Annotated in this window: 215 protein-coding genes, 4 tRNA genes, 1 other RNA gene and 6 pseudogenes (1 of these 226 cut by a window edge); 111 read left to right on the plus strand and 115 right to left on the minus strand. The window is 65.1% G+C overall.

Annotated elements, in window-relative coordinates; genetic code table 11:
* On the minus strand, positions 1-481 hold the 5' portion of the coding sequence (locus AC5RVN_RS11290; protein WP_494137987.1) for an acyl-CoA dehydrogenase family protein. 743 nt of this gene lie to the left of the window's left edge; only the first 481 of its 1,224 coding nucleotides appear in the window; the start codon lies at positions 479-481; the stop codon falls past the left edge of the window.
* Positions 478-1,281, minus strand: coding sequence for an SDR family NAD(P)-dependent oxidoreductase (locus AC5RVN_RS11295; RefSeq protein ID WP_494137988.1), 804 nt, complete (start codon positions 1,279-1,281; stop codon positions 478-480). The genes AC5RVN_RS11290 and AC5RVN_RS11295 overlap by 4 nt, the downstream gene beginning before the upstream one ends.
* 137 nt (positions 1,282-1,418) lie before the next feature.
* Here AC5RVN_RS11295 and AC5RVN_RS11300 point away from each other — a divergent pair, with 137 nt between their 5' ends.
* Complete coding sequence (locus AC5RVN_RS11300) at positions 1,419-2,624, plus strand: glycoside hydrolase family 76 protein (protein ID WP_494137989.1); 1,206 nt, start codon at positions 1,419-1,421, stop codon at positions 2,622-2,624.
* Between the two features lie 6 nt (positions 2,625-2,630).
* On the opposite strand, the gene AC5RVN_RS11305 is transcribed toward AC5RVN_RS11300, so the two are convergent.
* The gene (locus AC5RVN_RS11305) at positions 2,631-3,233 is read right to left on the minus strand and encodes a YdeI/OmpD-associated family protein (protein ID WP_494137990.1); all 603 of its coding nucleotides are present in this window, start codon (positions 3,231-3,233) and stop codon (positions 2,631-2,633) included.
* Between the two features lie 104 nt (positions 3,234-3,337).
* Here AC5RVN_RS11305 and AC5RVN_RS11310 point away from each other — a divergent pair, with 104 nt between their 5' ends.
* The 6 genes from AC5RVN_RS11310 to AC5RVN_RS11335 all read left to right on the plus strand — a co-directional run bounded on the left by AC5RVN_RS11310 (position 3,338) and on the right by AC5RVN_RS11335 (position 9,006).
* Positions 3,338-4,072, plus strand: a complete 735-nt coding sequence (locus tag AC5RVN_RS11310) for a VOC family protein (protein ID WP_494137991.1) — start codon at positions 3,338-3,340, stop codon at positions 4,070-4,072.
* A gap of 9 nt (positions 4,073-4,081) precedes the next feature.
* On the plus strand, positions 4,082-4,621 hold the full coding sequence (locus AC5RVN_RS11315; RefSeq protein WP_494040682.1) for an NUDIX hydrolase family protein: 540 nt from the start codon (positions 4,082-4,084) through the stop codon (positions 4,619-4,621).
* Positions 4,622-4,708: 87 nt separating this feature from the next.
* Complete coding sequence (locus AC5RVN_RS11320) at positions 4,709-5,713, plus strand: DUF6707 family protein (RefSeq protein WP_494137992.1); 1,005 nt, start codon at positions 4,709-4,711, stop codon at positions 5,711-5,713.
* A gap of 48 nt (positions 5,714-5,761) precedes the next feature.
* The gene (locus tag AC5RVN_RS11325) at positions 5,762-6,487 is read left to right on the plus strand and encodes an SRPBCC family protein (protein WP_494137993.1); all 726 of its coding nucleotides are present in this window, start codon (positions 5,762-5,764) and stop codon (positions 6,485-6,487) included.
* Between the two features lie 32 nt (positions 6,488-6,519).
* A complete protein-coding gene (tgt, locus tag AC5RVN_RS11330) occupies positions 6,520-7,875 on the plus strand; it encodes a tRNA guanosine(34) transglycosylase Tgt (RefSeq protein ID WP_494137994.1) in 1,356 nt (451 codons plus the stop codon).
* A gap of 195 nt (positions 7,876-8,070) precedes the next feature.
* On the plus strand, positions 8,071-9,006 hold the full coding sequence (locus AC5RVN_RS11335; RefSeq protein WP_494137995.1) for a type IV toxin-antitoxin system AbiEi family antitoxin domain-containing protein: 936 nt from the start codon (positions 8,071-8,073) through the stop codon (positions 9,004-9,006).
* 115 nt (positions 9,007-9,121) lie between these two features.
* Here AC5RVN_RS11335 and AC5RVN_RS11340 read toward each other — a convergent pair whose 3' ends face one another.
* Positions 9,122-9,856, minus strand: coding sequence for a queuosine precursor transporter (locus AC5RVN_RS11340; protein ID WP_494137996.1), 735 nt, complete (start codon positions 9,854-9,856; stop codon positions 9,122-9,124).
* A 160-nt stretch (positions 9,857-10,016) separates the two neighbouring features.
* Between AC5RVN_RS11340 and AC5RVN_RS11345 the strand changes: the two genes are divergently transcribed.
* The gene (locus AC5RVN_RS11345) at positions 10,017-10,874 is read left to right on the plus strand and encodes a hydroxymethylpyrimidine/phosphomethylpyrimidine kinase (RefSeq protein ID WP_494137997.1); all 858 of its coding nucleotides are present in this window, start codon (positions 10,017-10,019) and stop codon (positions 10,872-10,874) included.
* 229 nt (positions 10,875-11,103) lie between these two features.
* Here AC5RVN_RS11345 and AC5RVN_RS11350 read toward each other — a convergent pair whose 3' ends face one another.
* Positions 11,104-12,498: an MFS transporter gene (locus tag AC5RVN_RS11350; protein ID WP_494040675.1), complete on the minus strand. Its 1,395-nt coding sequence runs from the start codon at positions 12,496-12,498 to the stop codon at positions 11,104-11,106.
* 313 nt (positions 12,499-12,811) lie between these two features.
* Between AC5RVN_RS11350 and AC5RVN_RS11355 the strand changes: the two genes are divergently transcribed.
* The 3 genes from AC5RVN_RS11355 to AC5RVN_RS11365 are packed head-to-tail and all read left to right on the plus strand — an operon-like array spanning position 12,812 to position 15,934.
* The gene (locus AC5RVN_RS11355; protein ID WP_494040674.1) at positions 12,812-13,480 is read left to right on the plus strand and encodes a response regulator transcription factor; all 669 of its coding nucleotides are present in this window, start codon (positions 12,812-12,814) and stop codon (positions 13,478-13,480) included.
* On the plus strand, positions 13,477-14,925 hold the full coding sequence (locus AC5RVN_RS11360; protein WP_494137998.1) for a HAMP domain-containing sensor histidine kinase: 1,449 nt from the start codon (positions 13,477-13,479) through the stop codon (positions 14,923-14,925). Before AC5RVN_RS11355 ends, AC5RVN_RS11360 begins: the two co-directional genes overlap by 4 nt.
* Entirely contained in the window at positions 14,918-15,934 is a 1,017-nt protein-coding gene (locus tag AC5RVN_RS11365; RefSeq protein ID WP_494137999.1) for a TAXI family TRAP transporter solute-binding subunit, read from the plus strand. Before AC5RVN_RS11360 ends, AC5RVN_RS11365 begins: the two co-directional genes overlap by 8 nt.
* 108 nt (positions 15,935-16,042) lie before the next feature.
* Here the strand turns inward: AC5RVN_RS11365 and AC5RVN_RS11370 are convergent, their stop codons facing one another.
* Positions 16,043-17,551: a helix-turn-helix domain-containing protein gene (locus tag AC5RVN_RS11370; protein WP_494138000.1), complete on the minus strand. Its 1,509-nt coding sequence runs from the start codon at positions 17,549-17,551 to the stop codon at positions 16,043-16,045.
* Positions 17,552-17,698: 147 nt separating this feature from the next.
* Between AC5RVN_RS11370 and aceA the strand changes: the two genes are divergently transcribed.
* Both aceA and aceB read left to right on the plus strand, forming a co-directional pair.
* The gene (gene aceA / locus AC5RVN_RS11375; protein WP_494138001.1) at positions 17,699-19,015 is read left to right on the plus strand and encodes an isocitrate lyase; all 1,317 of its coding nucleotides are present in this window, start codon (positions 17,699-17,701) and stop codon (positions 19,013-19,015) included.
* Positions 19,016-19,240: 225 nt separating this feature from the next.
* Positions 19,241-20,893: a malate synthase A gene (gene aceB, locus AC5RVN_RS11380; RefSeq protein ID WP_494138002.1), complete on the plus strand. Its 1,653-nt coding sequence runs from the start codon at positions 19,241-19,243 to the stop codon at positions 20,891-20,893.
* Positions 20,894-21,197: 304 nt separating this feature from the next.
* Here the strand turns inward: aceB and AC5RVN_RS11385 are convergent, their stop codons facing one another.
* Positions 21,198-22,394 (minus strand): MFS transporter, encoded by a 1,197-nt coding sequence (locus AC5RVN_RS11385; RefSeq protein ID WP_494040669.1) that lies wholly within the window; start codon positions 22,392-22,394, stop codon positions 21,198-21,200.
* A 136-nt stretch (positions 22,395-22,530) separates the two neighbouring features.
* Here AC5RVN_RS11385 and AC5RVN_RS11390 point away from each other — a divergent pair, with 136 nt between their 5' ends.
* The gene (locus AC5RVN_RS11390) at positions 22,531-23,490 is read left to right on the plus strand and encodes a D-2-hydroxyacid dehydrogenase family protein (protein ID WP_494138003.1); all 960 of its coding nucleotides are present in this window, start codon (positions 22,531-22,533) and stop codon (positions 23,488-23,490) included.
* Positions 23,491-23,529: 39 nt separating this feature from the next.
* Here AC5RVN_RS11390 and AC5RVN_RS11395 read toward each other — a convergent pair whose 3' ends face one another.
* Positions 23,530-24,741, minus strand: a complete 1,212-nt coding sequence (locus tag AC5RVN_RS11395; RefSeq protein ID WP_494138004.1) for an ROK family transcriptional regulator — start codon at positions 24,739-24,741, stop codon at positions 23,530-23,532.
* 155 nt (positions 24,742-24,896) lie between these two features.
* Between AC5RVN_RS11395 and AC5RVN_RS11400 the strand changes: the two genes are divergently transcribed.
* From AC5RVN_RS11400 to AC5RVN_RS11420, 5 genes are read left to right on the plus strand one after another with little or no spacing between them, the layout of a single operon-like run.
* Entirely contained in the window at positions 24,897-25,643 is a 747-nt protein-coding gene (locus AC5RVN_RS11400; RefSeq protein WP_494138005.1) for a sugar phosphate isomerase/epimerase family protein, read from the plus strand.
* A gap of 5 nt (positions 25,644-25,648) precedes the next feature.
* Positions 25,649-26,782, plus strand: a complete 1,134-nt coding sequence (locus AC5RVN_RS11405; RefSeq protein WP_494138116.1) for a Gfo/Idh/MocA family protein — start codon at positions 25,649-25,651, stop codon at positions 26,780-26,782.
* Positions 26,783-26,820: 38 nt separating this feature from the next.
* Positions 26,821-27,963, plus strand: coding sequence for a Gfo/Idh/MocA family protein (locus tag AC5RVN_RS11410; protein ID WP_494138117.1), 1,143 nt, complete (start codon positions 26,821-26,823; stop codon positions 27,961-27,963).
* A gap of 1 nt (position 27,964) precedes the next feature.
* Complete coding sequence (locus tag AC5RVN_RS11415) at positions 27,965-28,960, plus strand: sugar phosphate isomerase/epimerase family protein (protein ID WP_494105959.1); 996 nt, start codon at positions 27,965-27,967, stop codon at positions 28,958-28,960.
* Positions 28,961-28,977: 17 nt separating this feature from the next.
* Positions 28,978-29,511, plus strand: coding sequence for a GNAT family N-acetyltransferase (locus AC5RVN_RS11420; protein WP_494040663.1), 534 nt, complete (start codon positions 28,978-28,980; stop codon positions 29,509-29,511).
* 7 nt (positions 29,512-29,518) lie between these two features.
* Here AC5RVN_RS11420 and AC5RVN_RS11425 read toward each other — a convergent pair whose 3' ends face one another.
* Positions 29,519-31,678, minus strand: a complete 2,160-nt coding sequence (locus tag AC5RVN_RS11425; RefSeq protein WP_494138006.1) for an amylo-alpha-1,6-glucosidase — start codon at positions 31,676-31,678, stop codon at positions 29,519-29,521.
* A 58-nt stretch (positions 31,679-31,736) separates the two neighbouring features.
* The gene (locus AC5RVN_RS11430) at positions 31,737-32,798 is read right to left on the minus strand and encodes a glycosyltransferase family 4 protein (protein WP_494138007.1); all 1,062 of its coding nucleotides are present in this window, start codon (positions 32,796-32,798) and stop codon (positions 31,737-31,739) included.
* A gap of 219 nt (positions 32,799-33,017) precedes the next feature.
* On the opposite strand from AC5RVN_RS11430, the gene AC5RVN_RS11435 reads away from it, so the two are divergent.
* Both AC5RVN_RS11435 and AC5RVN_RS11440 read left to right on the plus strand, forming a co-directional pair.
* Entirely contained in the window at positions 33,018-33,716 is a 699-nt protein-coding gene (locus tag AC5RVN_RS11435; RefSeq protein ID WP_494138008.1) for a DsbA family oxidoreductase, read from the plus strand.
* Between the two features lie 50 nt (positions 33,717-33,766).
* Positions 33,767-34,417, plus strand: a complete 651-nt coding sequence (locus tag AC5RVN_RS11440; RefSeq protein WP_494040659.1) for a TetR/AcrR family transcriptional regulator — start codon at positions 33,767-33,769, stop codon at positions 34,415-34,417.
* A 69-nt stretch (positions 34,418-34,486) separates the two neighbouring features.
* Here the strand turns inward: AC5RVN_RS11440 and AC5RVN_RS11445 are convergent, their stop codons facing one another.
* Together AC5RVN_RS11445 and AC5RVN_RS11450 are read right to left on the minus strand one after the other, a co-directional pair.
* Positions 34,487-35,155, minus strand: a complete 669-nt coding sequence (locus AC5RVN_RS11445; protein ID WP_494138009.1) for a LytR C-terminal domain-containing protein — start codon at positions 35,153-35,155, stop codon at positions 34,487-34,489.
* Entirely contained in the window at positions 35,148-35,447 is a 300-nt protein-coding gene (locus AC5RVN_RS11450) for a type II toxin-antitoxin system VapB family antitoxin (protein WP_170850843.1), read from the minus strand. Before AC5RVN_RS11450 ends, AC5RVN_RS11445 begins: the two co-directional genes overlap by 8 nt.
* 146 nt (positions 35,448-35,593) lie before the next feature.
* On the opposite strand from AC5RVN_RS11450, the gene AC5RVN_RS11455 reads away from it, so the two are divergent.
* Both AC5RVN_RS11455 and AC5RVN_RS11460 read left to right on the plus strand, forming a co-directional pair.
* Positions 35,594-36,523 (plus strand): hypothetical protein, encoded by a 930-nt coding sequence (locus AC5RVN_RS11455; protein ID WP_494138010.1) that lies wholly within the window; start codon positions 35,594-35,596, stop codon positions 36,521-36,523.
* Positions 36,524-36,583: 60 nt separating this feature from the next.
* Positions 36,584-38,221 carry a stealth family protein gene (locus tag AC5RVN_RS11460; protein ID WP_494138011.1) on the plus strand — a complete coding sequence of 546 codons (1,638 nt, stop codon included), beginning with the start codon at positions 36,584-36,586 and terminating at the stop codon, positions 38,219-38,221.
* A 10-nt stretch (positions 38,222-38,231) separates the two neighbouring features.
* Here AC5RVN_RS11460 and AC5RVN_RS11465 read toward each other — a convergent pair whose 3' ends face one another.
* Positions 38,232-39,161: a phosphodiesterase gene (locus AC5RVN_RS11465; protein WP_494138012.1), complete on the minus strand. Its 930-nt coding sequence runs from the start codon at positions 39,159-39,161 to the stop codon at positions 38,232-38,234.
* Between the two features lie 252 nt (positions 39,162-39,413).
* Between AC5RVN_RS11465 and AC5RVN_RS11470 the strand changes: the two genes are divergently transcribed.
* Positions 39,414-40,022: a hypothetical protein gene (locus AC5RVN_RS11470; RefSeq protein ID WP_494138124.1), complete on the plus strand. Its 609-nt coding sequence runs from the start codon at positions 39,414-39,416 to the stop codon at positions 40,020-40,022.
* Between the two features lie 365 nt (positions 40,023-40,387).
* On the opposite strand, the pseudogene AC5RVN_RS11475 reads toward AC5RVN_RS11470, so the two are convergent.
* A pseudogene (locus tag AC5RVN_RS11475) lies at positions 40,388-41,155 on the minus strand (M23 family metallopeptidase); the annotation flags it as partial.
* 86 nt (positions 41,156-41,241) lie between these two features.
* On the opposite strand from AC5RVN_RS11475, the gene AC5RVN_RS11480 reads away from it, so the two are divergent.
* The gene (locus AC5RVN_RS11480; RefSeq protein ID WP_494138013.1) at positions 41,242-42,183 is read left to right on the plus strand and encodes an oxygenase MpaB family protein; all 942 of its coding nucleotides are present in this window, start codon (positions 41,242-41,244) and stop codon (positions 42,181-42,183) included.
* Positions 42,184-42,231: 48 nt separating this feature from the next.
* On the opposite strand, the gene AC5RVN_RS11485 is transcribed toward AC5RVN_RS11480, so the two are convergent.
* Positions 42,232-42,316 (minus strand) — tRNA-Ser (locus AC5RVN_RS11485).
* 325 nt (positions 42,317-42,641) lie between these two features.
* On the opposite strand from AC5RVN_RS11485, the gene AC5RVN_RS11490 reads away from it, so the two are divergent.
* The 4 genes from AC5RVN_RS11490 to recR all read left to right on the plus strand — a co-directional run bounded on the left by AC5RVN_RS11490 (position 42,642) and on the right by recR (position 47,323).
* Complete coding sequence (locus AC5RVN_RS11490) at positions 42,642-42,992, plus strand: hypothetical protein (RefSeq protein WP_494138118.1); 351 nt, start codon at positions 42,642-42,644, stop codon at positions 42,990-42,992.
* A gap of 18 nt (positions 42,993-43,010) precedes the next feature.
* Positions 43,011-43,107: signal recognition particle sRNA small type (gene ffs / locus AC5RVN_RS11495), an RNA gene on the plus strand.
* A gap of 51 nt (positions 43,108-43,158) precedes the next feature.
* Entirely contained in the window at positions 43,159-46,686 is a 3,528-nt protein-coding gene (locus tag AC5RVN_RS11500; RefSeq protein WP_494138014.1) for a DNA polymerase III subunit gamma and tau, read from the plus strand.
* A gap of 37 nt (positions 46,687-46,723) precedes the next feature.
* Positions 46,724-47,323, plus strand: coding sequence for a recombination mediator RecR (gene recR / locus AC5RVN_RS11505; RefSeq protein WP_256249526.1), 600 nt, complete (start codon positions 46,724-46,726; stop codon positions 47,321-47,323).
* 96 nt (positions 47,324-47,419) lie between these two features.
* On the opposite strand, the gene AC5RVN_RS11510 is transcribed toward recR, so the two are convergent.
* Both AC5RVN_RS11510 and AC5RVN_RS11515 read right to left on the minus strand, forming a co-directional pair.
* The gene (locus AC5RVN_RS11510) at positions 47,420-48,553 is read right to left on the minus strand and encodes an ABC transporter permease (RefSeq protein ID WP_494138015.1); all 1,134 of its coding nucleotides are present in this window, start codon (positions 48,551-48,553) and stop codon (positions 47,420-47,422) included.
* Complete coding sequence (locus AC5RVN_RS11515) at positions 48,550-49,512, minus strand: ABC transporter ATP-binding protein (protein ID WP_494138016.1); 963 nt, start codon at positions 49,510-49,512, stop codon at positions 48,550-48,552. Before AC5RVN_RS11515 ends, AC5RVN_RS11510 begins: the two co-directional genes overlap by 4 nt.
* Before the next feature lie 241 nt (positions 49,513-49,753).
* Here AC5RVN_RS11515 and AC5RVN_RS11520 point away from each other — a divergent pair, with 241 nt between their 5' ends.
* Complete coding sequence (locus AC5RVN_RS11520) at positions 49,754-51,112, plus strand: aspartate kinase (protein WP_494138017.1); 1,359 nt, start codon at positions 49,754-49,756, stop codon at positions 51,110-51,112.
* 98 nt (positions 51,113-51,210) lie between these two features.
* On the opposite strand, the gene AC5RVN_RS11525 is transcribed toward AC5RVN_RS11520, so the two are convergent.
* Positions 51,211-51,426, minus strand: coding sequence for a hypothetical protein (locus AC5RVN_RS11525; RefSeq protein WP_494040648.1), 216 nt, complete (start codon positions 51,424-51,426; stop codon positions 51,211-51,213).
* A gap of 122 nt (positions 51,427-51,548) precedes the next feature.
* The gene (locus tag AC5RVN_RS11530) at positions 51,549-51,791 is read right to left on the minus strand and encodes a hypothetical protein (protein ID WP_494040647.1); all 243 of its coding nucleotides are present in this window, start codon (positions 51,789-51,791) and stop codon (positions 51,549-51,551) included.
* Between the two features lie 79 nt (positions 51,792-51,870).
* On the opposite strand from AC5RVN_RS11530, the gene AC5RVN_RS11535 reads away from it, so the two are divergent.
* The 4 genes from AC5RVN_RS11535 (at position 51,871) to AC5RVN_RS11550 (ending at position 54,340) form a co-directional block, all read left to right on the plus strand.
* A complete protein-coding gene (locus tag AC5RVN_RS11535) occupies positions 51,871-52,374 on the plus strand; it encodes a MarR family winged helix-turn-helix transcriptional regulator (protein ID WP_494138018.1) in 504 nt (167 codons plus the stop codon).
* A 91-nt stretch (positions 52,375-52,465) separates the two neighbouring features.
* Positions 52,466-53,086 carry an SSI family serine proteinase inhibitor gene (locus tag AC5RVN_RS11540; protein ID WP_494138019.1) on the plus strand — a complete coding sequence of 207 codons (621 nt, stop codon included), beginning with the start codon at positions 52,466-52,468 and terminating at the stop codon, positions 53,084-53,086.
* Positions 53,055-53,996, plus strand: a complete 942-nt coding sequence (locus tag AC5RVN_RS11545) for a 3-methyladenine DNA glycosylase (RefSeq protein WP_494138020.1) — start codon at positions 53,055-53,057, stop codon at positions 53,994-53,996. Before AC5RVN_RS11540 ends, AC5RVN_RS11545 begins: the two co-directional genes overlap by 32 nt.
* Positions 53,993-54,340 (plus strand): serine protease inhibitor, encoded by a 348-nt coding sequence (locus AC5RVN_RS11550; RefSeq protein ID WP_494138021.1) that lies wholly within the window; start codon positions 53,993-53,995, stop codon positions 54,338-54,340. Before AC5RVN_RS11545 ends, AC5RVN_RS11550 begins: the two co-directional genes overlap by 4 nt.
* A gap of 89 nt (positions 54,341-54,429) precedes the next feature.
* Here the strand turns inward: AC5RVN_RS11550 and AC5RVN_RS11555 are convergent, their stop codons facing one another.
* The gene (locus AC5RVN_RS11555; RefSeq protein WP_494138119.1) at positions 54,430-57,534 is read right to left on the minus strand and encodes a S8 family serine peptidase; all 3,105 of its coding nucleotides are present in this window, start codon (positions 57,532-57,534) and stop codon (positions 54,430-54,432) included.
* 278 nt (positions 57,535-57,812) lie between these two features.
* Entirely contained in the window at positions 57,813-57,995 is a 183-nt protein-coding gene (locus AC5RVN_RS11560; protein ID WP_494040642.1) for a hypothetical protein, read from the minus strand.
* Positions 57,996-58,263: 268 nt separating this feature from the next.
* On the opposite strand from AC5RVN_RS11560, the gene purS reads away from it, so the two are divergent.
* The 4 genes from purS to AC5RVN_RS11580 all read left to right on the plus strand — a co-directional run bounded on the left by purS (position 58,264) and on the right by AC5RVN_RS11580 (position 62,530).
* Positions 58,264-58,515 carry a phosphoribosylformylglycinamidine synthase subunit PurS gene (purS, locus tag AC5RVN_RS11565; RefSeq protein ID WP_003798434.1) on the plus strand — a complete coding sequence of 84 codons (252 nt, stop codon included), beginning with the start codon at positions 58,264-58,266 and terminating at the stop codon, positions 58,513-58,515.
* 1 nt (position 58,516) lies between these two features.
* The gene (purQ, locus tag AC5RVN_RS11570; protein WP_494040641.1) at positions 58,517-59,296 is read left to right on the plus strand and encodes a phosphoribosylformylglycinamidine synthase subunit PurQ; all 780 of its coding nucleotides are present in this window, start codon (positions 58,517-58,519) and stop codon (positions 59,294-59,296) included.
* Complete coding sequence (gene purL / locus AC5RVN_RS11575; RefSeq protein ID WP_494138022.1) at positions 59,293-61,602, plus strand: phosphoribosylformylglycinamidine synthase subunit PurL; 2,310 nt, start codon at positions 59,293-59,295, stop codon at positions 61,600-61,602. The genes purQ and purL overlap by 4 nt, the downstream gene beginning before the upstream one ends.
* A 103-nt stretch (positions 61,603-61,705) precedes the next feature.
* Positions 61,706-62,530 (plus strand): SGNH/GDSL hydrolase family protein, encoded by an 825-nt coding sequence (locus tag AC5RVN_RS11580; RefSeq protein WP_494138023.1) that lies wholly within the window; start codon positions 61,706-61,708, stop codon positions 62,528-62,530.
* Here the strand turns inward: AC5RVN_RS11580 and AC5RVN_RS11585 are convergent, their stop codons facing one another.
* From AC5RVN_RS11585 to AC5RVN_RS11600, 4 genes are read right to left on the minus strand one after another with little or no spacing between them, the layout of a single operon-like run.
* Positions 62,531-62,824, minus strand: coding sequence for a DUF503 domain-containing protein (locus AC5RVN_RS11585; RefSeq protein ID WP_494040638.1), 294 nt, complete (start codon positions 62,822-62,824; stop codon positions 62,531-62,533).
* A 31-nt stretch (positions 62,825-62,855) separates the two neighbouring features.
* Positions 62,856-63,173 carry a putative quinol monooxygenase gene (locus tag AC5RVN_RS11590; RefSeq protein ID WP_494138024.1) on the minus strand — a complete coding sequence of 106 codons (318 nt, stop codon included), beginning with the start codon at positions 63,171-63,173 and terminating at the stop codon, positions 62,856-62,858.
* Positions 63,170-63,739: a DUF1990 domain-containing protein gene (locus tag AC5RVN_RS11595; protein WP_494138025.1), complete on the minus strand. Its 570-nt coding sequence runs from the start codon at positions 63,737-63,739 to the stop codon at positions 63,170-63,172. The genes AC5RVN_RS11590 and AC5RVN_RS11595 overlap by 4 nt, the downstream gene beginning before the upstream one ends.
* The gene (locus AC5RVN_RS11600) at positions 63,736-64,152 is read right to left on the minus strand and encodes an MmcQ/YjbR family DNA-binding protein (protein ID WP_494040635.1); all 417 of its coding nucleotides are present in this window, start codon (positions 64,150-64,152) and stop codon (positions 63,736-63,738) included. The genes AC5RVN_RS11595 and AC5RVN_RS11600 overlap by 4 nt, the downstream gene beginning before the upstream one ends.
* A gap of 45 nt (positions 64,153-64,197) precedes the next feature.
* Between AC5RVN_RS11600 and AC5RVN_RS11605 the strand changes: the two genes are divergently transcribed.
* Positions 64,198-65,226 (plus strand): isopenicillin N synthase family dioxygenase, encoded by a 1,029-nt coding sequence (locus AC5RVN_RS11605; RefSeq protein WP_494138026.1) that lies wholly within the window; start codon positions 64,198-64,200, stop codon positions 65,224-65,226.
* A gap of 12 nt (positions 65,227-65,238) precedes the next feature.
* Here AC5RVN_RS11605 and AC5RVN_RS11610 read toward each other — a convergent pair whose 3' ends face one another.
* The 4 genes from AC5RVN_RS11610 to AC5RVN_RS11625 form a co-directional block, all read right to left on the minus strand.
* Positions 65,239-65,664: a CoA-binding protein gene (locus AC5RVN_RS11610; protein ID WP_494040633.1), complete on the minus strand. Its 426-nt coding sequence runs from the start codon at positions 65,662-65,664 to the stop codon at positions 65,239-65,241.
* A gap of 143 nt (positions 65,665-65,807) precedes the next feature.
* On the minus strand, positions 65,808-66,188 hold the full coding sequence (locus tag AC5RVN_RS11615) for a YegP family protein (protein ID WP_494105983.1): 381 nt from the start codon (positions 66,186-66,188) through the stop codon (positions 65,808-65,810).
* A gap of 275 nt (positions 66,189-66,463) precedes the next feature.
* Positions 66,464-67,753, minus strand: coding sequence for an adenylosuccinate synthase (locus AC5RVN_RS11620; RefSeq protein WP_494138027.1), 1,290 nt, complete (start codon positions 67,751-67,753; stop codon positions 66,464-66,466).
* A gap of 258 nt (positions 67,754-68,011) precedes the next feature.
* Positions 68,012-69,073, minus strand: a complete 1,062-nt coding sequence (locus AC5RVN_RS11625) for a M14 family zinc carboxypeptidase (protein ID WP_494138028.1) — start codon at positions 69,071-69,073, stop codon at positions 68,012-68,014.
* Between the two features lie 336 nt (positions 69,074-69,409).
* Between AC5RVN_RS11625 and AC5RVN_RS11630 the strand changes: the two genes are divergently transcribed.
* Together AC5RVN_RS11630 and AC5RVN_RS11635 are read left to right on the plus strand one after the other, a co-directional pair.
* A complete protein-coding gene (locus tag AC5RVN_RS11630) occupies positions 69,410-70,615 on the plus strand; it encodes a cobalamin-independent methionine synthase II family protein (RefSeq protein ID WP_494138029.1) in 1,206 nt (401 codons plus the stop codon).
* A gap of 209 nt (positions 70,616-70,824) precedes the next feature.
* On the plus strand, positions 70,825-71,454 hold the full coding sequence (locus AC5RVN_RS11635; protein ID WP_494040629.1) for a uracil-DNA glycosylase family protein: 630 nt from the start codon (positions 70,825-70,827) through the stop codon (positions 71,452-71,454).
* Positions 71,455-71,526: 72 nt separating this feature from the next.
* Here AC5RVN_RS11635 and AC5RVN_RS11640 read toward each other — a convergent pair whose 3' ends face one another.
* From AC5RVN_RS11640 to AC5RVN_RS11650, 3 genes are all read right to left on the minus strand, one after another.
* Positions 71,527-71,949, minus strand: a complete 423-nt coding sequence (locus AC5RVN_RS11640) for a DUF3151 domain-containing protein (RefSeq protein WP_494138030.1) — start codon at positions 71,947-71,949, stop codon at positions 71,527-71,529.
* 2 nt (positions 71,950-71,951) lie between these two features.
* Positions 71,952-72,971 carry a class II fructose-bisphosphate aldolase gene (gene fbaA / locus AC5RVN_RS11645; RefSeq protein ID WP_494105990.1) on the minus strand — a complete coding sequence of 340 codons (1,020 nt, stop codon included), beginning with the start codon at positions 72,969-72,971 and terminating at the stop codon, positions 71,952-71,954.
* A 129-nt stretch (positions 72,972-73,100) separates the two neighbouring features.
* Positions 73,101-73,781 carry a TrmH family RNA methyltransferase gene (locus AC5RVN_RS11650; RefSeq protein ID WP_494138031.1) on the minus strand — a complete coding sequence of 227 codons (681 nt, stop codon included), beginning with the start codon at positions 73,779-73,781 and terminating at the stop codon, positions 73,101-73,103.
* Between the two features lie 71 nt (positions 73,782-73,852).
* On the opposite strand from AC5RVN_RS11650, the gene AC5RVN_RS11655 reads away from it, so the two are divergent.
* Positions 73,853-74,683 (plus strand): HAD-IIA family hydrolase, encoded by an 831-nt coding sequence (locus tag AC5RVN_RS11655; RefSeq protein WP_494040625.1) that lies wholly within the window; start codon positions 73,853-73,855, stop codon positions 74,681-74,683.
* 6 nt (positions 74,684-74,689) lie between these two features.
* On the opposite strand, the gene AC5RVN_RS11660 is transcribed toward AC5RVN_RS11655, so the two are convergent.
* From AC5RVN_RS11660 to pyrE, 4 genes are all read right to left on the minus strand, one after another.
* Positions 74,690-75,730 (minus strand): alpha/beta fold hydrolase, encoded by a 1,041-nt coding sequence (locus tag AC5RVN_RS11660; protein ID WP_494138032.1) that lies wholly within the window; start codon positions 75,728-75,730, stop codon positions 74,690-74,692.
* Positions 75,731-75,799: 69 nt separating this feature from the next.
* Entirely contained in the window at positions 75,800-76,441 is a 642-nt protein-coding gene (locus AC5RVN_RS11665; RefSeq protein ID WP_494040623.1) for a hypothetical protein, read from the minus strand.
* Positions 76,442-76,525: 84 nt separating this feature from the next.
* Positions 76,526-77,293 (minus strand): GAF and ANTAR domain-containing protein, encoded by a 768-nt coding sequence (locus AC5RVN_RS11670; protein ID WP_494040622.1) that lies wholly within the window; start codon positions 77,291-77,293, stop codon positions 76,526-76,528.
* A gap of 133 nt (positions 77,294-77,426) precedes the next feature.
* On the minus strand, positions 77,427-78,011 hold the full coding sequence (gene pyrE / locus AC5RVN_RS11675) for an orotate phosphoribosyltransferase (protein ID WP_494040621.1): 585 nt from the start codon (positions 78,009-78,011) through the stop codon (positions 77,427-77,429).
* Between the two features lie 74 nt (positions 78,012-78,085).
* Between pyrE and nadE the strand changes: the two genes are divergently transcribed.
* Positions 78,086-78,940, plus strand: coding sequence for an NAD(+) synthase (gene nadE, locus AC5RVN_RS11680; protein WP_494138033.1), 855 nt, complete (start codon positions 78,086-78,088; stop codon positions 78,938-78,940).
* Between the two features lie 114 nt (positions 78,941-79,054).
* Here nadE and AC5RVN_RS11685 read toward each other — a convergent pair whose 3' ends face one another.
* Positions 79,055-79,849: an IclR family transcriptional regulator gene (locus tag AC5RVN_RS11685; RefSeq protein WP_494138034.1), complete on the minus strand. Its 795-nt coding sequence runs from the start codon at positions 79,847-79,849 to the stop codon at positions 79,055-79,057.
* A 181-nt stretch (positions 79,850-80,030) separates the two neighbouring features.
* On the opposite strand from AC5RVN_RS11685, the gene AC5RVN_RS11690 reads away from it, so the two are divergent.
* Both AC5RVN_RS11690 and AC5RVN_RS11695 read left to right on the plus strand, forming a co-directional pair.
* Positions 80,031-80,759 (plus strand): CoA transferase subunit A, encoded by a 729-nt coding sequence (locus tag AC5RVN_RS11690; RefSeq protein WP_494138035.1) that lies wholly within the window; start codon positions 80,031-80,033, stop codon positions 80,757-80,759.
* Between the two features lie 25 nt (positions 80,760-80,784).
* Positions 80,785-81,489, plus strand: a complete 705-nt coding sequence (locus AC5RVN_RS11695; protein ID WP_494040617.1) for a 3-oxoacid CoA-transferase subunit B — start codon at positions 80,785-80,787, stop codon at positions 81,487-81,489.
* 105 nt (positions 81,490-81,594) lie between these two features.
* Here AC5RVN_RS11695 and AC5RVN_RS11700 read toward each other — a convergent pair whose 3' ends face one another.
* Both AC5RVN_RS11700 and AC5RVN_RS11705 read right to left on the minus strand, forming a co-directional pair.
* A complete protein-coding gene (locus AC5RVN_RS11700) occupies positions 81,595-82,311 on the minus strand; it encodes an ankyrin repeat domain-containing protein (protein WP_494040616.1) in 717 nt (238 codons plus the stop codon).
* Between the two features lie 9 nt (positions 82,312-82,320).
* Complete coding sequence (locus AC5RVN_RS11705; RefSeq protein ID WP_494040615.1) at positions 82,321-82,884, minus strand: GlcG/HbpS family heme-binding protein; 564 nt, start codon at positions 82,882-82,884, stop codon at positions 82,321-82,323.
* A gap of 205 nt (positions 82,885-83,089) precedes the next feature.
* Here AC5RVN_RS11705 and AC5RVN_RS11710 point away from each other — a divergent pair, with 205 nt between their 5' ends.
* The 5 genes from AC5RVN_RS11710 to AC5RVN_RS11730 all read left to right on the plus strand — a co-directional run bounded on the left by AC5RVN_RS11710 (position 83,090) and on the right by AC5RVN_RS11730 (position 86,711).
* Positions 83,090-84,391: a sensor histidine kinase gene (locus tag AC5RVN_RS11710; RefSeq protein ID WP_494040614.1), complete on the plus strand. Its 1,302-nt coding sequence runs from the start codon at positions 83,090-83,092 to the stop codon at positions 84,389-84,391.
* On the plus strand, positions 84,388-85,014 hold the full coding sequence (locus tag AC5RVN_RS11715) for a response regulator (RefSeq protein WP_494040613.1): 627 nt from the start codon (positions 84,388-84,390) through the stop codon (positions 85,012-85,014). The genes AC5RVN_RS11710 and AC5RVN_RS11715 overlap by 4 nt, the downstream gene beginning before the upstream one ends.
* 132 nt (positions 85,015-85,146) lie before the next feature.
* Positions 85,147-85,350: a cold-shock protein gene (locus tag AC5RVN_RS11720; RefSeq protein WP_013599688.1), complete on the plus strand. Its 204-nt coding sequence runs from the start codon at positions 85,147-85,149 to the stop codon at positions 85,348-85,350.
* Between the two features lie 170 nt (positions 85,351-85,520).
* The gene (locus AC5RVN_RS11725) at positions 85,521-85,904 is read left to right on the plus strand and encodes a hypothetical protein (RefSeq protein WP_494040612.1); all 384 of its coding nucleotides are present in this window, start codon (positions 85,521-85,523) and stop codon (positions 85,902-85,904) included.
* Positions 85,905-85,937: 33 nt separating this feature from the next.
* On the plus strand, positions 85,938-86,711 hold the full coding sequence (locus tag AC5RVN_RS11730) for a MerR family transcriptional regulator (protein ID WP_494138036.1): 774 nt from the start codon (positions 85,938-85,940) through the stop codon (positions 86,709-86,711).
* Positions 86,712-86,772: 61 nt separating this feature from the next.
* Here the strand turns inward: AC5RVN_RS11730 and AC5RVN_RS11735 are convergent, their stop codons facing one another.
* Entirely contained in the window at positions 86,773-87,750 is a 978-nt protein-coding gene (locus tag AC5RVN_RS11735; protein ID WP_494138037.1) for an SDR family oxidoreductase, read from the minus strand.
* A 125-nt stretch (positions 87,751-87,875) separates the two neighbouring features.
* The gene (locus AC5RVN_RS11740) at positions 87,876-89,063 is read right to left on the minus strand and encodes an acyl-CoA dehydrogenase family protein (protein WP_494138038.1); all 1,188 of its coding nucleotides are present in this window, start codon (positions 89,061-89,063) and stop codon (positions 87,876-87,878) included.
* Positions 89,064-89,172: 109 nt separating this feature from the next.
* Between AC5RVN_RS11740 and AC5RVN_RS11745 the strand changes: the two are divergent.
* Positions 89,173-89,683, plus strand: a pseudogene (locus tag AC5RVN_RS11745) (MarR family winged helix-turn-helix transcriptional regulator).
* 51 nt (positions 89,684-89,734) lie between these two features.
* Here AC5RVN_RS11745 and AC5RVN_RS11750 read toward each other — a convergent pair.
* The 5 genes and pseudogenes from AC5RVN_RS11750 to AC5RVN_RS11770 all read right to left on the minus strand — a co-directional run.
* Positions 89,735-90,388, minus strand: coding sequence for a DedA family protein (locus tag AC5RVN_RS11750; RefSeq protein ID WP_494138039.1), 654 nt, complete (start codon positions 90,386-90,388; stop codon positions 89,735-89,737).
* Positions 90,389-90,511: 123 nt separating this feature from the next.
* Positions 90,512-91,288: an enoyl-CoA hydratase gene (locus tag AC5RVN_RS11755; RefSeq protein WP_494138040.1), complete on the minus strand. Its 777-nt coding sequence runs from the start codon at positions 91,286-91,288 to the stop codon at positions 90,512-90,514.
* Positions 91,285-92,301, minus strand: a complete 1,017-nt coding sequence (mmsB, locus tag AC5RVN_RS11760; RefSeq protein WP_494138041.1) for a 3-hydroxyisobutyrate dehydrogenase — start codon at positions 92,299-92,301, stop codon at positions 91,285-91,287. The genes AC5RVN_RS11755 and mmsB overlap by 4 nt, the downstream gene beginning before the upstream one ends.
* On the minus strand, positions 92,294-93,367 hold the full coding sequence (locus tag AC5RVN_RS11765) for an enoyl-CoA hydratase/isomerase family protein (RefSeq protein WP_494138042.1): 1,074 nt from the start codon (positions 93,365-93,367) through the stop codon (positions 92,294-92,296). The genes mmsB and AC5RVN_RS11765 overlap by 8 nt, the downstream gene beginning before the upstream one ends.
* Positions 93,367-93,570, minus strand: a pseudogene (locus AC5RVN_RS11770) (aldehyde dehydrogenase family protein); the annotation flags it as partial. The gene AC5RVN_RS11765 and the pseudogene AC5RVN_RS11770, both read right to left, overlap by 1 nt.
* 129 nt (positions 93,571-93,699) lie before the next feature.
* Between AC5RVN_RS11770 and AC5RVN_RS11775 the strand changes: the two are divergent.
* Both AC5RVN_RS11775 and AC5RVN_RS11780 read left to right on the plus strand, forming a co-directional pair.
* The gene (locus AC5RVN_RS11775) at positions 93,700-94,506 is read left to right on the plus strand and encodes an exodeoxyribonuclease III (protein ID WP_494040604.1); all 807 of its coding nucleotides are present in this window, start codon (positions 93,700-93,702) and stop codon (positions 94,504-94,506) included.
* Positions 94,507-94,540: 34 nt separating this feature from the next.
* The gene (locus tag AC5RVN_RS11780) at positions 94,541-95,425 is read left to right on the plus strand and encodes a DUF8083 family protein (RefSeq protein ID WP_494138043.1); all 885 of its coding nucleotides are present in this window, start codon (positions 94,541-94,543) and stop codon (positions 95,423-95,425) included.
* Between the two features lie 49 nt (positions 95,426-95,474).
* Here the strand turns inward: AC5RVN_RS11780 and AC5RVN_RS11785 are convergent, their stop codons facing one another.
* The 5 genes from AC5RVN_RS11785 to AC5RVN_RS11805 all read right to left on the minus strand — a co-directional run bounded on the left by AC5RVN_RS11785 (position 95,475) and on the right by AC5RVN_RS11805 (position 100,162).
* Complete coding sequence (locus tag AC5RVN_RS11785) at positions 95,475-96,527, minus strand: LacI family DNA-binding transcriptional regulator (protein ID WP_494040602.1); 1,053 nt, start codon at positions 96,525-96,527, stop codon at positions 95,475-95,477.
* 154 nt (positions 96,528-96,681) lie between these two features.
* Positions 96,682-96,930 (minus strand): hypothetical protein, encoded by a 249-nt coding sequence (locus tag AC5RVN_RS11790; protein ID WP_494138044.1) that lies wholly within the window; start codon positions 96,928-96,930, stop codon positions 96,682-96,684.
* Entirely contained in the window at positions 96,927-97,823 is an 897-nt protein-coding gene (locus AC5RVN_RS11795; protein WP_494040600.1) for a carbohydrate ABC transporter permease, read from the minus strand. Before AC5RVN_RS11795 ends, AC5RVN_RS11790 begins: the two co-directional genes overlap by 4 nt.
* Positions 97,820-98,857 carry a carbohydrate ABC transporter permease gene (locus tag AC5RVN_RS11800; RefSeq protein ID WP_494040599.1) on the minus strand — a complete coding sequence of 346 codons (1,038 nt, stop codon included), beginning with the start codon at positions 98,855-98,857 and terminating at the stop codon, positions 97,820-97,822. The genes AC5RVN_RS11795 and AC5RVN_RS11800 overlap by 4 nt, the downstream gene beginning before the upstream one ends.
* A 6-nt stretch (positions 98,858-98,863) precedes the next feature.
* Entirely contained in the window at positions 98,864-100,162 is a 1,299-nt protein-coding gene (locus AC5RVN_RS11805; RefSeq protein WP_494040598.1) for an ABC transporter substrate-binding protein, read from the minus strand.
* 139 nt (positions 100,163-100,301) lie between these two features.
* On the opposite strand from AC5RVN_RS11805, the gene AC5RVN_RS11810 reads away from it, so the two are divergent.
* Positions 100,302-102,110, plus strand: a complete 1,809-nt coding sequence (locus AC5RVN_RS11810) for a glycoside hydrolase family 13 protein (protein ID WP_494138045.1) — start codon at positions 100,302-100,304, stop codon at positions 102,108-102,110.
* A 12-nt stretch (positions 102,111-102,122) separates the two neighbouring features.
* Here the strand turns inward: AC5RVN_RS11810 and AC5RVN_RS11815 are convergent, their stop codons facing one another.
* From AC5RVN_RS11815 to AC5RVN_RS11835, 5 genes are read right to left on the minus strand one after another with little or no spacing between them, the layout of a single operon-like run.
* Positions 102,123-102,734 carry a hypothetical protein gene (locus tag AC5RVN_RS11815; RefSeq protein WP_494040596.1) on the minus strand — a complete coding sequence of 204 codons (612 nt, stop codon included), beginning with the start codon at positions 102,732-102,734 and terminating at the stop codon, positions 102,123-102,125.
* Positions 102,731-103,336: a hypothetical protein gene (locus AC5RVN_RS11820; protein WP_494040595.1), complete on the minus strand. Its 606-nt coding sequence runs from the start codon at positions 103,334-103,336 to the stop codon at positions 102,731-102,733. Before AC5RVN_RS11820 ends, AC5RVN_RS11815 begins: the two co-directional genes overlap by 4 nt.
* Positions 103,333-103,713 (minus strand): hypothetical protein, encoded by a 381-nt coding sequence (locus tag AC5RVN_RS11825; protein WP_494040594.1) that lies wholly within the window; start codon positions 103,711-103,713, stop codon positions 103,333-103,335. The genes AC5RVN_RS11820 and AC5RVN_RS11825 overlap by 4 nt, the downstream gene beginning before the upstream one ends.
* Complete coding sequence (locus AC5RVN_RS11830; RefSeq protein ID WP_494040593.1) at positions 103,710-103,901, minus strand: hypothetical protein; 192 nt, start codon at positions 103,899-103,901, stop codon at positions 103,710-103,712. The genes AC5RVN_RS11825 and AC5RVN_RS11830 overlap by 4 nt, the downstream gene beginning before the upstream one ends.
* Positions 103,898-104,353, minus strand: coding sequence for an Asp23/Gls24 family envelope stress response protein (locus tag AC5RVN_RS11835; protein ID WP_494040592.1), 456 nt, complete (start codon positions 104,351-104,353; stop codon positions 103,898-103,900). Before AC5RVN_RS11835 ends, AC5RVN_RS11830 begins: the two co-directional genes overlap by 4 nt.
* Before the next feature lie 920 nt (positions 104,354-105,273).
* Here AC5RVN_RS11835 and AC5RVN_RS11840 point away from each other — a divergent pair.
* The 11 genes from AC5RVN_RS11840 to AC5RVN_RS11890 all read left to right on the plus strand — a co-directional run bounded on the left by AC5RVN_RS11840 (position 105,274) and on the right by AC5RVN_RS11890 (position 117,439).
* Positions 105,274-106,188: a glycosyltransferase family 2 protein gene (locus AC5RVN_RS11840; protein WP_494138046.1), complete on the plus strand. Its 915-nt coding sequence runs from the start codon at positions 105,274-105,276 to the stop codon at positions 106,186-106,188.
* Entirely contained in the window at positions 106,185-108,365 is a 2,181-nt protein-coding gene (locus AC5RVN_RS11845) for a glycosyltransferase family 2 protein (RefSeq protein WP_494138047.1), read from the plus strand. The genes AC5RVN_RS11840 and AC5RVN_RS11845 overlap by 4 nt, the downstream gene beginning before the upstream one ends.
* The gene (locus AC5RVN_RS11850) at positions 108,365-109,162 is read left to right on the plus strand and encodes a polysaccharide deacetylase family protein (protein WP_494138048.1); all 798 of its coding nucleotides are present in this window, start codon (positions 108,365-108,367) and stop codon (positions 109,160-109,162) included. The genes AC5RVN_RS11845 and AC5RVN_RS11850 overlap by 1 nt, the downstream gene beginning before the upstream one ends.
* Complete coding sequence (locus AC5RVN_RS11855) at positions 109,159-110,199, plus strand: GNAT family N-acetyltransferase (RefSeq protein WP_494138049.1); 1,041 nt, start codon at positions 109,159-109,161, stop codon at positions 110,197-110,199. Before AC5RVN_RS11850 ends, AC5RVN_RS11855 begins: the two co-directional genes overlap by 4 nt.
* Positions 110,192-111,064 carry a glycoside hydrolase family 16 protein gene (locus tag AC5RVN_RS11860; RefSeq protein WP_494138050.1) on the plus strand — a complete coding sequence of 291 codons (873 nt, stop codon included), beginning with the start codon at positions 110,192-110,194 and terminating at the stop codon, positions 111,062-111,064. Before AC5RVN_RS11855 ends, AC5RVN_RS11860 begins: the two co-directional genes overlap by 8 nt.
* Complete coding sequence (locus AC5RVN_RS11865) at positions 111,057-113,375, plus strand: phosphotransferase (protein ID WP_494138051.1); 2,319 nt, start codon at positions 111,057-111,059, stop codon at positions 113,373-113,375. The genes AC5RVN_RS11860 and AC5RVN_RS11865 overlap by 8 nt, the downstream gene beginning before the upstream one ends.
* The gene (locus AC5RVN_RS11870) at positions 113,372-115,171 is read left to right on the plus strand and encodes a hypothetical protein (RefSeq protein ID WP_494138052.1); all 1,800 of its coding nucleotides are present in this window, start codon (positions 113,372-113,374) and stop codon (positions 115,169-115,171) included. Before AC5RVN_RS11865 ends, AC5RVN_RS11870 begins: the two co-directional genes overlap by 4 nt.
* Positions 115,171-115,575, plus strand: a complete 405-nt coding sequence (locus AC5RVN_RS11875; RefSeq protein WP_494138053.1) for a hypothetical protein — start codon at positions 115,171-115,173, stop codon at positions 115,573-115,575. Before AC5RVN_RS11870 ends, AC5RVN_RS11875 begins: the two co-directional genes overlap by 1 nt.
* Positions 115,576-115,731: 156 nt before the next feature.
* Positions 115,732-116,589 carry a glycoside hydrolase family 16 protein gene (locus tag AC5RVN_RS11880; RefSeq protein WP_494138054.1) on the plus strand — a complete coding sequence of 286 codons (858 nt, stop codon included), beginning with the start codon at positions 115,732-115,734 and terminating at the stop codon, positions 116,587-116,589.
* Positions 116,590-116,862: 273 nt separating this feature from the next.
* Positions 116,863-117,120 carry a hypothetical protein gene (locus tag AC5RVN_RS11885; RefSeq protein WP_494138055.1) on the plus strand — a complete coding sequence of 86 codons (258 nt, stop codon included), beginning with the start codon at positions 116,863-116,865 and terminating at the stop codon, positions 117,118-117,120.
* Positions 117,113-117,439: a hypothetical protein gene (locus AC5RVN_RS11890; RefSeq protein WP_494138056.1), complete on the plus strand. Its 327-nt coding sequence runs from the start codon at positions 117,113-117,115 to the stop codon at positions 117,437-117,439. The genes AC5RVN_RS11885 and AC5RVN_RS11890 overlap by 8 nt, the downstream gene beginning before the upstream one ends.
* A gap of 86 nt (positions 117,440-117,525) precedes the next feature.
* On the opposite strand, the gene AC5RVN_RS11895 is transcribed toward AC5RVN_RS11890, so the two are convergent.
* Positions 117,526-117,957: a hypothetical protein gene (locus tag AC5RVN_RS11895; RefSeq protein ID WP_494138057.1), complete on the minus strand. Its 432-nt coding sequence runs from the start codon at positions 117,955-117,957 to the stop codon at positions 117,526-117,528.
* Between the two features lie 491 nt (positions 117,958-118,448).
* On the opposite strand from AC5RVN_RS11895, the gene AC5RVN_RS11900 reads away from it, so the two are divergent.
* On the plus strand, positions 118,449-119,582 hold the full coding sequence (locus AC5RVN_RS11900) for a tyrosine-type recombinase/integrase (protein ID WP_494138058.1): 1,134 nt from the start codon (positions 118,449-118,451) through the stop codon (positions 119,580-119,582).
* Between the two features lie 68 nt (positions 119,583-119,650).
* Here the strand turns inward: AC5RVN_RS11900 and AC5RVN_RS11905 are convergent.
* The 3 genes from AC5RVN_RS11905 to AC5RVN_RS11915 form a co-directional block, all read right to left on the minus strand.
* A tRNA-Phe gene (locus AC5RVN_RS11905) sits at positions 119,651-119,723 on the minus strand.
* A 48-nt stretch (positions 119,724-119,771) separates the two neighbouring features.
* Positions 119,772-119,845, minus strand: a tRNA-Asp gene (locus AC5RVN_RS11910).
* Between the two features lie 90 nt (positions 119,846-119,935).
* Positions 119,936-120,008 (minus strand) — tRNA-Glu (locus AC5RVN_RS11915).
* 165 nt (positions 120,009-120,173) lie between these two features.
* Between AC5RVN_RS11915 and AC5RVN_RS11920 the strand changes: the two genes are divergently transcribed.
* Complete coding sequence (locus AC5RVN_RS11920) at positions 120,174-121,223, plus strand: PHP domain-containing protein (RefSeq protein ID WP_494138059.1); 1,050 nt, start codon at positions 120,174-120,176, stop codon at positions 121,221-121,223.
* Here the strand turns inward: AC5RVN_RS11920 and AC5RVN_RS11925 are convergent.
* Positions 121,220-121,903, minus strand: coding sequence for a DsbA family protein (locus AC5RVN_RS11925; protein WP_494138060.1), 684 nt, complete (start codon positions 121,901-121,903; stop codon positions 121,220-121,222). The genes AC5RVN_RS11920 and AC5RVN_RS11925 overlap by 4 nt on opposite strands.
* Before the next feature lie 125 nt (positions 121,904-122,028).
* Here AC5RVN_RS11925 and AC5RVN_RS11930 point away from each other — a divergent pair, with 125 nt between their 5' ends.
* Genes AC5RVN_RS11930 through AC5RVN_RS11940 form a run of 3 tightly spaced genes read left to right on the plus strand, consistent with a single transcriptional unit; the run spans position 122,029 to position 124,393 of the window.
* Positions 122,029-123,006, plus strand: a complete 978-nt coding sequence (locus tag AC5RVN_RS11930; RefSeq protein ID WP_494138061.1) for a DMT family transporter — start codon at positions 122,029-122,031, stop codon at positions 123,004-123,006.
* A 9-nt stretch (positions 123,007-123,015) separates the two neighbouring features.
* Positions 123,016-123,462, plus strand: coding sequence for a metallopeptidase family protein (locus AC5RVN_RS11935; RefSeq protein ID WP_494040588.1), 447 nt, complete (start codon positions 123,016-123,018; stop codon positions 123,460-123,462).
* 10 nt (positions 123,463-123,472) lie between these two features.
* On the plus strand, positions 123,473-124,393 hold the full coding sequence (locus AC5RVN_RS11940; protein WP_494106012.1) for a cation diffusion facilitator family transporter: 921 nt from the start codon (positions 123,473-123,475) through the stop codon (positions 124,391-124,393).
* Between the two features lie 6 nt (positions 124,394-124,399).
* Here the strand turns inward: AC5RVN_RS11940 and AC5RVN_RS11945 are convergent, their stop codons facing one another.
* The 5 genes from AC5RVN_RS11945 to AC5RVN_RS11965 all read right to left on the minus strand — a co-directional run bounded on the left by AC5RVN_RS11945 (position 124,400) and on the right by AC5RVN_RS11965 (position 131,525).
* Complete coding sequence (locus tag AC5RVN_RS11945) at positions 124,400-125,284, minus strand: ABC transporter permease (protein ID WP_494138062.1); 885 nt, start codon at positions 125,282-125,284, stop codon at positions 124,400-124,402.
* Positions 125,271-126,347, minus strand: coding sequence for an ABC transporter ATP-binding protein (locus tag AC5RVN_RS11950; protein ID WP_494138063.1), 1,077 nt, complete (start codon positions 126,345-126,347; stop codon positions 125,271-125,273). Before AC5RVN_RS11950 ends, AC5RVN_RS11945 begins: the two co-directional genes overlap by 14 nt.
* Positions 126,344-127,627: a LolA family protein gene (locus tag AC5RVN_RS11955; protein WP_494138064.1), complete on the minus strand. Its 1,284-nt coding sequence runs from the start codon at positions 127,625-127,627 to the stop codon at positions 126,344-126,346. The genes AC5RVN_RS11950 and AC5RVN_RS11955 overlap by 4 nt, the downstream gene beginning before the upstream one ends.
* 58 nt (positions 127,628-127,685) lie before the next feature.
* A complete protein-coding gene (locus AC5RVN_RS11960) occupies positions 127,686-130,358 on the minus strand; it encodes a PEP/pyruvate-binding domain-containing protein (RefSeq protein ID WP_494138120.1) in 2,673 nt (890 codons plus the stop codon).
* Positions 130,359-130,487: 129 nt separating this feature from the next.
* Positions 130,488-131,525, minus strand: a complete 1,038-nt coding sequence (locus AC5RVN_RS11965) for a universal stress protein (RefSeq protein ID WP_494138065.1) — start codon at positions 131,523-131,525, stop codon at positions 130,488-130,490.
* Between the two features lie 422 nt (positions 131,526-131,947).
* Between AC5RVN_RS11965 and AC5RVN_RS11970 the strand changes: the two genes are divergently transcribed.
* Complete coding sequence (locus AC5RVN_RS11970; protein WP_494138121.1) at positions 131,948-132,574, plus strand: NAD(P)-binding protein; 627 nt, start codon at positions 131,948-131,950, stop codon at positions 132,572-132,574.
* Positions 132,575-132,580: 6 nt separating this feature from the next.
* On the opposite strand, the gene AC5RVN_RS11975 is transcribed toward AC5RVN_RS11970, so the two are convergent.
* Positions 132,581-133,186, minus strand: a complete 606-nt coding sequence (locus tag AC5RVN_RS11975) for a copper resistance CopC family protein (protein WP_494040582.1) — start codon at positions 133,184-133,186, stop codon at positions 132,581-132,583.
* A gap of 113 nt (positions 133,187-133,299) precedes the next feature.
* Here AC5RVN_RS11975 and AC5RVN_RS11980 point away from each other — a divergent pair, with 113 nt between their 5' ends.
* Positions 133,300-134,742 carry an NCS2 family permease gene (locus tag AC5RVN_RS11980; protein WP_494040581.1) on the plus strand — a complete coding sequence of 481 codons (1,443 nt, stop codon included), beginning with the start codon at positions 133,300-133,302 and terminating at the stop codon, positions 134,740-134,742.
* Between the two features lie 17 nt (positions 134,743-134,759).
* Here the strand turns inward: AC5RVN_RS11980 and AC5RVN_RS11985 are convergent, their stop codons facing one another.
* Complete coding sequence (locus tag AC5RVN_RS11985) at positions 134,760-136,064, minus strand: cation:proton antiporter (protein WP_494040580.1); 1,305 nt, start codon at positions 136,062-136,064, stop codon at positions 134,760-134,762.
* Positions 136,065-136,242: 178 nt separating this feature from the next.
* On the opposite strand from AC5RVN_RS11985, the gene hutG reads away from it, so the two are divergent.
* Complete coding sequence (gene hutG, locus AC5RVN_RS11990; RefSeq protein WP_494138066.1) at positions 136,243-137,193, plus strand: formimidoylglutamase; 951 nt, start codon at positions 136,243-136,245, stop codon at positions 137,191-137,193.
* 36 nt (positions 137,194-137,229) lie between these two features.
* Here hutG and AC5RVN_RS11995 read toward each other — a convergent pair whose 3' ends face one another.
* Entirely contained in the window at positions 137,230-137,898 is a 669-nt protein-coding gene (locus AC5RVN_RS11995; RefSeq protein WP_494138067.1) for a response regulator, read from the minus strand.
* The gene (locus AC5RVN_RS12000) at positions 137,895-139,490 is read right to left on the minus strand and encodes a sensor histidine kinase (protein WP_494138122.1); all 1,596 of its coding nucleotides are present in this window, start codon (positions 139,488-139,490) and stop codon (positions 137,895-137,897) included. The genes AC5RVN_RS11995 and AC5RVN_RS12000 overlap by 4 nt, the downstream gene beginning before the upstream one ends.
* 331 nt (positions 139,491-139,821) lie before the next feature.
* Between AC5RVN_RS12000 and AC5RVN_RS12005 the strand changes: the two genes are divergently transcribed.
* The 4 genes from AC5RVN_RS12005 to AC5RVN_RS12020 all read left to right on the plus strand — a co-directional run bounded on the left by AC5RVN_RS12005 (position 139,822) and on the right by AC5RVN_RS12020 (position 143,410).
* The gene (locus tag AC5RVN_RS12005) at positions 139,822-140,832 is read left to right on the plus strand and encodes a Bug family tripartite tricarboxylate transporter substrate binding protein (RefSeq protein WP_494138068.1); all 1,011 of its coding nucleotides are present in this window, start codon (positions 139,822-139,824) and stop codon (positions 140,830-140,832) included.
* Positions 140,829-141,332 carry a tripartite tricarboxylate transporter TctB family protein gene (locus AC5RVN_RS12010; protein ID WP_494138069.1) on the plus strand — a complete coding sequence of 168 codons (504 nt, stop codon included), beginning with the start codon at positions 140,829-140,831 and terminating at the stop codon, positions 141,330-141,332. The genes AC5RVN_RS12005 and AC5RVN_RS12010 overlap by 4 nt, the downstream gene beginning before the upstream one ends.
* Positions 141,332-142,951 (plus strand): tripartite tricarboxylate transporter permease, encoded by a 1,620-nt coding sequence (locus tag AC5RVN_RS12015; protein ID WP_494138070.1) that lies wholly within the window; start codon positions 141,332-141,334, stop codon positions 142,949-142,951. The genes AC5RVN_RS12010 and AC5RVN_RS12015 overlap by 1 nt, the downstream gene beginning before the upstream one ends.
* Before the next feature lie 66 nt (positions 142,952-143,017).
* Positions 143,018-143,410, plus strand: a complete 393-nt coding sequence (locus AC5RVN_RS12020) for a universal stress protein (protein WP_494040574.1) — start codon at positions 143,018-143,020, stop codon at positions 143,408-143,410.
* Positions 143,411-143,421: 11 nt separating this feature from the next.
* Here the strand turns inward: AC5RVN_RS12020 and AC5RVN_RS12025 are convergent, their stop codons facing one another.
* The 6 genes from AC5RVN_RS12025 to AC5RVN_RS12050 all read right to left on the minus strand — a co-directional run bounded on the left by AC5RVN_RS12025 (position 143,422) and on the right by AC5RVN_RS12050 (position 150,343).
* Positions 143,422-144,285: a fumarylacetoacetate hydrolase family protein gene (locus tag AC5RVN_RS12025; protein WP_494138071.1), complete on the minus strand. Its 864-nt coding sequence runs from the start codon at positions 144,283-144,285 to the stop codon at positions 143,422-143,424.
* Between the two features lie 302 nt (positions 144,286-144,587).
* The gene (locus tag AC5RVN_RS12030) at positions 144,588-144,824 is read right to left on the minus strand and encodes a hypothetical protein (RefSeq protein ID WP_494138072.1); all 237 of its coding nucleotides are present in this window, start codon (positions 144,822-144,824) and stop codon (positions 144,588-144,590) included.
* 160 nt (positions 144,825-144,984) lie between these two features.
* Positions 144,985-146,577 carry a histidine ammonia-lyase gene (gene hutH, locus AC5RVN_RS12035; protein ID WP_494138073.1) on the minus strand — a complete coding sequence of 531 codons (1,593 nt, stop codon included), beginning with the start codon at positions 146,575-146,577 and terminating at the stop codon, positions 144,985-144,987.
* Between the two features lie 3 nt (positions 146,578-146,580).
* The gene (gene hutU / locus AC5RVN_RS12040; RefSeq protein WP_494138074.1) at positions 146,581-148,278 is read right to left on the minus strand and encodes a urocanate hydratase; all 1,698 of its coding nucleotides are present in this window, start codon (positions 148,276-148,278) and stop codon (positions 146,581-146,583) included.
* Positions 148,279-148,469: 191 nt separating this feature from the next.
* Positions 148,470-149,303: an IclR family transcriptional regulator gene (locus AC5RVN_RS12045; protein ID WP_494138075.1), complete on the minus strand. Its 834-nt coding sequence runs from the start codon at positions 149,301-149,303 to the stop codon at positions 148,470-148,472.
* Between the two features lie 176 nt (positions 149,304-149,479).
* On the minus strand, positions 149,480-150,343 hold the full coding sequence (locus AC5RVN_RS12050; RefSeq protein ID WP_494138076.1) for an NAD(P)-dependent alcohol dehydrogenase: 864 nt from the start codon (positions 150,341-150,343) through the stop codon (positions 149,480-149,482).
* 353 nt (positions 150,344-150,696) lie between these two features.
* On the opposite strand from AC5RVN_RS12050, the pseudogene AC5RVN_RS12055 reads away from it, so the two are divergent.
* Positions 150,697-151,332, plus strand: a pseudogene (locus tag AC5RVN_RS12055) (LysE family translocator).
* A gap of 96 nt (positions 151,333-151,428) precedes the next feature.
* On the opposite strand, the gene AC5RVN_RS12060 reads toward AC5RVN_RS12055, so the two are convergent.
* Positions 151,429-152,292 (minus strand): SDR family oxidoreductase, encoded by an 864-nt coding sequence (locus AC5RVN_RS12060; protein WP_494106021.1) that lies wholly within the window; start codon positions 152,290-152,292, stop codon positions 151,429-151,431.
* A gap of 90 nt (positions 152,293-152,382) precedes the next feature.
* Between AC5RVN_RS12060 and AC5RVN_RS12065 the strand changes: the two are divergent.
* Together AC5RVN_RS12065 and AC5RVN_RS12070 are read left to right on the plus strand one after the other, a co-directional pair.
* A pseudogene (locus tag AC5RVN_RS12065) lies at positions 152,383-152,502 on the plus strand (winged helix-turn-helix transcriptional regulator); the annotation flags it as partial.
* A 239-nt stretch (positions 152,503-152,741) separates the two neighbouring features.
* Positions 152,742-153,005 carry a hypothetical protein gene (locus tag AC5RVN_RS12070; RefSeq protein ID WP_494040565.1) on the plus strand — a complete coding sequence of 88 codons (264 nt, stop codon included), beginning with the start codon at positions 152,742-152,744 and terminating at the stop codon, positions 153,003-153,005.
* 38 nt (positions 153,006-153,043) lie between these two features.
* On the opposite strand, the gene AC5RVN_RS12075 is transcribed toward AC5RVN_RS12070, so the two are convergent.
* Entirely contained in the window at positions 153,044-153,793 is a 750-nt protein-coding gene (locus AC5RVN_RS12075; protein ID WP_494138077.1) for a 3-hydroxybutyrate dehydrogenase, read from the minus strand.
* 153 nt (positions 153,794-153,946) lie between these two features.
* Here AC5RVN_RS12075 and AC5RVN_RS12080 point away from each other — a divergent pair, with 153 nt between their 5' ends.
* Positions 153,947-154,852, plus strand: a complete 906-nt coding sequence (locus tag AC5RVN_RS12080; protein WP_494040563.1) for a LysR family transcriptional regulator — start codon at positions 153,947-153,949, stop codon at positions 154,850-154,852.
* A gap of 1 nt (position 154,853) precedes the next feature.
* Here AC5RVN_RS12080 and AC5RVN_RS12085 read toward each other — a convergent pair whose 3' ends face one another.
* From AC5RVN_RS12085 to AC5RVN_RS12135, 11 genes are all read right to left on the minus strand, one after another.
* Positions 154,854-155,762 (minus strand): spermidine synthase, encoded by a 909-nt coding sequence (locus tag AC5RVN_RS12085; RefSeq protein WP_494138078.1) that lies wholly within the window; start codon positions 155,760-155,762, stop codon positions 154,854-154,856.
* Between the two features lie 65 nt (positions 155,763-155,827).
* Positions 155,828-157,423, minus strand: coding sequence for a D-glycero-beta-D-manno-heptose 1-phosphate adenylyltransferase (gene rfaE2 / locus AC5RVN_RS12090; RefSeq protein ID WP_494138079.1), 1,596 nt, complete (start codon positions 157,421-157,423; stop codon positions 155,828-155,830).
* The gene (locus AC5RVN_RS12095) at positions 157,420-158,892 is read right to left on the minus strand and encodes an aldehyde dehydrogenase family protein (protein ID WP_494138080.1); all 1,473 of its coding nucleotides are present in this window, start codon (positions 158,890-158,892) and stop codon (positions 157,420-157,422) included. Before AC5RVN_RS12095 ends, rfaE2 begins: the two co-directional genes overlap by 4 nt.
* Positions 158,893-158,932: 40 nt before the next feature.
* The gene (locus AC5RVN_RS12100) at positions 158,933-159,634 is read right to left on the minus strand and encodes an SDR family oxidoreductase (RefSeq protein ID WP_494040559.1); all 702 of its coding nucleotides are present in this window, start codon (positions 159,632-159,634) and stop codon (positions 158,933-158,935) included.
* A gap of 90 nt (positions 159,635-159,724) precedes the next feature.
* Positions 159,725-161,134, minus strand: a complete 1,410-nt coding sequence (locus AC5RVN_RS12105) for a PfkB family carbohydrate kinase (RefSeq protein ID WP_494138081.1) — start codon at positions 161,132-161,134, stop codon at positions 159,725-159,727.
* Positions 161,131-161,859: a D-sedoheptulose-7-phosphate isomerase gene (locus AC5RVN_RS12110; RefSeq protein ID WP_494106027.1), complete on the minus strand. Its 729-nt coding sequence runs from the start codon at positions 161,857-161,859 to the stop codon at positions 161,131-161,133. Before AC5RVN_RS12110 ends, AC5RVN_RS12105 begins: the two co-directional genes overlap by 4 nt.
* Entirely contained in the window at positions 161,856-163,109 is a 1,254-nt protein-coding gene (locus tag AC5RVN_RS12115; protein WP_494138082.1) for a glycosyltransferase, read from the minus strand. Before AC5RVN_RS12115 ends, AC5RVN_RS12110 begins: the two co-directional genes overlap by 4 nt.
* Positions 163,106-164,140, minus strand: a complete 1,035-nt coding sequence (locus AC5RVN_RS12120) for a glycosyltransferase (protein ID WP_494138083.1) — start codon at positions 164,138-164,140, stop codon at positions 163,106-163,108. The genes AC5RVN_RS12115 and AC5RVN_RS12120 overlap by 4 nt, the downstream gene beginning before the upstream one ends.
* Positions 164,137-165,225: a glycosyltransferase family 9 protein gene (locus AC5RVN_RS12125; RefSeq protein ID WP_494138084.1), complete on the minus strand. Its 1,089-nt coding sequence runs from the start codon at positions 165,223-165,225 to the stop codon at positions 164,137-164,139. The genes AC5RVN_RS12120 and AC5RVN_RS12125 overlap by 4 nt, the downstream gene beginning before the upstream one ends.
* Positions 165,225-165,761, minus strand: a complete 537-nt coding sequence (locus AC5RVN_RS12130; RefSeq protein ID WP_494138085.1) for a D-glycero-alpha-D-manno-heptose-1,7-bisphosphate 7-phosphatase — start codon at positions 165,759-165,761, stop codon at positions 165,225-165,227. Before AC5RVN_RS12130 ends, AC5RVN_RS12125 begins: the two co-directional genes overlap by 1 nt.
* Positions 165,762-165,926: 165 nt before the next feature.
* Entirely contained in the window at positions 165,927-166,853 is a 927-nt protein-coding gene (locus AC5RVN_RS12135) for a sigma-70 family RNA polymerase sigma factor (protein WP_494138086.1), read from the minus strand.
* Positions 166,854-166,999: 146 nt separating this feature from the next.
* Here AC5RVN_RS12135 and AC5RVN_RS12140 point away from each other — a divergent pair, with 146 nt between their 5' ends.
* Positions 167,000-168,058, plus strand: a complete 1,059-nt coding sequence (locus AC5RVN_RS12140) for an NAD-dependent epimerase/dehydratase family protein (protein WP_494138087.1) — start codon at positions 167,000-167,002, stop codon at positions 168,056-168,058.
* A gap of 37 nt (positions 168,059-168,095) precedes the next feature.
* Here AC5RVN_RS12140 and AC5RVN_RS12145 read toward each other — a convergent pair whose 3' ends face one another.
* On the minus strand, positions 168,096-168,575 hold the full coding sequence (locus AC5RVN_RS12145; protein WP_494138088.1) for a hypothetical protein: 480 nt from the start codon (positions 168,573-168,575) through the stop codon (positions 168,096-168,098).
* 214 nt (positions 168,576-168,789) lie between these two features.
* On the opposite strand from AC5RVN_RS12145, the gene AC5RVN_RS12150 reads away from it, so the two are divergent.
* The 6 genes from AC5RVN_RS12150 (at position 168,790) to AC5RVN_RS12175 (ending at position 173,037) form a co-directional block, all read left to right on the plus strand.
* Positions 168,790-169,758 carry a hypothetical protein gene (locus AC5RVN_RS12150; protein WP_494138089.1) on the plus strand — a complete coding sequence of 323 codons (969 nt, stop codon included), beginning with the start codon at positions 168,790-168,792 and terminating at the stop codon, positions 169,756-169,758.
* Positions 169,758-170,189, plus strand: coding sequence for a phage holin family protein (locus AC5RVN_RS12155; RefSeq protein WP_494041666.1), 432 nt, complete (start codon positions 169,758-169,760; stop codon positions 170,187-170,189). Before AC5RVN_RS12150 ends, AC5RVN_RS12155 begins: the two co-directional genes overlap by 1 nt.
* Positions 170,186-170,860: a DUF3618 domain-containing protein gene (locus AC5RVN_RS12160; RefSeq protein ID WP_494138090.1), complete on the plus strand. Its 675-nt coding sequence runs from the start codon at positions 170,186-170,188 to the stop codon at positions 170,858-170,860. The genes AC5RVN_RS12155 and AC5RVN_RS12160 overlap by 4 nt, the downstream gene beginning before the upstream one ends.
* Before the next feature lie 109 nt (positions 170,861-170,969).
* Complete coding sequence (locus AC5RVN_RS12165) at positions 170,970-172,154, plus strand: YihY/virulence factor BrkB family protein (protein WP_494106036.1); 1,185 nt, start codon at positions 170,970-170,972, stop codon at positions 172,152-172,154.
* 349 nt (positions 172,155-172,503) lie between these two features.
* Positions 172,504-172,761, plus strand: coding sequence for a hypothetical protein (locus AC5RVN_RS12170; RefSeq protein ID WP_494040545.1), 258 nt, complete (start codon positions 172,504-172,506; stop codon positions 172,759-172,761).
* Between the two features lie 99 nt (positions 172,762-172,860).
* Positions 172,861-173,037, plus strand: coding sequence for a CsbD family protein (locus AC5RVN_RS12175; RefSeq protein WP_494138091.1), 177 nt, complete (start codon positions 172,861-172,863; stop codon positions 173,035-173,037).
* Between the two features lie 99 nt (positions 173,038-173,136).
* On the opposite strand, the gene AC5RVN_RS12180 is transcribed toward AC5RVN_RS12175, so the two are convergent.
* From AC5RVN_RS12180 to AC5RVN_RS12190, 3 genes are all read right to left on the minus strand, one after another.
* Positions 173,137-173,610, minus strand: a complete 474-nt coding sequence (locus tag AC5RVN_RS12180; RefSeq protein WP_494040543.1) for a Dps family protein — start codon at positions 173,608-173,610, stop codon at positions 173,137-173,139.
* Positions 173,611-173,721: 111 nt separating this feature from the next.
* The gene (locus AC5RVN_RS12185; protein WP_494138092.1) at positions 173,722-174,399 is read right to left on the minus strand and encodes an O-methyltransferase; all 678 of its coding nucleotides are present in this window, start codon (positions 174,397-174,399) and stop codon (positions 173,722-173,724) included.
* A 73-nt stretch (positions 174,400-174,472) separates the two neighbouring features.
* Positions 174,473-174,796 (minus strand): thiamine-binding protein, encoded by a 324-nt coding sequence (locus tag AC5RVN_RS12190; RefSeq protein ID WP_494106040.1) that lies wholly within the window; start codon positions 174,794-174,796, stop codon positions 174,473-174,475.
* 121 nt (positions 174,797-174,917) lie between these two features.
* Here AC5RVN_RS12190 and AC5RVN_RS12195 point away from each other — a divergent pair, with 121 nt between their 5' ends.
* Together AC5RVN_RS12195 and AC5RVN_RS12200 are read left to right on the plus strand one after the other, a co-directional pair.
* A complete protein-coding gene (locus tag AC5RVN_RS12195) occupies positions 174,918-175,568 on the plus strand; it encodes a TetR/AcrR family transcriptional regulator (RefSeq protein ID WP_494040540.1) in 651 nt (216 codons plus the stop codon).
* A gap of 142 nt (positions 175,569-175,710) precedes the next feature.
* On the plus strand, positions 175,711-175,935 hold the full coding sequence (locus AC5RVN_RS12200; protein ID WP_494040539.1) for a hypothetical protein: 225 nt from the start codon (positions 175,711-175,713) through the stop codon (positions 175,933-175,935).
* Between the two features lie 480 nt (positions 175,936-176,415).
* Here the strand turns inward: AC5RVN_RS12200 and AC5RVN_RS12205 are convergent, their stop codons facing one another.
* The 4 genes from AC5RVN_RS12205 to AC5RVN_RS12220 all read right to left on the minus strand — a co-directional run bounded on the left by AC5RVN_RS12205 (position 176,416) and on the right by AC5RVN_RS12220 (position 179,048).
* Positions 176,416-176,727 (minus strand): AzlD domain-containing protein, encoded by a 312-nt coding sequence (locus AC5RVN_RS12205; protein WP_494106042.1) that lies wholly within the window; start codon positions 176,725-176,727, stop codon positions 176,416-176,418.
* Positions 176,724-177,551 (minus strand): AzlC family ABC transporter permease, encoded by an 828-nt coding sequence (locus AC5RVN_RS12210; RefSeq protein WP_494138123.1) that lies wholly within the window; start codon positions 177,549-177,551, stop codon positions 176,724-176,726. Before AC5RVN_RS12210 ends, AC5RVN_RS12205 begins: the two co-directional genes overlap by 4 nt.
* Positions 177,548-178,081, minus strand: a complete 534-nt coding sequence (locus AC5RVN_RS12215) for a DoxX family protein (protein WP_494106043.1) — start codon at positions 178,079-178,081, stop codon at positions 177,548-177,550. Before AC5RVN_RS12215 ends, AC5RVN_RS12210 begins: the two co-directional genes overlap by 4 nt.
* A gap of 67 nt (positions 178,082-178,148) precedes the next feature.
* Complete coding sequence (locus tag AC5RVN_RS12220) at positions 178,149-179,048, minus strand: glycerophosphodiester phosphodiesterase (RefSeq protein WP_494138093.1); 900 nt, start codon at positions 179,046-179,048, stop codon at positions 178,149-178,151.
* Between the two features lie 49 nt (positions 179,049-179,097).
* Between AC5RVN_RS12220 and AC5RVN_RS12225 the strand changes: the two genes are divergently transcribed.
* Positions 179,098-180,453 carry a DUF445 domain-containing protein gene (locus AC5RVN_RS12225; protein ID WP_494138094.1) on the plus strand — a complete coding sequence of 452 codons (1,356 nt, stop codon included), beginning with the start codon at positions 179,098-179,100 and terminating at the stop codon, positions 180,451-180,453.
* Between the two features lie 100 nt (positions 180,454-180,553).
* Here the strand turns inward: AC5RVN_RS12225 and AC5RVN_RS12230 are convergent, their stop codons facing one another.
* Positions 180,554-181,303, minus strand: a complete 750-nt coding sequence (locus AC5RVN_RS12230; protein WP_494040535.1) for a LamB/YcsF family protein — start codon at positions 181,301-181,303, stop codon at positions 180,554-180,556.
* Complete coding sequence (locus AC5RVN_RS12235) at positions 181,287-182,087, minus strand: hypothetical protein (RefSeq protein WP_494106046.1); 801 nt, start codon at positions 182,085-182,087, stop codon at positions 181,287-181,289. The genes AC5RVN_RS12230 and AC5RVN_RS12235 overlap by 17 nt, the downstream gene beginning before the upstream one ends.
* Before the next feature lie 152 nt (positions 182,088-182,239).
* Here AC5RVN_RS12235 and AC5RVN_RS12240 point away from each other — a divergent pair, with 152 nt between their 5' ends.
* Complete coding sequence (locus tag AC5RVN_RS12240; protein ID WP_494106047.1) at positions 182,240-183,556, plus strand: MFS transporter; 1,317 nt, start codon at positions 182,240-182,242, stop codon at positions 183,554-183,556.
* A gap of 36 nt (positions 183,557-183,592) precedes the next feature.
* Here the strand turns inward: AC5RVN_RS12240 and AC5RVN_RS12245 are convergent, their stop codons facing one another.
* The 4 genes from AC5RVN_RS12245 to AC5RVN_RS12260 all read right to left on the minus strand — a co-directional run bounded on the left by AC5RVN_RS12245 (position 183,593) and on the right by AC5RVN_RS12260 (position 188,985).
* Positions 183,593-185,935 carry a glycoside hydrolase family 65 protein gene (locus tag AC5RVN_RS12245; protein WP_494138095.1) on the minus strand — a complete coding sequence of 781 codons (2,343 nt, stop codon included), beginning with the start codon at positions 185,933-185,935 and terminating at the stop codon, positions 183,593-183,595.
* A gap of 143 nt (positions 185,936-186,078) precedes the next feature.
* A complete protein-coding gene (locus tag AC5RVN_RS12250; protein ID WP_494138096.1) occupies positions 186,079-186,828 on the minus strand; it encodes an HAD family hydrolase in 750 nt (249 codons plus the stop codon).
* 399 nt (positions 186,829-187,227) lie between these two features.
* Positions 187,228-187,866, minus strand: a complete 639-nt coding sequence (locus AC5RVN_RS12255) for an alpha/beta hydrolase (protein WP_494138097.1) — start codon at positions 187,864-187,866, stop codon at positions 187,228-187,230.
* Between the two features lie 78 nt (positions 187,867-187,944).
* Entirely contained in the window at positions 187,945-188,985 is a 1,041-nt protein-coding gene (locus tag AC5RVN_RS12260) for an AAA family ATPase (protein WP_494138098.1), read from the minus strand.
* A 280-nt stretch (positions 188,986-189,265) separates the two neighbouring features.
* On the opposite strand from AC5RVN_RS12260, the gene AC5RVN_RS12265 reads away from it, so the two are divergent.
* The 4 genes from AC5RVN_RS12265 (at position 189,266) to AC5RVN_RS12280 (ending at position 193,525) form a co-directional block, all read left to right on the plus strand.
* A complete protein-coding gene (locus AC5RVN_RS12265) occupies positions 189,266-190,072 on the plus strand; it encodes a DeoR/GlpR family DNA-binding transcription regulator (RefSeq protein WP_494040783.1) in 807 nt (268 codons plus the stop codon).
* The gene (locus AC5RVN_RS12270) at positions 190,069-191,064 is read left to right on the plus strand and encodes a 1-phosphofructokinase family hexose kinase (protein ID WP_494138099.1); all 996 of its coding nucleotides are present in this window, start codon (positions 190,069-190,071) and stop codon (positions 191,062-191,064) included. The genes AC5RVN_RS12265 and AC5RVN_RS12270 overlap by 4 nt, the downstream gene beginning before the upstream one ends.
* Positions 191,065-191,066: 2 nt before the next feature.
* Positions 191,067-193,184, plus strand: a complete 2,118-nt coding sequence (locus AC5RVN_RS12275) for a PTS fructose transporter subunit IIABC (RefSeq protein ID WP_494138100.1) — start codon at positions 191,067-191,069, stop codon at positions 193,182-193,184.
* A gap of 62 nt (positions 193,185-193,246) precedes the next feature.
* Positions 193,247-193,525 carry an HPr family phosphocarrier protein gene (locus AC5RVN_RS12280; RefSeq protein ID WP_079598623.1) on the plus strand — a complete coding sequence of 93 codons (279 nt, stop codon included), beginning with the start codon at positions 193,247-193,249 and terminating at the stop codon, positions 193,523-193,525.
* Between the two features lie 98 nt (positions 193,526-193,623).
* Here the strand turns inward: AC5RVN_RS12280 and AC5RVN_RS12285 are convergent, their stop codons facing one another.
* Together AC5RVN_RS12285 and ku are read right to left on the minus strand one after the other, a co-directional pair.
* Positions 193,624-194,478, minus strand: a complete 855-nt coding sequence (locus AC5RVN_RS12285) for a class I SAM-dependent methyltransferase (RefSeq protein ID WP_494138101.1) — start codon at positions 194,476-194,478, stop codon at positions 193,624-193,626.
* 260 nt (positions 194,479-194,738) lie between these two features.
* Complete coding sequence (ku, locus tag AC5RVN_RS12290; protein ID WP_494040525.1) at positions 194,739-195,884, minus strand: non-homologous end joining protein Ku; 1,146 nt, start codon at positions 195,882-195,884, stop codon at positions 194,739-194,741.
* 40 nt (positions 195,885-195,924) lie between these two features.
* On the opposite strand from ku, the gene AC5RVN_RS12295 reads away from it, so the two are divergent.
* A complete protein-coding gene (locus AC5RVN_RS12295; protein ID WP_494138102.1) occupies positions 195,925-198,495 on the plus strand; it encodes an ATP-dependent DNA ligase in 2,571 nt (856 codons plus the stop codon).
* A gap of 76 nt (positions 198,496-198,571) precedes the next feature.
* On the opposite strand, the gene AC5RVN_RS12300 is transcribed toward AC5RVN_RS12295, so the two are convergent.
* On the minus strand, positions 198,572-198,832 hold the full coding sequence (locus AC5RVN_RS12300; RefSeq protein WP_494106055.1) for a hypothetical protein: 261 nt from the start codon (positions 198,830-198,832) through the stop codon (positions 198,572-198,574).
* Between the two features lie 518 nt (positions 198,833-199,350).
* Between AC5RVN_RS12300 and AC5RVN_RS12305 the strand changes: the two genes are divergently transcribed.
* Positions 199,351-200,964 (plus strand): MFS transporter, encoded by a 1,614-nt coding sequence (locus AC5RVN_RS12305; RefSeq protein WP_494106056.1) that lies wholly within the window; start codon positions 199,351-199,353, stop codon positions 200,962-200,964.
* 105 nt (positions 200,965-201,069) lie between these two features.
* Entirely contained in the window at positions 201,070-202,161 is a 1,092-nt protein-coding gene (locus tag AC5RVN_RS12310; RefSeq protein WP_494138103.1) for an FUSC family protein, read from the plus strand.
* Here AC5RVN_RS12310 and AC5RVN_RS12315 read toward each other — a convergent pair.
* Positions 202,129-202,902 carry an SDR family NAD(P)-dependent oxidoreductase gene (locus AC5RVN_RS12315; RefSeq protein ID WP_494106058.1) on the minus strand — a complete coding sequence of 258 codons (774 nt, stop codon included), beginning with the start codon at positions 202,900-202,902 and terminating at the stop codon, positions 202,129-202,131. The genes AC5RVN_RS12310 and AC5RVN_RS12315 overlap by 33 nt on opposite strands.
* Before the next feature lie 261 nt (positions 202,903-203,163).
* On the opposite strand from AC5RVN_RS12315, the gene AC5RVN_RS12320 reads away from it, so the two are divergent.
* Together AC5RVN_RS12320 and AC5RVN_RS12325 are read left to right on the plus strand one after the other, a co-directional pair.
* Positions 203,164-203,484 carry a hypothetical protein gene (locus AC5RVN_RS12320; RefSeq protein WP_494138104.1) on the plus strand — a complete coding sequence of 107 codons (321 nt, stop codon included), beginning with the start codon at positions 203,164-203,166 and terminating at the stop codon, positions 203,482-203,484.
* Between the two features lie 191 nt (positions 203,485-203,675).
* Entirely contained in the window at positions 203,676-203,984 is a 309-nt protein-coding gene (locus AC5RVN_RS12325) for a hypothetical protein (protein WP_494138105.1), read from the plus strand.
* Positions 203,985-204,089: 105 nt separating this feature from the next.
* Here the strand turns inward: AC5RVN_RS12325 and AC5RVN_RS12330 are convergent, their stop codons facing one another.
* The 6 genes from AC5RVN_RS12330 to AC5RVN_RS12355 all read right to left on the minus strand — a co-directional run bounded on the left by AC5RVN_RS12330 (position 204,090) and on the right by AC5RVN_RS12355 (position 210,624).
* Entirely contained in the window at positions 204,090-205,052 is a 963-nt protein-coding gene (locus AC5RVN_RS12330; RefSeq protein WP_494106060.1) for an NAD(P)/FAD-dependent oxidoreductase, read from the minus strand.
* Between the two features lie 179 nt (positions 205,053-205,231).
* On the minus strand, positions 205,232-205,585 hold the full coding sequence (locus AC5RVN_RS12335; protein WP_494040516.1) for a GNAT family N-acetyltransferase: 354 nt from the start codon (positions 205,583-205,585) through the stop codon (positions 205,232-205,234).
* Positions 205,586-205,702: 117 nt separating this feature from the next.
* Positions 205,703-206,554, minus strand: coding sequence for a class II fructose-bisphosphate aldolase (locus AC5RVN_RS12340; protein ID WP_494106061.1), 852 nt, complete (start codon positions 206,552-206,554; stop codon positions 205,703-205,705).
* Positions 206,554-207,972, minus strand: a complete 1,419-nt coding sequence (locus AC5RVN_RS12345; protein WP_494106062.1) for a GntP family transporter — start codon at positions 207,970-207,972, stop codon at positions 206,554-206,556. Before AC5RVN_RS12345 ends, AC5RVN_RS12340 begins: the two co-directional genes overlap by 1 nt.
* A 106-nt stretch (positions 207,973-208,078) precedes the next feature.
* On the minus strand, positions 208,079-208,978 hold the full coding sequence (locus AC5RVN_RS12350; RefSeq protein ID WP_494106063.1) for an NAD(P)-dependent oxidoreductase: 900 nt from the start codon (positions 208,976-208,978) through the stop codon (positions 208,079-208,081).
* Positions 208,979-209,139: 161 nt separating this feature from the next.
* The gene (locus tag AC5RVN_RS12355) at positions 209,140-210,624 is read right to left on the minus strand and encodes a four-carbon acid sugar kinase family protein (RefSeq protein WP_494138106.1); all 1,485 of its coding nucleotides are present in this window, start codon (positions 210,622-210,624) and stop codon (positions 209,140-209,142) included.
* A gap of 154 nt (positions 210,625-210,778) precedes the next feature.
* On the opposite strand from AC5RVN_RS12355, the gene AC5RVN_RS12360 reads away from it, so the two are divergent.
* Positions 210,779-211,483 carry a FadR/GntR family transcriptional regulator gene (locus AC5RVN_RS12360; protein WP_494040511.1) on the plus strand — a complete coding sequence of 235 codons (705 nt, stop codon included), beginning with the start codon at positions 210,779-210,781 and terminating at the stop codon, positions 211,481-211,483.
* A gap of 130 nt (positions 211,484-211,613) precedes the next feature.
* Positions 211,614-211,826 (plus strand): dodecin, encoded by a 213-nt coding sequence (locus AC5RVN_RS12365; RefSeq protein ID WP_256249351.1) that lies wholly within the window; start codon positions 211,614-211,616, stop codon positions 211,824-211,826.
* Positions 211,827-211,906: 80 nt separating this feature from the next.
* Here AC5RVN_RS12365 and AC5RVN_RS12370 read toward each other — a convergent pair whose 3' ends face one another.
* Complete coding sequence (locus AC5RVN_RS12370; RefSeq protein ID WP_494106066.1) at positions 211,907-212,125, minus strand: hypothetical protein; 219 nt, start codon at positions 212,123-212,125, stop codon at positions 211,907-211,909.
* Between the two features lie 140 nt (positions 212,126-212,265).
* Positions 212,266-213,183 (minus strand): helix-turn-helix domain-containing protein, encoded by a 918-nt coding sequence (locus AC5RVN_RS12375; RefSeq protein WP_494138107.1) that lies wholly within the window; start codon positions 213,181-213,183, stop codon positions 212,266-212,268.
* Positions 213,184-213,389: 206 nt separating this feature from the next.
* Between AC5RVN_RS12375 and AC5RVN_RS12380 the strand changes: the two genes are divergently transcribed.
* The 8 genes and pseudogenes from AC5RVN_RS12380 to AC5RVN_RS12415 all read left to right on the plus strand — a co-directional run.
* A complete protein-coding gene (locus tag AC5RVN_RS12380; RefSeq protein WP_494138108.1) occupies positions 213,390-214,211 on the plus strand; it encodes an aldo/keto reductase in 822 nt (273 codons plus the stop codon).
* A 33-nt stretch (positions 214,212-214,244) separates the two neighbouring features.
* The gene (locus tag AC5RVN_RS12385) at positions 214,245-215,216 is read left to right on the plus strand and encodes an aldo/keto reductase (protein ID WP_494138109.1); all 972 of its coding nucleotides are present in this window, start codon (positions 214,245-214,247) and stop codon (positions 215,214-215,216) included.
* Positions 215,210-216,238 carry an NAD-dependent epimerase/dehydratase family protein gene (locus AC5RVN_RS12390; RefSeq protein WP_494138110.1) on the plus strand — a complete coding sequence of 343 codons (1,029 nt, stop codon included), beginning with the start codon at positions 215,210-215,212 and terminating at the stop codon, positions 216,236-216,238. Before AC5RVN_RS12385 ends, AC5RVN_RS12390 begins: the two co-directional genes overlap by 7 nt.
* A 132-nt stretch (positions 216,239-216,370) precedes the next feature.
* A complete protein-coding gene (locus AC5RVN_RS12395) occupies positions 216,371-218,923 on the plus strand; it encodes a rhamnogalacturonan lyase (protein ID WP_494138111.1) in 2,553 nt (850 codons plus the stop codon).
* 32 nt (positions 218,924-218,955) lie between these two features.
* Positions 218,956-219,789 (plus strand): aldo/keto reductase, encoded by an 834-nt coding sequence (locus AC5RVN_RS12400; RefSeq protein WP_494040504.1) that lies wholly within the window; start codon positions 218,956-218,958, stop codon positions 219,787-219,789.
* A gap of 132 nt (positions 219,790-219,921) precedes the next feature.
* The gene (locus AC5RVN_RS12405; protein WP_494040503.1) at positions 219,922-220,188 is read left to right on the plus strand and encodes a GlsB/YeaQ/YmgE family stress response membrane protein; all 267 of its coding nucleotides are present in this window, start codon (positions 219,922-219,924) and stop codon (positions 220,186-220,188) included.
* A 112-nt stretch (positions 220,189-220,300) separates the two neighbouring features.
* Positions 220,301-220,771 (plus strand): YtxH domain-containing protein, encoded by a 471-nt coding sequence (locus AC5RVN_RS12410; protein WP_494138112.1) that lies wholly within the window; start codon positions 220,301-220,303, stop codon positions 220,769-220,771.
* A 200-nt stretch (positions 220,772-220,971) separates the two neighbouring features.
* Positions 220,972-221,389: pseudogene (locus AC5RVN_RS12415) on the plus strand (hypothetical protein); the annotation flags it as partial.

A 221,389-nucleotide genomic window follows, 5' to 3' on the forward strand; every position in this document is an offset into this window, starting at 1 on the left:
TCCTCCGGGCGCGCGTCTCCATGCCACCGGCGACATCGGAGCCGTGGCCCGGTTCCGTCAGGGCGAAGGCGCCGGTAATGCGCAGGTTCGACGCGTCGTCCAGCAGCCGGTGCCTCTGGTCCTCGCTGCCGAAGGCGTACAGGGACTCCACAAAGAGGTCGTGATGGACCAGGAAAAAGGTGGCGATCGAGGTGTCCACCCGCGTCATTTCGGCGATCACCAGCCCAGCGAACAAGTGGCTGTAGCCGCGCTGCGCCGGAGTGCTCAGCTGCAGGGCCGCCAGTTTGGGCAGGATGTGTGCCGGAAACTCCGCCTTGTTCCACCACTCTCCTGCGAAGGGAGCGATTTCCGCGGCCAGAAATTCACGCAGTTCCGCCAGCTTCTCCCGCTCGGCCTGGTTCAGCAGGGATTCGACGGCGAAGAAGTCGGCCGGGGGCAGGCTGGATACGGTTCCAGCGGCGGGATGGGCAGTGCTGGTCATTTCGGTCCCATCCGGATGGCGCCGTCAAGCCGGATGGTTTCACCGTTCAGCATGGCGTTGTCCACGATGTGCGCCGCGAGGCTGGCATATTCCTCGGGCTTTCCCAGCCGCGAGGGGTGCGGCACCTGGGCGCCCAGGGAGTCCTGGGCTTCCTGCGGCAGTCCCGCCATCATGGGCGTTTCGAAGATTCCCGGAGCTATGGTGACCACCCGCACCAGCGAGCGCGCCAGCTCGCGTGCAATGGGCAGGGTCATGGCTGCAACAGCACCCTTGGACGCCGCGTAGGCGGGCTGGCCGATCTGTCCTTCGAAGGCAGCAACGGAAGCGGTATTGATGATGACGCCCCGTTCGGGTCCGCCCAGCTTTGTAATGACCGGCTCAGTGGTGACCATTGCCGCTGCTGCGAGGCGGAGCACATTGAAGGTCCCCACCAGGTTTACCTGAATAACCCGGTTGAACGCCTCCAGTGGAAGCACCCCCTCCCGGCCCAAAACCTTTCCAGGAGTGGCGATGCCGGCGCAGTTGACCACAATCCGCAAGGGTCCAAGCGCCGTCGCGGCGTCGACAGCAGCCTGGATGTCCGCTTCGTTCGTTACATCCGCGGGTACAAAGACGGCGGACTGTCGGGGGTTTCCTGACGGAGTTCTGCTGTTCAGCTCCTCCGCGAAAGCTGCGCCTGCGGAGGACGGAAGATCCAGCAGCACCACTGCTGCGCCGCCGTCGAACAACCTGCGGGCGGTAGCTGCCCCCAGTCCCGAGGCGCCCCCGGTAACCAGCGCGACACTCCCGGTAACGTCCATACATCCTCCTCGATGCGTGCCTGCTTCCCGCAGGTGACCGCGAAGCATTAGTTAGTGCATGTTAACTGAAATTGCGGCCGATCTGCACTACCTGGCCACCGTCCGGCATGCCGCCGGACCCGGCTAGGGTGGAAGCCATGACTTTCGCGGACGCCGCTTCTCCCGTTGACTGGCAGGAAAGGGCCAACGCGGCCGCCCGTTCGGTGACCGCTCTTTTCGGCAGGAAGCTGTTTTTCCTGCCGGGAACACACCTCGGGTCGGTGAAATGGCCGGCCCCTGCCGTGCGGTACTCCCTGAAGGGGCACCTGCTCCGGCCCTGGCATTACTGGTGGCAGGCCCACTACGTTGACTGCCTGGTGGATGCCGGCCGGCGGGAACTGGGAAACGGCGCAACACCGGCATCACGGTTCGACGGCCCCGGCAGGACCACCGCCCGGCAGTTGGCGTCAAGCCTGGTGACCGGGATGTGGCTGCGCAACGCGTTCACCCTCGTCAACAACTATTACGACGACATGGCCTGGCTCGCCCTCGCCGTCCTGCGGCTCGACCAATTGGCAAAGGAGACCGGGCAGCGTTATGCCGGCATCCGCGCGTCACTCACCCTGCAGTTCGACGCCGCCTGCACCGGCGACATGGGCGGAGGTGCCTTCTGGAGCAAAAAGCGGGACTTCAAGAACACGCCCGCCACTGCACCCATCGCTCTCTTCTATGCCCGCACCGGCCACCTGGCCAAGGCGCAGTCCCTGCTGGACTGGCTGGACGCCACCCTCTTCGACCCGGACCAGGGCCTGTACCTCGACGGCGCCCGGCTCAGCCCGGAAGGGAACGTGGTGGTCGACAGGGCGGTCTACACCTACAACCAGGGCCCGGTCCTGGGCGCGCTGCTTGAACTCGGCGGCGAAGCGAATCTTGCCCGGGCCACAGCGCTGGTCGAGGGCGTGGAGCGGCAGCTGACTGTTCCGGAGCAAAGCGCCTCCGCCGACCAGGACACCCCAAGTGCTCCCCGGATGGTCCTGCGCTGCGAGGGAACGGGCGACGGCGGCCTCTTCACCGGAATCCTCTGCCGCTACCTCGCCCTCGCCGCAGTCGACCCCCGGCTTCCTGAACGGACCCGGGCTACCGCTGCACGGCTGGTGTTAGACACCGCCGGCGCTTTTTGGGACGGCAGGCGTCCTGCCGGCCCGGGCGATGGCCGCATCCGCAATGGTCAGCACGGACGGCCGGTTTTTTCCATGCATGCGGCCTGCCCGGCGGACGCCACCTACCCGCCTGGAACCAGCGTGGACCTTTCCACACAGCTGCAGGCCTGGATGGCCATCGAGGCCGCCGCTTCCATCACCTGATGACTGCTACTGCTGCACCGGCGGACGCTTCTTTTGCGGGTACGGCGCGTCACCGCGGGCCAGCATCTCCACAAACCCGGCAATCTTCCGCTCCCGGGTGGCGGCCTGCTTCACCGAGTTCGTCCGGTAAATCAGGGCGAACCGGTTGGTCCTGGTGAGGACATCGAACATGGCCTGGGCGGCAGGAACGGCGGCTATTGCCGCTGCCAGGTCCGCCGGGACTTCGGCGGTTGCCTGTCCTTCGTAGGCCTTGTCCCACCGGCCGTCTTCCTTCGCTGCCTTCACCGCCGCCCGTCCCGCGTCCGTCATCCGGCCCTCGGCCTCCAGCCGGGCCACATACGTGACGTTCCTTGCCGACCACGGGCTCCTGGGTCCGCGGGGCGTCATCCGCTGGAAGGAACTTTCACCGTCCCGCCGTTTGGCCTGACCGTCAATCCAGCCAAAACACAGGGCCTCGTCCAGCGCTGCCGCGTAGTCCAGGCGGGTCACCTGCCCGCCCTTTTTATGCAGGACGAGCCATACACCGGGGCTGGTTTTGTGGTTTTGCTCCAGCCAACGGCGCCAGGCGGCAGCATCCGGAACCAGCAGTTCCTCGAGTTCAACAGCCATGGCCCTATTCTGCTCCTGCGCTCCGGGAGCACAAGCGAGGCGGCACCCGGCGGCCCTCGTGGCAGGATGGCACCAAAGTCCCGTCACCATGCACAGGAGAAGCCATGCTGCGTGTCCGCCCCCTCCACTTCACCTCCAACATCGAAGCCTGGGACCGCCTCCTGACCGCCCTGGGCCTGGTCTTGAGCGAGGGCGACGGCGGGTTCCGCGTCTTCGACGCCGGCTCGGGGCGCCTTGCCCTCAAGGAAGTACCGGAAGGAGCGGCAGAGGACGGAACCACAGCGTTGGCGGTGGAAGTCGGAAACCTGGCTGAGTTCGCCCGCCGGACGAACCTCGCCGCCCAGGATGACGGAACCACGCCTGCCGGGCTGGTCATGGCGGACCGCGGCGAAGCCTGCAGGATTACCGCGCCGGACGGTTTCAGTTTCCTTGCTGAAAAAGCCGCCCAAAATGTCGAGGAGACCGGCGCTGACCCGGCCCTCGCCGTCGTCGGGGTTTGGCTGACGGAGGACACCGCCGCGGCATCCGCCACACTGCGCCACGTCGGTGCCCGCCCCCGCCCGGCGCCGGACGCTGACGAAACTGTCGACTTCACCGCCAAGAACGGCGGGTTGCTTTTGGTGCGGCCGGCGTCCGGAACTCCACGCTCAGGGCTGGGCTTTGAGTACGACGGTGGCCTCGAACCTCTGCAGGAAAGGCTCGCCTCCGCAGGCATGGAGGCCAGCATCACGGAAGAGGCATTCGGCAGCACCCTCCACGTCCCCAATCCGGACGCCGGCCCCGGCGCGCCGCATGTGGCGGCAATGGTATGGATCTCGGAGCGGCGTCCCATGCGGTAGAACTTAACCATGAACGTGCGCACCCCTGACCCGAATCCCGGCTGGCTCTCCGAAGAAGACCTTTTTGAGGCGCGAGGGCGGCTGCCCATGGTTTACGTGGAGGCAGTGCCCGTCCGGTTGGATCCGCTGGGGTTCGTCAATGAGGTGGGTACCCTCCTCCAGGCTGACGAGGACGGCACCATGGTCCGTTCCCTCGTTTCCGGCCGCGTCATCTACCGCGAGACCATCCGCGCAGCCCTTCTCCGGCACATGGAAAAGGACCTCGGCCCGCTGGCGTTCCCGCAGCTGCCCATCAGCCCGGTCCCCTTCACCGTGGCGGAGTACTTTCCCGCCCCCTCCCAGACAGGCTTCACGGACGAGCGCCAACACGCCGTGTCCCTGGCCTACGTCATCCCCGTAACCGGCGAGTGCGAGCCACGCCAGGATGCCCTTGAACTCACCTGGATGACCCCCGCCGAAGTTCTCAGTCCCGGCGTCCAGGTGGAGTTCAGCGGCGGGCGGGGCGGCCTCATCCGGCAGGCCCTTGCCTTCGCGGGTGTGGGGTTTTGACACCCTCGGCGGCACCCGGCGTCCCCGACTTCGGGCCCCCTCCTTTGTAGACTGTAGGGCGGACCGCAAGAGAACTTAAGGACTCCCATGACCGAAACACCAGCCGCCCGGCACCATCGTGAACAGCAGGCTGGGACCCTGACCACCGGCAGCTGTATCCTCCTGCCCGACGGCGAACGGACAGCGGAGATCCATCAGGTGGAGCTGGAAACGGACGATTTCGGCGCACCCGCCCTGGTACTTGCCAGCCTTTCCGGCGGCGGGACACTTCGCATCGCCGTCGGCACCACCGTGACTGTCACCGACGGAGGGGCCAGCGCCGTGGCGCAGCTTCCGCAGCCAGCAGAGGCGGAGCCTTCCGAGGAGGCCCCGCACGAGCGGCCCCGCGAAACACCCGCCGCGGCACCAGCAGCTCCCGCCGTCGTCGTACCGCCCCTTCCCCCGGTTCCCCCCGCGGCAAACGGTCCGGGCGAGGAGGAACTCGCCCTGATCCCGGCTCCGGAAGGCACGCCGGAATCTGTGGTGGAAACTGCAGCGGAAGCCCACCCGGACGCGACGGGCGTGCTGCTGCTGGCCGACCGGCTCGCCAAAGGCGTGAACTTCAAGTCGGGCAGCTGCCTCAAGGACCTCAGCGACCTGGCCCATGAACTCTTCATTACCCTCAAGGACGCGGACGGCGCGCTGGCCGTCGCGGACCTGCTCAACGTCCTGCCCTATGACGGGAACCCCGGCCGGTGGGCCTCGGTGGAGGCGTCCCTGGCGCTGTCCAGCTACATCTGCCGGCAGGATGGCCAGAAGGAGCGGGCCGAAGTTTATGAGCGGCTGATCCGCACGCCCGAAAACCAGGAGACCGATCCGTTCAAGGCGAGGATGGCCGCCAAGGTCCGGCAGCGCTCGCTCAACGAACCCAACCTGTACGACAAGGAAATTTTCCGGTCGATCGACAACTCCAACCATGACGCCGAACGGGAATGGCGCCTTCTGCGGCTCGAATCCCTGCTGTTCCTCCGGGCGCACGGAGGTTCGGAAACCATCGGCACCGGGGAACTGGAGCGCCGCATCAGCAACGAACTTGAGGCTGTCCGCTCCTAAGGAAATTCCCCCTACCCGGGGTCCGGCCGGAGTTGTACATTCGGGGCTATGACTAACAATCTGAGCGTGGTGATCAATGCTGACGCGCCGCAGGTCTGGACAATGCTGCGCGAACCGTCCAAAGTCGCCGAATGGCACGGCTGGCAAGCCGAGGACCTGGACGCCGAGATCAAGGAAATATACTTCTCCGCGGACGTGGAGGAGGCCCCGGACCACACCAGCCTGACAGTCCACGGCGGGGACGTCTTCGAGCTGAGGCCTGTCCCCCAGGGAACCCTGGTCAGCGTGACCCGGGCTGCCGTGGACCACAACTCCGAGTGGGCGGCCTGGGACGAGGACATCACCCAGGGCTGGCTTACGTTCCTGCAGCAGCTCCGGTTCGCACTTGAACGGCACCCGCACGGCAAGCGCCGCACGCTGTTCCTGCAGGTACCGGGCGGGCCAGGCTCAGGAATTGAAAAACTCGGTTTGGCCGATCTCCCCTCCCGGGGTGAGAACTACCAGCTGACCTTGGGCACCGGCGAGGAGATCTCCGGAAAGGTCTGGTACCGGACCAACCACCAGGTGGGACTGACGGTCCACAGCTATGCCGACCATGGTGACGGACTCCTTGTGGTGGCGGACCAGCTTGCCATCGAAGACGTCAGGCCCGACGGCGGGTCCCTGGTGATCGCTTCCACGTACGGCCTGGGTGCCGCCAGGCTTGATGCAGTCCGCACCTCCTGGGATTCGTGGCGGGCTGAGAACTACCCCACATCGGAACCCGTGAGCTGAGCGGCCTGCGCGATTGCTGGCACACTGGTACGGTGCCAGCCAACCCTGCTTCCGGTCCTTCCCCTTCCGCCGCCCCGGCAGACCCCGGCTTCGACCCCGCGTTTCCTGATGAAGCGGCGCGGGGCGCGTCGGCCCGGCAGTCCGAGTTCGGGTTCCGGGTTGGCACCCGCCTTGCCGAAACCTGTCCGCCGTCCGCTGCCCAGGTAGCTTCGAACGGGGGTCAGTTCCTGGGACGCACCGGCACCATCACCACACCCCACGGGGAGATACAGACCCCGGCGTTCATCGCCGTCGGGACCAAAGCCACGGTTAAGGCTGTGCTCCCCGAGTCCATGGCGGACCTCGGGGCCCAGGCGCTGCTGGCCAACGCCTACCACCTCTACCTGCAGCCGGGAGCGGACATTCTGGACGAGGCAGGCGGCCTTGGTGCGTTCATGAACTGGCCCGGGCCCACGTTCACGGACTCGGGCGGGTTCCAGGTCATGAGCCTCGGCTCGGGTTTCAAGAAGGTCATCGACATGAAATCTGTGGACGCGTCCGGACCTGACGATGCCGTTGCCCCCGGCAAGGAGCGCCTTGCCCACATTGACGACGACGGGGTCTGGTTCAAATCGCACCTGAACGGGGACCGGCACCGTTTCTCCCCCGAAATCTCGATGCAGGTGCAGCACAAGATCGGCGCGGACATCATGTTCGCCTTCGACGAGCTCACTACCTTGCAGAACTCGCGCGGCTACCAGGAAGAGTCACTGGAGCGCACCCGGCTGTGGGCACTGCGCTGCATTGCGGAGCACTTCCGGCTCACGTCGTCCCGGGCGGGGAAACCGTACCAGGCCCTGTTCGGCGTGATTCAGGGCGCCCAGTATGAGGACCTCCGCCGGAAGGCGTGCCGTGACCTGGGCGCCATGCCGTTCGACGGGTTCGGCATCGGCGGGGCCTTGGAGAAGGAGAACCTGGGAACGATTGTGCGCTGGTGCAACGAGGAACTGCCGGAGGACAAGCCGCGCCACCTGCTGGGCATCTCGGAGCCGGACGATATTTTTACTGCAATTGAGAATGGGGCCGACACGTTCGACTGCGTCTCCCCCACCCGGGTGGCCCGGAACTCGGCGTTCTACACACCCCAGGGCCGGTTCAACCTGTCCGGGGCAAAATACAAGCGTGACTTCGGTCCCCTCCAGGACGGTTGCGACTGCTACACCTGCACGCATTACTCACGGGCGTACATCCACCACCTGTTCAAGGGCAAGGAAATGCTGTCCGCCACCCTGATCTCGATCCACAACGAGCGGTTCGTGGTGAAAATGGTGGACGACGCCCGCCTGGCCATCGAATCCGGCACCTTCTTCGACTTCAAGGCCGAGACGCTGGGGCAGTACTACTCCTGAGCGCCTTGGCGGCTCCCTCCGCCCGCCGCCGTCGCCGCCGAAACTGCTGGAGCGGCCGGACCGGCGCCGTTTCGACGGTTCCCTGCGCCCTCGACGTTCCGCATCACCGCTTGTGCGGGGAACCGTCGAAACGGGCTTGTCCACATAGCCTCGTCCGGCGTTGAGCGTCGAAGTCAGCCCCGCCATCGTGGAAGCATGACCGATTTTGCTGCGCTTCCTCCTTCGACAAATCTTTGGCGGACAGACGAACTCCTCGAACTGGGCCTGAATTCGCGGGCCGTCTCGGCACTGGTCCGGCAAGGAATTCTGGTCCGGGTGCGGCGGGGTTGCTACGCACGCGGCGCCTGGTGGGCGGGGTTACAAGCCGCCGGGCGCCGTCGTCAGTTCATCCATGCGCACGCGCATGGAACCAGAACGACGTCGGCAGGCGGCTTCGTCTACAGCCACACCTCGGGTGCGAGCTTGCGGCGGCTTCACCTGTGGGACGTCAATGACCTGGTGCACGTCACCCAATCGGGCCGCCCGTCCAGCATCTCGCACGGACGCGGCGTAGTTGCACACACAAGGAGTCTTGTCAGCCGGGACGTTTCGTTTGTGGAAGGCCTGCCGTGTACGTCGTTGGAGCGCACGGTGGTGGACTGCTGCCTTATGTTCAATCTGCGGCAGTCTGTAATCCTGGTAGATCACGCTGCCAGGCTTGGCGCTGACCTCTCCCTCCTGAGGAGTCATTGCGCCGCGCTGGCCGGCCGCAACGGAGTCGTGGCGCTGCGCCGGGCCCTCGAACAGGCGGACCCGCGTTCCGAGTCAGCCGGCGAGAGCCTTACCCGGGAACTGATCCACAGGCTGAGGATCCCGGCGCCGGATCTGCAGTACGAAGTCCACACCCACCTCGGACGGCACCGGCTGGACTTCGCCTGGCCGGACCGGAAGGTTGCCCTTGAGTTCGACGGCAAGTCCAAGTACTTCGACTATCGGCCCACCAATGATGTTTTATTCGACGAACGCCGGCGCGAGAAGGCGCTGATGGAGGATGGCTGGACCTTTCTCCGCGTCGAGTGGAAGGACCTGTTCAACGAAGCGGAGTTCAAGTACCGCGTGCTCCGGGCGCTGGCCCAGGGCTCCGCGCGGTGAGCACCGGGCTGAAGGCGCGGCCGTTTCGACGGTTCCCTGCACGTAAGACGATCCCGGACGTCGAATGTGCGGGGAACCGTCGAATCGGGCAGGGGAGGTGGGCTGGCGCGGAAGGTCAGGCCGCAGGCTCGGGAACAGCGCCGTAGCTCGGCTCCCGCTTCTTGATCCACCCGATGACCAGCGACGTGACAGGCACCAAGATGAACTCGACGAGGGTTTTGTAGACAAAGCCCACCACAACGTAGTTGACGAAAGTCGTGAAGTCGGTGATGCCGATGACGGATGCGGCGATGCTGCAGAAAATCAGGGTGTCCACGAACTCGCCGGCCCCTGACGAACCCATCAGCCGTGCCCAGAGGGAATTCTCCCCGGAACGCGCCTTCATCCGCACCAGAATCCACGAGTTGATGGTCTGCCCCGCGAGGAACGCCAGCAGCGACGCCAGCACAATCTGCGGTACGGGGCTTAGGGCGCCTTCCAGGGCGGCCTGCTTGGATGATCCGAACTCGTCGTCGAAGCCAGGCAGGGCGATGATCACCCAGTAGCTGAGCGACGCAAAGACGGACAACGCGAATGTGGTGAAGATAGCCTTGCGGGCCACCTTGAAGCCATAGACCTCGCTGATCACGTCGCCCAGGATGTAGGCCAGCGGGAAAAGGAAGAAACCCCCGTCGGTGATGATAGGGCCGATCGCCACGCCCTTGGACGCGCCAATGTTGGACAGAATCAACACCACCGCCATGAACGCCAGCATGATTCCGAAGTACGGTGAACCAATGGAGGCAAATTTGGCGCCGCGGCCGGACGGCGTTGTTTGCGGCAGGGCGTTTTGGCCGGGTGCTGAAGGCATGGGGAGTCCGTTTCGTAGTGGTTCGCTCGGGGCCCGGTATAACGGGGCTGCCGGCTGTATTAGCACTGTCCGCCCAATTGTCCCACTGAACGGGGTCCCTTTCGGCGCGCTGTTCAGGCACACAAGGCGGGCGGCCGACGCCGGATGGCAGGATAGAGCCATGACTTCTGTCCCCACCGACGTCCAGTCCCCCGCTGCCGCTCCCGCCGTCGTCCTGACGATCGCAGGTTCCGAAGCCACCGGCGGGGCCGGCGCCCAGGCCGACCTGAAGACCTTCCAGGAGCTCTGCGTCTTTGGCATCGCGAACCTGACCTGCATCGTGTCCTTCAACCCCGAGGACAGCTGGAACCACCGCTTCGTGCCGGTTGACCAGCAGGTGATCGCCGACCAACTGGAGGCGACGACGGCGGCGTACGGCCCGTCGTCGGGCGCCCCGTCCGTGCTCGACACGGTGAAGATCGGCATGCTGGGCAGCCCCGCGACCATCAGCACGGTGGCAGGCGCGCTGGAGGCCGGGCAGTTCCGCAACGTGGTCCTGGACCCCGTACTCATCTGCAAGGGCCAGGAGCCCGGGCACGCACTGGACACGGACCAGGCACTGAAGGCGCAGATCCTCCCCCTGGCAACGTTTGTCACGCCCAACCACTTCGAAGCCGAATCCCTGTCCGGGCTGCAGATCACGGACGTGGAGTCCCTGAAAGCCGCGGCCATCCGCATCCATGAACTCAGCGGCGCGGTGGTACTGGCCAAGGGCGGGGTGCGGCTGGCCGGCCCGGACGCCGTCGACGTCTACTACGACGGCAGGACCCTTGAAGTGCTCAGCGAACCGAAAGTGGGCGAGGTGGCGGTGTCCGGCGCCGGCTGCTCGCTGGCGGCAGCGGTGACGGCGGAACTGGCCAAGGGGGCCACGCCGCTGGAAGCAGCCCGGGCGGCCAAGGCCTTTGTGACCGCCGGGATCCGCAACCGGGTTGCCTCCGGAGCTCCCTTCGACGCCCTCTGGCAGGGCGGCACGCGCTAGCTACCCCGGGCCTTCACACGGCTCGCGGGGTCGGCTTACAGAGACCTTCGCCCCAGCACGCTCTCTCACTTGATGCAGGAAAAACCCGCATGCTCTCTCACTTTCGTAAGAAAAGTGATAGAGCATGCGGGTTTTTGCTGCAGGATCTGAGAGAGCGTCCTGATGGGGTGAGGGTTCGACGGCGGGTGGGCACCCGCCGTCGAACTTCCTTTGTTTCTGGCCCCGGACGTCAGACGCCCAGCAGGTCCTTGTCCTTGTCGCCGTCCTTGCGGGCCTGCACCCAGGCGTGGCCCTGCTCGTGGTCCAGGTGGGTTGCCTTCTTGTTCTTCAGCGCGAAGATGTACACCAGCAGCGAGATGGCAATGGCCACAGTGACATAGGTGAAGAACAAGTCCACGCGCTCTGCCTTCTGGAAGGCGGCTCCGATGAGCGGAACCGTCCCGCCGAACAGTGAGTTGGCGATCGCGTAACCCAGGCCGACGCCGAGGGCACGGATGGAGGCGGGGAACAGTTCAGCCTTCACAAGAGCGTTAATGGAGGTGTACCCGCCCACAATCAGCAGGCCGCCCAGCATCAGCAGGAACGCGGTGAACGGATCCTTGGTGTTGGACAGCGTGGAGAGCAGCGGCCAGGTGAACAGCACCCCGGTGATACCGAACCAGAGGAGCAGCGGCTTGCGGCCCACCTTGTCCGACACCATGCCGTAAACCGGCTGCAGGAGCATAAAGATGAACAGCGCCCAGAAGTTGATCACGGAGGTGTCGGTCTTGGCGATGCCCGAGGTATCGTTCATGAACTTCAGGATGAAGTTGGTGTAGGTGTAAAACGCCACCGTGCCGCCGAGCGTGACGCCGACGCAGATCAGCAGCGGCTTCCAGTACTGCGTGAACAGCAGCTTCATGGTGCCGGGCTGGGCAACTCCTGCTGCGGCCGGCGTCTTTGCGGCCTGTACCTGCTCTGCCGAAACGGTTTCCTCCATGGATCGCCGCAGCCAGAGAACCACAAGCGCTGCGACGCCGCCCAGTGCGAAGGGAATCCGCCATCCCCACTCCGTGAGGTCCTCCTTGGGCATGACGTTCTGCAGGATCACCAGGACCAGCAGGGCCAGCATCTGGCCACCAATCAGGGTGACGTACTGGAAGCTGGAGAAGAAGCCGCGGCGCCTGGACGTTGCGGCCTCGGACATGTAGGTGGCGCTGGTGCCGTACTCGCCGCCCACCGAGAAGCCCTGGATCAGGCGGATCAGGATGAGCAGGACCAGCGCCCAGACACCCACCTGCTGGGTGGTGGGCAGGATCGCGATGGCGAAGGAACCGGCGGACATCAGGGTGACGCTCAGCGTCAGTGCCGCCTTGCGTCCCTTGCGGTCGGCGTAACGGCCGAAGAACCAGGCGCCGATCGGCCGCATCAGGAACGACGTGGAGAAGACCGCCATCGCCTCCAGCCCGGCCTGGAGGTCATCCTTGGAGTTGAAAAAGTGGGACTGGAAATAGGCGGCAAAGACCGTATAGACGTACAGGTCATACCACTCGACGAGGTTGCCGGCCGACCCCTTGAGGATGTTGCTCACTGCCCGGCGCGTCTGGGCGGCCTCGCCCGCTGCTGCTGTCTGCTGGGTGCTCATCGCTGTACCTTCCTTGGCTGCGCGGCCCCCGCTGTCCGCTGCGGCCTGGCTTTGTTGCTGTCCATGGCAGCATTGCTCATGGTTCCTCCTCGACGTTGTGCGTCCCCTGTAAGGCCTGAGGACCCCACCAAAGCTATTCGTGAGCTAACGCACAGCCCAAGCGGAAGCGGATTTCCTAACACTTCCTTAGGTTTTTCCCCGCGGATGTTCCACGCGGGGGAAGGCAGGGCAGGACTGGAAACCAGCGGAAGGGGTAACCTCCAAAGGCAGGCAGGGGAATCAGGAAGCAGCTGAAAAGGAACAGGAACTGGCAATGGACGTGCTTATCGTCGAGGACGACGACGCCATGGCGTCCGCCCTTGATGCTGCGGTGGTCTCGGCCGGGCATACCTCCAGCAGGGTTTCCCGGGGTGCAGACGCCCTCCTCGAGCACAGGCGGTTCGAGGTTATCCTGCTGGACCTGGGGCTTCCGGACATGGACGGCCTGGACGTACTCCGAAAGCTCCGCCAGGTCACCCCTGTGCCCATCCTGATTCTTACCGCCCGCGACGACGAACGCAGCGTGGTGCTGGGACTGCGCTCGGGTGCTGACGACTACCTCGTCAAGCCGGTAAAGCTGGTGGAACTCCTCGCACGCATTGAGGCCGTCACCAGGCGAACGGGCCGCGCCAGGGACAACAGGCAGCAGCGGATCGTACTGGGAGAACTCGAAGTGGACCTCGAGCGCCGGGTGGCCCTTCTCGGCCAGCAGCCCCTTCCCCTGACCGCCACGGAATTCGACCTGCTTGCGCTCCTGGCTCGCCATGCGGGCTCAGTGGTCACCCGGGAGCAGATCCTGGACGCTCTGTGGGGCGACGCCTTCCTGGCCTCCTCGCGGTCACTTGACGTGCACCTGACCGGCCTTAGGTCCAAGCTGCAGCTGCCGGGCTTTATCATCAATGTCCGAGGCGTTGGCTACCGCATCGAGGCGGCTCCTGCGTGAGGGTCCGTGTCCTCGGGGTCCTGAGCATCCTGGCCGTCCTCCTGGTGCTGATCGGTTCCAACGCTATCCTCGCCTCTGCCAGCAGGGAGCTCACCCAGGAACTCCAGATCAACAGGGCGGCTGCCCTCAACCGGCTTGCGCAGGTTGCGTTCGACGCCGGAACTGACGGCGGTGATTCCGTCCAGCTTCAGGCCGAGATGAACAGGTATTCAGAGCTCTACGGTGAAGGCGTCCTGATCCGCCTCCAGCAGGGCACCCTGCGCTCCGGCGGGCTGAGTGAGAACAGGCCCGACGTACAGGACGCGATTGCCCGGGCGAATTTGAACCTCAGCGACACTACCCTGGCGCCGATCGAACCGTTCGGGACCGGATCCGAGGTCATTTCCCGCTCCTTCGGCAGCGCCAGCCAAGTGCTCGGCGCAGCCGTTTTGGAGGTCAACCGGGACGCTGCCCGGCAGAAACTGCGGGAACGGTGGCTCGCCGTCGGACTGGCAGCATCCGCGCTCACGGGCATGCTCCTATTCGGAGCTGCCAGGGTGACCCGGTGGGTGCTGCGCCCGGTCCACCGTCTTAACGCCGCCGTCGCCGAACTTGAAACCACCGGGCGCAGCCGCCAACTGCCCGCGGAAGGGCCGCCGGAATTGAGGGAACTGAGCCGCTCGTTCACCGCGATGGCACAGAGCGTCAGCGACAGCATTGAATCCCAGCGCCAGCTCATTGCTGACACCTCACACGAACTGCGCAACCCGGTGGGCGCCCTGCGGCTGCGGATCGACCTGCTGCAGCTGGAATTGAAGACCGCCCGCGCCCAGGCTGCGGCGGCCGCCGTTGTGACCGAACTGGAGCGCGTTGAACATCTCCTCGACGGAGTGCTCCGGCTGGCCGCGGCGGAGCACCGGGCTTTTGTGGACGCAGCCGCCATCCCGCTCAGCAGGCTTCCGCAGGGCGGCCACGGACCTATTGACCCCTTCGCCTTCGTCCAGGAAGAAGTTGAACGGGCAGGGCCCTCCGCCCAGCACGCCGGGTCCTCCATCCTCCTGGACGGTCCACCCACGCAGACCCCACTCATCTCATGCAACGCGGACCACCTTGCTCAGATAGTGGGAGAACTGCTGAACAACGCCATCAAGTACGCGGGCCGGGCCCGCATTTCCGTTGCGGTACGGGTCTGCGGTGCCACCGTGATCATTGAGGTGTCCGACGACGGGCCAGGGCTTTCGCCCGAAGAGCGCACTACTGCCACCCACAGGTTTTGGCGCTCACCCCGGCACCGGGACATCAGCGGCAACGGCCTGGGCATGACGATCGTGGAGAAGCTTGTGGCCGCCAACGGGGGGCGCCTGCTGCTTCGCGAGGCACAGCCCCACGGCTTGGCCGCTGCCCTGGAGTTCCCGGCCGCTCCTGCAGGCGGCGCCCCGGCAGCCGTAAGGTCGCCCAATGATTGATCCCTGTTCGCGCCGATTGTCGAGGCGCACCGCCCTCAAAGCTGGTGTTGCCGCCGGTTTCGCAAGCGTGCTGCTGCCCGCGCTGGGCGCCTGCACTGCGGAAGACCGGACGGAATTTGTCACCGTCGCAGGGGGTGAACCGGGCGGTTTCTACCTTGAGTTCGCTACCCTCCTTGCTGCCTCCCTGGAGCGCAATGGCGTGGCGCGGCAGGCTGCAGCACTGACCACCGGCGGCAGCCTGGACAATCTCGAACAGCTCCTGGCCGGGAAGGCGACATTCGCCGTCGCCCTCGCTGATGCCGCAGCCCAGGCGGAAGGGCGCAGAACCGTGCCCGGTCCCGGAATCACAGCGCTTGGACGGGTTTACGAGAACTACGTCCACTGCGCGGTCCGCAAGGCCAGCGGAATCCGCACGATCTTCGAGCTCGCCGGCAGGACAGTTGCCGTGGGCGAACCCGGTTCCGGAACATCCCTGACCACTCCACGCCTGATTGACGCTGCGGGGCTGAGCTCGGCATATTCCGGTGCAGGTCCTGCCAGCACCGCCGGACAGGCTGTCACGGTTTTGAACCTCGGTCTTAACGACGGGCTGACTTCACTCCGGGAGGGAAGAGTGGACGCTTTGTTCTGGTCTGGCGGCGTTCCCACCGCGGCCATCGCTGCTGCCCATCATGACGTCGGGTTCAACTTCCTGGACCTCTCTGCGCTGCTCCCGGCGCTCCGGGCCACGCACGGCGCTTTTTATGACCGGGTGCTGATCCCCGACGGAGCCTACGAAGGACTTCCTGCCGTCTGGACCGTAGGCGTGACGAACCTGCTGCTGTGCCGGAGCGACCTGGGTGAGGAGCCGGTGAAACGTACCGTCAAGCTTTTGGTCAACCAGGCCGCGGAATTGATCCCCCGCTCCAGCCTTGGCATCCAGTTCCTCAGCCCGGAAACCCTCATCAACACGGCCGGCATTCCGCTGCACCCGGCGGCGGCGGAGGCATACCGCGTGCTGCACGGGTGAGGGACGCTCTCTCACTTGATGCAGTGATTAGGCAGATCCTCTCTCACTTTTGTATGAAAAGTGAGAGAGGATCCAGGCTTTTGCTGCAGGACCTGAGAGAGCGCCGGGTCAGCTGCCGGAGTGGGCCTGCAGGAAGCTGTATACCTCGGTCTCGTCCACGCCGGGGAACGCTCCCGGCGGCATTGCGGCCAGGAGGTGCGAGTGGGCGCGGGCGGACGGCCAGGCGTTACCGGCCCATTCCGCTGTGAGGGACTCGGGTGGCCGCTTGCAGCAGGCGGGATCCGGGCAATTGGAAGTAGCCCGCGCCGTCGTCTCCCGCCCGCGGAACCACTTCACGTGCTGGTACGGCACCCCGATGCTCAGTGAAAACTCCCCTGTGGCCGAGCGTTCGGTGCGGGCGGTGCACCAGTATGTGCCGGCAGGCGTATCGGTGTATTGGCTGTAGGCGCTGAACTTGTCCGGCACATTAAACACGGCCCGCGAGGTCCACGCCTTGCACGACGGCTGCCCCTCGATGGCACCGGTGTGGTCCTGGGGGAAGTCCACTCCGTCATTCTCGTACGCCTTGTAGATGATGCCGCTCTGGTGCGTTTTTTGGAAATGAGTGGTGATGCCCAGGTGCTTTGTCGCGAGATTGGTGAAGCGGTGGGCCGCGGTCTCGTAGGAAACAGCAAACGCATCCCGGATATCTTCCACCGCGATCTCCTTGGCCGCCTTGGCCTTTTGTAAAAATTCCACGGTTGCCTGCTCTGGCAGGAGCAGCGCAGCAGCGAAATAGTTGGTGGCCACCCGCTGTGCCAGGAAATCACCGTAGCTTCGGGGCGTTTCGTGGCCCAACACGTAGTGCCCCAGGGCCTGCAGCAGCACGGACCGGGGATCGTGGTCCTGCCGCTGGCTTTGCGTGAGGTAAATTCTTCGGTTCTTCAAATCCGTTACCGAACGGGTGGAATGCGGCAAGTCGCCCACATGGTGAAGGGCGAAACCGAGGTGCGCGGCGATGTCCGCTATGACGTGTTGGCTCAGTGGTCCCGCGGTGTACCCCACCTCCTTCAAAACTTTCTGCGCCTCCAGCTCGTACTCCGGGAAATAGTTTCCCCGCTCGCGCATCATGGCCCGCAGTTCACCGTTTGCACGGCGGGCTTCTTCCGGCGTTGCCACCTGCTCATTCATCTTTCGCTCTAGCTCATGAAGCAGCCCTATCTGGGCCTCGAGGACGTCCAGGGGAAGACGCGAACTGATGCGGATTTTGGGCAGGTTCAGGGACTCATACAGGGGTCCGCGCTGGTACCGTTCCAGCTCGATTTCCAAGGCCGCGCGGCGGCTGGGCGGTTCGGCTCCAAGCAGCTGGTCAATGCCGACGTTGAGGGCTGCGGCCAGGTGCTGCAGCAGCCCGAGTTTCGGTTCCCGCTTGCCGTTCTCGATCAAACTCAGCTGGCTGGGGGCAGTCCCGACTGCGGCACTCAGGTCATCGAGCGTGAGACCTGCCTGCTTGCGCAGGTGGCGTACCCGGCGGCCCAGCGATATCACGTCCAGTCCCGGGGCGGCGGTGGGCGGCTGGGAAACGTCCCTGTTCCAGCTTGAAGGCGACATTTCTGCAGGATACGCGAAGAACGGCATTTCTTTCCACCCTTTTTCTCTGGAAAGGGAGTTGGAAGTGCTGAAAAGTGGTTATTACGGAAAGAACGCCGCACCGGAAAGCCGGTGGCAAACTCAACGACGCCATTCCCACCTACCAATTCCGGAGCTCAATTAAGGAGATCAACGATGACTGCAGCATTTGAGCCCACCTCGCAGACGCCCGAACAGCTGGCCACCGCCCTGGAGCTCGAGTGGGCCGCCAACCCCCGCTGGGAAGGTGTGACCCGAGACTACTCAGCCTCCGACGTCGTCCGCCTCCGCGGTCGGGTCTCCGAAGAGCACACTCTGGCCCGCCGCGGCGCCGAGAAGCTCTGGAAGCAGCTCACCGAGGAGCACAAGACCGGCGGATACACCAACGCATTGGGCGCCCTGACCGGCAACCAGGCAGTCCAGCAGGTCAAGGCCGGCCTGCGCGCCATCTACCTCTCCGGCTGGCAGGTTGCCGCGGACGCCAACAACTCAGGACACACCTACCCGGACCAGTCCCTTTACCCCGCCAACTCCGTTCCCACGGTGGTCCGCCGGATCAACAACGCCCTGCTCCGCGCAGACCAGATCGAATTCGCCGAAGGTGTCCAGAGCGTGGAGGACTGGCTGGTCCCGATCGTCGCCGACGCTGAGGCGGGCTTCGGCGGTCCGCTGAACGCCTACGAGCTGATGAAGTCGATGATCCAGGCCGGCGCCTCCGGCGTTCACTGGGAAGACCAGCTCGCCTCCGAAAAGAAGTGCGGCCACCTCGGCGGGAAGGTCCTGATCCCCACCCAGCAGCACGTCCGGACCCTGAACGCCGCCCGCCTGGCCGCTGACGTCGCCGGAACCCCTACCGTCGTCATCGCACGCACCGACGCCGAAGCAGCCACCCTCATCACCTCCGACGTGGACGAACGCGATCGCGAGTTCATCACCGGCGAACGTACGGCTGAGGGCTTCTACAAGGTACGCAACGGCATCGAACCCTGCATCGAGCGCGCCAAAGCCTACGCACCCTACTCGGACCTGATCTGGATGGAAACCGGCACCCCGGACCTCGAGCTCGCCCGTAAGTTCGCCGAAGCCGTCAAGGCCGAGTTCCCGGACCAGATGCTCTCCTACAACTGCTCACCGTCGTTCAACTGGCGCAAGCACCTGGACGACGCCACCATCGCCAAGTTCCAGCGCGAACTCGGCGCCGTGGGCTTTACCTTCCAGTTCATTACCCTGGCCGGGTTCCACGCCCTGAACTACTCGATGTTCGACCTCGCCCACGGCTACGCCCGGAAAGGCATGAGCGCCTACGTCGAACTCCAGGAAAAGGAATTCTCCTCCGAATCCCGCGGCTACACCGCAACCAAGCACCAGCGCGAAGTCGGCACCGGCTACTTCGACACCATCTCCACCGCGCTCAACCCGAACGCATCCACCCTCGCCCTGGTCGGATCGACCGAAGAGGGCCAGTTCCACTAAAACTCAGCGTTCGACGGCGGGCCTTGCCTCCGGCGTTCGGACCGGCATCGCTCTGCCTGCTATTCCCCCGTCCCGGTTTCGACCTCGCTGAGCGAGGACGGACCGGGACGCGGGGCCCCTTTTACGCAGGCGGCCGCGACACCGGCTCCTCGGCCTCGTGCCTTAGTCGCCACCCTGCCGTCAACCGCCGTCGAACTTCCCTTTTCGTCTTTTAAGGAGACTGAAATGAACAGCTTTACTGACAGCTTCACCATCAATGGCATCACTTTGACCGCGCAGCCGATTTGCCGGCAGAACGAGGTGCTAACCCCCGACGCACTGGCATTCATTGCCAAGCTGCACCGGGCCACTGCTGGGCGGCGGCAGGAGCTGCTGCAGGCGCGGCGGACACGGCGGGCCGCGATCGCCGACGGCGCTGATCCGCGGTTCCTCCGGGAGACCGAGCACATCCGCAACGATCCGTCCTGGCGCGTCGCTCCCCCGGCTCCCGGCCTGGAGGACCGCCGCGTCGAAATCACCGGCCCGGTGGACCAGAAGATGACCATCAATGCCCTGAACTCCGGCGCCAAGATATGGCTGGCGGACATGGAGGACTCGTCCACCCCCACCTGGCGCAACGTGATCAAGGGCCAGCTGAACCTCACCGACGCCCTGGAACGCCGGATCGACTTCACCAGCCCGGAGGGCAAGGAATACAAACTCCGCCCCGCCGCAGATCTTCCCACCATCGTGGTGCGCCCCCGCGGCTGGCACCTGCCGGAAAAGCACATGCTGATCGACGGCGCCCCGATCGCGGGCGGAATCGTGGACTTCGGCCTGTACTTCTTCCACAACGCCCGCCGCCTGCTGGCCCAGGGCAAAGGCCCCTACTTCTACCTGCCCAAAATCGAAAACCACCTTGAAGCAAGGCTCTGGAACGACATCTTTATCCTCGCCCAGGACCTGCTCGGCATCTCACAGGGCACCATCCGCGCCACCGTGCTGATCGAAACCATCACCGCAGCCTTCGAAATGGAAGAAATCCTTTACGAACTTCGCGACCACGCCGCGGGCCTGAACGCGGGCCGCTGGGACTACATCTTCTCCATCATCAAGAACTTCCGCACCCGCGGCCCCCGCTTCGTCCTCCCCGACAGGGCACAGGTGACCATGACCGCACCCTTCATGCGTGCCTACACCGAACAACTCGTCCGGGCCTGCCACAAGCGCGGCGCCATGGCCATCGGCGGCATGGCCGCTGCCGTGCCCAACCGTAAGGACGAAGCAGCCAACACCAACGCTTTCGAAAAGGTCCGCGCCGACAAAACCCGCGAAGCCAACGACGGCTTCGACGGCTCCTGGGTAGCACACCCCGACCTCGTCCCGGTCTGCCGCGAAGTGTTCGACACCATCCTCGGCGACAAGCCCAACCAGCTGGACCGGCTCCGCGAGGACGTCACCCCCGACGACCGCGCCCTGATCAACATTTCCTCCCTGCATGGCACCATCACCGAGCAGGGCATCCGGAACAACATCGAAGTGGGCATCCGCTACATCGAGTCCTGGTTGCGCGGCAACGGCGCGGTAGCAATCCACAACCTCATGGAAGACGCCGCCACCGCTGAGATCTCCCGCTCCCAGCTCTGGCAGTGGATCTACGCCCGGGCCATCACGGACAAGGGCGAGATCATCACCCACCACTGGATCGAGGAACTTCTGGACGAGGAATTCGCCCGGCTGGAACGCTTTGACGGCGACCGCTTCGAAGACGCCCGCGACATCTTCGAAGAAGTCACCCTCGCCCGCGACTTCCCGTCCTTCCTCACGCTCCCCGCCTACGCCCGCTACCTCACGGAAGCCCGCGAACGGGCATCGGTCGAAGAACTGGCCTTAGCGTAACCAGACTTCCGTTCGCCGGGCCGGCACGCCCTTCCGCAACAGGCACCTCCGAAATCCGGAGGGCCGGCCCGGCGGCGGAACACCTTGGAACACCCCCTGGGCAGGTCCGCGATCCAGCGACGCTCTCTCACTTACTGCACGCAATCCAGCGATGCTCTCTCACTTTCCAAAAGAAAGTGAGAGAGCGTCGGCACATAAGCTGCTTCAAGTGAGAGAGCGTCCTTGTATTTCTTGCGTTAAGTGAGAGAGCGTCCCGGGCCGGGGGTGGGGTGAAAGCACGACGGCGGCGTTAAGGCATCCCCGCTTACCGCCCCTTGGGTACGCGCCGGACGGAGAGGGTGGCGGCGAGGAAAAACGTCAGCACCGACGCCAGGATAAGCAACAGGGCAGGAGTCCAGGAGCCTGAGATGTCGTGCACATAACCCACCAGTGGAGGTGCCACGGCGCCGAAGCAATACCCCAGCCCTTGGACGGTGGCAGACATCCGGCCGGCGGCACCCTGGTCCCGGGCCAGCTTGATGATGGCGATGAAGATCAGGGTGATCCCGCCGCCCTGGGCAACACCACCAAAAATGGACCACAGCCACCACAGTTCAGGGGCCAGCAGGAGCCCGGCGGGCACTGTTGTCCATAGCAGGCCCACGGTGACGGCCGTCGTCGTCGTACTGAAGTATTTGGCGGCGAACGGCACGCCGAGGCCGCCTGCAATGGCGAACACCTGGAAAAGTGAGGATCCCGCTCCGGCCCCGGCAGCGGACATGCCGAGTTCGTCATTGAGGTAGCTGGGCAGCCAGGCGGTGACCGCGTAGTAGGAGAAGGCCTGTCCGGCGAACGCCGCCGTCAGCCCGGCAGTGGTCCATCCCGAGCCCGCAACCGCTGCAGCCCGCGGCCCGTCCGGGGCAACAGCAGCGGAGGGCACAAAAGCCGCGCGAAGCCCCACGGCAAGGGCCCAGCAAACGATGGCAGCAATGGCGAAGACACCAACCGACGCGAGCGCCAATTGCCAGCCCGCCAGTTCTTCCAGCGGTGCTGTGACCATCGAGGTCAGGAAGGAACCGGCGTTGAGCGCGGCCGTGTAGACGCCCATGGCAGTTCCCTGCCGCAGCGGCGGAAAGTCACGGCGAATGATGAGGGGCGCGGCGATATTGCCAATGGTGATGGCCAGGCCAATCACTACCGTCCCCGCCAGCACCAGCACCGGGCCACCCGAGGAACGGATAATCACACCCGCCAGCACACCCAGGATGGTGAGGGTCACAGCAAACTCTGCGCCGTACCCCCGGGCCACGAGTGAGGCCAGCGGCGCCGCGAGCGCAAAGCACAGCACCGGAATACTGGTGAGCAGGCCGAGGACCACCGGGGTAAAGCCCAGGTCGGCCTGCATCACGTCCACCACCGGGGCGACGGCCACAAAGGGGCCGCGAAGGTTCAGCGCCAGCAGCCCGATGCAGGCCAGCAGGATCCAGGTACGGGGAACCCGGGCAAAAATGCGGCCGCTCACCTGCGGGGCTTGGGACTTGAGACTTTTTTCATCACCCTCATTGCTATCACGGCGGCACGGCAGGTCCCGGTGGCGGCGGGCCCGTCCTGCCTTACGATGAACATCTCTGCCGCACTTCCGGGACGAAGGACACACCATGCAGCACCGGCTTGCCATCCTTGATGACTACCAGGACGTCGCGCACGGCTTTGCGGATTGGTCCTCCCTGGAAACCGCGGGCGTCACAGTGACCACATACCGGGAGCCGTTCCCGTCACAGGACGCGCTGGTGTCCGCCCTGGCAGGGGTAACCATCATCATTGCCATGCGGGAGCGGACCGCCTTCCCCCGGGAAGTGCTTGAAAAACTCCCCGCGCTCCAGCTCCTGGTCACTACCGGGATGGCAAACGCGTCCATCGATGTGGAGGCAGCAGGTGAGCTGGGAAAGACGGTGTGCGGCACTCCCGGTTCTCCCACCGCCGCTCCGGAACTTACCTGGGCGCTGCTCCTTGCTCTGGCACGCAACATTTCCGCCGAGGATGCTTCTGTCCGTGCAGGAGCCTGGCAGAACACCGTGGGCTTCGAGCTCGCCGGCAAGACACTGGGCGTGGTGGGCCTCGGCAAGATCGGCCGCAGGGTTGCCGGCTACGGGCAGGCCTTCGGCATGGATGTCCTGGCGTGGAGCCAGAACCTGACGGACGAGGCCGCTGCCGAGGCAGGGGTGCGGAAGGTGTCCAAAGAGGAACTTTTCCGCAATTCCGACGTCGCCACGCTCCACCTGCGCCTGTCTCGCCGTTCGGAGGGGACAGTGGGCGAACCGGAGCTGCGGCTGCTGGGACCGGACGGCGTGCTGGTGAACACTGCACGTGGACCTCTGGTTGACCAGGACGCCCTGGTGCGGGCCTTGTCCGACGGATGGATTGCCGGCGCCGCACTGGATGTCTTCGACCACGAACCCCTGCGCGCGGGCCACCCGCTCCTCAGCGCACCCAACACGGTGTTGTCCCCGCACCTCGGCTACGTCACGCGGGAAAGCTACCGGCAGTTCTACGGCGGGGCGCTGGAAGACGTCAAGGCCTGGTTGGCAGGCTCACCCGTGCGCGTCATTTCCGCCTGAAGCTCTCCTGGATAAAACGCGGGCTGAGCTTTGGTCCGGCTACGCGGTTGCCTGCAGCGCTGCCTCGATGGCAGCCGGCGACAACACATGCTGGGTCACCATCCGGCTGGCGCCCAGGATGGCCGCCCGGTCCCCGGCCCGGGACAGTGCGATCCGGAGGTGGGCTGTGGCAAGGGGCAGCGAGCGCCGGTACACGACTTCACGCACGCCTGCCATCAGGTGCTCCCCCGCCTGGCCCAGGCTGCCGCCGAGCACAACAACAGATGGATTAAGCAGGTTGATCGCGGTGGCCAGGACGTCGCCTACGTCCCGGCCCGCCTGGCGCAGCACCTGGATGGCCTGCAGGTTTCCCTGCGCCACAAGCCGCAGCACATCTCTGCCCCTGGCTGCAGGCACCCCCTGACTGACCAGCGCGGCCGTCAGTGCCGGACCGGATGCCAAGGCTTCCAGGCAGCCGTAGTTGCCGCAGCGGCACAGGACGTCGTCGCCGCGCGGAACCCGCACGTGGCCCAGGTCGCCGGCGGTACCGTTGGCACCGCGCTGCAGGGTTCCGCTGCTGATAATCCCGGAGCCGATTCCGGTGGCCACCTTGATGAACAGGAAGTTCTCCTCCCCCGGCCAGTGGGCGGCCTGCTCCCCCAGTGCCATGATGTTCACATCGTTGTCCACCAGCACGGGAACCGGCAGCAAGCGCTGAACGTAAGAGACGACGTCGAACCCGTCCCAGCCCGGCATAATGGGTGGCTTAACCGGCCGTCCGGTGGCGTGCTCCACCGGCCCCGGAAGACCGACCCCGACGCCCGCCAGGTCCGCCGGCCCGCGTCCGGCCACGGCGAGGAGCGACTCCCCCTCCTGAATTACCCTGCCCAGCACAGCCTCCGGCCCGTCCCCAACGTCCTGCGCCAGCCGCTGTTCGGCGAGGACCTGGCCCTTGAGGTCAGTGACGGCGACCATCGCGTGCGTGGCTCCGACATCCACGGCCAGCACCACGCGCACCGCCGGATTGAACGCAAAGCGCGACGGCGGCCTGCCGCCGCTCGAGTTGGCCTCACCAGCGGGGCCTACCAGGCCTGCGGCGAGGAGGGCATCGATGCGCGACGCCACGGTGGACCTGGCCAGGCCAGTGGTGAGCGCCAGCTCAGCCCGGGTGCGTGCCTGGCCGTCCCGCAGGAGTTGGAACAGCACTCCTGCCCCGCCCTGGATTACCGCAGGCTCAGGAGTCGTGGCGCTGCTGCCTGCTGTCTTGGTCATAGAACATGGATAGCACGGCCGCTTCTGCATGTCACCCGGTCAACTTTTGCTTGACGTAAATCAAAAGCGGTTCTAGCTTTGCACTAGACCAAACAGCTGTGAACCAGGCCACGAAACCTTCGCACGGATCCGCCTTAACCAACACAGGAGACCACATGTCATACTCCCTTCAGCTCTATACGCTGCGGCAGGCGATCGAGGAAGATCTGCCTGGAACCATCAAAAAAGTGGCCGATATTGGCTTCACCCAGGTGGAGCCGTACAACTTCGTGGCCACTGCGAAAGAACTTGGGGCGGCACTTCGGGCGAACGGCCTTACCGCGCCTTCAGGCCACGCCCCCCTGCTGAGCCAGGACCAGGACCAGATCTTTGCAGCCGCCAGGGAACTGGGTATCACTACCGTCATCGAACCGTTCATCCCGGCCGACCGCTGGCAGTCCGCAGACGACGTGCAGGCTACGGCTGCCAAACTGAACGAAGCCGCCCGGAAGGGCGCCGGATACGGAATACGGGTGGGGTATCACAACCATCAATGGGAGCTGGAGTCCACCATCGAGGGCCGTACGGCCCTGGAGTACTTCGCGGACCTGCTGGACCCGGAACTGGTCCTGGAGGTGGACACCTACTGGGTGGCCGTCGGCGGCCAGGACCCGGTGGACATCCTCACCAGGCTCGGCGCTCGGGTGAAGTTCATCCACATCAAAGACGGGCCCCTGACCACCGACACCAAGGCCCAGCAGCCCGCAGGCCAGGGCAAAGTCCCCGTGGTGGATGTCATCGCGGCCGCGAAGTCCCTTGAGGTGGGCGTGGTTGAGTTTGACGATTACGCCGGCGATATTTTCGAGGGCATCAATGAGAGCCTTTCGTTCCTGCTGGCATCAGGCGATGGGATCAAAGCGTGAGCCCCATCGAATCTGTAAGGTCCTCCGGCCGGGGTCCCGTGGGCGTAGGTGTCATCGGCGCCGGCAACATCAGCAAACAGTACCTGGACAACCTCACCACTTTTCCTGACCTTAAGGTCCACGTCATCGCGGACCTGTTCGAGGAAGCGGCGGAAGCCCGCGCCAGGGAGTACGGCATCCCGGAGTGGGGCGGCGTTGAGAAGGCGCTTGGCCATCCCGACGTCGAAATCATCGTCAACCTCACCATTCCTGCCGCCCACGTCGAGGTTGCCACCGCCGCAGTCAACGCGGGCAAGCACGTGTGGACCGAGAAGCCCTTTTCCCTGGACCGGGACTCCGGCCTGGGCCTGCTCAAGACCGCTGACGCCGCCGGAATCCGCCTTGGCTGCGCCCCGGACACGTTCCTCGGCGCCGGGCTGCAGACTGCCCTTCGCCTGATCCAGCGCGGTGACATCGGCACGCCCCTCACCGCCCTGACCACCTTCCAAACCCCCGGCCCTGAATCCTGGCACCCCAGCCCGGAGTTCCTGTTCCAGCGCGGCGCCGGTCCCCTCTTCGACATGGGCCCTTACTACCTCACTACCCTGGTCCAGGCTTTCGGCTCCATCCGCAAGGTAGCCGCCGTGGGGTCCAAGGCCAAAGATGTCCGCGTCATCGGCTCCGGCCCCAAAGCCGGCGAAGAGTTCACCGTGGAAGTGCCCACCCACGTGTCCGCAATGGCCCAGTTCGAAAGCGGGGCGTCCTCGCACAGCGTGTTCTCCTTCGAGTCCCCGCGCCAGCGGATGGGCTTCGTGGAGATCACCGGCACCGAGGCCACCCTGTCCCTGCCTGATCCCAACTACTTCGACGGCGACATTAGGCTGTGGCGCGCAGGTGACGAGGAATGGACCACCATCCCGGCCACCGGACCGGCGAACGGCCGCGGCATGGGAGTTCTGGACATGGCCCGGTCCATCCGCGCCGGCGTCCCGCACCGCGCCACGGGAAACCTGGCGTACCACGTCCTGGACAGCATGGTCTCCATCTCGGAATCCATCGAATCCGGCACCTTCGTCAACGTCGAAAGCTCCGCGGCCGCGTCGGCTCCCCTCCCCGAGGACTGGGCCCCGGAAACACTGACTCTCGGCGGCACCGCGTGAACCCGGAACCGGGCGCCAAGGGTCCGCTGGGTGTGGCGATGATCGGCTACGCCTTCATGGGCAAGGCGCACTCCCACGCCTGGCGCAACGTGGCCAGCTTCTTTGACGTCCCCGCCTTCGAGCAGAAAATCCTGGTGGGCAGGGACACCGCCGCGGTCTCCGAAGCGGCCGCCAAGTACGGCTGGGGCGAAACGGCGACGGACTGGCGCAGCGTGCTGGACCGGGACGACATCCACATCATTGATATTTGCGCTCCGGGCTGGCTGCACGCCGAAATTGCCATTGCCGCCCTCGACGCCGGCAAGCACGTGCTGCTGGAAAAGCCGCTGGCCAATGCCCTGGCCGAGGCTGAAGCCATTACCGCAGCTGCGCAGGCTGCCCGGGCCAGGGGTGTGCAGTCGATGGTGGGCTTCAACTACCGCCGTGTTCCCGCCCTGGCCCTCGCCAAGGAGCTCATCAGTGACGGCAGGATTGGGGCGGTCCGGCAGGTGCGTGCCGCCTACCTCCAGGACTGGCTCGCTGACGAGTCCGCCCCGATGACCTGGCGGCTGACAAAGGACACCGCCGGCTCGGGGGCCCTGGGCGACATTGCCTCCCACGCCATTGACCAGGTCCTCTTCCTCCTCGGAGAGCCGGTCACCGGGGTCGCCGGCCGCCTGCAGACCTTCGTGGACCGGAGGCAAGGAGCCGGGGGGCTTGAAGAGGTAACGGTCGACGACGCCGCCTGGGCAACGCTGTCCCTCGCCTCCGGGGCGGTCGCCTCCGTGGAGGCCTCCCGGGTGGCCACCGGCCGGAAGAACTCGCTGCAACTCGAGGTCTATGGCGACAAAGGCGCCCTCATGTTCGACCTGGAGAACCTCAACGAACTGCAGTTCCTTGACGCCACGGCCCCCGCCCGGGAGCAGGGCTTCCGCCGGATCGTCGTGACGGAACCGGACCACCCCTACCTTGACGCCTGGTGGCCGCAGGGCCACATCATCGGCTGGGAACACACCTTCACCCACGAGATCCGCGACTTCCTGCTGGCGATCGACAGCGGAACCGAACCGTCGCCGTCGTTCGAGGACGGGCTGGCAGTCCAGCGCATCCTGGCCGCCGTGGAGGAGTCCGCCGCCTCGAAAAGTTCCACCATCCAACTGGCCCCTGCCACCGGGACTGCAACCGCGATTGAAGGAGCCTGACATGCCCCGCCCCTACACCTTGTTCACCGGCCAATGGGCAGACCTGCCCTTCGAAGAAGTCGCGCGCCTGGCCTCGGGCTGGGGTTACGACGGCCTGGAAATCGCCGTGTCCGGCGACCACCTGGACGCCTGGCGCTGGGACGAACCCGGCTACGTCGAGTCCAAGCTCGCCGTCCTGGAAAAGTACAACCTCAAGGTCTGGGCCATCTCCAACCACCTCAAAGGTCAGGCCGTCTGCGACGACCCCATCGACTTCCGCCACGAAGCGATTGTGGGAGCAAGAGTCTGGGGCGACGGGGACCCCGAAGGCGTCCGCCAACGCGCCGCCGAGGAAATGAAGCACACCGCCCGGCTCGCCAAGGCACTAGGGGTGGACACCGTCGTCGGGTTCACCGGCTCCTCCATCTGGCAGTACGTGGCCATGTTCCCGCCCGTCCCGGAAAAGGTCCTTGAGGCCGGCTACCAGGACTTCGCCGACCGCTGGAACCCCATCCTGGACGTCTTTGACGAGTGCGGCGTCCGCTTCGCCCACGAGGTCCACCCCTCGGAAATCGCCTACGACTACTGGACCACCGTCCGCACCCTCGAAGCCATCGGCCACCGCCCGGCGTTCGGACTGAACTGGGACCCGTCCCACATGATGTGGCAGGGCATTGACCCCGTATCCTTCATTTGGGACTTCAAGGACCGGATTTACCACGTGGACTGCAAGGACACCAAAATCCGACAGACCGGCCGGAACACCGTGTTGGGTTCCCACCTCGCCTGGGGCGACCCCCGCCGCGGCTGGGACTTCGTCTCCGCCGGCCGCGGCGACGTTCCCTGGGAAGCGTCCTTCCGTGCCCTGTCAGCGATTGGCTACGACGGGCCCATCTCGGTGGAGTGGGAAGACGCGGGAATGGACCGCCTCCACGGCGCCCCCGAAGCCCTCGCCGCCCTCAAGAAGTTCGACTTCCCGCCGTCGAGCACCGCCTTCGACGCGGCCTTCAAGCAGTAGGCACATAAAATCCCTGCATGACCTCTTCAATCCGGAAGGCAACAACGGACGACGCCGCCACGCTGGCTGCGCTGGCGGCCGTCACCTTTCCGCTCGCGTGCCCACCCTCGGCGTCGCCCGCGGATATCGCCGCGCACCTGGCCAGCACGCTCAGTGAGCACCATTTCCAGGGCTATCTGACGGACCCCGAGGTGACCATATTGGTGATCGAGGCCGGCGGCGGCCTGCAGGGCTACAGCCTGCTGGTGAACCGGCCGGCCGCAGACCCGGACGTCGCTTCCGCGCTGAAGGTCCTGCCGTCGGTGGAACTGAGCAAGTGCTACGTGCATCCGGAACATCACGGTCTCGGCGCCGCCGCGGAACTGATGCAGGCCAGCCTTCAGGCGGCTGTGGAAACCGGCGGACGGGGCGTCTGGTTGGGGGTCAACAGCCAGAACGCCCGCGCCATCCGCTTCTATGAAAAGTCCGGCTTCCGCAAAGTGGGAACCAAGTCGTTCCGTTTGGGCAGTACGGTGGAGCACGACTTCGTGCTGGAACGCGCCGTCCCCTAACTGCTCCTTAGCTGCCGGCGCGGCCGTCTCCGAAATCATCCAGCAGCGTTTCCAGCGGCGGGCGGGGTTCGCTGAGCAGTTTGAGTCCGGGCGGGAGCCCCTCGATGCTGCCTTCGGTTTCACGTGCCCTGATGGTGACCCGGGAGGTGTCCAGCAGGACATTCTCGGCGCTGAACCCGCCCAGCGCTTCAGGCAGGATGGGCGCCAGATGGACCACCCCACGGGTGAAGTCCGGGTCGAACCGCAGCAGGATCCTGGCCAGCTGCACCGGCGCCGCAGCCGCCCACGCCTGCGGCGAGCAGGCCGTGGGGTACGGCACGGGCCCGGCATACTCGCCGCGGTCGAACCCGCAGAACAATTCCGGCAGCCGGCCGTCAAAGTGTTCGGCCGCCTCAATGAGGCCGGTGGCCACGCGCCGGGCTTCCTCGACGAACCCGTAGCGCATCATCCCGGTGGCAACCAGCGCTGAATCATGCGGCCAGACCGATCCATTGTGGTAGCTCACCGGGTTGTAGGCACCCATGTCGGAGGCGAGCGTCCGGATGCCCCAGCCGCTGAACATCTGCGGGGACATCAGGTGTTCCACCACTGACGGCGCCTTGTCCTCATCCACAATGCCGAGCCACAGGCAGTGGCCCATGTTCGAGGCGCAGGCATCCACCGGCCGCTTGTCCTTGTCCAGGGCCACGGCAAAGTAGCCCTTCTCCGGCAGCCAGAACTTGTCGTTGAAAGCCGTTTTCAACTCCGCGGCGCGCTCTGCCCAGTGCTGTTCCAGGGCCTTGTCGCCGTTCCAGAGGGCGAGCAGGGACCTGCCAATGTAGGCGGAATAGACGTAGGCCTGGACTTCGCAGAGTGCGATGGGTGCCTCCGCAAGGCTGCCGTCGGCAAAGTTGATGCCGTCCCACGAGTCCTTCCAGCCCTGGTTGATGAGCCCATGGTCGTTGGGCCTGAGGTATTCCACGAACCCGTCGCCGTCGCGGTCGCCGTACCGCTTAATCCAGTCCAGCGCGCGGTCCGTGTGGGGCAGCAAGGGTTCGATGGTGTCCCTGGACACTCCCCACCTGCTCAGTTCACCCACGAGGGCGGCGAACAGCGGAGTGGCGTCCGCGGTTCCGTAGTAGGCAGTGCCGCCCAGGGACAGGCCCGCCGTAACGCCAAGCCTTACTTCATGCGGAATGCGCCCGGGTTCCTCCTCCGAATCCACGTCCACTCTGGTCCCCTGGAGGCCTGCCAAAGTCTGCAGCGTACCGGCGGCCAGTTTCGGGTCCACCATGAGGCACATGTATGACGCCAGGATGGAGTCGCGGCCGAAGAGCGCCATGAACCACGGCGCCCCGGCTGCCACGGCTGCCCGGTCCGGATGGTTCTCATCAAAAATCCGGAGCGAACCCAGGTCGCTCTCGCTGCGGTTCAGGACTGCCTGCAGGTTGCTGTCCGTCACCGTGATCCGGGGTACGTTCTGCTCCCACCGGCGGTGCCGCAGGGCGCCCTCGCGGTGGTGCGGAAGCCCGCCCTCTTTGAAAGGCTCATCGGGCTCCTGCCCGTTGACCAGCGGCACCACGATGACGCTCGTGGCCCATTTCCCCCGCGCCGGGACGGTGGCCCGGAAGCGAAGTCCGTCCGTGGCGACGACGGCGCCGCGGGCACGGATGGCCGACCCGCGCCGCTGCCCGTTATGGGCGCTTTCAATGACAAGCCGGCCTTCGCGGATGCTGCGCACCGCTTCTGCCCGCCGGGACGTCCGCCCGCCCTTGACGTCGAACAGATCGGCCTGGTCGGCGTCGACGAGAAGCTCGATGTCGCAGTCCACGGGTTCCGACGAGTAGTTTTCGAGCGTGATGTCGTCCTGCAGGCCTGGCCCGATGTGGCGCACCTGGCGGACCACCAGCGGGCTGTCGAACCGGCCGTCCGGCCACGTTGCACGGCCAACGAACGTCGCCTCGAACGGGCGGGGCCGCAGGGCCACCAGCGGCTCGCGGAGGGAGCCGTTGATGCGCAGGACCCAGTGGGAGATGATGCGCGTGTCCTGGAAAAAGGCGCCGTTGGTTCCGCCCTCTGAACTGATGTCCCCGCCGCCGGATGAAATGCAGAAGGAGGACCCTTCCACGACGGTGACAGAACCCGATTCGGTTGCGGCCGCCTCTGTATCAGCGTTCCATGCGGTCACGAATCGACTCCCTCCTCAGCGGGCTGCTGCCGCCGCGGATCCGGAAGCAGGCTTACCCCTACTGATTCTGGTGCACGCCCACAGGATGCGGAACCCCTCGGGGCACAGTCCCTTCGAGCAGGCCGGCGTACAGCCGGAGGTGGTCGCTCACCATGCGTTCCTCGCTGAACCGGTCCTCCACCGCTTTCCGGCACGCGGCGCGGCTGAGCCCGGCCGCAAGCCCCACAAAGCCTGCCAGCCGCTCGATCTTCCCCAGGTATCCGGTCTGCCCGTGCTCCACGATCTCGGGTGCGGAACCGGCCGCGGTGCCGATAACAGGGGTTCCGGTGGCCAGCGCTTCGATCATGACCAGCCCGAAGGGCTCCGGCCACTGGATTGGGTTCAGGAACGCGAGCGCTTCGCCCATCAGCCGGTACTTGCTGGCATCTTCCACCTCATCCATAACGTCGTCGTCCGGGCCCAGCACTGGTTGCACCATTTCACGGAAGAAGCGGGCCTCGTCCGGTTGGCGCATTTTCACTGCCAGCCGCAGCGGCAAGCCCGCCTGATGGGCGATCATCACTGCCTCCAGCAGGCCCTTGTCCGGGCATGCCCTCCCCACAAAGCACAAGTAGCCGCCGCTGCCGGACCCCACGGGAACCGAGGAGACGTCCATGCCGTGATGGATCACGCGGGTGACCGGAACGTCCGGGGCGTGGGATCCCTGGTTGCGGGAGATGGCGATGACAGCAGCGCTCCGGGCAGCAGCTTTGTAGATATCAGCCGCTTCAGGGTCAAGCCGGCAGTGGATGGTGGTGACCACCGGTACCTGATTCGGCCGGTGGGCGAACAAAGGGCCGGCCAGTGTGTGGTCATGGATGATGTCCGCGTCCCCCAGCCCCTCGTAAGCCCGGGCCACGTGGCTGAGCTCAGAAAGCGTAAGGTTCAGCTCGTCCGGAGCAGAGGGCCGCATGTTCGTAACCCTTGGCACCGGGCACGTGCTGTCCGTTGGCGCCGCCAGGAGTACCTCGTGCCCTACAGCCGCGAAACCCCGGGCCAGGCTGTCCACCACCCTTTCAGTGCCGCCGTAGGTCACCGGCGGAACGGGGATCCACGGTCCCGCAACCAGTCCTATCCGCATCCCTGCCTCCAAGGAATTGACAGGCCGGGCTCCCAGCTGGCCGGGCAAGGCGATCCGCGGACCCTGTTCCCGTCCGCGGCTCAAAAGAGTGTGCTGCCGGCCCTGCGCGGACCGACATTCCGACTATTGCGCACGTTCGCCTGCACGACAAGCCCTACTGTGGGGTATCTAACAATGGGGCGCAGGAATGGCCTCAGGAGCTCCGGGGTTGCCTACAGCATGAAGATTGAAATCTGGTCCGATGTTGCGTGCCCGTGGTGCTACATCGGCAAGCGCCGCTTTGAGGCAGCACTTGCCGGCTTCGAGCACCGTGATTCAGTGGAGGTGAAGTGGCGCAGCTATCAGCTCGACCCCACCCTGCCCGAGCACTATGACGGGACGGAACTGGATTACCTCAGCAGCCGCAAGGGCATGCCGCGGCAGCAGGTTTCGCAGATGTTTGAACACGTCACGGAGCAGGCCAAGGCTGAGGGCCTGAACTACCAGTTTGATGAAGTGGTTGTGGCGAACAGCTTCACAGCCCACCGCCTGATCCACCTTGCGGCCGCCCACGGCAGGCAGGACGAAGCGAAGGAACGCTTGCTCAGCGACCACTTCGAGCACGGCAGGGACATCGGCAGCCGTGAGTACCTGACCTCCCTGGCCCTCGACCTTGGCATCAGCGCGGAGAAGGCGGAGGAACTGTTCACCACGGACAAGTATGCCGACGACGTCCGGATCGATGTCAGCGAAGGCCAGGCGCTGGGCGTCAGCGGTGTGCCCTTCTTCGTCATCGACCGCAAGTTCGGCCTCTCCGGCGCCCAGCCCACCGCGACGTTCGCCGCCGCGCTGGCCCAGGCATGGCAGGAAGCCAATCCGTTGGTGCTGGTGAACTCCACCGACGGCGACGCCTGCGGCCCGGACGGCTGCTCCGTCTAGCTGCTTCCACCAGGCAGCGGTTTGGTGACACTTCGCGGTAAAGTGTCTGCATGCCCAGGATTTCAGCCGCCAGCAATGCAGAGCAGCGCGCGGAGACGCAGCGCCGCATCCTCACTGCCTTCGGGGAGCTCCTCTTTTCCCATGGCCTGCCCGGGCTGACCATGACTGACGTGGCCCGCCATGCAGGGGTAGGCAGGACCGCTGTATACAACTACTACGCGGACATCGAAGAGCTCCTCATTTCCTATGCCCTGGAGGAAACGGAGAAGTTCCTGTCCGAGCTCCGGGAAGCTCTTGGCCAACTGGACAACCCGGTGGAGCGGCTGGCACTGTACGTGCGCGCCCAGGTGGTGGACCTCAGCCGCCGCCATCTGCCGCCGGGGCCGGCGATGGGAGCCGTGTTGTCGCCGTCGTCCTTCGCCAAGCTCGCTGACCACGTGGGCGAGCTGAGCATCCTGCTGCAGGGCATCCTGAGCGACGGAATGGCGCAGGGCTACCTGCCGGCGGCGGACATCGGCCAACAGGCGCAGCTCATACTCGGCACGCTGTCCTCCAGCGCGGCCAGGGGCAGCGACGAGCCCGCGGAGCTGGAAGCCAGGGTGGCCAGGACCGTGCGGTTTATCCAGCTGGGCGCCGGAGCGAGGTTCGACGACGCCGGACGCGCCGTACGCGTAGCCCCGCTTCCCGCCGTGGCCGGCTGAGCTGCCCTGCCACTCCTGGTGCCCAGCCGGTGAAGCAACCCTGCCTGTTGGCGCAGATGGAGATCCGGTTCAGGCCGCAGCCTGAGGTGTCACCGGCGCCTTTTCGTCGTCGGCGACCCGGCGGCTTTCCCGCGGACAGCTGAGGGTGCCCGGCGTCTGGTCAACAAGCTCTGGCGGGGCCAGCGAGGCGTAGTCCTGGGCGAGGATCACGTCCACGCTGCCGTCTGTCCTGCCGTCCTGGAAGTAGTCAGACCCCGGCAGGTTGCGCTGGACGCTGAAGGCCGCCGCCTGGCCGGCTGCCCCGGACACCACGGCGGCAACACCCCGGTAGCCGGCGTCCACGTTGGAGACTGCCCCGACCACGAACTTCCGGGCCAGGAACTCGTCCGCCACTGACCGTGCCAAGCCGGCCCTGTTGGTGGAGTTGTAGACGTTGAGGTTGATCTTGTCGTGGGGTGTGTAGTCGAAGGTGGCGGCGGGGCAGGTGGAGACCGCCTCCTGGGCAGGCTCGGCGGCGGGGAGCTTCAGGCGCCCGCTGATGATGGCCAGGGCGGTGATGATGGCGGCAACAATCAGTCCGATGAGGATCACCAGCACCACCCCGTGCAGCACGCGGCGGCGCACCCGCGCCGTATCGTCGGCGTCGTGCCCGGCTTCGAAGGCGGCCCGCAGCTCAGGACCGGTAACAACGTGGTGGCCGTGGAGGACGCTTGCGTCCTGCTGCTTTTTCCTAGCCATCTATGACCAGCACGCGGGCGTGGATCGCCGTGCGCTGGTGCAGGGCGGTCCGGACGGCGCGGTGCAGGCCGTCCTCAAGGTAGAGGGTTCCCTGGTACTGCACCACGTGCGGGAAAAGGTCGCCGAAGAAGGTGGAGTCCTCGGCAAGGAGCGCCTCCAGGTCAAGGGTCCGCTTGGTGGTCACCAGCTCGTCCAGCCTGACCGGACGCGGGGGCAGCGCAGCCCATTCCTTGGGGGTGTTGTAACCATGGTCAGGGTAAGGGCGGCCCTCGCCCACAGCTTTGAATATCACCATGCCACCCTAGGCACCCAAAGGTTCCAGCGAAAGTAGCAGGCACACCGTCGGGCAGGTTGTAGCCAAACAGTGACCAACTTCGTCTGCGGGCTCCCAGGCGCGCGGCAACCGGGAGTTTGCGACGCTGCTGACAGAATGGAGCCATGACAAGATCCGAGTTTCCTGCCGCCTCCACGTCCGGGGAACATCACCCGGCCACGCCTCCCCTCGCGCTGCTGCTGGACGTGGACGGGCCGGTGGCAAGCCCGGTGACACGTGACGTCAAGCAGGAGATCATCCATGATCTTGTGGCGTTGGCTGCTGCCGGCATTCCGGTCATTTTCAACACCGGCCGCTCGGATGCGTTTATCCGCGAGCAGGTGATGGAACCGATGATCGCGGCAGGCATTCCAACCGGCACCGTCATCCACGCCGTCTGCGAAAAGGGAGCCGTCTGGTTCAGCTATACGGCTGCCGGTCCCGGACCGATCCATGTGGACCGTGAATTGGCGGTACCAGCCGGCTATGGCGACGACGTCCGGCGGATGGTGGCCGAGGACTACTCGGCGCATATGTTCTTTGATGAGACCAAGCGGGCCATGGTGTCCGTTGAACAGCACATCGGGGTGCCCAGCGCCGACTACCTCGCTGAGCAGAAACTGTTTGACGCCGATGCCATGGACCTGATGGCCCGCCACGGACTGGGCGTGGTCCGCCTGGACCACCACGCCCCGGATTCCGACGACGAAGTGGACTACCGCGTGGACCCCACCATCATCTCCACGGACATTGAGTCAGTGCGGCTGGGCAAGGATCTTGGCGCCAGCCGGGCTGTGGAACTGCTCGCGGCCCAGGGCATCACGCCGCAGGCCTGGCGGACGGTGGGCGATTCCCGCACCGACTACGCCATGGCTGACTGGCTCCACCACAACGACCACGCAGTGAAGCATGTGGACGTGCGCCCGGCCGATGGCGTACCGGTTAAGCCGTACGCCGTCCTGACCGCCGCCGATCTGGGGCTCGAAGACACCGTGATCCACGACGACGCCGGGGGCGCTTTCCTGCGGAGTTGGCGCGAGGCGCTGGGTTCCTAACCGCGTTACTTACCCCGGACGGCACGGTCCGAAACCTGCTGTTTCCACGGCGCGGCTATCATGCAGGTAGAAACGCTTACTTTGACGAGCACGGAGACGACAATTACAGAAGCACCGGTACAGGACGAGGTCTACTACGGCAGCCAGGCGTCCGTCGAGGAACAATTTCATGCGGAGGTCACGTCCGCTGCGGCTGAGCAGCGGCTTCGGCACCGCCCCGACGTCATCAGGCACAAAGGCCGCTATGCCCTGATCAACTACAACAGGACGCCCTACCAGGCCATGGTGGAGGACCTGCTTTTCGTGCGCAATGTGCTGGCCGATGCCGGCCTGGAGTACCTGCTGGTCCGCGGCAACAGTGACCGGCCCGTCATTGCCTTGGACTGGAAGGACCGCAAAAAGCTTCGTGCTGCCCTGGTGGAGGCCTGCCGGGACGAACCGGTGTACTCCATGACAGTGGACGCGAAGAAGAAGATTTCTGTGCTGGTGGCGGACGGGGAGCTGTCCTCCAACCGGCAGTCACGCATCTTCCGCCTGTACCGCCCCCGCGTTGAACCGGTGGGCGGGTTTGAATTCGGCCCCTCAGCGGGCGTGCAGATCGAGTTGTGGTCCTTCGATGGGGAGGAGCTGATCCTCCCCATCGAGAACTCCCTGACCCGCAGGACCCTGCTGCGGCAGGACGCTGTACGCGGCACCGTGGAACGTTACGGCCACACCTGGCCCACCATCGAGAACATGTTCGCCGACCACGCGAGCGACATCAACTTCGACGTGGACCTTGTGTTCTCCTGGGTGGACGGCAGTTCTCCTGAGTACATTGCAGCCCGGCGCGCCCAGCAGAAGGACGTAGTCCTGGGCGAAGGCGACGACCACGAGGCCCGCTTCCGCCAAATCAACGAGCTCAAGTACGCTCTGCGTTCCGTTTACATGTTCGCGCCCTGGATCCGCCGGATCTTCATTGCAACAGACTCTCCCGCTCCGGCCTGGCTTGCAGACCATCCAGCGGTCACGATCATCCGCAGCGAAGAGTTTTTCTCCGACCCCTCGGTGCTGCCCACGCATAACTCACAGGCGGTGGAGTGCCAGCTGCACAACATCGAGGGCCTGTCCGAGCACTTCCTGTACTCGAACGATGACATGTTCTTTGGCCGGCCCGTCAGCCCGGACCTGTTCTTCACCCCCGGCGGGATCACCAAGTTCATCGAGGCGGAAACCCGGATCGGCCTGGGCGAGAACGCCGCGGAACGCAGCGGCTTCGAAAATGCGGCGCGGGTCAACCGGAAGCTGCTGTGGAACCGGTTCGGAAGGATCACCACCCGCCACCTTGAGCACACCGCCGCGCCCCTGCGCCGAAGTGTGGTAGCGAAGATGGAACGCGAGTTTCCGGAGGAGTTCCGCAAGACCGCGGCCAGCCGGTTCCGGGCAGCGGACAACATCTCCGTCACCAACTCGTTCTACCACTACTACGCACTGCTCACGGGCCGAGCGGTGACCCAAACGGCTGCGAAGGTGCGTTACGTGGACACTACCATCCGGACAGGGTTGAACTATCTGCCCAAGCTGCTGGCCAAGCGGAACATGGACTTCTTCTGCCTGAACGACGGCAGTTTCCCCGAGGTGCACGCGGACGAACGCGCCGAACTGGTCACGGACTTCCTGGAAAAGTACTTCCCCATTAAGGCGCCCTGGGAAAAGTAGGACCTGCGGATTAGCGCCCGGACGACAATCCGGCCCGGGCGCTACTCCGCTGCTTGGTGGTCTCCGGGATATGGATCCCTGCAACCTCAAGCCGGCGGGCTGTCTCCTCCGGCGGAACGTACTCCCCCACCGTCGTCGAACTGCCCAGCGGAACCACCGAGTGGACGATGGTGTGCTCGTAGACATGCACCAGGTTGAAAGACTGCCCGGCGTCATGTCCGCGCGTGCCTCCCACCGGAACGTTCAGGTCCTGCGTGTAACAGCTTGCAGACGCAACGGAAACGGGAACGCCGGCAAAGCTTGCCGTGGTGGAGTAGTGCAGGTGCCCGGCCAGTATGGTCCGGACATCGGAATTGCGGACCACTGCGGCGAGTGACGCCTGGTCCCGCAGCTCAACCAGGACCGCGAGGTCAAGGACCGAAGGGACCGGCGGGTGGTGGAGCGCCAGGATGGTGCCGTCCGGGGCCGGGGTCTCCAGTTCCTGTGCCAGCCAGTCCAGCTGGGAGGCGCTCAGTTCGCCGTGGTGGAAGCCCGGCACTGATGTGTCCAGGGTGATGACGCGCAGCCCGTTGACGAAATAGCTCTGGTCCACGGGAGCATCATTGCCCGGCTGGTCCAGCAGGCCCTTCCGGAAGTTGGCCCGGTTGTCGTGGTTTCCCATGGCCCAGATGACGTCGGCACCCAGTTCCGCGCACGCGGGCTCCACGATGGCCCGCAGTTTCACGTAGGCTCTCGGATCGCCCTTGTCTGCAAGGTCGCCGGTGAAAATTACAGCCTCCGGCCGCGCTCCTGACGCCTTGACCTCTTCGAAGAGCTGGACGAGCCTCGCTTCGCTGTCAACGACGCCGTACAGGGGGTCCGGACCTCCCATCAGGTGGGGATCGCTCAAGTGGAGCAGGAAGTGGCGCGGCCGGGGATGCTCGGCCTCGATGTGTCCCATTGCTACCTCTGTGGTCGGTGGGAAACGGCGCTTCCCTTCTACCCTTCAGTAAGGTTTATCCAATCAGACATTTGGCAAACTTGGGGTGAATCGCCGAGGCCCGTGTGGAAAAAGATAAAAGAACCGGGCCATCGGAAAGATAATTCGGGAAAGCGTGGGCTTTAACCGCAGCCAGGTCCTGCCGCCCGCTTCGCACCACGTTCGCCCCCGTGTCCCTGAACTTGCCGGAGTCAGCCGCGGGGCTGGTGTTCAGTGTCAGCGGGATCGCGAAGGAGGGCGTCACAGGTTTCGTCCTCAGGAAGTTGTTCACCGGCTGGCCCTGCGACAACTGCTCCAGGGGAAGGGTCTGGCGTCTCCGAAGTTGGCTCCGCCGGGCAGGTTTCCGGCGCCGGCGTTGCTGCCGGTTCCGTGGGGTCGACCGGCGGCGTTGCTGCCGGTTCCGTGGGGTCGACCGGCGGCGTGGCCGACGGCGTCGGCGTGGTCCCGGCCGGCGTGGTCCCGGCCGGCGCCGTCTCAGTCGGCGCAGTCCCGGTCGGCGTGGTCCCGGCCGGCGCCGTCTCAGTCGGCGCAGTCCCGGCCGGCGTGGTCCCGGTCGGGGTGGTCCCGGTCGGCGCAGTCTCAGTCGGCGTGGTCTCGGTCGGCGTGGTCCCGGTCGGGGTGGTCCCGGTCGGCGCAGTCTCAGTCGGCGTGGTCCCGGTCGGCGTGGTCCCGGTCGGCGTGGTCCCGGTCGGCGCCGTCTCCGTCGGCCCAGGTTTAGGAGGCGCCGTCTCAGTCGGGGCCGTTTCAGCAGGCGGCAGCGAGGGAGTCGGGGACGCCCCAGACGGCGGCGTGGGCGAAGGTGGTGCCGCCGTCGCCGGCTGACTCGGTGTTGCGGGCGTCGCTGGCAAACTCGGTGTGCCGGAGGGGGACGGTGTGTTCGGTGAAGGCGCCGGAAGATTGCGTGCCGGCGCGGTCACCTCGGTACGCCACGGAACTGGCGGGGAGGTTGGCCTCGCAGGATGTCCTGCGTGGCCCGCGCCCCCATGGGATTCGTCGTGACCATCGTGCAGTGGAAGCGCCCAACGGATTGTCCCTTGGGTGGGGGAACCGAACCCGGGCAGGTAGCTCCGCATTTCCCCGGATCCACTGCCGGGGACGGGCCGGGCGGGCATCAGGCCCCACGTCAGCGGGCTGGTGTGCCGGCCGTCGAGGATCGTTTCGAAGTGCAGGTGACATCCCGTTGACCATCCGGTGCTGCCCACTTCGCCGAGGATTTGTCCGGCGTGAATCTCATCGCCGGTACGGACCCCGATGGCGTCCAGGTGGTTGTAGGTGGTGATAAGGCCGTTGCCGTGGTCTATTTCCACCCTGTTGCCGCCTCCCCAGGGGTGCCAACCCGCTGCGCGCACCAGTCCTGAGTCCGCCGCGTAAACACTTGTTCCGCAGGGCGCTGCGTAGTCCTGCCCCAGATGGAAATCGCCGGCGGCCCCGGACAGCGGGCTTACCCGGAAACCGAAGGGTGAGCTCGCATTGAGCAAAGCCAGCGGCGCCATCAGGAACCCGGCCGGCGGCCGGCCGAAACCTGTTGTGCCCACCTTCAGCGAGGGGTCTTCCCCGCGGTAACCGCCAATTACAGCGTGGGGAAACGTAACGCGCTCTTCCGGAGCGGTGAAAGCGGCAGGCTGCAGCATCCCGGCTCCGACCCTGTCCGACGTCGATTTGTCCGCCTTGCCCCCACTGGACGACGCTGTCCCAGCTGCCAACGCAACCGTGGTGCCCGGGGTGGCCTGCTCACCGGCACTGCCGGAAAGGTTGAGGGACCAGATGGACAAGGCAACAGCACCAGTGGCAGTCAGGGCACGCACAACCGAAACGTTAGGACGGCGCACGTCTGTGTGCTTGCCCGATTTTTGATGATTCCCCAATGCCTGTCTCCATAACATAATCACCCGCCCGCGTCCTGACGGTATCTCCCATGGGACCACAGCACCCGTAGCCTGTGAACCCCGTTTCATGGTGCCGTTGACAACTTGAGAAAACCTTGCGGTACGGTGCGCCGCAGGGGCAGCGCCGCCTGCTCGCCTTGGGGAGACAATGTTATATGCGGAGCTTCCTTCGGAAATGGCAGGACGAGCTTAAGAAAACCTTTACGGGCAGGGCGGACCAGGTACCGGACTGGGTTCCAAAACTGGCGGAGGGGGACGATCCGGGATACCACCTGCCAGGATCCGCGGTATGGGCGGTGCACGGGTCCATGTCGCCTATTGTTGCCGGCATCCGGACGCTGCTGATGCAGTCCCTTCATCCCGGAGCCCTCGCCGGCGTCCACGAACATTCGAACTTCCGCGAGGATCCCCTGGCCCGCCTGGCTGCCACCATCCGCTGGATTTTCACTGTTACCTACGGCTCCAAGGCTGCCGCAGAAGAGGCTTCCCGGCGGGTGCGGCGTCTGCACGATCCGGTGCAGGGCAGCTTTGTGGACAACGAGGGAATGCCGCGCGACTACAGCGCCAACGATCCGGAACTGGCCCGCTGGATCCACATCGCCTTCACGGACGCGTTCCTCACGGCCCATCAGTTGTGGGGCGGCCCTATCCCAGGCGGCCCGGACGCCTACGTTCGTGAGTGGGCCCAAGCCGGCAGGTTGATGGGTGTACAGGATCCGCCGCTAACCGAGGCGGACATGCGGGCACAGCTGGACCGGTTTTTCCGGAACGGGGAACTTCGAGCGGACAGCCGGGTGGCAGAAACAGTGGCATTCATCCGCAATCCGCCGCTGCACCCCATGCTTCGGCCCGGCTACCGCGTCCTGTTCGCGGGTGCGGTGTACAGCCTGGAACCGAAATACCGCCGGATGCTCGGACTGTCGGTACCGCGGCTCGGTCCGTTCCCGCTGCCGGTAAGGCTGGCTACGAAGGCGGTGCTCGGCGTCGTACGCCTTGCTTTGGGCCGCCGCGGGCCGAGCGAGCTGGCCGCCCGCGAACGGCTGCGGCGCCTCGGGCTTGCAGAGCCGAACGGGTCGGGGTTCGCGAAGAAGGGGTAAAACGAAAGAACCCGGTCCCGGCACTGCCGGGACCGGGTTCTTTACCGGCGGAGAATGGGGGATTTGAACCCCCGAGGGCGTTAACCCAACACGCGTTCCAGGCGTGCGCCATAGGCCGCTAGGCGAATTCTCCAGCTGCTTCTGAATCAAAAGCAGATACTAGATTACCTGAACTTTTCCGCTTCGCCCAATCGGGGCTCCGGCGCATGTGCGAAAAGTGCTTCGGCCCGGTTGGAAAAGGGTTCAGCGCCTGGGCTTAACGCCAGAAATGGACGCCCCCAATGCGTCCATTCCACCGGAACACCGTTGAGCTGCCGGGTCCGGGTCCATTCCGCCAGGCCCCGCAGCTCACAATCTTGAGATTGCCCCAATCGGTGTACATACCCATGATCGTGGGTGCCGGCTGGATAAGCAATGAATTTCCGCCCAAGCCCGGTTCTTCCGGCACCATGGGTGTTATAACTGAGCTGCACGCTTTAGTGATTTATGTTCCCGGACCCCATACGCAGCAAGTCCTCAAGGCCATCGGTGACGCTGGAGCGGGCCGGATCGGGAACTACTCCCACTGCTCCTATGTTTCCCCTGGAACTGGCCGCTTCACTGCGCACGACGGCGCCGCCCCTTATCTCGGGCGGGTTGGAGCACCCGAGGAAGTGCCGGAGGACCGGATTGAGTGCATGGTTGAACGGCCCGCGCTTCCTGCGGTGATAGCTGCTTTGCGCGCCGCGCACCCTTACGAGGAACCGGCTTTTATGAGCTGGCAGGTTGAGGGCTGGAGGCAGCCGGGCGTCGATTCGAGTCAGGCCTGAAGTTCGGGTAAAGTAACTGGCGGCCCCTCATGTGGCGTCATCCTGTTGAACTCCCCCAGGACCGGAAGGTAGCAAGGGTAAATGGGCTCTGGCGGGTGCATGGGGGGTCTTTACTATTCCCCCACAGGGCGGCGTACTGTCAGCCCGGATTGGTAGGGTTTTCACTGTGACAGTTACTACCGCCCTCTACCGCAGATACCGTCCAGATTCGTTCGCTGACGTTATCGGGCAGGAACACGTCACCGAGCCGCTCATGACGGCTTTGCGTAAAAACCGGGTCAACCACGCGTACCTTTTTTCGGGTCCCAGGGGCTGTGGCAAAACCACGTCGGCACGCATTCTGGCCCGTTGCCTGAACTGCGCCCAAGGCCCCACGGACACCCCCTGCGGTACCTGCCCCAGTTGTATTGAGCTGGCCCGGGGCGGCTCCGGATCCCTTGATGTTATTGAAATTGACGCGGCGAGCCACGGCGGCGTGGATGACGCCCGGGACCTCCGCGAGCGGGCAACGTACGCCCCCGTCCGGGACCGCTACAAGATCTTCATTATTGACGAAGCCCACATGGTCACCTCGGCCGGCTTTAACGCTTTGCTGAAGATCGTCGAAGAACCGCCGGAACACATCAAATTCATTTTTGCCACCACGGAGCCGGACAAAGTCATTGGCACCATCCGCTCGCGCACGCACCATTACCCCTTCCGGCTGGTGCCGCCGGAGCCGCTTATGGCCTACCTGGAACTTCTCTGCAACCAGGAGAACGTTCCGGTCGCCCCCGGGGTGTTGTCACTCGTGATCCGTGCCGGCGGCGGCTCGGTCCGCGACTCCCTGTCAGTCCTGGACCAGCTGATGGCAGGCGCCGGCCCCAACGGCCTGGACTACGAACTTGCCGTCGCGCTGCTCGGCTACACTCACGCATCCCTGCTCGACGACGTCGTGGAGGCAGTCGCTGCCTCGGACTCCGCCACTGTCTTCCGTGCCGTGGACAGGGTTATCCAAACCGGCCATGACCCGCGCCGCTTTGTCGAGGACCTGCTGGAGCGCTTCCGCGACCTCATCATCGTCCAGGCCATGCCCGAAAGCGCCCAGACCATTCTTCGGGGCATGCCCGCGGACCAGATTGCGCGGCTGAAGAACCAGGCGCACAACCTGGGTGCGGCGGAGTTGTCCCGCGCTGCCGATGTCACCAACACGGCCCTGACCGAGATGACCGGCGCCACCTCCCCGCGGCTGCACCTGGAACTCCTCTGCGCCCGTATCCTGCTGCCCAGTTCAGAGCAGAACGAGCGCGGGATGGCAGCCCGGATAGACCGGGTAGAGCGCCGGCTTAACTATGCGGGGAACGACGTCGGCGCTCCCGTTGCCACAGCTCCGGCGCAGCAGTCTCCGTCCGCCGGGGACAATGTTCCCGCGCAAGCGGCGCCGGAACCGGCCATACCCGCCCAGGCAGTTGCCGAACCAGCAGCACCCGAACCCGCACGGCCCGCGGCATCCCAGTCCGCCGCTGCCCAGCCAGCCGGTCAGCGGCCCGCGGCATCCCAGTCCGCCGCTGCCCAGCCAGCCGGTCAGCGGCCCGCGGCAACTGCAACCGTCCCTGCACAACCGCCGGTACATGCAGCATCAGCCAGCCCGGCCGAGGCCGACGCCCGCGCCCCGTTGACCCCTCCCCGCGTCAGCACCAGCGACTGGCCGGTCGATCCCACAACGGAACCCCGTTCCGGCAGCACCGGTTCCCGCCCTGGCCCGGCAAGCCCCGCGGCCGCAGCTCCCGAAGAGGGCCCCGCAGCAAGCCCGGTGAGCGGGATGCCGGCACAGGGCTCGGGCCAAGCTTCGGCTCCGGCTGCCCAGCCCGCGCCTGCTGTCCGCCCCGAACCGGCCACTGCCACGCCAGCTCCGGCCGGGGCCCCTGCCGCCATGGGCGACGTCGAAGTGCTGCGCAGGGCGTGGCCCGATGTCCTGCAGACGCTGTCCAGGATCAAGCGCAGCACCTGGGCGCTCGTTGAACCCAACGCACATGTCAGTGCTTTCGACGGCCAGACTCTCACGCTTTCGTTCGCCACTTCCGGGCTCGCCGGCGCTTTTGGCCGGGCTGACCACTCAGAGAACCTTCGGCAGGCGATCCATAAAACCGTAGGCATCGACTGCCAAATCAACGCGGTGGCTGGCGGTAATGCCAACCGGACGAGCTCTGAACCAAACCCAAAAGCACCCGCCAGCCGGCAGGCCCCGGCAACTACAACTGATCCAGGCGCTTCAACTGCCGGGGCCACATCGGCTGACGTCGCCTGGGGGCTGGCACCTGCCCCTTCCCCGGCACCAAATGCACCTGAATCTTCCGCGTCCGCAGGTCCGGGCCAAGGCCATGCCCGTGTCCCGGCACAGACCGTTCAACCGGCGCAGGGGCGCGGTACACCCTCGCCTGCCGGGCCTCCCCCAGCGGCCCCTCGCCGACCTGGAGGAGGAACGGGGTCCACACTGTTCCGGCCCCCGGCCAACCCCGAGTCCGGCAGTAACACTTCACAGGCTGAGTCCATACCTGTTGGTGAACGCGGTGCTGCCGCAGAGTCCTCCCGGGAGGTACCTGCACCTGTTGCCGGCGGATCCCCCGCTCAACAGCCGGGACCGGGCGGCTCTTTCCAGGCTCAACCTCCGGCGGAATCTTCGGCCGTCCCTCCGGCCCAGGCTGACCCGTACAGCGGCTCCGCAGGCGACTACTCCTACTCTGACGACGATTGGGGTCCGCCCCGGGACGAGGACGCACCCCCGCTCGAGGAGGAACCTCCCATGGACTGGGTTCCTTCCGCCCGGGCCGGCGGCCAATCCCTTCCCGCGGCAACTGGCGGCACTTCCGCGGTGCCCAGCCCAGGTCAACAGCACACAAGGCCCGGCGCCACGGCGGGCACGCCAACGCCGCCTGCCGAGGCTCCGGCGATGGCTGCCCCGGGCGTGGATGCCTCGGATCCGTGGACGCGCGCCGTTGAACAAGCCCCGGGTGTTTGGGTGATTGGAGAAGCCAGCAACGTGGGCAGGAATGTGTCTGCCGTCCCGCCGGAAGATAAGGCAGTTGCTGCACCCTCAGCAACACGCTATGAGCCGGCTGCCGCCCAGGTTCCGCCTTCCATCCCTGTCAGCAGGGCGGGTTCTTCGGTGGATGCCGAATGGGGTTTGGTTCCGGCTGCTGCCCCGCCCGTAAGCCTGGGCACCAGGGCGACGGTCGCTGAACCGGCCGCCCCAAGCCCCGTACCAGCCAGCGCGGCGCCCCCAAGTACAGTTCCTTCGGACCCTGTTCCCGGAGGGTCGGCTCCGGTGCCGGTACGGGAGTACGCCATGGCTTCAGCCGCACCTGCAGCTGCCCCCGCCCGCACGGCTCCTGCGGTTCCTCCCGCCCCTGCTGTACCCGCCCGCACTGTTCCTGCAGCTTCTCCTGCTTCCGCCGATTCTCCTGCTCCAGCAGGCACCCGGCAGAGCCTTTACCAGCGCCTGTCCAACAGCCCGGAGGCGGAGGCAGGGCGGGCAAAGGCTCCTGCCCGGGCCGTTCCCGCAGCTGCCGCCTACGTACAGGACGTGCCCAGCGCCGACGATGAGACCATTGAGGAATCGGGGGTGTTCGGCCGTGCCGCCGTGGAACGTATCCTGGGCGGAAAGCTGATTGAAGAGCGGTCCCTCGACGGAAATCCCGTTTCGTCCCGCTACTGATCCAACAACTGTCTACCCCTAGCTAAAGAGGAATATCGTGTACGAAGGTGCTGTCCAAGAGCTGATTGACGAGCTTGGACGCCTTCCCGGCGTGGGCCCGAAATCCGCACAGCGGCTGGCGTTCCACATCCTCGAAGCGGACCCGCAGGACATGAAGCGGCTGGTGGAGGCCATCACCTCCGTCAAGGAACGGGTCAAGTTCTGCACCGTCTGCGGCAACGTCACCGAGCAGGAACAGTGCAACATCTGCCGCGATCCACGGCGCGATCCCGCTGTGATCTGCGTGGTGGAGGAATCCAAGGATGTACTTGCGGTGGAACGCACCCGTTCGTTCCGGGGCAGGTACCACGTGCTGGGCGGGGCCATCAATCCGATCGCCGGGATCGGGCCGGAACAGTTACGGATCCGGGAACTCCTGACGCGGTTGAACGACGGCGCTATCCAGGAAGTCATCATCGCCACGGACCCCAACCTGGAAGGGGAAGCAACAGCCACCTACCTGGCCCGGATGCTGAAGACGATCGGAATCACCGTGACCAGGCTCGCGTCCGGGCTGCCGGTGGGCGGGGACCTCGAGTACGCAGACGAGGTCACGCTGGGACGTGCCTTTGAGGGCCGCCGCAACGCCCTGACCTGAGGACTTGTACCACGTGGCTTCCGGAAGGGGTCGCGCCGCTGGTTAGGGACTGCGGCTGGACAGGCCCCCTCCCTCTTCCGGGTGACGGAGCACGAATCAGGCGATACGCGTACCCCTCGCCAGACGGTGTGCCGGAGTCCGGAGCGAACGCCAGCCGAGCCACATCAGCAGCGCTGCCAGCACGAGCTGCAGGCCAAGGCCCAATGGCCACAGCGGCGTGGCTTGAGCAAGGTATCGCGGCTTTACCTCCCCGTTCGCGCAGGGGTAGGTTCCTTCCGGGCCCGCCATGGCATACCTGGCGCCCTGGCTGACGTTCTCGATCGCGCCAACAGCCGTGAAACCCTGCTGGCCGGTTCGGTCAGGGTACGGGATAGCGTCAGCCACCACCACGTAAGGGTTCATGGCCAGCAGCCAGGCCACCCGCTCGGTGCGCATGGCACTCTGCTCCTGCAAGGGCCCTGAGCAGGTGTAATCAGGTTCCGCCGGCCCGTTGCGGAGGGGCTCGTACTGCCGGTACTGGGCCTGGTTCGCCATGATCGTTCCTTGGGTGAGGCCAGTGCCAAGCCCAAAGGCGATCAGTGTGCCGACGGCCAGCCCCGCCACTGCCAAATAAGTAACCACGATAGAGAACAGCGGCCGGCCGGCAAGAGCGGAAATGCCCACGCCGATTGCACAGACAACACCCACCTCAAGCGCCAGCATCAGCAGGGCCACCAGCACATGGCCTGCGGTCATCCCACCCAGCGCCACTCCGATCACCAGGAACGGGGTGCTTGCCACCAGGAAGGCCAGCGCTGCAGCCCATGCTGCAAAAAATTTGCCCCACAGAATTTGGCTTGGCCGCAGCAGCGTCACCTGGAGGATGGCCAGGGTGCCGCCTGCCCGGTCCCCATTCACCGCGTTGGCAGAAAGTGCCGGAGCAACAAGCAACGCAAACAGCAGGACAAAGGCGAGGACCACCTCGAAAATCATGGAGCCCGGCCCCGGTTCGGGTGCCGGGACCGAGCCCGGGAACTCCCTTTGGGCCGCCTGTGAGGCGTTCCAGCTGGCCCACGTCAGCCAGGTCACCAGCCCTGTGAGGACAAACCAGATGGCCAGCATGATGAACCAGCCGCGGGACCGCAACCGCTGCTTGAGCTCCAGGACCACGACGTCCCTGACCCCGGGCAGGTAACCGCCAATTCCCCTGCCGCTGACGGTGTGCTGCAGGTTTTCTGTCGCGTGGCTCATTGCCGCTCCCCTTCGAGGCTCATGTACGTCTCTTCCAGTGCCCCGGAAGCGGGGGCGAAGGAATTGACTCCGACGCCGGCGAGCACCAGGTCGCGCAGCAGCCGCTCGGCGTCGTTATCGCTTGCCAGCGTCAGGCTGAGGGCCGGCCGCCGCCCGTTTTCGTGGCGGAAGGCCACGCCCAGCGCGGTGAGCCTGGCTGCCAGCGCGGCTGTATCTGAGGCGCTGACTGCGTACCGGCGGCCGGCGGCCGCGGCTTCCTCGGTGGTTTGATGCCGGACGGTACGGCCCTTGTTGACGAACACCGCTGCGTCGGCGATTTCATCCAGTTCGCTGAGCACGTGGGACGAGACCACCACGGCTTTGCCCTCCGCCGCGAGTTGCCTCAACATGATCCTCAGTTCCACGCGGGAACCCGGGTCCAATCCCGATGCGGGCTCGTCGAGCAGGAGGACGGACGGGTCATGTATCAGGGCCCGCGCCAGGCTGAGCCGTTGCTGCTGCCCCCGGGACAGCACCCGGGCCGGCTGGTCCGCGAGGCCATCCAGCCGCACACTTCGAAGCATGTCGGAGACCCTCTGCGCTATGCCCTGTGCCGGGAGCCGGTAGAAGCGGGCCATTTGGGTGAGGATCTCCCGGGCGGTCAGCGACTCCCACACTCCCAGGGTGTCCGGCATCCAGCCGAGCCGGCTGCGCACTTCCGCCCGGTGCCGGCTCGGATCAAGCCCGCCCACGCTGATACTGCCCTCATCCGGTGCGAGCAGTGACGCCAGCATCAGCAGCAGCGTTGTTTTGCCTGCCCCGTTCGGTCCGATCAAGGCCGTCACCTTCCCGGCGGGTGCATGGAAATCCATGTGCTCGACGGCGCGCACCGCGCCGAAGCTGCGGCTCACGGCACGGGCCGTAATGCCGTCGTTGGGTTCCGGCCCGTCCGCATCAGGTAGTTCAGAAATCATGGCCATGTGTTGCACACCTGTCCCCCACAGTATTTTGTTGCATTGTGTCAGTCTGAGCGTACGCCCGAGGGGCTTCCGCGCAGGTCCTCCCGGGGGCTGAGATTCGGTCACAATTCAACGCCCGGCCGCGCGCGGCGATAAACTGAAACGAGAAGTCGCGCCAACAGCGGCGTTAGTTTCCAGCGTCTGGGCCAACAGCTTTGCGGCTGCCTGGCCGGACCCCAATTGATCCAGTGAAGGTATGCGCATGAGTACGCCCACTACCGAAGTGCACAACGCAACCCAGCCTCAGGAGCTGCCCGTCGGCGGTGCCGTAACCAAGCAGCTCATCGTGCAAAAGTTCGGCGGCTCTTCTGTCGCGGACGCCGACGGCATCAAGCGGGTCGCTAAACGCGTCGTGGACGCCCAGGTAGCGGGCAACGAAGTGGTTGTGGTGGTCTCGGCCATGGGTGACACCACCGATGAACTGCTGGACCTTGCGGGCCAGGTGACGGACTCAGCCCCCGCCCGCGAAATGGATATGTTGCTGTCAGCCGGCGAGCGCATCTCGATGGCGCTCCTGGCCATGGCCATCAATAAGCTCGGTGCCTCCGCCCAGTCCTTCACCGGTTCCCAGGCCGGGATGATCACTGACGGCATCCACGGCAAGGCCAGGATTATCGACGTCGATCCCCACCGCATCCGCACCGCCCTGGACAAGGGCAATATCGCCATCGTGGCGGGCTTTCAGGGCATGAGCCGGGCCACCAACGAGATCACCACCCTGGGCCGCGGCGGCTCGGACACTACCGCGGTAGCGCTGGCAGCAGCGCTTGAGGCGGACGTCTGCGAGATCTACACGGACGTGGACGGCATTTACACGGCGGATCCGCGCGTGGTCCCCTCAGCCCAGAAGATCGACACGATTTCCAGCGAGGAAATGCTCGAACTCGCAGCTTCGGGAGCCAAGATCCTGCACCTCCGCTGCGTGGAGTACGCCCGCAGGTTTGGCGTGCCGCTGCACGTCCGCTCGTCATTCAGCCAGCACGAAGGCACCTGGGTCATCCCCAGTGCCGAAGACAAGATCACCACACAAGAGGGAGTTGCCTTGGAGCAGCCAATCATCTCCGGCGTCGCACACGACCGTTCCGAAGCCAAGGTCACCGTTGTTGGTGTTCCGGACATCCCGGGCAAGGCGGCCGCGATCTTCCAGGTCATCGCCGATGCCCACTCGAACATTGACATGATCGTGCAGAACGTCTCCACCCACGGCACCGGCCGGACTGATATCTCCTTCACCCTGCCCATCGTGGAAGGAGCCGATGCCTTGGCGGCCCTGCATGCGGCCCAGGACCAGATCGGTTTCGAAACCATCGAGTACAACGAGCAGATTGGCAAGCTCTCCCTGATTGGCGCGGGCATGCGTTCACACCCGGGCGTCTCCGCAACCTTCTTCAAAGCGCTTTCGGACGCCGGGATCAATATCAACATGATCTCCACGTCGGAAATCCGCATCTCGGTTGTAACCCACGCCGATCTCCTGGACGAGGCCGTGCGGGTCATCCACCGGGCCTTTGAGCTGGACAGCGACAACGAAGCCACCGTGTACGGCGGGACCGGCCGCTAAACGGCGCCCAAAACATAAAAGTATGCACTGGCAGGGAACCTGTTTCCTGCCAGTGCATTTTTTATATCCAGGGAGTGCGCGCCATGATCCCGCTGGCGTCACGTCTCCTTTTCAAGGTCTTCCCGCCGAACGGCGTAGTGGTGGCCGGCCGAATCGGTTTCCACCACAAAATGCGTGAGCTCCTCCTCCGAGGCCTGCTCAAACTCGTCATGCTTGTGCACCACCGGCAAACTGGAGTCGAGGCGGGCGGCCGGTCCAAAGAAGAAGCGAAGCCGTTCGGTCGCGTTCATAAACCCGCTGAGTACATGTGCCACTGTTTTCCACCCCCTTTCCGCGTGCAGGGAAAGAAGAGCCAGTCCAAAAGGCCACTGCTCCTTACGGAGCCAGTGCCCTTATTTTACGCCCGGGTGCTGGAAAAGGCTCCGCAGCCCAGGTGTCAGCGGAGGGACTTGTCGTCCGGATTCCGCGGCACTACATAGGTGCTTCCATCCGGGCGTGTGACGGTTTCCCACTGCTGCGTTTCAGCTTCACGCTGGGCCAGGAGCCGGCGGTTTTCCTCCGTCATGTCATGAAGGAGCGATGAGCGGTTCGCAGGCCCGAAAATGGCGCGCAACTTGCCGGTGGCCCGCATAAACCGCTGCGACGCGTTGTCCTTGCCTGCTGAACTGGCCTTACCCATGAACCGGCTCCTTCCGCGAACCATGACTCCTAATTGGAGTGTACGCTAATGATTAGCGCACTAACAATTGGAGGCCCTGATGACCACCGCATCCAGCACTTCCACCTCCACCGGCAAAACGCCTGCCGGCAGGAAAAGCCCGGAGGACAATGACCTGCTGCTTGAACACCAGCTCTGCTTCGCCCTGACCGTTGCTTCCCGCAGCGTGGTGGGAGCGTACAAGCCGGTGCTTGAGAAACTGAACCTCACCCACCCGCAATACCTGGTGATGCTGTGCCTTTGGGAGTCCAGCCCGCGCACGGTGCGGAATATCAGCGAGGCCCTGGCGCAGGAGCCGGCGACCATTTCACCCTTGCTGCGGCGCCTTGAAGCAGCGGGCCTGATCTCCCGACGCCGTGTGGACGGCAACGAGCGCTCGCTCGCCGTCGGCCTCACTCCCGCAGGCGCTGCCCTCCGGCAGGAGGCACTCAACGTGCCCGGCACCATGATGGACCGTCTGGGACTGACCCGAAGCCAGGTCAGTGAGCTGCATGCCGCCATGACCGGCCTCATTGCAGCCACATCCCAGGCCCGGCAGGCTTAGCCGGGGGCCAGGACGGCGGCAGTAGGATTAAATCATGACGGACAGGCCACGAGGCGGGCCCAGTGTGAATTCTGGGGGATTGGCGCAGTTGATGCCATCGGCGGTTTTGCCGCTCCCGCTGCGGTCCGGGAGCCACGCATACATCCGCATCGCGGCCTTGCTGCTCGCCGCTGTACTGCTGCCCGGCTGCACCCCCAATGAGGGCGGGGGAACTCCTTCAGGCAGCACCTCCCCATCGCCGACCGCTTCCGCCTCCTCCCCTGCGCAGCAGGCTACACCGGCGCCTCCGGAAAGCCTCGACCCGGACGCCGAGTCTTCCGTACCGGCACCGGCGCCCGAGCCCGCTCCGCCGGCATCAGGCTCCGGCCAGGGCAACGCCGAACTGGCCATCGTCTACAAGTCTTCAGCCGGCGAACCGGAGGTCCACTACACACTCGTCTGCCTTGGGGGCGCGCCCGATGCTGAAAGCGAGCACCCCGCTGCGGATGCCGCCTGCGCAGCCCTTAAGGAAAACGCGGCCCTGTTGATTGCCGCGCCGCAACGGGCTGACCAGGCCTGCACTGAACAGTACGGCGGGCCGCAGGAAGCCACCGTCACCGGCGTCTTGGATGGAGTCCCTGTTGATGCTGCCTTTGCCCGCACCAACGGGTGCGAGATCAGCGCCTGGGATGCCGCGAAAGATGTACTTGGTGCAGCCGGTGGAGCAGCTTAGGGTCCTGGCGGCGGACGAGTGGCGGGCCCGCGAGGAAGCCCACCAGCAGCGCGTCAGCCGCTATGCGGATCCCTATCTTGCCCGCCGCTCCGCGGGGCAAAAGCATCCGGTGGAGGACTTCCTTTTTACCTACTACACGCAAAAACCCGGCCAGCTCCGCCGCTGGCACCCCGGCGCCGGCGTCGTTCTGGCGGGCCCGAAAGCGGCAGCGCGACGCGGGTGGAAGCACTACCGGATGCTCGACGACGGTGAGCTTGCCTTCCTCAGGTTGCCGCCAGGTTCCACCGCGGTGACCATGGACCGGGACACCTTTGTCACAGACCGCAGGGACGCCGTCGCCTTCGCCGGCATCATCCTGCGTGGAACGGCTGCCCGCCCTGCCCAGTTCGGCTGCTTCGGGCTCCATGAATGGGCGATGGTCTACCACCAGGACCGGTTCGACCTGCGCCACGAGTACCTGCAGCTGCGCCTCGGCTCAGCAGGCACGGACAAGGTGGTGGAGGACAACCGCATCCGATGCAGCCACTTCGACGCGTTCCGTTTCTACACCCCGGATGCCGTTCCGCTGAACGAACTGGCGCCCAGCCGGGAAACCCAGCGGCACCTTGAACAGCCCGGTTGCCTTCACGCCAATATGGACCTGTACAAATGGGCGTACAAGCTCCTTCCCGCCCTGCCCAGCGAACTGGTGATGGACTGCTTTGACCTGTCCTGGCGGATCAGGGCTATGGACATGCAGGCCTCCCCCTATGACCTCACCGAGTGGGGCTACCCTGCCATTCCCATCGAAACCTCCCAGGGCAAGGCCGCCTACGTCGAACACCAGCGGTCCTTCGCGGCCGAGGCGGCCGTATTACGGGAAAAGCTGGCCCAGGAACTGGCCGCCTTGTCCGGAGGTGGACCGGAATGATCGATTTGACCATTACGCTGCGGGAGAGCCCCGAGGCCGGCGGGCACGAGTTCCGCTTGGTGGCCGAGGCCGGGCACCCCTTGGCCGGAAGCACTCTGCCGGACCCCGCCGCTGCCTTGGCCGCAGTGGAACGGTACGGCGAGGACATTTTCTTCCCGAAGCCCGGGCCCCCCAAGCTGTGCACGCAGCAGTACGGCGGGCCGCAGGTCGCAGTGGTGACAGGAACATTTCACGGACGCGCTGTGGAGGCGGTCTTCACCAGGACCGACGGCTGCGAAATCACCCGCTGGAAGACAATGGCCCCTCTGCTCGGTAACACGGCGGGAGCCGCCGGCGCCGTCTAGCGCCTCGTCCCGCAGCCAGCAAGGACTGCAACAACAGGATCCCCGGACGGTTCAACCGCCCGGGGATCCTGTTCCATAATTGTCGGCTGCTAGCCGGCGGGAACTGCGTCCGCGAGAGCCACCCGCGGCGCCCCGGCAGGAGCGGCGGAGGCGGCGCCCACCTGGACGTTCACCCAGGTGCGGATGCCGTTTTCGCCCAGGCTGAGGCGCGACAGGTAAGCCCCTTCGGACAAGCCCGTCCAGGACAGTGTGGCCGCCGTGGCAGTACCGTTGGGAGCCACGATCGGGTTCGGTTCAACCGTGAGGTTACCCGCGTCCCCGGCAAACGTGACCGCCTGCACGGAGGCGCTGGCCGCCCCGTTGTCCGGTGTGGAGTAGAGGTTGGCCACGATGTAGTAAATGCCGGCCCGCGGCGATTCGAGGTCCAGGAACTCGCTGGCCGAAGCCGTCGCCACCTGTGTTGCCGTCCAACCGCCAGCGGCATTGGGCGCGTAAACCACCATGTCCCAGTCCACGTCATCCGATTGCGCCTGGACGCCCAGTCTGGCGAATGAGGCGCCTGCGGGAACGGTCACCTGGAGCAGGGCATTGTGCGCATCATTTGCCGGTGCGTACTCCCCCGGGGTCTTGGTGATGGCCGTCTGGCTCAGGGGCGCCAAACCTTCAATTCCTACCTTGATGGGGTTATCCGAACCGGACACCAGTTCTATGGTGCCGCTGCCATCACCCGTGGCCGAGCTGAAGGAGAACGACGGGGCGATTTGTGCGTCGACCGGCCGGATGGCGATGGGAGAGCTGACCGTGCGCGGGCCCTTCCAGGTCAGGGTACCGGTGCTGAATTTGCCGACCGGAGCGCTGACGTTCCTGATGGTAAGTGTGACCTCGCGTGTCTGGCCTGCCTTGGCGAAGTTCAACGACTTCGGCTCCACCTGGACGCTGAACCCGGGCGTATTGACCTCCGGACGGTACATCCCGGGTACCAGTGCGGTGAGCTGGCGCTTGACCTGGACTTCGCCCACCAGGCTGCCGAGCGCGATGGACGGCAGGTTCAGGTCGCGTGCTGCAATGGTGCCGGCCTGCGGTGCTCCGGTGTCCACGCCCTGACCGTTGAGGAAGCCGAGCCAGTCCTTGACGCCTGAGTTGTAGACCAGGCCCGGATCCAGGGCACGGGTTGAGTCGATGTGGCCTGCGCCGCCCTGGAACGGATCGGTGTTGGCCGAACCGTCAGCGTTCACCAGCGGGTAGGCGGTGGTCATCATGGCTGACTTGACCATGGCAGGGCTCCACCTGGGCTGCTTGCTGAGCACCAGCGCACCGAAGCCGGCGATGTGCGGCGCGGCCATGGAAGTGCCGGACATGAACCCGAACTGGTCACCGTTGTTGCCGATGGTGGAAACACCGGCAAGGACGTTGACGCCTGGCGCAGCGATGTCGGGCTTCAGCAGGTCACCGCCGGAAGCAAGGGTTGGCCCGCGGGACGAGAAGCCGGCGATCTGCGGCGCCGGGGCAGGCGGTTCACCGGTGAGATCACCCTTGACAAGGCTGACGGTCAGCGCAGGATTGGCTTCCAGCTTGGACTTCAGTTCCAGGCTCTTGGGAGCGTTGACGTGGACCGTGGGGATCACGTGGTTGTCCGCGTCTTCGGAGCTGCTGGTGACGTTCACGAGGATCATCCCGACGCCGCCCTTAGCCTGTACTTCCTGGCTCTTGGCCGTCCTGTCCACAACGCCGCGGTCGCAGACCACTACTTTTCCGGCCACTTTGGCTGCGTCGAGCGAACCGGGGCCGCAGAGGTTCGGGTTGGCGGCACCGGCTGCTGCCGCAGCAGCGGCAACGACGACGGGTTTGTCTGCTACCTCAGACTTCATGATCGACGCTCCGCGGTACACCGAGCCGTCGGAGACCTTCACCGTGCCAAGCAGGTCGCTCGGGAAGGTGGAGGCGGCAACCGTGGTGAGCCAGGGTGACGCATGGTTGACCGTGGAGGCTGCAGGGCCGGAGTTGCCGGCGGAAGCGGAAACAAAAACACCTGCAGCCGCAGCGTTGAGGAAGGCCAGCGCCACGGGATCGGTGGTGCTGTTGTTGTTACCCGATATCGAGTAGTTCAGGACATCCACACCGTCTTTGATGGCGGCTTCCACGGCCTCAACTGAAGCGGAGGAGTAGCAGCCGCCGGTATTGGGGTTGGTGTCCTCCCAGCAGACCTTGTAAACGGAGACCTTTGCGGCGGGGGCAACACCGGAGCTCCTGCCGAATGCGCTGCCGTCGATTACCTGCTCCACGTTCGCGTTGCCGGCTGCGGTGGTGGCGGTGTGGGTGCCGTGGCTCCCGACGTCGACCGGCGAGATCAGCTCTTCCGGCGCGCGGTTCTCCGGCGCCACATACTGAAGGAAGGAATCGGCAAAGTACCTGGCGCCAATCACCTTTGAGTTGCACAGGGAGCCGTCGAATGAGGCCCCCGTCCCCTGCCCCTTCTGGCATTCGCCTTTGAAAGTGGTGCCGTCTGCCTTAAGCATGGCGATCCGGCCGTCGGCGGTGCGGTACGGCACGCCAACCTGCGCGGGACCGCTCAGGGGCTGGACGGGATCCCCTTGGAGGAACGGGTTGTCCGGGGCGTAACCGGAGTCGATGACCCCTACCACCACGCCCTTGCCGGCGTTGGCTTCCCCGCCGAATTGCTTGGCCCAGAAACCGTCGGGGCCGGTCAGCCTGAGGAAGTCCGTGGTGGTGTAGTCAGGGGCATTTTCCGTGTCCGGCGCGACCGCCAGGACACGCTTATCCCGGGACAGCTCCATAGCCTGGGCAGCTGTCAGTTCGGCACTGAAGCCGTTCAGGGCAGCGGTGAACTGCTTTCCGGGAGTGATGCCCTGGCTGGCAGCGACCTCCCGCTGCTGCTTGCGCAGATGGGCGTCATAGGCCTTGTAGTTGGGGCTTTCGGCATCCAGCTTCCTGCCGTCCTGCGGCCTGGTTGCGCCCAGCCCGGGGGTTTCGCCGTCGTAACCCGCAGCCGCCGCACCAGCAAGGACAACGATGTAGCGACCGTCCCTGAACTCCGCGGGATCGGCCTTTTTGGCAGTGATTGCCAGATCCTGTCCGGCCGGCGCCGCGGTGGCGGGGCTTATGGCCATCGAGGTCAGGAGAACGGGCAGGCCCACGGCAAGCGCCGCGGCCTTCCGGAATCCCCCGGCCCGCATGGGGCTCTTTCCAGTTGATATCACTCGCAACCCTTTCACGATGTACCGCCCCGGCCGGATGGGGGGCAGAAACTACGGCCTGGCATGCGAAATTACAGGTTTTGTCATTTCGTTCGACCAGACGATTCATAGAGTACAGACTGATAGCTGAATATGACATAGAACACATGCATGAATTTATCGCCAGTCAAACGGCTTGCCCACAGAGGGGGACGGCATGGAAAAGGGCACCCCGCAGGGCGCCCTTTCATGCGTGGACGGAAGGCGCTGCTGCGCTGCTACCGGGGCGTGCGCACCACGTCGCTGATCCACTGCCGGGTCTTTTCATCCAGCGGTCCCGCAACCCGGTTTTCCCGGGCAAGCCGATCGGCCTTGATCTTTTGGAGAACCATGCGCCCCAGCCCGGCAAATACTGCAGCGGCAACCACGGGCAACAGGACGGATTTCGGTTTCTCAGCCATTCCGTAATCCTAGTGACACCGTAGGGTCAACTCCAGATCTCCGCTGCAAACCGGCGCCGGCCACCCCTTCTGCGGGAGCTCCAGGGCAGGTCGCGGCCCTAAATCCCCCGAATACAGGTTGGCCCCTTCCGGCCGGTAGAATGGACTGGCAAGCTCGCGGAGCGCCCGTCCACAAGGTTGAACACGTGTGTCCTCAACACTTCGGTACGGCGTGAGACGGCACCACTCCGCTGCGCCCTTACCCAAGCTCACGCACAGGAGTTACCGGATGCCCCGGATCGTTGTTGACGTCATGCCCAAGCCCGAGATTCTGGACCCGCAGGGGAAGGCTATCGTCGGCGCCCTCCCCCGGCTGGGTTTCACCAGCTTCAGCTCTGTCCGCCAGGGCAAGCGTTTTGAACTGACGGTCGACGGCGAGGTGACCGAGGACATCCTGGCCCAGGCGCGCGATGCCGCTGAAACCCTGCTGTCCAACCCTGTGATCGAGGATGTCGTCAACGTCGAGGTCGTTGAGGCCTGACATGACTGAACTTCCCCTGATCGGCGGGGCACCCGCCGTTGACGCCTCCGGTGCCCGTCGGCTCGCTGGCGCCCGGATCGGCGTCGTCACCTTCCCCGGGACACTTGATGACCGCGACGCCGCCCGTGCCGTCCGGCTCGCCGGCGGCACCGCCGTTGGGCTCTGGCACGCCGACACCGAACTCGGTGACGTGGACGCCGTCGTGATTCCCGGCGGGTTCTCCTATGGTGACTACCTCCGTGCCGGCGCCATTGCACGTTTCGCGCCCCTGATGTCCAAAATCATCGACGCCGCCAACAGCGATGCCAAGCTTCCCGTGCTCGGCATCTGCAACGGCTTCCAGATCCTCACCGAATCGCACCTGCTGCCGGGTTCAATGATCAAGAACGACCACCTGAAGTTCATGTGCCGCGACCAGGTCCTGCGCGTGGAAAACAGCAACACCGCCTGGACCCTGGACTACCAGGCGGGCCAGGAGATCACTGTGCCGCTGAAGAACCAGGACGGCCAGTACCTCGCGGACGACAAAACCCTGGACGCGCTGGAGGCAGAGGGCCGCGTGGTGTTCCGCTACGTCGGCTTCAACCCGAACGGTTCCCGCCGCGACATCGCCGGCATCTCCAACACAGCCGGCAACGTGGTGGGCCTCATGCCGCACCCCGAGCACGCCGTGGAGGCAGGGTTCGGCCCAGAATCGCTGGACGGCGTGGGCGGGTCCGACACCGACGGCCTGGGTTTCTTCACCTCCGTACTGACCAAGATTGTGGGAGGCGACAAGTGAGCATCGACACCACCAAAAAGTTCAACATCGACACCGTCGAGAACGCCGCGAAAACTCCGGACACTGAGCTGCCCTGGGCCGAATTGGGCCTCAAGCAGAACGAGTTTGACGAGATCGTCAAGGTCCTGGGCCGGCGCCCCACCGGCGCCGAGCTGGCCATGTACTCCGTCATGTGGAGCGAGCACTGCTCCTACAAATCCTCCAAAAACCACCTGCGCCAGTTCGGCGAGAAGGTGACCCCGGAGATGAAGAAGGACATGCTGGTGGGCATCGGCGAAAACGCCGGCGTGACCAACCTTGGGGACGGCTGGGCCGTGACCTTCAAGATCGAATCGCACAACTCGCCGTCGTTCGTTGAGCCCTACCAGGGCGCCGCGACCGGCATCGGCGGCATCGTCCGCGACATTATTTCCATGGGCGCCCGCCCGGTTGCCGTTATGGATCCCCTCCGTTTCGGTGCCATCGACCACCCGGACACGGCACGCGTGATGCACGGCGCAGTGGCCGGCATCGGCGGCTACGGCAACTCCCTCGGCCTGCCGAACATCGGTGGCGAAATGGTGTTCGACTCGGTATACCAGGGCAACCCGCTGGTCAACGCCCTCGCAGTGGGCGTCATGCGCCACGAGGACATCCGCCTGGCCAACGCCTCCGGCAAGGGCAACAAAGTGGTCCTGTTCGGCGCCCGCACCGGCGGTGACGGCATCGGCGGCGCCTCCGTGCTGGCCTCCGAATCCTTTGACGACACCAAGCCCTCCAAGCGTCCGGCCGTGCAGGTGGGTGACCCCTTCGCTGAGAAGGTCCTGATCGAGTGCTGCCTGGAGCTGTTCAAGGGCTCCCTCGTGGAAGGCATCCAGGACCTCGGCGCCGCCGGCATCTCCTGCGCTACTTCCGAGCTGGCCTCAAATGGCGACGGCGGCATGGCAGTTGAGCTGACCTCCGTGCTGCTGCGCGACCCCACGCTGACTCCGGGCGAAATCCTGATGTCCGAGTCGCAGGAGCGCATGATGGCCGTGGTCACTCCAGAGAACGTGGAAGCGTTCGAAGCGGTCATGGACAAGTGGGCTGTGGAGTACGCCTGGCTGGGCGAGGTGACGGACAGCGGCCGCCTCATCATCACCTGGGAAGGCGAGGTGATTGTCGACGTCGATCCCCGCACCGTGGCACACGACGGACCGGTTTACGACCGCCCGTTCGCCCGTCCCGAGTGGCAGGACGCCGTGCAGGCTGACGCCTTCACCGGTTCCGTACAGGACGCCGGCAGGCCGTCCGCCCCGGCCGAACTGGCCAAGGCCGTCACCGAGCTGGTGGCATCGCCCAACATGTGCTCGAAGTCCTGGATCACCAACCAGTACGACCGCTACGTTGGCGGCAACACCTCCATGGCGTTCCCTGACGACGCCGGTGTGGTCCGGGTAGACGAGGAAACCGGTTTGGGCGTGGCCCTGGCCACTGACGCCAACGGCCGCTACACCTACCTCGATCCCTACCATGGTGCACAGCTGGCGCTGGCGGAGGCCTACCGGAACGTCGCAACCTCCGGCGCGGTCCCGATGGCCGTCAGCGACTGCCTGAACTTCGGCTCGCCCGAGGACCCGGACGTCATGTGGCAGCTCGCCGAAGCCATCCGCGGCCTGTCTGACGCCTGCATAGTGCTGGGCATCCCGGTCACCGGCGGCAACGTCTCCCTGTACAACCAGACCGGCACCACGCCGATCCACCCCTCCCCCGTGGTGGCAGTCCTGGGCAAGCTCGACGACGTCGCCCGCCGCACGCCGTCAGGGTGGCGGGAAGACGGCCAGGCCATTTACCTGCTGGGCACCACCGCTGCGGAGCTGGACGGCTCCGAATGGGCGAACATGCGCGGCCACCTGGGCGGCCTGCCTCCCAAGGTAGACCTCGACGCCGAACGCGCGCTGGGCGAAATCCTGATCAACGCCTCGCGCGACGGCATGATCGACTCCGCCCACGATCTCTCCGAGGGCGGCCTCGCCGCAGCCCTGGTGGAGTCCTCGCTGCGCTACGGCGTTGGCGCCCGGATCGCCCTCCAGGACGTTCTGGACCGCGACGGCGTGGACCTGTTCACGGCGCTCTTCTCCGAGTCCCAGGGCCGCGCTGTTGTGGGCGTCCCACGGTCGGAGGAAGTCCGCTTCACCGACATGTGCACCGCCCGCGGCTTCGCGCACACCCGCATCGGCGTGGTGGACGCAGCCAGCGGCACCCTGGAGATCAACGGCGTGGCCGGCCTGTCGCTGGACGCCCTCCGCGAAGCCCACGAGGCCACGCTGCCGAAGCACTTCGGCTAGTACCCACGCCACCGCCGGACACCGCGGTGGTTACGGAAACCAGATGTTCCCCCGTGCGGGAATGGACCTCCGTAACCACCGCGGTTTCCGCTTTAATCGTCCTATGGGCAAGGCGGGAAAGTTCCTCAGCGTCCTTCTGTTGCCGATCCTTGTCCTGGTTGCCGCAGCACCAACACCACGGTCAGGACCCCAAGCCGCGTATCCGCACAGCATGGCTGCCCTCGGGGACTCCATCACGCAGGCCCACAACGCATGCTGTACCCACGGCGACCTACCCGCACTGTCCTGGTCCACCGGCGGCGGCCAGGGTGACGGGATCACCAGCCACTACGAACGGCTGCTCCAACTGACCCCCGGCATCCAGGGAAATACGTTCAACAACGCCGTCAGCGGGGCGAAGGTTTCCGACCTGCCCCGGCAGGCGGCGGCCGCCGTGGCACAGCAGGTCGAGTATGTAACGATCCTGATGGGCGCCAACGACTTGTGCGCGTCATCAGTGGACAACATGACGCCGATCGAAGACTTCAGGACACGCGTCGCCGAGGCGCTGACCATCTTGGACCAGGCGCGGCCGCGCCCGCAGGTGGCAGTCAGCAGCATTCCCAACATCTACCAGTTGTGGAGTGTCCTGCATGGCGAACCGGCCGCAGCGTCTGCCTGGTCCGCAGGACGGACATGCCAGTCGATGCTGGCGGATTCCAACACGGAGGAGATGCGCAGCCAGGTAGTGGAACGGGAACTCGCGTTCAACGCCGTCCTCGCTGAGGTTTGCGGGCACTACACGAACTGCCGGAGCGACGGCGGCGAGGTCTACAACTACAACTTCAGCGCCGCCGACATCAGCGTGCGGGACTACTTCCACCCGAGCCTCCGGGGGCAGGCCATACTGGCGGAGATCACGTGGAACGCAGCCTGGGAACGGCGGTGATCAGTCCTCGCTGTGGTGTTCCCGCTGCCTTGCGCTGAGCAGTTCAATTTCGGGCCGCCCCGCAACAAGGCGTTCGACGGCGTCAAGCACCTCCACGAGGTGCGCCCGGTCCGCTGCCACCAGGCCTGCCCCCACCTGGGAGCGCCGGTACTGGTCGTGAAACCCCACCTCGGCGACGGAGACGTCGTATCGGCGCTTGATTTCAGCGAGCAGGGGCCTGATGACGGAGCGCTTCTCCTTCAGGCTTTGGACGTCACCCAGGAGGATGTCGAATTCGATCCAGCCGATCCACATGGCTTCAGCCTAGCGAAATACGCCCGGACGGCTAGATGGTGAGCTCACCCATCCGGTCCCAGCCTTCGCCGTCGAGCTGCCGGCTGATAATGCGCGGAGTCTCGGCGAGGGCTTGGGGCATATCAGCCATGGCCTGCTTGAAGTGGACGCTGTTGACATGGGCTCCTGCGGCGTCGTCCTTGAAGGCCTCCACCAGGACGTACTCGTTCGGGTCCGCCAGGCTGCGGGACCAGTCAAACCATAGATTGCCGGGCTCCTGCCGGGTTGCCTCGGTGAAGCCGGCCACCAGGGCGGGCCAGCGCTCCGACCATTCGGGCTTGACCTTGAACTTAACGACGATAAAAATCACGGGGACATTCCTTCCGCAGCGAGTTGGCGTGCCCCTTCAATGTACCGGGAAGTAACGTGCCGCTGCGCTGCACGGGTGACCGGGGCGCCCGCCGCGTAAAACCAACTGCCGGGTTTGCTGAAGGCCCGGATTCGAAGCAGAACTCCGGCATCTGCGTTGATCTCCACTTCAAACGATTCTTCACCCCGGGCAGGATGGCCACGCAGGGCGCCGTATCCGAATCCTGCCGATTGCGGAATGCCCGCCGGCAGGGGTTCCCGGACCCACACCACCTCGCACGGCGCTTTCAACCGGAAGGGTCCCACACCGAAGCCGCTCACCACCCGCGCTCCAGGCACCACACGCGGCGAATCCGTGCGGACGCGCAGGCCGGCCCGCCGCTGCAGCTCCCACGACAGGATGCCGGCGGCGACCCGCCGGTACACATTCAGGCCGCTGCCGAGGGGAACCTCCTTCAGTACTATGGCGTAGCCTTCCGGCGCCGCGCCGTGCTCTGTTCCCCCGACGCAGGGGTAGTCGAGGCCGCCGCGGTTCACACCGCCGGCTGCCGTGCGCCTGGATCTCAAGGGCTGCCGCCTCCGGCACCTGCAAGCCGCGCCCACCCCAGCTGCTCCTGCTGTTTCCTGCTGAGCCCTGCCACCACCAGGTCGTAGGAGTCCTCCACCATGTCCCTGACCATGGCGTCCGGCAGCCGGCCATCCAGGCGGACGCCGTTCCAGTGCACCTTGTTCATGTGCCACGCCCCGGTGATTTCAGGATGCGCTGCGCGGAGTTGGACAGCCAAAGCCGGGTCACACTTGAGGTTCACGTAAAGGTCGTCTGCGTCGAGCGACGACAAGGCAAAAAGCTTGGCCCCACGGCGGGCGCCGCCGGCAACGTCTGCCCGGACCTTGAACACGGCGGTCTCCGGCCCGAAGGGGTAATCCTCGTATGCGCCCGGGAACGAGAGGCAGATCTTTCTCAGTGCAGCGGGGTCCATGCAGGAAGCCTATAAAGCCGGCTCCTCCGGTGCTAGTCTGCGAGGATGTCACACGATGAGGCTGCCATTCCTGTTCTGGACCTAGGCACGGCTCGGCAGACGGACGGCTCCTTCAACCCGGACTTCATCGAGCAGCTGCGGCACGCGACGCACAGCGTAGGCTTCTTCCAGATCACCGGGTACGGCGCGGCGCCCGGCCAGCCCGAACACCTCCTGGACGTGATCCGGCGGTTCTTTTCACTGCCGCTGGAGGAGAGGATGAGGCTGGACAACCGGCTCTCACCCCATTTCCGCGGTTACACCCGCATGGGCACCGAGGTAACCCAGGGTCGGGCGGACGCCCGCGAGCAGATCGACTACTCCCCGGAGCGCGAACCGGTTCCGTACTACCCGCCGGACAAACCCTACTGGCTGCTTCAAGGCCCGAACCTCTGGCCCGGTGACTCTTTTCCGGAGCTCGAGCCGGCGGCCATGGAATGGGCTGAACTGATGTCCGCGGTGGGAATGGAGCTGCTCCGGGCCATCGCCGTGTCCCTGCACCTGCCGGAGGACTATTTTGACGAGCCATTCCGGGGTTCTCCCGCCTGGATGGGCAAGCTGGTCCACTACGTAGGCGGAGTAGTGGAAGCCGCGGGTAACCAGGGCGTGGGTTCACACGCGGACTACGGCTTCGTCACCCTCCTGCTGCAGGACAGTGTGGGCGGGCTTGAGGTGCTGCCGCCCGGGGCCACTGAGTGGGCGCAGGTGGAGCCTATTCCGGGAGCACTGGTGGTGAACCTGGGCGAGATGCTGGAGGTAGCCACGGAAGGCTACCTGGTGGCCACCATCCACCGGGTACAGGCACCGCCTCCTGGCGTCGACAGGTATTCCGTCCCGTTTTTCTGGTCCCCCCGGCTGGATGCGGTGATCGGAACCGTTCCCCTGCCGCCCGAGCTGAAGGCTGAAGCGAGGGGCATCTCCGACGACCCCGCCAACCCGCTCCTGGCGTCGTTCGGGATGAACATGCTCAAAGGCAGGATGCGCGCCCACCCCGACGTCACCGGGCGGCACTACCCGGAGCTTCTGAAGGGCTGAAGCGCCGGCCCGTCAAAGGTTGTATTTCCAGGCCTGCTGGGCGGGACAGGTGTCCATCACTACGTCGAGACCGGCAGCTCTGGCACGCTCGGCAGCATCCTCGTCGATGACCCCGAGTTGCAGCCACACCGCCTTCGCACCCACGGCAATCGCCTGGTCCACCACCTCCCCCACCTTCTGGGAGTTCACAAAGCAGTCCACGACGTCGATGGGGCGCTTTTCAGCCGGAATGTCAGCCAGGCTGCGGTAGCCTTCTTCCCCGTGCACAGGCTCCCCCGGCAGGTTGACCGGGATGATCTCCATACCCAGGCGGTCCCGGATGAACAGCGACGTATCGTAGGCAGCACGCCATTCATTAGTGGTGAGGCCGACGATGGCCCACCGTCCTTTGGTCCGCATCAGGCGTTCGACGACGGCCGGATCATTTTTGTGCGCCATGCGCCTAGCCTACGTGGCCGGGAAGACATGCGGTGCCAGCGGGCCGTGCCGTGGCGGCTACCGCTACCTAGGGGTAATCGCTGCAGGGTAAGCAAGGGTTACGCCCTGCAGGAACAACTTCAAAAACTATTCGGGATTTACCTTCAACGGGCGATTGCCGTGGTCCAGCGGGGCTTGCTCCCCTGCCGGTGGAGTCCCTTTGCCAGCACGAAGGTGTGCCCGGCACGTACGCGCCGGTCTTCGCAGCCAGCCTTGGCCGCTGCCGCAGCAACAGGGGCGCCCTCCACCAGCTCATGAGCCGCAGCGGGTGCCGCACCCGGTGCCGGACGCGCGACAAATCCGGCAGGGCAAAGGTCCGTGACCAACCCTGTGCCGGCGCACTCCCGGACTGCGGCAATTCCGGCAGCGAGGGCCGCCTTGTCCTGGAAGGGGCCGGAGACTGCCATCACTTCGCCATCCGGCGCCAGCAGCCGGAACCTGAAGTACGACTCCGGATCAAGAAAAGCTTCGAACTTTCCAGCCATCACGAATCCTTCCGTTTTGTGTGTCCTGCCCTGCCTGCAGGTCTGGAGGGCGGCGTCGTCGGCGCCCCGCCGGTCCGGGCGCATGGCCGGCCCTTTGCCGGCGGCTCTGGCCAAAAATGGGTGAACAGGTCACCGGCTGTACCAAAGAGTCTCACCGCTGCGCCTGCGGCCTGGCTAGACCGGCCGCGTAAACCTTGTGTAAATTGCCGGGGCGGCCAAACGACGGCGGCGGGCCACCTTCATAAGGTGGCCCGCCGCAAGTACGTGCTGAAGTGTTAGTCGTTGATCAGATCGTTGACCACAATGGTCTGGTCCCGGTCCGGACCAACACCGATGGCGGAGAACCGGGTGCCGGACAACTTCTCCAAGGCCAGCACGTAGTTGCGTGCGTTTTCCGGCAGGTCCGCGAGGGTGCGTGCACCGGTGATGTCCTCGGTCCAGCCCTCGAAGTATTCGAAGATCGGCACGGCGTGGTGGAACTCCGTCTGCGTCATGGGCATCTCATCGTGGCGCACGCCATCCACGTCGTAGGCCACGCACACCGGGATCTGCTCAATGCCGGTGAGTACGTCCAGCTTGGTGACGAAGTAGTCCGTGAAGCCGTTGACGCGGGAGGCATGGCGGGCCAGGACGGCGTCGTACCAGCCGCAGCGGCGCGGCCGTCCGGTGTTGACACCGAATTCACCGCCGGTCTTCTGCAGGTACAAGCCCATGTCGTCGAACAGCTCGGTGGGGAACGGGCCGGCACCAACGCGGGTGGTGTACGCCTTGATGATGCCGATGGAGCGGGAAATGCGGGTAGGGCCAATGCCCGAACCCACGGAGGCGCCGCCGGCGGTGGGGTTCGATGAGGTAACGAACGGGTAGGTGCCGTGGTCCACGTCCAGGAACGTTGCCTGGCCGCCTTCCATCAGGACCACCTTGCCCTCGTCAAGGGCGGTGTTCAGGACCAGGGTGCTGTCGATGACCAGGGGCCGGAGCCGTTCGGCGAAGGACAGGAAGTACTCAACGATCTCGTCCACCAGCACGCCGCGGCGGTTGTAGACCTTGACCAGGAGTTCGTTCTTCTGCCGCAGCGAACCTTCCACCTTCTGGCGCAGGATCGACTCGTCGAAAACGTCCTGGACCCGGATACCCAGGCGGGCCACCTTGTCCATATAGGCAGGCCCTATGCCGCGCCCCGTGGTTCCGATGGCACGGCTTCCCAGGAAGCGTTCCGTCACCTTGTCCAGCACCTGGTGGTACGGGGCGACGAGGTGCGCGTTGGCAGAGACGCGAAGCCTGGAGGTGTCGGCGCCGCGGGCCTGGAGGCCTTCGATCTCCTGGAAGAGTGCCTCGAGGTTGACCACGCAGCCATTGCCGATGATGGGTACTGCGTTGGGGCTAAGGATGCCTGCCGGAAGCAGCTTGAGCTCGTATTTTTCACCGCCCACGACGACGGTGTGCCCGGCGTTGTTGCCGCCGTTGGGTTTGACAACGTAGTCAACACGGCCGCCCAGCAGGTCGGTCGCCTTGCCTTTTCCTTCGTCGCCCCATTGGGCTCCTACGATCACAATTGCTGGCATGGGATCCTCCCCCATTCGTTCGGGCTGCCCCTGCCCGGCCAAAGGTGGCGGGCCTGGTGCAGCGCCGTTCATGAGAACGCCCCGAATGGACCGGCCTTCGCTGGTCTGCGCGGCAGCACAGCGACGCAAGAGTTCCGGGGCTCTTACCACCCAAGTTTAGCCGATCAGGGACTTCGTCCACTCGTTGGGCTGCTGCGGTCCTTCCTGCCGGGTAACGGACCCGGTGGGAAGGACCGCAGCAGGTTGTCAGCGGTGACGCTATTCGTCGTCGGCTTCCTCACCCGGACGGGAAGTCTGGGTGGCGAGGCTGTCCCAGAAGGAGGTGTCGGCGTCGGCAATGGATCCGTCCGCGATCGCGGCGGCGGTGGCGGTCAGGGTGGTGACCGTCTGCTTGATCAGGTAGCCGTTGCTGCGGAGCCCCAGGGCGTAGCCATCGAGGTAGTGGTCGGACATTCCGCGCATTTCAAAGAGCAGGGTGGCGATGTCGTATTCCACGGCGATGCCGTTGCGGCTGATGGTTTCGGCGCTGCCGCCCACGTACTTGCCGAGGTGTCCCCAGCCAGTGGAGTCGACGTTCTGGAAAACGACGGCGCCCAGCTGCTTGGACTTCTCGACGACTGCCGGATCGGCGTTCGGTGTGGTGGGGTACAGGATGGACCCGGACACCAGTTCGCCGTCGCGCTGGCTTCGGGTGCCCTGGTGGTGCAGGTCGATCATGTAGTCGATCTTGTGCTTGCGCATCACGTTGTTATGCAGCGCCTGGGTTTCCGGCTGGATTTTGGCTACATGGTCCCGGTTGAGGTCCACCTCTTCGGCGTTGTACCGCGTCATGTTGCGGTCACCTTTGGCCAGGTAGTCGTCCAGCGGGAAGTTCACGTCTCCCATGGCGCCGTCCGCGTTGAGCATCGGCACGATGAGGATGTTCACGCCGTCGAGAATGTCCCCGGACTTTCCGGTGCCCAGGTGCCTGACGAATTCCAGGGCGCCTTCGGTGGTGAGCTGTTCGTTGCCGTGCTGCTGCGTCAGGTACAGGATGGTGGGCTTGGCCGGGTCCGAGATGTATTTGACCAGGTGGATGTCCCGGCCTTTTACGGTCTGGCCGATGACCTCCAGTTCCATGGCCGGCTGGCGGGCGTCCTGGACTTTCAGGAAAGACACCATCTGGTCATAAGAGGCCAGCTTCGATGTGGTGATCTGGCCGTTGCCGTCGTAGTTGGGGCCTTCGCCCACGGCGAGGGCCGGGGCTGGTGCGGCCACAACGGCCAGGGCAAGGGCTCCCGTAACGGCCAGGGTCTTGAAGGTTGCCAGGGTTTTTTTCACGGTGCGGTACCTCTTTCGAGTGCTTTGGGTGTGACAGCCCGCCGTGTCACCCATCACAGGCTGTGACAGAAGCCAACCAACCTGAACGAACGGTGTCAATGGACATAACAGGAATGCGCAGCCAGTTATTACGTTTTGTAAGCGGACGCCGTCCAATCCTGTTCCGACACAATCCGAAGCGAACTTGCTCCCCGGGAGGCCGCTGGCTTTGAGTGGGAGGGAACCATCCGGAGCGGCCGAGAGACCTGGATCGTTGACGCCGCAGCAACCTCAAAGTGCAGGCCCGTCCTGCCTGCGAAGGTGCTACTGCCAGGACCGATGGAAGGAAATTTCAGCATGACCTTGAACACAGACCATATCCGCGTCACGCACGCAGGTTCCTTGCCCCGGACTCCTGAGCTGATCGCTGCCAATGCCGCACGCGAGGAAAACCCTGCCGACGTCGAGGGCTACAACGAACTCCTCACCGCTTCCGTGGTCGATTTGGTCCAGCGCCAGCAAAGCCTCGGCGTCGATATCCCTAACGACGGCGAGTACGGGCACGCCATGTCCGCTTCCGTTGACTACGGCGCCTGGTGGTCCTACTCCTTCGCGCGTATGGGCGGGCTGGAACTGGACAATGACGCCAAGTGGGCCGTTGAAGCGAAGGAATCGACGCCCGGCAACGTCCAGTTGACCGGCTTCCTCCACCGCCGGGACCGCGCCCTCTTTTCCGAGGCCTACAGCGATCCCACCAGCGGCATCTTCACGGGCGGCCCCAAGCCGTTCCCGAAGGTCACCGGACCACTCGTGTACACCGGACAGGACGCCGTCGCCTCCGACATCGCCAACCTGAAGGCCGGCCTTGCGGCTGCCGGACTCAAGGACGGCTTTGTAGCTGCCCTCTCCCCCGGCAGCGCCTCGCGCATCACCAACGAGTACTACGCCACGGAGGAGGAGTACATCTACGCCTGCGCCGATGCGCTCGGCGAAGAGTACAAAGCCATCGTCGACGCCGGCCTCATCCTGCAGATCGACGACCCCTCCATCGCCGAGAACTGGGACCAGATCAGCCCCGAGCCGAGCGTGGCGGACTATCTGAAGTTCACGCAGATCCGCGTCGAGGCGCTCAACTACGCCCTTCGCGGCCTCCCCGAGGAACAGGTCCGCTTCCACCTCTGCTGGGGGTCCTGGCACGGCCCGCACACTACGGACCTTCCCCTTGCGGACCTGGTGGACACCATGCTCCGGATCAACGCCGGCGGTTACTCGTTCGAGGCCGCGAACGTGCGCCACGAGCACGAGTGGCGCGTCTGGGAGGACACTGCGCTTCCCGAGGGCAAGGTCATCATCCCGGGCATCGTTTCCCACGCCACGAACGTAGTGGAGCATCCGGACCTCGTGGCCGACCGCATTGTTCGGTTCGCGGAAGTTGTGGGCCGGGAGAACGTGATCGCTTCCACCGACTGCGGCCTGGGTGGAAGGGTCCACCCGCAGATCGCCTTCGCCAAGCTGAAATCACTGGGTGAAGGCGCACGCCGCGCAACCAAGCGGCTTTGGTAAAAGTAAGTCAGACCGAACCCGCCGGTTCCGTGCCCCGTTCAGGACGGGTGCGCGGGACCGGCGTTTCGTTTTGCGGGGCTTGCTAAACTGGGAAAGGCCGACCAGGAATCGGTCCACCCCATTTCAACCACCGCGGATGTAGTGCGCCACCGTGCGCCCATTTTCCGTGGTGGCAGCAACACCAATCCCCGCAGGAGACCCAGCACTACATGACAGCCCTGGCACCCGAATCCTTTCATGACCAACTTCTGAGCCGCCGCTACGAACCCAATGTCGCAGCGGTCAACGAACTGTGCGATTCCCTTCAGGCGGCCAAGCCTGGCATGGCAGTGCCCTACGTGGACCCCATGCACGACGTCGATGAGTGCCGCATCATCAGCCTGTACTCGAACATCGGCGAGGCGGACAACTCCGGCTTCATCACTGCCGGGGACCACGATGCCGCTACCCGCATGCTCGGCATCCAGTGGAAGCTGGGCCTGCGGCCGGAGTTCGTGATGCCGTGGAACGTCCACCCGTGGCACATGCCCGGCGAGGCCAACGGCAAGTTCACCCCGGACCAGATCTCTGCCGGCCTCAAGCCGCTCCTGAAGTTCCTTGCGCTGGTTCCCCGCGCGTCCGTGATCGTGGCGCACGGCACCGAGGCCAACCGCCTGGCCAACCTGCTGCTGAAGACTGAAGTTCCGCTGCTCTGGCGCCGCGGCCTGAAGACGTACAAGGTGCGGTCCCTCAGCGGCCGTGCTTTCGCCGGTTCGCCGGCGCGACAGGAGGAGTACCTCGAGGACATGCGCGTCGCCTATGCGGACGCAATGGCGCGCACAGGCCTGGCGAAGGCGTAGCCCGGAGTTTCTGGAACGACGACGGCGGCCGGTCACCTTTTCGAAAGGTGACCGGCCGCCGTCGTCGTTTTGCTACCTGCCCTCGATGGCTGCCTTCGCCGTCGGGTCCGAGTCGTTGAGGAACTTTTCGATCCGTTCCGGCTCTTCCGCTTCGCCGATCGCGGCAGAGGCGCGGCCGAGGGAGTACAGCGCCCGCAGGAAACCACGGTTGGGTTCATGCTCCCAGGGAATGAGGCCAAGGCCCCGCCAGCCGTTGCGGCGCAGCGAGTCCAGGCCCCGGTGGTAGCCCACACGCGAGTAAGCGTAGGAATCGATGGTCCGCCCCTCAGCCCAGGCTTCTTCAGCCAGCACCGCCCACAGCAACGAGGACGTGGGGTGCCTGGCTACGAGGTCCAGGGCTTCCTGGCCGGCCTCCAGCTGCTGGTAGACCTCGGTCTCGGCAGGCAGGAGCGTGGGCTCGGGGCCCATCAGGTTTTTGCGGAACTCGTCGGACATTCCTAGAAGGTCTTTCCGGCCGAACCGAGCTGCTTGGTGGCCTCGACAACGCGGGCCGCCAGTCCGGCTTCTGCTGCTGCGCCCCAGACGCGGGGATCGTAGGTCTTCTTGTTGCCCACTTCGCCGTCGACCTTCAGGACGCCGTCGTAGTTGCGGAACATGTGGTCGGCCACCGGACGGGTGTAGGCGTACTGGGTGTCGGTGTCGATGTTCATCTTGATGGTGCCGTAGGAGACGGCGTCGGCGATTTCCTGGTCGGAGGAGCCGGAGCCGCCGTGGAACACGAGGTCGAACGGGCTGTCCTTGCCGATCTTGGCGCCCACCTGGGCCTGGATGTCCTTGAGGATCTCCGGGCGGAGCTTGACGCCGCCGGGCTTGTAGACGCCGTGGACGTTGCCGAAGGTCAGGGCGGTGATGTAGCGGCCGTTCTCGCCGGAGCCCAGTGCTTCTACGGTGGCGAGGGCGTCCTCGACGGTGGTGTAGAGCTTCTCGTTGATCTCGTTTTCGACGCCGTCCTCTTCACCGCCCACGGTGCCGATTTCGACCTCAAGGATCATCCTGGCGGCAGCGGTGCGCTCGAGCAGCTCGCGGGCAATGCGGAGGTTTTCCTGCAGGGTCTCGGCAGAGCCGTCCCACATGTGGGAGTTGAACAGCGGGTTGCGGCCGGCCTTGACCTCAGCCTCGGAAGCGGCGAGCAGGGGCAGCACGAACCCGTCCAGCTTGTCCTTGGGGCAGTGGTCCGTGTGCAGTGCGATGTTGACGTTGTAGTTCTTGGCAACTTCGCGGGCGAAAGCGGCAAAACCCAGGGAGCCGGCAACCATGTCCTTGGTGGATGCGCCGGACCAGTAGGCCGCACCGCCGGTGGAGACCTGGACGATGCCGTCGGACTCGGCCTCGGCGAAGCCGCGCAGGGCTGCGTTCAGCGTTTGGGAAGACGTCACGTTAACGGCGGGGAATGCGAAGCCGCCCGCCTTTGCGCGGTCGATCATTTCGGAGTAGATCTCTGGGGTTGCAATGGGCATGCTGACTCCTATGCTGAGGTTCGTCTGTGGGCTGGTAACCCTGGAGTACCGCTTACGGCTAGCACCATCCTAGTCATTCCGGCGCCGGGAGTGCTGTGGGTTACGTTCCGCTCCCGCACCCCGCCTGCCTCAAACGTGCTGGTTGAAGACGTGCCGCCGGATCCAGGCGTGCATGGCAATGGCCGCTGCCGACGCCGCGTTGATGGACCTGGTGGACCCGAACTGTTCAATGGACAGCGTGGCCAGCGCGGCCTCGTGGACTTCGGAGGTCAGCCCCGGGCCTTCCTGGCCGAATACCAGCACGCAGTCCTTCGGCAGTTCGTAGGTTTCCAGCGGCACCGAGTCCGGGAAGATGTCGATCCCTATGATGGCGAGCCCCTCCCCTTGCGCCCATGCCACGAAGTCCTCCACGGTGGCGTGGTGGCGGACGTGCTGGTAGCGGTCGGTGACCATTGCGCCGCGGCGGTTCCACCGCCGTCGGCCAATGATGTGCACTTCCTTGGCAAGGAAAGCATTCGCGGTGCGCACCACAGTGCCAATGTTAAGGTCGTGCTGCCAGTTTTCGATGGCCACGTGGAAGTTGTGGCGCCGGGAGTCCAGCTCCGCCACGATTGCCTCGTGTTTCCAGTAGCGGTACTTGTCCAGCACGTTGCGCCGGTCACCGTCAGCCAGGAGGTCGGGATCCCAGTGGTCGCCTTCCGGCAACTTGCCTTCCCAGGGCCCGACGCCGACTTCCGGCCTTTCGCCCGGAACTTCCCCGGCGGTGCCCTCCTTGGGCTGCTCCGGCTCAGGCTGGGGTTCGGACGTCATGCCGGGCTTCTGATTCACCCCTCAACACTAGACTGGACCTTTCGGGCTTTCATCACCGGCGGAGGTAGGGCATGGCAGAGGCGGACAAGGTCAAAGGAAACCCGGCGGTTCGCCGCAGCAGCCAGGACATTGAATGCTGGCTGACGGACATGGACGGTGTCCTGGTGCACGAAAACCAGGCAGTGCCCGGCGCGGCCGAGCTTATCCAGCGCTGGGTGGACACGTCCAAGCGCTTCCTGGTGCTGACGAACAACTCCATCTTCACGCCACGTGACCTCGCGGCCCGGCTGCGCGCCTCCGGCCTGGAGGTTCCCGAGGAGAACATCTGGACCTCAGCCCTGGCCACGGCCCAGTTTTTGAAGAACCAGGTGGAGGGTTCGGGCTCGGGCAACCGCGCGTACACCATCGGTGAAGCAGGACTGACGACGGCGCTGCACGAGGCAGGCTTCATCCTCACCGACCAGGACCCGGACTTCGTCGTGCTCGGCGAGACGCGCACATATTCCTTCGAGGCCATCACCACTGCCATCCGCCTCATCCTGGCCGGGGCCCGCTTCATCGCGACGAACCCTGACGCCACCGGGCCATCCAAGGACGGACCGCTGCCGGCCACCGGCGCCATCGCAGCGCTGATCACCAAGGCCACAGACCGGGAACCCTACATCGTGGGCAAGCCCAACCCCATGATGTTCCGCTCGGCCATGAACCAGATCGACGCCCACTCGGAAACCACCGCAATGATCGGCGACCGGATGGACACGGACATCGTTGCCGGCATGGAAGCCGGTCTGCACACCGTCCTGGTCCTGACCGGCATCACCCAGCGCGAAGAAATCGGTTCATATCCCTTCCGGCCCAACCAGGTACTGAACTCCGTAGCGGACCTGAAAAACCAGATCTAGCCCCGGCTAGAAGACAGACACCCGGGACCCGCCGCGCGGCAGCGGGAAGTTTTCGTCCAGGAGCCCGTCCAGGAGGGGCCGGTAGATGTTGGGGTTCCAGCCCGGGCTGGCGTGGGCCGGGGATGCGCCTTCGGTCTGAAGCCCGCTGGACACCATGTTTGCCTTGAAGGCCACCGCCCACGCCTCCACCGCTGTCTGGTAACGGACGGTGTGGTCCCGCGGATTGCCGATATACGCCATTTTGGCGCCGCCGATCCTGCCAGCAAACCGTGTGCCGTCAAAGTGGTAGATGTAGGCGGATTCGGACTGGACCAGCAGGCTTGACGGCGCGATCGGGGAGAGCTGCTCGAGCGTCTGGTCAAGGATCTGCCGCCAGGTCCGTTCGTCCTTGTGGATCACCCGCTCCCCCAGTTCGTACCCTCCCCGGAGGGCGGACGGGAACCGGAAACCCCGCTCGTAGAGGAAGACCACGCCGTCGAACCAGCTTTGGTCCAGGACGTCATGCTTGCTGTACGGGCTTGAGTCCAGCACGATGAATTCCACTTCGACGCCGTGGAGTTCCAGCAGCCGGGCAGCCACCTGGGTGGCGACCATTCCACCAAAACTGTGCCCGTAAAAGAACAGCCTGGTGAGCTTTTCGGCCCGGACGTGCTCGATCAACGCGATGACCACCTCGTCGATATCCAGGCCCAGGTTGGAGTAGCCGATGGCCGCGAGCCGGGCACGCTTGTTCAGCGTGCCCCGCAGCGTGTTCAAGATCCACTGCGCCTCCTCCCAGCTTGTTTTATAGCCCGGAAACAGGAACCAGCTGGCGTCCGGGTAGTAAACATCCGCGAAGTCATCAGCAACAGGAAGGACCCGGTTCACCTGGCGGGCGGACTGCACCTGGCGGGTAAGCAGCATGTCCGCGGCCAGCAGGCCTGACACGCCCGCTCCCGTCAGGAAGCCCCGGCGTGAAAACTGTTTGAGGGCAGCGGCTTCGTGCAGCAGCCGGGCTTCGGTCGCCGCGCGCCGGTCCTGCGGATGTACTTCCCCCTCATATGGCACACCCCTACCGTAGGCACAACGGAAGACACCGCCGCAAGGAGCCGCCGGTAACCTTTCAGTGACGCCGGATCAGCTGGCAGCCTGTCCTTCCGCGGCCGGGAACGGCGCCGCGGCTTCCTGCTGGCGGCGCAGCATCTCCTGGCCAATGTCGTCGTACCGGCCCAGCAGGTCCGCACCGGGGAACACGGCCGGGTTGTCCAGGAGGGTGAAGAGGGTGTCGCTGGCCAGCAGCAGTTCCTCATCCGAATAGTCCTGCAGCGCCAGGCCGCCCAGCACCTCCAGCCCGGGAAGTTCCAACAGCTGGATCTCTGCGTCACCGTGGAAAGCAGCCGAATGGCCAAGGACGTCAGTATCTCCGGCCCCTCCGGCAGAGAAACCGTCAAGGACGGTCAGTGGTTGCCCTGCAGAGGCAGGCAACTCCCCACCTGCGGGCGAGAAGTTAAGCGACACCCCGGCGCCGTAAAGGCCCGGCAGGCTGCTGGCGTCGATGGCGTTGAGGTCAAGGCGAAGGCCTGCGAGGGCAGATGACTCCACCATGGCGGCACGGGACAGTTCAACCCGGATGTGGGAACGGATCCCCATCCTCCTGATCCGGCGGATCATGTGGACAAGGCCGGGGCGGGAGTCCTGGTTCAAGCTCCCCCGGACATCAATGCGGACGATGTCACCGGGGACATCAAGGTTAACGAGGGGATCCAGTGCGCGGTCCATAGGTACTCCAAAAGAGGGTGTCTATGGCCGACGGCTCAACCTCGGTAAGCGTAACCTTCAGCACCGGCAGGCACAAGCCGTTCGTTACGCGGTCTGGTCCGCCTGGCGCTCCCCGGGTTCCTGGTAATGCGTCCGCGTACCGACTCCTCCAACGGAGTCCACCAGTGACTTGGCGATGTCCCGGAGCTTGGTGTTGCTGTTGCTGGAGGCCTCGGTGAGGATGCTTACCGCGGCCTCCTGGCTGCACCTGTTCTGTGCCATCACAATGCCAACGGCGATGTCGATGATGGTTCTGGATTCCAGGGTGGCCCGGAGGTTCGTGGCGCTGTCCGCGTGAAGCGAGAACCGTACCGCCAGCCGGAGCGCCTGCGAAATCTCCCTTGTGTAGTCCCTGGCCTTTGCGGTGGCACGTTCATCGAACTTGTTCGGGACATCGGAGTAGAGGTTCAGTGCCGCCTTGGCGTCACCCTGCAGGTTGAAAGGCAGCGAGAGGACTGACCGCAGACCGTGCGACGCCACCGCGGAGGCGTAGTCCGGTCCCCAGCGCTCTTCCGCGAACAGGTCCGGAACGTGGACTTCGCGGTCCTCTTTCGCTGCGGTCAGGCAAGGGCCCTGCGAAAGGGAGTACTGGATCTGGTCAATCTCGCGGGCCGAGTCGCTGCTCCAGCCGATCGTGGCCGCTTTCCGGTCCCGCAGCAGGGTGATGCCGCAGAGCGCATCATCGCCGTGGCCGGCCATCTGATGTGCGGAAAACCGCGCCAGTTCGTTCAGGAAGTCCTCGAAGTCAGCACTTTCCAGAATGAGATTCTGGATTCTGTCAGTGGTGCTCAACGGTTCTTCAGGGGGCAGCATCGTGCACGTTCTCCGTACGGGGTACTTGAGGGGATACCACATCATAGGGCAACCATGTACGCCGGACCAACAAGGCCCAGAACATGATTAGCAGCCGGGGCGCTTCCGCCCCGGCTGATTTTTGCCGCTACGGCTAGGAAAGCCCGAGCTCGTCCTTGCCGAACGCGAACAGGTAGGGAACGCCTGTCTCAGCTTCGATCTTCTCTTTGGCCCCGGTGTTCCGGTCAACGATGACGGCCACGGCCACCACATTGCCGCCGGCCTTCCGGATTCCCTCCACCGCGGTCAGCGCGGAACCGCCGGTAGTGGAGGTGTCCTCGAGCACCAGGACCTTCCGGCCCTCCACGGACGGGCCTTCCACCTGGCGGCCCATGCCGTAGGACTTTTGGGCCTTGCGGACGACGAATGCGTCAACGGTGCGGCCGGCGTCCACCGCAGCATGCATCACTGCCGTTCCCACGGGGTCGGCTCCCATGGTGAGTCCGCCTGCGCACTCAAAGTCGATCCCGGCGTCGTCCGCCAGCGCCAGCATCACCTGCCCCACAAGCCTGGAAGCCTCGTGGTGCAGGGTGATGCGGCGGAGATCGATGTAGTAGTCGGCCTCCGCTCCGCTGGACAGGGTGACCTTGCCGCGGACCACGGCGAGTTCCTTGATCAGTTCCAGCAGGCGGGCGCGGGCGGCTGCAGTATCCACTGCAGTGTCACTGGGGGAAGTCATGGACCCCAGTTTAGTGGCGGCGGGCCGGTGTGGGTGCTTGAGGCTTGGCGACCCCGCTGGCTAGGGTGGACCACATGCGCGAACTCCAGGCCAGGATCATTGAAGAAATGGGCGTCCAGCCCCGGATCGACCCCGCCGGGGAGGTGCGCAAGCGCGTCACATTCCTCAAGGACTACCTGAAAGCCACCCACACCAAGGGCTTTGTCCTGGGGATCTCCGGCGGCCTGGATTCGTCCCTCGCAGGAAAGCTGGCCCAACTGGCCGTAGAGGAACTTGTTGCCGAAGGCGTGGAAGCAAACTTCGTGGCCGTGCGGCTGCCTTACGGCATCCAGCACGACGAGGAGGACGCCCAGGCCGCCCTGGACTTCATCCGGCCCAAGACCGAGTGGACCTTCAATATCTCAGCCGCGGTGGACGGCTTCGAGGACGAGTTCGAGAAGACGGTGGGCTCGGAAATCTCCGACTTCCACAAGGGCAACACCAAGGCCCGCACCCGCATGATCGCCCAGTACGCCCTGGCCGGAGAGCACAATTATCTGGTCCTGGGCACGGACCACGGCGCCGAGTCCGTCACCGGCTTCTTCACCAAATATGGCGATGGCGGTGCGGACATCCTCCCGCTGTTTGGACTGAATAAACGGCAGAACCGCGCGCTGCTGGCCGAGCTCGGCGCGCCGGCCCGGGTCTGGGAAAAGGTACCGACGGCGGACCTGCTGGACAACAAACCGGGCCGCACGGACGAGGATGAGCTGGGCCTCACCTACGACCAGATCGACGATTACCTGGAGGGCCGTGACGTTCCCGGATCCGTGGCTGAGCTGATCGAAGAGAAGTACCTGCGGACCCGGCACAAGCGCACCGTGCCCGTCACCATTTTTGATACCTGGTGGAAGCACCAGGGCCCGGAGGAGCCCCGCGCCGGACTGTAAGCCGGCCGGGCAAGGTCACCCAGCTCCTACCCAACGCGGGAAAGCACGACGGCGCGCCGCACCGAAAAGGGCGGCGCGCCGTCGTCGTCGTTTTCTGGCACAGCCCGGGGAGGCTCAGCGGCGGCCCCCGCCTTTGCGGTCCCCACCCAGCTGCTGGGTGATCCGGTGCGCCTCAGCCATCAGGAGGTTGCCCAGCTCTTCCTGCCGCTCAGGCCTGAAGCGAGGCTCGATGCCGGTCAGTGAGAGCGCCCAGCCGGGCTTGCCCGATCCGTCGAAGACCGCGGCGCCCATCCCCCAACTGCCCTCCAGCACCAGCCCGGGATTCACAGAGTAGCCAACCTGCCTGGTCCTGGCGAGGTTGGCCCGGACCAGCTCTTCGGTGTGCGCCCCGGCGAAAGCACCCGCGTGCTCCGCCCAGCCGCGCAGCAGCTCTTCCTGCTCGGCCTCGGGCAGGAAAGCCATGATCGCAGTCCCTGCTGAGGCAACACCCAGCGGGAAGCGGACGCCCTCGTGCAGGACAAAGGACCGGACCGGAAAGCTTCCCTCCTCCCGCAGCAGGCAGACCGTCTCCGAACCCCGGCGGATGGAGAAGAACGCACTTTCCCCGGTGGCCTCGGCAAGCCTGCGCAGGCTCGGCCGGGCAATATCCTCAATCGGAAAGCGCGCAGCGGCCACCGACCCCATCAAAAGCATTTCCGGGCCCAGGACCCAATTGCCGCTGCCGGCGTCGTGGTCCAGCAATCCCTCCGAGGCCAGGGACGAGATCAGCCGGTGCACGGTGGGCCGGGTAAGCCCGGATTCCACTACCAGGGCGGACAGCGGCAGCCCTTCGGCACTGCGTCCCACGAGCCGCAGCAGTCCGGCGATCCTGCTGACCACCTGGGCACCCTGCACGGGAGAATTAGGCATTTCGCTCCTCGGTTGTCCACATTATGAACTCCGCTGATCCTACCGTCCACACTGTAAAACGGCGGTATATACGGTCCCTGGCAAGGCTTGACAGCCCTTCTCCGCCGCCCGTAATGTGCACTTCCAAACCCCGCGTCCACAAAATGGACCATCAATGCGGGATTCTCAACGAGGAGGCTCCATGCCCAAACTTCAGCCATCTGCCGCGGCAGCTCTGGAAGGAGCGTTGCAGGACGGCATCACGCTGGCCGTGGGCGGATTCGGCCTCAGCGGCATTCCAGCGGACCTGATTGAAGCCGTCCGTGACTCCGGGGTGCAGAACCTCACAGTGGTCTCGAACAACATGGGCGTCGACGGCAAAGGCCTGGGCATCCTGATCGAAGCAGGCCAAGTGCGCAAGGTAATTGCCAGCTACGTCGGAGAGAACAAGCTTTTCGCCGAGCAGTACCTTGCCGGCAAGCTGGAGGTGGAGTTCACCCCGCAGGGCACGCTTGCTGAGCGGCTCCGCGCCGGAGGCGCCGGCATACCGGCCTTCTACACCAAAACCGGTGTGGGAACCCTGGTTGCCGAAGGCAAGCCGCACGAGGTGTTCGACGGCGAAACATACGTCCGCGAGCGCGCCATCCGGGCCGACGTCGCACTGGTCCACGCCCACACCGCTGACACCGACGGCAACCTGATCTACCGCTTCACCGCCCGGAACTTCAACCCGGTAGTTGCAACGGCCGGCCGGCTGACCATCGCCGAAGCCGAGGTGATCATGGAGCCGGGCCAACTGGATCCGAACCACATCGTCACACCGGGAGTGTTTGTCCAACGCCTGGTTCAGGCAAAGGACCGGATCAAGGACATTGAGCAGCGGACCGTCCGGCCCGCCGCCTCCCGCGAAGCCGAAACCGTACCGGCCTAACCACCACAAACCCGAGGAGCACCCCATGGCCTGGACCAGGGATGAGATGGCTGCGATCGCGGCCGAAGAATTGAATGACGGAGACTACGTAAACCTGGGAATCGGAATCCCCACCCTGGTGGCCAACAACCTGCCCGCCGGCGTCCGGGTTGTCCTGCAAAGCGAGAACGGCCTTCTGGGCATGGGGCCGTTCCCCTTCGAGGGCGAGGAGGACGCCGACCTCATCAATGCCGGCAAGCAGACGGTCACGGTGCTGCCCGGCGGAAGCATCTTCGACTCCGCAACCTCTTTCGGCATGATCCGCGGCGGGCACGTCAAAGTGGCAATCCTGGGAGCCATGCAGGTCTCCGGCAGCGGCGACCTCGCCAACTGGACCATCCCCGGCAAGATGGTCAAGGGCATGGGCGGCGCCATGGACCTCGTGGCCGGAACCCCGCGCGTGGTGGTCCTCACCGAGCACAATGCCAAGGACGGCAGCGCCAAGATCGTGCGGGAATGCACCCTTCCCCTTACCGGCCTTGCGGTGGTGGACCGTATCATCAGCGACCTCGCCGTCTTCGACCTGGTCAAAAGTGGAAGTAAAGCAGGCGGCGGGCGCCAACTTACCCTTACCCGCCTCGCCCCAGGGGTCACCGTGGAGGAGGTCCGCGCGAAGACGGAGGCCGAGTTCGCTGTTGCCCTTGAAGGGCAGGAACCGGCAGCGTCTGCCCTGGAAGGGGCACCGGCTTGAGCCTGCGGAGCGGTTCGGGAAGGATGTCCTGCTGACCGGCTGGGGACACAGCCGGTTCGGCAAGCTGGCGGAGGAAACCCTGGTGTATAGCGGCCGCTGCGCTGGTCAGCCCCCGCCGCGAAGCACGGCCGCGATCTCCGTAAAGCCCAAACGTTCGGCATTCTGCAAAGCCGTCCGCCCTTCCGGATCCGCGATGTTGGGATCGGCGCCTGCCGCCAAAAGCAGGCGCACCACTTCCTGGTGCCTGGGCCCGCCGTTGTTCAGCAGGATGGCTTCCTGCATGGCCGTCCAACCCAGGTTGTTGACGTGGTTGACGGGCACGCCGGCGTCGATCAGAATCTGCACCGTCTCCACGTGGCCGTGTTCGCTGGCCGGGATCAGGGCCGTTCCGCCGTACCGGTTGGTGCTGGAGACGTCTGCTCCCGCGGCCAGGGTCAGCCGAAGGACCTCGTTGAATCCTTCAGCGCCCGCGTAGAGGAACGCAGAATCCTCGATGGCGTCCTTGGCGTTCACGTTGCCCCCACGGGCGATCAGTTCTTTGACCAACGGAGCGTTGTTGGCCTTGGCCGCGGCTATCAGCTCCTGGTCGAGTTGTGCCTGCGCCTCGGCGGAGAGCGCGGGCGCCGTGGTTTCCGGTACCGGCTGCGCGGGGGAAGACGCCGGTGATGCCGGGCCCGTGGACTCCTGGGCGTCCGGGCTGGCCTGGACCGACGCTGGAGGAGACGCCGGCTGGCGCTCCCTCTGGCCCTCCGGAGGCGCCTGGCAGGCTGTCATTGGCACCGCCAAGGAGAGGACCAGAAGCAGAGCCCCGAACCATTTCATGCGCTTAGCCTACTGAGGGGCACCGGCACCTGTAATGGCATCCGCCCCGGCTGCAGCACAGGCCTCATCAAGTGCACCGTCCGGCGCCCCGCCGACGCCGATGCCCGCCACCGACACCCCGTTCACCTTCAGCGGAACGCCACCGGCCAGGAAGAGAGTGCCCGGGAGGTCCGCAATGCTGGGGCCTGTTCCGTTGATCCGCTTGGCCAGTTCGCTGGTTGGAGTGCCAAAGGCGGCGGCGGTGTAGGCCTTCTGCCGGGCGGCTTCAATGGTGTGCTCGGCTGCATTGTCACCACGCAGGAGCGCCTGCACTGTCCCGAAGCGGTCCACCAGCGCCACCGTGACGAACGGCAGTTTGTCCGCCTGGCACTTGGCCAGCGCTGCCTGCACTGCCTTGGTCGAGGCGCCGACCGAGATGCGGTTCTGCTGCACCACATTCTCCGGCACGGGCTGGATATCGGCCGCAGGGACGGCGGTTGGAGCCGAACCGGCATTTGCGGCAGCCGTTGCACCGGCAGTGAGGGTAAGCGCGCCGGCTGCTGCGGCGGCGAGGACTTTCGTGAACTTCTTCATGGATTTTCCTTTGTTCGGAGCCCTAAACGGCGTTTGGAGCGGCTACGGTCCAATCCTTCCGGGACTCGGCGTTCCTGCCATCGGGCCTTTGGTGCAGGCGGTGTGCTACGAAAAGCCAGCTGTATCAGCCAAAAGGCTGAGGGACGGAGCCGGGAGGGGGCCATAACATTGACAGGTAGCACTCCCCCACCGGAACCGGATCTCCATGCCTGCCCAAGCCAACGCCGCCCCAGCCGCATCTGCCGGTGACCCGACAGCTGCCGGCGGTACCGCCCCGGACAGGCCGCACCAGCTGCAGGGGCCGGGCGACAATAAGACGGCCGCGGCCCTGAACAGTACCGGCGCCCGCTTCGGCACGATCGACGCAGCAGTGCACCTTGGCTTTGCTGTACTGCTGGTGGCCTCTCTGGTCCGTTATCTGATGCGGCACAGCCCCGCGGACAATGTCCTGGTTCTTGGCCTTGCTGCAGCCGCCTGCCTGCTGTACTTCGTCGTCGCCATCCTTGCATCCCGCGGCAGGCCGGGAGCGCCCTTGGTGTTCGCGTTGGCGGCAGTGTGGGCGGTCCTGGTCATCGCAGCCCCGAGCTTTGCCTGGTGCTCGTTCGCGCTCTTCTTCCTCTGCCGCAGTGCGCTGAGCGGCGCGGCCGCCTATGCAGCGGCTGGAGTTACCGCCGCAGCTACCGCTGCAGGGCTGTTCCGCTTGAGCAGCGGCACTGACCTGGCAATGCTCCTCGGCCCGCTCGCCGTCGGCCTGATGCTGACCTTGATCTACGACAGGATCCAGCACGACGCCGAGGAACAGCGCCGCCTGCATGCGGACATCTCCCTCGCCCAGGGACAGCTCGCAGCCAGTGAGCGCCGGGCCGGCACCATTGCCGAACGGGAGCGTGTGAGCCGGGAAATCCACGACACCGTGACCCAGGGCCTGGCCAGCAGCCTGCTCCTGCTGGAAGCGGCCGGCAGGGCGTGGCCAAGTCCTTTGGCCCAAGCGGAGCTCGGGCAGGCCACCGCCCTGCTGCGCGGCAGCCTGTCCGAAACCCGCAGCCTGGTCCATGAACTTGCCTCCCCTGGACTGGACACGTCCCCCCTGCCTGAGGCCTTGCTGTTCGCGGCCAGGCAGTATGTTCCGGACGCCAGGCTCCTGGTCACCGGTGAGCCGCGCCCGGTGCCGCCGGAAGTCCGCCACGCGCTGCTGCGGGTAGTCCAAAGCGCGGCGTCCAACATCAAGCTCCATGCAGGCGCAGCCACCGGCACAGTGACCCTTGGCTACCTTCCGGACGCTGTCACCCTTGATGTTTACGACGACGGCGGTGGCTTCGATCCGGAGGCGGCAGCACCGCCGTCGGACGCCGGAGGGTACGGACTCCGGGCCATGCGGCAGCGGGTGGAGCAGTTGGGCGGCATATTTTCAGTGGAAAGCGCCCCTGGCGAAGGGACCGTCGTGGCAGCCCAGCTCCCGGCGCCGGATGTGCCTTTCGACCCCGCTGCGCCGGAAGAGCCTGCATGAGCGCCATAACGGTGCTGCTGGTGGACGACCACCTGGTGGTGCGAAGCGGACTGCGGGCACTGTTGGCCACGCAACCTGACATCGCCGTCGTCGCCGAAGCGGCCTCCGGAGAGGAAGCCCTGCAACGGCTGGAACAGGACGCCGTCGCGGTAGTGGTCATGGACCTGGCCATGGGCCCGGGGATGGACGGGATCGAGGCAATCCGGTTTATCCGCGAGCGCAACCGAAGCCAGGCCATCCTGGTTTTCACCACGTACGACTCTGATGCGGACATTGTGCGGGCCGTGGACGCTGGCGCCATGGGATATCTCCTGAAGGACGCCGCACCTGATGAGATCTTCGCGGCCATTCGCGGGGCAGTTCAAGGCAAAAGCGTGATGAGTGCTCCGGTCGCGTCCCGGCTTTTCCAGCAGCTGCGGAACCCTGACGAGATTCTCACTCCGCGTGAAGCGGAACTGCTCAGCCTCCTCACGCAAGGACTCAGCAACCGGGAACTTGGGCAACGGCTGTTCATCTCCGAGGCCACGGTCAAGACGCACCTGGCCCACATCTACGCCAAGCTCGGAGTGGATACCAGGGCCGCTGCCATTGCCACAGCGATCCGCCGCGAGGGCATGCGCTGAGAACACTTTATTGCCGCTACCCTTGCACGGATGGCGTACGCCCCGTACGTTGGGGACTGCGGGGGACGTTCTCCGCGCACCTCGGGCCGATGGCCCGGGGAGAGAATCAGAGTCACACGAAGGAATGCAGCCATGGCAACAGGCACAGTTAAATGGTTCAACGCCGAAAAGGGTTTTGGCTTCATTGCCCCCGATGACGGGTCCGCTGACGTTTTCGCCCACTACTCCGCAATCGCCAGCAGCGGATACCGCTCACTCGATGAGAACCAGAAGGTTGAATTCGATGTGACCCAGGGTCCCAAGGGCCCGCAGGCGGAAAACATCCGCCCGCTCTAAGGCTTCGGCTTTCCTCCCGCTTCCGCAGGAGGGACCCGCCACGACGGCGGCCCCACCAACAGATGTTGGAGGGGCCGCTGTTTTATATTCAGTTCGTCCCTCCCCGCCGGCTCGCTCCCCGTGCACGCTTTTGGCCTCCCTTTCCCGGCCGATGCTGGGATAATTGCGTTATGACCGGACAACGCCCGGACAACGTCCCCGGCAACGATGGAGAAAAGGATCCGTGGGAGGAGTTCGACACGCTTCCGCCTCCCGTGCCGGACCGCGTTCCCGGGCAGCCCGGTGGTGAACCCTATGGTTTCGGTTTCCGGACCGGCGTCCGCAGCGCGCGGGTGGCCGTGGGGTTTGCCGTTTACACTCTGGTACTTGGGACCGTGCTGGCGCTGGCAGGATGCGTTGTTTTTGTGGCCGAGGAACAGTGGCTGCTAGTGGCACTGATGATCCTTATCGAAGCGGTCTTCATCTTCGCCTTCACCCGCCTCGTCGCCCAGGCCCGTACCCGCTCTCCCCGCAACCCGCGCTTGCGTAACCGTTACCCGGAAAAACCTGCTTGACCTTGACGCTGCGTCAAACCCTACGCTCGGAGCATGGAAGCACCCGAACCGGACTGGTCCATTCAGGATGTTGCCAGGATGGCAGGCACAACAAGCCGGACCCTGCGCCACTACGACGACGTCGGGCTGCTGAAGCCCAGCCGCGTTGGGAGCAACGGATACCGCTACTACAACGCCGCAGCCCTGCTGCAGCTGCAGCGGATCCTCCTTCTCCGGGGACTTGGGCTGGGGCTGCCGGCCATCGCCGAGGTCTTCCACCACGAGACAGACGCTGTCAAGGCACTGAGCCGCCACCTGGACTGGCTGCGGCAGGAACAGGACCGGTTGGCCCGGCAGATTCTGTCCGTTCAGGAAACAATCGCAACAGCTAAAGGAGGCGGTGAACTCATGGCCGAGAAAATGTTCGACGGCTTCGACCACACCCAGTACAAGGACGAGGTGGAGGAACGCTGGGGAAAGGAAGCCTACGCCACAAGCGACGCCTGGTGGCGCGGCATGGGAAGCGGGCAGAAACAAGCGTGGAGGGCCCGCGCCGAAAAGCTGGGCGGCGACTGGATAGCCGCTTCCGCATCAGGAATCGGCGCGGACAGCCCCGAAGCGCAGGACCTGGCCCGGCGCCACGTGGAGTGGTTGGCCTCCATACCCGGCACTCCAGCTTCGGAGCGCGGCGGTGACGTCAGGGCTTATGTGGCGGGGCTGGCCGAGATGTACGTGGCCGATCCCCGGTTCGCCGCCAACTACGGCGGGGAAGCAGGAGCCGGTTTCGTGCGGGACGCGCTGCGCCTGTACGCCGAAAGGGACCTCTAAGGGGGGGCCGAAGCACGACGCCGGGTCCGTGTTTGGCGGGAACCGGCGCCGTAGCCGGCAATCAGCCGAGCCGCTTACGCAGGACCGCCACCGCGCCGGCCAGGGCCGTGGCACCCATCAAAGTGCGCTGGGCAGTCCGCCGCCGGCCGTGCCACCCCCCGGTGACAGACGTCCTCCGGACGGACTGGGACGGCTGGTGAAGGTTTCCGGGAGTCACGGGGGCGGACTGCCGACGGGAAAGCTGCCGCCTGTCCACCTGACGGGCGGTCGCAGCTTCCACGGCACCGGGTGTCACCTTATGCTGCAGGAGCAGCAAACGGCCCGCCAGCCCGCCCGCCACGCTTTCCCGGCGCGGATGGGCCACCAGCTTCACCACCGCTTTCGCCACCCGCTCCGGCGTATAGACCGGAGGCAAGGCCATGGGGCGGCGGCCGCTGTAGTTAGCCCCGTTCTGGTAGAAGGGGGTGTCTATGGTGGCCGGGAGGACGGTGCAGACATGTACACCAGTGAAACCTTCGCGGGCGAGTTCCGAGCGCAGGCTGACGCTGAGTGCGCGCACGGCGGCTTTGGAGATGGAATAAGCGGAGGAATAGGGCAGCGGAGTTTCCGCCACAATCGAGGCAACATTGATTAAGGTTCCTGAGCCCTGGGCTGTCTGCCGGATCAGGGCCGCCCGTGCGCCATTGACGTAACCCGAGATGTTGACGTCCAATACCCGCTGGTAGTCCTCCGGCGGGATCTCGGTCAGCAGGCCGAATACACCCACCGCTGCGTTGTTAACCCATACGTCCAGGCGCCCAAACTCCCTGACAGCGCGGGAGGCCAGTTCATCCACTTTGTCCGGGTCGCTTACGTCCGTGGGGACCGCGATGGCTTGCGCGCCGCGCTTCCTGCATGCCACAGCCACGGCTTCGAGGGATTCCGCTCCGCGGGCAGCCAGGACCAGGCGTGCCCCCTTGCCGGCGAAGCGCAGGGCAGTTGCCCTCCCGATCCCGCTGGACGCTCCAGTGATTACCACTACTGAATTTTTGACAGTCATTCCGGTACCCCTTCACACGAACACGCCACAGGAGAAACACTAAGCAGGCTTAGTGTTCGATGCTACCCACGCCGGCGCCCCGGAACAACGGTGCGGCGCCAGGCCCGGTTCAAGAAGTGCGCAGCTCAAAGGAAAGCGGACTTCCCGGTGACCGCCCTGCCCACGATTAGCGAGTTGATCTCGTAGGTTCCCTCGTAGGTATACAGGATCTCGGCGTCACCGAACAGCTTGCCCATCTCATAGTCGCTGCTGATGCCATTGCCGCCCAGCAGTGAACGCCCCATGGCCACTGAGGCCCGCGCCAAACGGGTGATGGTGGCTTTGGCCATGGCAGCCTGCGCCATCTCCAGCTTTCCTTCCTCCTGGATGTGGGCCAGTTGTGCCATCAGGGCCAGGGAGGCCGAAGCGTTGCCCAGGATGTCAGCGAGCTGCTGCTGCACAAGCTGGAACCGGGCCAACTCCTTGCCGAACTGCCGCCGGTCCAGGGTGTATGCCCGGGCGATGTCGAAGGCGGCGAGCTGGATGCCCGCACCTTGCCAGCCCACCCAGGCGCGGGAGTCCCGCAGCAGCTCATTGGTCCGGGAAAAGCTGGTGGCCCCCGGCAACAGGTTGCCTGCGGGAATCCGTACGCCTGCCAGCACAATGTCCGCGTTCTGCATGATCCGCAGGCCGATCTTGTTTGAGATCTTTGAGGCGGTGTAGCCGGGACGGTCGGTCTCCACGATGAAGCCCTTGATTTCACCGTCAGCCTCGTCCCTGGCCCACACGAGCGCGAAATCGGCGATGGTCCCGGCCCCGATCCAGCGCTTGGTCCCGTTGAGGACCCACTCACCTCCTTCCAGCCTGGCTGAAGTCTCCAGGCCGCCGGCGATGTCCGAGCCATGCTGCGGCTCCGTCAGGGCGAACGCTCCCAGGTGGCTGAAGGTTCTCAATCCCGGCAGCCACCGGGACTTTTGCTCCTCCGACCCCAGTTGGCTGATCATCCCAAGAATCAGCTCATTATGGATCCCTGCCAGCGCCGACAGGGACACATCCGCCCGTGCCAGTTCTACGTACATAAGGCCTTTAAAGAGCGTGGAACTGCCGTCCAGCTGAAGGGCGCCGAGGCCGTACTTTCCCATGTCCGCTACGAGGCCAAAGGGGAAGTCCTCGCGGTTCCAGTACTCGATGGAGGCTTGCCGGACCGAGGATTGGAGGAACCGGCGGATGCTGAAGTACCTGTCCCGCTCGGCCGCCGGCAGAAGGTCCACGATGTACATCAGGTCAGCGTCCGGAAAAGGCAGGGCTCCGGCGCCAGGTGATGGAGGATGCATCGGCGTTTACCCCCTCGCTGCCGCACCATTCTGCTGAACCCTTGGATGTCCTAATATATTGCACAGGTCATCACACGAGTGAGCTGCATCACCTGCAGAAAGGCTGGCTGTGGGTACTCCGCTGTCCCGATGATCCTATTGCAGATGCCCGCCGGAACTGGGAGCAGCACGGCTGGGCGGAGGCCGCTGCGCCCGTGGCCGCCATCACGGCGATAATGCGTACCCAGCAAAACCTCCTGTCCAGGATCGAACTCATCCTCAAACCCTTTGGCCTGACGTTCGCCCGCTATGAGCTGCTCATGCTGCTGAGCTTCGCCACGAGCGGGTCCCTTCCCATGAAGAAGGCGAGTACCTTGCTCCAGGTTCACCCGACCTCCATCACCAACGCGGTGGACCGGCTCCAGGAGGCGGGGCTGGTGCGCCGCTCGCCCCATCCCTCCGACGGCCGCACCACACTGGTTGGGCTCACGGGTGAAGGGCGTACCCTTGCGCAACGATCGACGGCGGCCCTGAACGCCGCGGTATTCAGCCGTCCGGGATTCGGGTCCGAGGATGTGGATCAGCTGATCCGGATCCTCCAGGACTTCCGGCGGAATGCGGGCGACTTCCTGGATTCCTGACAGAGGTCCTGGTTTGCATTGTTTCCCCTGGGCAACGTCCTCATCGCAGGATCAGGGTGTGGCCCTAATGCGCTTGAGGCGCCTGACCACCAGCAGCGCCACTGTGACGCCGAGGGCTGCATACACGGCGTAATTCAGGAACCGCGAGTACTCCTCAATAACCCGGTACTGGGTGCCCAGCAGGTAGCCGAGTCCCAGGAGCGCCCCGTTCCATAGTCCGCTGCCCGCCAGGGTGTAAAGGCTGAACATCCCAAATGGCATGCCGGCCGCGCCGGCGGGAAGGGATATCAGGCTCCGCACACCCGGAAGCAATCTTCCGAAGAAGATGGACGACCGTCCGTGCCGGCGGAACCAGCCCGCAGCGTGCTCAAAGTCCTCCCGGTCAACCAAGGGCAGCCTGGACAAAGCGCGGATGGAACGCTCAAACCCCAGCCTGGCTCCGAGCCAGTACAGTAAGACGGCCCCCAGGTAGGCTCCCAGTGTGCTGGTCATAAAAACCAGGATCAGGTTCAGAGTCCCCTGCCGGGCCAGATAACCGGCCAGCGGCAGGATCACTTCGCTGGGGATGGGCGGCACAACGGTTTCGGCAAGGGTGAAGAGCCCCACTCCCCATTCGCCCAACTGCTCGATGCCCCAGGCAGCTATCCCCACCAGTCCGGTGAGACTATCGGTTGAGCCGCCTGCATCCGCCGCCGTTCCCCACATACAACTCCCCCGTCCGCGTCCCGAAAGATTGGTGTGCCCTGTCTACCTTACGCACCTGTGAGGAGTCTGGGACCAGGGGGTAACAACCTCAAATGTGGGCACCCTGCAGGGGGCTGCCGTCCCTCAGTGGTGCCGGAACTCGGGCTGTCGTTTTTCCGCGAATGCCGCCATACCTTCCTTCTGGTCCTCCGTTGCGAACAGCGAGTGGAAGAGCCTGCGTTCGAAGAGGACCCCCTGGGCCAGTCCAATTTCGAAAGCGGCGTTTACGGCTTCTTTCGCCACCATGGCCACAGGCTTGGACTTGGACGCGATCACTTCTGCGGCTTTTATCGCCTCGTCCACAACATTCTCGGCGGGTACAACGCGGGACACCAGGCCGCAGCGGTCCGCTTCCTCAGCACCGATAAACCTGCCCGTGAGGATCAGGTCCATCGCTTTGGCTTTGCCCACGGCGCGCGTCAACCGCTGCGATCCGCCCATCCCCGGCAGCACGCCGAGGTTGATCTCCGGCTGACCGAACTTCGCGTTGTCCCCGGCGATGATGAGGTCACACATCATTGCCAGTTCACAGCCCCCGCCCAGTGCGAAACCGGACACCGCGGCAATTGTGGGTATGCGCAGCCGGGTGAAGTCCTCCCACCCGCGGAACCAGTCTGCTGCGTACATGTCCATGTAACCCTGGGCGGCCATTTCCTTGATATCAGCCCCGGCAGCAAAGGCCTTTTTTGACCCCGTGAGGACCACCGCCCCCACACCCGGATCAACATCCATGGCCCGGGCGGCGGACACGAGCTCCTCCATGGTTGCCTTATTGAGGGCATTCAGCGCCTGCGGCCGGTTCAATGTCACCAGGCCCACCCGGCCCCGCTGCTCCACGAGGATGTTCGTGTATTCCGTCATTCCGGGCTCCCGTCGTCCTGCGCTGCCTGATGTGGTGCATGTTTTGCTGCCTCGTGCGGAAGGCTGGCCGCCCGGCTACCCGCCGCATTCACAAGTTGATCTTTGCCGGACTTGTCCCGGATATCCGTGATGATGGCGGAGAAGTCCCTGCCGGCTCCGCCCTCCGCGGCAAACGTATCGTAAATTTCCGCAGCCAGCGGTCCTACCCTGGCAGCCACTCCTGTGCTGTTCAGTGCATTGACTGCGAGTTTGAGGTCCTTGGCCATCAGCGCTCCCGCGAAGCCGGGCTGGTAACCGCGGTTGGCCGGGCTGGCGGGAACGGGACCGGGCACGGGGCAGTTGGTGGTGAGTGCCCAGCATTGCCCGGACGCAGCCGATGCCACATCGAACAGCGCCTGGTGGCTCAGGCCCAGCTTTTCCCCGAGCACAAAAGCCTCACTGACGGCGATCATGGATGCCCCCAGGATCAGGTTGTTGCAGATTTTGGCGGACTGGCCGGCGCCGTGCCCGCCGCAGTGGACCACGCGCTTGCCCATGACCTCCAGCAGCGGCCGGACGGCATCGAAGTCGGGTTCGTCCCCGCCCACCATAAACGTGAGCGTTCCGGCTTCGGCGCCCACCACGCCGCCGGAAACCGGGGCGTCCAGGGAGCGGTGCCCTGCTTCGGTGGCCAGCCTGGCTGCTTCCCGCGCTTCATCGACATTGATGGTGGAACAATCCAGGAATATGGTTCCAGGGGCTGCCGCTGCCAGTAGTCCCGCCCTGCCGTCCGTGCCCCGGTAGGCATCCAGAACGTGCCGGCCGCCGGGGAACATGGTGAGGACAACGTCTGCCCCGGATACGGCTTCAACAGCGCTTGCTGCGACTGGAATGCCGCGGGCGCGGGCAGCCTCCAGGGCTGCAGGCACCACGTCGAAGCCGGTTACCGCATACCCCGCCTTTACGAGGTTTCCTGCCATGGGCCCGCCCATATGGCCAAGGCCCAGGAAGGCAACGGTGTGGTTCTCACGCATGGTCCGGCTCCTTCAGCTCCAAATCCAGTTCCCTGCTGCCCAGCGGTTCAAAGAAGCGCTCCACCTGCTCCGGCAACACCCCAGCCAGGGTGGGCGGATTCCAGTGGGGCTGGCGGTCCTTGTCCACCACCTGCGCCCGGATTCCCTCCCGGAAATCGGGTGCTTCCAGGAACCGCAGCCCTACGCGGTACTCCTGCGCCAGGGCATCGTCGAGACTGCGGCCTTTCACCCGGCGGAGGGAAGCCAGCGTGACTTTCACGGCCGTAGGGGACTTCGACTCGATGGTGTCAGCAGCCCGGGCAGCGTCCCCACCAATTTTCCGTAGCCGGCGGACAATCTCCTCGGCGTCGTCGGAGGCGTAGCAACTGTCTATCCACTCCCGCTGCTGCTCGAGGGCAGATGGCGGGGCATCTTGCGCGACGCTTACGACGGCGGCTTCCGGAATTTCGCTTTCCAGCGCCACCAGCAGGTCGTCCAGCCTGCCCGAGGGAATGTAGTGGTCGGCCAGGCCCAGGTACACAGCGTCGGCCCCGCTCAGGTGTGTCCCTGTTAAAGCTGCATGGGTTCCCGCCTCGCCCGGCGCCCGGGACAACAGGAGGGTCCCGCCGACGTCCGGCGCAAACCCGATGGTGGTCTCGGGCATACCCATCCGGGTCCGCTCAGTGGCCACCCGGACCGAACCGTGCGCGGAAATCCCCACGCCACCGCCCAGGACCAGCCCGTCCATCAACGCGGCGTAGGGCTTAGGGTAGCGGGCAATCAGGGAATTAACCCGGTACTCCGTTTGCCAGAAGTCCGCCGTTGCCCCTCCGCCCGTGAGCATGTCCTCGTAGATGGCCACGATGTCCCCGCCGGCGCAGAGCCCCCGTTCACCTGCGCCTCGCACCAGAACCGTGGCAACGCCGTCGTCGTCCGCCCACGCGGTGAGTTGCTTCAGAAGCGCGCCGACCATTCCGGCGGTCAACGCATTGACGGCCCGGGGCCGGTTGAGGGTGATGAGCCCCAGCCGGCCGCGGCGCTCAAACAGGACCTCCCCGTTGACCGCATCAGTATTCAGGTTTGTCATCAACTTCCTTCCGGCATCACAAAACTGGTTCCGTGCCGTATTCCTGAGGGCCACCGCGTGGTGACGGTTTTGGTCTTGGTGTAAAAACGGAAGGCGTCCGCCCCGTGCTGGTTCAGGTCGCCGAACCCGGACGCCTTCCAACCGCCGAACGTGTAGTAGGCGATGGGCACAGGAATGGGGACGTTGATCCCCACCATGGAAGCTCCTTCGCGTGTGACCCATGTCATTCCTGGTTGCGAATATACTCGGGCTTCCTACTGAACTCCACCGGGCGGGCAGGACCCCGGACAGGCCTGCTCCGCAATCCGTGCAGCCACGGTAAGTTAGGAGCTGTGAAGATTGCTACCTGGAATGTGAATTCGCTCCGTGCCCGCGCCGACCGTGTGGAAGCCTGGCTGCAGCGCAGTGACTGCGACGTCCTGGCTATCCAGGAAACCAAGTGCAAGGACGATAACTTCCCTTGGGAACTCTTTGAGCGGATGGGCTACGAGGTTGCCCACTTCGGCGTGAACCAGTGGAACGGCGTTGCCATCGCGTCCCGGGTGGGGCTGGAGGACGTTGAGCGGACTTTCCTGGACCAGCCCTCTTTTGGGAAGGCGGGCAAGGACCCCGTGCAGGAAGCCCGGGCCATGGCGGCCACCTGCGCCGGCATCCGGATCTGGAGCCTTTATGTCCCCAACGGCCGGTCTCTGGACGATGAGCACATGCCGTACAAGCTCAAGTGGCTGGAAAGCCTCAAGACGCATGCCCAGGAACTTGTCACGCAGAACCCCGAGGCCCAGGTGGCGCTGATGGGCGACTGGAACATCGCACCGTTCGACGAGGATGTCTGGGACATCGACCTCTTCGTCAATAACAGGTACACCCACGTCAGCCCTCCGGAGCGCGCCGCGTTCCACGCATTTGAATCTGCCGGCTTCACCGATGTCGTTCGTCCCTACACGCCGGGCCCGGGCGTTTACACCTACTGGGACTACACCCAGCTGCGTTTTCCGAAGAAGGAAGGCATGCGGATCGACTTCGTGCTGGGCTCCCCCGCCCTTGCTGCCCGCGTGACAGGCGCTTCAATTGACCGCGAGGAGCGCAAGGGCAAGGGCGCGTCGGACCATGCGCCCGTGCTGGTGGAACTGGCAGACTGATGACATCATCCTGGACCCAACCTAGGAGGCCGTAATGACGGGAAACCTCTACCGGGGCCAGGCAGGCCTGCCATTCTCCTCAACCTTGCGCGTCTATGAACCCCTCGACGCCTTCCCCGAAGAGCAGCGGAAAGCCATTGCCGCTGCCGGGGCGCAGGCCGCCTCCCGTGCCGCCGTCGAGAACGCTGAACTGCTGGCCTCACTGGGACGGATCACCCGTTCCGGCGGCGACCCCTTCCCTACCGGGCGGACCGACCTGGTGCGCGTCACCGCGGCTCCCGCTCCCGGCAAGGGAACGTCCGACGACGGCGCTGACGCCGAGCCTGAGCTGCTGTACTGTCCCAGCCAACTGGTGTTGCGGGCCGGCTTGGCGGCCAACGCGCTGATGGAGGGGATTCATGGTCCGCTGGCTGAGCTGCTGATCCCGGAGGAGCAGCGGGACAAGCACCAGGAGCGGATCGACCAGGTCAAAGCCCGCGACGGGTCCGTCCGTGTGCACACCCGGGCGTCCACCTGGGGTATCCCCTTCAGCTGGTTTTCCCTGTTCATGGATACGGACCATAAAGACGTGGTGGAGGCAGCCGGCAGGATCGTCACTGTCCGGGTGTGGGCACCCATCACCGAAGCCCTGGAGCGGGCGCGGTACGCCGTGGCCAACCTGGCATTGGCGGCACCGGATCTTGACATGCTCGACGATCTCGCACAGCTCACGGAGTGGCTGGAGCTATTCCATGTGAACTCCATGGTGGAGCTGGACTACGGGGCTGTCGCGGACAAAGTGTATCCGGACGATTCGCCCATGGACATCAGGCTGGGAATCGAATGCCTGGCGGAGGGTGACATGACCGGCGCTGCCGCGGCGTACCGCCGCCTGGCATCGCGCTGGATTCCCATCCGGCAGCTGGCCCGCGCCTCCTGAAGCTGGCCCGCGCCTCCTGAAGCTGGCCCCACGCCTCCCAAAGCTGGCGCTAAGACTGGGGCGGCGCCGTCGTCCTTCTGACAATCAGCTCATGCGGCGCGACGGCGGACCGTACCGCCCCTGCCTCGCCGTCCAGCTCATCGAGGAGCATCTTGGTGGCAAGTTCCGCCTGCTCGTCGGGCCGTTGCCCCACAGTGGTCAGGCCTATGGCGTCAGCAAAATCGTGGTTGTCGATGCCCACCACCGAAAGTTCCTCCGGCACGAGCACGCCGACCCGGGCGGCTTCGAAGATCACCCCCATGGCCATCTCGTCCGATGCGCAAAAAATAGCTGTTGGCTTGTCTCCTGGCTTTGCCCACAGGCGGCGGAACGCTTCCTGCCCGCTGCGGACAGTGAAGTCCCCCCACTCGTCCCATTCGGCGCGGGTGGGGAGGCCGGCCGCGGTCATGACGTCTTTAAAGGCAAGGATTCGGACCCGGGGAACATCAAAGTTCAGGTCTGTCTCGTCGTCGCCGTGCAGCAGCGCGATGTCCCGGTGGCCCAGGTCGATCAGGTGCCGGACGGCAGTGGAGGCCGCAGCATAATCGTCGATGCCGATATAGGCGCACTCCTCGACATGGCCGCCCACCACCACCAGCGGGATGTCAATCTTCTGCAGATGGTCCAGCTCGTCGTGGGACAACGCCATGCACAGGACCAGCAGGGCATCAATCTGCTTGTAGACCATGGTCTTGCTGAAGAGCCGCTCACGGTTGCTGCCATGGCCCCCCAGATTGAACAGGGACAGATTGTAGTTGCGGGCGTGGAGTTCCCGGTCAGCTCCCTCGATGGCTTTGGAGAAGAACCAGCGGCTGACGAAAGGGGCAAGAACCCCAATGGTTTTGGTTCTGCCTGTTGCCAGTCCCGAGGCTGAACTGGACGCCACATACCCCAGGTTCCCGGCAACCTCGAGGATTTTCTGCCGGGTTGCCGGTGACACCCGGGGCAGCCCGCGGACTGCCCGCGACACCGTTGCGGTGGATACTCCGGCGGCGGCGGCGACGTCTTCGATGCTGACCCCGCTGTGGCCGCCCCGTTGAGACCTTTCACTTGTGCGTGCCACGGTGTCCCCTCATTTGATCCCTGCAGGCATCCGCCCTGCTTGGTGCGATACCCCGGGCAATAATATTTTGAGCACCGGTCCGCACCGCAGTGTTACCTGGCGCCGTTGTACCCGTCGCGCCGGCTACCCGACGACGCCGGGCAGCCGGGGTGCGCTACCTCCGGTCCGGAAGGCGCCGGCGCAGGCGCACCATTCCATAGAGTGCGAGCAGGGTGGCCAGAAGCCCCAGTGCCCAACCGAGTGCCGGCTGCGCCGTCAGCTCCATCCAGACGGTGACGACGAGCAGTACCAGCGCCCAGAATCCTAGGAACCCGATGATGATGTCAAAATCCTCACCGGACCTCATGCGGCGGCGGTTGCTTCCCGCCCCGGCGGACCGGGAGCGTGAAGCGTGGCCCGTCACTTGACCGCACCAGCCGTCAGGCCGGCAACGATCTTGCGCTGGAATACGAGTACCAGGATCACCAAAGGAATGGTGACGATGGTGCCCGCGGCCATGATGGCCGTGTACGGGATCTGGTTTGGCTGGGCGCCCGCGAAGCTGGCGATGGCCACCGTCACCGGTTTCGTTGCCTCGTTGGACAGCTGGCTGGCGATCAGGAATTCATTCCACGAGGAGATGAATGCCAGGATGGCCGTGGTGAAGATCGCCGGTGCCGCCAGGGGCATGATGACCTTCCGGAACGCCTGTCCCTGCGTGCAGCCATCAACCCGTGCAGATTCCTCCAGCTCCCAGGGCATTTCCCGGAAGAAGGAGGTCAGCGTGTACACGGTGAGGGGCAACACGAACGAGATGTTCGGAATGATCAGCGCCTGGTACGTGCCCATCCAGCCAATGTTGGTGAAGAGCTGGAACAGCGGGGTGATAAGGGCAACGCCCGGGAACATGGATGCCCCCAGGATGAAGCCCAGCACCAGGTACTTGAACCGGAAGTTCAGACGTGCCAGGGCGTACGCCGCGAACACGCCGATCACGAGCGAAATCACTGTGACCGTGACGCCGATGAAAATACTGTTCAGCAGGGCCTGGCCGAACCTGTTGCCGAACGAGGTATCGAAGGCGGTGACGAAGTTGTCCATGGTTACGTGGGTGGGCCAGGGTGTGGTGTCGTAGGTGAAGCCCACGTCGCGGAAAGCCGTTACCACCATCCAGTAAGCAGGTGCGAGGCACCAGATCAGGATGACGGCAGCGCTGATGTAGGTCCGGACGCTTGCCCACTTTTCCCGGTTCTGCGCAGACTTGCGTCCCTTGTCCTGCTGCGCCCGCAGGGACGTCGAAGCAGTGGTGGTTGTCATTTCTTCCCCTTGCCGGTGGCTCCGCTTTGCTCCACAACGTTCGCGCCCAGGAAGCGGACAAAAATGAACGCCACCAGGAAGATGATGAAGAACGTAATGGTGGACAGGGCGGCAGCTGAGTTGAAGCCTTGCCTGATCTGGTTAATCACCAGGATGGACAGCGTAGTGGTGTTGTTGGCACCACCGGTCAGGATGTACGGCAGGTCGAACATACGCAGGGCATCCAGGGTACGGAACAGGATGGCGACCATAAGGGCCGGCTTGACCAAAGGCAGGGTGATCATCCGGAAGCGCTGCCATGCGGTAGCGCCGTCCACCTTTGCGGCTTCGTAAACCTCGGCAGGGATCATCTGCAGGCCGGCGAGGATGAGCAGCGCCATAAAGGGCGTCGTCTTCCAGGTGTCGGCAATGATCACAGCCCATTTAGCCGGCCATTCGCTGCCCGTCCAGAGGATGGACACGTTGAACAGCTTGTTGATGATGCCGTTGAAATCGAACATGAACAGCCAGAGCTGGGCGGTTACTGCCGTGGGGATGGCCCACGGAACGAGTACCGCTGCGCGGACCAGGCCGCGGCCCTTGAACGTGCGGGCCATGATCATGGCCATCCAGAAACCGAGGACGGTTTCGAAGGCAACAGTGATGACTGTGAAGAGGAAAGTGGTGCCCGTAGCCGTCCAGAACTGGCCTCCGAGGGTGCCCGGCGGGCAGGCGACCGTGCCGCCGCCCTGGGCTGCACACTGCTGCCCCAGCCAGTTCACATAGTTCTGGATACCTGCCGGGCCGCCCTCGGTGAAGAGCCCGGTGACAGGATCGAGTCCGGCGTCCTTCTGGAAGGACATGATGATCGCGCTGATGATCGGGTAAACGATCACAATGCCCAGCGCGATGATGGTCGGGGCAAGAAGCCATGATGCCCACTTGCCCTGGCTCAGGATCTTGTTGTCTTCGCCTACGCCCTTGGGTCCGTGGTGGACCGGGGTAGTGCCCGACGCCGGCCCTTTGACCGGCGTCGGGCCCAGTTCAGTAGCCATGGCTTCTTACGATCCTGCGCCGGCGGTCTCGATGGACTTCTGCATGTCGGACAGCGCGTCCTTGGCCGGCTTATCGCCCTTCAGCGCAGCGTAGGCGTTCTCCTGGATGGCCTGGGTGACAGCCGGGTAGAACGGGGTTACCGGACGGGGAACAGCGTTCTCGATGGAGGTCTTCAGGACGGGCAGGTACGGCAGCTTGGCAACCAGTTCCTGGTCCTCATAGAGAGCGCCGAATACCGGTGCCAGGGAACCCTGCGTTGCGAAGAACTTCTGCTGCTCCTCTTCGATGAGGAACTTTACGAAGTCCAGGGCAGTCGCCTTGTGGTCGGAATAGACGCTGATGGCTGCGCTGTGGCCACCAAGGGAGGAAGCACCAGGGCCGTCCTTGCCCGGCAGGGCCGCCATGCCCAGCACGTCCTTGACCTGGGAGGAACCTTCGGTGGTGGCCAGGTTGTAGACGTAAGGCCAGTTGCGGAGGAACAGCAGTTTGCCTTCCTGGAACGCGCGGCGGCTTTCCTCTTCCTGGTACGTGATTGCCTCAGCAGGAATGTTGCCATTCTTGAAAGCTTCGACCAGGTTGTTCAGGCCTTCCTCGGCCTCCGCGGTGTTCAGGTTCGGCTTACCCTCGTCGTTAAGGACGGAACCACCGGCGGAGTTGATGGCCTCGGAAGCATTGACGGTCAGTCCTTCATACTGCTTGAACTGGCCGGAGTAGCAGCCAATGTTGTTCTCCTTTGCAATGGAGCACATCTCCATCATCTCGTCCCAGGTCTTGGGTGCCTCGGGGACCAGGTCCTTGCGGTAGTAGAGGATGCCGCCATCGGAGGAGACCGGAGCCGCGTACAGGGTGTCCTTGTAGGAGCCGGCCTCGACGGTGGGTTCAAGCATGCCCGTGGTGTCGACGGCCATCTTGTCCTTGAGCGGCTGGAGCCAGCCCTTGGCGGCGAACTCGGCGGTCCAGACGACGTCAACGCTCGCTACGTCGTAATCGGCGTTTTTGGCCTGGAAGTTCTGGACGAGGTCATCGTGCTGCTGGTCAGCCTGGTCAGTCTGTTCCTTGAAGGTGACCTTCTCATCGGGATGAGCGGCGTTCCACTTTTCAATCAGCGGGCGGACTACGTTGCTGTTGTCCTTGCCCTGTACATAGGTGATGGGACCCCGGCTGTCGAGGTTGGCTTCGGCGTCACCGCCGCCACCACCTCCACCGCCGCCCGTGGTCCCGCCGCCTCCCCCGCCGCATGCGGTCAGAGTGAGGGCCAGAACACCGGCAGTGGCGGCCGGAAGTAGGAATCTAGGGGTTTTCATTAGCTTGAAGCTCCTCGCTGAGTGACAAGTAGGTCTACAGTGCGCTTGCTGGTGAGGTTGATGTGGTGACGCTCACACTAGTAATGTTGCTGCGGGTTATGCAAGCGTTTACATCAAAAAGTTATCTGAGAGGAACCAAATGTCCAATCCGGACGTTCCTACTGACCATCCAGCCCGGCCGGAATGGTGGGCGGACGCCGTCGTCTACCAGATCTATCCCCGCTCCTTCGCAGACGGCAACGGAGACGGGATGGGAGATCTTCCTGGTGTCACGAACCGTCTTTCCTACCTGCAGCAGCTGGGGGTAGACGCCATTTGGCTGTCCCCGTTCTACAAATCCCCCCAGGCGGACGCAGGGTATGACGTGGCAGATTACCGCCAGGTGGATCCCCTTTTCGGCTCCTTGGGTGACTTCGACGCCATGTTGCAGGAAGCTCACCAGCGCGGGCTGAAGGTCATTGTTGACCTGGTACCCAACCATACTTCCGACGAACATGTGTGGTTCCAGGAAGCGCTCGCTTCCGCGCCGGGTTCTCCGGAGAGGAGCCGCTACATGTTCCGGTCTGGACAGGACGACATTCCCGGTTCCGGTGACGGCAAGCTCCCCCCGAACAACTGGAAATCGATCTTCGGCGGGCCGGCCTGGAGCCGGATCACTGAGGCTGACGGATCTCCGGGCGAGTGGTACCTGCACCTTTTTGACAGCAAGCAGCCGGACCTCAACTGGGAAAACGCCGAGGTGCACGAGGAGATGCGCTCTGTGCTTCGTTTCTGGCTGGACCGGGGTGTGGACGGCTTCCGCGTTGACGTGGCCCACGGCCTGGTCAAGGAGCCCGGCCTGCCCGACTGGGAAGGCGCCGCCGCCATGGTTGAAGGCACCGTGGAAGTGCCCCGGGAAGCAGCGCACCGCCCCGGTGATGCTCCCGGAGCCCATACGGACGCCGAGGAGCCACACAGGGCGGTATCCCCGCTTTATCCTCCCTCACCGTTCTTTGACCAGGACGGCGTGCACGACGTTTACCGGGACTGGCACCAGGTGCTGGCCGAGTACGAAGGCGACCGCATGATGGTGGCCGAAGCCTGGGTGGAGCCAGCGGAACGGCTGGCCCGCTACACCCGCCCGGACGAAATGCAGCAGGCCTTCAATTTTGATTTCCTGCTTGCAGGCTGGGATGCGGAGCGCATGGCCGAGTCCATTGAAGCCTCCCTGGCAGCTGCCGCTTCCGTCGGCGCTCCCTGCACGTGGGTCCTGAGCAACCACGACACCGTCCGGCACACCACCCGGTTCGGCCTAAAGGACCCCACGATGTTCCCCAAGGGACTGGGAGCGGACGATGAGCAGCCCAATGCTCCCCTGGGGCTTGCCCGCGCGAGGGCTGCGACCTTGATTTCGCTGGCTCTTCCGGGTTCGGCTTACCTGTACCAGGGAGAGGAGCTGGGACTTCCCGAGCACACCACCCTCCCGGCCGATGCGCGGCAGGACCCGACGTTTTTCCGGACGCATGGCGCAGAGATTGGCCGTGACGGCTGCCGGGTCCCCCTGCCCTGGGCTGCGGAACGGCCCGGCCACGGCTTTTCCGTGGCCCTGGACGGCGGGGCATCCCAGCCCTGGCTCCCGCAGCCGGAGAGTTTCGGCCCATTGGCAGCGGACCAACAGGAAGGAGTGGAAGGCTCTACCCTGGAGCTTTACCGGGCTGCCCTTGCCTTCAGGTCCGCACATCGGCTGGGTGCAGGCTCCTTTGGTTGGGCTGAGGTCCACGCGCCGGACAGCGGGGTGCTGGCCCTCCATAACGGCGACGTCCTGGTGTTAGGCAACCTTGGGTTTGCTTCCGCCCCCGTTCCTGATGGTTATTCGGTTGTTCTCTCCAGCGGTCCTGAACCTGCAGCCGAGTGGGCGGATAGGCGCGAAGTACCCGTAGACTGCACCGTTTATTTGGTCAGGGACTGAAAGTACCAGCGGTCAACGCACGCGCTCAGCCCGGCTGAAGCGCGTCCGGGCGCCGGCTGCAACGTGGATCAGCACCGGAATTTTTCTTCCAACCACCGTCTCCAGTGCCGCGACCAGGGCGTATACCTCACCTGCCAGCAGGTGCGGGGCCACGCCCTGGCGCGGCAGGAGGCGCACTTTCAGGGCCGGGCTGCCTTTGACGTCATAGGTGGTCACAGTCGCACCGGCCAGGTCGGGACGATCTGCGAGGGCATGTTTAAGCGCCTGCTCCGCCACTCCTCCACTGATCCGGACATCGCCCGGAACCGCCCCGGGATCGTATTCATAGGCAAGCAGGTTGGCCCGGCCCTTGCCCTGCTGCGCAACCCAGGCCACCATCAGTCCAATCAGCAGAAGCAGGGCCAGCGCCACCAGGATCCACAGCCAGCTTTCAGTGCGCCCGGGAAACCTCGTGGCAGCGAAGACCTGGTTGACCTGGTTCCAGACACCGGCAGACCAGGAGTGCCACCAGGAAGCAACGGCCGGAACAGCCGCCAGCAGCATCAGCAGGACGCCAACAGCAAGAAGCATCAAACCGAGGACCGCAACGAGGATCCGGTTAAGAAGGGTAGGGGTACTGTTCATGCGCCGATCACTCCTGACGGCGCCACGTTGACCTGTGCCTCGGGTGAAGGGTGCAGAGCCATGGCGTGAAGTTCGCTTTGGACCGCAGCAAGCACGGCGTCGTGGTCCACGGGAACTCCCGAGGTGGGCCGGACATTCACCACCACCTGCCGCTGCGAAACCACCACCATGACCTGTTCGGGTGCGACATTTGCGGCAAGCCGGGCGCGGCGTGCCAGCGCGGAAGCGATGACTTCATCGTCCACCACTACGGCACGTCCGGCGTTTTCACCGCCACCTGCAAGGTGCCGGGCACGGCGCCCGGGCAGGACCCCGTTGAGGAAAAAGACCAGGCCAAACATGGCCAGGACCGCGCCAAGGGCGCCCAGCAGCAGCGGTGAAATATCTGCGGGGAGGGCCACCATGCGCTCGGCCGCCACCTGCGGCTCGATCAGCCAGGCCGGCTGCCCGAAGGCTTGAACGGCAGCTTCGAGGAGCCCGTAGGCAGCAAGCGCGATGACCAGGACCGCGGCGGCAGTGGCCACTACCGCGCGTGAGGAGTGCGTTTCCCGATGCAGTATGCGGCCCATATCAGGACCCTGGTTTTCCACGCGCCGGCTCATCGGACGCGTCCTCCTTCGCTGATCCTCACTCCGCTGATCCTGATGTCCACCCGGCTCAACTGTGCACCGCTCAAATCCGCGACTGTGGCGAGGATGCGGGCTTTTGCCGTTACAGTGCGCTCCCAGATGGAGCCTCCACCGCCTTTCACCCGGGAGGGGTCCAGAACCACGGCGTTCAGTGGCGGGATGCTGATGGGCGTGACAAGGGACAGCGCCAGCATGCCGTCGTCGTCCGTCCAGTCAGCCCGGACATCCTCGGCGTCCACGCCCAGGTAGTGGGCGGCTGCGGCCTTGGCAAGGCTGGTCAGGGCCTGCGTGCTGATGCGGTTATGGCCGGTCAGCTCCTGGCCCCGGACAGCCGGAGCGGTGGAGCTCATGAGGACGAGCGCCGGCCGATGATGGCGTCCAGGACGCCGCGAAGGTCCAGTTTCCCTTCAGCGGCCCGGCCCAGGACTGCCCCGATGGCCATAAAGAGCAGCGATATCAGAAACCCCCACAGGCCGAACTGCAGGGACATAAAGGCGACGAAGGCGCCCATCGCGGTACCGGCGACGGTGAGGTTCACAGCAGCCCCTCCCTTTCCGTGGAACCGGTGGTGGGCTTAACCGGTGGCATAACGTAGACGTCGGTGACTTCCACGTTGACCTCGATCACCTGCAGACCCACGAGTTCCTCCACCGCCCGGTAAACTGCCGCTCGTACCTCGTTGGCCAGTGAGTGCAGCGGTGTGCCGTAGCTTGCGACGAGGCTGATATCCACTGCAACCTGCGTTTCGCCCACCTCAGCGCGTACGCCGGCGGCATGATCCGAACTGCCAACGGCGTCGCGGATGGCGCCAAGCGCACGGGGTCCGGAGCCCAGGGAGTACACCCCCGGTACGGCCCGGGCGGCAAGTCCTGCCACTTTGGCTACTGCCGTTTCAGAAATCACCGTACGGCCAAGACCAGGCGCCGGCACAGGAACCGGGACGGGACGGCTCTGGATGCCCTGGCCGGGTTGCGGGTTCTGGTATTCCATCAGGCACTCCCCCTTCTGTTGATCCCAACCCTATCCCTGGCGGTGACTTAAGGGCAGACAGGGCCAACCGGCTGCAGAGAAGTGTCCTGACGTGGAGAGCGGCGGAACCTGGCAGCCATTCCAGGAGTAAGGCGTTAAAGAAGAAAAGCACCAGTTCCGAAGAACTGATGCTTCCCAGTGGTGGCTCCGACCGGCGTCGATCCGGTGACCTTTCGAGTAAGAGTACCGCTCTGTCACCGGTTCTTGCGGAGTACCAGCATCTTCGACTGCCCCTAGTCAGGCTTGCTTTCTACTGCAATCCGCTTTCGTCCGTTGTCACCGGATATGCGGGATAGATGCGGGGTTCGGGACAGTCTCGGACGCTTGGCGGTCGATGCCGTGGTGCCCTCGCTGTCCGACCGCAAGGGCTCGGCTTGGACGGAGTCCAAGCGCCCTGCCTATGCCATGGGTACTCCGTATTGTTTGTGGGAATGGATAGCTTCCACATTTTGTCTGGGGTGTCCCGTGCCAACCATGTCCTGGCCGTCATGTGATCGGCCGTGACGGACTCTGGCTGCTGGGCTTCATCGATGGGCTGGGATAGGCACTTGTCATCATCGCAGTTTCATACATTCTGCACTGCGCAAGCGATTCACTGTCGGTTGCCCGAAGACTCAAATGCGTCCCACCAAGCCGCGCCGTCCGAGTAGGAGCCGAGTAGCCGTTCGAGTAGGAGCCGAGTAATTGCGAGGGCTTGAGCACGCCACAAACCAGCCAAAACGAGTAGTGCTCTACTCGTGAACGAGTAGTGCTCTACTCGTGTGGTGAAACCACTTTGAGGAGTACGTTGATGCCCCATGCGTACAGGATGGGCGGCTCGCCCCGGTGAGGCGTGATGGGCGGAGAATTTTGAAACCAAGATTGAGAAGGAAATGACAAACATGAGCCCACTGAACGAAGACGATCAGGTACCACCGGCCGATCTTGCGCTTCCCATGATTCGCATATCCTCGGCCCAGCCGTCGGTTAGCCTCATTATCCCGACGCTCAATGAAGCCAAGAACCTCGCCCAGGTCTTGCCTTCGCTTCCTTCCATAGTCGACGAGTTGATCATCGTGGACAGTGAGTCTGTTGACGGGACTCTGGACGTCGTCCGCCAGCTGCGTCCTGACGCCATCATTGTCATGGAGCCTCGCCGCGGCAAGGGCCACGCTTTGCGCTCCGGGTTCAAGGCGGCGCACGGTGACATCATCGTCATGATGGATGCGGACGGGTCCATGGCTGCCCAAGACATCGCCGTCTTCGTGCAGACCCTCCAGGCCGGTGCCGACGTGGTCAAGGGATCGCGCTTTCTGCAAGGTGGTGGCAGCAGCGATCTAACGCTGTTGCGCTCGGCCGGCAACGTGGTCCTGACCCAGGCAGTTCGCATTGCATTCGGTGGTCGTTATTCGGATCTCTGCTATGGCTACATGGCCTTCTGGCGCTACGTGCTTCCGGCTTTCGAAGGCGAGGTGAGCGGTTTCGAAGTGGAAACTTTCCTCAATATCCGTGCATTGGCTGCTGGCCTGCGGGTCGTGGAAGTCGCGTCGTTCGAAAGTCCCCGACTTCACGGCGAAAGCAATTTGCGCACGTTCCGTGACGGCGCCCGCGTTCTTCGGACCATCGTCCGTGAACGGCGGGGCCTGTCCCGAGCCCGAACTGGCTTGGGCGTCCCCCGACCCACGAGCGGCTTCGGTGCCGTTGCTTCAGTGTCGCACTCCTCGAACGCCGGCCTCGGGCTTGCCGCGATGCCAGCCGCCGTCCGCGAGATGCCTAACAGCGCCGGTGCCATTTTGCAGGAGAACCCGGCCCGATGACCGCCACAACGTGCGTAGTTATCTGCGCCTACACCGAAGGGCGCTGGAATGACCTCGTCGCGGCCGTCGCTTCTGTGCGAGGCCAATCTACACCGCCGGAACAGGTCGTAGTCGTGATTGACCATAACGAGGAGTTGCTGGACCGTGCCGGGCGGGAGCTGGTCGGGGTTAAGGTGGTTGCGAACAGCGGTCCGAAGGGGCTGTCAGGGGCCCGCAATACTGGTGTTGACGTGGCCACCGCCGAAGTGGTCGCTTTCCTTGACGACGACGCGACCGCTGGCCGGGATTGGTTGGTCCGCTTAACCGCGCACTACGCCGACTCCCGGGTTTTGGGGGTGGGCGGATCGGCCCGGCCCGCCTGGGATTTCGTGGAACCAGCGTGGTGGCCGGACGAGTTCGGTTGGGTCGTCGGCTGCAGCTACACAGGGCAGCCTGACCGGCTCGCACCGGTTCGCAACATGATGGGCTGCAACATGTCCATGCGCCGCAGCGTCTTCGATTCAGTGGGCGGGTTTGACACCGAGCTGGGACGCACGGCAAACACGGCCGCGGGCTGTGAGGAGACCGAGTGGTGCATCAGAGCTTCCAAGGGCCACCCAGGCGGCCTGTTCCTTTACGAACCCGCCGCCGTCGTCTATCACCGAATCCCGGTGGGGCGGGCCCGCTGGTCCTATTTCCGTACCCGATGCCTCGCCGAAGGAATCTCCAAGGCGCGCGTATCACGGACTGTAGGTGTGTCCACTGGGCTTGCCGCGGAGCGAACCTACGTCAGACGGACGTTACCGGCGGCCGTGCTGCATAATTTCGTCGCCGCACTTCGAGGCGACCGGTGGGCGGCGGCTAGAGCCGGTGCCATCATGATAGGGCTTTCCTTAACCGCCGGTGGTTACGCGAAGGCACGTCTGTTTAGACCTGCCCTGCTGGCCACAGATCAAGCGGAAGTGCCGGCTGTCTTGCCGATGATCGTTGACTTAGAAGACTTGTCCGCTTCCCTCGCCGTACTTGATGGCGGCGTACATCACAAGCAGGCATGGTGCTTGGTCACATGTGGGGGGACTCCCGTCACCAAGGTACGCATTGAAGCCGACGACGAAAAACAGCTGACTGCAAACTTGGTTGCGCAGAGGTTGGAAGCGGCTTCGCTCGTGCCAGTTGCTGACCTGGTGGCAGCGGTTCCCGGCCTATCCGACCTGTGCGCTCTTGGGGACCGTGGGACGGTGGTTATTGCCACCCGTAACCGGCCCGAACAACTTCTCGAGTGCATCGACTCCATCCTGGGCGGCAGTGTAGCGCCACAAAAGGTCGTCGTTGTAGACAATGCACCTTCAGATGAGCGGACGGCCGAGTCGATGGCAAGGCGCATTGAAGGCGATGAACGCCTTTCCTACGTGCGCGATGACCGGCCGGGGCTGGCCAACGCGCACAATGCGGCCCTGCCACACATAACCACTGAATTCGTGGCCTTCACCGACGACGACGTCCTTGTGGAGCACCGGTGGCTTGAACGCCTGCTTTTGGCTTTCGACGGGGGTGAAGGGATCGTCTGCGTCACGGGCATGATTGCGCCACGCGAGCTCGAAACCTTGCCACAACTGTGGGTTGAGGGCAAGGCGACTTACGACAAGGGGCTGCAGAAGCGCGAATTCAATATCTGGATGAACAACGATGAGCATCCGCTTCTCCCCTACGCCTCGGGTTCGTGCGGTTCAGGGGCGAACATGGCGTTCCGCACTGCGTACTTACGCAAGGAAGGCTTCGACCCGGCGCTGGGTACGGGAACGATCTCGATGGGTGGTGACGATCTAGCCGCCTTCTACGATGTTCTGAAGTCCGGACACCGCCTGGTACACGAGCCGGCTGCCATCGTGTTGCATCCACACCATCGTGACTATTCTGCGCTCCGCCGCCAAATGTACGGTTATGGCGCAGGGCTGGGCGCCCACTTAACCCGTTGCCTCATGCGCGATCCGAAGATGCTCCTGGTGCTATTTGCCCGGCGCACGGCCCTACGTACCCGTGCCGCGGCAATCTTGAACCCGCCGGCAATGGCCGGCCTGCCGCCGTATCCGCAGGATTTGCGGCGGCAACATCTCCGGGGATTGCTTTCGGGGCCCGGGCGCTACGTGCGGAGCCGACACCACGCCAAGCGCATCATTCAACCAGTAGGCGTTTCATGATGCCCGTCATACCAATTCTGCTCTACCACTCCATTGATGACCGACCCGCGGCGGGTTTCAAGCCATGGACCATCGGTCGCGCGCAGTTCGCAGACCATCTGGACCTGCTGGGCGGACTAGGCTATCACGCTTTGTCGGTGGCTGATCTGATGAACTTCAGGTTGGCCGGCAAGCCAGCGCCTGAGGGGACCGTGGTGCTCACGTTCGACGACGGCCTGGCCGATTTTTCGACAAATGCATGGCCTCAGTTGAAGTCCCGCGGCCTCTCAGCAACCCTGTACGTCACAGCAGGTCTGGTGGGTGGTCGGAGTGACTGGCTTGCCCCACTCGGAGCCGGTTCCCTGCCAATGCTGGATTCGGAAGGAATCAGGGAGCTCGCGGACGACGGCGTGGAGATCGGCGCCCACAGCATGACGCATCCGCAGCTGGATTGCGTTCGCGCCGCAATCGCTCGCCGGGAAATCGTTGACAGCAAGCACAAGCTGGAATCGATTCTGGACCGGCGAGTCGACGCCTTCGCCTACCCGCACGGCTACCATACCCGGGCGATCAAGAAGATGGTGTCCGACGCAGGCTATACTTCTGCAGCCGCGGTCCGAAACGCGCTGAGCCACGACCAGGACGACCGATTTTCGCTAGCCCGTGTGACGGTGACGTCGGACTACACGCTCGACATGATCGAACGCGTGCTGCGCGGGCAGGGCGTTGTTCGGGCCCCTGCCGGGGAACGCTGGCGAACCACGGCCTGGCGGCAGGTCCGCCGCCTCCGTGCAGGGACGGCGAGGTTCGTATCATGAGCGCATTCACGGTAGTCACGCCAGCGCCAAGGGACACGTGGCAGCGCGTCCTCTCCAACGATCGGGACGCATTGCCCGAGCAGGCGCCAGAATGGGTGGACGCCCTGGTAGCGGCCGGTTCCTACCGGGATGCCAGCCGCCTGTACTCCTTTGAAGATGGCCGCGAAGTGGTGCTGCCCCTCGTGAGGCGGCGCGGTCCCATCGGCCTCGGCGGCTGGCTCCAGTCGTATCCGTCCGGCTGGGGCATAGGCGGACTCCTGGGATCGGAGGCGAGCGCCGACATAGTGCGTGAAGTGCTGGGTGATCTGCACCGTCTCGGAATGCAGCGGGTTGCTATTCGACCAGACCCGCGACGTTGGCCGGCGTGGGACGGCAACCTCAACGAAGGCATCCTGGTGATCCCGCGCCGTGCCCACGTGATCGATTTGGCTGGCGGGGAGGAGGCCGCATGGGCCAAGTTGTCCAAATCCGCCCGACGCGGCGTCCGCGCCGCCGAGCGTACAGGAATCCGTATCGAGACCGGCCACTCGGGTGCCCTACTGGAGGATTACTACGGACTATTCCTCCTCTCCGTAGACAGGTGGGCGGAACAGCAACACGAACCTCGAGCACTGGCCCACGCGAGGGCGCGCCGCCGCGATCCTTTGAACAAGCTGCAGGCTATGGCCCGGCATCTAGGAACGCACTTTGTGGTGACCCTGGCCTATCTGGGGGAGGTGCCCTTGGCGGGAGCGATCACCCTCTTCGGCCAAACCGCCCATGACACCCGGTCCGCAATGGACCGCGCTCAGATGGGCTCCACCGGTGCGGGAGACCTGGTGCAATGGACCACCATTAAGATGGCCTGCGACTTAGCATGCAGCGCTTACCACTTGGGCGAAAGTGGCCGGTCGACGACGCTGTCGCAGTTCAAGGAAAAGTTTGGCGCCCGCCCCCACGATTACGCGGAATTACGGCTCGACAGGTTGCCATGGAGCCATTCAGATGCCGTAGCACGCGAAGTTGTCAAACGCCTTTTGGGGTTTCGTGATGTCTGACCAGCTTCCGCTTGCCCGCCCGCGGTTCTTTGTCATGGGTGTCCTCCTTGCCGTCGTTTTGGGCGTGTCGGCATTTTCGGCCGACCTGCGTAAGGACTCCGCGCAAGGCCGTGCGCTCAAGTCACCGCAAACCTCGGCGGATAAGACGCTCCTGCTGGACGACGATTTCGAAGGAGACGCGCTGGATGAGGCGGTGTGGAATACCTGTCACTGGTGGAATGACGATGGCTGCACCATTGCATCCAACGACGAGCTTGAATGGTACAGGCCGGAACAGGTCACCTTGTCCCATGGTGCGCTTCACCTCACGGCTAACCGGCGCAACATCGTCACCCCGGACGGCCGGCAGTTTTCATTTGCCTCCGGAATGGTGACGACCGGTCCCCCAGCCCATGACCACCCCCCCAAGCTAGCCTTCAAGTACGGCACCGTTGAAGCACTCGTTAAACTGCCCGAGGGACAAGGGCTGTGGCCAGCCATCTGGCTGCTTCCAGCTAGCGAGGAATCCCGGCCCGAGATCGATATTTTGGAGCTGCGCGGCAACATGCCCCAGATCATCGCAATGCACTTCCATCCTAAGAGTCGTTCGGCGGAGTCCTTTGGGAAGGACTTCCACCAACCTGGAGGAGACAAGTTCACGGCAGAGTGGCACACTGTCCGTCTGGACTGGACCCCTGGCCGGTTGGTTTTTCACTGGAACGGAAAGCAGATCTGGGAAGTCGTCGACGACCAAGTTCCAAACGAACCGATGTACCTAGTGATGAATCTCGCCGTGGGGGGGATTTACGCCGGGCCACCGGATGACGCGACCGACTTTCCGGCTGATTTCGCTATCAGCCACGTCAGGATCGAGAGTTATGACTAGTGCCGCATTCAGTCTCACCGGTTCAGTGCGTGCCCGTCTGCAGGACCCCCTCCGTCGCGGAGCAGACGCCCTAATCATCGGCACCGGAATCACTTCGGTCCTCGGTTTGATCTTCTGGTCCCTTGCCGCGCGGTGGCTGCCGACGACGGCCGTAGGCATCGGCGCCGCTGTTATGTCAACCGTGACCTTGCTAGCCAACTTTTCGACGTTGGGAATGCGCAACGGTTTGCTGCGCTTCCTTCCTGCTGCTGGGGCAGCCACGGGCCGGCTCATCCTCTCCTGCTATGCGTTATGCGCCGGGGCCGCGATGCTTGCCGCCGGGATCTTCCTGATGGGACAGCCGTTGTGGGCCGAAAAGCTGGGCTTCCTGCGCGAGAGTCCCCTTAACATGTTCGTATTTGCCGTCGGCACCGCAGCCTGGGTGGTCTTCGTTCTGCAGGACCAGGTTCTGATCGGGTTGCGCCACACCGGCTGGGTTCCGCTGGCAAACGGGGCGACCTCCCTACTCAAGATCCTCGCCCTACCACTACTGGCCGGTGCCGCGGCGTGGGCGATTTTCGCTGCAACCATCGTTCCGGTTGCACTCTCCGTCATCGTCGTCGGCGCATTGGTGCTTCGTATCGCCCGGAAAGTCGCCGCCGCCGATCCGCGATCAGCCACGGAAGCGAAAGTCTCGATGTCGACCCTGGTGCGGTTCGCCGGCCCGGACCACGTGGCGACCCTGATGTGGCTGGCAACGACTGACGTCCTGACACTCATCGTGCTGCAGGTCGCCGGTGCCGAGGCCAGCGCCCACTGGTACATGGCGAACACCATCGGATACGCGCTCTACCTGATTACCAGCAACGTTGGCAGCGCGTTGATCGCCGAATCAGCCCACGATCCGGAACATTCCGTGGCCCATGCTCGGCGTGCCCTGCTGCACTGCACCCAGCTGGTGGTGCCTGCGGCAGTGATCGGCGTTATGGCGGCGCCCTTTGCACTGCGCTTGATCGGTACCGAATACGCGGAAAACGCCACGGCGACGCTGCAGCTGATCCTGGTATCGGCCGTCCCCCAACTGATCATAGGAATCAGCGTGAGCACGGCGCGCGTACGCGGAGACATGAAGACGGTCCTTGCGGTATACGCATTCACCGCGCTCGCCACATGGGGGGGAAGCTGGATTGGCCTTGAACTGTGGGGCCTCACAGGTATTGGCATTGCCATCCTCTTCAACCAGACCCTTGTGGCCGCATGCTTGCTCCTTTCAGGACGCACCGGATTATGGGACAGACCACATGGGCGGCGCGGCATGCTCAATGCAGCGAGAGGGATTCCATTAGGCCGACGAACACGACGTAACCAAAAGCAAGCGGAACTCCTGCTGGAGCCGGCCCTCGCGGCGTGCGGGTTGCCTGGTGACCGGACGTCCGTGTTGCTGACCTCGGATTCCGACACGCTGGTCGTCGCGGTGAAGGGCGACGAGCAGCCTCTGATCCTGAAAATCGCTACGTCGTCGCTCGCCTCCCAAGGCTTGAAACAACACGCTGATACCGTGGGGCGACTTCTCGCGGGACTTGAGCCCGACACAGTGGTCTTGCTACCCCGTATGATTCGCCGGACGCAGCTGCACGGGAAAGAGGTCGTCCTCGAGTCGGCCCTGCCCGGTGCGACGGACACGACCACGCCCTGTTCTGATTCTGTGAGTGCGGCCGCTCTTGCAGCCATCGGCCGGATCCACGAGGCGACGGGCGCGTCCCGGGTTGTGGATGAGGGTCTCTTGGCCCTGTGGGTCGATAAGCCGGTGGAAGCCATACGCCGCTCGTACCGGCGCCCCGGAACCGCGCGTAACCTAGAGCGGTTTGCGCGGGAACTCCGACGGGGACTAGTCGGGCGCCAAATGCAAACGACTTGGGTGCACGGCGACTATTGGGGGGGAAACGTGCTGACAACAATCACGCCTGAGGGCCCGAGGATCAGTGGCATCGTAGATTGGGAAAACGCGATACCCTCTGGGATTCCGGATACTGATCTCGTGCACTGGTGGCTTACGAACCAACCCGGAGAACTCGGTGCTACCGTTCTGGAGGCCCTGGCCCATCCGGAGGCTGTTCGTTCGGGATTATCTGGCCTCGGCGCGACGCTGGCCAACGCAGACGTGGAGACCGAACACATCATTCTGCTGACGTGGCTATGGCACGTTTCTGCAGGATTGACCCGGGCATCGACCAACAGGGTGGGACTTATATGGGCCGCGCGGAATGTTTCTCCCGTGGTCCATCTGTTCGCCGGAAAAGAGTATCAGTCGCCGAAGGGAACGCTGCAATGAAGGCGCCAGTCAAACAAAGGGCAACGGTGCAGACGCCCGCGTTGAATTCCCCGTTGCATCTGGCCGCGCAGGCGCGTACTTCCGCGTCCGTGCTTTGGCCGAAAGGTCGAGCTCGTTTTGTGACATTACGGCACGACCTGGTGTTCCTCGTAGTCCCCTTCGCGGCCGTCCTTCTGTGGATCTTGGGATTTTTGGGAACCGCCCCTCGGACTATGGGTGCACTGGGCCTACTGTCCTTCTTCAACGTGGCCATCGTTAGCTGCCTCGTGCTGCTTATCGGCGGTTTCCTTTACAGTCTTTACCGGGCCCGTCCGGGTTGGGTGCTTGCCACCTACCTCGTCACCTATATCGCCCTGATACATGGCACGCCGCCGCTGCTATACGGGACCCTCCGCTATTCCTGGGCATACAAGCACGTTGGCATCGTTGATTACATTCTTCGCACCGGATCCGTGGATACCAGCATCGACGTCGGGCAGATCTATCATAATTGGCCGGGCTTCTTCGCGGGCAGTGCCTTGCTGACTTCGTTGGCCGGACAACCAGACGCCCTCCAGATCGCGGGCTGGGCGCCCTTGGCATTTAACCTAATGAACCTGCTGGTCCTGCGCTACGTTTTTCGCGGCATGACCCGCAACCGGTCCCTGGTCTGGCTCGGGCTGTTGTTCTTTTTCCTGATCAACTGGGTCGGACAGGAGTACTTCTCTCCTCAGGCGCTGGCCTTTCTGCTGTATCTCGGACTGGTCGGGCTTCTAATCCGGCACTCAACCCACCGCATTCACATCGCCCCCTTCGCCACAATCGTCGCGACGCTCGCTGTCAGCCACCAAATCACGCCCTTGATGATGTTCTTCGCCGTCAGCGCCTTGGTCGCAACTCGCCGCACCCGGGGCTGGTACCTCCCGCTTGTGGCGTTAGCCCTCGTGGCGGTATGGGCTCTTACAGGTGCACGCGACTACACGCTGACGAACCTGCAGCGGCTGGTCTCGGAATTGGGTAATCCAGTGGGCAACGCAGATCAAACCCTCGACAAAGCGGCGGCGTTGAGCGGCGTAGAGTTGCTGGTGGTATGGGGCGGGCGTTTCACCGTTATCGTGGCCACAGCAGTCGCCCTCCTGGGACTTGTACGTCGAAGGCGCGGGCGAGACCTGCGGGCGACGGCAACAGTGCTCATGGTCCTGCCGACCCTGCTGGTCTTAACTACCGGCTTTGGTGGTGAGGTCCTTTTCCGTGCCTTCTTATTCGCTGCACCGTTCATCGCCTTCCTCGGGGCTGACGCCTGCCTACCCCGAAGTTCTCGTGGCTTTCCCCCACGCAGTTTGCTCGCTGCCGCCGTCACTGCTGTCCTGGTCGTACCGGGATTTTTCCTTGGTTACTACGGTAAGGAACGACAGAACTACTTCACTCCCGCAGAGGTGCAAGCGGCAGCTTGGGTGGATGTCCACGCACAGTCGGGGTCATTGCTCGTAGAGGGCAGCACAAATTATCCGACGCGTTTTCTCGGTTACGACAAGTTCACCTATGTCCCCATCGATCGGGAACCAGAGGGTACAACCTCGGAACTGCTGGCCGACCCTGCCGGAAAATTGGCGGAGTGGCTCAGCGACCCGGAATATACCGATGCCTACGTTCTTCTCACCCGGGGACAAGGCATCGCGGTGGACTTCGAAGCGTCGATGCCGGAGGGAAGTATTGAGCGGATCGAGTTCGCGCTGCGCCGCAGCAGTGATTTCCGCATTGTCTATGAAACACCCGACGCCGCTGTGTTCACTCTGTCAGAACCAGGATCAAAGTGATGCTGGGACGAAACGCGTGGACTGGGGCGGCCGCGGTCGCTGTTTTTGCATTGCTTGTCATTCTTGCCGTTGCCGTGCCGGAAATACGGCTGATTTACTTGGCTGCCTTCTGTCTCCTGGTGCCAGGCTACGGGTGGGCGCGTCGAATGCAGCCCAACGATCGTGGTGACACACTGGCGATGGCCGTTGTTCTCAGTTTGTGCGCTTCAGTATTGGTGGGGACCGCGCTGGCCGTCAGCGGTTTGTGGTCGCCGCTCGCAGGACTCGCTATTCTCTTTCTCATCGCATTAGTAGGGTTCGCGCCCATACCCGGCTTTGCGCGCTTTCGAAAGGAATTTGAATCCCGTCCCGTTGAGCGTCCCGGCCAGCAGAAATACCCTGAGGATGAACACCATCGTTTCTAACGATGCGGCCGGGTCGTTGACGAGCTTCGCGCGGCGCCGTTGCGGTTTCCCGGGGGCCTTCCCCCAGCCATGTGGCATTGGCATGACATGGCGGGCGGCGTTCGCCGGTGCTAGCATCTGGTGATGCGGACGCAGAGGGCATTCTGTTGGGGAATCGTGGCCGGACTGATCGCCGTGGGCTTGTTGTTGGCAGGTTGTACCTCCGCCGACATTGGCACAACGCCAGGAGATGTCCAGGTACCTTCAACAGTTAAGCCAAAAGTGGAAAACCATCCTGGCGCGAATTCGGAGCAAGGGATCCTGCTGGACGATGGCTTCGATGGGAACACGCTCGGAGACTCTACTTGGAATACGTGCTACTGGTGGCAGGACGACGGTTGCACGATCGAATCAAACAATGGACTCGAATGGTACCTTCCTGGGCAGGTGAGGGTTTCCGATGGGGCTCTGCACATGACTGCCGAGCGCAGCGAGATTTCGGCCTCCAACGGCAGGGATTACCCCTTCGCCTCCGGCATGGTGACAACTGGACCCCCAGCCCATGACATGCCGTCCAAACTTCAATTTACGTACGGAAAGGTCGAGATTAGGTTTCAGTTACCTTCGGGGCGCGGCCTGTGGCCGGCAATCTGGCTCCTTCCTGCAAGCGAGGAGTCGCGGCCGGAAATCGACATGCTGGAAGTAACCGGTGATGCCACTGACCGCCTGATGATGCACCTACACCCAAGAGACAGGTCAGCACCACCCATTGGGAAGGATCACTTCCTCCCGGAAGGGCGATCCCTGGCTGGTAGTTGGCATACCGTCTCACTTGATTGGTCCCCCGAAAAAATGACCTATCTGCTCGACGGAGAGGAAGTATGGCAAGTAGTGGGCGGGCAGGTTCCGGATGAGCCGATGTACCTGGTGATGAACTTGGCGGTCGGGGGCGAGTATCCGGGAAATCCGGATAAGAACACCACGTTCCCGGCGGTCTTCAAGATCGACCGTGTCCGGATCCTAGGCAATAGCTGACTATGGAACGAGGTTGACTGCCCGTTACATCGGAAAGAGACGCGCCGATGACCAACGACGAGATACAGGACATCGTCGGCGCCCTGAACAACCTGGCACCGGGAGAACCCGCTGCATGGCAGGTCCTTGCCGCATTCGCACCGATGCTCGCCGGTCTCCTGATCGCAGGGGTCCCCTGGCGCACCCTGAGGCAGAAGCGCCAGGCCGACAACAGAAGCGAATGGTGGCGGCGCACCCAGTGGGGCCCTGGAAGCAGCCACCTCGGAGGACGCCGTGATGATCCGGTACGGCAACGAGATGCTCCAGCTCCTGGCCGACAGCGACATGGCCAACGACGAGGACAGACTCGTGCTGGATGCGGTGTGGGAGGGCACCAAGACCCACATGGAGCCGAACGACATCGAGCAACTGATCAACGACGTGGCAGAGCGAGAGCTCACCGAGGAGCAACGCTCGTCGGTGGAGGGCTACGTGGACGATTCGCAGTCATCAGGAGACAATAAGCTCGCGAAGGAGGACCGCAATGACTGAACGCAGACCCACCACAAACGAGCTGCTCAGGACGCTGCGCCGAGAGATTTACGCTGCGCAGTTGAAGGTCGTGCTCGACAAGAAGCTCGGACGTAAGACGGACCCCGCCGTCAAGAAGCTGGCCGCGATGAAGATGCCACCGATCGAGGACTCGTATCCTGCTCCGGTAACGAACGGAGCCAGCACGCGGACCGCGAAGACCGTACGATACGGCACCGGGAAATCGGGCAGGGTCGGATCACGCGTGGTATCAGCCAAGTCGGGCGGTACGGCCGCCATGGGTCCCGCCCAACAGCAGGGCGCGCACTCGTTCAAGTAGAGACAACCACCCAGCACCACGAAGAAGCCCCGCCGGGTATCCCGGCGGGGCTTCTTTTTTCGACTGGGTGACCAGTGCAGCTGCCGCTACACCTCGTCGAGGATCTTGGCGATCGCCAGGAGCTTGTCGGGAGCCACCGGGTTCAGGGCACGCGCCGGGAAGTTGCGCACCTCGGCCAAGCGCAGGCTGCGCAGCAGCGCCAGCTCGGCCTCGACCTGCTCGGGAAGCGGCCAGTCCTCCTGGAGCAGGTACTCCGGGTCGACATCGAACACAGCGGCGATCGCGCGCAGGGTCTCGTCCGGGACGATCTGTTCCTTGCCAAACTTCAGCAGGGACCACCGGGGGCGGGAGATGTAGTAGCCGCACTCCTTCATCGCGGTGTCCTTGATGGCCGGGTACTCGAACGGCTTCCCGGTCTCGGACATGATCGTGTCCAGCAGCAGGTTGATCTTCCGGGACAGCACTTCGGCGCGTCGTATGGCCGCTGCACGCTCCGGCGAGATCTCAAAATCATTCACTGTTTCAGCTCCAACTGCGGGTTGGGAAGACGTGCGGGAATGGTCGGGTCCGGGGGCCACTCTGGAAGGCAGCATAGAACTGACGGGCGCTGACCACCAGCATGCCCACGACCCCCGTACCGATACTTGTGACGCACATCAGGACGCCGCTATCGTTCGGCGCAGTAGCGGCCCGTTGACCGCCGACGAACGCAACGCGCACGTAGACGCCCTCTGGGAGGCGATGCTCGAGCCGCCCGAAGGTGCAGAGTACTGTCGCTCTCGACATCCGAGAGTCAGCCTCGCGGAATCACGCGCCGCAAAGACGTTGGGCCTTCCACCTCACGAAGTTCAACAACGAGCCATCCAGCTCTGGGGGCGCTCACTCGAGGCGGAGGCACTCACCAGGGCAGGCGATGACAGCATGCCCCAGGCCCGCGGCCGTGTCACTCGCGTGCTTGTTGACGATATCCGCGCCGCAATAGAGGGGAGGATCACTGCCTAGGCCGAGAATGGGAATCGGTACCTACGGCACCATCAACACGACGGAGGTGCAGCCCGGCAAGTGGCGGGCCCGTACGCGTTACCGGTACGGCGATTGCAAGGCTCGGCAGGTCGAGCGGTTCGGCAGCAGCCGGGCCAAAGCGGAGTTTGCCTTGAGGCAGGCGCTCGTGACGATCGAGGCCACCCGGGGTGGCGAACTCAAGCCGACGACGACGCTCCGCGTGCTCGGGCAGATGTTCCTCGAGCACAAGCGTGATCTGCAGCGCTCGGAAGGGACCCTCGAGACATACGGGTACGCCGTGTCAGCACACATAAGTCCGCGCATCGGTGACCTCAGCGTCTCCGAGGCCAAACCGGACCGGCTCCACAAGTTCATCAACGCCGTGACGAAGGAATCAGGCCACGGCGCCGCGAAGAACTGCCGTTCGGTCCTGAGCGGCATGATGACGCTTGCCGTAAGCAATGGCGCGGTCCCTAGAAACCCCGTTCACGATATCGAGCGCATCGCCACGCCCAAGGGGAGGAAGGGTGCGTCTGCCATCACTCCTGGCGACCTCCCCGAACTGATGAGCAAGCTCAGGTCCGCACCGAGTTTGATCGAGCAGGACACCGTCGAGCTACTCGACTTCATGGTTGCCTCGGGCTGGCGGGTCGGTGAGGTATGCGCTCTTGACGTCTCCTCGATCGATTTCTCAGCGGGCACCGCCGAGGTGGAGGCAACCAACGTCAGGGTGAACGGAGTGGGCATCGTCAGGCAACCGGTTCCGAAGACGGCTGCCTCTCACCGCATAACGCCCCTGCCCGGTCCGACACTGAGTATGCTGCGCCGCCGTCACGAGCGACTCAAGGAGCACACGACCCTGCTGTTCCCCACGGTCCAGTTGAGTCTTCGTGACCCCTCCAATACTCAACGTGAACTTCGCGACATCCGCCTCTCGCTTGGCTATCCAAAGCTGATGACCCACACCTTCCGCAAGACGGCGGCTACGATCCTCGACCGGGCGGGCATGTCAGCAGCCGAGATCGCGGCGTACCTCGGGCACGCGAATCCATCGATGACTCAGGACGTCTACATGAACACGCTCGAAGGTGAGATCCGGGCCGGCACCATCATGCAGGAGCAGCTCGCTGGCCTCATTTGAAAGTGCGGGGTTTACGCGGGGTACCGGACGGTTAGACACAAAAAACCCCCGGGCTTCCGGGGGTTTCGTGGCTCCGACCGGCGTCGATCCGGTGACCTTTCGATTTTCAGTCGAACGCTCTACCAACTGAGCTACAGAGCCTAGGTGACTAGTCACCATGAGAGCCGGAATTGCTTCCAACAATCAGAGCGACCCTGACGGGACTTGAACCCGCGACCTCCGCCGTGACAGGGCGGCGCGCTAACCAACTGCGCTACAGGGCCTTGCGTTTCTTGCTTCGCAGTATCTCTACCGCTTTTTTCAAGGCTTCCAGCCTACCAGACATTTTTAGTCTGTTTGACCAGTTCCTTGCGTACCCCCAACGGGATTCGAACCCGTGCCGCCGCCGTGAAAGGGCGGTGTCCTAGGCCGCTAGACGATGGGGGCCAGAACCCGTTCGGAACAAAAATAAAAGGCGTCAAGCGATGCTTTCCGTCTTTGCTCTTTGCGTTTCTCCGAACTGGACTCTAAAACTATAGGGCCTACTGGGGAATATTCCAAAATCCGCGAAAACACGCGCCCAGAGCGGCACGAACAGGTGAAGATGGACTGATGGACGCCGTTGCAGCACTCAACGAGATCGCCTTTTGGCTGGAGCGCGGACGCGCTGCCACCTTCAAGGTCCAGGCCTTCCGCAAAGCTGCCGGGGTGATCGCTCCGCTGCCGCCGGAAGAAGTGGCAGCCAGGGTGAAAAACGGCCGCCTGAAATCCATGAAAGGCATTGGCGACCGGACCTACCAGGTCATCCGGGATGCCGTCGAGGGCCAGGTCCCGGAGTACCTCGCCGACCTTCGGGAGAAGGGCGCCCAGCCTTTGGCTTCCGGTGGCACCGCCATCCGGGAGGCGCTCCGGGGTGACCTGCACAGCCACAGCGAATGGTCCGACGGCGGGTCCCCCATTGAGCTGATGGTGGCAGCAGCCGGGGTGCTGGGCAGGGATTACCTCGCGCTGACAGACCACTCCCCTAACCTCACTATCGCCAACGGGCTCTCGGCGGAACGGCTGATGCAGCAACTGGACGTAGTGGCGGACATCAACAACGGCACTCACGCCGGCTCTGACGGGAAGCAGGACAACCGGGTGCGGCTGCTGACCGGCATCGAAGTGGACATCCTGGAGTCCGGCGAACTGGACCAGGATCCGGAACTGCTGGACCGCCTGGACATCGTGGTGGCAAGCGTCCATTCCAAGCTGCGGGCGGACCGGAACACCATGACACGACGCATGCTCAAGGGCATAGCGGATCCGCGGACCAACGTGCTGGGGCACTGCACGGGACGCCTGGTGGAGGGGTCACGGGGGACGCGTCCGCCGTCGGAATTCGACGCCAAGGAGGTGTTCGCCGCATGCGCGGAACACAACGTGGCGGTGGAGATCAATTCGCGGCCGGAGCGCCAGGACCCGCCGGATGCACTGATCCAGCTCGCTTTGGACGCAGGCTGCCTTTTCTCAATCGACAGTGACGCGCACGCACCAGGGCAGCTGGACTTCCTTCAGTACGGCGCGGAGCGTGCGGACCGGAACGGTGTTCCGGCCGACCGTATTGTCACCACCTGGCCCGTCGAGCGGCTGCTGGAGTGGTCCGGGGCGAACCAGCGTTAACCGGCGGCGTCCGCGAGTTTCTGCCGGAACTCGGCCTTGGTGGTCAGGGTGAGCTTCTCCCCGTTGAGGAAGAAGGTGGGGGTGCCGGTCACGCCCAGCGCATCACCGTCCGCGATGTCGGCCAGGATGCGCTCTTCCGTCCTGGGATCAGCGACGACGGCATCATACTGCGCAAGGTCCAGCCCCAACTGCTCGGCGTAATTCCGGAACCGCGGGGCCTGGGACTGCTGTTTTCCCGCCCACTCGGACTGGGTTTCGAACAACTTGTTGGCCATTTGCTGGTACTGGCCCTGCCGCCCGGCCGCTTCCGCTGCCAGCGCCGCCTGTCCCGAGTTCGGGTGGGCTGACAAGGGGAAGTGCCGGTGGACGAATGTGATCCTGTCTCCGAACTCGGCTTTGAATTCCTCGACGATGGGATGGATGGAGCCGCAGGACGGGCATTCGAAGTCCAGGAATTCCACAAGTTGTGCCTTCTCGACCGCCGGGCTGGTCAAGCGGTGGCTGTCCGCCCGGACAAGCTGTTCGGCGCCGGGGGCCGCAGGCGCGGACTGTTGGGACTTCCCCAAGGTCAGCACGGCGTACCAGGCCGCCCCGGCCACTACCACTGCGGCGAGGACCAGCCAGATGACTTTCCGGATCAGGCGTGCTGTATCCCGGGGAGGCGCGAGGTTTGAGACCATAACCCGCATCCTAGCCGCCAAACCGATACCCTTTTGGGCTCTTTATCGAATCTTTGGCAGGAACTTGGTTAGACGTGGCCGATTTCCGCCAGACCGGGAGCTGGACGCCCGGCTAGATTGGCTCCATGGCATCAAGCACCCCCGTCAGCGCACCCGCGCCCCCAACCGCTCCCGCATCCCGGATCAAAGCACTTGGCATTGCGGCCATGGCCGTTACCGTGGTCCTCTGGGCTTCGGCATTTGTGGGCATCCGGGCCATCGGCCCACACTTCTCCCCCGGCTCCCTGACGCTCGGCAGGCTGGCGGTTGCCGCCGTCGTGCTGGCCCTGCTGGTCCTCCCCCAACTGCTGAAGAGCCGGCTCCTGCCCCGGGGCCGGGAGTGGTGGCCCATCCTTGCCTACGGGGTGATGTGGTTCGGCGGGTACAACGTGGCGCTGAACGCGGCGGAGCACGTGCTGGATGCCGGCACCAGCGCCCTGCTCATCAACGTCAATCCCATCCTCGTGGCCATCATGGCCGGCGTTTTCCTCAAGGAGGGATTCCCGCGCTGGCTGATCATCGGCAGCTTGGTTGCCTTCGCGGGGGTGGCGCTGATTGCCGTGGGTTCAGGCCAGCCCTCCGTACCGGGGGAAAGTCCGACGGCGGATGTGGCGGGGGTGCTGCTGTGCCTGCTTGCCGCTGTGCTTGCCGCAGTCAGCGTCATCATCCAAAAGCCGGTGCTGCGCGAGTTTCCCGCTGCACAAGCCACCTGGTTCGGGATCCTGGTGGGGGCAGTGTGCTGCCTGCCTTTTGCAGGACAGCTGGCCACCGAAGTGCAGGCGGCGCCGGCTGGGGCAACATGGGGCCTGGTTTATCTCGGCATCTTCCCCACGGCCATTGCCTTCACCACGTGGGCGTACGCGCTTTCACTGATTGAGGCGGGCAAGCTTGCAGCCACCACCTACCTGGTGCCCGGCACCACCATCCTTATCTCGTGGCTGCTCCTGGGCGAAATTCCCACTGCACTGGGCCTGGTGGGCGGGTTGGTCTGCCTGGCCGGTGTGGGTCTGACCCGGCGACGGACCAGGCCGGGACGGGAAGCCAGGCCAAAGGTTCGTCACTAGAGTTGGAGTATGCCAGCCAGTTTGCCGCCGGGTTTGCCTGTTGTTCCCGAGGGCCCCAGCGAGCCCCTTCGTGCGATCGGGCCACCCGGCTTCACCATGCCGCCGGACGAGTTCGAGGCCGCAGTCCAGGACGCCCTGGCCAGTATCCCGGACCAGCTGGCGGGCGCGATGGATAACGTAGCGGTGTTCATCGAGGACGACTACGTGCCCCGGCCGGGCGAGGACCCGGACACCGTACTGCTGGGGCTCTATGAGGGCGTGCCGCTGACAGAGCGGGACTCGTGGTGGGATGCCGGTTCCCTGCCGGACCGCATCACCATCTTCCGCGAACCCATCCTTGAAATCTGCTCCTCACGTGATGACGTTATCCATGAGGTGGCTGTCACGGTGGTCCATGAAATCGCGCACCACTTCGGGATCGATGACCACCGGCTGCACGAGCTCGGCTGGGGCTAGCCTTGTAGGCATGGGACACGATCACAGCCACACGCACGGTATTACCGCAACGGGCCGGCACCGCAAGCGGCTTGTGGCGGTTCTTGTCATCACCCTCGTTGTGGTCCTGGTGCAGGTGGTGGGTTCAGTACTTTCCGGTTCGCTCTCGCTGCTTGCCGATGCCGGCCATATGCTTTCCGATGCCGCCGGGGTAACCATCGCGTTGCTTGCCGCCTGGATTGCAGGCCAACCGGCGAGTGACCAGAGGACCTACGGGTACCAGCGGGCCGAAGTCCTCGCGGCATTGGCCAATGCCTTGATCCTGATCGTGATCTCCGTGGTCATCTTCAGTGAAGCAATCCGGCGGATCGGTTCCGCCCCTGAGGTGCAGACGGACATCATGCTGTTTGCCGCCATCCTGGGTGCTGCGGCCAACCTCGTGTCGCTCCTGATTTTGCGCGGAGCACACCAGGAAAGCCTCAACGTCCGCGGTGCTTATCTCGAAGTCCTGGGCGACCTTCTGGGTTCGGTCGCCGTGATAGCCGCCGCGGTGACAATCATGGTCACCGGCTTCCACGCTGCCGACACCATCGCCTCAGTGGTGATTGCCCTGCTGATCCTGCCCCGGGCATGGACGCTGCTGCGCGATGTGGTTGACGTGCTGCTCGAAGCCAGCCCCAAGGGGGTTGAAGTCCAGATGATTCGTGAACACATCATGTCTGTGGAGGGCGTATCTGATGTGCACGACATCCACATCTGGACCATCACTTCAGGCGTGCCGGTTTTCTCAGCACACGTCGTGGTGGAGGACGGCGTGCTGACCGCCCGCGGAGCGGACCAGTTGCTGGACAAACTGGTGACCTGCCTGGGTTCGCACTTCGATACCGACCACTGCACGTTCCAGTTGGAGCCGGCCACGCATTCCGAACACGAGGCGCACCAGCACGCCTAGGCTTGGTCAGCTCAGCACGTCCTTGGTGATGAACCGCCCGTAGGCGAGGGCACCGAACAGGGCAATGTACCCCGCCTGCAGCAAGGCGTTGCTGGCGAACGAGTCCCACAGCACCGGCTGGCGGAGCAGGTCTCCAAAGCCCAGCCAGTAATGGCTGAACAGCCACGGGTGCAGCCACTCGAGCTGAGGCAGCTGGTCAAGGACCTGGGACACTACTGAGACCACCACTGTGGCCGCCATGGCACCCACCGGGACCACCGTGAGCGTGGACACAAAGAGTCCTATGGCGGAGAGCCCGGCCAGGGAAACGGCCAGGTAGGCAGCAATCAGAAGGAGGCGTACCCCGGCCTCCGCCGGCTCGATCACGTCCCCTGACAACAACGTCACCGGGCCCACGGGGAAAAGCGCCGCCCCAATGCCGGCACCGGCCAGCGCCACCGTGATGGGCGCAGCAAGGCAGAACGCCAGCGCCCCCGCGTACTTCACCAGAAGCAGCCGCACCCTGCCTGTAGGAGCAACCAGCAGGTACCTCAATGTGCCCAGGTTTGCCTCGCCCGCGATGGTGTCCCCTGCCACCACGCCCACGGCCAGGGGCAGAAACAGTGGAACAGACACCAGCATGGCGGTAAACGCAACGAAAAGTCCGTTCTGGGTGATGCGGTCCAGGAAGGCAGGGCCCCGGCCCGCGGGAACTCCGGATGAGATCCTGACGGCCACGGCGATCAGCACCGGTATCGCCGCCAGCGCCAGCAGCAGTGCCCAGGTACGGCGCCGCGCAAACAGCAGCCGGAGTTCCGACCACAAAAGGGAGGCACCGTACCCGCGGGGCGCCGCTGCGGGTTCTGCTCCTGCTGCCTTTGCGGTTACCTGCCGGGCGTTACTGGGCAACATCGAAACCCTCACCCGTCAGGGCAACAAAGCGGTCCTCAAGGCTTTCCCGTTCCACTGCGAAACCGCGGACCCTGACTCCGGCATTCACCAGGCGTGCCACGATCTCTTCCGGGGCGGTGTCCGGGGCGGTGTACGGGGAGGCAGGGGTGCCCGGGGAGGCAGGGGTGCCCGGCACTGGCCTTCCTGCCCCAACGCCTGGACTTCCAAGTACCCCCGGCCGGGCCAGAGCGGCCGTTACCACCTCGCCGTCCGGTTGCGCAGCTGCAGGTTCCGGCAACAGCCCAAGGCGCGCCAGGACCGACATCGCGGTCCCGGCGTCCGGCGTCACCAGACGGATGGAGGCGGTTCCGGACCGGCGCAGCTCGGAGAGCGGGCCCTGGGCCACGAGCCGGCCCGCGCTCATGATGGCCGCATGGGTGCACATCTGCTCCACCTCGGCCAGCAGGTGGCTCGAGACAAAGACGGTAGTCCCGTCTGCTGCGAGGGACCGGACGAGGTTCCGGACTTCCCGGGTGCCCTGGGGGTCCAGCCCGTTGGTGGGTTCATCCAGCACCAGCAGTTCGCGGGGAGACAACAGCGCGTTGGCAATACCGAGCCGTTGCTTCATGCCCAGCGAATAGGCGTGCACGCGCTTGCCTGCGGCGTGGCTTAATCCCACCCGTTCCAGCGCCTGGTTCACCCGGGATCCCCGTGAGGCGGGTGGGGCATGCCGGGTGGCGGCGTCGAGGCGGTGGAGGTTCGCGGTCCCGGAGAGAAAGGGATAGAAGGCCGGGCCCTCCACCAGCGCCCCCACGTGCGGGAGGACGTCCTGGAATTCGCCGGGCATGTCCCTGCCCAGCAGTCGAACGGACCCCGCGGAGGCGGCGGCGAGGCCCAGCAGCATCCTGATGGTGGTGGTCTTTCCGGAGCCGTTGGGTCCCAGGAAGCCGAAGACCGCGCCGGGAGGCACTGCGAGGTCGAGGCCATCCACGGCCAACTGCTGCCCGAAGCGCTTCGTCAGCCCCTGGGTCTCAATGGTCAGGCCGTAGGTCCGGGAGCCGGGGCCTCCTGCGGGCCCGGTCACGGAGCCGCGGATGCGGCTTGCAGCCTCTCCGGCGGGACCATGCCCGCGAAGATCCGGCCGTCGTCAGTGAACAGGACGGTGAACAGCGTGGTGGAGAACAGCCGCCCGCCGGGAACTGCGACGACGGCTTGGGACAACAGCGGATTCCGGGAAAGGAGGGCATCCATGGTGGAAGCCGTCCCTGCCTCAGCCGGGATTTCCACTACCGTTTCCCACCCGGCCCCGGTCAGGTAGGGCTGGACTTTGTCCTTGATGCTCCGGGCAGAGTTATCCGGCGTGACGTGGAGGCCGGGGTTGCCGGGGAACCCGGAGCTGAGCGGCCAGTGGTGGGAATGGCGAACCTGCAGTTCCTCAACGGTGCTGCCGGGCGGCGGGACGAAGTTGAAAAGCGCGTCGTCCGGAGCATCGAGGGACAGGCTGGTGAATCCGGCGCTGAAGGCGGGTTGGGCTGCACCGCGGGCCGTCACCTCCACAGAGAGCGGCATGCCGTTGGCTGCGTCGACGGCGATTGCCACCTTGCCCACCAGCGTGTCCCCGGTACGCGGCTCGAGCAGGAGGTTGTAGGCAGGGCGCCCGGCCGCTGTCACATCCGGGCCCACTGACACGGCAGTTGAACTGTCCGCCAGGGCCAGGAACTTTTCGGCGAGGTCCTGGGGCGTGGGCGGGACGGGCACCGCAGCCTGCGGGGTATTCAGAGGCGGCGTCCCGGTGTTCCCTGGGTCCGCCAGCGGCGGCTGGGTAAGCGGCAAATCGGCGGCGTAGCCGGGCAGGGTCAGGTGCGCGGCTGAGTTGTTCTTTGAGGAGTAAAGCCAGACGTCGTTTCCGCGGCGGATCACGTCCCGTTCGGCGAGCCGGTCCACCACCTGGATCCGCGCCTTGGTTTTTCCGTCCATGAAGACCCTCGCCGTATGCTCACCGGTGAGGAACTCCATGGCTGAGGCTGCGCCTCCGGGCGAGGCAGGGCCGGACGTCGGACCCGTTGCCGGCAGTTCCGGCAGCCCCAGCTCGGAGGACTGCTCAATCGTTCCCGAAAACGTGTGTGTCCTGTGGCCGGCCAGCAAGGCGATCACCTCGGCAGGGGTTTTGGCGGGCAGCGGGTCGCCTGCCCGCGCCGGCATGGATCCCACCAGTACCCCGGCGGCGATCACGGCAGGCACAGCCGCTGCAGGAACCCACGTCAACCAGGTCCGATTGCCGCCTGTTCCGGCAAGCCTGCCCGTGGTCAGGCGGTTCATCCTCCGGCGGTCCGCAGTCGGGCCGTCTCCGTCACTGGAGCCCATAGTCCAAGGGTACGCCTCGGGAATGCTCCCTACACCTGCCCCGGAGACTTCCACCCGGTTACGCGGGCACTACGGTTCCAGCGCCGCCGTCGACCGTTATTTTTTGCCCGGTGGTCAGCCGGGAAGTGGCATCCGGCACCCCTACCACGGCGGGTATGCCGTACTCCCGCGCCACTACGGCACCGTGCGAGTTGGGCCCGCCCATCTCCATCACCAGGCCGCCGGCGGTCAGGAACAAGGGCGTCCAGCCGGGATCGGTGGACGGTGCCACCAGGATTTCCCCTGGTTCAAGGTGAGCGCCCACAGGGTCCAGGATTACGCGGGCAGGAGCGGTGGCCGAACCCGCCGATGCCGGGCTGCCGGAGAGTGCTCCGTCAGCGAGGCCGGCACCCGCGGCGTAGAGCACCTCGGGCTCGGTGCCGTCCGAGAGCAGGACCCTGGGAACGTGGCGCCTGCCGAGTTCGGCGGCGTAAGCGGCGCGCCGTTCCAGGACGAGTTCGCGCAGCGTGCCCTGCTCGGCGCCTCCGTTGGGGCCCCGGCCGGCAAGAGCCTGCCTGGCCTCTTCAAAGTCGAGGAAGAAGATGTCGTCGGCGCCCTCCAGCTGGCCGTCAGCTGCCAACGCCGCTCCCACACACGCCAGTTGAGTCCGCACTTCCGCGAGGCCCAGGACCAGCTGGTACTTGGGCAGCTCCCGCAGCCCGGCGAAAGTCCTGGTGCGGCGCAAAGCGGCACCAACGAGCAGCCCACGCAACCTGCTGCGGCTGCGCGCCTTGGCTACGAGCCGTTCCACTTGTGCTTCTGCCTCCGCACTCGCCCGGCTGAACTGCACGTCCGGAGCCATGGCGGGGTCAGTGAGGCGGAGATAGTTGGCCAGGACACCCAGAATGTGCGTCGGGTCGTCGGACCACCGGGGCATGCCCACGTCGATCTCGGCTACGGCCCGGTGACCGTAGCGGTCGAGGAACCGGACCAGGCCTGCGTGCAGGACAGGGGGCAGGCGCCCGGCTTCGAACTCTGCTGCCAGTTCGGACGGCTGCCGCTCCTCCAGCGCCGTGCGTGATTCACGGTCATCCCTCACTGCTGACGCAAGCCGCCACAGGTCAAGGTCCATCTCGGTGGTCACGTTCTGCGGCAGGCCCCGGAGCACTTTCTGCAGGTCCTCCCAGCGGTCCTTGCCTCCCAACAGCTTTCCCGCCAGCCACAGCATCGCGAATCCCAAGGCAGGCAGGGGCAAGATGGCCGGGACGATGGCAAAGAGCCGGTCTCCCAGGAGCCGCTCGGCGTGGTTCAGCCGTTCAATTGGCCCTGCTCCCGGGCCCAGCTCCAGGTCGTCGCCGAATTCCCGGGTGAAGCGGTCCAGCCTGCGCAGGGCCGCCTTGGGCCTGAACAGTGCCCGGAGCACCGATTCCGGGGCGCGGGCGCGCACCGCTGCCGGCAGGACATGCCGCACCACTCCGATCGGAGTCCGGCGGGTCACCGAGAAACGGGGGTCGCTGAAAATCTGCCGCAACACCACTGCGGACCTGGCTTCCATCACGTCGAAGATCCGTGGAAAAATCCGGCGGCCCACGTTGCTCCTGACCGGGGTGGTGAGGTCGAAGTACAAGCGCTGGGCAGCCTCGGCATACGGTGAAGGGCCCCGCCGGGGCTCGGGAACGGCGAAACCGGCGGCCTTGGCCACAGAGGAGGCAAGAAGCCGCATCGATGCCAGCCCCATGGGCGTGAGCGGCCGGGTGAGTCCCTGGGCCAGGCTGAAGCAAAGGTAGACCCTGCTTCCCGCGCCGGGGTAGCGGCTCTCCGGGACCGGGAACAGGGTGGTGATGGGCCGGGACTGGGTCAACCAGGGCGTTCCGCCGGAGTCAATGGCCCATTCGGTGTCCTGCGGGGATCCGAAGTGCCGCTCCGCCTGGGCACCGAGGACCGCAAGTTCAACGGCCTGTTCATCGGTAAGGCTGGGATCCTCCGCCCGGTCCCGAAGGTCCTGTGTCTCCGTTCCCCCACCTGAAAGGGGGCGCACCATCAAGCGCTTATCGCCCAGCTTCCGCTCCACGACCCGGCCTGTTTCGGCGTCCACCACAAAATGGTCCGGATTGACGGCCCCGGAAACCACTGCTTCGCCAAGTCCCGGCGCGGCATCGATGACGGCTTCGCGGCGCCTGCCGGTGACGGGGTTGGCCGTGAACATCACCCCTGCCGATGCCGCATCGACCATGCGCTGAATGACGACGGCGAGGGCTACTTCGTGCGGTGTGATACCAAGTGCGGCACGGTAAGCCACTGCCCGGTCCGTCCAGAGGGAGGCCCAGCAGTTGCGCACAGCCTCAAGGACGGCGTCGATGCCCACCACATTCAGGTAGGTATCCTGCTGGCCGGCGAAGCTCGCAAACGGCAGGTCCTCGGCCGTAGCCGAGGACCTCACCGCCACCGGGGTAGATTTACCCAGCGCTGCATAGGCTTGTTCCACTGCGGCAGCAATCCTGGGCGGAACCGGTATGGCGCGGATAGCGTCCCTCGCCATCCCCGCCGCTGCGGCCAGCTCATCGGCCCGGCTGGGCAGGCCGGGCGGCAGTTCAGCCTGGACTCTGCCAAGCTCTGCAAGCACCCCGTCCTGGACGGGCTTCACCGCCTCCCGGTACGCCTCCGTGGTCAGGCAGAAACCATCCGGCACGGGTAATCCTGCTGATATCAGCTCACCGAGGTTGGCAGCCTTGCCTCCCACCAGCGGCAGCATGCTGCCGCCAACATGGCTGAGGCGCAGGATCAAGGCAGCAGGGGTGTTCCGGTCCGCTTGGCGCGGAGCTTCCCCTGCTTCTCCTGGTGGGTAGGCGGCCACGGTGACGCTCCCTCCGTGATGTTGTGATCAGGCTGCGCCGAGGATGGGCCCGAACCGGGCGCGGTCCGCCAGGCGCGGGTCCTCACGGTCAGGGACCACCATGACGGGGCCCTTGGCGTGATGGAGGACCCCGTCGGAAGTGGACCCCAGGAGCATACCGGTGAAGCCGCCGCGGCCGCGGGTTCCCACGACCACCAGTTCCACGTGCCGGCTTGCTTCGACCAGCACGTCCACCGGCGAGCCGTCCAGCAGTTCGGATTCCGCCGACAGGTTGGGATAGTGGCTCCGCAACCAGGCCATGCCTGCCTCCAGGGTCAGCTGAATATCGGCGAACAGTGCCTTGCGGTCCATTGGGGCGGGAACCCAGGCCAGTGAGCCGCTGTACTGCGGAACCGCGCAGACCACCCGGAGCGATGCACCCAGCCGTAGAGCCTGGTCCGCGGCTTCGAGCACAGCAACCCGCGCCTGTTCGGAGCCGTCAACACCCACCACCACCACATTTTCCACGCGCTGGTGCCCGGCTTTGGCCTGCTCGGCCCTGACCCGGCGGTCCTCGGTGGTTTCGCCCAGCCGGTCCGCGCAGACCAGGGGCACGGTGACTGTAGGGCATTTCGCGTGTGCCGGCAGGGCGCTGCTCACTGAACCAAGGAGTCTTCCGACGAAGCCGCCACGGCCGCGTGTTCCGAAGACCAGGAGTTCCGCTGTCTGGGACATTTCCAGGAGCACGCCGGACGCGTCGCCGTTCTCCACCGAAGCGCTGACGTCAATGTCGTAGCCGGCGACCTTGTCCAGTGCCTGCCTGACCACAGCTTCGGCGCCCTCGCGGATCACTGAGTCATCTACTGTGGCGTATCCGCCGTCCAGGCCGGACGCCGCGAAGATCGGTACCGAGTAGGCGGTAACGATGTGCAATGGACGACGGCGGCGCTGGGCTTCCCTGGCAGCCCAGACCAAGGCGCACTGGCCGTGGTCCGACCCGTCAACGCCAACAACGATCCCGTCGGGAGCGGCATGCGAGCCGCCGTTGTCCCGCGCCGGGTCCGGATGCAACTCCTGTGCGCCCATAGGGCCGCCTCCTTGCGATACTGCCTGATGTTGCGGCTATTCTGCCAGAAGCGGGGCCGTTCCCTGTGCACCCGTACCGCAGCCGCAGCTGCCCGGGAGGACCTGCTTCCATTTCTCACTATTCTCCGTCCGCCGTTGCTTAGCAAGCCTGTTCAGAGCCGCAACCGGAACTTATCCACAGGCTCGTCGCAGGGCTCAGGAAAGCGTGTTCACCTGCAGTGGAATCTTTTCGGATTGGGCTATCCAGCGCTGCAAATGTTCTGTAGTCTTCAGGACATTGTTGGTCCGGGACGCCTACTGCCTCTTCCTGTCAGAGCTGCCCGGCAATGCACTGCGGCCGGACTTTGGGGGTAACGGAACGCGCGCGGGCGAGGACGCCCGCACCCGCCGAAGCTTCGAAGGAGGAAACTGTAGTGTCAAGCATGCCTGGGAATGCCGGGACCGAGCAGACCACCACTGTGATTATTGGCACCGGCCTGTCCGGCCTGGCAGTGGCTGCCGAGCTGTGCCGCCGCGGGGTTGATTCCATAGTGGTGGACGGACTGGACATCCTGGGGGCCGCCCAGCCGGCCAACACAGCTTCGCTGCAGCGCTGCGACGCGGCTGATTCGGCAACCCTTCGGGAGCGGAACGAGATCCTCCGTCACCTGCGCAACTACGCCGCCAGCCACGATGTGGATGTCCGCAACAGCACACGCGCCGTTCAACTGACCATGGTGGACGGCAAGTCCGGAGGCGCGGCTGTCCCGCAGTGGGAGGTGCATACGCCCACGGGCATTTTGGTGGCAGACCACATTGTGCTCACACGCTGCGCCCACAGCCAGCTGCGGCGGATGATCAACGACTTCGGCATCTCTGTGGGCCGCAACCTCGTCTCTGCCATGCGGGCTATCGGCATCTACCTGGTGGGCGTGGGAGAACTGATCACACCGTCTCCCAAAGAGGCCCTGCGCCAGGCGAAAACCGTGGGCCTGGCCATCTCCGCGAAGGTCAACCCTGCGGCCGGCGCTCCCCCGCACACCGGAAGCCTGGCGATCCTGCCCTGCTAGCGCCCGTCAGCTCTCGTGGTCGGCGCCCGCGGCGAGCCGTCGGCGGGCAAGGATGGCCAGGGCGGCAAGCAGACCTGCTGCTGCTGCAGCGAAAATAACGATGCTCCACTGGAACGGCTCGCCTTGGCCGGCAGTCTCCGGCGCGGCTGTCACTCCCGGCTGGGCCGTTCCCATCCCGGGAACGGCCGCTCCCGCCGTCGAACCCTCTGACGCTGCAGCACCTTCCGCTGCTGCCGAAGCCGTGAAGGTGAACGTCCCTTCGATGGGGTGCGAGTCGGAGCTGACCACCCGCCACGTGACGGTGTACTGCCCGGCCGGGCCGCCCGCCTTCAGCTTCTGGCTGGCCACATTGTCCACAATGTCCACCGGCCCGTCCGCCCACTCCGCGCCGGAGGCATCCTTGACGGAAAAGGATGAGCCGATGCCCAACGGGTTGTTGTTGAAGGCCACCGACACCTGTTCCGGCGGCACCGCTACCGAAGCGCCGTCGGCGGGGGTGCTGGATTCAGCGGCGTCATGTGCCGCGGCGGGCCCGGCCACGCCGAGGACAGCGGAAGCAAAAACGAAGGACCCGAGGACAAAGCTCAGTAACTGGCGGCGGATGGAACGCATGCTTGGACTGCTCCCTCTGTGTTGGCTTCCTAACAGACTAGGCGAAATTGTCGGGGACCCTGCCGGAGCCCCCATAGGATTCAGGTATCCCCAAAGACTCCCCCGGAGGACTAATGCTTAAGCAAGGCTCTGCCCTGGACCGGTATTTTATGATCACCGAGCGCGGCTCCAACCTTTCCCGCGAGATCCGCGGCGGCTTCGCCACCTTCTTCGCCATGAGCTACATCGTGGTGCTGAACCCCCTGATCCTTTCCGTTCCGGACTCCAGCGGCAACACCCTCGGGTTCCCGGCAGTCGCCGCGGTCACGGCCTTTGTTGCCGGCATCCTCACCATCCTGATGGGAGCCTGGGCCAGGCATCCGTTCGCGCTGGCCACCGGGCTGGGCGTCAACGCATTCGTGGCGGTCACCGTAGCCACCAGCCCGGGCCTCACCTGGCCGGACATGATGGGCCTGGTGGTCCTGTCCGGCGTCACGATGCTGATCCTGGTGCTCACAGGCTTCCGGACAGCGGTGTTCAAGGCCGTACCTGAGGGGCTTAAGACGGCTATCGTGGTGGGCATCGGGCTGTTCATCGCCTTGATTGGCCTGGTCAATGCGGGCTTTGTCCGCCGCATCCCGGACGTGGCAGGCACCACAGTGCCGGTTGGGCTTGGCTTTGAGGGCAAGCTGCTGGGCTGGCCCACCGCGGTATTTGTTCTTGGCCTGGTCCTGACCATCGCCCTGGTGGTGCGCAAGGTCAAGGGTGCCATCCTGATCGGCATCATTACGTCCACCGTTATTGCCGTGATCCTGGAAATGACACTGCACATCGGCCCCAGTGTCCAGCCGGGCAAACCCTTCAACCCTCAGGGCTGGTCCCTGGTGGCTCCGACGTTCTCCGAATGGGCTGCCCCCGATCTGTCCCTGATCGGCAAGGCCAACCCGTTCGGCGCCTTCGAACACCTGGGCTTTGTGGCCGCCACGCTGCTGGCCTTCGTCATCCTGCTGAGCATCTTCTTCGACGCCATGGGCACCATGGTGGGCCTGGCGAATGAGGCCGGCACGGTGGACGAGCACGGCAATATTCCTGACGTCGACAGGGTCCTGCAGGTGGATGCGCTCGGCGCGATCGCCGGCGGAGGGGCTTCCGTGTCCTCCAACCAGATTTACGTGGAGGCCGGTGCCGGCATCGGTGAGGGCGCCCGCACCGGCGTCGCCTCGATCGTCACCGGTCTGCTGTTCCTGGTGGCCATGTTCTTCACCCCGCTGATCAACCTGGTTCCCTTCGAGGCTGTGGCCCCAGCCCTGGTGGTGGTGGGCTTCATGATGGTCTCCCAGGTGGGCAAGATCGACTGGCAGGACTGGGGCATCGCGATTCCGGCCTTCCTGACCTTCACGCTGATGCCGTTCACCTACTCCATCGCCAACGGCCTCGGGGCCGGCTTCATCGCATTCGTCCTGATCCGCACCGTCCAGGGCCGGATCCGGGAAATCCACCCGCTGATGTGGGCAGTGGCCGGGGCGTTCCTGCTGTTCTTCGCCATTGGCCCCATTGAGGCCGCCATCGGCATGTAGCAGGGAACAAGCTCCTGCTACACCGGAGTGTTGGGAGCCAACCCTTCATCACCGGATACCGCACGGGCCTTCTTCTCGCGGAGCTTGTCCAGCCGGTTCATCAGCGGAGAGGTGGTGGCGCCATGGATCACAATGGACAGCGCCACCACCAGGCCTACAAAAGCCCACAGCCATTCCGCCTGGTCCGCGAAGTTGCCCTTGCCCAGTGCGTAGGAGAGGTAGTAGAGCGAGCCGATCCCGCGGATCCCGAAGAACGAGAGGGCAATCCGCTCACGGGGCCCGGTTTTGCCGCCCGCCAGCCCCAGCCAGCCTGCCAGCGGCCGGACCACCAGCAGGAATGCCAAGGCAACAAGCACCTCCGCCCAGCCGATGCCTTCGAGCAGCCCACGGGCAATCGCACCGCCCAGCAGGACCAGGATCACCACCGTCAGGAGCCGTTCCAACTGCTCCACGTAGGAGTGCAGCACCCGGTGGTAGCCGTGGGTACGTTCAGCGCCGCGGATGGTGACAGCGCAGACAAACACAGCGATAAACCCGTAGCCCTCGATCATCTCGGTCAGGCCGTAGGTGAGGAACGTGGCCGCGAGCGCAACAAAGCCTTCGGAGTGGTTGGAGAGCCGCAGGCTTTCGGCGCGTGCAGAGAAGAAGATCCGGGCCAGCACCTTGCCGCTAAGGAATCCCAGGATGAGCCCTATGGCGAGCCGCCACAGCACGTCCACCCCGAACCATTCCGGAAACCAGGCTGACGGGGATGACCCGACGACGCTGATGGCAATGGCGAGGTAGACGAACGGGAAGGCCAGTCCGTCGTTCAGGCCGGCTTCGGAGGTGAGGCCAAACCGCACCTCGTCCTCCTTGTTGGTGCCGTCGTCGTGGTCTGCCGGCTCGCCCACCTGCACCTCGGACGCCAGTACAGGGTCCGTGGGTGCGAGGCTTGAGGCCACCAGCAGGGCGGCGGCCAGGCCAAGGCCGAGGAACCACAGCCCCAGCAGGGTGAGCACGATGATGCACAGGGGCATGGCGATTCCCAGCAGCCGCCAGGTGGTGGACCAGCGTTTCCGCCCCACCGGCCGGTCAAGCGCCAGCCCCGCGCCCATCAGGGAGATGATCACGCAGACTTCCGCGAGGTGCAGCACGAAGTCGCCGTGCACTATCGGGTCCGGGTCGGGGAGGGTGGGGATCAGGGCGAACGCCCCCATCCCTGCGCCGAGGAAGACCATGGGCATGGAAAAGGGCATATCGCGCAGCAGCTTGGGGAGAACCGCGGCGGTAAACACCGCAAGGCCCGCGGCCGCAAACAGGATATTAGGGGCTTCAAACACGTTGCTGTTCTCCGGCCTGGATCGGTGCGCCCTGCTGGCGCGGCAATGGCATGTCAGTCCCCGGAAGGGATTGCTCCACCATATCCCTTCGGATTCGGCGGAACCGGATTCTTGGATTCCGGACAGCGCGACGGCGGAGTTGCTGGTTTTCGCCGGCGGCATACGGTGAGCTTGGAGCATGCCTGCCTTCCTCCCTGCCGTCGACGTCCCGCCGAAGCCCTGGAAGGGGAGGTTCGATGGCGACGGCGCCGAGCACCGCCGCTGGTGGCAGGCGGTCACACCATACGACAACGGCAATGCAACAGCGGCAGGAGCTAAGCCTGCCGTCCTGCTCGGGTTTTGCAGTGACGAGGGCGTGCGGCGGAACAAGGGCCGGCCGGGTGCGGCCGCCGCGCCTGCAGCACTGCGCGCCGCCCTCGCACCGCTGGCGTTCCACCTGGACCGACCCGTTTCGGACGCCGGCGATGTGGTGGCCGGCACCGGCCTCGAGGCGGGCCAGGAGCGCACCGGCCAAGCAGTGACGGCGATCCTCGACGCCGGGCACCTTCCCGTAGTGTTGGGCGGCGGCCACGAAACCGCCTACGCAAGCTACCTGGGGGTGGCCGGATCGGCCGCTGTCCAAGGCGGCCAGCGGCTGGGAGTCCTGAACCTGGACGCGCACTTCGACCTGCGTGATGAAACCGAAGCCAGCTCCGGCACGCCGTTCCTCCAGATGGCACGCGCGGAAGCCGCCGCCGGCCGCGACTTCAGGTACGCCGTCGTCGGCATTTCCGAACCCAACAACACACGGGCCCTTTTCGACACTGCCGGGAAGCTGGTCGTCCGCTACCTGCTGGACGAGGACTGCTCTGCAGAACGCGTCCGGAACTTTGTGGATGCCTTCATCGCGGAGATTGACGTCCTGTATCTGACCATCGACCTTGACGTGCTGCCGGCGGCCGTTGCCCCCGGCGTCAGCGCACCTGCCGCCTACGGCGTCCCGCTGCAGGTCATCAGCGCGGTGTGCCGCCAGGTGGCGCGGTCCGGGAAGCTGCTGCACCTGGACGTGGCAGAGCTGAACCCCGGGTTTGATATCGACGGCAGAACCGCAAAGGTCGCCGCCCGCCTGATCAACACGCTCCTGCACTGATCGCTTTGCCGCGGTTCACTGGTTTATCAGCGCGGTCTACTGGCCCTTGAGGACGTAGCGCCGTTCCGGGCGGCCCACTCCGTACTTGAGCCGGACTTCCAGCGCCCCTTCGTCATACAGGTATTCAAGGTACCGCCGGGCACTGACCCGGGACGTTCCCAGCTGTTCCGCCACTTCAGCCGCGGACAGGTCGCCTTCGGCCGCGTTAAGGGTTGCTTCCACGAGCTTGAGGGTTTCGACGCTGCAGCCTTTCGGAAGCGGCCGGTCCGTCCGGTCAAGGCCGAACACCCGGTTCACGTCCGACTGCTCGGCCACGTCTTTGGCGGAATCCAGGCCCTGGTACGCGCTTCGGTAGTGCTCCAGGCGTTCCTGCAGGTCGGACTGCGAAAACGGCTTAATGAGGTAGTGCACAATCCCCCCGCGCAGGGCTTTGCGCACGGTTTCCACTTCGCGGGCCGCGCTGATCACCAGCACGTCCAACTCCGGGGCAACGTCCCGCAGCCGGTGCATGAGGTCCAGCCCGTTGATGTCCGGCAGGTGGATGTCCAGCAACACCAGGTCGGGCCGCAGCCGCCCGGTTTCCACCACGGCCTGGGCGCCGGTATGGGCCACTCCCACCACCACGAACCCGGGAGTGCGCTGGATAAACCCGGCGTGGACCTTGGCCACCATAAAGTCGTCGTCGACGATCAGCACCTTGATCACTGTGTTCTACCTCTTTTGAGCTGGGCTGTACTTCGTGTGAACCGTGCGGTGAAGACTGCCCCGTTGTCGTTGGCTACCGTCAGGTCGCCGCCGGAGCGCCGGCAGACCACCCGTGAGAGGGCGAGGCCGAAGCCGCGGCCGTCGGTTGGCGCCGCTTCCTTGGTGGTAAACCCTTGCCGGAAGATATCGTCCAAAGCTTCGGCGGGAACGCCCGCGCCGTTGTCCCGGACAGTCACGGTAACGATGCCGGCAGCGTCCTCCACGAGCACCCGGACAGCGGCGCCCGGAAGTCCGGTGACGGCGTCGAACGCGTTATCCACCAGGTTACCCACCACCGTGGTGAGGTCCCGCGACAGGTCGTCGCTTACCGGTCCCAGGGCGGACTCGGGATCGAGCTGCAGTGCCACTCCCCGTTCCGTGGCAAGGCTGGACTTGGCGATCAGCAGTGCGGCGAGCGCAGGGTCGTGGATACGGCTGGTCACTTCATCGTTGAGCCTGGTGCGGTCCACGGTGGCGCCGTTGACGAACTGCACCACGGAGTCGTATTCGCCAATCTGGATCAGGCCGGAGATGACGTGCAGCTGGTTGGCGAACTCATGGGCCTGCGCCCGCAGGGTGTCGGTGGCGGTCCGGGTGGCGCCCAGTTCGCGTTCCAGGGAGGACAGCTCGGTCCGGTCCCTCAGTGTGGTGACGGAGCCGATGTCGCGGCCCCGCGAGCGGATGGGGACGCGGTTCGCCACCACCAGGCGCTCCCCCACCAGCACCAGCTGGTCCGGGTCCTGCTGCTCGCGGGTCAGCACCGCCTTCAGTGCGGGGTCCAGGGGGAGGGAGGCCAGCTTCCTGCCGACGCAATCCGGCGGCAGTCCCAGCAGTGTCCGGGCGCTGTCATTGGCCACCGTGATGCGTTCGTGGGGATCAAGGGCCACCACGCCTTCCTTCAGCCCGTGCAGCATGGCTTCACGGTTTTCCACCAGCCCGGTTATTTCGCTGGGCTCCATGCCGAGGGTCTGCCGTTTGACGCGCCGGGACAGCAGCAGGGATCCCGCCACGCCCAGGACGCTTGCGACGCCCAGATAGGTCAGGAGGTTGGGCACGGCATCCCCCAGCCGCTCCAAAGTAGAGGGGTAGTCGCGGCTGACAGAGGCGATGCCGATCATTTTTCCGGCGTCATCGAGTACGGGCACGTGGGCGGACAGGACGGCATTGCCGCTTTCACCCACGACGCCGGTCCAGGCCCTTCCTTCCATCACCCTGCTGGCGCCCAGTTCCAGGGGCTTTCCCAGCAGGCCCGGATCGGAGGCGGCAACCACGGTGAGGTCTGTCTTTGCGAGCGTCACGTGGGACGAGCCCGAAACGGTCCGTACGGATTCGGCCACTGCAGGAAGGGCAGCACCAATCCTGGGTTCTGCATCCGGCAGCAAAGCCCGTACGGCCGGGTTGTTTCCCAAGGCCTCTGCGGCAGACAGGGCCCGGCGTCCCTCTGTGCGCTCGAACGCGGCAGCAGACTGGGCAAGGGAAATGGCCACCACGGCCACCAAAACGGCCAGGACGATCAGCAACTGCAGCACAAGGTACTGCCCGGCAAGGGACATTCCTCTTCGACGAGTCACTGCTGGGGTTCCTTTGTGGTTGTTCTGCGTGCCCGCTGGCGATGGTGCGCAGGAGCTCGCCACCCGTCCCCTCCCGGCGTATCGGAACTATACCGCAGGGCATGCGTGAACCAGCCAAGGCCGCCGCCGAGCCAGTCCTTGAACCTTTGCTTTCACAGGCAGTGTGGGACCCCGGAAACGTGAACGCAATGAACTTAACTTTCTCTGCGTACATAAGAGTGACCGGCATCACGGCCGAACCTAGCATCAAAGGACAAGATCAGCTTTCCCTGATCATCCTGTACCGAATTGCATTACTGAGAAGAGGAACACCATGCGCCAGATCCGCGCATTGCGAGTCGCCGCCGTCGCCGCCGGCATCGCCCTGATGGCCACCGGCTGCGGTGCCACCGGCAAGAGCTCCACCGGTTCGGAAACCTCCGGCGCTGCCGCCGGGCCCATCACCGGACTGCAGATCATGGTCCCCAACACCCCGGGCGGCGGCTACGACACCACTGCCCGTGCAGCCGCAAAGGTCCTCGAGGACGAGAAGATCACCAGCAACACCGAGGTCTTCAACCTGGCCGGCGCCGGCGGCACCGTGGGCCTGGCCCGCGTGGTCAACGAAAAAGGCAACGGCGACCTCGCCATGCTCATGGGCCTGGGCGTCGTGGGTGCGAGCTACACCAACAAGTCCGAGTCGAAGCTGACCGAAACCACCCCGCTGGCCCGCCTGATCGAAGAGCCGGGCGCCATCATGGTCGGTAAGGATTCCCCCTACAAGACCATCGACGACCTGGTGAAGGCCTGGAAGGCTGACCCCGCTTCCATCTCCGTGGGCGGCGGCTCATCCCCCGGCGGCCCCGACCATCTCCTGCCCATGCAGCTTGCGGGCGCAGTTGGCATCGACGCCACCAAGGTCAACTTCGTTTCGTACGACGGCGGCGGCGACCTCCTCCCTGCGATCCTCGGCAACAAGATCGGCTTCGCAGCCTCCGGTGCAGGCGAGTTCCTGCAGCAGATCCAGTCCGGCGAGGTCCGCGTCCTGGCCACCAGCGGCGAAGAGCGCCTGGAAGGTGTGGACGCCCCCACGCTGAAGGAATCCAACATCGACCTGGTGTTCACCAACTGGCGCGGCATTGTGGCCCCTCCGGGCATCAGCGACGAGGACAAGGCTTCCATGATCGCCGCCCTTGAGAAGATGCACGCAAGCGAAGGCTGGAAGGAAGCGCTGAAGACCCACAGCTGGTCTGACGCCTTCATCACCGGCAACGAGTTCGAGACGTTCCTCACCGAGCAGGACAAGCGGGTGGCGGACGTCCTCACCAAGCTTGGGTTGGCGTGAGCTCCCTGACCACAGGCCTTAAGGGCCGCGCCGAGCTGGGGGTTGCACTCCTGCTCGGCGCGGCCGGCGTCATGGTCTTCATGGACGCCAACGGCCTGGTTACCCCGTACTCCCAATCGGACCCGGTGGGCCCCAAGACGGTTCCGTACATCGTGGCCGGACTGCTGGTGGTTTGCGCGGTCCTTCTGGCCATCAACGTGATCCGGGGCGGCCAGGGCGAGGCGGAAGGCGGCGAGGACGTTGACCTCACGCATCCCGCTGACTGGAAAACCATCCTGCCCCTGGCAGGCGCGTTCATCCTTAACATCCTGCTGATTGACTGGGCAGGGTGGGTGATCTCCGGCACGGTCCTGTTCTGGGGCAGCGTCCTGGCACTGGGCAGCCGCCGCTATGTCCGGGACGGGCTCATCTCCGTCGCCCTTTCCCTGCTGACCTTCTACGGCTTCTACCTCGGCCTCGGCATCGCCCTGCCTGCCGGACTCCTGGAAGGAATCCTGTAATGGATGTCTGGTCCTCACTGATGGACGGTTTCGCCACCGCCCTCACCCCCATGAACTTCCTGTACGCCGTGATCGGCGTACTTCTGGGCACCGCCGTCGGCGTCCTTCCGGGCCTGGGCCCGGCCATGACCGTGGCCCTGCTCCTTCCGGTCACCTACGCGCTGGAGCCCACCAGCGCCTTCATCATGTTCGCCGGCATCTACTACGGCGGCATGTACGGCGGCTCCACCACCTCCATCCTCCTGAACACTCCTGGTGAATCGTCGTCCGTGGTGACAGCCATCGAGGGCAACAAGATGGCCAAGGCCGGGCGGGCTGCACAGGCGCTTGCGACGGCGGCCATCGGCTCGTTTATTGCCGGCACCATCGGCACCGCCCTCCTCGCCGTCTGCGCACCCATCGTGGTGGAGTTTGCCGTCAGCCTTGGCGCTCCGAGCTACTTCGCCATCATGGTCCTGGCCCTGCTGGCCGTCACCGCTGTTTTGGGCTCGTCCCGGCTTCGCGGGTTCGCCTCGCTGGGCCTCGGCCTGGCCATCGGCCTGGTAGGCATGGACTCCGTCACGGGCCAGCGTCGCCTGACCTTCGGCCAGCCGCTGCTCGCGGACGGCCTGGACATCGTGGTGGTGGCCGTGGCCATCTTCGCAGTGGGCGAAGCCCTCTGGGTGGCCGCACACCTTCGCCGTACCCCGCTGCACGTTATTCCCGTTGGCCGGCCGTGGATGGGCAAGAAGGACTGGAGCCGCTCCTGGAAGCCATGGTTGCGCGGCACGGCTTTCGGCTTCCCGTTCGGCGCCCTGCCTGCCGGCGGCGCTGAAATCCCGACGTTCCTTTCCTATGTCACCGAGAAGCGCCTCAGCAAGCACCCGGAGGAGTTCGGCAAGGGCGCCATTGAAGGTGTGGCAGGTCCGGAAGCTGCCAATAACGCTGCCGCCGCCGGCACCCTGACCCCCATGCTGGCACTCGGCCTGCCCACCAACGCCACGGCCGCCGTCATGCTGGCTGCCTTCACCTCCTACGGCATCCAGCCGGGCCCCCAGCTGTTTTCCAGCCAAGGACCCCTGGTGTGGGCGCTGATCGCCAGTTTGTTCATCGGCAACCTGCTGCTCCTGCTGATCAACCTGCCGCTGGCTCCGCTGTGGGCGAAGCTCCTGCAGCTGCCCCGGCCGTACCTGTACGCGGGCATCCTCTTTTTCGCCACGCTGGGCGCCTACTCGGTGAACCTGCAGGCGTTCGATCTGGTGATCCTGCTGGTCCTGGGCGCGCTGGGTTTCATGATGCGCCGCTTCGGGCTGCCTGTGCTGCCGCTCATCCTTGGCGTGATCCTGGGTCCGCGCATCGAAGGCCAGCTCCGCAAGACCCTGCAGCTCAGCGCCGGCGATCCGGCCGGACTCTTCACCGAGCCGATCGCCGTCGTGATTTACGTCATCGTGGGGCTCATCCTGCTGTGGCCGCTGCTCTTCAAGCTGGTGCGCCGCAACCGCCCGTCCCGGAACACCCTGGTCACGGCCAACACCGGGGCAACCGTGCCCCGGGAGGTCGGCGGCAGCGTCAGTCACGGCTCCCACCGGGCAGACAGTGGAAACACCGGCGGCGGCGCGGGCGGGGACGGCGACGGTTAGTAAACTGCCGCAACCTTCCGGCCCAGCACGCCAATCAACAACAACCAGCCGCAACAAGGAGACACCATGACGATCGTGGTGGGATACGTCCCAACCCCCGAGGGCGAAGCAGCCCTCAGCCAGGCCATCACCGAGGCCAGGAAGAGCAACACCACCCTCCTGGTCATCAACTCGTCCAAGGGCGACGCGCTGGTGGACAACCGCTACGCCCAGGAACCGGAAATCCAAAGCATCGAGGACCGGCTGGCCACCCAGGGCATCCAGCACGTCATCAAGCAGCCGGTCCGTGGCCATGATGCCGCCGCGGAGGTCCTGGACGCCGCGGAAGAGCACAACGCCGAACTCATCGTGATCGGGCTCCGCCGCCGCACGCCGGTGGGCAAGCTCATTATGGGCAGTGTGTCGCAGCGGATCCTGCTTGAGGCGGATTGCCCGGTCCTGGCGGTAAAGGCCGGCTAACTGAATTGCCGTCAGGCGCGGAAAAGTTCCTGGCGCTGGCGGCCCAGCCCTTCGACTTCGACTTCCACCACGTCGCCTGGTTGGAGGTACGGAAAGCGGCCGCTGAGCGCCACACCCTCTGGAGTCCCGGTGAGAATCACATCACCGGGCTCCAGCCGCATGTACTGGCTGCAGTGGTGGATCAGGGTGGGCGCGTCAAAGATAAGCCCGGACGTCTTTGAGTCCTGGCGCGGCTCGCCATTGACCCAGCTGCGGAGCGGCAGGTTTCCGGCGTCCACGTCCGCCGCAGGAACAAGCCACGGGCCCAAAGGGGTCGAGCCCGGCAGGGACTTGCCTTTGGTCCACTGGCCGGCCGCCCCCGGGATCTGGTAGTCCCGCTCAGAGAAGTCATTCGCGGTGACGTAGCCGGCGATGCACTCCTCCGCCTCCTCAACTGATACGAGGTAGCTGGCTTCCCTGCCGATCACGATGCCCAATTCCACTTCCCAGTCATACTTGCTGGAGTACGGCGGAACCGGGGCCGGGTCGTAGGCTCCTGCCACGGTGTTTGTCGGCTTGAGGAACACGACGGGAATCTCGGGAGGGGCGGAACCTGATTCCGCCGCGTGGGCGGCGTAATTCATGCCGATGCCCACTACTGCTCCCGGCCGGGCCAGCGGAGAACCGACGCGGAGGGAGGCTGCTTCCGCCAGGACAGGCAGCATACCTGCTTCGAGTGCCTCCCGGACTTTGTCCAGCCCTCCCGCTGCCAGGAAGTCACCGTCCACATCCCGTGTGAGGGGCAGCAGGCTGAAGTACTGTTCGCCGCCGTTTTCGGCCGGCCCCAGGACGGCGGGCTGTTCCTTGCCGTTGTCCCCCAGGCGCATGATCTTCATAACGGATCTCCTTCTTGCAAGCCCAAATTTTTGATGGATTGCCACCATCGTGGCGGAGTGGGCAAGGTTTTCGCCACCAGACCGTTTGTGACTGTGCTGCCCGCTTGGTTCACGTTCCCTTGACCCGGCTCTGGCCCGGACGCTACACAGTAGCCCTGGATGAGTCAGTGCCGTCCGGCGAGACCTACGAGGCCATCGCCGCCTGACCGCTTGCGACGGATGCCTCTCCGCGCACAAACAGAAGTCCCCGCCCCTGCATCAAGCAGTGGCGGGGACTTTTGCTTTGCGTTTACTAAGCGGTGTCAGCCGCGGCGCACCTGCACGCCGTCAGACTTCAAAAAGAGCTCTTTCTCGGTAGGACCAGCCGGCACGAGCCACAGGACGTTTCCGCTCTGGGACACTTCCTCCACCTCCCCGGTGGCCACCACATGCGCCTGCTTGATGATCTCGACGCGTTCCCCGGCCTGAAGAGTCCTCCAGTCCGGAACCGCGGCGGAATGGGCACTTCGCCTCGATAAGACTGCCCCACGTGCTTTCATTTGAACTTCTACCCCTTTGTATATGTTCTGCGCCACAGCCTCTTCGATGTGACTTTCACTACACCTTCAGTTCTACTACACTCCCCGTCCGCCTGATGACCATGTGCTTGAGAATTTCACCAGGCGGACGGTTTATGCGCTTTTCCTGAAGATTCTTCCCTCAGGCAAGGGCGCCGACGGCGGATTCGGCCGCTTTGCGCACCTTACCTTCCTTAACCAGCTGGTCGGCCGCTTCCAGCTCCGGGGACAGGAAACGGTCCGTTCCCGGCCCCGCCACCACGTCGCGGAGCGCAGCCACGACGGCTGCACCCGCCGGTCCCGGAGTCAGGACCCCACCGGAGAGCTGCGTGCGGATGTCCAGGGCGCGGGCCGACGTCACCAGTTCGATGGCCAGCACCCGCCGCAGGTTCTCCACTGCTTTTCGCAGCTTCCGCGCCGCGTGCCAGCCCATCGAGACGTGGTCTTCCTGCATCGCCGAACTCGGGATCGAGTCCACGGAGGCGGGAACTGCCAGCCGCTTATTGTCCGACACCAGCCCGGCCTGGGTGTACTGGGCGATCATCAGCCCGGAGTCCACACCTGGGTCAGCTGCGAGGAAGGCAGGCAGGCCGTGGGAACGGGCCGGATCAAGCATCCTGTCCGTACGCCGCTCGGCGATGGAACTCAGGTCCGCGACCGCGATGGCCAGGAAGTCCAGGACATACGCAACGGGGGCGCCGTGGAAGTTGCCGTTCGAGCTGACCCGGCCGTCAGGCAGGACCACGGGGTTGTCGATCGCTGCGGCGAGCTCGCGGGAAGCCACCAGCTCCGCGTGGTCCAGGGTGTCCCGGACGGCACCGGCCACCTGGGGGGCGCAGCGGAGCGAGTACGCGTCCTGCACGCGCGAGTCCCCCACCTTGTGGGACGCCACGATCGGCGAATCCGACAGCACCCGCAGCATGTTGTCGGCGCTTGCCGCTTGCCCCGGGTGTGGCCGCAGCGCAGCATGGAGCTCGGGCAGGAAAACCTGGTCGGTGCCCAGCATGGCCTCGACGCTCATCCCAGCGGTGATGTCCGCCGTCGTCAACAGCTGGCGAAGGTCCGCGATGGCCATCAGGAGCATGCCGAGCATGCCCTCGGTGCCATTGACCAGGGCGAGGCCTTCCTTCTCGGCGAGGGTGACCGGCTCGATTCCGTGCCGGGCCAGGAGTTCCGCGACGGCGGGGCGGCCGGCCGTGCCGTACAGCTCGCCGTCAGGCCCTTCCGCTTCACCCTCGCCCATCAGGACCAGGGCGCAGTGGGACAGCGGCGCGAGGTCGCCCGAGCAGCCCAGCGAACCGAACTCGCGGACCAGCGGCGTGATACCGGCGTTGAGCACGTCCACCATGGTCTGCAGGACCACGGGCCGGACTCCCGTGCGGCCCGATGCGAGGGTCTTGGCGCGAAGGAACATGATGCCGCGCACCACTTCCCGTTCCACGGCGGGGCCCATGCCGGCGGCGTGGCTGCGGATCAGGCTCTTCTGAAGCTGCGTGCGCAGTTCATTGGGAATGTGGCGGTTGGCCAGGGCGCCGAAGCCGGTGGAAATCCCGTACGCCGGGACGTCGCTGGCGGCCAGGTCATCGATGTGGGCACGCACCTTGGCTACCGTTTCAAGGGCTTCCGGGGAAATGTCCACCTTGGCGTTGTGGCGCGCGACGGCGACGACGTCCTCCGGGGTGGCGCCGCTGGAGCCGAGGGTGACGGTCAGCGGTTCATGGGTAATCGTTGTCATGTCTTACTTGCTCTCATTCATGGGGATGCGGACGCCGCGTTCCTTGGCGACGTCGAGGGCCCGCTCGTAACCGGCGTCGGCGTGGCGGATGACGCCCATGCCGGGGTCGTTGGTGAGGAGGCGCTCGAGCTTTTGGGCGGCGAGGTCGGTGCCGTCCGCGACGGCGACCTGGCCGGCGTGGATGGACCGGCCGATACCCACGCCGCCGCCATGGTGCAGCGATACCCAGGTGGCGCCGGAGGCGGTATTGAGCAGGGCGTTCAGCAGTGGCCAGTCCGCTATGGCATCCGAGCCATCCGCCATGGCTTCTGTTTCACGGTACGGGGAGGCTACTGAGCCTGAGTCGAGGTGGTCGCGGCCGATCACGATGGGCGCCTTGACCTTGCCGTCCCTGACGAGCTGGTTGAACAGCAGGCCGGCTTTGTGTCGCTCGCCGTAGCCGAGCCAGCAAATGCGCGCGGGCAGGCCCTCGAACTCCACCCGCTCCTGGGCGGCGTCGATCCAGCGGTGCAGGTGCTTGTTCTCCGGGAAGAGTTCTTTGATGGCTTCGTCGGTGACGCGGATGTCCTCAGGGTCACCGGAGAGGGCCACCCAGCGGAACGGGCCCAGGCCCTCGCAGAACAGGGGACGGATGTAGGCCGGGACGAAGCCGGGGAATTCGAAGGCCCGGGTGTAACCGCCCTTGCGGGCCTCGTCGCGGATGGAGTTGCCGTAGTCGAAGACCTCGGCGCCGGCGTCCTGGAATTCCACCATGGCTTGGACGTGCTTGGCCATTGAGGCCTGGGCCCTCTTGGTGAAACCTTCAGGATCGGCTTCGGCCTCGCGGTGCCACTCGTCCACGGTGATGCCCTCGGGCAGGTAGGAAAGAGGATCATGGGCGGAAGTCTGGTCCGTAACGATGTCCACTGTGAGCTCCCCGGCTTTGTGGCGGCGCAGGATTTCCGCGAACACTTCGGCGGCGTTGCCCACGTAGCCTACGGACCAGCCGCGGCGCTCTTCCTTGGCTTTGAGCACCTTCGCGATGGCGGCGTCGAGGTCGGTTTCAACTTCGTCGAGGTAGCGCTTGCCGGCCCGGCGGCGCAGGCGGGTTTCGTCGACGTCGACAATCAGGCATGCGCCGTCGTTCAGGGTGACTGCGAGCGGCTGGGCGCCGCCCATGCCACCGCAGCCGCCGGTGAGGGTGAGGGTGCCGGCGAGGGTTCCGTTGTCGTCGCCGGTGAGCTTCCGGGCGATGGCAGCGAAGGTTTCGAAGGTGCCCTGCAGGATGCCCTGCGTGCCGATGTAAATCCAGGACCCTGCCGTCATCTGGCCGTACATCATCAGGCCTTCGGCTTCGAGCCGGCGGAATTCCGGCCAGGTGGCCCAATCACCTACGAGGTTGGAGTTTGCCAGCAGGACCCTCGGCGCCCACTCGTTGGTGCGGAATACACCCACCGGCTTTCCGGACTGGACCAGGAGGGTTTCGTCCTTTTCCATGGCTTCGAGGGTGCGGGTGATGGCGTCGAATGCTGCCCAGGAGCGGACGGCCCGGCCCGTGCCGCCGTAGACCACCAGGTCATCCGGGCGCTCGGCGACCTCCGGGTCCAGGTTGTTCATGAGCATGCGCAGCGGGGCTTCCGTCTGCCAGGACTTCGCGGTGAGCTCGGTGCCGCGGGCTGCTTTGACCGGGCGGGCACCGGTGGTGAAATCGGCGGGTGCCATAATGGCTCCTTTTCATTTTCCGAGGTGTGGGCTTGTTCTGTATCAATCAAAGCCCTTTGCGGATGGGCTTTGCAGAGGTTTAAGGAGGGCGCTGTCCGGTATTTCAGACGCTTGCGGCGACTCGTTCCGCCGGCAGTCCTGATTCCTGAAAACCCTTTTGGGAGAGTTGAGTGTCAGGGCAAAGGGGGTGGCTAGTTTCCGAGGCGTCCGTGCAGCCGGACGGACAACTCGTCGGCTGCCTTCTGGACGCGGCTGGCCAGTACCGGCCAATCCTGGGCGGGCACCTTGTCCTCGAGGAACGTAACGGCGACGGCCGCCGTCGGCCATCCCGTGTGGTCTGTTACCGCGGCGGCGATGGAGCCAAAGCCCGGGGTGACCTCGCCGTGCTCTGTGGCGTAGCCGCGCTGCCTTACCTGGTCGAGGTGGGAGGACAGCGCAGAGTACTTCATGATGGCGCCTTCCACCTCATGCCGGGCGGTGAAGGCGGCGGCATTAGGGTAAAGCGCGCGCACCTGCGACTTGGGCAGGGCCGCGAGGATTGCCCGCCCGCTCGCGGTGAGGTGGCTGGGGAGCCGGACGCCGACGTCGGTCACCAGGGATGGGCGGTTTTTGGCCCGCTCCTCCACGATGTACAGCACGTCCCGCCCGTGCAGCACAGCGAGGTGCGCGCTCTCCCCGAGCGCATCCACGAGCGATGCAAGGAGCGGCCGGCCGAGCCGGGAGAGCGGCTCCTGCCGGGAGTACGCCGAACTGAGCTCGAAGGCGCTGATGCCAAGTCCGTACCGCTGCTCCTCGTGGAGGTGCAAAACGAATCCGTTGGCCTCCATCACGCCCAGCAGGTGGTAGACACTGGACCGGGGCAGGCCCAGCGTGGAGGCAATTTGCGACGCCGCCATCGGACCCCGCCTGGAAGCCAGCAGTTTGAGGATGCGCAGGGTATTTTCGGCAGCGGGCACCTTCGACGCCACCTTCGGGGTGCTTCTTAGTGTGCTTCCGACCCCCGCCTGTGCCTCAGTTGCTAACACCGGCCCTCCTTCTTTCCGTACTCTTAAGCCCGACCAGTCCGGGATACCGTACTTAAGCTTGCACCCTTACCGGTGGCACTTTCCGAGCCGGTGTCCTTCCAGTGTCTGGCATTGCAGACACCCGCGGTGGAGACCCGTGGCCAGCGTGGCGGAGCCCGCCACCGCCCTGCGGTCCCTTAGATCCGGACCACTACTACCTTGCCGCGCGCCTGCCCGCCGCGGAGGTATGTGATGGCGGCCGGTGCTTCAGCCAGGGAAAAGACCCTGTCCAGGGCGGGCCTAAGACTGCCGGCTTCAAACAGAACCGCCAGTGCCTCGAAGTCCAAATGCGTTTCCTTCGCGACCAGCGCCTTAAATTTCTGCCCCGAGAACAACGAGGCAAACGGTGCGCCCAATGACCGTTCGAACCCGCCGGTCAGTTTGCCGCCTCCTTCGCCGCCGATAAGAACAAGGGTGCCCTTTGGTGTGAGCAGGCGCCAAAAAGCGGACAGCGGCCGGTTGCCGGCGGTGTCCAGGATGACGTCAAACCGCATTCCGGAGCCCGCAATATCGGACCTGGTGTAGTCGATGACTGCATCCGCACCGAGGTCCACCTTGCCGGTACTGCAGACTCCCGTGACCTGCGCGCCAAAGGCCTTGGCCAATTGAACGGCAAAGGTACCCACTCCCCCGCCCGCTCCGATGATCAGCACCTTCTGGCCCACCGTCATCCCGGCCGCGTCCCGCACAGCCTGGAGTGCAGTGACGGCGGAAACAGGTGAAGCGGCCGCTTCCTCGAACGAAAGATTGGCAGGCTTCCGCGCCAGTTTGTCCTCCTTGGCGCAGACGTACTCTGCAAAGGACCCGTCACAGGTGCCGAAGACCTTATCACCAGCAGCAAAACGTGTTACTCCACCACCCACGGACTCCACCACGCCAGCAACTTCCCGGCCCCGCACAGAAACTTTAGGCTTCTTCAGTCCGTAACCAAACAGCCGGAGCAGGTACGGCAGGCCGGTCATCAGGTGCCACACCCCCTGGTCGACGCCTGCCGCCCGCACGCGGATTTATACCTCATTTTTGCGCGGTGCCGGCACCGCTGTATCCCGCAGCTTGAGCACCTTTGCCGGCCCATAGACGTCCTGCACGATCGCTCTCATTCGATCTCCTTGGGCTGCTGGTACGTGTGGTCCTCAAGCAGTTTTCCCGACGGCACTGGCGGCCTATCAGGACCCTTCAAAGTAAGGAACAACCGGACATCGAGTCAAGGACGGCGGACGACGGCGGGCTGGCCTTTCGGAAAAAGAGGTCGCCGCTGCCGGTGGCCACCGCAGCCCGCTTCGCGCAACAGGGAAGGAGCGCGTGGGAATCAGGACCGGGGTCAAAACGGGCCGCGCCGGAGTTAGGATCAGGCATGGTCCCGACCTCCAAGCTGGCGGCGTTTTCCCTTGCGGCCGTGATCCTCATAGCCGTGCCGGGGCCAAGCGTATAGTTCGTGGTCGGCAGGTCCCTGGCGCTCGGCTGGAAGGGTGGCGTCCTTTCCGTCCTGGGCAACGCGGCCGGGCAATTGCTGCAGGTGGCAGCGGTGGCGTTGGGGGTGGGCGCCGTTGTTGCCCAATCCGTGGCCCTCTTCACGGCGGTTAAGCTGGCCGGCGCCGCCTACCTGATCTACTTGGGCATCAAAACCATCCGGCAGCGGCGTAACCACCAGCTCCCCCAGCCTCGGCCGGCGTCCTCCCCACCGCTGCGCCTGATTGCAGAGGGCCTGATGGTTGGTGTCACCAATCCGAAGTCAGTGGTGTTCTTTGTGGCCGTCCTGCCGCAGTTTGTGGATTACCCCTCAGGCGCCATTCCGCTCCAACTGGCGATGTTGGGTGCGGTCTTCCTGCTGATCGCGCTGGTTTCGGACAGCATTTGGGCCATAGCTGCCGGTTGGGCGCGCGAGTGGTTTGCACGGTCGCCGGGCCGGATTTCAGCCATGGAAGCAACAGGCGGGGCGCTGATGATCGGCCTTGGCAGTACTGTGGCGCTCACCGGCACGGGATCCTAGCTGCCCGGCGGAGGTGCCGGGCAGCCAGGCTTGAACTCGGATGGTAGTCCGGCGCCGCAGGTACTATCCCGAAACACCGCTGCCCGATAACAACTGCTACACAGCAGCAGCAGCTGAACGGACCGCTTCTGCCAGCGAAGTGGCAGGTCGTCCGATCAGCTTGCGCAGGTCGCCGGAGCTTACCAGGAGGTCGCCGCGGGCAATCCCGAGGTCGGAGTCCGCGAGGGTTTCCGCGAAAGCCTCCGGTACGCCAACGTCCGCCAGCATTTCGGCGTATTCCTGCGCCGGGAGGTCCTGGTAGGAGATGTGCTTGCCGGCCGCGGCGCTGATCTCGGCCGCAAACTCAGCCATGGTGAACGGTTCATCGCCGCCCAGCTCATAAATCCTGCCTGCCTGGCGTTCTGCCACCAGCACTGCCGCCGCCGCATGCGCATAATCCGCCCGGGACGCTGCACTGACCCGCCCCTCCCCGGCACTTCCGGCGATGGCACCCTGTGCGAGGGTGCCGGGCAGCTGGTCGGTGTAGTTTTCGAGGTACCAGCCGTTACGGAGAAGGACGAAAGGAACGCCCGAGGCCCTGAGGATAGCCTCCGTGGCCTGGTGCTCGGCGGCCAGCTTCATCCCGGTGGTATCCGCGTTGGCGATGCTTGTATAGGCGACCAAGTCCACACCCGCCGCCTTCGCCGCCTCAATGACGGTACGGTGCTGCTGCACCCGCTGGCCAACTTCATTGCCCGAAATGAGGAGCACCTTGGCGGCGCCCTTCAAGGCCTCGGCTACGGAGGCTGCATCGGCGTAGTCCATGCTTTTGACCTGTACGCCGCGCGCCGCCAGGTCTGCGATCTTTTCGACGGACCGGCCCGCGGCAACAATGTCCTGCGCGGGAACGTTGCGCTCCAGCAGGGCCTCAACCACATGGCGGCCCAGCTGGCCTGTTGCTCCGGTAATAACGATGCTCATGATTTCCTTCCAGTCGGTGTCTGTCAGGAAGCACAACTGCGGCGATTCCCGCTTACTTCCCAAAAGGAAGTACGCACTTTCAACTAAGATATTCCGCCGCGGGTCGACTACAGCCTTACGAAGCACGGGTACGAACTGGCGGCACTCCTGGTTCCGCTCGTGGCGTGGGTGTTCGAAAACGCCGATGACATCGTAACCGGCAAGCGGTGAACAGCACCCGGAGTGCACCGTGAGGCTGGTTCAAGCAGCCCTTCCAAGTACCGGGAATAAACGAGTATAGGCGCTCCCGAAACATGAGTACCTGTTACTGGTGTGACTGCTGGGAATACTGCGTACCGTAAGCGTAAGGTGCCAACCGGGATTGGAGGGCCGCCCTCACGCTGGGAGCGTTCCGGTTAACCTGCACCGCCAGGCAGCGGCTGAACGCCGCGGGCAAGGAGTTGGTACGCATGGTGAAAGCTATTGTTCAGGACCTTTCCAGCATGGGCCGGCCCGTGAGCCTGAGCTCAATGGCCGCTCGCGTATGGAGCCGGGCACGGAGTACCTTCACCCCGCAGTCCCCGTACAGGATTGGCGACGCCGTGGTGGGCGACGATCCTTTCAAAGGCCGGCGCGAGGGCGTGGTGGTATTCCTGCAGGGAACATCGGCGGGTGTGGACACGGCCCAAGGGGTCTTCTTCTACGACCACCGGCAGCTCAGGAAGCTGGACTAGCCGCCACTGCGGCCAGTCCCGCCCGGATTATTATTGGGCTAACGGGCTGACCAGCCGCCGTCCATGGTGTAACTGGCGCCAGTCACCATGCCGGCACGGTCCGAGGCCAGCCAGCCGACCAGCGACGCAACCTCCTCGGGCTCCACGAGACGTTTGATCGCCGATTCCGTAAGCATCACCTTGGCCAGGACCTCGGATTCGGGGATGCCGTGCACCTGTGCCTGGTCCGCCAGCTGCTTTTCCACCAGGGGTGTGCGCACATACCCCGGATTGATGCAGTTGGATGTGACCCCGTGGTCACCGCCTTCGAGTGCCGTGACCTTGCTTAGCCCTTCCAGGCCGTGTTTCGCGGAGACATAGGCGCTCTTGAACGGCGAGGCCCGGATCCCGTGCACGGAGGAAAGGTTGATGATGCGGCCGAACCCGTTGTTGTACATATGGGGCAAGGCAGCCCGGATCAGCAGGAACGGCGCCTCCAGCATGAGGGCGAGGATCCGGCGGAATTCCACAGGATCAAGATCTTCGATGGGGCTGATGCGCTGGATTCCCGCGTTATTAACCAGGATGTCGCAGTCCAGGGTCAGGGTGGCAAGCGAGTCCACGTCCAACAGGTCCACGGTCCAGGCGGTTCCGCCCACCTCGTCGGCGAGCGCGGCGGCGCCGGCGGAGTCGACGTCGGCCACCACCACCTTCGCTCCGTGGGCAGCCAGCTCACGGACGCAGGCTGCGCCGATCCCGCTGGCGCCGCCGGTTACCAGGGCCCTGCGTCCGTTCAAAGAATTTTCCATAGCATCCCCTTTGGTGTTTCCGGTGTACTGCCCAGCGTGCGAACAGCCCAGCCGGCGTGCTGCCTGCAGCACTCGCGGCTCCACCGAGTATTGCTGCACAGACATGCACTATCAATAACCAAACCAGCACCAAACCTGTGCACAATTGCAGACATGAAAGCCAACCCGGATGACCTGCTGGTTCTCCTTGCAGTTTCCCGCTCCGCGAAGTTCACGACGGCGGCCCAGGCTTTGGGACTGAACCACACCACCGTCTCTCGCCGGATAGCCGCCCTCGAGAAGGCACTCGGCGGAAGGGTCCTGGCGCGCGCAACCGGAGGCTGGGAGCTGACGGAACTCGGAGCGCAGGCTGTGCGGGTGGGCGAGCAGGTGGAAGCTGTGATGGGCACGCTGGGAGCGGCCGGCCAGGCGCCAGACCCGATTACCGGCGTCGTCCGCATGACGGCGACCGACGGCTTCAGCGCCTACATCGCGGCGCCTGCGGTGGCGCGCCTGCGCCGCGACCACCCCGGGCTGAGCGTGGAGGTGGTCACCATGACCCGCCGGGCGCTGCAGCAGCGCTCGGGCCTGGATATTGAAGTGGTGGTGGGCGAGCCGCAGGTGCACCGCGCCGAAGCGTTGCGGCTTGGTGACTACATGCTGGGAATGTACGCCTCGCGCGCCTACCTGGACGAGCACGGGACCCCTGCCACTGTGGCGGAACTGAACGAGCATCCCTTGGTTTATTTCGTGGATTCAATGCTGCAGGTGGATGACCTGGATGCGCCGCGCAGGCTGGTGCCCGCCATGCGCGACGGCCTCACCTCCACCAACGTTTTTGTCCATGTGGAGGCAACCCGTGCCGGCGCCGGCATTGGTTTCCTGCCGTGTTTTATGGGGGACCTGCACACCGACCTGGTCCGCTTGCTGCCCGCTGAGATCGCCGAGCTGCTGCCGTACTGGATGGTGCTGCGGCCGGACTCGCTGCGGCGGCCGGCGGTGGCGGCGGTAGTCCAGGGGTTGCGGGAGCAGATGGCCGGGCACCGGGAGTGGCTGCTGGGCCGCGGTCTCAGTGCTTGAGCTACTTAACCACCGGGTCGCGGCGCACCGGTGATCCTGCCGCGAAGGCCCGTACTTGCGCATCGTCCCACAGGTGCGCCGGGACCGCTCCGCCCAGGAGCCGCCGTGCCAGCTTCGGGTCCTCGCCGAAGGGCGTATCGCTGCCGGCCATCACCATGTTTCCGTAGCGGCGGCCCTTGAGCATGGCGGGGTCCGCGATGATCACGGTGTGTTTAAAGGCTGCAGCGATGGTGGCGGCGTCCTCGCGGGCGTTCTTCAAATCAGGTGCGTCACCGGAGTTCACCACGTACAGCCCACCGGGCGCCAACACGCGCCTGACGTGCTGGTTGAATTCCGCCGTGGTAAGCGGGTGCGGAGTCAGGGCACCGGCGAAAACGTCCCGGATGATAAAGTCGCGGGTCTCCGGCGTCAGGGTTTCCGTGATCTCACGGGCCTCCCCCACCCGCAGGCGCAGCAGCGGTGCCTTGGGCAGGTCGAACCAGCCGCGCACGTACTCGGCCAGTTTGCCGTCCAGCTCCACCACCACCTGCCGGGCGTCAGGATAGACGCTGTGGAAGTAGCGGGCCAGGGAGCATGCGCCCCCGCCGAGGTGCAGGCCGCGGAGCCTGGGCCCCGTTCCGGCAATGCGCGACGGCGGCCAGCGCGACTCAATGAGCGCGGCCATCCAGCGCATGTACTCAAAGTCCAGGAAAAGCGGATCAGCAAGGTCGATGTGCGAGCTCATCACGCCGTTGATCTTCAGGAGCCAGCCGGTGGAGTTGTCCTGGTCCGCGATCAGCTCGCAGTCCCCGGTATCGATGTAGTAAACACCTTCAACCGGCCCCTTTGGGCGTGTTCCTGCCGGAATGTCCACCACGCCTGCAACAGGGCGCAGGCCGTTCCGGGCCCCAGACCTACCGCGTTTTGCCATTACCGTGCCACGCTTCAGTCATGCTTCAACCCTAATTGGTTTCAGCAGCCCTGTTGCTCCGCGCCCTAGGTTGTGGGCAGGGCTCCTTCGCCTTCCCGGATCCGCTTGACCACGGCAGTGGTGGACCGTTCCGCTACGTAATCCAGGATGGCTACCCGCCCGCCGTACTGCTCCACGGCGGGCGTCTCGGCAAGCATTTCCGGAGAATAGTCCCCGCCCTTGGCATAGACCTCGGGCCGCAGCTGTGTGATCAGCGGCGCAGCCGTGGGGGTGTCGAAGACGGTCACGTAGTCCACGCAGCTCAAAGCCGCTACTACAGCCGCCCGGTCCGCCACCCCATTGATGGGCCGCCCTGCTCCCTTGAGCTTGCGTACGGAGTCATCGCTGTTCAGCGCCACAACCAAAACGTCCCCCAGTTGTTTTGCCTGGTTCAGGTAGCGGGTGTGGCCGCTGTGCAGCACGTCGAAGCAGCCGTTCGTCAACACGATGCGCTGGCCTTGGGACCGGTGCAGCTCCAGCTGCCGCTGCAGTTCGTCGGCGCCCAGTGCCGTGTCAGCGAAGGCTTTGAGGTACCGGCTCAGCTGGCCCGTACTGCAGACCGAGGTGCCCGGCTGATGCACCACCACATCGGCGGCCGACTGGGCAAGGTCCAGGCTCGCCGTCAGCGGCAGGCCGACGGAGCGCGCCAAAGTCAGCGCCGCTACGAACGTGTCACCGGCACCGGAGGCCTGCTTTTCCGCGGCCGGGCGGGCCCACGTACGGTGCGTCACGCCGTCGGGCCTGAGCAGCACTGTACCGTCACGGTCCAGGGTGACCACCACGGCTCGTGCCCCCGTGGCTTCCAGCAGGGCAGGGGCGTGCCTGCTGACCGCTTCCACCCTGTCCTGGCCGTCGGGAAGTTTCAGGTCAAGCATCCGCGCCGTTTCCTGCGCATTGGGGGTCACCAGGTCCGGGCGGAGCGGTGCCCAGGGCCGGGGATCATGGGAGTCAACCACCAGCAGCGGACGGTCCCCGTCACCGGACGCCGGCCCGGCCAGGGAGTCCACCAGGCTTGCACGGACCGGGTCCGCCAGCACCCCATTGGCGTAATCGCACACCAGCACCGCGTCCTGGTGTTCGACGGCGGTGCGCACCGAAGCCGCCAGTGCGGCCAGCGCCTCGGCGGGCACCGCCGTGGCAGAGTCGTCGATGCGGAGCATTACCTGCCCGCCGCTGCTGATCCGGATCTTGGTGGTGGTCACCATGTCCGGGTGGCTGTGCAGGTGGCTGACGTCGATGCCCGCAGCCACGAGCTGGTTCCGAAGGTCCGCCCCGGCATCGTCTGTTCCGACGATGCCCGCCACGGAGACCCGCGCCCCGAGGGCGGCCAGGTTCATGGCAGTGTTGGCCGCCCCACCCGGAACTGACTCGCGGGTCTGCACGTCCACCACAGGGGCGGGGGCCTCACGGCAGAGCCGTTCAATGCTGCCGCTCCACCAGCCGTCCAGCATCAGGTCGCCAACCACGAGGATGGCCGGCTCGTCAGCTGCCAAACGCCCCGGCAGCCACTCCGACAGGGCCCGCTGGCTGGAGAGGTCAACGTCACCGGGCTCATCCGGCGGGTTGCCCGGAAGAGCCGCGGGGATGTCGTCCCGTGACCGGTTCTCAGCTGACAGGCTCATGACTCATCCCGCAGTTCAACATCAGGCTCTTCCACTTCCTGGTCTTCATCCGCCGCGCCGGGAGCTGCAGCGGGCGGTGCGGAAATGTGCACCACCTTCACCCGGCTGAACTCATCCAGCAGTTCCGGGCCGTAGCCAAAGCCCGCGCCGCTCTCCCCCCGCGGCTGCGCTGCGCCGCCGGGCGCCCCGCCAAAAACTGCGTTGATCTTCACGGTTCCCACCGGGAGGGCGGCAACGGCCTGCTGGATGTGGGCGATGTTGCCGCTCAGGACGGTGGCGGCCAGGCCATACCTGCCGCTGCGTGCGAGGCGCAGGCCCTCGTCGAACGATTTCACCACCTGCACGGGGGCAACCGGCCCAAACGTTTCCTCCGTCATGACCTGCATCCGGTCCGTGCACCCGAGCAGCACGGTGGCGGGGTAGAAGGAGCCCGGCCGGTCCGGCAGGGTGCCGCCTTCCACGGCATGTGCGCCCTGATTCAGTGCATCGGTGACCTGCGCATGGACCTCATCACGCATCCGGAGATCAACCAGCGGCGCCACCGTCCCGTTGCTGTTGCGGAGGGCCGCCTCGGCTTCAAGGGCCTTGCAGAACTTGGCGGCGATGTCCTCATGGACGTAGATCCGTTCAACCGCCACGCAGATCTGGCCGCTGTTGCTGAAGGCACCGATCGCTGCCTGCTCGGCAGCCCACAGCGGATCGACGTCACGGTCCACCAGCAGCGGATCATTTCCGCCGTTTTCCCGGATGACGTGGGCTCCAGTCAAGGCTCCAGCCCTGGCGATCCGCGCGCCGGCCGCGCTGGAGCCAACATGTGCGATCACGTCAACTTCGGACTGTGCCAGGAGTGCACCTACGGCGGCGCCGCCCGAAAGGGTCTGGAACACGCCGGGTGGGAAGGCCGGGGCCAGCACTTCGCCAAGCGCCTCGCCCAGCCTCGGGCACCGCTCGCTCGGCTTGTGCACCACGGTATTTCCGGTGGCCAGCGCGGCCCCGATCAGGCCGCAGGCCACCGCGACAGGATCATTCCACGGGGTGAGCAGCACAGCGACGCCGCGGGGTTCAGCCACGGTGTAATCGGAAGCGAGCGGATTGCCGCGCAGGCTGTGGCCCCGGTGGACGGGCCCCAGCTCCGCGTACTGCTCAAGGGTGGAAACCCCCGCGCCAATGCCGGCGAGGGATTCCTCCACCGGCCGCCCCGTTTCGCTGGCGTTCAGTTCGGCCAACTCCTGGGCGGCCGCAGCCAGCGCTTTAGCGGCGGCCCGCACTGCCGCACCCCGCTGGGCCGGCGCCGTGGAAGCCCAGGCCCCCGCAGCGCTCCGGGCCACCGCTACTGCACGGGACACCGCTTCGGGCTCGGCCTCCGGCACAGTCCAAAGGACATCACCGGTTCGGGGATTCCGGATGGTGATGCCGCTGCTGTCAGCGGTTTCCGGGCGAGCAGTCGTTTCTGTGGCAATGGTGGGCATGAAGTTCCTCCCGTCGGTTCCGGCTGGTGAGTATCGGGGTTTAGGGCCAGGAGCCCTCTTCCTCGTGGCAGATCAGCATTTCGCGGACCTCGCAGCCGGTGGGCTGGTTCAACGCGAACAGGATTGCCTGCGCCGTGTTGGCGGGGTCGTTGAGCCGTGAGTCGTCCTGCGGCTTGTACTGCTCGGTGCGGTCATCAAAGAACCGGGTTTTCATGCCGCCTGGGATGATGGTGGTGACGCCGATTTCGCCGCCGGTCTCAGCGGCCAGCGCATGGCTGAAGCCAACGACGCCGAACTTTGAGGCGCAGTAGGCGGTGGCATCAGCCACGGCTCGCTTGCCCAGGGTGGAGGCGATGGTTACCACCCTGCCGTGGGAGGCCTTGAGGTAGGGCAGGGCTGCACGGACAACAGAAACAGTGCCCATCAGGTTCACGCCGATGACCTTTTCCCACTCGGTGGCCTCGACGTCCGCAAGCTTGCCGCAACGGTCGATTCCGGCGGCCGTAACCACTGCTTCGAGCCCACCCAGGGACTCCGCGGCTTCCTTGACAGCGGCCTCAACGGCCAGCCTGTCGGCCACATCCACTTCAAAAGCCTTTACGGCCGAGACGCTGCTGATGTCGCGGTCCAGCACCACCGGGGTGCCGCCTGCCTTCAGGACGGCGTCGACGACGGCGGCCCCCAGTCCGGATGCCCCTCCGGTCACGAGTACACGGCCGGGTGAATTGAACTCTGCAGTCATGGTGTTCCTTTCGAATGGGACGTACAAAACTTGTGTTGGCTACCGCTCGTTTGCCGGGCGACCCGGGTTTGCGGCCGCGGCCGGACCTGTTTAGCTGACTTTGGCCAATGCATCGGCCAGGCCGGTGGTGGAACGGGCGGGGTGGTACGGCACGGTGACGCAGCGCCCGCCCCAGCTCTCCACAAGACCGGCCTCCGGCAGGCTGGCGCCTTTGTAGTCGCCGCCTTTGACCCAGATGTCGGGGCGGAGGCGTTCAAGCGCTGCCTCCGGGGTGTCTTCGTCGAACACCATCACGGCGTCCACGCATTCCATGGCCAGGAGCAGTTCTGCCCTGTCGTGCTGGCCGATGATGGGCCGCTCCGGGCCCTTCAGCCGCCGGACGGAGTCGTCGGAGTTGAGGCAGACGATCAGGCAGTCGCCGAGCTCACGGGCCGCTGCCAGGGACCGGACGTGGCCGGCGTGCAGCAGGTCGAAGCAACCACCGGTGGCCACAACCTTACCGCCGTTTTCGCGCACAGCGCGGGCCAGCAGCAGGGGGTCGTTGACGCGCGGTTTTGGCTGCGGCGCTTGTCCATTGGTGTCGGGAAGGGCGGACACTCCGCCGTTGGCGAGGAAGTCGGCAGCGTCGTGGACCGCAAGTTCCGCGGCTTCGGCCAGGTCCCGTCCGGCCAGCAAGTGGACGGCGAGGCTGGCGGCGAGCCTGTCACCGGCTCCACAGGGATCACCGGCTTCCACCCGCGGCGCAGGAACGGCCCGGGAGCTCTGGTCGCGCCGGCATAGGACGGCGCCCTCTTCCCCCTTGGTGACCAGGACAGCCTGGCTGCCCCATTCCTCGAGCAGGACTGCGCCCACCCCGGCTGCAGGATCTCCCGCAACTGTCTGCCCACGGTCCGCGCCATCCTGCCGCGTAACGGCGTCCCGGCCCCGCGACTGCACGGCCTTTTGGGCCTCGGCGAAGTTGGGGGTGACAACGGCGACGCCGGGTACCGGGTCCGGTCCGGCAGGATGCGGGTCCCATACAATGGGCACGTGGCCGGCAAGCCGGGCAAGGAGCTCCCGCAACTGCGGGTTTGCCGCCAGTCCCCGGCCATAGTCCGCGACAATGATGACGCCTGCCTTCTCCACCTCGCGCAGCATGGCAGGACTCACTTCGGGGACGGGAGCCTTCTCACAGCCCTGGTCGAACCGGACCACCGGGTGCGAGCCGGCCCGCACGCGGGTCTTGACCGGTGATGGATGGCCGCTGGGGCCGGTCACGAGCCGCACTCCGGCGAGGTGCGCTTCAAGCTGCCGGCCGGCGTCGTCATCGCCCAGGACCGTCACCAGCGTGACTGGCCAGTTGTCCTCGCCAAGCATCCGGGCCACCAGCCCGGCTCCCCCGGCCCGGCGCTTGACGCCGGACACGTCAACCACCGGTACCGGGGCGTCGGGGCTCAGCCGGGTGGCTTCGCCGGAGAGGTCCACGTCCAGCATGACATCGCCAACCACTACAATCCTCATGCCTGGGCACCCCGGTTCTGAAGGCCCTGGTTCTGCACGCTCCAGCCGTCGGCGGAACTGTGCCGGGCAACTTCCAGGTCAAAAGCGCGGCAGATCGCGTGCAGGGCGATGAGGTGGCCTTCCTGGGCATTGGCGTTGAGGGCGTCAATCATCACCGCCTGGTCGCAGGCATCAGCCAGCGGATTGGGGCCGGCTCCCGTCAGCGCCCACGTGGTGACGTTCAGGCGTGCGGCAACCTCGGCTGCGCGCAGCAGGTTGGGGCTCTTGCCGCTGGTGGACAGCAAAAGCAGCACATCGCCGGACCGGGCGTGCGCCCGCACCTGGCGGGCAAAGACGTCGTCGTAGCCGTAATCATTGGCGATGGCGGTCACGGCCGAGGACTCAGCGTGCAGCGATATGGCGGAGAACGGAACCCGCTCGCCGTCGAACCTGCCCACGAGCTCCGCGGTGAGGTGCTGGGCTTCGGCGGCCGAGCCGCCGTTGCCGGCGGCGAGCAGGCGCTGGCCGCGGAGCAGGCGCTGGGCCAGCTCCACGCCCCAGGCCGCAAGCCGGCCGGACTGGCTCCGCAGCGACTCGAGCGCGGGTACGACGTTGTCCAGGTGCACGCGGACCGCTTCCGCGCTGTCGGGGTCCACAAAGGCCGCTCCGGGCAGAACTGCAGGCAATGCGTCAGTTGTTGGCAAAGTGTGCAGGTCAGCTTCCCGCACGGATGATTCCGCAGTCATAGTGCCGCTCCTTCCATTGGGACGACGCCGGCGGAAGCCCCGGCCACCGCCAGCTGGTAAGCCTTTTCGGTTTCGGCCGCGACCCGGTCCCACGAATACCTGGTGCGGGCGCGCTTCTTGCCTGCGCTGCCAAGCTCAGCGCGCAGTGCAGGGTTCTCCAGCAGCAGGGCGAGCGCCGATGCAATGGCTTCGGGGTCCCGCGGCGGCACGTGCAGTCCGGTGCCGTGGTCAACCACAGTGTCACGCAGGCCGCCCACTGCGGCTGCAACAACCGGAACGCCGCAGGCCATTGCCTCCAGCGGGACGATGCCGAATGGTTCATACCAGGGGGCGCACACCACGGCGTCGGCGCTGCGGAAGATGCCGGGCATCTCGCTGCGGGACACCTGGCCCTGCAGGCTCACCTGGTCCGCCACACCGAGTTCGGCTGCCAAATCCATGAGGCGCCGTACTTCAGGGTCCGCGTGGAGCACCCCGGAGTCTCCGCCGCCGCCCACGATCAGGAGTTCGACGTCGTCGAAACCTGCCGCCCGCAGGTACGGCAGCGCCCGGATTACCAGGTCCACTCCCTTTCGCGGCACGAGGCGGCCCACGGAAAGGATGCGGTGGGTGCGCTTCCTCGGCGCGACGGACCCGTCTGCGGAAAAGAATCCGAGGTCCACACCGCAGGGGGCAATGGAGATCTTGCCCGTAGTGATTCCCATGGCTTTGAGCTCGAAGACCTCGTCGGAGCAGGTGGCCACGATCCTGTCGGCGGAACGTCCCACACCGGGCTCCAGCCAGCGCCGCTCCAAGGGGCTGGTGTCCTCTGCCCCCTGGTGCCGCCGCTTGACGGTGCCCAGCGCGTGGAAAGTCTGAATGACGGGAACCCGGTAGCCCTGGTTCGGCCGCCGGGCCGCGTCCAGTGCAGCAAGCCCGGACATCCAGAAGTGCCCGTGCACCACATCCGGCGGCCGCTGGCTCCAGTCCTCGGCAACGCCGTCGGCAAGTTCTCCCATGTAGGGCAGCAGTTCGTCCTTGGGGACATGGAGCGCGGGGCCCGCGTCCACATGGACCACCTCAAGGCGGCTTCCCACGCGGACCCTGGCCGGGAGCTCCGTTGCATCCCTGCGCGTGTAGACAGTCACGTGGTGGCCCCGCTTGGCCAGGGCTTCGGACAGCGCGGCAACGTGCACGTTCTGACCGCCGGCGTCCACCCCGCCCAGTGCCGCCAGCGGACTGGCGTGCTCGGAAATCATGGAGATTCTCATGGGGTCTTCCTCTCTCCCGCCGGAACGAGGATCTTCTCCTCCAGGCGTTCGTTGTCGGAGTGCCGGGACCGGCCGCCCAAGTCCGCCAGAAGCTCATCCCAGCGGTCCTGGAACCTGCCCAGGCTGTAGCGTTCCAGTGCAGCCTCACGGGCGGCAAGGCCCCGCCGTCGGGCCTCATCCGGATCGGCGACCAGCCGCCGCGCGGAGCGCAGCAGCTCATCGACATCGGCGGAAACGGCCCCGGCCTCCGCCGGCACCGCCCGCGGCGCTTCGGTGGTTGCCAGCGCTACCACCGGCATTCCCAAGTGCATCGCCTCCAGCAGGGACAATCCCAGGGAGGTCCACCGCATGGGGTGGACATAGACGCGGCACCGCGCCAGTTCGCGGTGCAGCTGCTGGGTTTTCAGGTCGCCGCGTACCGTCAGCCGCGACTCGTCAATCCCTGCGGCGGCGGCCAGCCCGTCAGTCTTCATGCCGAAGACCTGCAGCGGCGCCACGGAGGCGAAAGCGGGCAACAGATCTGTACCGGTCACGCGGCCGCGGCGGATGGGCTCGTTCACCACGACGCCAAGTTCGGGCAGTTCCCCCGTGTAGAGCAGGCCCGGGTCCGGAATCCCGTGTTCGATGACCAGGCTGCGGGCTGAGCCATTGTCCCAGGCAAGCTTGTTGAAGTGGGTCACGTGCACCACGGGAATACGGTCCTGGTCCGCGAGCGGGTGCCGGGCGAACGGGAAATCGACCTTGGGGGTGTTGTGCTCCAGGTACACGGCGGGCAGGTCAACGCCGGGCCTCCGGCCGAGCAGACGGGCAACTTCGTCGATTTCCTCAGGGCGTTGCAGGACGACGGCGTCAACGGCGTCGGCGTCCAGGCTTGCCAGATCCACCTCGCGTACCGACGAGGGCCAGTTCCTGTCGGCACGGCCAAGACCCCAGGCACCGCCTTCGGGCAGGACGGGAAGGAGGTACTCGTGACGGCCGCGGACGAACGCGTCCGTCCAGGAACCGTGGACGTGCCAGAGCAGGACTCTCATCTGTTGCGGGCCTTTCTACGGGTGCTGACGTGCGTGCTGAAAGAGCTGACTCCGCCGATCAGGCGTTCCACGGCGGCCACCACTTCTTCAGGTGATACGGAGTCAAGGCAGGGGTGGCCGGGAACGGGGCAGACACGGGCGCGGGTCATCCGGCAGGCCGCGTTCTGGTCACCGAGCAGTTCCAGTGACACCCCGTACGGTGCCCAGCGGATAGCCGGGACCACGGGCGAAAAGAGGCATGCAACAGGGGTGCCCACGGCCGCCGCGAGGTGTGCCGGCCCGGTATTTCCGGTGACAACGGCATCCGCGCCCGCCATGACCCCAGCGAGGGTGTGGAGATCCGTGCGTCCGCCCAGATCCAGGGCGGAAGGCCCTGCGACGGTGGCGGTCAACGACGTCTCGGCCGGACCGCCCGTTACTACTACGCGGTGGCCGGCACCCTGGAGGAGTTCGACGGCGGCGGCATGGTGCAGCGGTGGCCAGGCCCGGGCGGGGACTGCGGCTCCGGGGTGGACAACCACGTAGGGTTCCTCACCCACGAGGCCGCGGACATCAGGGACGGACGTGACGCGGAGTTTTCCGTCGTCGCCCTGTGGAAGGCGGAATCCTCCTGCCTCAGCGATGCCCAGGGCACGTTCCGCCTCAGGCTGGTCCTCCGGAAAGTCTTCGCCCGGTTTGAGCCGGACATCAAGCAGGGAGCCCGCGTAATCGGTGGAGGCTCCGGTGATCCGTTCGACGCCGGCCAGCCGGAGCAGCAGCGCCAGCGGCAGGGGCGACTGGTGGAAAGAGGTGAGGATGACCGCTTCAGTGATCCTGGAGTTCCGGACGTATTCGATGAACCTGTCTGCATGGGGTCCGGTCATTTTGGGCGCGGGGTTCATGATCCACGGGCTGTCCCAGCTGTAGACCTCCGCGGCGCCCGGCAGCATGCCTGCCGCTGCCCCGCCCTGCCTTCCGCAAAGCATCACCACGTGGTTCGGCCGGCTGCCATCGGGGAACCGGCCGTTGGCCACGGCCCGTACGGCGGGCCCAGCCAGGAGAACGTCGCCCATGCTGTCCAGGCGTGCCACCAGCACGCGGCCCATCAGGGCCGCTCCGACAGGAGCGAAACGGCCTCGGCCAGGTCCCGGGCCACCAGTTGTGCCTCGGCCACTTCCTCGGATCGGGTCACCGGCGTGGGCACCAGGACCCCCCTTGCTCCTGCCGCTTCGGCAGCACGGACGTCAGCGCCGATATCACCGATGAGCGCGGCCTCCGATTCCTGGATGCCAAGTTTGCGGCAGGCGCTGTGCACCATCCCCGGTTCGGGCTTGCGGCAGGCGCAGCCGTCCTGCTCGGAATGCGGGCACACCTCCCACACGTCAAAGGGGCCGAGCAGTTCCTCCACCCGGGCATTGACGTCTGCAACGTCGGCTGCAGTGATCAGGCCGCGGGCAATGCCCGACTGGTTGCTGATGACTCCGGTTGCTATCCCGTCTGCACGGAGCGCATCAAGGACTTCCTTGGCGCCGGGCATTGGTGTGACCAGGCGGGCGTCCCCGTTGTAGGGCACATCGACCACCAGGGTCCCGTCCCGGTCGAACAGGACAGCGCGGAGCTTGGAGGTTACGGAGCTTCCCATACCCTCACTGTTCCCCACTGCTGCTGCTCCTAAACAGGGGCCGCTGGTTTTCTCGCCTTTCGACTGGTGAACGGGGAGGCGGCTGAACAGGCAAGATAGGGCATCTGAGGCTTCCCTGACGGGCCCTGAACCTGCTTCCGGGACGGGATGACAGGCGTTGCAGAGCTAGCTGCTCCGGGCCCGGGACGCGCTCTGGCGGGTGGAAATCGCGCCGGAAACTCCGGTGCCGGCAGTACGGCGGATTGCCGCTACAGAAGCCGTGGACCCCGTTGCGCGCTCCTGATCCTCACGTTCGCCGTCACTCAGGGTGCTGCTGCGCAGCCTGCGCTGGAGTTCAACGAGCACCCGGGCCAGCCGCCGCGAAACCTGCATCTGCGACATCCCGAGCCGCTTTCCCAACTGCACCTGGGTTTCCTCGCAGAAATAGCGGCGGTAGAGAAGTTCCCTGTCCGCGGCATCCAGGTCCTGCATTGCCTCCCGCAGGCAGGCAAGGTCTTCCAGCCGCTCCAGAGGTGTCTCAGGGCAGGCCAGCAACTCGCCGATGGACGGTGCGTCACTGTGGGGGTTTGCCGCGTCCAGTGAGTCCGGGTGCATGCTGCTGGACGCAGAGATGGCTTCCTGCACGTCAGCGGCGTCCGTTCCCAGCTCAATGGCGAGTTCATCGACGCTTGGATTCCGGCCCAGGGACTGCACCAACTCCGGCTCAACCCGGAACATCCTGGTGCGGAGGTCCTGAATGTGCCGGGGCGGCCGCACCACCCACGTGCGGTCACGCAAGTATCGCTTCAACTCCCCCGCGATGGTTGGAGCTGCATAGGCGGGGAAGCTTTCACCCTTGCTCTGGTCGAAACCGCGGGCGGCCTTGACCAGGCCGAGATAGGCCACCTGGTTGAGGTCTGCCCGTTCCCGGCCCCGGGCTTCGAAGCGGGCGGCCAAGGCCTCGGCAAGGTCCAGGTAGCTCAGGACGAGGTCATTTTCGAAGGTCTCCCGCAACCGCCCCGCCTTGGCGGAGGAGCGGCCCTGAGGGGCTTCGGGGCATGGATCATGGACAGGCGTAACGTCCACGGCAAGCGCGGTCAGTGGTTCGGGCATTGTCGTTTGGTTCCCTCAGTCTGGTTCCGAAGCCTGCGGCAAGACTTAGCAGTAGGAAATCATAAGGTTGCTTATAAAACAATCCTTGGCGGTATTAGGCTCGGCATGTAAGACGATCCGCACACCCCCGCCAAGGAGCCTTTGCCATGCATATTGCCGTTATCGGAGCCAGCGGAAACGCCGGAACAGCACTGCTGCGGAACCTCCAGGGCCAGCTGGCCGCGAAGCCTGGGAGCCTGCAATTGACAGGGATCAGCAGGCGCCTGCCCGACACCTCACGGGCACCCTATGCGGGAGTTGAATGGCACACGCTGGATGTTGGTTTGGAACGCGACCGCCCGAAGTTGGAGTCGGCCCTGTCAGGAGTGGACGCCGTTGTCCACCTGGCCTGGCAAATCCAGCCGAACCGGGACCTCGACCAGCTGCACCGGACCAACGTGACAGGAACAGCCAATGTCCTGGAAGCGGCGCGGAAGGCCGGGGTCAAGCAGATCGTTTGCGCGTCATCCGTCGGTGCCTACAGCAAGGCCCCCAAGGACCGGCGCATGGATGAGGCGTGGCCTGCCGAAGGCATGGCGGGCTCGCATTACAGCCGCCACAAGGCGGAGCAGGAGAAACTCCTTGACGGGTTTGCGGCCGCAGAGCCGGGGATCGCCGTCGCAAGGCTCCGGCCAGGGCTCATCTTCCAACGTGACGCCGGAAGCGAGATCGGAAGGTACTTCTTGGGACCGGTGATCCCCCGGCTCCTGCCCAGGAGGCTGTGGCTTCCACTGTTGCCCGCTCCGGATAACCTGATTTTCCAGGCCGTCCACGCGGACGACGTAGCGGAAGCCTACTGGCGGGTGATCGATCAACGGGCTTCCGGAGCGTTCAATATAGCCGCCGAGCCGGTCCTGACACCCCAGGAACTTGGGCGGATCGTCCAGGCCCGAAGAATCCTCCCCATCCCGATGGGCCTGCTCCACAAAGCAGTGGGCCTTGCCTGGCGGCTCCGGCTGCTGCCCACCGATTCCGGCTGGGTGGAGATGGCAGCGGGAGTCCCCTTGATGGACACCGGCCGGGCCCGCCGGATCCTGGGCTGGGAAGCGAAAACTTCATCCGTAGCGGCAGTCCTGGACGTGCTGGACGGCCTGGGGGCGGGGGAAGGAATCAGCCCCTCCCCCGCCCTGAAACCGAGGCGGGCAACACTGTCAGGAGCCAGGTGAGGCTCCAGCGTGCATCCGCCGGCGCGCCCTCGGCGCATCAGATGCCTGAACGGGGGTCCTCGCGATCCACGTGCGCGCCGCCCCGGCCGGGGTTGGCGCCGTCGTTGCGCCATTCATCATGGGCACCCTCACGGTCCGCGGTGACGGGATTAGTGGCGCCCCGGCGGGTATTATTGCCCGCGCCGTCACGGCTGCCCCTGACGTCCGGGTCGAGCTCGTCCGCCTTCCGCGTCCGTTCGCTCACATCGTCGCGCAGGGCCTTGGCCTCATTTGCCTGCTGGTCTGCCTGTTGCCGCAACCGGGCCGCTTCAACCTGCGCCTGCTCGGCGTCCGCCCTGGCCCGCGTCGCTTTCGCTTCGCGCTCCCGGGCATCGAGTTCCCTGTCTTCGGCTTCACGGCGGATCTCCGCCGCCTTTTGGCGATGCGCATCATCCCGCTTTTGCTGGATGGCCTTTCGGCGCCGTCCTGTTGCAAGCAGCAGCAGCACAATCAGCACCACCACAACTACGGCCACCAATACCCAAACCCACGGAGCTATTTCCAAATTACCCACCACTTCCACTTCGATGTGACCCGGGCCGGCAGAGCCATTCCGGCTGACAATTTTGGAACCGTTTATAACTCGCTTAGCAAGCGTACTTACCTTTTATTAGTAATCATGCTTATTATTTTAGGGCCAGTATCGCTGGTTCTTGATCAACAACCGGCCTTCTTGGAAAGAGAGAGCGAAGATGACAGAGAACCAATGGCCCGAGGATCCCGCCTACACGGCTCCGCCGGCCTCCACAGGAATTCCAGGGGAGCGAAGCGCCACCACTTTCCCGTCCGCCGCCACTCCACCATATGGAGATGCACCCGCCGGTGATGCCTCCGGGTCCCGAAAGGAAGCAGCGAAGGAAGAAGCAGCTGATGTTGCACGCACCGCGAAGGGCTCCGCGCAGAATGTAGCCCAGACCGCCAAGGAAGAAGCAGCCCACGTTGCCTCCGAAGCGAAGTCCACGGCCCAGGACCTGCTGTCCCAGGCGAAGTCCGGGCTTTCCAGCCAGGCCGGAACGCAGCAGCAGAAGGCCGCCGAAGGCATCCGGACCATCTCGGGCCAGCTGCAGAGCATGGCCGAGGCACCGGATCAGCAGGGCTTGGCCAGCGACTTGATCCGCCAGGCGGCCCAGCGCAGCGAATCAGTGGCGTCCTGGCTTGAGAACAAGCAGCCGGGTAACCTGCTCGGTGAAGTCCAGAGGTTCGCCCGCAACAAGCCCGGCACGTTCCTGCTGCTGGCAGCAGGTGCCGGCGTCCTGGCCGGCCGGTTGACCCGCGGCCTCACCGCAGGCACCACCGAAACGTCATCCACCACCGGCACTGCTGGTACGGCAGGACTGGCCGGCCAGTACTCCAGCCCCTACGGCGACCAGTACACCGAGGGTTACACGCCTGCCGGTGGAACGGTCCCTCCTCCCCCGGTCCAGCTCCCCGGTCCGGCCACCACAGCCGGTTACGACGCCGGCGCGCCCGGCAGCAGCTATCCCGCGGCTGGGCGTCCCGCCAGCCCGCTGGACAGCCCCCAGCTGGTGGAAGAGGAGCCTTGGTCCGGAACCCGGACAGCCGAGGACCCCTTGGGTGACCCCCGGCTTGCCGCTGATCCGCTGGATGACGACCCCCTCGCCCGCGACCGCCGCGCCGGCGGGCAGGCAGGCGGACTCTGATGAGTAGCCAAATTCCGGAGCCTGCTCCGAGTGAGGCGCATGTGAAGGCGGACAACACGTCCCTGGGTGAGTTGCTCGGTGATGTCACACGGGACCTGTCCACCCTGATGCGCCAGGAAGTCGCCCTCGCCAAGGCCGAGCTGAAGCAGTCCGCCACGAAGGCAGGCAAGGGCGGCGGGATGCTCGCCGGCGCCGGCGTGGCCGGGCACTTCGTCCTGGTGTTCCTGTCCCTGGGGCTGATGTTCGCCCTGGGCGCGCTGATGCCGCTGGGCTGGGCCGCTGTGATCGTCGCCGTGATCTGGGGCATCATCGCCGCGGTCCTGGCCTCGATCGGCCGCAAGGAACTCAAGCAGATCCAGGGCCTGCCCCAGACGGGCGAAACACTTTCTGAAATTCCCCCAACCCTAAAACCAGGTGAGGTAAACCGATGAGCGATAACCCGGATGCAATTCGTCAGGAAATCGAAGAAACCCGTGCGCGCCTCGGCACCAACGTGGACGCGGTCGCGGACAAGGTCACCCCGGCCAACGTTGTCCAGCGCCAGACCGACAAAGTCAAAGACACCGTGAAGGACGCGGTCAGCGGGGTTAAGGAGAAAGTCATGGGAGCAGCAGACACCGCCACCTCCACGGTCCAGGACAAGGTCTCCTCCGGGACCGGGCACACCGGGAACGCCCTGCACAGCACCGGCGATACCCTGCATGGGGCCAAGGACAACGTCAGCGCTAAACTCTCCGACGCCGGAACCGCGATCTCCCACGCACCGGCACAGGTCAAAGCCCAGGCCCAGGGCAACCCGCTGGCCGCCGGGCTGATCGCGTTCGGCGCCGGGATGCTCATCTCCTCCCTGATCCCGGCCAGCCAGAAGGAACGCGAAGCGGCCCAGCAGCTCAAAACCGCTGCCGAACCCCTGGCCGGAAAGGTCACCGACGCCGCCAAAGACGTCGTCCAGGACCTGAAGGAACCCGCCCAGGAAGCCATCCAAAGCGTCAAGGCCACCGCCACTGACGCCGCCCAAAACGTCAAAAACGAAGGCCAAAGCGCCGTCACCGACGTCAAAGACCGCGCCACCGACGCCAAAACCAACGTCCAAAACACCTGACCCGCCACTAACGCGGCACAAAAAGGCACGAGCACCATCTGAGAGGCCGGCCCCGCCACCGCGCGGAGCCGGCTTCTCGGATTAAGCACCCTTATCGAGAGGACACCCCATGGCCACTCATGACGCATCCGAGAGCAGCACGGCCAAAGCACGCCAGGCGCCGGATCCAAATGATTCCCGGAAACCGGACAGCCCAAAGGACCTGGACAAGCCGAACTGGAAATACATTGCCAGGAAGACGCTGCGTGAGTTCAGCAAGGACCAGTGTCCGGACCTTGCTGCTGCACTGACGTATTACGCGGTGCTCTCGCTGTTCCCGGCCATACTCGCACTCGTCTCGCTGATCGGAATCTTCGGCGACCCGCAGAAAACTACCGATGCCCTGCTGCAGATCGTGCGCGGTTTCGCCCCTGCAGAAACCGTCAACACCGTCAGCGGCACCGTTTCGGACCTGGCAAACGCACCGGCGGCAGGATTGACCCTGGTCCTCGGCCTTGCCACCGCTCTATGGTCCGCGTCCGGATACGTTGGTGCTTTCGGCCGTGCCATGAACCGCGTCTACGAGGTGGATGAGGGGCGGCCGTTCGTCAAGCTGCGCGGCACCATGCTGGTGGTAACCCTTCTGGCGGTAGTCATCATCGCGATCCTGGCCGGCATGCTGGTGCTCAGCGGCCCGGTGGCGGAAGCGGTTGGCGGCCTGATTGGCCTCAGTGGTGTTTTCCTGGCCATTTGGGATATCGCCAAGTGGCCGGTCATGGTGGGGCTCATCATCGTGATCATCGCCGTCCTTTACTACGCGACGCCCAACGTCAAGCAGCCCAAGTTCAAGTGGATGAGCCTTGGCTCAGGCATTGCCCTGTTCGTCTTCCTGCTGGCCTCACTGGGCTTCGGCTTCTACGTGGGCAACTTCGGCAACTACAACAAGACGTACGGCGCCCTGGGCGGCGTAATCGTAATGCTGCTGTGGCTGTGGATCCTGAACATGTCCTTGCTCTTCGGCGCTGAGTTCGACGCCGAGATGGAACGGGGCCGCCAGCTCCAGGCCGGCATCGAGGCTGAAGAAACCATTCAGCTGCCGCCGCGCGACACCAAGAAGAGCGAGAAGATGCAGAAGCAGGAGGAAGAGGACATCCAGCACGGACGGGAACTGCGTGAGAAGTACAGCGCGCAGAACGGCAAGGATGCGGAACCCGGCCAGAACGGGGACCAGGACCGGAATGACGACCAGCCTGCTCAGCCTCACCGCGACCGGGTGCGGGACAAGTTGCGCGAACGCGGCACGGGCCGCGACTGACCGGGGAGGGACCAGGGAGACAACGGCAGGCCGTTCGCCGTTGTCTCCGGGGACTAGGCAGGACCTTCAAGATGGGGGAAAATTGTCTTGGAGGTCCTGTTCAGGTTTCCCGGGTCAACAAGGTGGCCCGGGGCGAAGGCGGGGTCGGCGGTGAGATGGCCTCTTCTGAGACCGAGGCCAGTCCCCCCAGTCGCCGTCGGCCCCCTCGAATGCAGCGGCGCGACTGCCCGACTGGACAAAGTGAGCTCAGCTGCCATACCTTCATGATTACTCTGCTTGGCTTCCCGGAGCCTGCAGGTCCGCTGAAGCAGATACGGCGGCATCACGGTCGACCCCGAATGAGCGAACAATGCCTGCTACACATTTTGAACAATTCATCGCCGAAGCAGTCGTCGCGGACAGGGAACCCGGACTGGGCCTCGGACGGGATGAGCTGTACGGGCTTTACACGAGCTGGTGCCTGCTCCAAAAAGCCCCGCTTCAGGCTCCGGAAGCCCTCTGGGATGCGCTGCAGGCACAGGGTATTAGCCCGGACAGCAACAACTTGTCCATGACCGGTCCAGCCGCTGCTGACTACATCGTTGCCAGCGCGCCTGACCTGGTCTGACGTTCCGATCGGGCCTGTTGAAGCTGCCTTCGGCTGGTTAGCATAAGGCATGGCTGGCGGTATACCGTCCGCCGGCCATCCGCCGAAGGGAGAACCGCCATGGGTTTGGACGACAAGATTGACAACGCAGCCGAAAAGTTGAGTGGCAAGGCCAAGGAAGCTACCGGCGCGGCCACCGACGACGAGGGCCTTCGTGCTGAAGGCCAGATGGACCAGGCCAAAGCGGACCTGAAACAGGCCGGCGAAAAAATCAAGGACGCTTTCAGGAAAGAATAAGCCGACCGGCAAAAACCGGGCCTGGCAAGGGGCTGCTGCGGATACCGCGGCAGCCCCTCTTCGTGTGTCCGTACCAGTTCTCCTGGCACCGGGGAAGGATCAGGCAGGCTCCGTGACAGGGGCCGTGGCGGCCATGGTCTCGGCGTTGACCATCCAGGCCAGCTGCTCCAGGCGTTCAATCGCGGCGTGAAGCAGATCGGCGCTGGTGGGGTCTTCCTCGTCCACTTCATCATGGACGTCCCGCATCGTCTGGACCGTGCGTTCGAGCCGGGCGGTAACAAGTTTGACGGTGTCCTTCGTGCTGGTCAGCCCTTGCGGAAACTCCTCCAGCCGGCTGCCCGCCGAAACCGTGCTGCTCCGGCCGTCCGGAAGGGCTTGCAGAGCCCTCATCCGTTCTGCCGTCTGGTCGGCAAAGAGGCGGGCGGCCAGAATAATTTCGTCCAGCTGAAGGTGCAGATCGCGGAAATTGGTGCCCACGAGGTTCCAGTGGGCCTGCTTACCCTGCAGGTGCAGCTCAATGAGGTCCGTGAGCACCATTTGCAGGTTGCCGGCAAGGCTGGGCGAAGCTTTCATCATTTTCCTCCACTGGTGCTCCGGGCCCGGCTGCGGACCAGCCGGCGAATAAATCTAAGCATACTTACCAATTCGGACAGGCAGCCAGCCCGGCAGTTCCGCCCCGGGAGGCTAACGGATACGGGCCAGCGCGAACCCGTCCCACCCCTTGGAGCCCACTGTCTGAATGACTGTGGCGTCGAGCCTGGGATGCCCGCCCAGCAACCTGAGGGCGTCAACAATTCCCTTCGCGTTGACCGGATCCATCCCGGGATCGAGCACAGCGCCTTCCCAAATGGTGTTGTCCAAAACCACTGTCGCCCCCGGACGACCGAGGCGGACGGCCCACTCCAGGTAGCGGCTGTTGTTCTCCTTGTCCGCATCAATGAAGATGAAGTCGAAAGGTTCCCGGTCTTCCTCCGCCAACGCCGCCAGGGTATCCAGGGCTGGTCCGAGCCGGATCTCGACTTTCTGCCCCAAGCCTGCAAAGTCGATATTGGCCCAGGCCACTTCGGCATGCTTCGGCAGGAACTCGCACGTAACCAACGTGCCGTCGTCGGGCAGGCCCTGCCCCATCCAGATGGTGCTAAAACCGGCCAAAGTGCCTATTTCCAGGATCCGGCGGGCGCCCGAGAGCTGAACCAGAAGCTTGAGGAGTTTGCCGGCATTTGGTGCCACTTCGATAGCCGGCATGCCTGAAGCGGCGGCGGATCGCACTGCGCGGAGCACGGCGGGATCCGGGTGGATTACGACGTCGGACAGGAACTGCTCCGTTGCAATCCACTCCGGCCGGGGCTTGTGCTCGAACATGGGCACAGTTTGGCACGCGGCCACGCGCGGGTCCAGAGTTATTAGCCGACGACGGCGGCCGGCACGTCCGCGTTCAGGAACCGTCGGTAAGCGCTTCTTCGAGGCGTTCAACCTTCGCGGCCAGCTCCCCCGAGTAGCCGGGCCGGATGTCCGCCTTGATGACCAGCGAAACGCGGCTGCCGTAATGTCCTACCGCCTCAGTGGCGCGCTTTACGACGTCGAACACCTCATCCCATTCGCCTTCGATGGTGGTGAACATGGAGTCGGTCTTGTTGGGCAGCCCCGATTCCCTGACGATCTTTACGGCGGCGGCAACGGCGTCGTGAACGGAAGCGTCGGCGGGCCGGGCACCTTCGGTGGGGGTACCGGACGGGGCGACAGAAAACGCAAGCAGCATGAAGCCCAGTGTGCCATGGCACCGGCTGCACCGCAGCGCAGGAAGCCCGGCGGCATTGTCACAAAACCCCCTACCCTCCAGTAACGGTGAACGCCGGAGGCTCCGTTGCTAACCTTTTGGCATGAGCCTCGCAGTTGCCCGCAAGCCGCTCCGCGCCGATGCAGCGCGGAACGTGGACAAGATCATCACAGCGGCGCGCCAATGCTTCCGCGAGTTTGGCCCGGAAGTACCACTGCAGACCATTGCAGCAACAGCCGGGGTGGGTCCAGCAACCCTTTTCCGTAATTTTTCGGACAAGGAAGAGCTGGTGCTTGCAGCCCTCAACCGGCAACTGCGGCTCACCGTGGATCCCGTCGTGGACGGCGCCCTGGCAGATATCGACGCCGCCGCCGGACTGCTGCGGGTGCTGGAAGCCCTGATGGCCGCTGCCAGCGAGGACGCCAACCTCCTGGGAGCCGTTGCCGGCCGCCGGGAACTCCTGACCGGCATCACGGGTTCGCTGATGGACTCGATGGGCGTGCTGCTGGTACGCGGCCAGGGCCAGGGAAGCCTGCGCAGTGATATCTCCATGACGGACATGTTCCGGCTGCTCGCAATGCTCATAGGAGTGGTGGACACGATGGAACCCGGATCCGATGCGTGGCGCCGTCCGCTGGCCTTGGTGGAGGACGCCATCCGGTCTGTCCGGCCCAGCCGCCCGCTGCCAATCCATGTGCCGCTGCCAGCTCCTTCGCTGAGCGGCCAGCAGCCGATCCAGCCCCAGGAATCCTGACTTCGGGACGCCGATATCCCCCATTGTGGGCCTCCTGCGGGTGCAATACACTTCAAGTGGGTTACGCAGCCAGCCTCTGTTCCTTCAAGATGGAGCCACCCATGCCACAGTTCCTGCACCTCCGGCCCGCGGCCGCAGCGCGATGAACAGTTCAAGGCTTTTCCACTACATCAACGATCCGCGCGGCCCCGAGGAAGTTCTTCCCACCCTGCCGGCGGAGGAACTGGCAAAACTGTTGGATGCCCTCTTCCAGAACCTCGATACCCCGGAGCCCGAGTTCGGGGCCCAGGCCTGGTACGAGCTGGCAGTTGAAGAAAGCTCGCGCCGGTCAGGTGAACCAGACCGCGCCGCGCACGGGGTAGCCTGACCACTTTCCCACGATGCCGGGACCAGTGCCGGGACGTCTCCCGATTCACCGGCCCCGAGTTCTCGTTGCCTCGCCCTGCTTTGTCTTACCTTGCCCTCCTTTGTCCTGCCTCGGCTAGTCGCTGTCCGCCGCTCTCCTGGCCCGGATCTCCCGGCCCACAAGGGCGTGCAGCGCCGGAACCTGCGACGCCGGATCGACGTCCATGGCCAACCTGAGACTTTCGGAGAGGGCCTCCAAGTCCTCGGCAGGGACGTCCGAAATACTCGAGAAACGTGCAAAGAAGCGTTTGGCGGGCAGTCCCGCGCGCCATCGGGAATTCTTATGCTGCTGGGTTCTTCCGGCCCTTGCCCCGGACGCGTGCAGTTGATTTTCCATCGTTACCATTCATGCGGGTCGTCGGGGCCAACTGCTTAGCCGATCCCATAGTACAAACCCGCCACGGGCAAGAAAAGGGACCCGCGTGATGTTCTTGGCGGGGGTTCAGCTCCAGCCCAACATCCGGAGCAGCGCCGCAGTTCCCGCTCCGGCCACCACCACCAGGAGAAACGGGGCCCGGAGCACCAGCGCAATCGCTGCTGCAGCCAGTGCACCCAGCCGCGCATCAGCCGCCAGCGACTGCCCTGAAGCCACCGCGTTAACCACCGTCAGGGACGCCAGCAAACCGATCGTCATGGTGCCTGCAACCCGCGACATCCGGGGGTTCTGCAGCAACCTCGCCGGAACGAAGTAGCCCACCAGCTTCCACGCGTAGGCCAGAACACAGGCAATCAGCAGCCATGCCCAGAGACTCATGACTCCGCCCCCGGAGTACTGCTTTCTCCGCCGGGGTAGTGGCCCTTGCCATGCCCGCCGGGCTCCTTACTGCGGGGCTCGTCGTAGGCCTCCTTGTGGTGAGCCCCGTGGCGGTGGTGCTCCCGGTACGGCTCCACGTCCGGTTCCAGGCCCTCGTCGCTCCGGCCGCGGCTGAACCAGCCGAGAAGGGCGGCCACAACCGCCGCCACCAGAATCGGCACGCCGGCCGGCACGAGCGGCACGGCCAGCACTGTTGCCCCAGCGCACACCACCGCAATCGCAATCGGTTCGCGGCCCTTAAGCCTGGGCCAGAGAAGGGCCAGGAACGCCGCCACTGCTGCCCCATCCAGTCCCCATTGCCGGGGGTCCCCCAGCCCGCTTCCGGCGAGCGCCCCCACCGCCGTGAAGAGGTTCCACAACACGTAGATCCCGATGCCGGCTGCCCAAAAACCCCGGCGCTGCTCCGCGGGATCGGTCTGGCCGGTGCTGGTGGCGGCGGACTCATCGATGGTTACCTGCGCGGCGACGTACTTGCGCCACCCGGTGGGGTGCAGGAGGGCGTTGAGCTGCATGCCGTAGATGCCGTTGCGCATACCCAAAAGGGTGGCTGCGCTCATCGCTGCGATGCCTGAGCCGCCTCCGCCCACTACCCCGATGAAGGCGAATTGCGAGCCACCGCTGAACAGGAGCAGGCTCAGCGCCATGGTCTGCCAGAAGTCAAGCCCGGAGGTGACGGAGAGTGCGCCGAAGGATATCCCGTACAGCCCGGTGGCCACGCTGATGGAGAGTCCCACACGCACGGCAGGGGACGCCGGAAGTTTCACCGCCACGGACTCGAGCCCGGGCTGCGGAGGCTCCACGCCCAGAGGATCAGCGGCGCCTGGAGCGGGAAGCGCAGGGTGTGCACCTTGCGCTGCATCGGCGTCCCCTGCGGTCCGTAGGCCCGGCGAAGGGCATCGGCATGACCGGCCAGAAATCCGGTGAACATGGCGGTGAGGGCGGTTGCGGCCGCTTTGCGCGTCACCGGGACGAGGATGACCACGGCGGCTGCCAGTTCCAGCAGGCCGCTCACCGCAATCCATTCGTCCCTGGTCATGACGGCGAAGGGCCGACCGGCGCTGGACTTGTGGCCGCCGTCGAAGGCAGCAGTTCCACTGGCGGGAACAGCGCCGGCCTCAGCGCCGACGTGCCCCGTTCCTTGCTGTTGCGGGTCGATCAGGCAGAGGTAGTCGGGCACTACCTGGCGGTAGAAGCCGGGATCGCGGAAGTGTTTCATGGCGCTCACCAGCAGCAGGGCGCTCATGGCTGCAGCGGAAAGGCTCTGGCGGGCCCGGCCGGACCGGGGAAAAGGCATGGCTCCACTCAACCACAAGCGTGGCGGGGCGCTGAAACGGCCAGGCTTCCCGCATTCTCCGCCAGGCCTACCCGGCCTGCGATGAAGCGACCTGCAGCTGGCTGAGGACGCGGGCCGGCACGTTGGTGGTGATCTCGTGCATGCCCAGGCCTTGGCAGAGCGCCACGTCCTGCTCCGAGTCCACGGTCCACACCCGGAAACGGCGGCCCCGCTCCAGCCACCGCCGGATGGTGGCCGGGTGCTGGCGGACATAATCCACTCCGGGACCGGCCAGCCCAACCTCGCCGTGGTCCAGGATGCGCTCACCTTCAAGCTGCGCAGCCTTCAACACGTTGGCGATCGCACCGCCAGTGATCAGTCCCAACCCCATCTCTTCACGGAGCTCCCGCACGTCCACATCATCCACGAGCTGGCAGATGTACCCGGCCGGTACCGACCGCAGCAGGCGGCGGACAGATTCGGGGCTGAAGCTCATGAACGTCACCGCAATGTTGTCCAGAGCTGAGCTTTTGGCGTCCCACCCCTCGCTCCGGAGGACTTCGAGCACGCGGTCCTCCAGCTTGAGCTGGTACGGGCTGGGGTGCTTCAGCTCGATGGCCAGCCCCACAGGACGTCCGGCACCGCGGAGGATCTCAAGCAGTTCGGAAAGGGTCAGGAACTGCTCGGACTGGGCACCGTAAATCTCGGGGATGCGCGCACCCTTCCACGATGAAAAGTCCAGGCGGCGCAGCTCCCGCAGGGTCCGCTCGGCCACCGGCCCGGTGCCGTCCGAGGTGCGGTCCAGGTTGGCGTCGTGCAGGAGGATGACGTGCTGGTCGCGCGTGAGGTGGACATCGCACTCCACCCCGTCCGCCCCGTCGGCGAGCGCCTGCAGGTAGGCCGCGCGGGTATGTTCGGCAAAGGCGGCGCTTGAGCCGCGGTGGGCAAAGACCAGCGGCCGCTGCGGCACTGACTCGTCGGTAGTCATGGAGACACGGTAGCCGACCTGCCCGGCGCTGCGGGACTAGGCTTGGCACATGCAGGTGAACTCTGAGTCAACTACCCGGGAAGCACCCACCAGTCCTACTCCTTCGGCCCCGCCCCGCGGGATGGGCCCGGCGGCCGGTCCCGCCGTCGGCCGCCACCTCGGCGAGGGGGACGCGGAAAAAGCGGCAGCGCTGCGGAAAATGAAGCTGTTGGCGTTGGGGCTGCTTGTGGCCATGGCAGTGATCTTTGTGTTCGCGTTCGCACTGCAGAAGGAGTACCCGTGGCTCCAGTATGTGCGCGCTGCGGCTGAGGGTGGCATGGTGGGCGCACTGGCTGACTGGTTCGCCGTCACCGCCCTGTTCAAATACCCCATGGGCATCAAGATCCCGCACACCGCGATCATCCCGCGCCGGAAGGACCAGATCGGGGCCTCGCTGGGCGAGTTCGTGGAAACCAACTTCCTCTCCGAGCAGGTGGTCCAGGACAAGCTGGCCAGCGTGAACATCGCGCGCCGGGCCGGCCAGTGGCTTGCCACACCGGCCGGGGCCGAGCGGGTAGCGAAGGAGGGTGCCGCCGCCATCCGGGGCGTGTTCAAGGTCCTGAATGACGACGACGTCCAGGCGGTCATTGAGGGCATGGTCCGCAAGCATCTGCTGACTCCGCCGTGGGGACCTCCCGTGGGCAGGATGGCGGAGCGGATTTTCCACGACGGGCACCACCACAAACTGGTGGACCTGCTGGTGGACAGGGCCGCGGACTGGGTGGACGACAACCACCACACCGTCACCCACCTGGTTTCGGACCGCTCCCCCACCTGGGTTCCGCAGTTCCTGGACGGCATGGTGGGCGACAAGGTGTACGTGGAACTCCTCAAGTTCGTCCGCGCAGTGCAGGCTGACCCGAACCACGAGGTGCGGCAGTCCATCGACAAGTACCTGAACGACCTGGCTCAGGACCTGCAGCACGATCCGGCCATGATCGCCCGCGCCGAGGACATCAAGGCACAGGTCCTCGGCGATCCGGAGGTGCGGGAACTCGCCTTCCGGACCTGGGGCACCGTCAAGAACGCGCTGCTCGGGGCCGTCGACGATCCGGACAGCGACCTGACCATCAGGTTCAAGGCAGCAGTCCGCGACTTTGGCTCACGCCTGGTCAACGATCCGGAACTCGCCGGAAAGGTCAACGCCTGGATCGGCGACGCGGCGGGCTACCTGGTGCGGACGTACCGCTCCGACATTGCCGGGGTCATCACCGATACCGTGGCGCGCTGGGATGCAGAGGAAACCTCGCAGAAGATTGAACTCCAGGTGGGCAAGGACCTGCAGTTCATCCGGATCAACGGCACCGTGGTGGGTGCACTCGCCGGGCTCACGATCTTCACGGTGGCGCACCTGATCTTTGGGTAATTGCCCGGGTCGTTGGCGCGGACAGAACCCCCACAACGCACAGATGCTCCGGCGCAGCCTGCTGAGGGCCGGGCCGGAGCATCTCCGCGTTGCGGGGAATCTAGGCGAAGGACTCCAGTTCAACGCCGGCGGATTCAAGGCCGGCCCTGACTGCTGCAGCCATCCCGACGGCGCCCGGGGTATCGCCGTGGATGCATAAGGAGTCCGGCCGCACCCCGACCAGGGTCCCGTCCACGGCCAGCACCTCACCTTTGGTGGCCATGCGCACCGCCCGCTCGACAATAGCGTCGACGTCGTGCAGGACAGCGCCCTCCTGCGAGCGCGGCACCAGGGTTCCGTCAGCCAGGTAGGCGCGGTCCACGAAGGCTTCGATGAAGGTGGGGTGGCCGGCTTCCTTGGCCTGTTTCAGCAGCTCCGAACCGGGCAGGCCGAGGATGGGCAGCCCGGGGTCGTAGGAGTTCACTGCCGCCACCACTGCCGAGGCCTGGTCTGCGTCGCGGACCAACCGGTTGTACAACGCACCGTGCGGCTTCACGTAGTCAACGGAGGCGCCCACAGCGTGCGCGACGCCGTCGAGCGCGCCGAGCTGGTACAGCACGTCGCCGAACAATTCGTCAAAGGACATGTCCAGTGAGCGGCGGCCGAAGCCGGCAAGGTCCCGGTAGCCAACGTGCGCGCCGACGGTGACGTCCAGCTCATAGGCGGCCCTGCAGCTGTCCAGCATGGTGACGGGGTCTCCCGCGTGGAAACCGCAGGCCACGTTGGCGCTGGTGACCAGCCGGAACATGGCGGGGTCGTCCCCCATGTTCCAGGAGCCGAATGATTCGCCGAGGTCAGCGTTGAGATCCAAGGTTGTTGCCTTCCAGCGTCAGGTTGTCCGGTGCGGCGGCATTGAGTTCGCCGGGGATGGTGTCCGGCATCGGGCCGAACGCTTCCTTCGCGTTGGACACCACTGCCCGCCCCATCATGAGGTTACCGGCTCCGCCCACCACTGCGCCGATGCCGAACGGCAGCGCCCGGCCGAACAGCGCAGTGCCCTGGCGCTTGAGGAGGTTCTTGAGGAAGGCTTTCTGGATCCGGTTCCGGACTGAACCGAAGCCGGGCATCGATTTCGAGAGCACGTTGCCCCACGCGCTGGAGGCACTGACGCCGTTGCCCGCGGCCTGGCCGCTGAGCGTTCCGAGCAAGGCGGTGCCTTCCTCACCAAGCATCAGGGCCATCACCATGGTGCTGGCCTTCTCCGGGTTGGTCAGGCGGATACCGTGCAGTTCTGCAAGTGAGGTGGCGTAAAGTGCGGTGGCTTCCAGGAATCCAACGGTCGCGGCCGCGGAGAGGCCCAGGGAGGCCACGGTGCCAACACCGGGGACAACCGCGGTGGCGCCCACTACCGCCCCGCCGCCAGTGACGGCCCGGAGGTAGTCGCGCTCCAGGATGTCCGCCAGCTGGGCGGCCGTGGCACGCGGGTGCTTGCGCTGCAGCCTGCGGATGTAGGCCAGGACCAGCGGGCGCTGGATCTCCACTGCCTTCAGGAGCGTGTTGTGCACGCCGGGCTTGGGTTTGCCGTCCGCGTCAAAAACGGCGTTGTGGGCGGTTTCGTGTGCGATTCGTACTGCGGGATTGCTGCGCCTGGCCATAGTCACCTCTGTTGGTCTCGCCGGCCGCGTCGGGTGCGGCCTTTCCTAATACTAAGGTTGCTTAACACTAGGCCACGGCACCGTCCCCACGTGGTGACGGGGGGCAGCGGCCCGCTGTCCCGGGTCTGCGCCCAAAGCCTAGACTTAACCCTATGCCCGCTCCCAAAGCCCTGCGGCCGTTTGCCCACCGCGAGTACCGGGTCCTGATTTCGGCGCTGGCAATCTCCATTTTTGGCTCCGGCATGTGGGCCGTGGCCATGGTCTACCAGGTGATCCACCTGGGCGGCGGACCGCTCGAGCTGTCCCTGGTGGCGGCCGCCGGCAGTGTTGGCCTGGTGGCCTTTCTCCTGGCCGGCGGAATCGCGGCGGACCGGATACCGCAGCGCCGCCTGATCATTGCTGTGGAAGGAACAAACCTTGCCGTGATCGCCGCCGTCAGCGGGCTTGCCCTGACAGGGTGGCTGCAACTTTGGCACCTGGCCGTAGGCGCCTTTGTGCTGGGTGTCGGAGCCGCTTTCTTCTTCCCCGCCTACTCGGCCATCCTGCCGCGCATCCTTCCTGCCGAGGACCTGCTCGCCGCGAACGGTGTGGAGGGTTCCATGCGGCCGGTGCTCCAGCAGGCTGCCGGTCCCGCCGTGGCGGGCATCGTTGTGGCTGCCCTCTCGCCGTCACACGCCGTGACGGCAGTGGCCGTCTGCCATCTCTCGGCCTTCATCATCCTCAACTTCCTGGGCCAGCACGCGCTGGACGCGCCAGTCAACGGGGCCGAGGACGGTTCGTTCGCAGCGGGGGCCGAGCGCGGCAAACCATCGTTCCTCCAGGACCTGCGTGAGGGTGTTATTTACACACTGCGCACACCGTGGCTGCTGTGGACCCTGCTCTGGGCATGCATCTCGGTCCTGTTCCTGATGGGTCCCATCGAGGTGCTGCTGCCGTTTGTGGTGCGCGACCAACTGGACGGCGATTCGCGCATGTTCGGCTTCCTCCTCGCCGTGATGGGCCTGGGCGCGGCCCTGGGATCGCTGGTCACAGCGTCCTTGAGGCTTCCGCGTCGCTACCTCACGGTGATGATGGTGTCCTGGGGTGCGGGCAGCCTGCCGCTGGCCGCCGTCGGGATCATGAACAGCTTCTGGGCGGTCGCCGCCGCGCTGTTCATCTGGGGCGTGACCGGCAGCGTGGGCATGGTCATCTGGGGCACGCTCCTCCAGCGGCGCGTCCCGCCCCATCTTCTGGGGAGGGTCTCCAGCCTGGACTTCTTTGTGTCGCTTGCATTGATGCCCGTGTCCATGGCCCTGGCAGGGCCGGCCGCCGAGGTCCTGCCCCTCTGGCTGATCTTCCTTGTGGCAGGCCTCGTATGCCCCGTCATGGCGGTCATCGCCATGGCGGTGGCGCACATGGCCGACGACGAACTGGCGCACCCGCTGGACAGGGCTCCTGTTGAGGAACGGTCGACGGCGGCCGGAGACTAAGCCGCCCGGCGGCGCTGGTCGCCGGCCGGGCGTTACCTAGCTGTTGGCGCGCACCACCGGAATGCTCGCCGTCGGATGTCCACTGGGGAAGACCGTGGGTTCCGGTTCCGGCACCGGCTCAAGTGCCACCCGGACGGGCTCGGCGCCCACGCTGAGCAGGCCGCCGCGCACGTCCACCTCAAGGGCACTGCCGTCCTGGACTGTCAGGGTGATGGCTTCGGCGTCGAGCTGGACCAGCAGCAAACGGCCACGGATCTTGAGGTGGAACGCCAGGCTTTCCCAGCCGGCGGGCAGGCGCGGATCGAAGTACGGGACCGGCCCCTGGTCCCTTAGCCCCGCAAACCCGCAGACGAGGGAGCTCCACACTCCCCCGGTGGAGGCGATGTGGACGCCGTCGATGGTGTTGCCATGGGTGTCGTCCAGGTCGATGAACACCGCGTTGGTGAAGTGCTCAAGGGCTTCGCGGGAGTACCCTACCTCGGCAGCCATGATGCCCTGGACGCAGGCGGAGAGTGTTGAATCGCCCGTCGTCAGCGGGTCGTAGAAGTCGAAGGCCCGCTGTTTTTCCCCGGCGCTGAAGTCCTGCCACTGCAGGAACATCGCCAGGACGGTGTCCGCCTGCTTCAGGACCTGGTGCCGGTAAATGACCAGGGGGTGGAAGTGCAGCAGCAGCGGGTACTTCGAACGGGGCGTGGTCCAGTCCCAGGGTTCGAGGTGCATGAAGTCGTTGTCCTGCGAGTGGACCTGCATGCGCTCGTCGAACGGCAGCTGCATGCGGTTCGCCGCCGCCTCCCACAGCTGCCGCTCCTCCTGGCTGACGCCGGCGTGCTCCAGTGCAGCGGCAGCCCGCAGGTTGAAGCGCGCCATGACGTTTGTGTAGAGGTTGTCGTTGACAACGGCGGTGTATTCGTCCGGCCCGGTCACGCCGTGGATGTGGAAGAGCCCGTCCTTGCCAAAGAAGCCCAGCGAGAACCACATGCGCGCGGTTTCGATCAGCAGCTCGGCGCCCATCCCGTCACGGAAGGCTGCGTCCCCTGTAGCCCAGACGTACCGGTTGGTAGCAAAGGCGATGGCGGCGGCAATGTGGAACTGGGCGGTGCCTGCGGCATAGTAGGCGCTGGCTTCGAGCCCATTGATGGTGCGCCAGGGGAACAGTGCACCGTCCACGCTGAGTTCCTTTGCCCGGACCTGGGCTTCGGGAAGGATGCCGTGGCGGAACTCCAGTACCTGGCGGGCGCCATCGGGGTTGGTGTACGTCAGGTACGGCAGGATGTACACCTCCTGGTCCCAGAAGTAGTGGCCCTCGTAGCCGGAACCGGTGACGCCCTTGGCGGGAATCCCGGCAACGTCCGCACGCGCGGTTGCCTGGGCCAGCTGGAACAGGTTCCACCTGATGGCCTGCTGCAGTTCAGGCTGGCCGGCCACCACGATGTCCGAGGTGGCCCAGTAGCGGCGGTAGTGCTCTTCGCTTTCGGCGAAGATGTCCTGGACCGAACGCAGGCTTCCTTCTGCCACCGCGGCGGGGTCAACAGAGGGGTCCTGGATCGCAGGGCCGGCCGCGTAGCTGACGCTCTTTTCCAGGCGGAACGGCTCATCCGTGCTGACCGCCAGGACGTAGCGGACGCTGCTGTCATCCTGGTCCACGAGGGTATCGAAGGGCTGGTGCCCTGCGGAGGTCCAGTGGTCCACCGCGACGCCGACGCGCTGCTTCGATTCTGCCGCCTCCCACGCCAGCCGGAGGGACCCGTCCCCGCCGTCAAGGCGCAGGGGCAGCAGTACGCGGCCGGCGTGGCGGCCTGCGCGGCGGGGATCGTGGACGGAGTGGTCCTCCACCGGCTGGTCCTGGCGGTTGATCACGGAGGAAGTGACGTCTACCGACACATCCCGGTTGGTGGCTACCTCCAGCGAGATGCCAAGGGCCCCCCGCGAAACGAAGCCCACGGCGCGCCGCTCGGTGGTGGTGACGGTCGCGCCGGAGCGGCACTGCCAGGTGATCCGGCATTCGTAAACGCCGGTGGAAAAATCAACGGAGCGCCGGTACTCCAGCACCTCGGATTCGGAGAGGCTGAGGGTTTCCCCGTCGATGATGACGGTGAAGTTGTTGGCGTCGGGGATGTACAGGATGCGCTGGCCGGTGCGGGCGAACCCGTAGGCGTTTTCAGCGTGCTTGATGTCCCAGATTTCATGCAGTCCGTTGATGAAGCTGCCGGGCAGGTCGGAGTCAGCTGCCGCCCAGTGTGCGCCGCGAATGCCCAAGTGGCCGTTTCCCAGCGCAAAAAGGGTTTCCAGTGTTCCCTGGGTACCCTGTTCGTGGCGTGTTTCCACCAGTTGCCAGGGTGTGTTGGGGAACCTTTCGCGGTCCGCTGAGATCAGAGCCATGGTGTTGAGGTCCTTGTGCGTGTATGAGGGCAGCTTTCTCTGGCCGCTGTTGGCGCGGCAGCCTGGGTTGCTGCTTACTGCTTACTTGAGTAATTCGTGGTGTCCCGTCACCGGGATGGGGGTGCCGGTACCGGCAGCACTGCCTACAGGAGTTCGTTGAGCTCGTTGACTACCACGGTGGCTCCGGCGTCGAGCAGTGTCTGGCGTCCGGCGCCGCGGTCAACGCCGACTACGGAGTGGAACGACCCGGCGCTTCCGGCCTGGACACCGGAGACTGCGTCCTCCACCACCACGCATTGCTCAGTGGGCAGGTTCAGGAGCCCGGCGGCGTATTCGTAGGTGGCGGGGCTGGGCTTGCCGGGCAGGTGCTCCCTGGCTGCCACCACACCGTCCACCACCACCGGAAAGTGGCTGCTCAATCCGGCGGCCTTCAGGACGGCCGGTGCGTTGCGGGAGGAAGAAACGACGGCGACCTTGAGTCCGCGGTCCAGCACGGCGCCAAGGAACTGCACGGAACCCTCGAAAGGCTCGACGCCGGCGCCCACGATGTCGTTAAAGATCCTGTTCTTCCGGTTGCCCAGGCCCTGCACGGTGATGTTGGCGGGGTCATCGTCAGTGGGACCCTCGGGAAGCACTATTCCGCGGGAGGCGAGAAAGTCCCTGACGCCGTCAAAGCGCGGCTTCCCGTCGATGTGGTCGAAGTAGTCGCTTGCGGTGTAGCCGGCAGCCTGCGGGTGCAGCGCGAGGTAGCTTTCGAACAGTTCCTGCCACGCCTGCTCGTGCACAGTGGCTGTGGGGGTGAGCACACCGTCAAGATCGAAGAGGATCGCAGAGGCGCCGGCCCAAGCGGCAAGTCCGGGGGTGACGTTGTCTGTAGCCGTGTTTTCGGTCATCAGCGGTGCGGTGTCCTTTCAGGACGGCGGGCAGCCTCGAAGGCGGGGATGCTTGAAAAAGGTGAGGCCTCGATGCCCTGGCGACATGCAACTGCGGAAGGCAACCGGCGCCACGGGAAACGCGGCGGCCGCAAGCTTGCTGATCGTCCTCCACTATCATGGACGTGGTGCCCCGTACAGGACAAGCCAGCGGAACCTTCGTTACTGGAGGCCAAGCCAAGGGCATCAGCCCTCATCCGGCCGCCGAAAACCGTCCGCACCGCGCTGATCTCCTTATCCGCCCAGCTCAGGGCCGATAGGACGGCCGAGAACGAGTGTAAGCGCTTACAAATTTTGCTGGCAACTGTTTTTTCCTGGGCCGCTTCGTGTGACGGATTTCACCTTGCGCCCAGGGCGGGATCACGTAGGTGCAGGTCCGTTTGTTTTGAGTACGTAGTGGCGCAGGAAAGCACTCACGTCCACCATCTCCGTCTTGGACATGGCATGCCCCATCCCCGGGTAGGTCCTGGCGGTAAGGAGCGTGTTGTTCTGAAGCCACTCTTCGGTGTACGCCACAGCGTCCTCATTGATGACGAGGTCGGCCTTGTCCCGCCCCCAGAAGAAGGGCGGCTTGGTGTCGAAGGATTCGGTGAGCGACAGCAGCTCATTTTCCAGGACAAACCCGGAAAGCCCCACCACGGCCACATAGTCTTTAGGGTGGAGGCGCAGCAGCGTGCTGGCCATCGCCATGCCTTGTGAGTAACCGAGCAGGCTCACGCTGGTGTGCTGTCCCTTGACGGTATTGATCCAGGTCTGGACAGCGCTCGAGGCCTTGATGACATCTGCAAAGTCATTGGTCAGGAAGTAATCCAGCAGGAACCAGCCATAGTGGTCACCAATGGCCATGGGAGCCCTGAGGGCCGCACAGGTGAATTCCGCCGGCAGGTACTCGAAGAGCCGGACCATCCGTGATTCGTCGGTGCCGTAACCGTGCATCATCACCAGCAGCGGAGTCCCTGCCCGCTCACCCTCAGGCTTGGACCACACAACTGTTTCCATCGCCTCAGCCTAACGAGGCAGGTTGAAAAGAAACGTGAAGCTGGGCCGGGCAAGGCGTACCGGGTTGCCGGAGATCCCTCAGACCAGCCAGCTCCACCAGCGCCGCTGCTCCGGTTCCGGCGCCTGTTCCGGCTCCGGCTCCGGCTCCTCGCCCAAGGCCAGCGCGGCCCCCACGATGTCGTCCGCAGTGAGCGTCATGACGGCCTCACGGTCGAGCGCGTCGAGACTATGCTCCTCGTCGAGCGACAGCCGCAGCGCCTGGCGGTTGAGGGCCTGCTCGAACAGAGTGCGGGCGAAGCGTGCGTTGCCGGAGTCCTCGCCCGCGTGGAGCCCCATGAAAATACGCCGCAGCATCTGGTCCGCGTCCGGCTCCAGCGTGTACTCGTGCTGGGTCAGCATCTGGTGGAAGATCGTCTGGAGTGCGTCCACGGAGTAGTCGGGGAACGTGATCTCGCGGGCGAACCGGGAGCGCAGCCCGGGGTTGGAGAGCAGAAAGGACTCCATGAGCCGCGGGTACCCCGCCACGATCACGACCAGGCGGTGGCGGTGGTCCTCCATCCGCTTAAGCAGGACCTCGATCGCCTCGGGTCCAAAGTCGGTCCGGCCGTCTTCAGGGGCAAGCGCATAGGCCTCGTCAATGAACAGGACGCCGTCCAGCGCACGCCGGATGACCCGGTCCGTCTTGATGGCGGTGGCGCCGACGTACTGCCCCACCAGGCCCGAACGGTCAACCTCCACCAGGTGGCCTTTCTGCAGCAGGCCGACAGCCCGGTACATCTCGGCCAGGAGCCGCGCCACGGTGGTCTTGCCTGTGCCCGGATTGCCGAGGAACACCAGATGCTGCGATGTAGCTACCTCAGGCAGGCCGTGCGCCTTGCGGCGGGCCTGGACCTGCAGCAGTGCAACGAGGGCCCGCACCTGCTCCTTCACGGTCTCCAGCCCCACCAGGGCGTCGAGCTCGGCCTGCAACTCGGACAGCGGCCGGGCGGGCCCTGGCCTCGCACCCACCAGATCGCCGACCAGCTCGTCGACGCGCTCAGAACCGGGCAGCTTGAGCTGATCGGCCAGATGGCCGATGGTTTCGCGCAGCTCCTCGAGCGGATTCCGGCTGGCAGCCATGCCTCCACTGTAGTACCCCCTTCCGAACGGGGGGCGGGTTGGCCTCACCAGTATCAACCCGCTTCTGGTGGTCGCTCTCACCCGGCAAGACCGTCTCCATTGGGTGGGGAAGAACGATCATATTGTTTCGTGTGGGTTTCCGTTGACAAACCAACAGAAACAAAGATAAAGTCAAGTAACTCAACATCGTGTGATGCCTGTCACGCACCGGCGGAATGCTGTACGAATGAAACAGCAGTATCAGCAGCCGCACCATCAAGCCTTACGCAACGGAGGGTATGTGTTCGCCGAGGAGCGCCAGCAGAAGATTGCCGAGCTTGTAGCCGGCACCGGCCGGGTCAGCGTGACCCTCCTGGCCGAGCGCTTCCGCATCACCACCGAAACCGTCCGCCGGGATCTTGCCACCCTGGAGAACGCCGGGACGGTCCGCCGTGTGCACGGCGGCGCCGTGGCGGCAGACCGCTTCAGCACCACCGAGGAAAGCATCAACGAACGGGCCATCCAGCGGCCGGACCAGAAGATGCGGATCGCCGAGGCCGCCCTGGCCCTGATCCCCCGCACATCACGCGGCAGCGTCCTGATCGACGGCGGCACCACCACCGAGGTGCTGGCGGACCTGCTCTCCAGGCGCACCGCCGTCGAGGCCTCCGATTCCTTTGAACCACGGGCGGAACTGGTCGCGATCACCCACGCTGTGCCCATCGCGGGCAAGCTTTCCAGCATCCCCGGGATTGCCCTGGAGGTCCTCGGCGGCCGGGTCCGCGGAATCACCCAGGTTGCCGTAGGCCAGGCAACTGTGGACTCTGCCAGCAGGTTTCGGCCGGACATCGCCTTCATCGGTACCAACGGCATCCACGCAACCTTTGGCCTGAGCACTCCCGATCCTGAAGAAGCCGCCGTCAAGGCAGCTTTCGTCCGTTCGGCCCGCCGCATTGTGGTGTTGGCCGATTCCTCCAAACTGGACACGGAAACCCTGGTCCAGTTCGCCTCCCTGAAAGATCTGGACACTTTGATTACAGACAGCGAACCCGGACCCGAACTTGCAGCGGCCCTCGAAGAAGCCGGCGTAGATGTGGTAATCGCATGATTGTCACCTTCACAGCCAACCCGAGCCTGGACCGGACTGTGGCGCTCCCCGGCCCGCTGGAACGCGGCGAAGTGCAGCGCGCCGTCTCCGTCAGCCAGGAATCCGGTGGCAAGGGCGTCAACGTTTCACGCGCCCTGGTGGCCTCCGGCCTGGAGTCGGTAGCGGTCCTTCCCGGCGCGGACAGCGATCCCGTGCTGGCCGGCCTGCGCGAGAGCGAAGTGCCCTTCGTGTCCCTCCCCATCAGCGAGCCGCTCCGCACCAACGTTGCGCTCACCGAGCCTGGCGGGGTCACCACCAAGATCAATGAGCCCGGGCCGCTGCTCGACGCGGACCAGCAGGAAGCCCTAATGAAGCTGCTGCTGGAGAGCTCCCGTGGCGCCAGCTGGGTGGTCCTTGCCGGATCGCTTCCCCCGGGATTCCCCGCCGACTACTACGCCACCGTGGCCCGCCGGCTCCGCTCCGAGGCAAACGGGAATGCCCCGCGGATCGCTGTGGACTCCTCCGGCGCCCCTCTTGCCGCCGCTGTTTCCAGCGGCGAGGCAGGCGATGGTTCGGGAAAGCCGGACCTCCTCAAACCCAATGCCGAAGAACTGGCGGAGCTGGCTGCCGCAGCCGGCTTCGCCTCTCCGGCCACCGCTGACGAACTTGAAGCGGACCCGGCTGCAGCCGCAGCAGCAGCCGCCGCCGTCGTACGTTCCGGTGTGGGTGCTGTGCTGGCAACTCTCGGATCCAAGGGAGCTGTCCTGGTAACGGCCGACGGCGCGTGGCTGGCCACGCACCCGCCGGTCGCCGCGGTCAGCACTGTCGGCGCGGGCGACTCTGCCCTCGCCGGCTACCTGCTCGCCCACGGCCAGGGCGCCGCCCCGGCCGACTGCCTTCGCCAGGCGGTGGCCCACGGTGCCGCCGCCGCTTCCCTGCCGGGTTCCACTGTCCCGGCAGTCCACCAAACCACACCGGATGCCGTAACCATCACGGCCCTTCGAAAGGATTGACAGTGACCCAGCTCATCACCACGGAACTGGTCGACCTCGACCAGAACCTGGGCAGTACCCCCGAGGCCGTGATCCGGCACCTGGCAAGCAAAGTAGCCGCCACCGGACGCGCCTCGGAAGTCGAAGGCCTCTTTGCGGATGCTTTTGCCCGCGAACAGAAGACCGCCACAGGCATCCCCGGCGGCATCGCCATTCCCCACTGCCGCTCCGCAGCAGTCACGGAACCAACCCTGGCCATGGCCCGCCTCAACCCCAAGGTGGACTTCGGTGCCAAGGACGGCCCGGCCGACCTGATTTTCTTCATCGCAGCCCCGGACGGCGCGGACCAGCAACATTTGAAGCTGCTGTCCAAGCTCGCCAGGTCCCTGATCAAAAAGGACTTCACCGCAGCCCTGCGCAATGCCGCATCCCGGGAAGAAATCGTGGAACTGGTGGACGGCGCACTAGCGGACAAGCCCGCCCATGCAGCCGCTTCCCCCGCTGACGCAGTGCCGGCAGGCGCGGTTTCAGCAGGCTCGACCACCGGGACGCTGAATGCCAGCGGCCAGTCGGGTGCGTCCGCGGTTGCGGCTGCCGGCTCTGCAGACGCGGCATCGGCAGGCTCAACCAATGGTGGGGGGCCCAAGCGGCTCGTGGCAGTGACCGCGTGCCCCACCGGCATCGCCCACACCTACATGGCCGCTGATTCCCTGGTGGCCGCAGCCCAGGAAGCCGGCGTTGACCTGCAGGTGGAAACCCAGGGTTCCTCCGGCGCCAAGCCGCTGGACCCGGCGGTTATCGCCGCCGCCGACGCCGTGATCTTCGCGGTGGACGTGGACGTGCGCGGCAAGGAACGCTTTGCCGGCAAGCCAGTCATCAACGCCCCCGTGAAGCGCGGCATTGACGAGCCCGCCAAGATGGTCCAGGAAGCCCTCGCTGCTGCATCAGACCCGCGCGCCCGCCGCGTCCCCCACTTCGGTGCGGAGGAGCAGGCAGAACGGGAAGCCAGTGAGAAGGGTGAGCACATCGGCCAGAAACTGAAGCGTGCGCTCCTGACCGGTGTCAGCTACATGATTCCCTTCGTTGCCGGCGGCGGCCTGCTCATCGCCCTGGGCTTCCTGCTGGCGGGTTTCGACATCGCCCTTGGCACGAAGGCCAATGACATTTTGGCCAACAACACCCTTTTCAACCTCCCTGACGGGAACCTGGCCCTCTATCTGGGCACCGTATTCTTCAAAATCGGTGCCTTGTCCATGGGCTTCCTGGTCCCGGCGCTGGCCGGGTACATCGCCTACGCCATTGCCGACCGGCCCGGCATCGCCCCGGGCTTCGTTGCAGGCGCCGTAGCCGGATTCATGGGGGCCGGCTTCCTCGGCGGCATCGTGGGCGGCCTGCTGGCCGGCTACATCGCACACCTGATCGGCACCTGGCAGGTCGCCCGCTGGCTGCGGGGCCTGATGCCCGTGGTCATCATCCCCCTGCTTGCATCCATTGTTGCCTCCGGCGCAATGTTCCTGTTCCTTGGCGGCCCCATCGCAGGCCTCACCACCGCCCTTAACGGCTGGCTGTCCAGCATGACCGGTGCGTCCGCTGTGATCCTGGGAATCATCCTGGGCCTCATGATGTGCTTCGACCTGGGCGGCCCCGTGAACAAGGTGGCCTATGCCTTCGCCGTGGCAGGTCTCGGTGCCGGCAGTGCCTCCAATCAGGCGCCATGGCAGATCATGGCCACCGTGATGGCGGCCGGCATGGTGCCCCCGCTGGCCATGGCTCTGGCTACTGTCCTGGATAAGAAGCTCTTCAGCCTGGCCGAGCGAGAAAACGGCAAGGCCGCCTGGCTGCTGGGTGCGTCCTTCATTTCGGAGGGCGCCATCCCGTTCGCCGCTGCCGATCCGCTGCGCGTCATCCCTGCCAGCATGATGGGCGGTGCCCTGACGGGTGCACTGTGCATGGCGTTCAACGTCACATCACAGGCACCGCACGGCGGTTTCTTCGTCTTCTTCGCCATCGGCAACCTGTTGATGTTCGCGGTCTCGATCATCGCCGGAACGATTGTGAGCGCGCTTGCTGTTGTAGCACTCAAGCGCTGGGCAGCCCCCAAGACCACTGCTACGGTGGAAACCGTCCCAGCAACGGTCTGACCCGCCTCACCTACTACCTGTCCGGCACTGAAGCCCAGTTCCGATAGACATAAGGAGCAAAAATGCCAGAACGCACCGCAACCGTCGCCAGCCGCGTAGGCCTGCACGCCCGCCCTGCCGCCATTTTCGCCGAGGCAGCCGGCGAGTTCGACCTGGACATCACCATTGCCCGTGAAGGTGAGCCGGCAGATGAGGCCATGGACGCTGCGAGCATCCTGTCCCTCATGAGCCTGGGCGCCTCACACGGTGACGTTGTGGTGCTCCGCGCCGAAGGCGACGGGGCTGACACTGCGCTGGACCGGCTGGTCCAGATCCTGGAAACTGACCACGACGCCGAGTAGCAGCACCGGCAACTGCCGCTAAGGCAGGACAACGGCGGCCGCCGTCGGGCTCCCTATCAAGGGGAACGCCCGACGGCGGCCGCCTGCGTTACGGGCGCTCAGCCGGCCCCCTTGGCCTTCCTGGCGGTAAACAGCAGGTACTCCCACTCCATGTGGAACGGAACATCGCCGTGGGCGTCGCCGAACGACTCGGCCAGTTCTGTCAGTGCCTTGTCCAGGTCCTTGACCTTCTCCCCGTCCTCCGCGATGAATTTATAGACCGAGATGGTGGGGCCGTAGTGGGACTTGAAGTAGCGGACGAAGTCCTCCGGCTGGTGGAAACTGCTGACCCCGAGCGTTTTTTTGCGGGCCTGGATGTCGGTGATCCTGTCACCGAAGAGTTCACGCACGTGTTCCTCGCTCCCCCACAGCGGAGCCGACTGTGCACCGGGCGGGGGTGGCGGGGCGAACGGTTTCATGGCGGCGAACATCCTGCCGATGAATCCTTCAGGTGTCCAGCTGAGGAGCCCGATGGTGCCGCCCGGTTTGCACACCCGCAGGAGCTCGTCGGCTGCCGGTTGGTGGTGGGGTGCAAACATCACGCCGAGGCAGGACATTACGGTGTCGAACCCGTTATCGCCAAAGGGCAGCGCCTCCGCGTCCCCCTCCATCCATTCCAGCTCCACCCCGCGGTCCGCTGCCTGGTGGCGGCCGGCGTCGAACAGTTCCGGCGTGAGGTCGCTCGCCACCACCTTCGCACCCATCATCGCGGCTGGGATGGCAGCGTTGCCTGCCCCGGCGGCGACGTCCAGGACCCTATGCCGTGAATTGATGCCGCATGCTTCCACCAGGATGGCTCCCAGTTCGGGGAGCAGCTCACTGGCCAGCGCGGGATAGTCTCCTGATGCCCACATAGCGCGGTGCTTCTGCTTGAGCGCCCGGTCCGCCTCCGAGACATCTGCTTGATCTGTCATGACTGTGCCTTCCTCTACGGTGGTTCGTCAGTGAGTGGCAGCACGCTGCGGGCACAGCGGAGGCTGCGATGCGACTCATTGTGAACTCGCCGAACTCCGCTGTAAAGAGACGGCTTCAAAGGGAACGGCTCGAAGCACCACGACGGCCGGACCTGCTGCCGGCAGCCCCGCTACGAGGCGGCGACTACCGGAAAGCAAGCAGGCTTAGTAGTTTCATACTCATGGCACTAATCCAGGGAACAGGCACCGCAAGCGCACCATCAGGCCGGCTTGCGCGCCCTGGTGCCGGTTGCCTTACTGGTGGTGCTCTTGGCCGCAGGTTTGGCAGTGGTTTTACTGCCCGTCGACTTTGTGGCAGTGGATTTGGCGGCGGTGGACTTTTCCGTACCGGTCTTCGCCGTGCTGGACTTACCGTCCGTCGACTTCGCCGCGGCGGTCTTACTGGCCGTGGACTTGCTGGCAGTGGACCTGGATGCAGTGGTTTTCGTGTCCGCGGACTTGCCCGCCGGGGCCCTCTTGGGCGCCGGCTTGGCGCTTTCTCCGCCGTCGCCTCCAGCCTCAGCGTCCGCGTCCTCAGCCTCCGGGTCCTCAGCGCCGGAGCCGGCAGCATCGGACCCGCTCCCGCGTTTCCGGTCCAGGCTCCGTTTCAATGCTTCCATCAGGTCAATGACCTCACCCTTGCCGCCCTCGCCGGCTTCGACGCCAAACGTTTCCTCGGTATTCAGGGAGTCGCCCTGCTCAAGCTTGGCCTCGATGAGCTGGCGCAGCTGTACCTGGTAGTCATCCGTGAAGTGGGCGGGGTCGAAGTCGGCCGCCATGGACTCCACCAGGGCCGCGGACATGTCGCGTTCCTGCGGGGAAATCCTGATGTCTGCCTCCAGGGAGGGGAAATTCGCTTCGCGCACCTCGTCCGGCCAGAGCAGGGACTGGAGGACCAAAGTGTCGTCCTTGATGCGCAAGGCACCGAGCCGCGTCTTCTCCCGCAAAGCGAACTGGACGATGGCCACCCGGTCCGTGTCCTCGAGCGCCCGGCGCAGCAGCACATAGGCCTTGGGCGACTTGGAGTCCGGCTCCAGGTAGTAGCTTTTCTCGAACATCATGGGTTCAAGCTGCTCGGACGGGACGAACTGCACCACCTCGATCTCGTGGCTGTTCTCCGCCGGAATGGCCTTGAGTTCATCCTTGGCCAGGATGACAGTCCGGCCGTCCTCCTCGTAGGCCTTCTCGATATCCGAATAATCAATGACCTGGCTGCAGACCTCGCACCTGCGCTGGTAGCGGATGCGTCCCCCGTCGGCATTGTGGACCTGGTGCAGACTGATGTCATGATCCTCGGTGGCGCTGTAGACCTTTACGGGTACGTTGACCAGGCCAAACGCGATGGCACCTTTCCAGATGGCTCTCATTCCCTAAGTCAACATCACGGAGCCCCGGAGGTGAAGCCCCATGGCCGCAGCTAAGGAGCGTGTCCGGGTTGCGGGAAGGGAATTGACCCTCACCAACCTGGGCAAAGTCATCTATCCGGAGACCGGCACCACCAAGGCCGACGTCCTCGCCTACTACGCCGCGGTGGCCCACGTCCTGATCCCCGCCGCAGCCGGCAGGCCGGCCACCAGGAAGCGGTGGGTCAACGGCGTGGGCACGGCGGAAAAGCCGGGCGAAGTGTTTTTCCAGAAGAACCTAGAGGACTCCGCCCCCGGGTGGCTCCCGCGTGCCGCCATCACCCACAAGGACCGGACCATCCAATACCCGATGGTCAACGATCCCGCCACGCTCACCTGGTTCGGCCAGATCAACTCGCTGGAAATCCACGTTCCCCAGTGGCAGGTGGATTCGCACGGCAACCAGTTGAATCCCGACCGCCTGGTCCTTGACCTCGACCCCGGGGAGGGCGCGGGCCTGGAGGAGTGCGTGGAGGTTGCCCTCCTGGCGCGCTCAATCCTTGAGGACGTGGGCTTGGATTCGGTCCCGGTGACCAGCGGCAGCAAAGGCATCCATCTGTATGCCGCGCTGGACCGGAGCCAGACCTCCGACCAGATCTCGGCTTTTGCCCGCGAATTGGCGCGGGCCCTGGAGTCGGACCATCCCGACCTCGCCGTCAGCGATATGAAAAAGACGCTCCGCAGAGGCAAAGTGCTGGTGGACTGGAGCCAGAACAACGCAGCCAAAACCACCATCGTCCCGTATTCGCTCCGTGGACGCCCCACACCGATGGTGGCCGCGCCCCGCACCTGGCAGGAGATCAGTTCCCCGAACCTTCGGCACCTGGATTACCAGGAGGTGATCCGGAGGGTGCAGGACGGCACGGAGCCGTTCGCCGCCGTCGTCAGGGCCGCAGGCGGAGGCTCCGCCACTGCCCGGGGCACGGACAAAGAAGAGCACGACGACGGTAATCCCCGCCTCACAAAGTACCGCTCCATGCGCGATCCCAGGGCGACACCCGAGCCGTTCAGCGGAGCGGCCGGCACCGGAGACGCGTTCGTCATCCAGGAACACCACGCCAGCCGGCTCCATTTCGATCTCCGGCTGGAACACGAGGGCGTCCTGGTGTCGTGGGCGCTGCCCAAGGGCGTCCCTGAATCCGGCGGCAAGAACCACCTGGCCGTCCAGACCGAGGACCACCCAATGGACTACCTCACCTTCACCGGGACCATCCCCAAAGGAGAGTACGGTGCGGGCGACATGACCATCTGGGACACCGGCACATATGAGCTGCACAAATGGATCAATGGCAGGGAAGTCATCGTTACGCTGAACGGGTCCGAGGGTGGCGGGTTGGGCGGGCCGAAGAAGGTGGCGCTGATCCACACCGGCCGCGGGCAGGGCGGGGACTCCGAGGGCCAGTGGCTCATCCACCTCATGGATAAAGAGCACCAAGGCGGACGACGGCGGCACGCGCCACTGCCTGCCGGGCCGGAGGAGGATGCCGGGGAGCCCGGGAGCGGCGGGGCGCCCCAGGAGAGCGCCCGGGAACCGGAGAATAAAGCGCGCGCAACCACTGGCAGTGCCGCGGCAGCCCGGGAGGGTGCTGCCCGGGACGGCGCCCCGCTCCCTGTTTCACCGGAGGACTTCGGCCCGATGATGGCCACCTCCGGGGACACCGCAGACCTGCAGGGCAGCAACTGGCAGTTCGAGCTCAAGTGGGACGGGGTGCGGGCAATCCTCGTGGCGGATGAGGAAAAGGTCCGCATCTTCAGCCGCAACGGGAATGACGTCAGCAGGACCTACCCCGAATTCACTGACCGCTCCTGCTGGCCGGAACAGCCGTTCGTGGCCGACGGCGAAATCGTGGCCCTGGGCGCGGGCGGCAGACCCGACTTTGGGCTGCTGCAGGGACGCATGAAGCTCACCCGCGCCGCCGACGTCGCAAAGGCCCGTACAGCCATCCCCGTCCGGCTGGTCCTTTTCGACCTGCTCCACGACGGCGGGATGGATCTCCGCCGGCTCCCGCTCACCGAGCGGCGCGAACGGCTGGAACGGTTCTACCGCCCCTCCAGCTGCCCGGTGGACCTGTCGATGGTGCTGGAGGACCGGGTGGAGCACATCCTAGAAAGCGCACAGGAACTCGGCCTTGAGGGCGTTATGGCCAAGCGGACGGACAGCCGCTACGTGAGCGGACAACGAACCCGCACCTGGATCAAGCTCAAGACCGAGCAGACCCAGGAAGTGGTGGTGGGTGGCTGGCGCCCGGGCAAAGGCGGCCGAGAGGAGACCGTGGGCTCACTCCTGGTGGGTATTCCCGAGGGCGGCAAGCTGCGGTACATCGGCCGCGTGGGCAGCGGTTTTAGCACCCGGGAGCTCGCCGAACTCCGGCAGAAGGTGGAACGGCTGGGCAGGAAAACGTCTCCGTTCCACGATGTTCCGCGCCCCGATTCCTCGGACGCGCATTGGGTGGCACCGGAGCTCGTGGGCGAAGTGACCTACAGCGAATGGACCGGCCCAGGGCGGCTTCGGCACCCGCGGTGGCGGGGCTGGCGGGTGGACAAGGACCCGTCCGATGTGGTCCGTGAGGCCTGACGGGGTAGAAGGATGCAAGAGAACGGGGACACCGGAAGTCCGGTGTCCCCGTTCCGTTTGGTTTCCTGCGGCGATTTCAGGACGAGTGCGGCATTTGCGGCCGGCCGGTCCGGTGGATGGCCGTCACGGCCGCCCCCATCCCCATGCGGCCATGGCTGCCGCCGTGGTCCTTGGGATGCCGCCGCTTGCCGTTGCCGTCCGGCCAGCCGCTCTGTCCGGCTGCCCCCATCGGAGGCAGCGGGGCAACCGCACCAGGCATGGGCGGGGAGTCCATTGCCTTCGCAAGGTGGTCCGCCAGCTCCGGCGCAATGCGCTTGCCAGTATTTTCGTCAGCCATGGTTCTTCCTTTGCAATCAAATGAAGTGCTGCCAAAAGAGAGGCCAAAGGCCTCTGAAGGTTTGATGGAGCGGCCGGCGGTGGCCAGGCCGCAGACGATTGCCTACTTGAAAGAAAGTGTTTCCATGGCTCCACCATAGGCAAGCGAGCGGCACCTGTGAACCCCTCGGACGGCCATGCTTTCAGTGCCCAGACGACGGCGGCCCGGCAGCCAGGGAGGATGGCTGCGGACGCGGTGGGCGGCATCACTTTTTCGGCTGAATCCGGGGCGAAAGAGGGTTCCGGGCGCCAGAAAGGACAAAGATTTCGTAACGATGGGGCCGGACGGCGCCGATCCCAGTACTGGCGCGGGAAAACCCGGAAAAGAAGTTTCGTGTAGCTGGCCGGAAACGCTTCGAAAAGGGGCCACCCTACGCCATTAAGGCAGCGGGCGCCATAGCCTTCGCGTAAAATTGAAGGCCTGCCCGGAGCGGGGCAGCTACAAGTCGCAAGCAAATGACCTCCACGGGAGCTGCCCAAATGCCCACAGACCGAAGCATCACCGACTCTTCCGCAGGCACGAACATCGCCTCCGGAACCAACCCAGCTACACCCCCCGGCACCCCAGCCACAGCTGCCAGAGGGCCGCGCAAGCCAAGCATTCTGAAGCGCCGCCGGCTCAAGGAGTCGGACGTCAACGTCGTCAACCAGCCCATGCTGAAGAAAGCCCTGGGCGGAACCATCGTGGGCAACACGATGGAATGGTACGACGTGGGCGTGTTCGGCTACCTCATCACCACCATGGGGCCCGTTTTCCTGCCGGAGTCCGACCCCACCACGCAGACACTCTTCCTGCTGGGAACCTTCGCCGCCACCTTCATCGCGCGCCCGCTTGGCGGCGTGATCTTCGGCTGGCTCGGGGACAAGATGGGCCGGCAGAAGATCCTCGCCACCACCCTGATGATCATGGCGGCAAGCACCTTCGCCATCGGACTCCTTCCCGGCTACGCCCAAATCGGGCTGTGGGCGGCGGCCCTTCTGGTGCTGCTCAAGATCGTCCAGGGCTTCTCCACCGGCGGCGAATACGCCGGTGCCACCACCTTCGTCAGCGAGTACGCCCCGGACAAGCGCCGCGGCTTCTTCGCCAGCTTTTTGGACATGGGCAGCTACTTTGGCTTCGCCCTCGGCGCGGCACTGGTCTCTGCTCTGCAGCTGACCCTTGGCCAGGCGGCAATGGAGGAGTGGGGCTGGCGGATTCCGTTCCTGGTGGCCGGTCCCCTGGGCCTCATCGCCGTCTACTTCCGGAGCAAGATCGAGGAATCTCCTCAGTTCCAGGCAACCCTGGACGCCCAGGAAGAGCTGGCAAAGCACGCCGCTGCCTCCGACCAAGCATCGGTTAAGGGCCCGGTGGGAATTGTGAAGGCGTACTGGCGCTCCATCATCGTCGCCATGATCCTGGTTGCCGCAGCCAATACCGCCGGTTACGCCCTTACCTCGTACATGCCCACGTACCTCACCGAGTCCAAGGGCTACGACGAAGTCCACGGCACCCTGCTGACCATCCCTGTTCTCGTGGTCATGAGCCTCTGCATCCCGCTGACCGGCAAGCTGTCCGACCGGATCGGCCGCCGCCCCGTCCTGTGGATCGGTGCGCTGAGCACGGTTGTCCTGGCAACCCCGGCCTTCATGCTGATCGGCATCGGCGACGTCTGGTCCACGCTCACCGGCCTTTCCCTGATCGCATTCCCGGTGACGTTCTACGTGGCCAACCTGGCCTCCGCGCTTCCGGCCCAGTTCCCCACGTCCAGCCGGTACGGCGCAATGGGCATCGCCTACAACTTCTCAGTGGCAATTTTCGGCGGAACAACGCCGTTCATCGTGGCAGCGCTTATCAGCGCCACCGGCAACGACATGATGCCCGCCTACTACCTGATGGGCACCTCACTGGTGGGCGCCGTCGCCATCTACTTCCTCAAGGAATCCGCCCAGCGGCCACTGCCAGGCTCCATGCCCAGCGTGGACACCCAGGCAGAGGCCCGCGAACTGGTGGCCACGCAGGATGAGAACCCGCTGATCGACCTCGATGAGCTTCCGTTCGAGACCCAGGACATCACGGATTCCAGTTCCGCCGGGAAGGCTCCAGCCCAGGTCTAGCCGTGCAGCAACAGGCAGGCTCCCGTCCCGGGCTGGCCCGGGTGAAGCCGCCGATGATAGGTTCCTGCCCGGAAGGGATCCGGTGACAAGCAGGGACGGAGCGGCATGAAGCTTCTGGTGGAGCAGGTGCGCGCCCTTCATCGGCTGGAACCGGCCAGCCGGGACCACCTTGCGGCCCTGCGGGTAGCCCTCAGCGTCGCAGTCCCCTCGCTCCTGCTTTTGGCCGCGGGCCACACCGGACTCATCATGTACGCCGTCTTCGGTGCCTTGACCGGCATGTATGGCCGCTCCGAGCCGCACCAGCTCCGCCTCCGGCACCAGGCGCAGGCCTCGGTGGTCCTGCTCGGCGGGGTTGCGGCAGGCCTGTTCCTGTCCGTTAACCACCTTCATTCCTGGTGGCTCGTCGCCGTCGAAGCGGTGCTGGCCGGCGTCGGATCGGTGTTTGCGGACGGGGTTCGGCTCAAACCCAACGGGCCGTTCTTCGGCATCCTCGCCCTGGGGGCCTGCGCCTCTGTACCTACAGAGGTCCCCTGGCATGTGGCTTTGCTGATCGCGGCGGGGTCTGCGGTCTTTTCCATGATGGTGGGTTTTGCCGGCTGGATCCGCCGCAGGTCCTGGCGGCGGGGTGCGGTCAGGAGCGTCCCCGCAGGACACTCCGCCGGCAGACCGGAGGTGTTGGTGCACGCTGCCAGGTACGTCCTGGCTGTGGGGGCCGCGGGTACTGTTGGAGTCTTGTCCGGCAGTGGCCACCCGCACTGGGCCATGGCCGCGGCCGCGGTTCCCCTTGCCGGGGCCGACCTCCCCAGCAGCGTGCGGCGGGGCATCCACCGCATTGTGGGGACGTTCGTTGGGCTGGCGGTGACCGCCGTCGTCATCCTGCCCGGCCCTTGGTCCCTGGAAGGATTCCTTCCCGTCCGGCAGGCCGTGGTGCTGGCACTTCTGGTTATTCTCTTCCAGTTCACCACCGAGTTGTTTATGGCCCGCCATTACGGCCTGGCCATGGTCTCCTTTACGCCGGTAATCCTCCTGATGACCCAGCTCGCCGATCCCATGGACCCCGCCGTCCTGATCCTGGAACGCGGTATTGAAACGCTGGTGGGCGCGTTGGTGGGAATTGCGGTGGTGGTGGCCGTCCGGCGGGCGGGCACGCGCCCCCCGGCGGTGCTATTTGGGTTTACGCGCAGGTCCCGCCACTAGCTTTGCCGGCGCTACCCTGGCCACCGCCGCCACCACCTTGTAGCGCTTGGACGGGATGGACACGGCTTTGCCCCGCGCGTTGTCGGCCAGTCCTTCCCGGACCACCCGCTCGGCGTCCAGCCAGGCCCACGAGGGTGCCACGGATTTGTCCATTCCCATCCGGTCGTGGAACTCTGTGTGGGTGAAGCCCGGGCACACCGCGGTGACCTTGATGCCGCGCTTGCGGTAGGTGAGGTTGGCCCAGCGGCTGAAGCTCACCAGCCAGGCCTTCGCGGCGGAGTATGTGCCCCGGGGCAGGAACGCCGCGATGCTCGCCACGTTGATGATCCGGCCGCCGCCCCGCTCCAGCATGCCCTTTATTGCAGCGTGGGTGAGTTCCATTGCCGTCTCGCCATGCAGCTTCAAGTGCTTTTTCTCCTCCGAAATGTGGTTGTCCTCGAAGTTGTGCAGCAGACCGATTCCTGCGTTGTTCACCAGGATTCCTACCGGGTGCTGTGGATCCGAGAGGCGCCCGACGACGGCTGCCACCCCGGCGTCGTCGGTCAGGTCCGCGGGCAGCACCTCAGCCGTAATTCCGTAGCGCTTCTCCAGGCCCGCCGCGGTTTCCTCGAGGCGGGCCCGGTTCCGCGCCACCAGCACCAGGTTGCAGCCTTGGGCAGCAAGCTGTCGTGCGAACTCACTGCCCAGGCCCGCACTGGCGCCGGTGATGAGAGCGGTAGCTCCGGAGATGTCTGCAGTCATGCTGCCAGCCTAGCCACCGGTAGGGTCTCCCGTGCCTTACTGTTCCGCGGACTTCGCCAGCGGGTTCGCCAGGCGTCCGGCCATGTAATTGTCTTGCGAATCCCGCCACACCGGCCGGACCGCGTGGCCATGCGGCAAGAAGGGCGGCATTAGGGTGGTGCTACCAGCAGCACGGAGTTGCGGGTTCGACGTGTGGGGGGAAATTTGGAGCAGCAAGCGGGTGCGTACGGATTCCGGGAAGTGGATGCGGATGGACAGACTGTGACGGAGGAAGCGCCGTCCGCAGCCGCGGAAGAGCCGGGAAGCGCCGGATCCTTTGCCGTCAACCCTTTCATCATTATTCTTTGGCTGCTGGCCGCCCTTCTGGTGGGTGGCGGCGTCTCGGCTGCCTTCAATGCCGATCTGACCACGGGACCGTCAAGCGGAGGGACACCGATGCCTTTCGTGATTTTCACCCTCGCCCCTTACGCAATGCTGGGCGGGGTCATTGCTGTCGTAGGCCTGCTGCTCTGGCATGCACACCAGTGGCAGCACCGGCGGAGCCAGGGGCACAAGGCCGGCGCCTTCAGCGGGCAGCAATAGACAGCCTCGGGGCAGCGCCGGACGGCCTCGGCGGCAGGCAGCGGGAAGGCAAATGTGCCCTGCGCCACGGGCGGATTTGTCCAACTATTAGTAAGCATGCTTTGCTTATGCGGTAAATGAACCTCCGCAAGCAGTTCGCGGCGGGGCTGCCAACGCCGGCAGTTCCGTGAAGAAGCCCAAGGACGAACATCGTGACCACAGCAGTAAAAGATCAGTCGGCAGCACCCATCGAGCCGGAAGCAGGGGCAGAAGCTCCGGTCAGCTTCCTCCGTCCGGTGGACGCGGGACTGCTGGTCACCATGACTTCACGGATGCACTGCCGTGCCCCCATGCAGCTGGTGGATCCGGACGCCACACCGCTGTACCAGCCCGTCCACGGTGACATCGCCCCGGCCCTTCCCGCCGACCCCGGCTCCCCCGCCAGTGTGGACACCTACCGCTGCGCCTGCGGTTTCACCCTCGACGTCCCGGCAGCCACCCGTCACGCCCTGGCCAGCTGACAGGGCCCACACCGCACACCCGGCCAGCTGACAGGGCCCACACCGCACACCCGGCCAGCTGACAGGGCCCACACCGCACACCCGGCCAGCTGACAGGGCCGGCCTTTAACGGATGGCGGGGCTCCTTGCCGCCTCCACCGCGAGCCGGGTGTCCTCCAGCACCAGGTCCGCATTGATTGCTGCGGCAGCCTTGAGTCCGGCAGCAGCAGCCGTCATGACCTGGGCGGAAACGTCGGTGGCATTGCCTGCCGCCCAGACGCCCGGGCAGGATGTCAGCCCCGCTTCGTCGGTCGGCAGGCGCGTCCCCGGCCCCTCCTCCAGGTCATCTGGCTCCAGCCCCAGGGCTTGGAGCATGTTGGCCTTACTGACTGTTGCCGGGCTGACCACCAGCACTTCCAGCGGTACTGCTGATCCGTCATCGAGCGTGACCGCCGTGAGCCGGTCGTCCTGGACCACCAGCCCGCGGACCCGGCCGTCAACCACCTTGACCGACCGTGCGGCCAGCTGTTCCGATTGGCCCGGGCTGAGCACCAGTTGACCGTGGAGCAGGAGGGTTACGTCCGCGCTCCACTGCCGGAAGGTCAGGGCCTGAAGGACAGCGTGGTCATCGGAGGCCAGCACCCCCACCTTTTGGTTCCGGATTTCCCAGCCGTGGCAATAAGGGCAGTAGAGGACATCCCGGCCCCAGCGGTCGGCCACCCCAGGCAGTTCGGGGAGCTCGTCCTGAATCCCCGAGGTAATCAGGAGCCGGCGGGCACGGCACGTCGACCCGTCCTCGAGTGAGAGCTCGAAGTTGTCGCCGTCGCGCCTGGCAGACTTAACAAACCCGGGGATGGCTTCACCACCGTAGTCCGCCAGTTCTTCCCGCCCCGCAGCAAGGAGCTCCCGGGGGCTCATGCCCTCGCGGGTGAGGAAACCATGCACGCCTTCCGCCGGGAGGTTCCTTTGCCCGCCGGCGTCAATCACTACTACTGACCGCAATGCCCTGGCCAAGGCAACGCCGGCGCTAAGGCCGGCCGGTCCGCCGCCGATGACGGCCACATCAAACAGTTGTTCCTGGTGATTCATCCAGGATTCCTTCCGGTGCGCGCTGCCTCAAGGGGCCGCGCGTTTTCAAAGCGTGCGCCCTCTGCAAGACCGCGCACAGGAAAGGTACCCGACACTGCGGCGCCATAACGCGCAGCCCGGGCACAATTGGCAGGAAGGAATGATCTGTTGGTAACTCGCCGGGGGCCCGCCGGCTGATTTCAGGCTCCGGAACCGCTCCTGGCCGGGCTGTCGGGCCAGTCAACGCACTGCTCATAGCCCTCGTGCCGGCGGAGGTAGCCGGCGATGAACGGGCAGTGCGGGATGATCCGCTTTCCCGCTGCCACCACGTCATCCAGCGCGAAATGGGCGAGGACCTTGCCCAGGCCCTGGCCCTCGAACTCCGGGGACGTCTCCGTGTGGCTGAAGTCGATATGGCCGGGGAGGTCGCGGTAAAAGGATTGGACGGCCAATTTGCCGCCCACGTGCAGCTCGTAGCGGTGGTGTGCGTCGTTGCGGCTCAGTGAGACATCGGGGGTGAACTGGTCCTCGGTGGACATCGTGTTCTCGGTCATGGTTTGACACTGGCACTACTTCACCCCGCTGGCAATGCCCCGGCTTACCCTTCAGCAACGTCCGGGGGCCGGGCCCCAATGCCTGGTCCCGGCCCCTTTCTTCCTGTCAGTTACGGCCTAGCGGGAAAGCATGCCCAGCGCCGATGAAGCGAAGCTGCCCGCCGACTGGCTCCAGTGGCCCAGGAGCCCCTGGAGGTTCTCGCCGTCGGAGCGGTGTCCCGGCAGCTGCTCCTGCAAGGTGGCGAGGACACCGGTACGAAGCTCGGTATTGAAGTTGACCTTGCCAACGTTCATGGCCGCAGCCTTCACCAGTTCCGCCGCCGGGATCCCGGAGGCTCCGTGCAGCACCAGCGGAATGTGCGTCCGCACTGCGATGTCCTGAAGCACGTCCCAGCGCAGCTGCGGCTCCCCCTTGTACTTGCCGTGAACGTTGCCGACGGCGACAGCCAGCAGCTGCGCGCCGGTGCGGGATACAAAATCCTCCACTTGGGCGGAATCCGTCAGCCCGGCCACGGATACACCCGACTGGTCGGCGCCAAAGGCGCGGTCCTCGTCTCCCGCAAGGCCGCCCAGTTCAGCTTCCAGCACCACGTCAGGGCCCAACAGGGCCCGGGCCGCAGCGACCAGTGCGATGTTGTCCTCGTAAGGAAGGGACGAACCGTCGGCGAGGACGGAATCCGCCCCCGACGTCACGGCGTCGGCCATCACCTGAAGGTCAGTTGCGTGGTCCAGCTGCACGGACACCGGAACGGACGCCGCGTCAGCGAGGCCACGCAGGGCGCCAATGAGGCGCAGTCCGTTGGGCGTGGCGGCGGTCTTGGGAGCCACGAGGAGGATGACGCCCCGGCCCGATTCCTCGGCTGCGGCCACCACTGCCAAAGCGGTGGTGAAGTCGTAGCAGGTGAAGGCCGGGACGGCGGAGCCCTGCTGGAGGGCGGAGGTGACCAGGTGGTCGAGTCGGGTGCGCATCAGACGGTCAGGCCTCCGGCAAGGATCCAAACCAGGAACGTGAGGACGAAGCCTGCCAGGCCAAGGACCGTGGTGAGCACAGTCCAGGTCTTCAGGCCGTCGGCCACGGAGAGGCCAAGGAAACGGGTGACGATCCAAAAGCCGGAGTCATTGACGTGGCTCAGGCCAAGTGCGCCGAAGCCCATGGCTACCAGGATGAGTGCTGTCTGGAAGGGCGAGAAGCCGCCGCCGGCCACGGATGCTGCCAGCAGGCCCGAAGTGGTGATGATGGCCACCGTGGCGGACCCCTGGGATGCACGGAGGATGGCCGCGAGGACGAAGGCCATCACGATGACGGGGAGGCCGGCGGTCTGCAGCCCTTCCGCGAGGGCCTTGCCGATGCCGGAGACGGTGAGCACCTTGCCGAAGACGCCGCCGGCGCCGGTTACCAGGATGACGATCGCGGTGGGAGCCAGTGCGGAGTCCATCACCTCGCCGGTGTGCTGCGAGGACCAACCGCGGCGGATGCCCAGGAAGTAGTACGCCAGGCCCAAGGCCGTGAGGAGTGCAATCAGCGGAGCGCCGATGAACGCGGCCAGCTGGGAAGCGAAGGATTCCTTGGGCAGGATGACAGCGCCCACAGTTCCCACCATGATCATGAGGATCGGAAGGACAATCAGGGTGATGATCATGGCGGGGCTGGGAGCGGTCTTGACTTCGCTCTTGACGGCAACGTTGGATGCGCCCTGGGCAGCTTCCTGCTCGACCTGTGATGTACCGGTACCAAAGAGCTTGAACTGCTCGGCAGTGGCGGGCAGCATGGCAAAGTCACGCCGGTTGAGCCTGCGGGCAACGAAGTAGCCCAGGACGCCCACGGGAATGCAGAGGGCGAGGCCAATGATGGTGGTCCAGCCAATGTCTGCGCCGAGGATTCCGGCGCCGCCAACAACGCCGGGGTGCGGCGGGACAACAACGTGGATGGCCAGCATGATGCCGCCGACGGGCAGGCCGATTTTGACCGGGTTGACTCCGGCGGCCTTGGCAAATCCGTAGATGATGGGGATGAGGATGATGAATCCGACGTCAAAGAAGACTGGGATGGCCAACAGGAAGGCTGCGGAGGTCAGGGCCGCGATGACCCGGCGGGGGCCGAGCAGCTGCGTGAACTTGCCGGCGAGGGCCTGCGCACCGCCGGAAATCTCAATCATTTTGCCCAGCATGGCGCCGAGCCCAACCAGGATGGCGACGGATCCAAGGGTTCCGCCCATGCCTTCAGTAACCGTCTTGATGACATCCGGCAGCGGAATGCCGGCCACCAGGGCAACTGCCACGCTGACCACCAGGAGGGCAAGGAAAGCGGGGATTTTGAACTTGATGACGGCCACGAGCAGCAGGGCGACGCCCGCCGCTGCTATGGCCAGAAGAGCTAGTGCGCTCATCGTGTGTCTCCTTTGACATCGCCAGTTAAGCCTGGCGAGCTGGGTGGGTACGACGACGGCGGAGGGGGGACCGCCGTCGTCGTACGTTTTGGGGGAAGGTGGCTTGTTACTGGGTGCGCTTGGTGGGGGCGACGACCTTGATGACGGCGGAGTCATCAGCGGCGGCGAGGCCCTGTGCCTGGCCCAGGAGGTAGAGCTGCTCGGCAGCGGCTGCAACCGGAGCTGCCAGCCCGGCAGCGCGGGTGGCCTTGCCCACGATGCCCATATCCTTGACGAAGATGTCCAGGCGGGACAGCACCTCCGCGCCTTCCTCGTTGTACGCCTCGAGGATGCGGGGCCCGCGGTTGGACAGCATGAACGAGCCAGCGGCACCGGCTTCGAGGGCGGCCAGGGTCTTGGCCTGGTCAAGTCCCAGGGCGTCGGCGAGGGCCATGGCCTCGGCGGCAGCTGCGATATGGACGCCGCAGAGCAGCTGGTTGACGGTTTTCAGGGCCTGGCCGTCGCCGGGCTTATCGCCCACCACGGTCAGGGTCGAAGCCAGCAACTCCAGGGCCGGGGCTGCTTTCCCCCGGGCCTCAGGCGAAGCGCCCACGACGATCAGCAGGTCGCCTTCTCCGGCGCGCTTGGGTCCGCCGGACAGCGGGGCGTCAACAAGCTCCACGCCGTACTCGGCAAGCTTGGCCACGGTGCCGGGGATTGGCTCGGTGCCCACGGTGCTGCCGAGGATGACGACGGCACCGGGCTCCAGCACGGAGGCGACGCCGTTCTCGCCGAAGAGGACGTCGTTGAGCTGTTCGCCGTTGCGGACCGCCAGGAGCACGGCGTCGGCGCCCTTGGCGGCTTCGCGGGCTGTGGCGAACGTGGTGATGCCCGCTTCCTCGGCCAGCTTCAGGCGCGGCTCGGCGATGTCGTAGCCGTGCACGGTCAGCTGGGAGGCCATCCGGGTGGCCATGGGCAGTCCCATGGCGCCGAGGCCCAGGACGGTAACGGTGTAGCTGCTGGTCATGATGTTCTCCATTGAATTCTGGGGGAATTACGACGAGTGGCGGGTGGGGCCACGCGGACAGGGTTCCCTGGCCGTGGAGCCGCACCGGCGAGGGCCCCGCCCCGAGCTTGCGAGGGGTGGGAGCCGGTGCGGACTTGCGAGGCTAGGGGGGGCCGTGGGGACTAGAAGGTGTTGCTGAGCTTGCGGGTGACGTCGGCCAGTGACTGGTCATCGCCCACGTTGCCGGCGAAGACGATGTACGGGATGCCCTTGGCGGGGCCGTCCACCGGCTCCCAGAGCGAGACGATGCCGGGAAGCATGGGCCCGCGGACAATAGCGTGGCGGATCTCCAGGCCGTGCGCGGCAACGTCGGAGGAGGTGATGCCGCCCTTGGCGATGACGAACCGGGGCGGGAAGATTTTCAGCGTCCGGTTGACCACGGCGACGACGGCGGCGGACACCGTGCGGGCGATCCGAAGGCTCTCGGCGGGGTCGTCAGTCTTGATCAGCAGGCGGCTGGTGTGGACGATGACGTCACCTTCGCGAAGGGCTTCGACGACGGTGTCCACGGTGAGGTCCAGGTGGGCGGCCGCTTCTGTTTCGGCACCAAGGAGCCTCTCGACGTCGATCTCCACGATGCGTGCCGCGCGGTGCTGCTCGGTGAGTGCCTTGAGCTGGCGGGTGGTGACGCCGACGTGGGAGCCGACAACGATGAGCCCGCCTGCTTCGGATGGAGTGTTGCCGGCGTAGGCTTCCGCTGCAGTCAGCTCGGTGCGGATTTCCTGGCCGATCCGGGCGCGGCCAAACGGCGGACCCACGCGGTAGAGCAGCTTTTTGCCCCGCCGCTCGGCTTCTTCCAAACCCAGGGACAGGGCGCGGAGGTCGTTTTCGGTGACGATGTCAGCCACGATCGGAGTGGAGTCCGTGGCCGCATCGATGGCATCGGCGATGGCGTTGGCACTGATGGCGGGGTCCTGGGCTGCAGCACCGGCGCGAATGGTGTTCAGGTCCAGGACGATCACGGAGTCCGCTGCGAAACGTCCTTGGGACTTCTCTTCGACGTAGTCCGCCATGACGGACGTGGTGAAGCCGAACGTGGCGTCCTCGGCAAACTCGGTCTCCGACACAGGAGTTAGAGTGCCGCCGGCTCCGCCGGTGCCGCGCATGTAGTGGACACCGCCGATGGTGACGCGCCCGGCGTCGGGAAAGGCGGGGACCAGCACTACGCCGTCGGTTTTTTCACCGCTGACATCGGCAACCGTAGCGGCAATGACATCCGGTTCCAGAGGATAGTGGCCGCGAAGGGTGGAATCGCTGCGGCTGACGAACCCGAGGCGCAGCCCTTCAGGCGAGCCGGCGGCGGCAAGGGCGTTGCGGACCACTTCTTCATTGCGGGCCGCGGCCTCTGCTGGGTCCAGGCTGCGGGTGTTGGTGAGGACGTAAACGGCGGGTTTTGACTGGCCAAAAGCCCAGATGAAGTCCTCCACGTCCCAGCTGGTGAGCACGGGCAAATCTGCCACGGACTGCGTACCGGTGGGGTCGTCGTCGAGCACTACCAGGACGCGCGGGGTCTCGGCGTTGGAGGCAGCCAGCGTGCTGGCCACCAGTTCGGCGGGAATCCGGACTTCGGCCGGGTAGCGGGCAAGAACGTCTGCTTCAAGCGTCACAGTGCACTCCATTGTGTATGAATCCGGGAGGGATCCGGATGTGAAAACTGTAAGATGTCTGACATTTCTATCTGAATGCCAGTGTGGCACAGGACATAAAGACGCGCAAGTAGACTTGTCTGACATATCCACGGAGACACCGACGGGGGCAGCAATGGCAAGAAAGTCGCTGGTAGGCCAGGTGGCTGATGAACTCCTTGACCGGATCATCGCAGGCGATTTTCCGCCCGGTGCCACCGTCCCCGGCGAGCATGAACTCAGCGCCAGGCACGACGTCAGCCGCATGACTGTCCGCGAGGCGATGAAGACCCTGGAGGCGCAGCAGATCCTCAGCGTGGAGCGCGGCCGCGGCACTTTCGTCAATCCGTTGAACCGGTGGACATCACTCGAAGCCGTGCTGCGCGCCGCTTCCGAAGGCAAAAACGAGGCAGAGGCGTCCGTCCAGCTCATCGAGCTGCGGCGCATGCTGGAGACAGGCGCCTGTGAACTTGCGGCAGGACGCATCAGCGACGCCGACATCCAGACGCTCTACAGTCACGTGGCCGCAATGCGGGCCGCCCACGGAGTGAACGATGTTGCCGCTTTCGTGGCGGCAGATTTGGCCTTCCACGACCTGATCCTGCATTCCTCCGAAAACGTTTTTGTGGCCGTGTTGTTCGAACCGCTCCACCGTGTGCTGGAAAAACGGCGGGCAGAAACCTCGGCGGTGCCGGAGATCCAGGAACACGCTATAGGCCATCACCAGAACATCGCCGAGGCACTGGAGTCCCATGATGCATCACGGGCACGTGAAGCCATGGACGCGCACATGCAGCAGACCCTCGATGACCTCAGGAACCTGGTGCTTGAAGCGCAGTGAGTATCCCCTCGAGGGGTCAGGGCCGGGAGCTGCAGTTCCCGTCCGGGGACTGGCCAACGTTCTTGGCGTGCCATTAGTCTTCAAGGACGGCCCGCAAACTGGGTGCGCAAGGCAATCACGAGGAGCGAAGTTGTCCAACCACACATACAGCATTTCTGAAATTGTCGGCACGTCGGATCAGGGAGTGGATGACGCCGTCCGGAACGGAATAGCCAAGGCATCCCAGACCCTCCGGAATCTTGACTGGTTTGAGGTCAAGGAAATCCGGGGTCACCTGGAAGAGGGCAAGATCGCCGACTGGCAGGTGACCATCAAGCTCGGTTTCCGGCTCGAAGATCACTAAGTCAAAGCCAACTGGCCCGCAGTCAGTGCCGCTCGTAGTGGGCGGCACTGACTGCGGGCCAGTTCTGCGTTCAGCCCCTGCTAATTAGCCGGGCCTGTACCTGCTGAACGGCGCCGCCAGACTGTGGGAGCGCCGTCGAACGCCGGAAAAACGTGTCCTTGGAAGAAGGACAGCACGGTATGCGGGTCGAGGTCAGGGCTCCAAAGGCCGGAGGCCGGGCAGTGGGAGCCCGTGGCGGTGGAGGGCGGGCCGGTGGCGGCGGAAGTTTGGCGTTCCTTCAGCAGGGCGATGCGTTTCATCGTTGAGACCATCCTTGGGTGGGAGCTTGTTTTCCCAGCCTAGGAAGGGCAGGGAACGATCCCTATGGGCTCATGGCCAGAATTGGTCGCTGCTGCTGGCCAAAAGTACAGGGGCGCAGGTTCGGGTTACTTCCGCCCTCTTACTCCCCGCCCTCGGTGGCGGCTACGGGAGCGTCGGCCGCAGCTTTGGCCTGCCCGTCCTGGCCTGTTGCGCTGCCGCCGGCGGCACCGAGGCTGCCCAGCAGTGCCAGGGCATCGGCGGACGGCGACCCCGGCCGGGCGGAATAGATCCGGAGCGTCTGGTCCGGATCCTCCGGAAGGACGAGGTTTTCAAAGTTCAGCTCGAGTTCTCCGATGACGGGATGATACAGGCGGACCATTCCCGCGGACCGCGTGGCCACCCGGTGCCCCGCCCACCATTGCCGGAAATGCTCGCTGTTCACCGCCAGTTCGCCCACTAACTGGTTGGCCTGCGCGTCGTTGGGATGCCTGCCGACATCCAGGCGGAGCGCGCCGGCGGCTTCGGCAGCCACTGTCTTCCAGTCGCGGAACAGCTCGCGGGCAGCGGGGTCCAGGATGAGCCAGCGGGTCAAGTTCCGTTCCAGCGCAGGAAGAGCAGGAAAGTCGGTGAAAAGCAGGAAGGCCAAACGAGCACCCGCGAGCACGTCGGTGCGGCGGCCAAGCACCAGGGCTGGAACATCCCCCACTGCCTCAAGGAGGTGGCGCAGAGCCGGACGAACGCCTTGGGCCACCTGCCCCGTTGACCGAGGCGTGGCTGCGCAGTGCTCCAAAAGATCCATCATGTGGGCCTGCTCGCCGCTGCTGAGGCGGAGCGCCCGGGACACCGCGTCCAGGACGGTGCGCGAAGGGTGGATGTTCCGGCCCTGTTCCAACCGGACATAGTAGTCCGTGCTGACGCCCGCCAGTCTTGCCACCTCTTCCCGCCGAAGGCCGGGCACCCTGCGGGCACCTGTGGACCGACTGGTTCCGGCGTCTTCGGGAGTTAACCGGGAACGCATGGCTTTAAGAAATTTGCCGAACTCGGCGCTTTGACCCATGCAGACCATTGTGACCCGCGCTGTCCGCCCGGTTCTACAACGAAGGTAGGACTGGCAGTCCTAGGAAAAATAAGAACAGCCTTGCTTACTGACAGAGCCGTCAAAAGTGCATAGGCTCAATACCGAGCCAAGCGGAAACCGCTTTCTCACGGTCGAGCCCACGGCACCCCCGCACTTTTACCCCGCCTCTATACAAGGAGCCACCCATGTCAGAGCTGACACTGAACAACGGCGTCACCATCCCCCAACTTGGTTTCGGCGTTTTCCAGGTACCGCCGGAAGACACCCAGCGGACCGTGGAGGACGCCCTTGAGGCCGGATACCGCCACATCGACACCGCTGCCGCCTACCGCAACGAGGCCGGCGTGGGAGCTGCAGTCGCGGCCACCGGCATCCCGCGCGAGGACATCTTCATCACCACCAAACTTCGCAACGGCGAACAGGACCGGGCCCAGGAAGCATTCCAGAACAGCCGCAAGGCACTGGGCCTGGACTATGTGGACCTGTACCTCATCCATTGGCCGGTCCCGTCGCAGAACCTGTACGTGCAGGCCTGGAAGGAGATGGAGCGGCTGTACGAGAACAACCAGATCCGCGCTATCGGGGTCTCCAACTTCCTGCCCGAGCACCTGGACGAGCTACTGGAATCTGCGGAAATCGTCCCGGCCGTGAACCAGGTTGAGCTGCACCCCAGCTACCAGCAGGCGGAACTGGGGGACAAGTGCCGGAGCCTTGGCATCGCAGTGGAGGCTTACAGTCCCCTCGGCCGCGGTGCGGATCTGAACCGCAACGCAGTGACCGCCATCGCAAATGACCACAACGCCACCGCCGCCCAGGTGGTGCTGGCCTGGCACTTGGCGGCCGGAAACATCGTCATCCCTAAGTCCAGCCAGGGGTCACGCATCCGTGAAAACTTCGCCGCGTCCGCCCTCACACTTTCCGACGAGGAACTTTCCGCCATTACGGCACTGGAGTCCGGAGCGCGCCAAGGGTCCGATCCCGCCGTCGCCTCCTTCACACAGCTGTAGTTTCGACGGGCTCAACCACCGAAAGGACTTCGAATGCAGTACACCCAACTGGGCCGCTCAGGCCTGAAAGTCTCCCGGCTCTGCCTGGGAACCATGAACTTCGGCCCCCAGACAAAGGAAGCCGAAGCCCACAGCATCATGGACTCCGCACGTGACCAGGGAATCAACTTCTTCGATACCGCCAACGTGTACGGCGGAGCCGGGCACCGGGGCTGGACCGAGGAAATCATCGGCCGCTGGTTCGCCAAGGGCGGCGAGCGCCGGGACCACACGGTGCTGGCCACCAAGCTCTACGGGACCATGACAGACCGCCCCAATGAATCCAAGCTCTCTGCGCTGAACATCCGGCGTGCGCTGGATGCAAGCCTGAAACGCCTGCAGACGGACTACATTGACATCTACCAGTTCCACCATATCGACCGGAACACCCCGTGGGACGAGATCTGGCAGGCCATCGAGGTGGCGGTGCAGCAGGGCAAAATCCTCTACTCCGGCAGCAGCAACTTCGCCGGCTGGCACATCGCCCAGGCGCAGGAAGCTGCCCGGAGGCGCAACTACACCGGCCTGGTCAGCGAACAGTCCATTTACAACCTGTTTATGCGCCAGGTGGAACTGGAGGTTATTCCGGCGGCCCAGCAGTACGGTCTCGGGCTCATCCCCTGGTCCCCGCTGCAGGGCGGACTCCTGGGCGGGGTGCTGAAAAAAGAGCGGCAGGGTGTCCGGCGGACCGAGGGCAGGGCAGCTGAGACCCTCAAGAAGCACCAGGACCAGATCCAGCAGTATGAGGACTTTGCCGATGACCTGGGCCAGGAGCCCGGCGACATTGCCCTCGCCTGGCTGCTGCACCAGCCCGCGGTCACGGCGCCAATCGTGGGGCCGCGCACCCAGGAACAGCTCGACGCCGCCGTCCGCGCTTTAGACGTCGCCCTTGACGCCGATGCGCTGAAGCGGCTCGACGACATCTTCCCCGGGCACCGGACCGCACCGGAAGACTACGCGTGGTGAACCCACCTGTCAGCGAGGCTGGAACGGTGGCGCCAAAAAGCATCCTATTCATTGGCGGCACCGGGGTGATCAGCGCCGCGGCGGCACAACGCGCCGTCGCGCTGGGCCACCGGCTCACAATCCTCAACCGGGGCCGGTCCACCAGGCCGGTCCCGGTTGGGGTGGAGATTCTGCACGCGGACGTCCGGGATGTCTCAGCGGTTCAGGAGGCGCTGTCCGGGCGGGAGTTCGACACCGTTGCGGATTTCATCACGTACAAGCCGGACCAGGCCAAAGCCAGCCTCGACCTGTTTGCCGGCGGCACCGGCCAGTACGTGTTCATCAGTTCCGCGTCCGCCTATCAGAAGCCTCCGACGCGCCTGCCCATCCGCGAATCCACACCGCTGAAAAACCCGTTCTGGCAGTACTCCCGGGACAAGATCGCCTGTGAGGAACTGTTTTACGAGGCCTACCGGGAACAGGACTTTCCGCTCACGGTGGTCCGCCCGTCCCATACCTACGACCGCACCAAGATTGCCATGGTGGGCGGCTGGACGGACATCCACAGGATGCGTACTGGGCTGCCGGTCATGGTGCACGGCGACGGCACCTCGCTCTGGACATTGACCCACAGCAGGGACTTCGCCAAGGCATTCGTGGGGCTGCTGGGCCGGCCCCAGGCGGTAGGCGAAAGCTACACCATCACTTCCGATGAGTACCTGCCCTGGAACCAGATCTATCGGCTGTTCGCCCGGGCAGCAGGTGTCCCGGAGCCGGAACTCGTTCACGTTGCATCGGAAACGATCGCCGCGCACAGCGACGAGCTCGGGCCCAACCTGCTGGGCGACCGCTCCCACTCGGTGGTGTTCGACAACGCCAAGATCAAGTCCCTGGTGCCGGACTATTGCGCCACCATCCCCTTCGCCGACGGAGCCCGGGAAATCGTGGGCTGGTACGACGCCAACCCCGGGCTGCAGGTAGTCAACCGGGAGTTTATGGACCTGAGTGACCGGCTGACCGCCTGGACACGCCGCGGCGCCTGAGCCGGTCAGCTCAATTTACAACGTTCTAAATACCTTCTTTGCCGGCATGCCGCAAGGCTTGTTTCGGGCACACCCCTGCCGCTAGGTTATCGGGGAAGCGTTTTCCCACGACAAAATTGAAAGGATTCACTGATGAATCCGAGCAGGAACCCCGCCCGCCTTCTTTCGGCAGGTGCCCTGGGAGTTGCCCTGGCCCTGGGCTGCCTCTCCAACCCGGCCACCGCCGTCGAACGTTCCCCGAAGACCGGCGCCCCCAGCATCCAGCTGGACCACCTGGACCGCGGACTGGTGGCCGCCAAGACGTCGGAAGGAGTGTTCCTCAGCTGGCGCCTCCTTGGCCACGAAGCCACCGGATCCTCTGCCACCGGCCTAACCGGCACGGACTTCAACGTCTACCGGGACGGCGAGAAGCTGGCGACCGTCACGGACAGCACCAACTACCAGGACGCTGCTGGAACCGCGGCGTCGGAATACCAGGTGCGGGCCGTCGTCGGCGGCGTTGAACTGGACCGGAGCCCAAGCGCCACGTCCTGGGGCGGCAACTTCACGGACATCCCCCTCAAAAAGCCGGCCGACGGTGTCACCCCCACGGGTCAGGCATACACCTACGCTGCGAACGATGCCTCCATTGGTGACGTGGACGGTGACGGCCAGTACGAGTTCGTCGTCAAATGGGACCCGAACAACTCCAAGGACGTCTCCCAGGTGGGTTACACCGGGAACACCTATGTTGACACCTACAAGACGGACGGCACCCTCCTCCACCGCATCGACCTCGGCGTGAACATCCGCTCCGGCGCCCACTACACCCAACTCCTGGTCAACGACTTCGACGGCGACGGCCGCGCGGAGATGATGATGAAGACGGCGCCGGGAACCAAAAGCATCAACTTCAACGCCGACGGCAGCGTAGCTTCGGAAAGCTTCATCTCCCTCCTGCAGCCGGACATCGTTGCCGGCTACTCCAACTCCGACGACTACCGGATGAGCGCCGCTGACTACTACCAGCACATGGTGACGATGTTCCAGGGCTGGAGTGAGCACCCGGAAGTGAAGGCCGGCAACTGGCCCGCCACGCTGGAGGAAGCGTTCGGAATCGCGCCGAAGTACCAGTACCCGCTGTGCGAACCGGACGCCAAGGCACTCGCTGACTACTTCATGGACGTCTATGCGCCGTCCCGCAACACCAAGAACAACCTGCGGGCCTTCGAGGGCTTTGTCCTGTCCGGCCCGGAGTACCTTACTGTCTTTGAAGGCGCCTCGGGCAAGGAACTGAAGACGGTTGCCTATGAGCCCGGCAGGCACGACGACGGCCTCATGTGGGGCGATTACGCCATGGCCCGCATTGAGCCGGGCAACCGCGTGGACCGGTTCCTCGCCGGAGTCGCCTACCTGGACGGCAAGAAGCCCGCGGCCGTGTTCGCCCGCGGCTACTACACGCGCAGCACCCTTGCCGCCTACACCTGGGACGGGTCCAACCTTTCCCCCGAGTGGAACATCGACTCGGGCTGGACGCCCATGACCAACCCGTTCAATGACGGCCCGCACGGGCGTGACGGCACCGACCCCGTGTTCGGCAAGCTGACCACCCAGGGCTTCCACTCACTAAGTGCCTCGGACGTTGACGGTGACGGCAAGCAGGAAATTGTTTACGGCTCCGCAACGATCGACGACGACGGCTCGCTGCTCTACAGCTCCTTCGACACCATGCCGGCCGGCAGCGCCACCCCGGGCACCGAAGCGCGCCTGGGCCACGGCGATGCCATGCACGTCACCGACATCGATCCTGCACGGCCGGGCAAGGAAATCTTCAGCGTGCACGAAGGCGGCACCTATGCGCCCTACGGCTACGCCATGCGCGACGCCGCCACCGGGAAAGTTCTCTTCGGCGCCTACTCCGGCAAGGACACCGGCCGCGGGATGATCGGGGATGTTGATCCTGCCGTTCCCGGCATCGAGAACTGGGCCATCGGCATGCAGTCGGCCGATGGAGACAAGCTCTCCACCAAAACCCCGGGCACCAACATGAGCATCAAGTGGGCCGCGGACATGACCACGCAGCTCATCAACGGGTCCGGAAATGACACCCCAAGCATTGACGACTGGAAGCGCGGGCGGTTGCTCACTGCTACGGACACCCGCACCAACAACGGCACAAAGGGCACCCCCAGCCTGGTGGCGGACGTGGTGGGTGACTGGCGGGAGGAACTGCTGGTGAGGACTGCGGACAGTTCAGCCCTGCGCATGTACCTGAGTACCGAGGTGACCAACCACAAGCTCTACACCCTGATGCAGGATCCCCAGTACCGTGCAGAAGTTGCACGGCAGAACACCGCTTATAACCAGCCGGCCTATACGGACTTCTACCTCGCCTCCGACATGGACTTCGCAAATGTTCCCCTGCGCGCCGCCTGGCTCCCCGGCAGCGTAAAAGCGCTGGAGCACGTTCTGGAAGACCTGGTCGAATCAGGAGACGTTGCGGGGCCGGTGGCCAGCCAGCTGACGGCGGGACTCCGGCAGGCTGCCAAGGCCGTTGAGGACGGCGACGCAGCCAAGGCCGGGCAGGCGCTGCAGCGCTTCACGGACTTCCTCAGCCAGCAGAAGAACCCGGACAAGGTCTCCAATGACGCACGCGTTGCCCTGAGCTACAACGCGGAAAACATTCTGAAGGCGTTCGGGGGCTAGGACGGCCGCCACATAAGGGAGAGACTGTTGCAATGACACTCGCACCGCTGATCAAACTCAATGACGGCTACTCCATCCCGCAAGTGGGCCTCGGCACCTGGCCCATGGACGATGACCAGGCGGCGACCGCCGTCGTACAAGCCCTGGAAGCCGGCTACAGGCACATCGATACTGCCGTTAAGTACGGGAATGAACAAGGCGTGGGCAACGGTCTCCGGGCCAGTGGCGTGGACCGGGACGAAGTGTTCATCACCACCAAGGTCGATGGCCAGTTCCAGGGCAACGACCGGGCCGTGGAAGGGCTGGAAGGGGCGTTGAAGCGGCTGGGGCTCGACTACGTGGACCTGTTCCTGGTCCACTGGCCGCTGCCCCAGAGGGACGAGTATGTGTCCACCTGGAGGACCTTCGAGCGGCTGCAGGGGGAGGGCAAGGCGCGTTCCATTGGTGTTTCCAACTTCAAGCCCGCCCATTTGGAGCGGCTGATGGCCGAGACGGACACAGTGCCGGCTGTTAACCAGATTCAGCTGAATCCGGCAGTCACCCGCGTAGCGGAAAGGGAGTTCCATGACCGGCACGGGATTGTGACGCAGTCCTACAGCCCGTTGGGAGGGGACGGAGCCGGCCTCTTGAGTGCCCCGATCCTGTCCCAGCTGGGGGAAAAGTATGGCAAAACACCCGGCCAACTGGTCCTTCGGTGGCATGTCCAGAACGGAATTGTGACAGTTCCCAAAACATCCAATCCGGAGCGGATGCGGGAGAACCTGGACATCTTCGATTTCGCCCTGGACGCGCAGGATCTAGCGGAGTTATCGATCCTCGATGAGGGGCCCAACGCGGGCAACGATTCTGACGTCACGGGCCACTGAATGGCCCTGAAATGGGCTTTTTCTAAAAACCGGGGTTGGCAAATAGATAGTAAGCATGATTACTATTGAGACAGAAGGATGAAGTGCTTCCGGGATCCGGAGGCCTCCTTTACTTAGGAAGAGGAACAAAAAATGGGATTCATTGCATTTCTAATTCTCGGACTTATTGCTGGTGCGATCGCTAAGGCGATCCTTCCGGGCCACCAGGGTGGCGGCTGGCTCATCACCCTTGTTCTGGGCGTCGTTGGAGCACTCCTCGGCGGCTGGATTGGCGGAATGCTCTTCGGCACCGGTCTGCAGGAGTTCTTCTCCCTGCAGACGTGGCTGCTGGCCATCGGCGGCGCACTGATCGTGCTGCTGGTGTACGGCATGATCACCAAGCGCGGCGCGCGCCGCTAACTAGCGGGCAAGCCAGGAAAACCGGCCTTGGGACAACATCCCCTGGCCGGTTTTCCTATCTCCCGGCCTCTCTGGCCGGAACTGAAACCTTCTCAGGGAGCAGGAGTTCATCATGAAAAACAAACTTCTTTTAGGTATCGGCATCGCCACCGGGTATGTTCTCGGATCACGGTCCGGCCGGGCAGCCTACGACAAGCTCAAGGCACGCGCTGCGGGCATCTGGGACAGCAAGCCTGTCCAGGACAAGGTGACCGTGGCAACAGAGGCCTTCAAGGAGAAGGCCCCTGAAGTTGCGGACCAGCTGACCGAAGCGGCCCGCCGCGCAAGTACCGTCATTGGCTCCGCAATGCACCGTGACTCCTCGTCCGCATCCGGCAAGTCCACGTCCGATGCCGCTACTACTGCGGACGCCTCAAGCGGCACGGCTGGAAATACTGCCGGGGGGACACCTGGCGTTTCGGGCACTACTTCCGGCGCCCCCGGGGTTTCCGGCCTTGACGGTGGCCACATCCCTGCCCACAGCACCCATCCCGAGACGCTTTACCTGGACACCTCCAGCGGTGAACCGGAATCAAAGCCGTAGCTGGCGCGGCTGCCCGTTAGGGCGCGGCGCTCCCTTGTGACAGGGGCCCAGCGCTGACGTGCTACAAGTAAGTTGCCGTGCTGGCCGTCGCGATCCTTGGGGGACGCGGCGGCCAGCGGCGTTTAATGCCAGCTCACCCTCTTATCCACATAGCTGCTTTTGCTCGCGGTTTTGTCAGGGGTGTTTGGCAGAGTTGTCCTATGGAAGCCATTGGGCAACAGCTTGCGGGGTTCGGCGGTTCTGCCGCCGTGCTGACGCGGGCGGGGAGCAGTTTCGCCGGTGGCCGTGAGGCGTACGACGGCGGCACTCGCGTCGGTCTGGCCGGTCGCCTTCGCGTCGTTCCCGGCAGTCCCGCGCCTCATAAACCCGAACTGGATGAACCCGAGCCGTTTGAACCCACTGATGAATCTGACGGGGACGAAGCTGTACCGGATAAAGCTGCGCCGGAAGCGGCGGCCTTGGCCGTGGCAGACCCGGTACGCACTGAATTGCCGCTGGGTTTGGCCGAGTGTGGCCGGCTTCTGACGGCGGCCGCTGCAGCCGCACCGGGTGTGCTGGCCGGGGGTGACTACGTTGAAGCCGCTGATTTCGCCGGGCACGTGGAAGACCTCTTTCGGA

The sequence above is a fragment of the Arthrobacter sp. sptzw32 genome (assembly GCF_059089735.1).

Bases quoted from the DNA above. Each gene is read 5' to 3' on its own strand.
- AC5RVN_RS11295 (WP_494137988.1), bottom strand. From the start codon at position 1,281: ATGGACGTTACCGGGAGTGTCGCGCTGGTTACCGGGGGCGCCTCGGGA.
- AC5RVN_RS11300 (WP_494137989.1), top strand. From the start codon at position 1,419: ATGACTTTCGCGGACGCCGCTTCTCCCGTTGACTGGCAGGAAAGGGCC.
- AC5RVN_RS11305 (WP_494137990.1), bottom strand. From the start codon at position 3,233: ATGGCTGTTGAACTCGAGGAACTGCTGGTTCCGGATGCTGCCGCCTGG.
- AC5RVN_RS11310 (WP_494137991.1), top strand. From the start codon at position 3,338: ATGCTGCGTGTCCGCCCCCTCCACTTCACCTCCAACATCGAAGCCTGG.
- AC5RVN_RS11315 (WP_494040682.1), top strand. From the start codon at position 4,082: ATGAACGTGCGCACCCCTGACCCGAATCCCGGCTGGCTCTCCGAAGAA.
- AC5RVN_RS11320 (WP_494137992.1), top strand. From the start codon at position 4,709: ATGACCGAAACACCAGCCGCCCGGCACCATCGTGAACAGCAGGCTGGG.
- AC5RVN_RS11325 (WP_494137993.1), top strand. From the start codon at position 5,762: ATGACTAACAATCTGAGCGTGGTGATCAATGCTGACGCGCCGCAGGTC.
- AC5RVN_RS11335 (WP_494137995.1), top strand. From the start codon at position 8,071: ATGACCGATTTTGCTGCGCTTCCTCCTTCGACAAATCTTTGGCGGACA.
- AC5RVN_RS11340 (WP_494137996.1), bottom strand. From the start codon at position 9,856: ATGCCTTCAGCACCCGGCCAAAACGCCCTGCCGCAAACAACGCCGTCC.
- AC5RVN_RS11345 (WP_494137997.1), top strand. From the start codon at position 10,017: ATGACTTCTGTCCCCACCGACGTCCAGTCCCCCGCTGCCGCTCCCGCC.
- AC5RVN_RS11350 (WP_494040675.1), bottom strand. From the start codon at position 12,498: ATGAGCACCCAGCAGACAGCAGCAGCGGGCGAGGCCGCCCAGACGCGC.
- AC5RVN_RS11355 (WP_494040674.1), top strand. From the start codon at position 12,812: ATGGACGTGCTTATCGTCGAGGACGACGACGCCATGGCGTCCGCCCTT.
- AC5RVN_RS11365 (WP_494137999.1), top strand. From the start codon at position 14,918: ATGATTGATCCCTGTTCGCGCCGATTGTCGAGGCGCACCGCCCTCAAA.
- AC5RVN_RS11370 (WP_494138000.1), bottom strand. From the start codon at position 17,551: ATGCCGTTCTTCGCGTATCCTGCAGAAATGTCGCCTTCAAGCTGGAAC.
- aceA (WP_494138001.1), top strand. From the start codon at position 17,699: ATGACTGCAGCATTTGAGCCCACCTCGCAGACGCCCGAACAGCTGGCC.
- aceB (WP_494138002.1), top strand. From the start codon at position 19,241: ATGAACAGCTTTACTGACAGCTTCACCATCAATGGCATCACTTTGACC.
- AC5RVN_RS11390 (WP_494138003.1), top strand. From the start codon at position 22,531: ATGCAGCACCGGCTTGCCATCCTTGATGACTACCAGGACGTCGCGCAC.
- AC5RVN_RS11395 (WP_494138004.1), bottom strand. From the start codon at position 24,741: ATGACCAAGACAGCAGGCAGCAGCGCCACGACTCCTGAGCCTGCGGTA.
- AC5RVN_RS11400 (WP_494138005.1), top strand. From the start codon at position 24,897: ATGTCATACTCCCTTCAGCTCTATACGCTGCGGCAGGCGATCGAGGAA.
- AC5RVN_RS11410 (WP_494138117.1), top strand. From the start codon at position 26,821: ATGATCGGCTACGCCTTCATGGGCAAGGCGCACTCCCACGCCTGGCGC.
- AC5RVN_RS11415 (WP_494105959.1), top strand. From the start codon at position 27,965: ATGCCCCGCCCCTACACCTTGTTCACCGGCCAATGGGCAGACCTGCCC.
- AC5RVN_RS11420 (WP_494040663.1), top strand. From the start codon at position 28,978: ATGACCTCTTCAATCCGGAAGGCAACAACGGACGACGCCGCCACGCTG.
- AC5RVN_RS11430 (WP_494138007.1), bottom strand. From the start codon at position 32,798: ATGCGGATAGGACTGGTTGCGGGACCGTGGATCCCCGTTCCGCCGGTG.
- AC5RVN_RS11435 (WP_494138008.1), top strand. From the start codon at position 33,018: ATGAAGATTGAAATCTGGTCCGATGTTGCGTGCCCGTGGTGCTACATC.
- AC5RVN_RS11440 (WP_494040659.1), top strand. From the start codon at position 33,767: ATGCCCAGGATTTCAGCCGCCAGCAATGCAGAGCAGCGCGCGGAGACG.
- AC5RVN_RS11445 (WP_494138009.1), bottom strand. From the start codon at position 35,155: ATGGCTAGGAAAAAGCAGCAGGACGCAAGCGTCCTCCACGGCCACCAC.
- AC5RVN_RS11455 (WP_494138010.1), top strand. From the start codon at position 35,594: ATGACAAGATCCGAGTTTCCTGCCGCCTCCACGTCCGGGGAACATCAC.
- AC5RVN_RS11460 (WP_494138011.1), top strand. From the start codon at position 36,584: ATGCAGGTAGAAACGCTTACTTTGACGAGCACGGAGACGACAATTACA.
- AC5RVN_RS11465 (WP_494138012.1), bottom strand. From the start codon at position 39,161: ATGGGACACATCGAGGCCGAGCATCCCCGGCCGCGCCACTTCCTGCTC.
- AC5RVN_RS11480 (WP_494138013.1), top strand. From the start codon at position 41,242: ATGCGGAGCTTCCTTCGGAAATGGCAGGACGAGCTTAAGAAAACCTTT.
- AC5RVN_RS11510 (WP_494138015.1), bottom strand. From the start codon at position 48,553: ATGAGCCACGCGACAGAAAACCTGCAGCACACCGTCAGCGGCAGGGGA.
- AC5RVN_RS11515 (WP_494138016.1), bottom strand. From the start codon at position 49,512: ATGGCCATGATTTCTGAACTACCTGATGCGGACGGGCCGGAACCCAAC.
- AC5RVN_RS11520 (WP_494138017.1), top strand. From the start codon at position 49,754: ATGAGTACGCCCACTACCGAAGTGCACAACGCAACCCAGCCTCAGGAG.
- AC5RVN_RS11530 (WP_494040647.1), bottom strand. From the start codon at position 51,791: ATGGGTAAGGCCAGTTCAGCAGGCAAGGACAACGCGTCGCAGCGGTTT.
- AC5RVN_RS11535 (WP_494138018.1), top strand. From the start codon at position 51,871: ATGACCACCGCATCCAGCACTTCCACCTCCACCGGCAAAACGCCTGCC.
- AC5RVN_RS11540 (WP_494138019.1), top strand. From the start codon at position 52,466: ATGCCATCGGCGGTTTTGCCGCTCCCGCTGCGGTCCGGGAGCCACGCA.
- AC5RVN_RS11545 (WP_494138020.1), top strand. From the start codon at position 53,055: ATGTACTTGGTGCAGCCGGTGGAGCAGCTTAGGGTCCTGGCGGCGGAC.
- AC5RVN_RS11550 (WP_494138021.1), top strand. From the start codon at position 53,993: ATGATCGATTTGACCATTACGCTGCGGGAGAGCCCCGAGGCCGGCGGG.
- AC5RVN_RS11555 (WP_494138119.1), bottom strand. From the start codon at position 57,534: ATGCGGGCCGGGGGATTCCGGAAGGCCGCGGCGCTTGCCGTGGGCCTG.
- AC5RVN_RS11560 (WP_494040642.1), bottom strand. From the start codon at position 57,995: ATGGCTGAGAAACCGAAATCCGTCCTGTTGCCCGTGGTTGCCGCTGCA.
- purS (WP_003798434.1), top strand. From the start codon at position 58,264: ATGCCCCGGATCGTTGTTGACGTCATGCCCAAGCCCGAGATTCTGGAC.
- purQ (WP_494040641.1), top strand. From the start codon at position 58,517: ATGACTGAACTTCCCCTGATCGGCGGGGCACCCGCCGTTGACGCCTCC.
- AC5RVN_RS11580 (WP_494138023.1), top strand. From the start codon at position 61,706: ATGGGCAAGGCGGGAAAGTTCCTCAGCGTCCTTCTGTTGCCGATCCTT.
- AC5RVN_RS11585 (WP_494040638.1), bottom strand. From the start codon at position 62,824: ATGTGGATCGGCTGGATCGAATTCGACATCCTCCTGGGTGACGTCCAA.
- AC5RVN_RS11600 (WP_494040635.1), bottom strand. From the start codon at position 64,152: ATGGACCCCGCTGCACTGAGAAAGATCTGCCTCTCGTTCCCGGGCGCA.
- AC5RVN_RS11605 (WP_494138026.1), top strand. From the start codon at position 64,198: ATGTCACACGATGAGGCTGCCATTCCTGTTCTGGACCTAGGCACGGCT.
- AC5RVN_RS11610 (WP_494040633.1), bottom strand. From the start codon at position 65,664: ATGGCGCACAAAAATGATCCGGCCGTCGTCGAACGCCTGATGCGGACC.
- AC5RVN_RS11615 (WP_494105983.1), bottom strand. From the start codon at position 66,188: ATGGCTGGAAAGTTCGAAGCTTTTCTTGATCCGGAGTCGTACTTCAGG.
- AC5RVN_RS11620 (WP_494138027.1), bottom strand. From the start codon at position 67,753: ATGCCAGCAATTGTGATCGTAGGAGCCCAATGGGGCGACGAAGGAAAA.
- AC5RVN_RS11630 (WP_494138029.1), top strand. From the start codon at position 69,410: ATGACCTTGAACACAGACCATATCCGCGTCACGCACGCAGGTTCCTTG.
- AC5RVN_RS11635 (WP_494040629.1), top strand. From the start codon at position 70,825: ATGACAGCCCTGGCACCCGAATCCTTTCATGACCAACTTCTGAGCCGC.
- AC5RVN_RS11640 (WP_494138030.1), bottom strand. From the start codon at position 71,949: ATGTCCGACGAGTTCCGCAAAAACCTGATGGGCCCCGAGCCCACGCTC.
- fbaA (WP_494105990.1), bottom strand. From the start codon at position 72,971: ATGCCCATTGCAACCCCAGAGATCTACTCCGAAATGATCGACCGCGCA.
- AC5RVN_RS11650 (WP_494138031.1), bottom strand. From the start codon at position 73,781: ATGACGTCCGAACCCCAGCCTGAGCCGGAGCAGCCCAAGGAGGGCACC.
- AC5RVN_RS11655 (WP_494040625.1), top strand. From the start codon at position 73,853: ATGGCAGAGGCGGACAAGGTCAAAGGAAACCCGGCGGTTCGCCGCAGC.
- AC5RVN_RS11665 (WP_494040623.1), bottom strand. From the start codon at position 76,441: ATGGACCGCGCACTGGATCCCCTCGTTAACCTTGATGTCCCCGGTGAC.
- AC5RVN_RS11670 (WP_494040622.1), bottom strand. From the start codon at position 77,293: ATGCTGCCCCCTGAAGAACCGTTGAGCACCACTGACAGAATCCAGAAT.
- pyrE (WP_494040621.1), bottom strand. From the start codon at position 78,011: ATGACTTCCCCCAGTGACACTGCAGTGGATACTGCAGCCGCCCGCGCC.
- nadE (WP_494138033.1), top strand. From the start codon at position 78,086: ATGCGCGAACTCCAGGCCAGGATCATTGAAGAAATGGGCGTCCAGCCC.
- AC5RVN_RS11685 (WP_494138034.1), bottom strand. From the start codon at position 79,849: ATGCCTAATTCTCCCGTGCAGGGTGCCCAGGTGGTCAGCAGGATCGCC.
- AC5RVN_RS11690 (WP_494138035.1), top strand. From the start codon at position 80,031: ATGCCCAAACTTCAGCCATCTGCCGCGGCAGCTCTGGAAGGAGCGTTG.
- AC5RVN_RS11695 (WP_494040617.1), top strand. From the start codon at position 80,785: ATGGCCTGGACCAGGGATGAGATGGCTGCGATCGCGGCCGAAGAATTG.
- AC5RVN_RS11700 (WP_494040616.1), bottom strand. From the start codon at position 82,311: ATGAAATGGTTCGGGGCTCTGCTTCTGGTCCTCTCCTTGGCGGTGCCA.
- AC5RVN_RS11705 (WP_494040615.1), bottom strand. From the start codon at position 82,884: ATGAAGAAGTTCACGAAAGTCCTCGCCGCCGCAGCAGCCGGCGCGCTT.
- AC5RVN_RS11710 (WP_494040614.1), top strand. From the start codon at position 83,090: ATGCCTGCCCAAGCCAACGCCGCCCCAGCCGCATCTGCCGGTGACCCG.
- AC5RVN_RS11715 (WP_494040613.1), top strand. From the start codon at position 84,388: ATGAGCGCCATAACGGTGCTGCTGGTGGACGACCACCTGGTGGTGCGA.
- AC5RVN_RS11720 (WP_013599688.1), top strand. From the start codon at position 85,147: ATGGCAACAGGCACAGTTAAATGGTTCAACGCCGAAAAGGGTTTTGGC.
- AC5RVN_RS11725 (WP_494040612.1), top strand. From the start codon at position 85,521: ATGACCGGACAACGCCCGGACAACGTCCCCGGCAACGATGGAGAAAAG.
- AC5RVN_RS11730 (WP_494138036.1), top strand. From the start codon at position 85,938: ATGGAAGCACCCGAACCGGACTGGTCCATTCAGGATGTTGCCAGGATG.
- AC5RVN_RS11735 (WP_494138037.1), bottom strand. From the start codon at position 87,750: ATGACTGTCAAAAATTCAGTAGTGGTAATCACTGGAGCGTCCAGCGGG.
- AC5RVN_RS11740 (WP_494138038.1), bottom strand. From the start codon at position 89,063: ATGCATCCTCCATCACCTGGCGCCGGAGCCCTGCCTTTTCCGGACGCT.
- AC5RVN_RS11750 (WP_494138039.1), bottom strand. From the start codon at position 90,388: ATGTGGGGAACGGCGGCGGATGCAGGCGGCTCAACCGATAGTCTCACC.
- AC5RVN_RS11755 (WP_494138040.1), bottom strand. From the start codon at position 91,288: ATGACGGAATACACGAACATCCTCGTGGAGCAGCGGGGCCGGGTGGGC.
- mmsB (WP_494138041.1), bottom strand. From the start codon at position 92,301: ATGCGTGAGAACCACACCGTTGCCTTCCTGGGCCTTGGCCATATGGGC.
- AC5RVN_RS11765 (WP_494138042.1), bottom strand. From the start codon at position 93,367: ATGACAAACCTGAATACTGATGCGGTCAACGGGGAGGTCCTGTTTGAG.
- AC5RVN_RS11780 (WP_494138043.1), top strand. From the start codon at position 94,541: ATGACGGGAAACCTCTACCGGGGCCAGGCAGGCCTGCCATTCTCCTCA.
- AC5RVN_RS11795 (WP_494040600.1), bottom strand. From the start codon at position 97,823: ATGACAACCACCACTGCTTCGACGTCCCTGCGGGCGCAGCAGGACAAG.
- AC5RVN_RS11800 (WP_494040599.1), bottom strand. From the start codon at position 98,857: ATGGCTACTGAACTGGGCCCGACGCCGGTCAAAGGGCCGGCGTCGGGC.
- AC5RVN_RS11805 (WP_494040598.1), bottom strand. From the start codon at position 100,162: ATGAAAACCCCTAGATTCCTACTTCCGGCCGCCACTGCCGGTGTTCTG.
- AC5RVN_RS11810 (WP_494138045.1), top strand. From the start codon at position 100,302: ATGTCCAATCCGGACGTTCCTACTGACCATCCAGCCCGGCCGGAATGG.
- AC5RVN_RS11815 (WP_494040596.1), bottom strand. From the start codon at position 102,734: ATGAACAGTACCCCTACCCTTCTTAACCGGATCCTCGTTGCGGTCCTC.
- AC5RVN_RS11820 (WP_494040595.1), bottom strand. From the start codon at position 103,336: ATGAGCCGGCGCGTGGAAAACCAGGGTCCTGATATGGGCCGCATACTG.
- AC5RVN_RS11825 (WP_494040594.1), bottom strand. From the start codon at position 103,713: ATGAGCTCCACCGCTCCGGCTGTCCGGGGCCAGGAGCTGACCGGCCAT.
- AC5RVN_RS11835 (WP_494040592.1), bottom strand. From the start codon at position 104,353: ATGGAATACCAGAACCCGCAACCCGGCCAGGGCATCCAGAGCCGTCCC.
- AC5RVN_RS11840 (WP_494138046.1), top strand. From the start codon at position 105,274: ATGAGCCCACTGAACGAAGACGATCAGGTACCACCGGCCGATCTTGCG.
- AC5RVN_RS11845 (WP_494138047.1), top strand. From the start codon at position 106,185: ATGACCGCCACAACGTGCGTAGTTATCTGCGCCTACACCGAAGGGCGC.
- AC5RVN_RS11850 (WP_494138048.1), top strand. From the start codon at position 108,365: ATGCCCGTCATACCAATTCTGCTCTACCACTCCATTGATGACCGACCC.
- AC5RVN_RS11855 (WP_494138049.1), top strand. From the start codon at position 109,159: ATGAGCGCATTCACGGTAGTCACGCCAGCGCCAAGGGACACGTGGCAG.
- AC5RVN_RS11860 (WP_494138050.1), top strand. From the start codon at position 110,192: ATGTCTGACCAGCTTCCGCTTGCCCGCCCGCGGTTCTTTGTCATGGGT.
- AC5RVN_RS11865 (WP_494138051.1), top strand. From the start codon at position 111,057: ATGACTAGTGCCGCATTCAGTCTCACCGGTTCAGTGCGTGCCCGTCTG.
- AC5RVN_RS11870 (WP_494138052.1), top strand. From the start codon at position 113,372: ATGAAGGCGCCAGTCAAACAAAGGGCAACGGTGCAGACGCCCGCGTTG.
- AC5RVN_RS11875 (WP_494138053.1), top strand. From the start codon at position 115,171: ATGCTGGGACGAAACGCGTGGACTGGGGCGGCCGCGGTCGCTGTTTTT.
- AC5RVN_RS11890 (WP_494138056.1), top strand. From the start codon at position 117,113: ATGACTGAACGCAGACCCACCACAAACGAGCTGCTCAGGACGCTGCGC.
- AC5RVN_RS11900 (WP_494138058.1), top strand. From the start codon at position 118,449: ATGGGAATCGGTACCTACGGCACCATCAACACGACGGAGGTGCAGCCC.
- AC5RVN_RS11920 (WP_494138059.1), top strand. From the start codon at position 120,174: ATGGACGCCGTTGCAGCACTCAACGAGATCGCCTTTTGGCTGGAGCGC.
- AC5RVN_RS11925 (WP_494138060.1), bottom strand. From the start codon at position 121,903: ATGGTCTCAAACCTCGCGCCTCCCCGGGATACAGCACGCCTGATCCGG.
- AC5RVN_RS11930 (WP_494138061.1), top strand. From the start codon at position 122,029: ATGGCATCAAGCACCCCCGTCAGCGCACCCGCGCCCCCAACCGCTCCC.
- AC5RVN_RS11935 (WP_494040588.1), top strand. From the start codon at position 123,016: ATGCCAGCCAGTTTGCCGCCGGGTTTGCCTGTTGTTCCCGAGGGCCCC.
- AC5RVN_RS11940 (WP_494106012.1), top strand. From the start codon at position 123,473: ATGGGACACGATCACAGCCACACGCACGGTATTACCGCAACGGGCCGG.
- AC5RVN_RS11945 (WP_494138062.1), bottom strand. From the start codon at position 125,284: ATGTTGCCCAGTAACGCCCGGCAGGTAACCGCAAAGGCAGCAGGAGCA.
- AC5RVN_RS11955 (WP_494138064.1), bottom strand. From the start codon at position 127,627: ATGGGCTCCAGTGACGGAGACGGCCCGACTGCGGACCGCCGGAGGATG.
- AC5RVN_RS11960 (WP_494138120.1), bottom strand. From the start codon at position 130,358: ATGCTGCCGCTGGTGGGAGGCAAGGCTGCCAACCTCGGTGAGCTGATA.
- AC5RVN_RS11965 (WP_494138065.1), bottom strand. From the start codon at position 131,525: ATGGGCGCACAGGAGTTGCATCCGGACCCGGCGCGGGACAACGGCGGC.
- AC5RVN_RS11970 (WP_494138121.1), top strand. From the start codon at position 131,948: ATGCCTGGGAATGCCGGGACCGAGCAGACCACCACTGTGATTATTGGC.
- AC5RVN_RS11975 (WP_494040582.1), bottom strand. From the start codon at position 133,186: ATGCGTTCCATCCGCCGCCAGTTACTGAGCTTTGTCCTCGGGTCCTTC.
- AC5RVN_RS11980 (WP_494040581.1), top strand. From the start codon at position 133,300: ATGCTTAAGCAAGGCTCTGCCCTGGACCGGTATTTTATGATCACCGAG.
- hutG (WP_494138066.1), top strand. From the start codon at position 136,243: ATGCCTGCCTTCCTCCCTGCCGTCGACGTCCCGCCGAAGCCCTGGAAG.
- AC5RVN_RS12000 (WP_494138122.1), bottom strand. From the start codon at position 139,490: ATGTCCCTTGCCGGGCAGTACCTTGTGCTGCAGTTGCTGATCGTCCTG.
- AC5RVN_RS12005 (WP_494138068.1), top strand. From the start codon at position 139,822: ATGCGCCAGATCCGCGCATTGCGAGTCGCCGCCGTCGCCGCCGGCATC.
- AC5RVN_RS12015 (WP_494138070.1), top strand. From the start codon at position 141,332: ATGGATGTCTGGTCCTCACTGATGGACGGTTTCGCCACCGCCCTCACC.
- AC5RVN_RS12020 (WP_494040574.1), top strand. From the start codon at position 143,018: ATGACGATCGTGGTGGGATACGTCCCAACCCCCGAGGGCGAAGCAGCC.
- AC5RVN_RS12025 (WP_494138071.1), bottom strand. From the start codon at position 144,285: ATGAAGATCATGCGCCTGGGGGACAACGGCAAGGAACAGCCCGCCGTC.
- AC5RVN_RS12030 (WP_494138072.1), bottom strand. From the start codon at position 144,824: ATGAAAGCACGTGGGGCAGTCTTATCGAGGCGAAGTGCCCATTCCGCC.
- hutH (WP_494138073.1), bottom strand. From the start codon at position 146,577: ATGACAACGATTACCCATGAACCGCTGACCGTCACCCTCGGCTCCAGC.
- hutU (WP_494138074.1), bottom strand. From the start codon at position 148,278: ATGGCACCCGCCGATTTCACCACCGGTGCCCGCCCGGTCAAAGCAGCC.
- AC5RVN_RS12060 (WP_494106021.1), bottom strand. From the start codon at position 152,292: ATGAGCATCGTTATTACCGGAGCAACAGGCCAGCTGGGCCGCCATGTG.
- AC5RVN_RS12070 (WP_494040565.1), top strand. From the start codon at position 152,742: ATGGTGAAAGCTATTGTTCAGGACCTTTCCAGCATGGGCCGGCCCGTG.
- AC5RVN_RS12075 (WP_494138077.1), bottom strand. From the start codon at position 153,793: ATGGAAAATTCTTTGAACGGACGCAGGGCCCTGGTAACCGGCGGCGCC.
- AC5RVN_RS12080 (WP_494040563.1), top strand. From the start codon at position 153,947: ATGAAAGCCAACCCGGATGACCTGCTGGTTCTCCTTGCAGTTTCCCGC.
- AC5RVN_RS12085 (WP_494138078.1), bottom strand. From the start codon at position 155,762: ATGGCAAAACGCGGTAGGTCTGGGGCCCGGAACGGCCTGCGCCCTGTT.
- rfaE2 (WP_494138079.1), bottom strand. From the start codon at position 157,423: ATGAGCCTGTCAGCTGAGAACCGGTCACGGGACGACATCCCCGCGGCT.
- AC5RVN_RS12095 (WP_494138080.1), bottom strand. From the start codon at position 158,892: ATGCCCACCATTGCCACAGAAACGACTGCTCGCCCGGAAACCGCTGAC.
- AC5RVN_RS12100 (WP_494040559.1), bottom strand. From the start codon at position 159,634: ATGACTGCAGAGTTCAATTCACCCGGCCGTGTACTCGTGACCGGAGGG.
- AC5RVN_RS12105 (WP_494138081.1), bottom strand. From the start codon at position 161,134: ATGAGGATTGTAGTGGTTGGCGATGTCATGCTGGACGTGGACCTCTCC.
- AC5RVN_RS12110 (WP_494106027.1), bottom strand. From the start codon at position 161,859: ATGACTGCGGAATCATCCGTGCGGGAAGCTGACCTGCACACTTTGCCA.
- AC5RVN_RS12115 (WP_494138082.1), bottom strand. From the start codon at position 163,109: ATGAGAATCTCCATGATTTCCGAGCACGCCAGTCCGCTGGCGGCACTG.
- AC5RVN_RS12120 (WP_494138083.1), bottom strand. From the start codon at position 164,140: ATGAGAGTCCTGCTCTGGCACGTCCACGGTTCCTGGACGGACGCGTTC.
- AC5RVN_RS12125 (WP_494138084.1), bottom strand. From the start codon at position 165,225: ATGGGCCGCGTGCTGGTGGCACGCCTGGACAGCATGGGCGACGTTCTC.
- AC5RVN_RS12130 (WP_494138085.1), bottom strand. From the start codon at position 165,761: ATGGGAAGCTCCGTAACCTCCAAGCTCCGCGCTGTCCTGTTCGACCGG.
- AC5RVN_RS12135 (WP_494138086.1), bottom strand. From the start codon at position 166,853: ATGCCCGAACCACTGACCGCGCTTGCCGTGGACGTTACGCCTGTCCAT.
- AC5RVN_RS12140 (WP_494138087.1), top strand. From the start codon at position 167,000: ATGCATATTGCCGTTATCGGAGCCAGCGGAAACGCCGGAACAGCACTG.
- AC5RVN_RS12150 (WP_494138089.1), top strand. From the start codon at position 168,790: ATGACAGAGAACCAATGGCCCGAGGATCCCGCCTACACGGCTCCGCCG.
- AC5RVN_RS12155 (WP_494041666.1), top strand. From the start codon at position 169,758: ATGAGTAGCCAAATTCCGGAGCCTGCTCCGAGTGAGGCGCATGTGAAG.
- AC5RVN_RS12160 (WP_494138090.1), top strand. From the start codon at position 170,186: ATGAGCGATAACCCGGATGCAATTCGTCAGGAAATCGAAGAAACCCGT.
- AC5RVN_RS12165 (WP_494106036.1), top strand. From the start codon at position 170,970: ATGGCCACTCATGACGCATCCGAGAGCAGCACGGCCAAAGCACGCCAG.
- AC5RVN_RS12170 (WP_494040545.1), top strand. From the start codon at position 172,504: ATGCCTGCTACACATTTTGAACAATTCATCGCCGAAGCAGTCGTCGCG.
- AC5RVN_RS12175 (WP_494138091.1), top strand. From the start codon at position 172,861: ATGGGTTTGGACGACAAGATTGACAACGCAGCCGAAAAGTTGAGTGGC.
- AC5RVN_RS12180 (WP_494040543.1), bottom strand. From the start codon at position 173,610: ATGAAAGCTTCGCCCAGCCTTGCCGGCAACCTGCAAATGGTGCTCACG.
- AC5RVN_RS12185 (WP_494138092.1), bottom strand. From the start codon at position 174,399: ATGTTCGAGCACAAGCCCCGGCCGGAGTGGATTGCAACGGAGCAGTTC.
- AC5RVN_RS12190 (WP_494106040.1), bottom strand. From the start codon at position 174,796: ATGCTGCTTGCGTTTTCTGTCGCCCCGTCCGGTACCCCCACCGAAGGT.
- AC5RVN_RS12195 (WP_494040540.1), top strand. From the start codon at position 174,918: ATGAGCCTCGCAGTTGCCCGCAAGCCGCTCCGCGCCGATGCAGCGCGG.
- AC5RVN_RS12200 (WP_494040539.1), top strand. From the start codon at position 175,711: ATGAACAGTTCAAGGCTTTTCCACTACATCAACGATCCGCGCGGCCCC.
- AC5RVN_RS12205 (WP_494106042.1), bottom strand. From the start codon at position 176,727: ATGAGTCTCTGGGCATGGCTGCTGATTGCCTGTGTTCTGGCCTACGCG.
- AC5RVN_RS12215 (WP_494106043.1), bottom strand. From the start codon at position 178,081: ATGCCTTTTCCCCGGTCCGGCCGGGCCCGCCAGAGCCTTTCCGCTGCA.
- AC5RVN_RS12220 (WP_494138093.1), bottom strand. From the start codon at position 179,048: ATGACTACCGACGAGTCAGTGCCGCAGCGGCCGCTGGTCTTTGCCCAC.
- AC5RVN_RS12225 (WP_494138094.1), top strand. From the start codon at position 179,098: ATGCAGGTGAACTCTGAGTCAACTACCCGGGAAGCACCCACCAGTCCT.
- AC5RVN_RS12235 (WP_494106046.1), bottom strand. From the start codon at position 182,087: ATGGCCAGGCGCAGCAATCCCGCAGTACGAATCGCACACGAAACCGCC.
- AC5RVN_RS12240 (WP_494106047.1), top strand. From the start codon at position 182,240: ATGCCCGCTCCCAAAGCCCTGCGGCCGTTTGCCCACCGCGAGTACCGG.
- AC5RVN_RS12245 (WP_494138095.1), bottom strand. From the start codon at position 185,935: ATGGCTCTGATCTCAGCGGACCGCGAAAGGTTCCCCAACACACCCTGG.
- AC5RVN_RS12250 (WP_494138096.1), bottom strand. From the start codon at position 186,828: ATGACCGAAAACACGGCTACAGACAACGTCACCCCCGGACTTGCCGCT.
- AC5RVN_RS12255 (WP_494138097.1), bottom strand. From the start codon at position 187,866: ATGGAAACAGTTGTGTGGTCCAAGCCTGAGGGTGAGCGGGCAGGGACT.
- AC5RVN_RS12260 (WP_494138098.1), bottom strand. From the start codon at position 188,985: ATGGCTGCCAGCCGGAATCCGCTCGAGGAGCTGCGCGAAACCATCGGC.
- AC5RVN_RS12270 (WP_494138099.1), top strand. From the start codon at position 190,069: ATGATTGTCACCTTCACAGCCAACCCGAGCCTGGACCGGACTGTGGCG.
- AC5RVN_RS12280 (WP_079598623.1), top strand. From the start codon at position 193,247: ATGCCAGAACGCACCGCAACCGTCGCCAGCCGCGTAGGCCTGCACGCC.
- AC5RVN_RS12285 (WP_494138101.1), bottom strand. From the start codon at position 194,478: ATGACAGATCAAGCAGATGTCTCGGAGGCGGACCGGGCGCTCAAGCAG.
- ku (WP_494040525.1), bottom strand. From the start codon at position 195,884: ATGAGAGCCATCTGGAAAGGTGCCATCGCGTTTGGCCTGGTCAACGTA.
- AC5RVN_RS12295 (WP_494138102.1), top strand. From the start codon at position 195,925: ATGGCCGCAGCTAAGGAGCGTGTCCGGGTTGCGGGAAGGGAATTGACC.
- AC5RVN_RS12300 (WP_494106055.1), bottom strand. From the start codon at position 198,832: ATGGCTGACGAAAATACTGGCAAGCGCATTGCGCCGGAGCTGGCGGAC.
- AC5RVN_RS12305 (WP_494106056.1), top strand. From the start codon at position 199,351: ATGCCCACAGACCGAAGCATCACCGACTCTTCCGCAGGCACGAACATC.
- AC5RVN_RS12310 (WP_494138103.1), top strand. From the start codon at position 201,070: ATGAAGCTTCTGGTGGAGCAGGTGCGCGCCCTTCATCGGCTGGAACCG.
- AC5RVN_RS12315 (WP_494106058.1), bottom strand. From the start codon at position 202,902: ATGACTGCAGACATCTCCGGAGCTACCGCTCTCATCACCGGCGCCAGT.
- AC5RVN_RS12330 (WP_494106060.1), bottom strand. From the start codon at position 205,052: ATGAATCACCAGGAACAACTGTTTGATGTGGCCGTCATCGGCGGCGGA.
- AC5RVN_RS12335 (WP_494040516.1), bottom strand. From the start codon at position 205,585: ATGACCGAGAACACGATGTCCACCGAGGACCAGTTCACCCCCGATGTC.
- AC5RVN_RS12340 (WP_494106061.1), bottom strand. From the start codon at position 206,554: ATGCGCACCCGACTCGACCACCTGGTCACCTCCGCCCTCCAGCAGGGC.
- AC5RVN_RS12345 (WP_494106062.1), bottom strand. From the start codon at position 207,972: ATGAGCGCACTAGCTCTTCTGGCCATAGCAGCGGCGGGCGTCGCCCTG.
- AC5RVN_RS12350 (WP_494106063.1), bottom strand. From the start codon at position 208,978: ATGACCAGCAGCTACACCGTTACCGTCCTGGGCCTCGGCGCCATGGGA.
- AC5RVN_RS12360 (WP_494040511.1), top strand. From the start codon at position 210,779: ATGGCAAGAAAGTCGCTGGTAGGCCAGGTGGCTGATGAACTCCTTGAC.
- AC5RVN_RS12370 (WP_494106066.1), bottom strand. From the start codon at position 212,125: ATGAAACGCATCGCCCTGCTGAAGGAACGCCAAACTTCCGCCGCCACC.
- AC5RVN_RS12375 (WP_494138107.1), bottom strand. From the start codon at position 213,183: ATGGGTCAAAGCGCCGAGTTCGGCAAATTTCTTAAAGCCATGCGTTCC.
- AC5RVN_RS12380 (WP_494138108.1), top strand. From the start codon at position 213,390: ATGTCAGAGCTGACACTGAACAACGGCGTCACCATCCCCCAACTTGGT.
- AC5RVN_RS12385 (WP_494138109.1), top strand. From the start codon at position 214,245: ATGCAGTACACCCAACTGGGCCGCTCAGGCCTGAAAGTCTCCCGGCTC.
- AC5RVN_RS12395 (WP_494138111.1), top strand. From the start codon at position 216,371: ATGAATCCGAGCAGGAACCCCGCCCGCCTTCTTTCGGCAGGTGCCCTG.
- AC5RVN_RS12400 (WP_494040504.1), top strand. From the start codon at position 218,956: ATGACACTCGCACCGCTGATCAAACTCAATGACGGCTACTCCATCCCG.
- AC5RVN_RS12405 (WP_494040503.1), top strand. From the start codon at position 219,922: ATGGGATTCATTGCATTTCTAATTCTCGGACTTATTGCTGGTGCGATC.
- AC5RVN_RS12410 (WP_494138112.1), top strand. From the start codon at position 220,301: ATGAAAAACAAACTTCTTTTAGGTATCGGCATCGCCACCGGGTATGTT.